Annotated in this window: 242 protein-coding genes and 3 tRNA genes (2 of these 245 only partly in view); 83 read left to right on the top strand and 162 right to left on the bottom strand. The window is 46.6% G+C overall.

What is annotated here, in order from left to right:
- The 12 genes from ICV32_RS03620 to ICV32_RS03565 form a co-directional block, all read right to left on the bottom strand.
- Window positions 1-330 carry the 5' portion of a cytochrome c gene (locus ICV32_RS03620; protein WP_215371999.1) on the bottom strand. Its footprint begins 249 nt before the window's first position, so only the first 330 of its 579 coding nucleotides appear in the window; the start codon lies at window positions 328-330; the stop codon falls past the left edge of the window.
- 14 nt (window positions 331-344) lie between these two features.
- A complete protein-coding gene (locus ICV32_RS03615) occupies window positions 345-1,622 on the bottom strand; it encodes a sorbosone dehydrogenase family protein (RefSeq protein WP_251371920.1) in 1,278 nt (425 codons plus the stop codon).
- Between the two features lie 139 nt (window positions 1,623-1,761).
- A complete protein-coding gene (locus ICV32_RS03610) occupies window positions 1,762-3,819 on the bottom strand; it encodes a TonB-dependent receptor domain-containing protein (protein ID WP_215371997.1) in 2,058 nt (685 codons plus the stop codon).
- Window positions 3,820-4,151: 332 nt separating this feature from the next.
- The gene (locus ICV32_RS03605; RefSeq protein ID WP_215371995.1) at window positions 4,152-4,403 is read right to left on the bottom strand and encodes a sulfur carrier protein ThiS; all 252 of its coding nucleotides are present in this window, start codon (window positions 4,401-4,403) and stop codon (window positions 4,152-4,154) included.
- Window positions 4,404-4,412: 9 nt separating this feature from the next.
- Window positions 4,413-5,669 (bottom strand): NAD(P)/FAD-dependent oxidoreductase, encoded by a 1,257-nt coding sequence (locus tag ICV32_RS03600; protein WP_215372528.1) that lies wholly within the window; start codon window positions 5,667-5,669, stop codon window positions 4,413-4,415.
- Between the two features lie 6 nt (window positions 5,670-5,675).
- On the bottom strand, window positions 5,676-7,523 hold the full coding sequence (locus tag ICV32_RS03595; protein ID WP_215371993.1) for an aldehyde ferredoxin oxidoreductase family protein: 1,848 nt from the start codon (window positions 7,521-7,523) through the stop codon (window positions 5,676-5,678).
- A gap of 12 nt (window positions 7,524-7,535) precedes the next feature.
- Window positions 7,536-8,009, bottom strand: a complete 474-nt coding sequence (locus ICV32_RS03590; RefSeq protein ID WP_215371992.1) for a 4Fe-4S dicluster domain-containing protein — start codon at window positions 8,007-8,009, stop codon at window positions 7,536-7,538.
- Window positions 8,010-8,122: 113 nt separating this feature from the next.
- Window positions 8,123-9,325 (bottom strand): aminoacetone oxidase family FAD-binding enzyme, encoded by a 1,203-nt coding sequence (locus ICV32_RS03585; protein ID WP_215371990.1) that lies wholly within the window; start codon window positions 9,323-9,325, stop codon window positions 8,123-8,125.
- Window positions 9,322-10,707 (bottom strand): TAXI family TRAP transporter solute-binding subunit, encoded by a 1,386-nt coding sequence (locus tag ICV32_RS03580; protein WP_215371988.1) that lies wholly within the window; start codon window positions 10,705-10,707, stop codon window positions 9,322-9,324. Before ICV32_RS03580 ends, ICV32_RS03585 begins: the two co-directional genes overlap by 4 nt.
- A gap of 10 nt (window positions 10,708-10,717) precedes the next feature.
- Window positions 10,718-10,909 (bottom strand): DUF2892 domain-containing protein, encoded by a 192-nt coding sequence (locus tag ICV32_RS03575; protein ID WP_371817069.1) that lies wholly within the window; start codon window positions 10,907-10,909, stop codon window positions 10,718-10,720.
- Window positions 10,910-10,932: 23 nt separating this feature from the next.
- Window positions 10,933-11,238 carry a metalloregulator ArsR/SmtB family transcription factor gene (locus ICV32_RS03570; RefSeq protein WP_251371919.1) on the bottom strand — a complete coding sequence of 102 codons (306 nt, stop codon included), beginning with the start codon at window positions 11,236-11,238 and terminating at the stop codon, window positions 10,933-10,935.
- A gap of 11 nt (window positions 11,239-11,249) precedes the next feature.
- Window positions 11,250-12,113 (bottom strand): MBL fold metallo-hydrolase, encoded by an 864-nt coding sequence (locus ICV32_RS03565; RefSeq protein ID WP_215371986.1) that lies wholly within the window; start codon window positions 12,111-12,113, stop codon window positions 11,250-11,252.
- Window positions 12,114-12,203: 90 nt separating this feature from the next.
- On the opposite strand from ICV32_RS03565, the gene ICV32_RS03560 reads away from it, so the two are divergent.
- Window positions 12,204-13,025, top strand: coding sequence for a sulfite exporter TauE/SafE family protein (locus ICV32_RS03560; RefSeq protein ID WP_215371984.1), 822 nt, complete (start codon window positions 12,204-12,206; stop codon window positions 13,023-13,025).
- Here the strand turns inward: ICV32_RS03560 and ICV32_RS03555 are convergent.
- On the bottom strand, window positions 13,022-13,744 hold the full coding sequence (locus ICV32_RS03555) for a sulfite exporter TauE/SafE family protein (RefSeq protein WP_215371982.1): 723 nt from the start codon (window positions 13,742-13,744) through the stop codon (window positions 13,022-13,024). The genes ICV32_RS03560 and ICV32_RS03555 overlap by 4 nt on opposite strands.
- A gap of 50 nt (window positions 13,745-13,794) precedes the next feature.
- Between ICV32_RS03555 and ICV32_RS03550 the strand changes: the two genes are divergently transcribed.
- Window positions 13,795-14,559, top strand: coding sequence for a cyclic nucleotide-binding domain-containing protein (locus ICV32_RS03550; protein ID WP_215371980.1), 765 nt, complete (start codon window positions 13,795-13,797; stop codon window positions 14,557-14,559).
- On the opposite strand, the gene ICV32_RS03545 is transcribed toward ICV32_RS03550, so the two are convergent.
- The 11 genes from ICV32_RS03545 to ICV32_RS03495 form a co-directional block, all read right to left on the bottom strand.
- On the bottom strand, window positions 14,552-14,812 hold the full coding sequence (locus ICV32_RS03545; protein WP_215371978.1) for a hypothetical protein: 261 nt from the start codon (window positions 14,810-14,812) through the stop codon (window positions 14,552-14,554). The genes ICV32_RS03550 and ICV32_RS03545 overlap by 8 nt on opposite strands.
- Window positions 14,809-14,997, bottom strand: a complete 189-nt coding sequence (locus tag ICV32_RS03540; RefSeq protein ID WP_215371976.1) for a hypothetical protein — start codon at window positions 14,995-14,997, stop codon at window positions 14,809-14,811. The genes ICV32_RS03545 and ICV32_RS03540 overlap by 4 nt, the downstream gene beginning before the upstream one ends.
- Before the next feature lie 17 nt (window positions 14,998-15,014).
- On the bottom strand, window positions 15,015-16,472 hold the full coding sequence (gene ccoG / locus ICV32_RS03535) for a cytochrome c oxidase accessory protein CcoG (protein WP_215371974.1): 1,458 nt from the start codon (window positions 16,470-16,472) through the stop codon (window positions 15,015-15,017).
- 4 nt (window positions 16,473-16,476) lie between these two features.
- Complete coding sequence (ccoP, locus tag ICV32_RS03530; protein ID WP_215371972.1) at window positions 16,477-17,400, bottom strand: cytochrome-c oxidase, cbb3-type subunit III; 924 nt, start codon at window positions 17,398-17,400, stop codon at window positions 16,477-16,479.
- Window positions 17,397-17,564 (bottom strand): CcoQ/FixQ family Cbb3-type cytochrome c oxidase assembly chaperone, encoded by a 168-nt coding sequence (locus tag ICV32_RS03525; protein WP_108508153.1) that lies wholly within the window; start codon window positions 17,562-17,564, stop codon window positions 17,397-17,399. The genes ccoP and ICV32_RS03525 overlap by 4 nt, the downstream gene beginning before the upstream one ends.
- Window positions 17,565-17,575: 11 nt before the next feature.
- Window positions 17,576-18,220: a cytochrome-c oxidase, cbb3-type subunit II gene (ccoO, locus tag ICV32_RS03520; protein ID WP_215371970.1), complete on the bottom strand. Its 645-nt coding sequence runs from the start codon at window positions 18,218-18,220 to the stop codon at window positions 17,576-17,578.
- 13 nt (window positions 18,221-18,233) lie between these two features.
- Window positions 18,234-19,679, bottom strand: coding sequence for a cytochrome-c oxidase, cbb3-type subunit I (gene ccoN / locus ICV32_RS03515; RefSeq protein ID WP_215371968.1), 1,446 nt, complete (start codon window positions 19,677-19,679; stop codon window positions 18,234-18,236).
- Between the two features lie 81 nt (window positions 19,680-19,760).
- Entirely contained in the window at window positions 19,761-19,931 is a 171-nt protein-coding gene (ccoS, locus tag ICV32_RS03510) for a cbb3-type cytochrome oxidase assembly protein CcoS (RefSeq protein ID WP_215371966.1), read from the bottom strand.
- A gap of 14 nt (window positions 19,932-19,945) precedes the next feature.
- Window positions 19,946-22,381: a heavy metal translocating P-type ATPase gene (locus tag ICV32_RS03505; RefSeq protein ID WP_215371964.1), complete on the bottom strand. Its 2,436-nt coding sequence runs from the start codon at window positions 22,379-22,381 to the stop codon at window positions 19,946-19,948.
- Between the two features lie 58 nt (window positions 22,382-22,439).
- Complete coding sequence (locus ICV32_RS03500; protein WP_215371963.1) at window positions 22,440-22,865, bottom strand: universal stress protein; 426 nt, start codon at window positions 22,863-22,865, stop codon at window positions 22,440-22,442.
- A 138-nt stretch (window positions 22,866-23,003) separates the two neighbouring features.
- Entirely contained in the window at window positions 23,004-23,516 is a 513-nt protein-coding gene (locus ICV32_RS03495) for an HPP family protein (RefSeq protein ID WP_215371961.1), read from the bottom strand.
- Window positions 23,517-23,585: 69 nt separating this feature from the next.
- Between ICV32_RS03495 and ICV32_RS03490 the strand changes: the two genes are divergently transcribed.
- Genes ICV32_RS03490 through ICV32_RS03475 form a run of 4 tightly spaced genes read left to right on the top strand, consistent with a single transcriptional unit; the run spans window position 23,586 to window position 27,201 of the window.
- On the top strand, window positions 23,586-24,470 hold the full coding sequence (locus ICV32_RS03490; RefSeq protein ID WP_215371958.1) for a lipid A biosynthesis acyltransferase: 885 nt from the start codon (window positions 23,586-23,588) through the stop codon (window positions 24,468-24,470).
- A gap of 31 nt (window positions 24,471-24,501) precedes the next feature.
- Window positions 24,502-25,293 (top strand): 3-oxoadipate enol-lactonase, encoded by a 792-nt coding sequence (gene pcaD, locus ICV32_RS03485; protein ID WP_215371956.1) that lies wholly within the window; start codon window positions 24,502-24,504, stop codon window positions 25,291-25,293.
- A gap of 32 nt (window positions 25,294-25,325) precedes the next feature.
- Window positions 25,326-26,315, top strand: coding sequence for a tripartite tricarboxylate transporter substrate binding protein (locus ICV32_RS03480; RefSeq protein WP_215371954.1), 990 nt, complete (start codon window positions 25,326-25,328; stop codon window positions 26,313-26,315).
- Window positions 26,302-27,201, top strand: a complete 900-nt coding sequence (locus ICV32_RS03475) for an amidohydrolase (protein WP_215371953.1) — start codon at window positions 26,302-26,304, stop codon at window positions 27,199-27,201. The genes ICV32_RS03480 and ICV32_RS03475 overlap by 14 nt, the downstream gene beginning before the upstream one ends.
- Before the next feature lie 45 nt (window positions 27,202-27,246).
- Here ICV32_RS03475 and ICV32_RS03470 read toward each other — a convergent pair whose 3' ends face one another.
- Entirely contained in the window at window positions 27,247-27,828 is a 582-nt protein-coding gene (locus ICV32_RS03470) for a urate hydroxylase PuuD (RefSeq protein ID WP_215371951.1), read from the bottom strand.
- A 102-nt stretch (window positions 27,829-27,930) separates the two neighbouring features.
- Between ICV32_RS03470 and ICV32_RS03465 the strand changes: the two genes are divergently transcribed.
- The gene (locus tag ICV32_RS03465; RefSeq protein WP_215371949.1) at window positions 27,931-28,848 is read left to right on the top strand and encodes a hydroxymethylglutaryl-CoA lyase; all 918 of its coding nucleotides are present in this window, start codon (window positions 27,931-27,933) and stop codon (window positions 28,846-28,848) included.
- Window positions 28,849-28,860: 12 nt separating this feature from the next.
- On the opposite strand, the gene ICV32_RS03460 is transcribed toward ICV32_RS03465, so the two are convergent.
- Genes ICV32_RS03460 through ICV32_RS03445 form a run of 4 tightly spaced genes read right to left on the bottom strand, consistent with a single transcriptional unit; the run spans window position 28,861 to window position 33,177 of the window.
- Complete coding sequence (locus ICV32_RS03460) at window positions 28,861-29,598, bottom strand: enoyl-CoA hydratase/isomerase family protein (RefSeq protein ID WP_215371947.1); 738 nt, start codon at window positions 29,596-29,598, stop codon at window positions 28,861-28,863.
- A gap of 2 nt (window positions 29,599-29,600) precedes the next feature.
- Window positions 29,601-30,764 (bottom strand): CaiB/BaiF CoA-transferase family protein, encoded by a 1,164-nt coding sequence (locus ICV32_RS03455; RefSeq protein WP_215371945.1) that lies wholly within the window; start codon window positions 30,762-30,764, stop codon window positions 29,601-29,603.
- Window positions 30,765-30,804: 40 nt separating this feature from the next.
- Window positions 30,805-31,821: a cytochrome d ubiquinol oxidase subunit II gene (locus tag ICV32_RS03450; protein WP_215371944.1), complete on the bottom strand. Its 1,017-nt coding sequence runs from the start codon at window positions 31,819-31,821 to the stop codon at window positions 30,805-30,807.
- Window positions 31,822-33,177, bottom strand: a complete 1,356-nt coding sequence (locus ICV32_RS03445; RefSeq protein WP_215371942.1) for a cytochrome ubiquinol oxidase subunit I — start codon at window positions 33,175-33,177, stop codon at window positions 31,822-31,824.
- Between the two features lie 102 nt (window positions 33,178-33,279).
- Here ICV32_RS03445 and ICV32_RS03440 point away from each other — a divergent pair, with 102 nt between their 5' ends.
- Window positions 33,280-33,906, top strand: a complete 627-nt coding sequence (locus ICV32_RS03440; RefSeq protein ID WP_215371940.1) for a cysteine dioxygenase — start codon at window positions 33,280-33,282, stop codon at window positions 33,904-33,906.
- Here the strand turns inward: ICV32_RS03440 and ICV32_RS03435 are convergent.
- The 4 genes from ICV32_RS03435 to ICV32_RS03420 are packed head-to-tail and all read right to left on the bottom strand — an operon-like array spanning window position 33,903 to window position 37,774.
- Entirely contained in the window at window positions 33,903-35,231 is a 1,329-nt protein-coding gene (locus ICV32_RS03435) for an NAD(P)/FAD-dependent oxidoreductase (protein ID WP_215371938.1), read from the bottom strand. The two genes, ICV32_RS03440 and ICV32_RS03435, sit on opposite strands and share 4 nt — an antisense overlap.
- A 35-nt stretch (window positions 35,232-35,266) precedes the next feature.
- Window positions 35,267-36,040: a 3-hydroxybutyrate dehydrogenase gene (locus ICV32_RS03430; protein WP_215371936.1), complete on the bottom strand. Its 774-nt coding sequence runs from the start codon at window positions 36,038-36,040 to the stop codon at window positions 35,267-35,269.
- 40 nt (window positions 36,041-36,080) lie between these two features.
- Window positions 36,081-36,581: a YqaA family protein gene (locus ICV32_RS03425; protein WP_215371934.1), complete on the bottom strand. Its 501-nt coding sequence runs from the start codon at window positions 36,579-36,581 to the stop codon at window positions 36,081-36,083.
- Complete coding sequence (locus ICV32_RS03420) at window positions 36,581-37,774, bottom strand: CaiB/BaiF CoA-transferase family protein (RefSeq protein ID WP_215371932.1); 1,194 nt, start codon at window positions 37,772-37,774, stop codon at window positions 36,581-36,583. The genes ICV32_RS03425 and ICV32_RS03420 overlap by 1 nt, the downstream gene beginning before the upstream one ends.
- 75 nt (window positions 37,775-37,849) lie before the next feature.
- Here ICV32_RS03420 and ICV32_RS03415 point away from each other — a divergent pair, with 75 nt between their 5' ends.
- From ICV32_RS03415 to cynS, 7 genes are all read left to right on the top strand, one after another.
- On the top strand, window positions 37,850-38,944 hold the full coding sequence (locus ICV32_RS03415) for a choloylglycine hydrolase family protein (protein ID WP_215371931.1): 1,095 nt from the start codon (window positions 37,850-37,852) through the stop codon (window positions 38,942-38,944).
- Window positions 38,945-38,946: 2 nt separating this feature from the next.
- On the top strand, window positions 38,947-40,116 hold the full coding sequence (locus ICV32_RS03410; RefSeq protein ID WP_215371929.1) for an acyl-CoA dehydrogenase family protein: 1,170 nt from the start codon (window positions 38,947-38,949) through the stop codon (window positions 40,114-40,116).
- Window positions 40,117-40,118: 2 nt separating this feature from the next.
- Window positions 40,119-41,297, top strand: a complete 1,179-nt coding sequence (locus ICV32_RS03405) for a CaiB/BaiF CoA-transferase family protein (RefSeq protein WP_215371927.1) — start codon at window positions 40,119-40,121, stop codon at window positions 41,295-41,297.
- 156 nt (window positions 41,298-41,453) lie between these two features.
- Window positions 41,454-42,833, top strand: a complete 1,380-nt coding sequence (locus ICV32_RS03400) for a CmpA/NrtA family ABC transporter substrate-binding protein (protein WP_215371925.1) — start codon at window positions 41,454-41,456, stop codon at window positions 42,831-42,833.
- A 5-nt stretch (window positions 42,834-42,838) separates the two neighbouring features.
- Window positions 42,839-43,723 carry a nitrate ABC transporter permease gene (ntrB, locus tag ICV32_RS03395; RefSeq protein ID WP_215371923.1) on the top strand — a complete coding sequence of 295 codons (885 nt, stop codon included), beginning with the start codon at window positions 42,839-42,841 and terminating at the stop codon, window positions 43,721-43,723.
- Complete coding sequence (locus tag ICV32_RS03390) at window positions 43,713-44,621, top strand: ABC transporter ATP-binding protein (RefSeq protein ID WP_215371921.1); 909 nt, start codon at window positions 43,713-43,715, stop codon at window positions 44,619-44,621. Before ntrB ends, ICV32_RS03390 begins: the two co-directional genes overlap by 11 nt.
- A 17-nt stretch (window positions 44,622-44,638) precedes the next feature.
- Window positions 44,639-45,082, top strand: coding sequence for a cyanase (cynS, locus tag ICV32_RS03385; protein ID WP_215372525.1), 444 nt, complete (start codon window positions 44,639-44,641; stop codon window positions 45,080-45,082).
- 38 nt (window positions 45,083-45,120) lie between these two features.
- Here cynS and cls read toward each other — a convergent pair whose 3' ends face one another.
- The 4 genes from cls to ICV32_RS03365 are packed head-to-tail and all read right to left on the bottom strand — an operon-like array spanning window position 45,121 to window position 48,098.
- Window positions 45,121-46,590, bottom strand: a complete 1,470-nt coding sequence (gene cls / locus ICV32_RS03380) for a cardiolipin synthase (RefSeq protein WP_215371920.1) — start codon at window positions 46,588-46,590, stop codon at window positions 45,121-45,123.
- Between the two features lies 1 nt (window position 46,591).
- Window positions 46,592-47,371, bottom strand: a complete 780-nt coding sequence (locus ICV32_RS03375) for an endonuclease/exonuclease/phosphatase family protein (protein ID WP_215371918.1) — start codon at window positions 47,369-47,371, stop codon at window positions 46,592-46,594.
- Window positions 47,337-47,531 (bottom strand): (2Fe-2S)-binding protein, encoded by a 195-nt coding sequence (locus tag ICV32_RS03370; RefSeq protein WP_215371916.1) that lies wholly within the window; start codon window positions 47,529-47,531, stop codon window positions 47,337-47,339. The genes ICV32_RS03375 and ICV32_RS03370 overlap by 35 nt, the downstream gene beginning before the upstream one ends.
- Before the next feature lie 18 nt (window positions 47,532-47,549).
- Window positions 47,550-48,098 carry a TIGR00730 family Rossman fold protein gene (locus ICV32_RS03365; RefSeq protein WP_215371914.1) on the bottom strand — a complete coding sequence of 183 codons (549 nt, stop codon included), beginning with the start codon at window positions 48,096-48,098 and terminating at the stop codon, window positions 47,550-47,552.
- Between the two features lie 75 nt (window positions 48,099-48,173).
- Here ICV32_RS03365 and ICV32_RS03360 point away from each other — a divergent pair, with 75 nt between their 5' ends.
- From ICV32_RS03360 to ICV32_RS03350, 3 genes are read left to right on the top strand one after another with little or no spacing between them, the layout of a single operon-like run.
- Window positions 48,174-48,869, top strand: a complete 696-nt coding sequence (locus ICV32_RS03360) for an ABC transporter permease (protein WP_215371913.1) — start codon at window positions 48,174-48,176, stop codon at window positions 48,867-48,869.
- On the top strand, window positions 48,862-49,551 hold the full coding sequence (locus tag ICV32_RS03355; protein WP_215371911.1) for an ATP-binding cassette domain-containing protein: 690 nt from the start codon (window positions 48,862-48,864) through the stop codon (window positions 49,549-49,551). Before ICV32_RS03360 ends, ICV32_RS03355 begins: the two co-directional genes overlap by 8 nt.
- A 27-nt stretch (window positions 49,552-49,578) precedes the next feature.
- Complete coding sequence (locus ICV32_RS03350; protein ID WP_215371909.1) at window positions 49,579-50,205, top strand: YbhB/YbcL family Raf kinase inhibitor-like protein; 627 nt, start codon at window positions 49,579-49,581, stop codon at window positions 50,203-50,205.
- 47 nt (window positions 50,206-50,252) lie between these two features.
- Here ICV32_RS03350 and ICV32_RS03345 read toward each other — a convergent pair whose 3' ends face one another.
- The 12 genes from ICV32_RS03345 to ICV32_RS03290 form a co-directional block, all read right to left on the bottom strand.
- Window positions 50,253-50,546, bottom strand: coding sequence for a hypothetical protein (locus ICV32_RS03345; RefSeq protein ID WP_215371907.1), 294 nt, complete (start codon window positions 50,544-50,546; stop codon window positions 50,253-50,255).
- A gap of 5 nt (window positions 50,547-50,551) precedes the next feature.
- Window positions 50,552-51,589 carry a formate dehydrogenase subunit gamma gene (locus tag ICV32_RS03340; RefSeq protein WP_251371918.1) on the bottom strand — a complete coding sequence of 346 codons (1,038 nt, stop codon included), beginning with the start codon at window positions 51,587-51,589 and terminating at the stop codon, window positions 50,552-50,554.
- A gap of 48 nt (window positions 51,590-51,637) precedes the next feature.
- Complete coding sequence (locus tag ICV32_RS03335; RefSeq protein WP_215371903.1) at window positions 51,638-51,865, bottom strand: hypothetical protein; 228 nt, start codon at window positions 51,863-51,865, stop codon at window positions 51,638-51,640.
- Entirely contained in the window at window positions 51,862-52,512 is a 651-nt protein-coding gene (gene fdh3B / locus ICV32_RS03330) for a formate dehydrogenase FDH3 subunit beta (RefSeq protein WP_215371901.1), read from the bottom strand. Before fdh3B ends, ICV32_RS03335 begins: the two co-directional genes overlap by 4 nt.
- A gap of 28 nt (window positions 52,513-52,540) precedes the next feature.
- Window positions 52,541-55,519: a formate dehydrogenase subunit alpha gene (locus ICV32_RS03325; protein ID WP_215371900.1), complete on the bottom strand. Its 2,979-nt coding sequence runs from the start codon at window positions 55,517-55,519 to the stop codon at window positions 52,541-52,543.
- Between the two features lie 58 nt (window positions 55,520-55,577).
- Window positions 55,578-55,796 carry a formate dehydrogenase gene (locus ICV32_RS03320; protein ID WP_215371898.1) on the bottom strand — a complete coding sequence of 73 codons (219 nt, stop codon included), beginning with the start codon at window positions 55,794-55,796 and terminating at the stop codon, window positions 55,578-55,580.
- Window positions 55,797-55,938: 142 nt separating this feature from the next.
- Window positions 55,939-56,574, bottom strand: coding sequence for a molecular chaperone (locus ICV32_RS03315; protein WP_215371896.1), 636 nt, complete (start codon window positions 56,572-56,574; stop codon window positions 55,939-55,941).
- A 9-nt stretch (window positions 56,575-56,583) separates the two neighbouring features.
- Window positions 56,584-58,677: a 4Fe-4S binding protein gene (locus ICV32_RS03310; RefSeq protein WP_215371894.1), complete on the bottom strand. Its 2,094-nt coding sequence runs from the start codon at window positions 58,675-58,677 to the stop codon at window positions 56,584-56,586.
- A gap of 21 nt (window positions 58,678-58,698) precedes the next feature.
- The gene (locus ICV32_RS03305; protein WP_215371893.1) at window positions 58,699-59,382 is read right to left on the bottom strand and encodes a DUF3306 domain-containing protein; all 684 of its coding nucleotides are present in this window, start codon (window positions 59,380-59,382) and stop codon (window positions 58,699-58,701) included.
- A complete protein-coding gene (locus ICV32_RS03300) occupies window positions 59,382-59,942 on the bottom strand; it encodes a DUF3305 domain-containing protein (protein WP_215371891.1) in 561 nt (186 codons plus the stop codon). Before ICV32_RS03300 ends, ICV32_RS03305 begins: the two co-directional genes overlap by 1 nt.
- Before the next feature lie 12 nt (window positions 59,943-59,954).
- On the bottom strand, window positions 59,955-61,043 hold the full coding sequence (apbC, locus tag ICV32_RS03295; RefSeq protein ID WP_215371890.1) for an iron-sulfur cluster carrier protein ApbC: 1,089 nt from the start codon (window positions 61,041-61,043) through the stop codon (window positions 59,955-59,957).
- 89 nt (window positions 61,044-61,132) lie between these two features.
- Window positions 61,133-61,927: a DUF3047 domain-containing protein gene (locus ICV32_RS03290; protein WP_215371888.1), complete on the bottom strand. Its 795-nt coding sequence runs from the start codon at window positions 61,925-61,927 to the stop codon at window positions 61,133-61,135.
- A gap of 40 nt (window positions 61,928-61,967) precedes the next feature.
- Between ICV32_RS03290 and ICV32_RS03285 the strand changes: the two genes are divergently transcribed.
- Genes ICV32_RS03285 through ICV32_RS03255 form a run of 7 tightly spaced genes read left to right on the top strand, consistent with a single transcriptional unit; the run spans window position 61,968 to window position 69,521 of the window.
- Entirely contained in the window at window positions 61,968-63,143 is a 1,176-nt protein-coding gene (locus ICV32_RS03285) for an MFS transporter (protein ID WP_215371887.1), read from the top strand.
- A 9-nt stretch (window positions 63,144-63,152) separates the two neighbouring features.
- The gene (locus tag ICV32_RS03280) at window positions 63,153-64,046 is read left to right on the top strand and encodes an NAD(P)-dependent oxidoreductase (RefSeq protein WP_215371885.1); all 894 of its coding nucleotides are present in this window, start codon (window positions 63,153-63,155) and stop codon (window positions 64,044-64,046) included.
- A 6-nt stretch (window positions 64,047-64,052) separates the two neighbouring features.
- Complete coding sequence (locus tag ICV32_RS03275; protein ID WP_251371917.1) at window positions 64,053-65,570, top strand: glycosyltransferase family 39 protein; 1,518 nt, start codon at window positions 64,053-64,055, stop codon at window positions 65,568-65,570.
- Window positions 65,567-66,580, top strand: coding sequence for a lysylphosphatidylglycerol synthase transmembrane domain-containing protein (locus ICV32_RS03270; protein WP_215371884.1), 1,014 nt, complete (start codon window positions 65,567-65,569; stop codon window positions 66,578-66,580). Before ICV32_RS03275 ends, ICV32_RS03270 begins: the two co-directional genes overlap by 4 nt.
- A 46-nt stretch (window positions 66,581-66,626) precedes the next feature.
- Window positions 66,627-67,883, top strand: a complete 1,257-nt coding sequence (locus tag ICV32_RS03265) for a glycosyltransferase family 9 protein (protein ID WP_215371882.1) — start codon at window positions 66,627-66,629, stop codon at window positions 67,881-67,883.
- 8 nt (window positions 67,884-67,891) lie between these two features.
- A complete protein-coding gene (locus ICV32_RS03260; protein WP_215371880.1) occupies window positions 67,892-68,665 on the top strand; it encodes a phosphatase PAP2 family protein in 774 nt (257 codons plus the stop codon).
- Window positions 68,658-69,521: a 23S rRNA (adenine(2030)-N(6))-methyltransferase RlmJ gene (locus ICV32_RS03255; RefSeq protein ID WP_215371878.1), complete on the top strand. Its 864-nt coding sequence runs from the start codon at window positions 68,658-68,660 to the stop codon at window positions 69,519-69,521. The genes ICV32_RS03260 and ICV32_RS03255 overlap by 8 nt, the downstream gene beginning before the upstream one ends.
- Here ICV32_RS03255 and ICV32_RS03250 read toward each other — a convergent pair.
- The 11 genes from ICV32_RS03250 to ICV32_RS03200 are packed head-to-tail and all read right to left on the bottom strand — an operon-like array spanning window position 69,505 to window position 78,061.
- The gene (locus ICV32_RS03250) at window positions 69,505-70,155 is read right to left on the bottom strand and encodes a heme-binding protein (protein ID WP_251371916.1); all 651 of its coding nucleotides are present in this window, start codon (window positions 70,153-70,155) and stop codon (window positions 69,505-69,507) included. The genes ICV32_RS03255 and ICV32_RS03250 overlap by 17 nt on opposite strands.
- The gene (locus ICV32_RS03245) at window positions 70,149-71,093 is read right to left on the bottom strand and encodes an LD-carboxypeptidase (RefSeq protein ID WP_215371876.1); all 945 of its coding nucleotides are present in this window, start codon (window positions 71,091-71,093) and stop codon (window positions 70,149-70,151) included. Before ICV32_RS03245 ends, ICV32_RS03250 begins: the two co-directional genes overlap by 7 nt.
- On the bottom strand, window positions 71,090-71,548 hold the full coding sequence (gene tadA / locus ICV32_RS03240; protein ID WP_215371875.1) for a tRNA adenosine(34) deaminase TadA: 459 nt from the start codon (window positions 71,546-71,548) through the stop codon (window positions 71,090-71,092). Before tadA ends, ICV32_RS03245 begins: the two co-directional genes overlap by 4 nt.
- 6 nt (window positions 71,549-71,554) lie before the next feature.
- Window positions 71,555-72,013 (bottom strand): 6-carboxytetrahydropterin synthase, encoded by a 459-nt coding sequence (locus tag ICV32_RS03235; protein WP_251371915.1) that lies wholly within the window; start codon window positions 72,011-72,013, stop codon window positions 71,555-71,557.
- A complete protein-coding gene (queE, locus tag ICV32_RS03230; protein WP_215371871.1) occupies window positions 72,013-72,666 on the bottom strand; it encodes a 7-carboxy-7-deazaguanine synthase in 654 nt (217 codons plus the stop codon). Before queE ends, ICV32_RS03235 begins: the two co-directional genes overlap by 1 nt.
- A 9-nt stretch (window positions 72,667-72,675) precedes the next feature.
- Window positions 72,676-73,398: a hypothetical protein gene (locus ICV32_RS03225; protein WP_215371870.1), complete on the bottom strand. Its 723-nt coding sequence runs from the start codon at window positions 73,396-73,398 to the stop codon at window positions 72,676-72,678.
- A 5-nt stretch (window positions 73,399-73,403) separates the two neighbouring features.
- On the bottom strand, window positions 73,404-74,102 hold the full coding sequence (locus ICV32_RS03220; protein WP_215371868.1) for a hypothetical protein: 699 nt from the start codon (window positions 74,100-74,102) through the stop codon (window positions 73,404-73,406).
- Window positions 74,103-74,126: 24 nt separating this feature from the next.
- Window positions 74,127-75,734 (bottom strand): glutamine-hydrolyzing GMP synthase, encoded by a 1,608-nt coding sequence (guaA, locus tag ICV32_RS03215; protein WP_215372521.1) that lies wholly within the window; start codon window positions 75,732-75,734, stop codon window positions 74,127-74,129.
- A 19-nt stretch (window positions 75,735-75,753) separates the two neighbouring features.
- The gene (guaB, locus tag ICV32_RS03210; protein WP_215371866.1) at window positions 75,754-77,220 is read right to left on the bottom strand and encodes an IMP dehydrogenase; all 1,467 of its coding nucleotides are present in this window, start codon (window positions 77,218-77,220) and stop codon (window positions 75,754-75,756) included.
- A 54-nt stretch (window positions 77,221-77,274) separates the two neighbouring features.
- Entirely contained in the window at window positions 77,275-77,637 is a 363-nt protein-coding gene (locus ICV32_RS03205; protein WP_215371864.1) for an RnfH family protein, read from the bottom strand.
- Window positions 77,627-78,061 (bottom strand): type II toxin-antitoxin system RatA family toxin, encoded by a 435-nt coding sequence (locus ICV32_RS03200; RefSeq protein ID WP_215371862.1) that lies wholly within the window; start codon window positions 78,059-78,061, stop codon window positions 77,627-77,629. Before ICV32_RS03200 ends, ICV32_RS03205 begins: the two co-directional genes overlap by 11 nt.
- A 34-nt stretch (window positions 78,062-78,095) precedes the next feature.
- Here ICV32_RS03200 and smpB point away from each other — a divergent pair, with 34 nt between their 5' ends.
- The 5 genes from smpB (at window position 78,096) to ICV32_RS03175 (ending at window position 82,688) form a co-directional block, all read left to right on the top strand.
- A complete protein-coding gene (smpB, locus tag ICV32_RS03195; protein ID WP_215371861.1) occupies window positions 78,096-78,545 on the top strand; it encodes an SsrA-binding protein SmpB in 450 nt (149 codons plus the stop codon).
- A 90-nt stretch (window positions 78,546-78,635) separates the two neighbouring features.
- Window positions 78,636-80,048, top strand: coding sequence for a circularly permuted type 2 ATP-grasp protein (locus tag ICV32_RS03190; RefSeq protein ID WP_215371859.1), 1,413 nt, complete (start codon window positions 78,636-78,638; stop codon window positions 80,046-80,048).
- Between the two features lie 3 nt (window positions 80,049-80,051).
- Window positions 80,052-81,029 carry an alpha-E domain-containing protein gene (locus ICV32_RS03185; RefSeq protein ID WP_215371857.1) on the top strand — a complete coding sequence of 326 codons (978 nt, stop codon included), beginning with the start codon at window positions 80,052-80,054 and terminating at the stop codon, window positions 81,027-81,029.
- 10 nt (window positions 81,030-81,039) lie between these two features.
- Entirely contained in the window at window positions 81,040-81,843 is an 804-nt protein-coding gene (locus ICV32_RS03180) for a transglutaminase family protein (RefSeq protein WP_215371855.1), read from the top strand.
- A 2-nt stretch (window positions 81,844-81,845) separates the two neighbouring features.
- On the top strand, window positions 81,846-82,688 hold the full coding sequence (locus ICV32_RS03175) for a peptidase (RefSeq protein WP_215371853.1): 843 nt from the start codon (window positions 81,846-81,848) through the stop codon (window positions 82,686-82,688).
- 40 nt (window positions 82,689-82,728) lie between these two features.
- On the opposite strand, the gene ppsA is transcribed toward ICV32_RS03175, so the two are convergent.
- Complete coding sequence (ppsA, locus tag ICV32_RS03170) at window positions 82,729-85,116, bottom strand: phosphoenolpyruvate synthase (RefSeq protein ID WP_215371852.1); 2,388 nt, start codon at window positions 85,114-85,116, stop codon at window positions 82,729-82,731.
- Window positions 85,117-85,247: 131 nt separating this feature from the next.
- On the opposite strand from ppsA, the gene ICV32_RS03165 reads away from it, so the two are divergent.
- Window positions 85,248-86,084 (top strand): pyruvate, water dikinase regulatory protein, encoded by an 837-nt coding sequence (locus ICV32_RS03165; protein ID WP_215371850.1) that lies wholly within the window; start codon window positions 85,248-85,250, stop codon window positions 86,082-86,084.
- A gap of 6 nt (window positions 86,085-86,090) precedes the next feature.
- Here the strand turns inward: ICV32_RS03165 and ICV32_RS03160 are convergent, their stop codons facing one another.
- From ICV32_RS03160 to rpsB, 16 genes are read right to left on the bottom strand one after another with little or no spacing between them, the layout of a single operon-like run.
- Window positions 86,091-86,918, bottom strand: coding sequence for an RNA methyltransferase (locus ICV32_RS03160; RefSeq protein WP_215371849.1), 828 nt, complete (start codon window positions 86,916-86,918; stop codon window positions 86,091-86,093).
- Complete coding sequence (gene rnhB, locus ICV32_RS03155) at window positions 86,911-87,495, bottom strand: ribonuclease HII (protein WP_215371848.1); 585 nt, start codon at window positions 87,493-87,495, stop codon at window positions 86,911-86,913. The genes ICV32_RS03160 and rnhB overlap by 8 nt, the downstream gene beginning before the upstream one ends.
- Before the next feature lie 3 nt (window positions 87,496-87,498).
- Entirely contained in the window at window positions 87,499-88,662 is a 1,164-nt protein-coding gene (gene lpxB, locus ICV32_RS03150) for a lipid-A-disaccharide synthase (protein WP_215371846.1), read from the bottom strand.
- Window positions 88,663-88,668: 6 nt separating this feature from the next.
- Complete coding sequence (gene lpxA / locus ICV32_RS03145) at window positions 88,669-89,463, bottom strand: acyl-ACP--UDP-N-acetylglucosamine O-acyltransferase (protein WP_215371845.1); 795 nt, start codon at window positions 89,461-89,463, stop codon at window positions 88,669-88,671.
- Complete coding sequence (gene fabZ, locus ICV32_RS03140) at window positions 89,463-89,909, bottom strand: 3-hydroxyacyl-ACP dehydratase FabZ (protein WP_215371843.1); 447 nt, start codon at window positions 89,907-89,909, stop codon at window positions 89,463-89,465. Before fabZ ends, lpxA begins: the two co-directional genes overlap by 1 nt.
- A gap of 20 nt (window positions 89,910-89,929) precedes the next feature.
- The gene (gene lpxD, locus ICV32_RS03135; protein WP_215371842.1) at window positions 89,930-91,003 is read right to left on the bottom strand and encodes a UDP-3-O-(3-hydroxymyristoyl)glucosamine N-acyltransferase; all 1,074 of its coding nucleotides are present in this window, start codon (window positions 91,001-91,003) and stop codon (window positions 89,930-89,932) included.
- 5 nt (window positions 91,004-91,008) lie between these two features.
- Window positions 91,009-91,542 carry an OmpH family outer membrane protein gene (locus tag ICV32_RS03130; protein WP_251371914.1) on the bottom strand — a complete coding sequence of 178 codons (534 nt, stop codon included), beginning with the start codon at window positions 91,540-91,542 and terminating at the stop codon, window positions 91,009-91,011.
- 11 nt (window positions 91,543-91,553) lie between these two features.
- Window positions 91,554-93,899, bottom strand: a complete 2,346-nt coding sequence (gene bamA / locus ICV32_RS03125) for an outer membrane protein assembly factor BamA (protein ID WP_371817068.1) — start codon at window positions 93,897-93,899, stop codon at window positions 91,554-91,556.
- Window positions 93,896-95,020, bottom strand: a complete 1,125-nt coding sequence (locus ICV32_RS03120; RefSeq protein WP_215371840.1) for an RIP metalloprotease — start codon at window positions 95,018-95,020, stop codon at window positions 93,896-93,898. Before ICV32_RS03120 ends, bamA begins: the two co-directional genes overlap by 4 nt.
- A gap of 2 nt (window positions 95,021-95,022) precedes the next feature.
- Complete coding sequence (gene ispC / locus ICV32_RS03115) at window positions 95,023-96,231, bottom strand: 1-deoxy-D-xylulose-5-phosphate reductoisomerase (protein WP_215371839.1); 1,209 nt, start codon at window positions 96,229-96,231, stop codon at window positions 95,023-95,025.
- 14 nt (window positions 96,232-96,245) lie between these two features.
- Entirely contained in the window at window positions 96,246-97,079 is an 834-nt protein-coding gene (locus tag ICV32_RS03110) for a phosphatidate cytidylyltransferase (protein ID WP_215371837.1), read from the bottom strand.
- A 5-nt stretch (window positions 97,080-97,084) separates the two neighbouring features.
- On the bottom strand, window positions 97,085-97,873 hold the full coding sequence (locus ICV32_RS03105) for an isoprenyl transferase (protein WP_215371836.1): 789 nt from the start codon (window positions 97,871-97,873) through the stop codon (window positions 97,085-97,087).
- A gap of 18 nt (window positions 97,874-97,891) precedes the next feature.
- Window positions 97,892-98,452, bottom strand: a complete 561-nt coding sequence (gene frr / locus ICV32_RS03100; protein WP_215371835.1) for a ribosome recycling factor — start codon at window positions 98,450-98,452, stop codon at window positions 97,892-97,894.
- 12 nt (window positions 98,453-98,464) lie between these two features.
- Window positions 98,465-99,175: a UMP kinase gene (gene pyrH, locus ICV32_RS03095; protein ID WP_215371833.1), complete on the bottom strand. Its 711-nt coding sequence runs from the start codon at window positions 99,173-99,175 to the stop codon at window positions 98,465-98,467.
- 5 nt (window positions 99,176-99,180) lie between these two features.
- Window positions 99,181-100,062, bottom strand: a complete 882-nt coding sequence (gene tsf / locus ICV32_RS03090; protein WP_215371832.1) for a translation elongation factor Ts — start codon at window positions 100,060-100,062, stop codon at window positions 99,181-99,183.
- Window positions 100,062-100,811, bottom strand: coding sequence for a 30S ribosomal protein S2 (rpsB, locus tag ICV32_RS03085; protein ID WP_215371831.1), 750 nt, complete (start codon window positions 100,809-100,811; stop codon window positions 100,062-100,064). Before rpsB ends, tsf begins: the two co-directional genes overlap by 1 nt.
- Window positions 100,812-100,996: 185 nt before the next feature.
- Between rpsB and map the strand changes: the two genes are divergently transcribed.
- Window positions 100,997-101,833, top strand: coding sequence for a type I methionyl aminopeptidase (gene map / locus ICV32_RS03080; RefSeq protein WP_215371829.1), 837 nt, complete (start codon window positions 100,997-100,999; stop codon window positions 101,831-101,833).
- Between the two features lie 27 nt (window positions 101,834-101,860).
- Window positions 101,861-104,434 carry a [protein-PII] uridylyltransferase gene (locus tag ICV32_RS03075; RefSeq protein ID WP_215371828.1) on the top strand — a complete coding sequence of 858 codons (2,574 nt, stop codon included), beginning with the start codon at window positions 101,861-101,863 and terminating at the stop codon, window positions 104,432-104,434.
- Here the strand turns inward: ICV32_RS03075 and ICV32_RS03070 are convergent.
- The 4 genes from ICV32_RS03070 to smc form a co-directional block, all read right to left on the bottom strand.
- The gene (locus tag ICV32_RS03070) at window positions 104,395-104,946 is read right to left on the bottom strand and encodes an NUDIX hydrolase (protein ID WP_215371826.1); all 552 of its coding nucleotides are present in this window, start codon (window positions 104,944-104,946) and stop codon (window positions 104,395-104,397) included. The genes ICV32_RS03075 and ICV32_RS03070 overlap by 40 nt on opposite strands.
- Window positions 104,947-105,014: 68 nt before the next feature.
- Window positions 105,015-107,039 carry an NAD-dependent DNA ligase LigA gene (gene ligA, locus ICV32_RS03065; RefSeq protein WP_251371913.1) on the bottom strand — a complete coding sequence of 675 codons (2,025 nt, stop codon included), beginning with the start codon at window positions 107,037-107,039 and terminating at the stop codon, window positions 105,015-105,017.
- Between the two features lie 9 nt (window positions 107,040-107,048).
- Entirely contained in the window at window positions 107,049-108,071 is a 1,023-nt protein-coding gene (locus ICV32_RS03060) for a cell division protein ZipA C-terminal FtsZ-binding domain-containing protein (RefSeq protein WP_215371825.1), read from the bottom strand.
- Window positions 108,071-111,586 carry a chromosome segregation protein SMC gene (smc, locus tag ICV32_RS03055; RefSeq protein WP_215371823.1) on the bottom strand — a complete coding sequence of 1,172 codons (3,516 nt, stop codon included), beginning with the start codon at window positions 111,584-111,586 and terminating at the stop codon, window positions 108,071-108,073. Before smc ends, ICV32_RS03060 begins: the two co-directional genes overlap by 1 nt.
- A 177-nt stretch (window positions 111,587-111,763) precedes the next feature.
- Between smc and dapD the strand changes: the two genes are divergently transcribed.
- The 3 genes from dapD (at window position 111,764) to prmB (ending at window position 114,674) form a co-directional block, all read left to right on the top strand.
- Window positions 111,764-112,591, top strand: a complete 828-nt coding sequence (dapD, locus tag ICV32_RS03050; RefSeq protein WP_215371822.1) for a 2,3,4,5-tetrahydropyridine-2,6-dicarboxylate N-succinyltransferase — start codon at window positions 111,764-111,766, stop codon at window positions 112,589-112,591.
- Window positions 112,592-112,594: 3 nt separating this feature from the next.
- Complete coding sequence (gene dapE / locus ICV32_RS03045; RefSeq protein ID WP_215371821.1) at window positions 112,595-113,743, top strand: succinyl-diaminopimelate desuccinylase; 1,149 nt, start codon at window positions 112,595-112,597, stop codon at window positions 113,741-113,743.
- 61 nt (window positions 113,744-113,804) lie between these two features.
- Window positions 113,805-114,674, top strand: a complete 870-nt coding sequence (gene prmB, locus ICV32_RS03040) for a 50S ribosomal protein L3 N(5)-glutamine methyltransferase (protein ID WP_215372516.1) — start codon at window positions 113,805-113,807, stop codon at window positions 114,672-114,674.
- 6 nt (window positions 114,675-114,680) lie between these two features.
- Here the strand turns inward: prmB and radA are convergent, their stop codons facing one another.
- From radA to ICV32_RS03025, 3 genes are read right to left on the bottom strand one after another with little or no spacing between them, the layout of a single operon-like run.
- Window positions 114,681-116,042: a DNA repair protein RadA gene (radA, locus tag ICV32_RS03035; protein WP_215371820.1), complete on the bottom strand. Its 1,362-nt coding sequence runs from the start codon at window positions 116,040-116,042 to the stop codon at window positions 114,681-114,683.
- A gap of 1 nt (window position 116,043) precedes the next feature.
- On the bottom strand, window positions 116,044-116,538 hold the full coding sequence (locus ICV32_RS03030) for a hypothetical protein (RefSeq protein ID WP_215371818.1): 495 nt from the start codon (window positions 116,536-116,538) through the stop codon (window positions 116,044-116,046).
- The gene (locus ICV32_RS03025) at window positions 116,538-118,379 is read right to left on the bottom strand and encodes a potassium transporter Kup (protein WP_251371963.1); all 1,842 of its coding nucleotides are present in this window, start codon (window positions 118,377-118,379) and stop codon (window positions 116,538-116,540) included. The genes ICV32_RS03030 and ICV32_RS03025 overlap by 1 nt, the downstream gene beginning before the upstream one ends.
- Before the next feature lie 211 nt (window positions 118,380-118,590).
- On the opposite strand from ICV32_RS03025, the gene ICV32_RS03020 reads away from it, so the two are divergent.
- From ICV32_RS03020 to ICV32_RS03005, 4 genes are all read left to right on the top strand, one after another.
- A tRNA-Met gene (locus ICV32_RS03020) sits at window positions 118,591-118,667 on the top strand.
- 102 nt (window positions 118,668-118,769) lie between these two features.
- The gene (locus ICV32_RS03015; RefSeq protein WP_215371815.1) at window positions 118,770-120,005 is read left to right on the top strand and encodes a hypothetical protein; all 1,236 of its coding nucleotides are present in this window, start codon (window positions 118,770-118,772) and stop codon (window positions 120,003-120,005) included.
- A 75-nt stretch (window positions 120,006-120,080) separates the two neighbouring features.
- Window positions 120,081-120,509 (top strand): hypothetical protein, encoded by a 429-nt coding sequence (locus ICV32_RS03010; protein ID WP_215371814.1) that lies wholly within the window; start codon window positions 120,081-120,083, stop codon window positions 120,507-120,509.
- Window positions 120,510-120,585: 76 nt separating this feature from the next.
- The gene (locus tag ICV32_RS03005; protein ID WP_215371812.1) at window positions 120,586-121,242 is read left to right on the top strand and encodes a hypothetical protein; all 657 of its coding nucleotides are present in this window, start codon (window positions 120,586-120,588) and stop codon (window positions 121,240-121,242) included.
- Here the strand turns inward: ICV32_RS03005 and ICV32_RS03000 are convergent.
- Window positions 121,199-121,879 (bottom strand): hypothetical protein, encoded by a 681-nt coding sequence (locus ICV32_RS03000; RefSeq protein WP_215371811.1) that lies wholly within the window; start codon window positions 121,877-121,879, stop codon window positions 121,199-121,201. The two genes, ICV32_RS03005 and ICV32_RS03000, sit on opposite strands and share 44 nt — an antisense overlap.
- Window positions 121,880-122,405: 526 nt before the next feature.
- On the opposite strand from ICV32_RS03000, the gene ICV32_RS02995 reads away from it, so the two are divergent.
- Together ICV32_RS02995 and ICV32_RS02990 are read left to right on the top strand one after the other, a co-directional pair.
- Window positions 122,406-122,963: a hypothetical protein gene (locus ICV32_RS02995; protein WP_215371809.1), complete on the top strand. Its 558-nt coding sequence runs from the start codon at window positions 122,406-122,408 to the stop codon at window positions 122,961-122,963.
- 12 nt (window positions 122,964-122,975) lie between these two features.
- Window positions 122,976-123,614: an AAA family ATPase gene (locus ICV32_RS02990; protein ID WP_215371808.1), complete on the top strand. Its 639-nt coding sequence runs from the start codon at window positions 122,976-122,978 to the stop codon at window positions 123,612-123,614.
- An 892-nt stretch (window positions 123,615-124,506) separates the two neighbouring features.
- Here ICV32_RS02990 and ICV32_RS02985 read toward each other — a convergent pair.
- From ICV32_RS02985 to ICV32_RS02960, 6 genes are all read right to left on the bottom strand, one after another.
- The gene (locus ICV32_RS02985) at window positions 124,507-124,905 is read right to left on the bottom strand and encodes a hypothetical protein (protein WP_215371805.1); all 399 of its coding nucleotides are present in this window, start codon (window positions 124,903-124,905) and stop codon (window positions 124,507-124,509) included.
- Window positions 124,906-125,843: 938 nt separating this feature from the next.
- The gene (locus tag ICV32_RS02980) at window positions 125,844-126,236 is read right to left on the bottom strand and encodes a surface-adhesin E family protein (protein ID WP_215371804.1); all 393 of its coding nucleotides are present in this window, start codon (window positions 126,234-126,236) and stop codon (window positions 125,844-125,846) included.
- 1 nt (window position 126,237) lies between these two features.
- Complete coding sequence (locus ICV32_RS02975; protein WP_215371802.1) at window positions 126,238-126,564, bottom strand: hypothetical protein; 327 nt, start codon at window positions 126,562-126,564, stop codon at window positions 126,238-126,240.
- Window positions 126,565-126,897: 333 nt separating this feature from the next.
- Window positions 126,898-127,470, bottom strand: coding sequence for a hypothetical protein (locus tag ICV32_RS02970; protein ID WP_215371800.1), 573 nt, complete (start codon window positions 127,468-127,470; stop codon window positions 126,898-126,900).
- Between the two features lie 262 nt (window positions 127,471-127,732).
- Entirely contained in the window at window positions 127,733-128,110 is a 378-nt protein-coding gene (locus tag ICV32_RS02965; RefSeq protein WP_215371799.1) for a hypothetical protein, read from the bottom strand.
- Between the two features lie 343 nt (window positions 128,111-128,453).
- A complete protein-coding gene (locus tag ICV32_RS02960) occupies window positions 128,454-129,113 on the bottom strand; it encodes a hypothetical protein (RefSeq protein ID WP_215371797.1) in 660 nt (219 codons plus the stop codon).
- 241 nt (window positions 129,114-129,354) lie between these two features.
- On the opposite strand from ICV32_RS02960, the gene ICV32_RS02955 reads away from it, so the two are divergent.
- Together ICV32_RS02955 and ICV32_RS02950 are read left to right on the top strand one after the other, a co-directional pair.
- The gene (locus ICV32_RS02955; RefSeq protein WP_215371795.1) at window positions 129,355-129,750 is read left to right on the top strand and encodes a surface-adhesin E family protein; all 396 of its coding nucleotides are present in this window, start codon (window positions 129,355-129,357) and stop codon (window positions 129,748-129,750) included.
- Window positions 129,747-130,367, top strand: coding sequence for a hypothetical protein (locus ICV32_RS02950; protein WP_215371793.1), 621 nt, complete (start codon window positions 129,747-129,749; stop codon window positions 130,365-130,367). The genes ICV32_RS02955 and ICV32_RS02950 overlap by 4 nt, the downstream gene beginning before the upstream one ends.
- Window position 130,368: 1 nt before the next feature.
- On the opposite strand, the gene ICV32_RS02945 is transcribed toward ICV32_RS02950, so the two are convergent.
- From ICV32_RS02945 to ICV32_RS02915, 7 genes are all read right to left on the bottom strand, one after another.
- Window positions 130,369-130,947, bottom strand: a complete 579-nt coding sequence (locus ICV32_RS02945) for a recombinase family protein (protein WP_215371791.1) — start codon at window positions 130,945-130,947, stop codon at window positions 130,369-130,371.
- A gap of 190 nt (window positions 130,948-131,137) precedes the next feature.
- Window positions 131,138-131,482, bottom strand: coding sequence for a BrnA antitoxin family protein (locus ICV32_RS02940; protein ID WP_215371789.1), 345 nt, complete (start codon window positions 131,480-131,482; stop codon window positions 131,138-131,140).
- A gap of 26 nt (window positions 131,483-131,508) precedes the next feature.
- Window positions 131,509-131,811: an ADP-ribosyl-(dinitrogen reductase) hydrolase gene (locus ICV32_RS02935; RefSeq protein WP_251371912.1), complete on the bottom strand. Its 303-nt coding sequence runs from the start codon at window positions 131,809-131,811 to the stop codon at window positions 131,509-131,511.
- 136 nt (window positions 131,812-131,947) lie between these two features.
- Window positions 131,948-134,398: a DNA internalization-related competence protein ComEC/Rec2 gene (locus ICV32_RS02930; protein ID WP_215371788.1), complete on the bottom strand. Its 2,451-nt coding sequence runs from the start codon at window positions 134,396-134,398 to the stop codon at window positions 131,948-131,950.
- A gap of 1 nt (window position 134,399) precedes the next feature.
- Window positions 134,400-135,212, bottom strand: coding sequence for a TatD family hydrolase (locus ICV32_RS02925; protein ID WP_215372513.1), 813 nt, complete (start codon window positions 135,210-135,212; stop codon window positions 134,400-134,402).
- Window positions 135,213-135,218: 6 nt separating this feature from the next.
- On the bottom strand, window positions 135,219-135,905 hold the full coding sequence (locus ICV32_RS02920; RefSeq protein WP_215371787.1) for an ABC transporter ATP-binding protein: 687 nt from the start codon (window positions 135,903-135,905) through the stop codon (window positions 135,219-135,221).
- Window positions 135,898-137,160, bottom strand: a complete 1,263-nt coding sequence (locus ICV32_RS02915) for a lipoprotein-releasing ABC transporter permease subunit (protein ID WP_215371785.1) — start codon at window positions 137,158-137,160, stop codon at window positions 135,898-135,900. The genes ICV32_RS02920 and ICV32_RS02915 overlap by 8 nt, the downstream gene beginning before the upstream one ends.
- A gap of 68 nt (window positions 137,161-137,228) precedes the next feature.
- Between ICV32_RS02915 and ICV32_RS02910 the strand changes: the two genes are divergently transcribed.
- The 4 genes from ICV32_RS02910 to lysS all read left to right on the top strand — a co-directional run bounded on the left by ICV32_RS02910 (window position 137,229) and on the right by lysS (window position 142,552).
- Window positions 137,229-138,131 carry a hypothetical protein gene (locus tag ICV32_RS02910; RefSeq protein WP_215371783.1) on the top strand — a complete coding sequence of 301 codons (903 nt, stop codon included), beginning with the start codon at window positions 137,229-137,231 and terminating at the stop codon, window positions 138,129-138,131.
- Window positions 138,128-139,870: a single-stranded-DNA-specific exonuclease RecJ gene (gene recJ / locus ICV32_RS02905; RefSeq protein WP_215371781.1), complete on the top strand. Its 1,743-nt coding sequence runs from the start codon at window positions 138,128-138,130 to the stop codon at window positions 139,868-139,870. The genes ICV32_RS02910 and recJ overlap by 4 nt, the downstream gene beginning before the upstream one ends.
- 23 nt (window positions 139,871-139,893) lie before the next feature.
- Window positions 139,894-140,998 (top strand): peptide chain release factor 2 gene (gene prfB / locus ICV32_RS02900; RefSeq protein ID WP_215371780.1). Its coding sequence is split into 2 segments (ribosomal slippage): window positions 139,894-139,965 and window positions 139,967-140,998, totalling 1,104 coding nucleotides; the frame shifts between segments, so codons are not numbered across the junction.
- 9 nt (window positions 140,999-141,007) lie between these two features.
- The gene (gene lysS / locus ICV32_RS02895; RefSeq protein ID WP_215371778.1) at window positions 141,008-142,552 is read left to right on the top strand and encodes a lysine--tRNA ligase; all 1,545 of its coding nucleotides are present in this window, start codon (window positions 141,008-141,010) and stop codon (window positions 142,550-142,552) included.
- A gap of 2 nt (window positions 142,553-142,554) precedes the next feature.
- Here lysS and ICV32_RS02890 read toward each other — a convergent pair whose 3' ends face one another.
- The 9 genes from ICV32_RS02890 to uvrB form a co-directional block, all read right to left on the bottom strand.
- Complete coding sequence (locus ICV32_RS02890) at window positions 142,555-142,902, bottom strand: HNH endonuclease (RefSeq protein ID WP_215371776.1); 348 nt, start codon at window positions 142,900-142,902, stop codon at window positions 142,555-142,557.
- Window positions 142,903-142,913: 11 nt separating this feature from the next.
- Window positions 142,914-143,252 (bottom strand): ISC system 2Fe-2S type ferredoxin, encoded by a 339-nt coding sequence (gene fdx / locus ICV32_RS02885; RefSeq protein ID WP_215371775.1) that lies wholly within the window; start codon window positions 143,250-143,252, stop codon window positions 142,914-142,916.
- 17 nt (window positions 143,253-143,269) lie between these two features.
- A complete protein-coding gene (hscA, locus tag ICV32_RS02880; RefSeq protein ID WP_215371773.1) occupies window positions 143,270-145,132 on the bottom strand; it encodes a Fe-S protein assembly chaperone HscA in 1,863 nt (620 codons plus the stop codon).
- A gap of 11 nt (window positions 145,133-145,143) precedes the next feature.
- A complete protein-coding gene (gene hscB / locus ICV32_RS02875) occupies window positions 145,144-145,608 on the bottom strand; it encodes a Fe-S protein assembly co-chaperone HscB (protein WP_251371911.1) in 465 nt (154 codons plus the stop codon).
- 37 nt (window positions 145,609-145,645) lie between these two features.
- Window positions 145,646-145,969, bottom strand: a complete 324-nt coding sequence (gene iscA / locus ICV32_RS02870; protein WP_108508050.1) for an iron-sulfur cluster assembly protein IscA — start codon at window positions 145,967-145,969, stop codon at window positions 145,646-145,648.
- Between the two features lie 7 nt (window positions 145,970-145,976).
- The gene (iscU, locus tag ICV32_RS02865; protein WP_215371770.1) at window positions 145,977-146,363 is read right to left on the bottom strand and encodes a Fe-S cluster assembly scaffold IscU; all 387 of its coding nucleotides are present in this window, start codon (window positions 146,361-146,363) and stop codon (window positions 145,977-145,979) included.
- Window positions 146,364-146,396: 33 nt separating this feature from the next.
- Window positions 146,397-147,656 (bottom strand): IscS subfamily cysteine desulfurase, encoded by a 1,260-nt coding sequence (locus ICV32_RS02860; protein ID WP_215371769.1) that lies wholly within the window; start codon window positions 147,654-147,656, stop codon window positions 146,397-146,399.
- A 2-nt stretch (window positions 147,657-147,658) separates the two neighbouring features.
- The gene (iscR, locus tag ICV32_RS02855; protein WP_215371767.1) at window positions 147,659-148,228 is read right to left on the bottom strand and encodes a Fe-S cluster assembly transcriptional regulator IscR; all 570 of its coding nucleotides are present in this window, start codon (window positions 148,226-148,228) and stop codon (window positions 147,659-147,661) included.
- A gap of 149 nt (window positions 148,229-148,377) precedes the next feature.
- Window positions 148,378-150,441: an excinuclease ABC subunit UvrB gene (uvrB, locus tag ICV32_RS02850; RefSeq protein WP_215372512.1), complete on the bottom strand. Its 2,064-nt coding sequence runs from the start codon at window positions 150,439-150,441 to the stop codon at window positions 148,378-148,380.
- 232 nt (window positions 150,442-150,673) lie between these two features.
- Here uvrB and ICV32_RS02845 point away from each other — a divergent pair, with 232 nt between their 5' ends.
- The 5 genes from ICV32_RS02845 to ICV32_RS02825 are packed head-to-tail and all read left to right on the top strand — an operon-like array spanning window position 150,674 to window position 154,950.
- Complete coding sequence (locus ICV32_RS02845; protein WP_215371765.1) at window positions 150,674-151,879, top strand: amino acid aminotransferase; 1,206 nt, start codon at window positions 150,674-150,676, stop codon at window positions 151,877-151,879.
- A gap of 29 nt (window positions 151,880-151,908) precedes the next feature.
- Entirely contained in the window at window positions 151,909-153,180 is a 1,272-nt protein-coding gene (locus tag ICV32_RS02840; protein ID WP_215371763.1) for a polyhydroxyalkanoate depolymerase, read from the top strand.
- Window positions 153,181-153,201: 21 nt separating this feature from the next.
- Window positions 153,202-153,873 carry an electron transport complex subunit RsxB gene (gene rsxB, locus ICV32_RS02835; protein WP_215371761.1) on the top strand — a complete coding sequence of 224 codons (672 nt, stop codon included), beginning with the start codon at window positions 153,202-153,204 and terminating at the stop codon, window positions 153,871-153,873.
- Between the two features lie 5 nt (window positions 153,874-153,878).
- On the top strand, window positions 153,879-154,535 hold the full coding sequence (gene nth, locus ICV32_RS02830) for an endonuclease III (RefSeq protein ID WP_215371759.1): 657 nt from the start codon (window positions 153,879-153,881) through the stop codon (window positions 154,533-154,535).
- Entirely contained in the window at window positions 154,528-154,950 is a 423-nt protein-coding gene (locus ICV32_RS02825) for a DUF1841 family protein (RefSeq protein WP_215372510.1), read from the top strand. Before nth ends, ICV32_RS02825 begins: the two co-directional genes overlap by 8 nt.
- A gap of 10 nt (window positions 154,951-154,960) precedes the next feature.
- Here the strand turns inward: ICV32_RS02825 and ICV32_RS02820 are convergent, their stop codons facing one another.
- From ICV32_RS02820 to clpB, 4 genes are all read right to left on the bottom strand, one after another.
- A complete protein-coding gene (locus ICV32_RS02820; protein WP_215371758.1) occupies window positions 154,961-155,389 on the bottom strand; it encodes an HIT family protein in 429 nt (142 codons plus the stop codon).
- A 99-nt stretch (window positions 155,390-155,488) separates the two neighbouring features.
- Window positions 155,489-156,787 carry an isocitrate lyase gene (gene aceA / locus ICV32_RS02815; RefSeq protein WP_251371910.1) on the bottom strand — a complete coding sequence of 433 codons (1,299 nt, stop codon included), beginning with the start codon at window positions 156,785-156,787 and terminating at the stop codon, window positions 155,489-155,491.
- A 273-nt stretch (window positions 156,788-157,060) separates the two neighbouring features.
- Window positions 157,061-158,308, bottom strand: coding sequence for an MFS transporter (locus ICV32_RS02810; protein WP_215371755.1), 1,248 nt, complete (start codon window positions 158,306-158,308; stop codon window positions 157,061-157,063).
- A gap of 40 nt (window positions 158,309-158,348) precedes the next feature.
- The gene (gene clpB, locus ICV32_RS02805; RefSeq protein WP_215371753.1) at window positions 158,349-160,952 is read right to left on the bottom strand and encodes an ATP-dependent chaperone ClpB; all 2,604 of its coding nucleotides are present in this window, start codon (window positions 160,950-160,952) and stop codon (window positions 158,349-158,351) included.
- Between the two features lie 94 nt (window positions 160,953-161,046).
- Here clpB and ICV32_RS02800 point away from each other — a divergent pair, with 94 nt between their 5' ends.
- On the top strand, window positions 161,047-161,286 hold the full coding sequence (locus ICV32_RS02800; protein ID WP_215371751.1) for a GIY-YIG nuclease family protein: 240 nt from the start codon (window positions 161,047-161,049) through the stop codon (window positions 161,284-161,286).
- A 4-nt stretch (window positions 161,287-161,290) separates the two neighbouring features.
- Here the strand turns inward: ICV32_RS02800 and moaE are convergent, their stop codons facing one another.
- Genes moaE through ICV32_RS02770 form a run of 6 tightly spaced genes read right to left on the bottom strand, consistent with a single transcriptional unit; the run spans window position 161,291 to window position 167,304 of the window.
- On the bottom strand, window positions 161,291-161,746 hold the full coding sequence (gene moaE / locus ICV32_RS02795) for a molybdopterin synthase catalytic subunit MoaE (protein ID WP_215371749.1): 456 nt from the start codon (window positions 161,744-161,746) through the stop codon (window positions 161,291-161,293).
- A 1-nt stretch (window position 161,747) separates the two neighbouring features.
- Window positions 161,748-162,005 (bottom strand): molybdopterin converting factor subunit 1, encoded by a 258-nt coding sequence (moaD, locus tag ICV32_RS02790; protein WP_215371747.1) that lies wholly within the window; start codon window positions 162,003-162,005, stop codon window positions 161,748-161,750.
- Window positions 162,006-162,014: 9 nt separating this feature from the next.
- Window positions 162,015-163,277, bottom strand: a complete 1,263-nt coding sequence (gene glp / locus ICV32_RS02785) for a gephyrin-like molybdotransferase Glp (RefSeq protein ID WP_215371746.1) — start codon at window positions 163,275-163,277, stop codon at window positions 162,015-162,017.
- 2 nt (window positions 163,278-163,279) lie between these two features.
- A complete protein-coding gene (gene thrC, locus ICV32_RS02780; protein WP_215371744.1) occupies window positions 163,280-164,722 on the bottom strand; it encodes a threonine synthase in 1,443 nt (480 codons plus the stop codon).
- A gap of 15 nt (window positions 164,723-164,737) precedes the next feature.
- Window positions 164,738-166,048, bottom strand: a complete 1,311-nt coding sequence (locus ICV32_RS02775) for a homoserine dehydrogenase (protein WP_215372509.1) — start codon at window positions 166,046-166,048, stop codon at window positions 164,738-164,740.
- Window positions 166,048-167,304: a pyridoxal phosphate-dependent aminotransferase gene (locus tag ICV32_RS02770; protein WP_215371742.1), complete on the bottom strand. Its 1,257-nt coding sequence runs from the start codon at window positions 167,302-167,304 to the stop codon at window positions 166,048-166,050. Before ICV32_RS02770 ends, ICV32_RS02775 begins: the two co-directional genes overlap by 1 nt.
- An 84-nt stretch (window positions 167,305-167,388) precedes the next feature.
- Between ICV32_RS02770 and ICV32_RS02765 the strand changes: the two genes are divergently transcribed.
- The 10 genes from ICV32_RS02765 (at window position 167,389) to ICV32_RS02720 (ending at window position 177,428) form a co-directional block, all read left to right on the top strand.
- The gene (locus tag ICV32_RS02765) at window positions 167,389-167,766 is read left to right on the top strand and encodes an Mth938-like domain-containing protein (protein WP_215371741.1); all 378 of its coding nucleotides are present in this window, start codon (window positions 167,389-167,391) and stop codon (window positions 167,764-167,766) included.
- Between the two features lie 4 nt (window positions 167,767-167,770).
- Complete coding sequence (locus tag ICV32_RS02760; RefSeq protein WP_215371739.1) at window positions 167,771-169,465, top strand: glycosyltransferase family 39 protein; 1,695 nt, start codon at window positions 167,771-167,773, stop codon at window positions 169,463-169,465.
- A 4-nt stretch (window positions 169,466-169,469) separates the two neighbouring features.
- Window positions 169,470-170,618, top strand: a complete 1,149-nt coding sequence (locus ICV32_RS02755) for a DegT/DnrJ/EryC1/StrS aminotransferase family protein (RefSeq protein WP_215371737.1) — start codon at window positions 169,470-169,472, stop codon at window positions 170,616-170,618.
- Between the two features lie 28 nt (window positions 170,619-170,646).
- A complete protein-coding gene (locus tag ICV32_RS02750) occupies window positions 170,647-171,609 on the top strand; it encodes a glycosyltransferase (protein ID WP_215371735.1) in 963 nt (320 codons plus the stop codon).
- Between the two features lie 3 nt (window positions 171,610-171,612).
- A complete protein-coding gene (locus tag ICV32_RS02745; protein ID WP_215371734.1) occupies window positions 171,613-172,506 on the top strand; it encodes a formyltransferase in 894 nt (297 codons plus the stop codon).
- Between the two features lie 46 nt (window positions 172,507-172,552).
- The gene (locus ICV32_RS02740) at window positions 172,553-173,593 is read left to right on the top strand and encodes a bifunctional UDP-4-keto-pentose/UDP-xylose synthase (protein WP_215371732.1); all 1,041 of its coding nucleotides are present in this window, start codon (window positions 172,553-172,555) and stop codon (window positions 173,591-173,593) included.
- 11 nt (window positions 173,594-173,604) lie between these two features.
- Window positions 173,605-174,540, top strand: a complete 936-nt coding sequence (locus ICV32_RS02735) for a polysaccharide deacetylase family protein (RefSeq protein WP_215371730.1) — start codon at window positions 173,605-173,607, stop codon at window positions 174,538-174,540.
- A 21-nt stretch (window positions 174,541-174,561) separates the two neighbouring features.
- Window positions 174,562-175,029: a peroxiredoxin gene (locus ICV32_RS02730; protein WP_215371729.1), complete on the top strand. Its 468-nt coding sequence runs from the start codon at window positions 174,562-174,564 to the stop codon at window positions 175,027-175,029.
- A 220-nt stretch (window positions 175,030-175,249) separates the two neighbouring features.
- Window positions 175,250-176,914, top strand: a complete 1,665-nt coding sequence (locus ICV32_RS02725; protein WP_215371727.1) for a PhoH family protein — start codon at window positions 175,250-175,252, stop codon at window positions 176,912-176,914.
- 22 nt (window positions 176,915-176,936) lie between these two features.
- A complete protein-coding gene (locus ICV32_RS02720; protein ID WP_251371909.1) occupies window positions 176,937-177,428 on the top strand; it encodes a C40 family peptidase in 492 nt (163 codons plus the stop codon).
- On the opposite strand, the gene dnaB is transcribed toward ICV32_RS02720, so the two are convergent.
- The 6 genes from dnaB to ICV32_RS02690 all read right to left on the bottom strand — a co-directional run bounded on the left by dnaB (window position 177,425) and on the right by ICV32_RS02690 (window position 181,464).
- Window positions 177,425-178,828, bottom strand: coding sequence for a replicative DNA helicase (dnaB, locus tag ICV32_RS02715; RefSeq protein WP_251371962.1), 1,404 nt, complete (start codon window positions 178,826-178,828; stop codon window positions 177,425-177,427). The two genes, ICV32_RS02720 and dnaB, sit on opposite strands and share 4 nt — an antisense overlap.
- A gap of 64 nt (window positions 178,829-178,892) precedes the next feature.
- The gene (rplI, locus tag ICV32_RS02710; protein ID WP_215371722.1) at window positions 178,893-179,345 is read right to left on the bottom strand and encodes a 50S ribosomal protein L9; all 453 of its coding nucleotides are present in this window, start codon (window positions 179,343-179,345) and stop codon (window positions 178,893-178,895) included.
- Window positions 179,346-179,358: 13 nt separating this feature from the next.
- On the bottom strand, window positions 179,359-179,640 hold the full coding sequence (gene rpsR, locus ICV32_RS02705) for a 30S ribosomal protein S18 (protein WP_215371720.1): 282 nt from the start codon (window positions 179,638-179,640) through the stop codon (window positions 179,359-179,361).
- A gap of 12 nt (window positions 179,641-179,652) precedes the next feature.
- Window positions 179,653-179,955: a primosomal replication protein N gene (gene priB / locus ICV32_RS02700; RefSeq protein WP_251371908.1), complete on the bottom strand. Its 303-nt coding sequence runs from the start codon at window positions 179,953-179,955 to the stop codon at window positions 179,653-179,655.
- 45 nt (window positions 179,956-180,000) lie between these two features.
- The gene (rpsF, locus tag ICV32_RS02695) at window positions 180,001-180,372 is read right to left on the bottom strand and encodes a 30S ribosomal protein S6 (protein ID WP_215371718.1); all 372 of its coding nucleotides are present in this window, start codon (window positions 180,370-180,372) and stop codon (window positions 180,001-180,003) included.
- A gap of 102 nt (window positions 180,373-180,474) precedes the next feature.
- Window positions 180,475-181,464, bottom strand: a complete 990-nt coding sequence (locus ICV32_RS02690) for an asparaginase (RefSeq protein WP_215371716.1) — start codon at window positions 181,462-181,464, stop codon at window positions 180,475-180,477.
- A 64-nt stretch (window positions 181,465-181,528) separates the two neighbouring features.
- On the opposite strand from ICV32_RS02690, the gene lexA reads away from it, so the two are divergent.
- A complete protein-coding gene (gene lexA, locus ICV32_RS02685) occupies window positions 181,529-182,233 on the top strand; it encodes a transcriptional repressor LexA (protein ID WP_215371714.1) in 705 nt (234 codons plus the stop codon).
- Here the strand turns inward: lexA and ICV32_RS02680 are convergent.
- The 5 genes from ICV32_RS02680 to uvrC form a co-directional block, all read right to left on the bottom strand.
- Complete coding sequence (locus tag ICV32_RS02680; RefSeq protein ID WP_215371712.1) at window positions 182,230-182,688, bottom strand: hypothetical protein; 459 nt, start codon at window positions 182,686-182,688, stop codon at window positions 182,230-182,232. The genes lexA and ICV32_RS02680 overlap by 4 nt on opposite strands.
- Before the next feature lie 81 nt (window positions 182,689-182,769).
- Window positions 182,770-182,843 (bottom strand) — tRNA-Cys (locus tag ICV32_RS02675).
- Between the two features lie 72 nt (window positions 182,844-182,915).
- Window positions 182,916-182,991 (bottom strand) — tRNA-Gly (locus tag ICV32_RS02670).
- Between the two features lie 65 nt (window positions 182,992-183,056).
- Window positions 183,057-183,626 (bottom strand): CDP-diacylglycerol--glycerol-3-phosphate 3-phosphatidyltransferase, encoded by a 570-nt coding sequence (gene pgsA / locus ICV32_RS02665; RefSeq protein ID WP_215371710.1) that lies wholly within the window; start codon window positions 183,624-183,626, stop codon window positions 183,057-183,059.
- 30 nt (window positions 183,627-183,656) lie between these two features.
- Entirely contained in the window at window positions 183,657-185,537 is a 1,881-nt protein-coding gene (uvrC, locus tag ICV32_RS02660) for an excinuclease ABC subunit UvrC (RefSeq protein WP_215371708.1), read from the bottom strand.
- Between uvrC and earP the strand changes: the two genes are divergently transcribed.
- Window positions 185,536-186,579 (top strand): elongation factor P maturation arginine rhamnosyltransferase EarP, encoded by a 1,044-nt coding sequence (earP, locus tag ICV32_RS02655; protein ID WP_215371707.1) that lies wholly within the window; start codon window positions 185,536-185,538, stop codon window positions 186,577-186,579. The two genes, uvrC and earP, sit on opposite strands and share 2 nt — an antisense overlap.
- 79 nt (window positions 186,580-186,658) lie before the next feature.
- The gene (gene efp, locus ICV32_RS02650) at window positions 186,659-187,219 is read left to right on the top strand and encodes an elongation factor P (protein WP_215371705.1); all 561 of its coding nucleotides are present in this window, start codon (window positions 186,659-186,661) and stop codon (window positions 187,217-187,219) included.
- Here the strand turns inward: efp and nagZ are convergent.
- The 17 genes from nagZ to ICV32_RS02565 all read right to left on the bottom strand — a co-directional run bounded on the left by nagZ (window position 187,216) and on the right by ICV32_RS02565 (window position 202,393).
- Complete coding sequence (nagZ, locus tag ICV32_RS02645) at window positions 187,216-188,292, bottom strand: beta-N-acetylhexosaminidase (RefSeq protein ID WP_215371703.1); 1,077 nt, start codon at window positions 188,290-188,292, stop codon at window positions 187,216-187,218. The genes efp and nagZ overlap by 4 nt on opposite strands.
- Window positions 188,293-188,296: 4 nt before the next feature.
- Window positions 188,297-188,731, bottom strand: coding sequence for a holo-ACP synthase (gene acpS / locus ICV32_RS02640; protein WP_215371701.1), 435 nt, complete (start codon window positions 188,729-188,731; stop codon window positions 188,297-188,299).
- A complete protein-coding gene (pdxJ, locus tag ICV32_RS02635; protein ID WP_215371699.1) occupies window positions 188,728-189,459 on the bottom strand; it encodes a pyridoxine 5'-phosphate synthase in 732 nt (243 codons plus the stop codon). The genes acpS and pdxJ overlap by 4 nt, the downstream gene beginning before the upstream one ends.
- A gap of 26 nt (window positions 189,460-189,485) precedes the next feature.
- Window positions 189,486-190,220: a DNA repair protein RecO gene (recO, locus tag ICV32_RS02630; RefSeq protein ID WP_215371697.1), complete on the bottom strand. Its 735-nt coding sequence runs from the start codon at window positions 190,218-190,220 to the stop codon at window positions 189,486-189,488.
- Window positions 190,221-191,141: a GTPase Era gene (gene era / locus ICV32_RS02625; protein WP_251371961.1), complete on the bottom strand. Its 921-nt coding sequence runs from the start codon at window positions 191,139-191,141 to the stop codon at window positions 190,221-190,223.
- 43 nt (window positions 191,142-191,184) lie between these two features.
- Window positions 191,185-191,976, bottom strand: coding sequence for a ribonuclease III (gene rnc, locus ICV32_RS02620; RefSeq protein WP_215371693.1), 792 nt, complete (start codon window positions 191,974-191,976; stop codon window positions 191,185-191,187).
- On the bottom strand, window positions 191,976-192,779 hold the full coding sequence (gene lepB / locus ICV32_RS02615) for a signal peptidase I (RefSeq protein WP_215371692.1): 804 nt from the start codon (window positions 192,777-192,779) through the stop codon (window positions 191,976-191,978). The genes rnc and lepB overlap by 1 nt, the downstream gene beginning before the upstream one ends.
- Window positions 192,776-194,584: a translation elongation factor 4 gene (lepA, locus tag ICV32_RS02610; RefSeq protein WP_215372506.1), complete on the bottom strand. Its 1,809-nt coding sequence runs from the start codon at window positions 194,582-194,584 to the stop codon at window positions 192,776-192,778. The genes lepB and lepA overlap by 4 nt, the downstream gene beginning before the upstream one ends.
- Window positions 194,585-194,781: 197 nt before the next feature.
- A complete protein-coding gene (locus ICV32_RS02605; RefSeq protein ID WP_215371690.1) occupies window positions 194,782-196,251 on the bottom strand; it encodes a DegQ family serine endoprotease in 1,470 nt (489 codons plus the stop codon).
- A gap of 47 nt (window positions 196,252-196,298) precedes the next feature.
- The gene (gene fabF, locus ICV32_RS02600) at window positions 196,299-197,546 is read right to left on the bottom strand and encodes a beta-ketoacyl-ACP synthase II (RefSeq protein WP_215371688.1); all 1,248 of its coding nucleotides are present in this window, start codon (window positions 197,544-197,546) and stop codon (window positions 196,299-196,301) included.
- Between the two features lie 19 nt (window positions 197,547-197,565).
- Window positions 197,566-197,808 carry an acyl carrier protein gene (acpP, locus tag ICV32_RS02595; protein WP_108508000.1) on the bottom strand — a complete coding sequence of 81 codons (243 nt, stop codon included), beginning with the start codon at window positions 197,806-197,808 and terminating at the stop codon, window positions 197,566-197,568.
- 79 nt (window positions 197,809-197,887) lie between these two features.
- Complete coding sequence (fabG, locus tag ICV32_RS02590) at window positions 197,888-198,631, bottom strand: 3-oxoacyl-ACP reductase FabG (protein WP_215371686.1); 744 nt, start codon at window positions 198,629-198,631, stop codon at window positions 197,888-197,890.
- 18 nt (window positions 198,632-198,649) lie between these two features.
- On the bottom strand, window positions 198,650-199,588 hold the full coding sequence (gene fabD, locus ICV32_RS02585) for an ACP S-malonyltransferase (RefSeq protein WP_215371684.1): 939 nt from the start codon (window positions 199,586-199,588) through the stop codon (window positions 198,650-198,652).
- Window positions 199,589-199,603: 15 nt separating this feature from the next.
- Window positions 199,604-200,590, bottom strand: coding sequence for a beta-ketoacyl-ACP synthase III (locus tag ICV32_RS02580; RefSeq protein ID WP_215372504.1), 987 nt, complete (start codon window positions 200,588-200,590; stop codon window positions 199,604-199,606).
- A gap of 2 nt (window positions 200,591-200,592) precedes the next feature.
- Window positions 200,593-201,603 (bottom strand): phosphate acyltransferase PlsX, encoded by a 1,011-nt coding sequence (gene plsX, locus ICV32_RS02575; protein WP_215371682.1) that lies wholly within the window; start codon window positions 201,601-201,603, stop codon window positions 200,593-200,595.
- Between the two features lie 72 nt (window positions 201,604-201,675).
- Window positions 201,676-201,855 (bottom strand): 50S ribosomal protein L32, encoded by a 180-nt coding sequence (gene rpmF / locus ICV32_RS02570; RefSeq protein ID WP_108507995.1) that lies wholly within the window; start codon window positions 201,853-201,855, stop codon window positions 201,676-201,678.
- A gap of 73 nt (window positions 201,856-201,928) precedes the next feature.
- Window positions 201,929-202,393, bottom strand: a complete 465-nt coding sequence (locus ICV32_RS02565; protein WP_215371680.1) for a YceD family protein — start codon at window positions 202,391-202,393, stop codon at window positions 201,929-201,931.
- Window positions 202,394-202,523: 130 nt separating this feature from the next.
- On the opposite strand from ICV32_RS02565, the gene ICV32_RS02560 reads away from it, so the two are divergent.
- Window positions 202,524-203,120 (top strand): Maf family nucleotide pyrophosphatase, encoded by a 597-nt coding sequence (locus tag ICV32_RS02560; protein ID WP_215371679.1) that lies wholly within the window; start codon window positions 202,524-202,526, stop codon window positions 203,118-203,120.
- Window positions 203,121-203,124: 4 nt separating this feature from the next.
- The gene (locus ICV32_RS02555; RefSeq protein WP_215371677.1) at window positions 203,125-203,889 is read left to right on the top strand and encodes an SAM-dependent methyltransferase; all 765 of its coding nucleotides are present in this window, start codon (window positions 203,125-203,127) and stop codon (window positions 203,887-203,889) included.
- Here ICV32_RS02555 and ICV32_RS02550 read toward each other — a convergent pair.
- The 3 genes from ICV32_RS02550 to ICV32_RS02540 are packed head-to-tail and all read right to left on the bottom strand — an operon-like array spanning window position 203,886 to window position 206,609.
- A complete protein-coding gene (locus ICV32_RS02550) occupies window positions 203,886-204,845 on the bottom strand; it encodes a S49 family peptidase (RefSeq protein ID WP_215371675.1) in 960 nt (319 codons plus the stop codon). The two genes, ICV32_RS02555 and ICV32_RS02550, sit on opposite strands and share 4 nt — an antisense overlap.
- A 4-nt stretch (window positions 204,846-204,849) precedes the next feature.
- Entirely contained in the window at window positions 204,850-205,557 is a 708-nt protein-coding gene (locus tag ICV32_RS02545) for an HAD-IA family hydrolase (RefSeq protein WP_256437867.1), read from the bottom strand.
- Window positions 205,554-206,609, bottom strand: coding sequence for an RluA family pseudouridine synthase (locus tag ICV32_RS02540; RefSeq protein ID WP_215371671.1), 1,056 nt, complete (start codon window positions 206,607-206,609; stop codon window positions 205,554-205,556). Before ICV32_RS02540 ends, ICV32_RS02545 begins: the two co-directional genes overlap by 4 nt.
- Before the next feature lie 387 nt (window positions 206,610-206,996).
- Between ICV32_RS02540 and ICV32_RS02535 the strand changes: the two genes are divergently transcribed.
- The 5 genes from ICV32_RS02535 to ICV32_RS02515 are packed head-to-tail and all read left to right on the top strand — an operon-like array spanning window position 206,997 to window position 212,934.
- Window positions 206,997-209,561 (top strand): Rne/Rng family ribonuclease, encoded by a 2,565-nt coding sequence (locus tag ICV32_RS02535; protein ID WP_215371669.1) that lies wholly within the window; start codon window positions 206,997-206,999, stop codon window positions 209,559-209,561.
- A 24-nt stretch (window positions 209,562-209,585) separates the two neighbouring features.
- A complete protein-coding gene (gene moaA / locus ICV32_RS02530) occupies window positions 209,586-210,701 on the top strand; it encodes a GTP 3',8-cyclase MoaA (protein WP_215371667.1) in 1,116 nt (371 codons plus the stop codon).
- Between the two features lie 9 nt (window positions 210,702-210,710).
- Entirely contained in the window at window positions 210,711-211,316 is a 606-nt protein-coding gene (gene mobA / locus ICV32_RS02525; RefSeq protein ID WP_215371665.1) for a molybdenum cofactor guanylyltransferase MobA, read from the top strand.
- A 4-nt stretch (window positions 211,317-211,320) separates the two neighbouring features.
- Entirely contained in the window at window positions 211,321-212,622 is a 1,302-nt protein-coding gene (gene glp / locus ICV32_RS02520) for a gephyrin-like molybdotransferase Glp (protein ID WP_215371664.1), read from the top strand.
- A 12-nt stretch (window positions 212,623-212,634) separates the two neighbouring features.
- Window positions 212,635-212,934, top strand: coding sequence for a hypothetical protein (locus ICV32_RS02515; RefSeq protein WP_215371662.1), 300 nt, complete (start codon window positions 212,635-212,637; stop codon window positions 212,932-212,934).
- Between the two features lie 12 nt (window positions 212,935-212,946).
- On the opposite strand, the gene ICV32_RS02510 is transcribed toward ICV32_RS02515, so the two are convergent.
- A complete protein-coding gene (locus ICV32_RS02510; protein WP_215371660.1) occupies window positions 212,947-213,933 on the bottom strand; it encodes a D-glycerate dehydrogenase in 987 nt (328 codons plus the stop codon).
- 114 nt (window positions 213,934-214,047) lie between these two features.
- Here ICV32_RS02510 and fdxA point away from each other — a divergent pair, with 114 nt between their 5' ends.
- Genes fdxA through ICV32_RS02495 form a run of 3 tightly spaced genes read left to right on the top strand, consistent with a single transcriptional unit; the run spans window position 214,048 to window position 215,695 of the window.
- A complete protein-coding gene (gene fdxA / locus ICV32_RS02505) occupies window positions 214,048-214,371 on the top strand; it encodes a ferredoxin FdxA (protein WP_108509308.1) in 324 nt (107 codons plus the stop codon).
- Between the two features lie 28 nt (window positions 214,372-214,399).
- Window positions 214,400-215,194: a thymidylate synthase gene (locus ICV32_RS02500; protein ID WP_215371659.1), complete on the top strand. Its 795-nt coding sequence runs from the start codon at window positions 214,400-214,402 to the stop codon at window positions 215,192-215,194.
- A 9-nt stretch (window positions 215,195-215,203) separates the two neighbouring features.
- Window positions 215,204-215,695 carry a dihydrofolate reductase gene (locus ICV32_RS02495; RefSeq protein WP_215371657.1) on the top strand — a complete coding sequence of 164 codons (492 nt, stop codon included), beginning with the start codon at window positions 215,204-215,206 and terminating at the stop codon, window positions 215,693-215,695.
- Here ICV32_RS02495 and pmbA read toward each other — a convergent pair whose 3' ends face one another.
- On the bottom strand, window positions 215,696-217,042 hold the full coding sequence (gene pmbA, locus ICV32_RS02490; RefSeq protein ID WP_215371655.1) for a metalloprotease PmbA: 1,347 nt from the start codon (window positions 217,040-217,042) through the stop codon (window positions 215,696-215,698).
- 26 nt (window positions 217,043-217,068) lie between these two features.
- Here pmbA and mog point away from each other — a divergent pair, with 26 nt between their 5' ends.
- Complete coding sequence (gene mog / locus ICV32_RS02485) at window positions 217,069-217,686, top strand: molybdopterin adenylyltransferase (protein WP_215371654.1); 618 nt, start codon at window positions 217,069-217,071, stop codon at window positions 217,684-217,686.
- Here mog and orn read toward each other — a convergent pair whose 3' ends face one another.
- Window positions 217,687-218,259 carry an oligoribonuclease gene (gene orn, locus ICV32_RS02480; RefSeq protein ID WP_251371907.1) on the bottom strand — a complete coding sequence of 191 codons (573 nt, stop codon included), beginning with the start codon at window positions 218,257-218,259 and terminating at the stop codon, window positions 217,687-217,689.
- A gap of 27 nt (window positions 218,260-218,286) precedes the next feature.
- Between orn and ICV32_RS02475 the strand changes: the two genes are divergently transcribed.
- Entirely contained in the window at window positions 218,287-219,537 is a 1,251-nt protein-coding gene (locus ICV32_RS02475; RefSeq protein WP_215371651.1) for a M48 family metallopeptidase, read from the top strand.
- A gap of 13 nt (window positions 219,538-219,550) precedes the next feature.
- Window positions 219,551-220,546: a ribosome small subunit-dependent GTPase A gene (gene rsgA / locus ICV32_RS02470; protein ID WP_215371649.1), complete on the top strand. Its 996-nt coding sequence runs from the start codon at window positions 219,551-219,553 to the stop codon at window positions 220,544-220,546.
- On the opposite strand, the gene ICV32_RS02465 is transcribed toward rsgA, so the two are convergent.
- From ICV32_RS02465 to rpsP, 6 genes are all read right to left on the bottom strand, one after another.
- A complete protein-coding gene (locus tag ICV32_RS02465; protein ID WP_215371647.1) occupies window positions 220,491-221,447 on the bottom strand; it encodes a CobD/CbiB family protein in 957 nt (318 codons plus the stop codon). The two genes, rsgA and ICV32_RS02465, sit on opposite strands and share 56 nt — an antisense overlap.
- Window positions 221,444-222,175, bottom strand: a complete 732-nt coding sequence (locus tag ICV32_RS02460) for a CoA pyrophosphatase (RefSeq protein ID WP_215371645.1) — start codon at window positions 222,173-222,175, stop codon at window positions 221,444-221,446. The genes ICV32_RS02465 and ICV32_RS02460 overlap by 4 nt, the downstream gene beginning before the upstream one ends.
- Window positions 222,176-222,246: 71 nt before the next feature.
- Window positions 222,247-222,645: a 50S ribosomal protein L19 gene (gene rplS / locus ICV32_RS02455; RefSeq protein WP_215371643.1), complete on the bottom strand. Its 399-nt coding sequence runs from the start codon at window positions 222,643-222,645 to the stop codon at window positions 222,247-222,249.
- Window positions 222,646-222,727: 82 nt separating this feature from the next.
- Window positions 222,728-223,480, bottom strand: coding sequence for a tRNA (guanosine(37)-N1)-methyltransferase TrmD (gene trmD, locus ICV32_RS02450; protein WP_215372503.1), 753 nt, complete (start codon window positions 223,478-223,480; stop codon window positions 222,728-222,730).
- Between the two features lie 17 nt (window positions 223,481-223,497).
- Entirely contained in the window at window positions 223,498-224,034 is a 537-nt protein-coding gene (gene rimM, locus ICV32_RS02445; RefSeq protein ID WP_215371640.1) for a ribosome maturation factor RimM, read from the bottom strand.
- 27 nt (window positions 224,035-224,061) lie between these two features.
- Window positions 224,062-224,307: a 30S ribosomal protein S16 gene (rpsP, locus tag ICV32_RS02440; RefSeq protein WP_215371638.1), complete on the bottom strand. Its 246-nt coding sequence runs from the start codon at window positions 224,305-224,307 to the stop codon at window positions 224,062-224,064.
- Between the two features lie 238 nt (window positions 224,308-224,545).
- On the opposite strand from rpsP, the gene ICV32_RS02435 reads away from it, so the two are divergent.
- Both ICV32_RS02435 and ICV32_RS02430 read left to right on the top strand, forming a co-directional pair.
- Window positions 224,546-225,010 (top strand): META domain-containing protein, encoded by a 465-nt coding sequence (locus ICV32_RS02435; protein WP_215371636.1) that lies wholly within the window; start codon window positions 224,546-224,548, stop codon window positions 225,008-225,010.
- Window positions 225,007-225,462: a hypothetical protein gene (locus ICV32_RS02430; protein ID WP_215371634.1), complete on the top strand. Its 456-nt coding sequence runs from the start codon at window positions 225,007-225,009 to the stop codon at window positions 225,460-225,462. The genes ICV32_RS02435 and ICV32_RS02430 overlap by 4 nt, the downstream gene beginning before the upstream one ends.
- A gap of 7 nt (window positions 225,463-225,469) precedes the next feature.
- Here ICV32_RS02430 and ICV32_RS02425 read toward each other — a convergent pair whose 3' ends face one another.
- Genes ICV32_RS02425 through ICV32_RS02415 form a run of 3 tightly spaced genes read right to left on the bottom strand, consistent with a single transcriptional unit; the run spans window position 225,470 to window position 228,119 of the window.
- Entirely contained in the window at window positions 225,470-226,399 is a 930-nt protein-coding gene (locus ICV32_RS02425) for an electron transfer flavoprotein subunit alpha/FixB family protein (RefSeq protein WP_215371633.1), read from the bottom strand.
- Window positions 226,399-227,148, bottom strand: coding sequence for an electron transfer flavoprotein subunit beta/FixA family protein (locus tag ICV32_RS02420; protein WP_215371631.1), 750 nt, complete (start codon window positions 227,146-227,148; stop codon window positions 226,399-226,401). Before ICV32_RS02420 ends, ICV32_RS02425 begins: the two co-directional genes overlap by 1 nt.
- A gap of 50 nt (window positions 227,149-227,198) precedes the next feature.
- Window positions 227,199-228,119: a histone deacetylase family protein gene (locus ICV32_RS02415; RefSeq protein ID WP_215371629.1), complete on the bottom strand. Its 921-nt coding sequence runs from the start codon at window positions 228,117-228,119 to the stop codon at window positions 227,199-227,201.
- 83 nt (window positions 228,120-228,202) lie between these two features.
- Here ICV32_RS02415 and ICV32_RS02410 point away from each other — a divergent pair, with 83 nt between their 5' ends.
- Window positions 228,203-229,483 carry a lytic murein transglycosylase gene (locus tag ICV32_RS02410; protein ID WP_215371627.1) on the top strand — a complete coding sequence of 427 codons (1,281 nt, stop codon included), beginning with the start codon at window positions 228,203-228,205 and terminating at the stop codon, window positions 229,481-229,483.
- Here ICV32_RS02410 and cysM read toward each other — a convergent pair.
- Both cysM and ICV32_RS02400 read right to left on the bottom strand, forming a co-directional pair.
- Window positions 229,480-230,406: a cysteine synthase CysM gene (gene cysM / locus ICV32_RS02405; RefSeq protein ID WP_215371625.1), complete on the bottom strand. Its 927-nt coding sequence runs from the start codon at window positions 230,404-230,406 to the stop codon at window positions 229,480-229,482. The genes ICV32_RS02410 and cysM overlap by 4 nt on opposite strands.
- A 40-nt stretch (window positions 230,407-230,446) precedes the next feature.
- On the bottom strand, window positions 230,447-230,686 hold the 3' portion of the coding sequence (locus ICV32_RS02400) for a ComEA family DNA-binding protein (protein WP_215371624.1). 207 nt of this gene lie beyond the right edge of the window; 240 of the gene's 447 nt are visible here — the last part of the coding sequence; the start codon falls outside the window, past its right edge; it ends in the stop codon at window positions 230,447-230,449.

Here is a 230,686-nt window from a genome sequence, read left to right as displayed (position 1 = left end):
TACATTGCGAGGTCCTGCTTGGGATATTGCGGGGCTGTTTGAGTAAAACTTAGCAATAGCCACAATTGCGGCATCACTTACACCGTCGAGCTGACCTTTCATGGCGGGTATATCGCGCAGTCCCTCCCGAATCATCACCAACTGATTTTCTAGAAAGGTCTTGGGCTGACCCGCTAAAGACGGAGTGCCCGCAATCTTTGAATTGCCATCTGGGCCATGGCAAGCACCACAGACTTGTAACTTAGCGCTAATATCTTGGGCAAAAGAAAGCGACGTTGCACTAGAACAGATAAGTCCTAAGGCTAACGTCGCTATTCGTAGATACTGCACATCAATACTGCGGATTACTTAGCTGCTACTTGTTGCTTTTTGTAAGTCACGCGATAAATTGCACCCAATTGCTCGTCAGAGACCAACATCGAGCCATCTGGCATCTGTAATAAATATGCAGGACGTCCCCAAAAGGATTGGTCAGCAGGGTTCATAAAGCCAGTGATGAATGGGGTGATCTTAGCGTTTTTACCATCCGCGCTAGACTTTACCATCACAACGTCATAACCAATTTTTTGATTACGGTTCCATGAACCCTTACGTGCGATAAAGGCAGCATTTTTATATTCGGCAGGAAACATGTTGCCGGTATAGAACTTTAGGCCCATCACGGCACTATGAGGGCCCATTAAGGCAACAGGCTGCTCGACTCCAGCGCAAGGATTAGCCTTCTTCACAACGTCATCGGGTAAATTCCCTTGATGGCAATAGGGAAAGCCGTAATTCAACCCCGTTTTTTGCATGCGGCTTAAGGTGTCATTTGGCTTATCGTCTCCCATCCAGTCGCGCCCATGATTGGTGAACCAGAGTTGCTTGGTGGTGGGATGCCAATCAAAGCCAACCGTATTCCGCACGCCCGTTGCCAACACTTCCATACCTGATCCATCTGGGTTATACCGACGAATCTGAGCATATTCCGGAGTTGGCAGCTCACAAATATTGCAAGGGGCTCCAAAAGGTACATACAACTTACCATCTGGGCCAAAGGCGATGTATTTCCAGTTGTGATGTTGCTCCGGGGGTAAATTGAACTTCGCTGTTAGATCAACCGGTGTGACGTTTGGATTTTTTTCGATCCCGTCGTAACGAAGTACTTTATTGATTGCCATTACATATAAAGAGCCATTCTTGAAAGCCACTCCTGCGGGCTGAACGAGTTTATCTACCACCACACGGCTGGTTCGCTCTTTACCGTTGTCGCTCAACTCATAGACTCGACCAATTGCTCGAGTACCAATATAGATTTTGCCGTTATCACCGCGTGCCATCGCTCGAGCACCAGGCATCCCCGTTGCCCACACCTCAATCTTGAAACCGGGTGGTAATTTCAACTTATCAATCGGAATATCGCTAACAGGGGTCACCGTCATCTTTCCAGGCAGTGGGGCCAACTTGGAATTAGCCATATCAGGGCCCATACCCTGCTTCCATGCCGGAGCGGGCGCAGCAGCAGCTGGGGCTGGAGCAGGCGCCTCAGCCTTAGGGGCCGGAGCGGTTGCACAGCCTTGCAAAACCAAGAGTGATGAAGCAAACGCAGCCATTGAAGCAATTGAAATCGATCGATGGATCATGGTTATTTCCCCTTTTTGTTGGAGTACTATTAAACTAGGTTAGTACTTAAATGTAATCCCTTTTTACCGTAATGGATATAACAGTTAATAAGGGTTTTGCCTGATAGATGGCATTTCATTAGCCCCAAAGCAAATGCCCTCAGAACTGATAATTTGCCTTGGCGCCCACTAACCAGTTGCGAGTTGGGGCAGGTTCATAAAATTGGCTACTCGTTTGATTAACAATTACAGACCCCACATAGGATCGATTCAAGATATTGTTAATCCTAAAAAACTGGGACAACGACCACCCCCCAGCGATTTCTTGTCGAAACATTGTTCTAAGATTCAGAACAGCATATCCAGTGGCCATGCTGGGACTATTGATGTCATTAACAGCCATCGAACCATTCACTCGCGCCTCAACAGCAGCTTCAATGGATTTATTCGGTTTCACCCACAATAACTCGGAGAACAATCCTTGATTTGGCACGCCCGGTATTCGATTGCCACTTAATACGTAAGCATTATTATTTAAATAAGCTTCCTTAACCGTTGCATTTAACAAGGTGTACGCCATATTCAGCTCAAATTGATGGGGCAAAATTAATTGGGCGCTTGCTTCGATACCCTGACGATTAGTTTTTGGGGCATTCGTGAAGGATGTTCGTCCAAAGCTTGAGGCACCAACCACAATATCGTTGCTTGTATTCGCATTAAATAGAGCAAGGATAATTTGCGCTGATTTAGACAATTTAGACTTAAAACCAATCTCAACCTGTTTAGTCGTTGCGGCATTTAAACCAAAATTAGATCCTGTAAAGGATGAGTTATAGGTCACTTGATTTAAGGTTGGTGTATCAAAGCTTGAACCATACGACACATAAACGTTCGAAACTTCGGATAAGTAATATTGCAACGAAACCATACTCGTCAGGGCTTGATACGCATGAGATCCGCTACTTGTATTGTTAAGACTGGGATTATTACTAATCGAGCTCAAATTTGTTTGCGAATTACGCGCTCCAAAATTTAAAGCTAGGCGCTCTAATAAACGCCAATCAATATGAGCATATTGATCAAAGTTTTTAGCGCTCATCCGATACGTTTGCCCTAGCGCTCCCTGAATACCACCATTATTTTGATAAGTTTGACGCTGATCATCATTTTCGTTGAAATCAACTCCCCCAACGAATGTCAATGGCATCCCAATCAATTGATCTTTATGAATCCACTTACTATCCATTCCATAAAAATCTCGCTTTAAATCAATAACTCCATTGTTGGTTGCAGCAAGAAATTGGGTCACATGACGCTGCCCATAATAAGGGGTAAATAGCAGCTGATTTTTTTGATCAATGCGAGTATCAATTGTGAATCCAGTTTGGGTTTGTAGAACTGTCTTGCGAGTATTTTGAGAAATCGCGTTATTACCAGCCTGTTTGGGGTTTGCAACCAACTGCGCCGCTGTTAAACCTAAAGGGTCTTGGGCACTGAGGTTGACATTATTGGCAACGAAAGTGATCACGGAATCACTCACTGGTCTAAATTTAATCTTTGAATTGGCGTTAAATCGGTCGGCCGCACTATGAACGCGATAGCCATCGGTATGAAAATCGCCAACATCAAATAAGTAGTTTGTGTTTTTATATAATCCGCTTGCCTTAATGCCAGCCTTACGCTGCGAATATGAACCTAATTCAAAATAAGGTTGAATATTATTTTTAGGGCCGCCATCTTCTGAGAAAACACTGATAACACCGCCAGATGAATTTCCGTACAAAACTGAAAATGGGCCTCGAATTACTTCGATACGCTCTGTGGATGGCAAATCAATGTGCGAAATTTGACCCTGTCCATCCGCAACAGTTCCGGGGATATTATCAACATACAATCTGATGCCTCGCGTACCAAATGTTGAATTTGCGCCAAAGCCACGCGATGAAATCTGTAAATCTTGCGCATAATTTTGGCGATTTAGAGCAAAAATGCCTGGTACACGATTTAAGGGCTCAGAGAGATTATTTTCTGCCTGTCCATTGTGGATCTGACTGCTAGTGACGACATTAACTGAAGCAGCTGTATCCAATATTTTTTGCTCATAGCCACTGACGGAGATGACCACCTCATCCAATGGCGGAGCCTCGTACTCGGGCTCTTTGGCGTAAGCGAATTGAAAAGCAAGAAGACTTGTTAAAAGGATCGGTTGTTTGCGCAAATTAAAGCCATTTAAAGTTATTTTTACTAGCCTGCAATATTCTCAACCTCCGCCCCTTCTTGTGTATAGGTCAAATCGCTCTAAGATCACCTGAACTTGATCAATAGTTAAATTGAAAAAGCATAATTGAAGATCTAACTGGGGTATCCGCAGCAAAGAAATCTGACGGTCATCCCTCGTAAATCCAATCATCCGTACCTTTGCATGAGCTGATTGCAACCATATCTTGCCATCAATTTCTAAAGAACAATCTCCATAATAGTCGCCAAGCGCATCTGGTAACCATCGTAATAGATCCTCAGTTGTACAACCCATCAAACATTCAAACTGCATTATCCGCCCGCAACGGGTGGGCATAGTGCAAGGGCGTCATTTTCTTGAATGATCGTAGTAGCCCTTTGATCTGGGGCAACAAAGTGGCCATTTAGTAAAACCAAATGCACTAATTGATTTGGTAAATTTTGCATTTCAATCATTTGGGCAACCGTAATACCCTCTGGTACATCCAATTGCACTTCATTGCGCTTGGCATGTTTTGGCAAATACGGGGTAAGGCTTGCAAAAAGCTTGAGGGTTACCTGCATCACTAAATTTTAAGCAATCCAAGCTGCTTGAGATTGCCCCTTGGCTAGATACGCAGCCATAATTTGGGTCGGATCCTCGAGCAATTTATCTTTCCATTCCCCAAGAGCAACGCGGGTCTGAATCAAACCACGGAGCGCTCCGATGTGATCTGTTAAACCTAAACTGGTCGCGCCGATTAAGCGATCGCGATCAAATTCCAGGCGAATATATTGATATTGATCCGGGTTGGTATGTTCAACGTACTGCCCTCCCTCAACACCAGCCCATTGACCAAATGAACTTGAAATAAGCCCTAGGGTATCGAGAACGTTGACTTGTAAAGCGCCTCGGGTTTGCGCATGACCACCCGCCATATTGGTTGCTGCAATCATGGCTTGATCTGCAGCATTGGGCTGAATGGCATTAACGATAGGTTTGCCGGTGCAGAAATCAGTTGATTCGGTGACATCTCCAGCGGCATAGATATTAGGGTCCGAGGTTTGCATACAATCATCGACAGTAATTCCTGTATGAATACTTAGCTTTGAATCTTTTAAGAATTCAATATTTGGTTTTACACCTGTGGCCGATATCACAAGATCAACTTCGATACGCTCGCCATTGGACAGGCTCACCTGCAGACCAGAGCCTCCTTGCGCAATAGCCTCCACCTTCGTCTTCGTATAAACCGTGATTCCTTTTTGCTCAACCCATTGCTTAATGAGTCCTCCCGCTTTTTCGGTCATCATGCGCGGCACCATCCGATCGCCCATCTCTACTACCGTAAGCTTGACGCCCTGGCTTGCAAGTGCTTCCAAAATGATGCAACCAATAAACCCTGCACCCATCTGGAGCACCCGTGCGCCTGGCTTCGCAATCTTTTGAATCGCACGAGCATCCTCAAGCGTCCAACAGGGATGCACGCCAGGCAGATCAATTCCTGGAATATTCGGTCGAATCGGTTTAGATCCTGTGGCAATTAGCAATCGATCGTAAGAAATAATCTCACCCGAATCAAGGGTGACGCGTCTACTCCCAGGCTCCACCCGTGTTGCATGCGCTTTTTTTTGCTCAATCTTTAAATTGGAGAAATGATTGGCATCTTTTCGTAGGAATGTGCCTTCTTCAGAAATATTTCCAACTAACAAATAAGGTATGGCCATCCGTGAATACGGCGGGGAGTCCTCTGATCCAATCAGAACAATCGAATCATTTGGCTTGAGACGACGAATCTGCTCAGCAGCCAACACTCCCGCTGGGCCATTGCCCAGAATGACATGCTTCATCATTACTCAAAGACCTAAACGTTTGCGAGTTTCGGAATTTAGACGACCTTCGCTATCCCAGCCACGAACTTTGTAATACTCGGGGAGCATCTTATCGAGACCGCTAACGGTACCCTTACCGGGTCCTGTTTTTGCAGGTTCGGTCATCAAACGCTTCGGTAAATTGTCATCTTTACTCGTAAAGCCAGCACGATTATTAAAGTCGCGCTCCATATTCCAAATTCGTTCGCCAATCGTATTTAAATTTTCGACCGTAAACTCTTCACCGCAGGCAGCTTGCACCTGAGGAGCCACGTCCGCAAGGGTCCAAGCAAAACTCGTGAAAATACAAATACCAGCTGAGTCAAAAGCGGCGGTAGCATCCTGAAATGCCTTCACCAGCTCGGGCTTGCCATTCGTTTCAGTAGGCTCTGTTTTGACCGGAATACCTAAGACCTCCGACGCAATGGTGTAGCCACGAAGATGGCATGCGCCTCGATTCGATGTTGCATAGGCTAAACCAATACCCTGAACAACTCGGCCATCATAGGCGGGAAACTCTTGACCCTTCACACTCATCGATAAATCGGGCTGACCATATTTCTTGGTTAACTTTGCTGAACCAAGTCCAATCTCTTTTCCAAAGCCCTCGCCTTTTGCAGTGATCTCAGCAAAATAGCAAAGCGCTTTCGCTGAACCAAATGGGGCTTCAATGCCTAATTGTTCTTTTTTAAGCACTCCCATTTCGTACATTTCCATTACAGCGCCAATCGTTGCGCCAAAACTGATTGGGTCCATGCCCTCTTCATTACAAACCATATTGGCAAATTGCAAAGCCTCAAGGTCATTCACTCCATTGGCAGCGCCAAGAGCCCATGCAGCTTCATACTCTAAGCCTCCCGAGGCATTAATGTATTGAGGGCGGTTCTGAATTGAAAAATGAGTCTCGTCAATTTTTGAAATTCGTCCACAAGCAATCGTGCAACCAAAACAGGCTTGGTTTGTTACTAGATGAGGCTTACCATCGGTTTCACGCGGGGTGGCCATGGCTTCTGCCGAAATATCTTTAGCGCCCTCAAACTGAACATCTTTGTGATTGCGCGTTGGCAAAGCGCCAACTTCATTAATCACATTCATCAGCACTTGTGTGCCATAGGTCGGCAATCCTTGTCCAGTCACAGCATGCCCAGCTAAAACAGCCTTTGCAGCTGCAGTCGCTTTCATAAAGCCTTTGGGGTCTTTCAAATTACCAACCCCCTTGGTTCCCCGAACAGCAATCGCCTTCAGATTTTTACTTCCCATCACAGCGCCAACTCCAGAGCGGCCTGCGGCTCGATGTAAATCATTGACGACGGATGCAAATAAAACCTGGTTCTCACCAGCCTTACCAATGCATGAAACACGAATTTGCGGATCTTGATGTTTAGCTTTAATACTTGGCTCTGTTTCCCAAACCGATTGACCCCAAAGGGAACTGGCGTCTAATAATTGCGCATTGTCATCTTGGATAAATAAATAAACAGGTTTGGGCGATTTACCTTCAAAAATAATCATGTCCCAACCTGCCATTTTGAGTTCGGCCCCCCAATATCCTCCCGAATTCGAGCACGCAATCGCCCCAGTTAGTGGGCCTTTGGTTACAACGGTGTAGCGCCCGCCGGTCGATGCCATTGTTCCCGTTAACGGTCCGGTAGCCCAGATGATTTTGTTATCAGGCGATAAGGGATCCACCTTAGGGTCAATTTCTTCGACAAGGTATTTCGAAGCGAGACCACGGGAACCTAAGTACTCCTTAGCCCATGCCATATTAAGAGGCTCAGACTGGCAAGTACCCTTAGTTAAATTAACACGAAGAATTTTTCCTGACCAAGACATAATGATCTCCTCTTAAGCAGCGGGTTGGTTGCCAAGCTTGTCTGCCCAAGCTCTCATTCGATCCAAGCCGGTCCAATCGGCATCAACGTAGGTAATGGCGCCGGTTGGACACGAAGTGGCACAAGCGGGATCGCCTCCACACAAATCGCATTTCTGGACTTTGCCAGAATCCTGCACATAATTAATTGTTCCAAAAGGACATGAGATCGTACAGACTTTGCAACCTACGCACACATCTTCAATCACTACTTTTGCGCCAGTATTTGCATCAATCCGAATTGCATCAACCGGGCATGCTTTTAAACACCAGGCTTCATCGCATTGCGTGCATGTATAAGGAACCTTTTTTCCTGTGGTATGAAAATCAAAAACCTTGATCCGAGATTTGGCGGTATTAAATACGCCGTAATTTTCGTAACTACACGCCATTTCACATTGCAAACAGCCAGTGCATTTATCCGCATTAATGAGTAGTGATTTCTGCATGAGAGTATCCCCATCGTGTAAATGATAATTTTGCTTATATTGCTCAATATTAAGGACAAGCCATGCCAAGAACAAGTAACTTCCTCTTGGGTCAGTAAAAACCCTTAATTTTGTTAACTTTTGAGATGCGCTATCGCATTCGCACAAACAAAGGCTGAGGACCAAGCCCACTGGAAATTATGCCCTCCGAGGTGGCCGGTGATATCCACGCACTCGCCAATGAAGTAGAGATTCTTAAGGTTTTTGGCCATCATGGTCTTCCCATCTAAGGCCTTTGTATCAATCCCGCCTAACATCACCTCCGCTTTTTTCCAACCCAAGGTTCCTGCAGGCTTCATTTGTGCTTTAGTTAAATGAGTGCGCAAGACCTCTCGATCTTTCTTAGACACTTCTGCCCAATTGCGTTTAGTGAGCTTAAGTTGCTCAGTTAATAATTGTGCAACGCGTTGCGGTAGCGCTTCTGCGAGGATCGTATCTACATTTTTTTTGTCGGCCTCTGAAAAGAGCGCATCAAAATCAGCCTTACCCAACCAATTGATATGAATGGCTTCGCCTTCTTGCCAATAACTACTGGCTTGCAAAATAGCTGGGCCAGAGAGACCTTTATGAGTAATCAATAAATCCTCGTCAAAACGGTAGGTTCCGTAACTTTGATTACGCTGTCCCGCCTGGACGCTCGCCTCTATGCTGATTCCAGCCAAGCTGGTGAATGCTGAAAACTCATTGGAAGTAAACGAAAGCGGTACCAGTGCTGGCCGTACCGATGTGGTTGGGATTTCAAACTGCTTGGCAATTTGTAACCCAAAATCACTCGCGCCAATCGCTGGTACCGGTAAGCCACCGGTTGCAATGATTAGATGAGTCGCTTTTTTAATTCCATCTGTCGTTTCTAAAGACCAATGCGATTGCGTTTGGCTGATATGGGTAACCGATACTGGATGATGAACCGTGACATCGCCCTTCTGGCACTCAGTCAGCAGCATCTGAATAATATCTTTTGCGGAGTTGTCACAAAATAGTTGACCGCGATGTTTCTCATGAAACGGAATGCGGTACTCGCGCACTAAATTGATGAAATCTTTTGCTGAATACCGTGCTAGCGGACTCTTTACAAAATGGGGATTGAGCGATAAAAAGTGTTCAGGGGCCGAATGAAGATTAGTGAAATTACATCGCCCTCCACCACTAATGCGGATCTTCTCACCTAAAACTGGCGCGTGATCGAGTACTAAAACCTTTTTACCAAGTTGACCTGCAATTCCTGCACAAAAAAGTCCGGCAGCACCACCACCGATAATGATGGCATCCCAAATCAAATGGCGCTTTCTCGACCCAGAATTTGGTGATCGCCTCGATTCAGCGCGTTGCGCACATAATCAATACTACTTCTTAAGGTATAGAAATCACTTGAAGCGCGCTTAGGCACTTTCAGCGCGAGGGCGCGTCTTTCCATTCCAGCTAACGTTTCTAAATAGTCCGGCAACTTCTTGGGATCGTAGCTCACTAAGAGATCATTCTCAAAAAACTTTAGCTCCCCATAAATACGATTGAGTTTTGATTGCACCCGTCTTAGTCGATAACTAGGTAATGATAGGATGATTGGATACGCAATCGCAAAAAATGGTAATAATGTAAAGAACATCCGATGCACAAATTCAGCCACCCAAAATGGTAAGAAGTCCATCAAGACTGGTAAGCCACGTTGATGAAACTGTTGCGCTATCGGGCTTTCTGGAAACTCCGAGTTCATAAATGCAGGAAACTCTCCGCGCTTAGTAAAAAAAGATTCCTTGCCATTGATTTCTTGGGCTGCCATAAGAAACAGAAACTGAATCGCTGGGTGCATCCGATCGTCAATCAGTAAGTTAGTGACGGTAGAAAGCATTTTGGTGTCATTAGGTGGGAAATTACGCGCAATATTAAAGCCACCCATAGGTATCTCGAGCTCCTCAAGATAATGGATGTTCTTGGTATATGCTGCAGCTCGATTAAAGCTCAATAAATTAACCGTTGGATCGTTTAATAGAGCCTGGACATTTTTAGCGCGTAAGCCATCAACCATCAAGACAATATCAACTTCACCGTTTTTTAACGCGGTCACAGCTTCATCATTTTTGATTGGTAATAGTTTTGGCAGTCGATCGACTTCACTAACTCGCAAAATATTCATGGCTTGCACATGGGTGCCGCTGCCCTCGGGTCCTATTGCGACGCGTGCTTTAGCGAATTTATCAAGATCCAATAAGCCGTTTTTTACAAATGATCCTTTATAGAAAACCCAAATCGGCTCATAGTCGACACTTCCGAGGGACTCAACACCGGGAACTTGTTTAGTATGCAAGGAGCCGCCCTGAACAAAAGCAGCCTGGATGGGATCTTTGCGATCAGCAAGACGAGTAATGTTTTCTTGCGAACCCTGAGTGCGGACCAATTCAATGGTCACACCTCTTTTTGCAAAGAAGTCTACATACTTAGACGCTAACTGCTCATACGAACCGCCTTCGATACCAGATGCCATCATGATGTAGCGCGGTGGGGGCGGATTCCAATAGGCAAGCAGACCAATCAGAATAACAAGCAAAAGGAGTAGCAGAGGCCAGGTTTCTTTAATGAAACTGATGGCATCTCGGAACTGATCCTGAGCGGTTTCAAGAACAGCAACAGCAGTATCTTTGAAGTCTTCCTTGAAACTGCCCATAATTAATGCGTTACTTCTTCTTGGCGGTATTCATCCCTAAGAGCGGATACGCTGGACAGAAACGAAAGATGCCAGTTGCTAATGGCACAAGCCCGATCCATCCCCATGCTCCAATCACTCCGCTTAACGATAAAAGAATTAATAAACTTCCTGCGGTAATTCGCAGGACTCGATCCGTATGGCCGACATTACATTGCATCATAAACCTCCTTTTTAATCAATTAGTTATTTACAGTAATTTTGATAGAGCAAGTTCATCACCGACATCGCTACAGGGTTGGCGCCAGAGTAATAAATTTGCTTCCCCTCGCGACGGGTTTTAACCAGCTTTTTCTTGCGCAAAACAGTTAATTGCTGTGAGAGGGTTGGTTGATGAATATCCAAAGAATCTTCTAACTCACCCACGCATTTTTCACCTTGACTAATTTCACACAACAACATCATTCGGTCTCGATTTCCTAGAACCTTCATTAAATCAACCGCTTTATCAGCCGACTGGCGCATTTTCTTTAAATTGATATTGATAGCCATCGATTCACCAATTAGAGGACATTGAACGGGATTTTGAGATAGGTCTTACCATTTGCTTCAGCAGGTGGTGGGTGACCGGCACGAATATTGACCTGAATCGAGGGCAAGATCAAAACTGGCATCTCCAAGGTCTGATCACGCTGATTACGCATCTCCACAAACTGAGCTTCGGTGACCCCCTGATGAACATGAATGTTTTTCCGCTTCTCCTCGCCCACCGTAGCTTCATAGGCGATCGGGCGATCGGTGGGCGGGTAATCATGGCACATGAATAATCGCGTGTCATCTGGGTAAGACAAAATCTTTTGCACTGACTGATAGAGTGTTTTGGCATTGCCGCCCGGAAAATCACAACGCGCAGTCCCAACATCCGGCATAAAGATCGTATCGCCAACAAAGATCGCATCACCAATCGCATAGGCCATGCATGCAGGCGTATGGCCAGGAACAAATAGGGGATGGATGGTTAAGTTACCCGCATATATGTCCTGGCCCTCTTCGATCAAGTAATCAAATTGCGAGCCATTGGTTGGAAACTCACTCTCAAGATTAAAAATTCCTTTAAATACTTTTTGCACATCCTGAATATGCGAACCAATGGCGATCTTGCCACCAAGATGCTTTTGAAGATACGGCGCAGCACTGAGGTGATCCGCATGCGCATGGGTCTCTAAAATCCAATCCACCGTGAGCCCCTGTTCTTTGACGAAGGCAATGACCTCATCGGCAGACTTCGTCTTAGTACGGCCAGATTTTGGGTCATAGTTCAGCACCGAATCAATCACCACGCATGGCGTATTCGGTTTTTCATAAACCACGTAGGTAAAGGTCCATGTTCCCTGATCGAAAAAGGCTTTAACGATTGGCTTTTGCATGCTTTACTCCTTATCCAAGGTGAATTACAATATATTTAATTATATAATATATTTTGATTTAATTAAAGGTAAGTCGTTCATACTATCTTGATGGATTTAATCGGTCTTTTACAACCCCATCTCATCCCTGCAGGGCTTGGCGTGTTCGTTGGCCTCATCATGGCGCTAACGGGCGCCGGCGGTGGGATCTTGTCGGTTCCCTTACTTATTTTTATTCTCAACCTACCCATGGTTGAGGCAAGTCCTATTGGACTATTGGCGGTAACCATATCATCGGCACTCGGCGCCATCTTGGCATTGCGAACTGGATTGTTAAGGTATCGTGCTGCCACTCTATTGGCCTTTGCGGGCTTGCTATTGTCACCCGTGGGGCTTTGGCTGGCGCACCAAATTCCGAATCAACCCTTGATGCTGATTTTTGCGATCGTGCTCCTCTACGTAGCAGGACGTATTTTTGTAGAAGCCTATCAACAATCAAAGGGGATTTTTAAAGAGCCAAAAGCAGTACCCTGCTCTCTCGATTTATCGATTGGTCGCTTAATTTGGACCGTCCCTTGTGCGCGAGCACTGATTGGCTCTGGAGCATTGGCTGGATTTTTATCCGGGCTTTTAGGTGTTGGGGGTGGCTTTGTGATTGTTCCCGCACTCAAACGCATTAGTGATCTGCCAATGCAATCGATCGTTGCCACCTCCTTGGGTGTACTGTCTCTAATTTCATTGGGGGGCGTCGCAGGCTCTGGGCTTGCCGGAACCATGAACTGGCTAGTTGCGATCCCATTTGCATTTGGTGCGATTACCGGGATGATGACTGGTCGCCTGATTGCTCCGAAGATCAGCAGTCAATGGACTCAACTCATCTTTGCTGGGTTCTCAGGGCTCGTTGCGATTGGTTTGATAATGAAAGCGCTTTAGGTCAAACAAAATCCGCCCTTTAATAACTCGGCCGGCAAGGTCATACCACGATAAAACCCATAAACAGCAGTTACTATCAATAAGAGTGCGGCAAGGTATCGTACCCAAGCCTTCTGTCCGAACTGCATCAAGGCACCACTGACCTTGGTCAATATCAATAGGCTAGGCAAAGTACCTAATCCCATTGCCAGCATCAGTAATGCGCCCACGATTGGATCGCCCGACAAGAATGCAAGAGCCAGCACTCCATAAACTAAACTGCACGGTACCAAGCCCCAAAGCATTCCCGTGATCCAACGCGCTAGCCCAGTTCGAGATTTTGCAAAGTGTTTTGCCCACCATTGCGATAAGGCCTGTGCAATTGTTTGACCAAAAAGATGGGTAATTCTCTTACCGCTTGGATTGATCAACCGATAGGCTTGATAGAAGAGAATCCCCGCTGTAATTCCAAATAATGCTCGCTGAATTGGAATCACTTCTTGCCTCCAAAAAGCAACTCCCAGCCAAGCAGCCCCTACTCCCAAAGTCATGTAACTGGCAATCCTTGCCAAATGAACCACCATTTGATCCCAAACAACCTTCGACCGATTGGGGTAAACCTTAATTTTTGCTACTGATTGATCGATCGAGGCCGCAATTCCCCCACACATCAGAGCACAATGCCAACTGCTAGCCATTGTGGCTAGAAGAATTCCAATAAATAATGTGCTACTGAGCATGGGGCGTGAAATAGAAGTTTTTTGGACACTCGACTAAAATATGCATCATCATGAATATTTCTTCCAGTAAAGAAATTCTGAACAAATGCTCCACCTGCGTTTTGGGGCAATTTTGTTTGCCACTGGGCCTTTCTGCCAATGAAGTGACGCAAGTGGACACTCTCGTCAAAGATCGAGTCCATCTCCACAAGGGCGATACCTTATACCGGCACGGTGAACCGCTCAACGCCATATACAGCGTTCGTTTTGGTACCCTAAAAACAGAGCATTCATTACCGGATGGTCGAGCACAAATCATTGGCTTTCATATGCCTGGTGAGATTTTGGGTTTGGACGGTATTGGCGAGCACCAATACCAGGCCAATGCAATTGCGCTCGAAGAAAGTGAGGTTTGCATCATTCGCTTCTCCGAATTTGAAAACCTTGCGTCACAAATACCCAGTTTGCAACATCAATTTCACCGTATTTTAAGTCGCGAATTAACTCAAGACCAACGTCATTTACTGTCATTGGGAACTCTCAGAGCCGAAGAACGACTTGCTGGATTTTTAATTAATCTCTCCCAACGGTATGCTGCGCGTGGATACGAATTTACTGAATTCGATTTAAAGATGAGTCGCGAGGACATTGGTAGTTACCTAGGGATTCAAATTGAAACAGTGAGTAGGATGTTGTCACGTTTTACCGAGTCTGGCTTATTGCAGATTAAGCAACGCCATGTCAAGCTAATCGACATTGAGGGACTCTACCAGCTCGCTGGAGTGCCAAACGCGAATGATAAAACCAACTGTTCATCGCCTGTGCGACTTAGTTGAGCAAGTCATCATCCGATGACTTTGAATCTAAAAAACAGTCGCGTACGATAAATAATGAGATCGCGCTTGAAATGGCGCAGATGGACCAAAAGGCAAAAAAACCAATTGAGTAGATCGCTTCATTGGATAACTGATGCGGCTGACCAAACAGCAACAAATCTTCAGGCTTAAATAAACTAAATACCAAGCCTTCCGCAATGATTGCTGCCAAAAAAGAAGGCCAAAGAATCCAAATGGCTGTCTTCAGTTTCACGGTTGCACCTGTTCAACCTTAAGTCCCCGCTTAACGCCATCCCGAACGGGTTCATCGGCATGTACGGTAAAGGCTAAGTAAATAGTAATTGCACAACCAATGGCTGCCAACGCAGGTCCCAGAATTAATAACCAGGGCCAAAGCTGTTTCCACCATGGTTTTGAACTTTGCGGTTCTGCTTTCATAATGTCTCTCCCTTTCATTATCGGGGCACAATAAAACTTGATTTTTCATCTCGCGAACGGATTTGCTCACCCTCCAGACCACGAAACTCGAATTGGATGGGGTGCGATCCCGATATCGCCTCATTGATCGCCACACTCACCTTCACAGGAATCAATAAATTACTGGCTGGCGCAATCACCACACTGTGAATAACCTTACCACCAGCATCAAGCACTGCAATATCTGGCAAACCAGTAGCTTTAACAGCCACCCGCATTGGCGACTCTGAAGAGTTCATGAGTTGAATTCGATAGACGTTCTCAATATAGCGACCGTCAACTTCTCGAGCCAAGGCTCCGCGATCGCGCATCACATCAACACGAAGTGGATTACGTGTAAAGAGTGAGAATAAGAAAACCGAGGTCAATACAAAAATAATTGAGGAATAAATCAAGATGCGTGGACGAAATAAATGGCTGCGTGCCGATTGATTCGATTCACGATTTAGCATGGCGCGCTCGGTGGTATAACGCACCAAGCCCTTGGGGTAACGCATCTTATTCATCACTTGATTACAAGCATCGATACAAGCACCGCAGCCAATGCACATGTATTGCAAACCATCACGAATATCAATCCCTGTGGGGCATACTTGAACACAGATACTGCAATCGACGCAATCACCCAAGCCCTTTTGAACTTGATTTTCTGACTTGTTGCGACTACCACGCGGCTCACCGCGCATCTTGTCGTAGGTCACGACAAAGGTGTCTTTATCGACCATCACACTTTGAAATCGTGCATAGGGGCACATATATTTACAAACCTGCTCGCGCATAAACCCTGCATTGCCCCATGTTGCAAAGCTATAGAAAAACAGCCAGAACGTTTGCCATGGACCCAAAGAAAAAGCCAAGATGTTGGCGCTTAGTTCTTTAATGGGCGTGAAATACCCAATAAAGGTAAAACCAGTCCACAGGGCAATGAGAAGCCACAATGCATGTTTCGTGATTTTCAGTCGCCACTTTTTAAAACTCCAAGGCCACTCTTCTCCATCCAAGCGAATGCGGGCAAACCGATCGCCCTCCACTTTGCGCTCAATCCACATGAAGATTTCGGTGTAGACCGTTTGCGGACAAGCGTAGCCACAAAATAAACGGCCTGCGACAGCAGTAAATAGAAATAGGCTAAGCGCCGATAAAATCAGCAGTAGCGTGAGATAAATCACATCCTGCGGCCACAATACCAAACCAAAGATGTAAAACTTACGCTGTACTAAATCAAATAAAACAGCCTGACGATCATTCCAGCTGAGCCACGGTAGTCCGTAGTACAACAACTGGGTAAGCACCACAAAGACCAACCGCCAGCTTGCAAACGGTCCACTAACTGAGCGCGGATAAATATGTTTACGAACTTCGTAAAGCGACTGCTCTACGATCTCGATCACAGGCTTGCTGTCGACAGCAGTCTGTGTCGCTGAAGTTTGATTCATGGCTTTACTTCTTTGTACTCATTGGCTGATGCGATAAACCCCAAACATACGCCGTCAGAATCTGAATCTTTTCGGGAGTAAGAATTGCCTCATGGCCTGGCATGACCCCATTTCGACCCTTTTGCACAGTCTCAGTAATCGCTTTCTCTGAACTACCATAGAGCCACACCCTGTCGGTTAAATTGGGTGCCCCCAGAATGATATTGCCTTTACCATCAGGGCCGTGGCAAGCAGCACAGTTGGATTTGTAGACAGCCTCACCCTGAGCAACTCGCAAATCGTTTGCGGGCAAATTCGAGAGACTGCGGACATAGGCGACCACCTCACTAATTTGGGCAGAACTTAGATGTCCAAAAGCAGGCATAACACCTGCGCGGCCTTGCACAATCGATGTCCGAATCAACTCGGGTTCACCACCATACAAATAATCTTTGTCATGCAAGTTTGGAAAACCCTTGGAGCCCCCGGCATCTGAGCCATGGCATTGTGCGCAATAGTTTAAAAATAAGCGCTGCCCCATTTCGTTGGCTTTGGGATCGGCCGCAACTTGCTCAATACTCATTTGCATGTATTTGGCATAAACCGGTTGCAGATCTTTATTTGCGGTCTGCACGGATTGATCATGCTCTGCTTGAGTACTGTATCCCAAGATACCTTGATAGGCGCCCAAACCGGGATAAAGAACCAGATAAATAGCTCCGAAGATGCATGAGATAATGAACATCCACATCCACCAGCGTGGTAATGGATTATTCAGTTCACGTAGATCATCATCCCAGACATGACCCGTATCGGTTACGTTACCCGAAGAATCGGTTGGTACCTTAGTTTTACGTTGTGACATCAATAACCATAAACACCAAATAATGCCAACGATCGTAACGATCGCAATAAAAATACTCCAACCGGGACTAAAAAAATCACTCATGATTGATCCTTCTGAAACTCATCCGGAAGTGCAAATGGTAAATTTGCTGACTCCTCATTAGCAGCCTTGCGATGCTTCGACCAAGCCCACCAAATAATTCCTAGAAACACAAACAAGCCAAAAGTGCTCGATATTGCCGATAGATAAGCGGTAAATGCTTGCATGCTGATCTCCTTTATTGGCTGGCAGTTTTAGTAGTAGCGCGGCGATTAAGACCCAAGCCCTGCAAATAGGCGACTAAGGCATCCTCTTCCGTTTTCCCTTCAAGCTCTTTCGGGGCATTTGCAATTTCGTCATCGGTATATGGAACCCCCAGACGCTTTAATGCACGCATGTGTTTTTGAATGCTCGAAACATTCGCTGGTGCATTTTGCAAGTATGGATAAGCTGGCATATTCGATTCTGGAACGACATCTCGAGGATTACGCAAATGGATACGCTGCCAATCATCGGAGTAGCGACCGCCCACACGAGCAAGGTCAGGTCCTGTTCGTTTGCTACCCCATAGGAATGGGTGATCAAAAACCGATTCGCCAGCGACAGAATATGGACCATAGCGCTCGGTCTCCGAACGCAAAGTACGAATTTGCTGGGAATGGCAGCCAACGCAACCTTCGCGCTGGTAAATGTCACGTCCAGCCAATTGCAATGCTGTGAACGGCTTGATTCCAGGGCTTGGCTCGGTGGTTGAGTGCTGGAAAAAGAGCGGCACAATTTGTACGAGGCCAGCCACGCTAACTACGAAAATGGTGGTGATGATGAGCCAACCGACGTTCTTTTCGAGGGTGGCGTGAGAGAAAAATTTATGTTGATCTGACATTTTTTTCTCCGGATTAATGAGCAACTTGAAGGTTTGTTGGAATCCGTGCGTCCACAAAGCGTTCGCCATATAAAGTCTTGAAAACGTTGTACGCCATCAAGAACATGCCGCCCAAGTAACAAATACCGCCTAAGAGTCGAATCACGTAGAAGGGATAACTGGCCTTAACCGATTCAACAAAGCTATAGGTCAATGTGCCATCAGCCTCAAAAGCTCTCCACATCAAGCCCTGCATCACACCTGCAATCCACATCGCAGCAATATAGAGAACCACGCCAATGGTAGCAATCCAGAAATGCAACTCAATGAGACGAGTGCTATACATCTCCTTCTTACCAACTAAACGAGGAATCAGGTAGTACAAAGAACCGATTGTGATCATGGCAACCCAGCCCAAAGCGCCAGAATGAACGTGGCCGATAGTCCAATCGGTGTAGTGCGACAAGCCATTAACGGTCTTAATCGACATCATTGAACCCTCAAAGGTTGACATACCGTAGAACGACAGCGCCACGATTAAGAATTTGAGGATGGGGTCACTGCGTAATTTGTACCAAGCCCCAGATAGGGTCATGATGCCGTTGATCATGCCGCCCCACGAGGGTGCTAACAAAATTAATGAGAACACCATGCCTAGCGATTGGGTCCAATCAGGCAATGAGGTGTACTGCAAATGATGGGGGCCTGCCCACATATAGGTAAAGTTAAGGGCCCAGAAATGCACGATCGATAAACGATAGGAATAAATTGGGCGATCGGCCTGCTTAGGAATGAAGTAATACATCATGCCCAAGAAGCTAGTGGTCAAGAAAAAGCCTACGGCATTGTGACCATACCACCATTGAATCATGGCATCTTGTGCACCAGAGTATGCCGAGTAGGACTTCCACAAACTTGCTGGCATCTCAATATTGTTCACAATATGCAAAATGGCAATGGTCAGAATATAGGCGCCAAAGAACCAGTTCGATACATAAATATGCTTGGTCTTGCGCTTCATGATGGTGCCAAAAAACACAATCGCATAAGCAACCCAAACAACCGTAATCAGAATATCGATGGGCCACTCCAATTCGGCATACTCTTTTGAGGTGGTAATCCCAAGTGGTAAGGTAATCGCAGCTGCCACGATCACGAGCTGCCAACCCCAAAAGGTAAATGCAGCCAATTTGTCACTGAATAGTCGGACCTGACAGGTGCGTTGCACGATGTAATAGGAGGTTGCAAATAAAGCACTACCCCCGAAGGCAAAAATCACCGCGTTGGTATGCAGGGGTCTTAAGCGACCATAGCTTAACCAAGGAATGTTCATTGTGATCTCTGGCCAAATCAGCTGAGCTGCCAGAACCACCCCGACAAACATGCCGACAATGCCCCATAACACCGTAATGATGGCAAATTGACTAACGACCTTGTAATTAAAGTTTGTGTCTTGCGACCCACTGATGGCTAACGCCATACAACCTCCCTAAGCAAAATGACTGGGCTAAAAGCTTTGGGAAATTATCGAGTTAGGGGAACATCCGTATTTTGATGTAGATCAAATATTAGGGGGGTCTTTGCGCTGGGGGCCATCATCATCAAGCAAGATTGACTCGCCGGGGCCCTGGAGGTCGTCGAACTGACCACCCTGAATCGACCAATACAACAAATAGGCAAGGCCCGCGACCAGCAAAAGCGATAAGGGAATTAGTAAATACAAGCTTTCCATGCAATTAGTCTAATCTAGACCTTACGTAAACGCCATGCATTAAGCGTTACTAAAAGCGATGAGGATGCCATTCCAATACCAGCCACCCAAGGATTAATCCACGCCATCATTGCTACCGGAATAACCGTCACGTTATACAAGAACGCCCATAGAAGATTTTGCCGAATAATTTTTTGGGTACGATGCGCTAAGGAAAATGCCTTCACCAAGGTCTCAAAATGAGGACTGATCAATACAGCGTCTGCACCGGCAGCTGCCAATGGAGCGCCGCTTCCCATTGCGATTGACACATCGGCTTTTGCTAGGAACGGCGCATCATTAACCCCATCACCAATCGCACACACTTTGGCGCCATCGGCTTGCAGTTGACGAATAAACTCGTATTTTTCTTCAGGGCTAGCACCACCCCGGTAATGTGCAATTCCGTGATGGTGCGCCCAGGCCTCAACGGTTGCAGGCGTATCACCCGACAATAGATGAACCGCAATCCCATGGGCATGTGCATATTGCAATAAAGTTGCAACGCCCTCTCTGGGGCGATCTAAAAAGCTGAATTGAGCGATGAGCCCTTGATCATCCCCTAAGTAAACATGACTATAGAGCACATCAAATGGGGTGGGTAACGATTGCACACCCACCCAGTCGGCCTTACCAAGTCGGTAGTTGCCATTGGATAACCCTTTACCCAAGTGATTGGCGCTTCGCTCTAAAAAATGATGAGGCATTAAGCCACGCTCTCGGAGTGCAAGACCAAATGCCAAGCCCAAAGGATGGTTCTGTCCCTCTTCCATGCCAACTGCCAGCGCTAACACCTCACCTTCAGTCATGCCATTGCGAAATACGGTGATGGTTTGTATACGAGGCTCACCGATCGTTAGCGTTCCGGTTTTATCCATGACCAAGGTGTTTGCTTTACTCAAACCTTCAAGGGCGCGACCATGAATCACTAATAAACCAATCTTGGTTAGCGCACCCTGAGCAGCTGCTAATGCAGTAGGAATTGCTAATGACAATGCACAAGGACAACTTGCCACCAATACACCAAGCATCACAGGCCAAGCCCTACTTGGATCTACCAGTAACCAAGTTGCGCTACTGATGATCGCTGCGATGATTAGAAGAATCACAAATCGACCGGCCCAGATTTCGGCCAATCCCAACAGGGGTGGCTTCGCTTGGAGAGCACGATCTAACAAGATTGCAATGCCAGCCAAGCGGGTAGTCTGGCCCACCGCCGTAATCTCCATCGCAATACTATTTTGAATGTTATGCGTACCCGCAAACAAGTGATCACCACGAGACTTTTGTATCGGCCTTGACTCGCCAGTCAATAACGCTTCACTCACGCTGGTATATGAATCGATTAGTACGCCATCCGCCGGAATAATCTCACCAGGGCCCACCCGAACTCGATCGCCGACGAGACAACGCACCACCGGTATGCGCTCAACCGCAGTACTCTTGGGATAATCCAGGTAGCGCTCACAGCTAGCCGGAAGCTGTTTGGCTAAGGCCTCTGAACCACTTTGAGCATCCTGCCTGGCAATCAATTCGATGTAACGTGCCCCAAGAGTAAATGCCACAAACATTGTGATCGAATCAAAATAACTCGGACCATCCCCCACTACTAAATTGACGGTGCCTACTGTAAAGGCCATCCCCAGTGCTAAGGCAATTGGCACATCCATCCCCAAGGATCGCGTTTGCGCAAAAGAGCGCATACTGCGCCATGCTGAACTAAAGATTGGGGCTGCGGAGTAGAGAACAACAGGAACAGTTAATAGCCAACTTGTCCAGTTCAGTAAGAGATTATTTTCTGGAGACAGATCAACAGAGTCGGTATAAATCGGCCAGGCATACATCATGACTTGCATCATGCCTAAGAGCGCAACCCCCAAACGAAACAATAAATTTCTGCGCTCGCGCTTACTGCGTAGAGCCAACTCCGAGGGCTCATAAGGCCAGGCTAGATATCCAATGCGCTGCACCTCATACAATATTTTTGGTAAGGTAATTTTCTGAGGATCAAAGCGCACAATGGCTTTTAACGTGACGTAATTAATTTGGACATCATCAATTCCAAAGACGCGCTGCAAATGATGATCACAAAGCCAAACACATGCTGCACAACGGATTTTTTCGAGGGACAAGATCGATTCAGCAAAGCCGGAATCCAAAACCTTCACAAAGCGCGCTTGCAGGGTCGGATCGTTATAGACTTCGAGTGTTTCAGGTAATTCATTACCAGCTAGTAAATAGTCAGGACGTTCGCCAGCCGGTACCTGACGCTGATAAAAACTCTCAAGACCTTCCCCATAAATGGTTTGAGCGACCGCCATGCAGCCAGCACAACAAAATGGGCGCGATGTACCGCCTAAGTCTGCATGCAAGGCGCTTTTAGCCTCAGTATCACTGCCGCAGTGGTAGCACGGTATCGATGAAGTAGTCATACGAGCCTACAAAAACAAAGGGCTGCCAAGGCAGCCCTCCCAGTAGATCAATACCAAATTATTTAACCAAGAGAACAGGCTGCTTGGCTGACGACACAACCCGTTGAGCAACCGATCCAATCAAGAGATCGAGCATACCGCCACGACCCTTAGCGCCCATTACAATCATGTCAAACTTTTCTTTTGTGGCAGTTTGTAGAATTTCTTGAGCAACATGACCGCGCTTGATAATCATATTGTGCTTAACGCCTGCTGCATCTAGAGCTTTCTGGGCAGGTTTTAACTCTTTTTCACTAATTTCACGTAAATAGTCATCCACTACGCTTTTGCTGACAAATTGCTTAACGTGATTAAGGCCAAAATCATCATGAACACTAATTAAAGTGACAGAACACTTACTACGTATATTTGCAACCAGTTGAGCAACATACTTAGCGGCACTCAATGAAGTCTTTGAGCCATCAATTGGTAGTAGTATTTTCATATGCTCTCTTTCGCTATTTGATTTAATAAGTCCAGTGTATTGTTTTGGTTAACTATCTTTTTGATCTATATCAAATACAACCGGTTTTTATACGTATTCAATTCCAGCGCGGGCCGTTGGATCATTGATCAATCAAGCTTACGTTGATCCCCAGGGACCCCAATGGGGTCCGGGCGGAGACTCTTGATTCCATTTGACAGGGTACCTTGCAGTGCCGATACCAAGTCGTGACCAAACAAATGTGGTGGCAGCCAATACGATGACGCCCAGCAGAACATGGGTCCAAATATCCATAAAACCAGCATGCGCATGAATCATGATCAAGGGGTTGGCTCCTGCGGGCGGATGCACTGTCTTCGTTAGCAATAACACCGCGATCGTAATAAGTACCGATACGACCAACACCCAAGTTGAATCGCCAAAGACTTGATAACAGATCACTCCAATGAGGGCAGATAGTAGATGTCCACCAAATAGAGCTCTAGGCTGAGTTGGCGGCAAGGTTGTTAGACCAAATAGGAACAAGGTGGAACCACCTAATGATGCGAGTAACAAGGTGGAATCTTGTGGACGAACCACATGCAAGGCCAAAAACAACGCCACACTTGCCCCACCCAAAACCCAGAGGATCCGCAAAATGGTTTGTTTCATGTACGCAGTTTACGCCATAGTTTGTAGGGTCTTTATTGAGGTATATAGTGATACCTCACGAGGACTTATTTGCAAACCTTTCTTAACCACCTCTCCGTATCACTGTTACGCTTTGTCCTAATTCTTCCATATGCATGGATTATTCAACTGGGTCGTGGTTTAGGATGGATCGTCGCCCATATACCAAGCGATCGTCAGCGCGTGGTCTTAATTAACTTACGTCTTTGTTTTCCAAAACTATCTGCTAAAGAAATTGAGGTGTTGGCTTTGCAACATTGGCAGTTATTTGGGCGCAGTATTTTGGAACGCAGTCGGATTTGGCTTGGCACCCCCGCTCAGATCAATGAAATGATTCAGATTGATTCTGAAATTGAATTAGGGGATCGAAAGCCCCGTATTTTGGTCAACCCCCATTTTGTAGGCATTGAAGGTGGTATTGCTTTGTGTGCCCTAGCCGAGAAAATGGATTGGCCGCGCGGAGTGACGCTCTATCAAAAGATGAAAAATCCATTTTTTGATCAAAAGATCATCGAGTGGCGCGGCCGCTTCGGTGGACGATCCATTCCAAGGCAAGGGCATCTCATCGAAACGGTTCGAGAAATTAAAAATGGCAATTTTGTTTTCATCGCACCTGACATTGATCTTGGCATCAAAGACTCGGTATTTGTCCCATTCTTTGGAGTTCAAACCAATACGATTACCGCGATTTCACGTTTAGCCAAACTCAGCGGTGCCGAAGTTTGCATTATGCAAACCACTCTTAATCCTGATTGCTCTGGATATGTTTGCCATATCGGTAAAGCTCTTGAGTCATTTCCAAGTGATGATGAAGAAGCTGATACCGCTCGTCTCAATCAATGCTTTGAAAATGCAATTCGTCTGCGTCCCGCTGAATACTATTGGGTTCATAAACGCTTTAAAAATCGCCCTACTGGAGAAGTTCGGATTTATTAGTGTAAAAATAGCATCTCAAGGAGATATCGAGATGAGACAGTTTATTAGCGCTAACCAAATGAAGATGGCTTATCAAATTGACGGCCCAGAAAATGGTCCAACGATTTTTTTAAGCAATAGTCTGATGTCAAGCATCGAAATGTGGGATCGCACCCTGCCTGCGCTCACTGACCGTTATCGAGTGATCCGTTACGACACTCGCGGTCATGGGCAAAGTGAAGTAACCCCAGGTCCCTACAGCATCGCCCTTCTAGCGGAAGACTTAATTTCCCTGATGCGCGCTCTGGGAATTAAGAAGGCGCATTTTGCAGGCCTCTCCATGGGGGGCATGATTTGCCAATACATTGGTGCTAATTACCCGGAAAATGTTTTATCACTCAGTCTTTGCGATACCGCCAGCGAGATGCCTCCGCGCAGTATGTGGGAGGAGCGTTTTGCCATTGCGAGATCACAAGGGATTGCTGGCCTCGTGGATGGAACCATCAAACGTTGGTTCTTAAACGACTTTATTGAACGCGAACCAGATCAGATTGAACGAGTAAGAAAAATGATTCTGGCGACACCCGTGGAAGGCTATTTGGGCTGCGCCAGTGCGGTTCGGGATATGGCGCAATCGACGATGCTCTTAAAAATAAAAGCCCCAACATTAATTTTATTGGGCATGCAAGATCCGGCTTGTACCTATGAGCAATCTACCGTATTGCATCGATTAATTGCTCAGTCCTCGCTAGTCACCATTGATCAAGCTGCGCACCTATCAAACATTGAGAAACCCGCTGAATTTAATAATGCCTTACGGGGATTCTTAGATTCTGTGGCATAGTACTCAAGCAGTCATAATAAAAAGGAGACATCATGCAAATTCGTATTAAAAAATACCTCATTGCTGCCACAGCGCTTGCATTTACTGGGACATTGAGTCTGCCAATTCAAGCACAAAGCGCCGCAGCCAGTTACCCCAATAAAACCGTCAAAATGGTTGTGCCTCTCACGCCTGGATCGGGCGCTGACATTGCTGGTCGCATTGTTGCCAAGAGTCTTGCAGAAACTTGGAAGCAGCCCGTCATTATTGAAAACCGTCCCGGTGCTGGTGGCTTGCTAGGTACTGGTGTGGTGGTGAACTCTGAACCCGATGGTTACACCCTTTTGGTTCAATCGGCATCCTATGCCGCCAATCCTGCGATTTATAAAAAACTGCCCTATGACCTAAAGAGTCTGACCGATGTCAATATTTTGGGCAGTAGCCCCTATGCGCTGATTGTGTCTGCTGAGAGTCCTTACAAAACTCTCAAAGATTTAATCAATGCCGCCAAAGCGAAACCAGGTGATATTCCATTTGCGAGCGCTGGGGTCGGTAGTTCAACCCATTTAGCCGCCGAGTATTTCAATCAAACCGCTGGCATTAAGATGCTGCACGTCCCCTTCAAGGGATCTCCTGAGGCGATTCAAGAAACCATTGCTGGTCGTACCGCCTTCTACATGGCTCCTTTACAAACTGCCATTTCACAGATTCAGGGTGGCAAAGTTCGTGCCTTAGGCGTAACAAGCGCGAGCCGTGCCGAGGCGGCTCCTACGATCCCAACCATTGCCGAACAAGGATTCTCGGGTTTTGATATTGGTTTATGGGTTGGCGTCTGGGCTCCATCGGCCACACCACCAGCGATCTTGCAAAAGCTCAATGCCGATATCAATCGTGCCCTAGGGGACTCTGAAGTGAAATCGGCATATGCCAAAGCAGGCATCACCATTAAACCAATGAATCTTGCCGAAACTGAAAAGTTTGTTCGTAGTGAAATCAGCAAGTACACCAAGATTGCCAAAGACGCTGGGATTGAACCTCAATAACGCACCCCTTTGCCAAGCTCCAGACCAGGCCCTCAAAAAGCCTGGTCTCGTTCTTTGTAAGAATGCAACCGATTGCCATGCGCACATCTGTGGGCCTCAATCGCTGTATCCCTACATAGCAAATCGGATCTATACCCCACCAGATGCCTTACTTCCCCACTATGAGGCACTACTGGATAGTCTTGGGGTTCAACGCTCGGTATTGGTCCAGCCCAGTATTTATGGAACGGATAATCGCGCACTGCTTGCAGCGATACAAAAAAATCCATCGCGCTTTCGGGGAGTCGCAGTGGTGGATTGGGATATTAGCGATACAGCATTAGAAGATCTTCATCTTGCGGGAATTCGTGGAGTGCGCTGTAATATTGTGGATCTTGCTGAGGCTAAAGGTGTTCTACCAATTAGCCAATTGTCCGCATTAGCAAATAAGATTGCACCCTTTGGCTGGCATTTAGAATTTCTGATGCACGTTAATGAGTTCCCAGATCTCGCACAACTCTTATCGAATTTCCCTGTCCCAGTCGTTCTAGGACATCTTGGGTATTTAAAAACAAATCTCGGTGTCAAAGATCGTGGATTTCAAAACTTGTTATCGCTGATGCGTGAGGAGCGTGCTTGGGTCAAACTAACAGGCCCCTACCGAATCACATCGGAAGCAAGAGTCCCCTATGCCGATACCAATCCATTTGCGCATGCCTTAATCGCAGCCAATCCAAGGCAAGTGGTGTGGGGTACAGACTGGCCCCATGTGATGGTCAAGGGGGTAATGCCTAATGATGCGGATCTTGTCGATTTACTTCAAGAGTGGGTACCAGACCCAACGTTACGCAGGCAGGTTCTTAGTGAGAACCCAGAGCGTTTGTATCAATTTGAAGGCGATGCCTAAAAAAACAGCCCGCAGTGCGGGCTGAATTTTAATATCGATGGATTTTTAAAGACCCATATTCTGCTGAGCCACCATTAAATACAACATGGGGATCGATAAAACGGTATTAATACGTGAAGTCAACATTGCAGTACGTGCAGATTTAGCTTTCGTGTCTGCGTCAACAGTCACAATGCCGAGAGCCCGTTTTTGATTGGGCCAAATAATGAACCAAACGTTAAATGCCATGATGAGAGCAATCCACATGCCAAGACCAATTGCAAGGAAAGGCTGTTGCAAGGTAAAAGCTTGATGGGCGTAGCCGTTCAGAATCGCCAGGATAATTCCGGTTAACACCGTAGCCATGGCGGCGAATCGAAACCAAAAGAGTGCGGTCGGAGCAATTACTTTACCAATCGCTGGTTTTTGTTCATCCGGAATCTTAGGCATCGATGGAATTTGTACAAAATTAAAGTACCACAACAAGCCAATCCACATCACGCCTGATATCACATGCAGGTAACGGAATACAAAAGAAATCCAACCTGGATTACCGATATTAGAGCTGCCGAATAGAATAATGATCAGCACCAAGAGCACAAAACCTGCTAGAACGGTGCGGCCAAGGGAGGTCAAGATTGATGCCATTTAATAGTCTCCTAAAGGAACAAACCCTGCAACTATATACCAAAGTCATGGCTTTTGCCTTGATCCTGATTGGTAGTTATTAAATCGGTATAAGATTTATTAATGAAGAGAGTTTTTATCCAAGAAGTGGTTACTCGTGATGGCTTTCAGGCAGAGCCGCGCTTTATTCCCACAGAAGACAAAATCCGCTTAATTAATCGCTTAAGTCATGCTGGCTATGCCAAGATTGAGGTGACTTCTTTTACAAGCCCCAAAGCCATTCCAATGCTCGCTGATGCAGAAGCAGTAATGCGTGGCATTGATCGTGTTCCAGGGGTCGAGTACACGGTCTTAATTCCAAACCTACGTGGTGCTGAGCGCGCCCTTGCAGTTGGCGTTGATGAATTCAATCTCGTGATGTCGGTCAGCGAGACCCATAATCAGTCCAATCTACGAATGTCCCGTGCCGATTCAGCTAAAGCTCTTGGTGAAGTCATTTCCTTGGCACATCAAACCAAAGTAGCCGTCAATATCTCTCTCTCGACTAGCTTTGGTTGTCCAATGAGTGGTATGACCCCAACGCATGAACTAATGCATTGGATTGATCACTTTGTTGATCAAGGCGTGCGGGGTATTAGCATTTGCGACACCACCGGTATGGCCAATCCTCGGCAAGTCGCTGAAATTTGCGAGCAAGCGCAATCCAAGCATCCCGATACACAGTGGACGTTGCATTTTCATAATACGCGTGGCATGGGCCTAGCCAATGCTTTAGCTGCTGTTCAGGCCGGGATTGTGCGCTTTGATTCGTCCTTGGGCGGTTTGGGTGGCTGCCCTTATGCCCCAGGAGCTACAGGGAATATCTGCACCGAAGAACTGGTACACATGCTAGATCTAATGGGGTTTGAGACACACATGAACCTGGATTTATTACTCGAGTGCGCAGCAGACTTACGCACACTGGTTGATCGCCCCTTGCCAAGCCAAGTTCTACTTGCAGGCAAGGTTGATCGACTCTACGACAAGATTTGTCAGAGCTAAATTACTTCTTGGCTACTTCTTCGCTGCAGCTTTCACTTTAGCTAAATACTCAGCAACACGGTGTTTAATGTCAGGCACCGATCCGGATTGCACCAGATCATAAAGATCGACCGTGCGAGTATCTCGCTTACACGCTTGCAGTGCCATGGCTCGAGCATCCGCCGGAATCTCCAGAATGTGCTCAAGAACCTGTGCCTCATAGGCATGCCAATCGGTCGCCTCCAAGACGGCGGTCAGGATCCCAAAATCTTTCGCTTGATGCGCATCAATACGGCGCGGATTTCCAATCAACTGTTGCGCTCGATCAGGACCAACACACTCGGCTAATCGACGGGAACCCAAGATCAGACCAAAACGGGCCCCAGGAAACATCATGCGCATATCTTCCGAACCAGCACGGTGACGACATGCCAAGAGCAAGTCCGCCCCCGCCCCAATCGTCTGTCCATGGGCTAATGCCATCGTGTCAAATGGCGCATGGGCAATGGCTTGAAGCATTTGCTCAATCCGCACAAAATGCAGAAGCAGATCGCCAGGGCTCGCATCATCAAAGTTTGAGAAATCAAATCCAGCACAGAAGCCCTGACCCTCGCCTCGAATTATCAGCAAGCGAGTGCCATCGGACTCCGCCTCCTTAGTGACAGCGAGTAGCTCAGAGGCTAACTCGTAACTGATCGCATTGCGCTTCTCAGGACGATTGAGGGTGACTCGTTTAATGTGCCCCGAATGTTCTACGCGTATGGTGTTCATGTTCACTCCACGATCTCTGAATTATGCTCACCCAAGCGCGGTGGTCTGCGCTCGATGGGAGCCGTTGTACCATTAAATTTAATGGGATTAATCACGGTTTTAGTTTGTTGGCCATTGGCCATCACCATGGGCTGCACCCAGCCCATCGCAAGGGTTTGAGGATCGTTTAATACGGCGGAATATTGATTGATTGGACAGCATGGCACACCTGCTTGGCTAAATTGTGCAATCCAATTAGCAGCCGTATCTTTTTGTAAGATCACTTCGATCAACTCTTTTAAAGCGATTTGATTTTTTGCCCGTAATGCTGTGCTAGTAAAACGTTCGTCTTTTAAAAGCTCGGGGCTCTTCAAAATCTGACAAACGGTTTCCCATAGCGCTTGTGTACCGGCTGCCATTACCAGATAGTCGTCTTTGGCCTTAAATGCCTGATACGGGGCGTTACGAGGATGGGCTGAACCTAATTTAACTGGATCTTTGCCAACCCCAAAATACTCCGAGGTTTGCAAGGCAGCAATTGCTAATGATGTACCCATCATCGGTACATCAATATGAACACCCTTACCCGTTTGCGCCACGGCCCGCAATTGCGCACAGATACTCATGGCACCATACAAACCAGCCGTGAAATCGGCAACCGGTACGCCGCACTTCACAGGTGCTCCATCGGGCTCTCCGGTCACACTCATGATGCCGCTCATTGCCTGAATCGTGACATCAAAGCCACCTTCGTTGGCACGTGGTCCAGTTTGACCATAGGCCGAGATCGAGCAGTAAATCAGTTTTGGATTGATGGCAAGGGCTGAATCAAAATCTAGGCCGAGGCGTTTCATGACGCCGGGGCGATTGTTCTCAATTAATACATCTGCATTTGTGATTAAAGATTTAGCTTTTGCGTTATCGTCGGGATTTTTTAAGTCTAGGGTAACAGAGCGTTTATTGCGATTTAAGGAAGCAAAGTTCTCGCTTAAGCGATCATTCTCAGGGCCGGTATGGGGAGGCCACGCGCGGAGCGTATCTCCTGCACCGGGGTTTTCTAATTTGATGACATCGGCACCAAGATCGGCGAGTAACAAAGCACAAAATGGTCCAGCAGCAACGTTACAAATTTCGAGAACGCGAATTCCAGCAAGCGGTTTTAAAGCAGAGAGATCAGCGGTGTTCATGGGCACCCTTTAAAAGGAATACCCTATTCTAACGACCTCTTTAGTAATAGCTCAGTGGTTGCGTCTTGCCCTTAAAGATGCGGTATGAGAACAAGGTATATGCCAAGATGGTTGGTAACACCACGATAGCTCCCCAGAAGATAACCCAAAGGGATTGAGTGGATGCCGCCGCTTGCCACACGGTCATGCGATCGACAATCAAATAGGGAAATAAACTGTAAGCAATACCAAAAAACGACAACCAAAAGATCGCAACCGTCGCTGTGAACGGCAACCACTCCCTCTGACTTGGGTTAGCTTTGAGTTGATGCAGTGCGCGATCCGTGATTAGAAATAAGAACGCGGTCGCAATCGGAATCGGTGCCAACCAAAGAATATTCGGATAACTAAACCAACGGCTCATAATTTCTGGACTGAAGTACGGTGTTGCAGCTGAGATCAAGGCAATACCTAATCCAGTTAACCATAAACTCGCCCGTGCCCACGAAATCGCGCGTAATTGCAAGGACCCTTCGGTTTTCATGATGAGCCACGTTGCGCCCAGCAAGGCATACCCTGCAGGCAAGCAAATTCCGACGAGGGCAGCAAAGACCCAACCCAATACCCCGGATTCATACCCAATAATGTGACGCCCAATCATTACACCTTGCGAGACCGCGGTTACTAAGCTACCAAAATAGAATAAGAAGTTCCAAAGCGGCTTTTGCGCTAAGTTGACCTTAGCCCGAAAATCAAATGACACTCCGCGCAGAATTAATCCAGCCAACATGATTGCCACAGGTAAATAAAGCTCAGTGAGGACAATGCCGTGTGCAAAGGGAAAGGCAACTAGCAAAATACCAACACCAAGCACCAGCCAGGTCTCATTCGCATCCCAAAAAGGTCCGATCGAAGAGATCATCACATCTTTGTCGGCATCTCCAGCACGTTTAAGCAAAATACCAACCCCGAGATCGTAGCCATCCAACACCACATACGACAACATGGCAAAGCCCATCGCCCCCAAGAAAAACAGGGGAAGCCATACGGAGGCTTGCGACCAGTCTGATGGGATCATTTAGGTTTGCAAGGAGGTTGATGGGGGTTGCATGGGAACTGTCACTCCTGCCTCTGCGCTCTTTTTATCTGCTTGCCTTGCCATGTAGAAGATTGCCCAAATGTAAGCAATGATTAAGGTGACGTAAAGGAAGAGATACATCATCAAACTACTAAAGACCATACCGCCTGGTAACTTAGTGGCCGCTTGCGCTGTAGTGAGCACACCGTGTACTAAATACGGCTGACGTCCAATTTCAGTCACATACCAACCAGCAACGACCGCTATCCAACCTGAGAAAGTCATCCAGACAAAAGCGCGAGCTAACCAATTTGGCAAATCTTGACCATGCCGCATCCGCCACCACCCATACCAAGATAAAGCCAACATCAGCATTCCAATTCCAACCATGATGCGAAAGGCAAAGAAGACTGGTTTGACTGGTGGTGTCTTATCAAAATCTTTTAGGCCCTTAACCTCACCGTTCCAATCGTGGGTTAAATAAAACGAAGCGAGCTTCGGAATCGCAATTTCAAACTTATTGGATTGGGTTTTTTCATCGGGGATGGCAAATAAAACAGCAGGAACGCCATTACCGGTCTCCCAGATTCCTTCCATTGCTGCTAACTTAGCCGGTTGATGCTTAAGAGTATTGAGTCCGTGCATATCCCCCAAGAAAATCTGGATGGGGGTCACAATTGCAGCTGCTACGATGCCAAACTTAAGAATGGCCTTATTGGCTTGAGTACGACTGCCTTGCAAATAACGATAGGCCGATAAACCGGCTAATAAGAAAAATACCGTTAGGAATGAAGCGGTCATCATGTGTGCAAAACGATATGGCATCGATGGGTTAAACACGATTTCCATCCAACTTACCGCATGGGCCTGACCGTCGATCATCTCAAAGCCTTGTGGGGTTTGCATCCAAGAATTGAGCACGATAATCCAGAATGCCGATAAGGTCGTGCCAAAGGCCACCAAGAAGGTCGCTAGGGTATGAACGCGCGGCGAAACACGCTTTGCACCAAATAACATGATGCCAAGAAAAGTGGCCTCAAGAAAGAAAGCGGTAAGTACTTCGTACGCAAGCAGTGGCCCGGCAATATTACCGACCGTCTCCATATAGCCTGGCCAGTTTGTGCCAAACTGAAAACTCATCGTGATGCCACTGACAACCCCTAAAGCGAAGGTAAGTGCAAATACCTTGACCCAAAATTGATACGCCTCTTGCCAATAGACTTCACCAGTGCGATTGAACTTCATCTTGAAATAAAACAGAACCCAGCCTAAAGCAATCGTGATGGTGGGAAATAAGATATGAAAGGTGATGTTGGCGGCAAACTGGATCCGGCTCAACATAATGGGGTCAAACATGACAATCCCCTAGCATTTAATGAATGGAATTATCTAATTTTAAGGGTCTTCGCTAATATTTGCTTGCTAGAGAAATGATCAAAGTGTTCATATAATGGTCATATGACAAACCTTGCTGCAACCGATCAAATCGCCCCGCTACGGCACTTTGTGGCTCAAATGACCCAATTGGTCAGTCAGAGCCAAGCTGAGGAGATTGTGCGGCCCAAAGCCAAGGCTTTATTACACGAGTTAATCAAGACCGATGGTTGGTTGCCCGATTTTTGTACGGTTCCCCACCCCCAGTATTACCAGCAGTATTTATTACATGCTGATCCACTCGAGCGCTTCTCGGTTGTCAGTTTTGTTTGGGGGCCTGGCCAGGCCACTCCAATTCATGATCATATGGTTTGGGGCCTCATTGGTATGCTGCGAGGTTCAGAAAAAGGGCAGCGTTATGCCTGCAATGCTGCCGGTCAACTAGAGCCCATTGGTCACGAAGAAACCTTATTACCTGGTGACGTGGATGAGGTTAGCCCAACCATCGGGGATATTCATATTGTGAAGAATGCCTTTGACGATCAGCCCTCGATTAGCATTCATGTCTATGGCGGCAACATTGGGGCCGTGAAGCGCCATGTCTACGACCCACAAACTGGATCCGTCAAAAACTTTGTCTCAGGCTACTCCTCACCGCAAATTCCCAATCTTTGGGATCGCTCAGCTCAAATTCGCGCCGAACTAAATTAGTGCAACTTCACGTGGGGCTCGGTGCGACGCGTAATCATGCGCGCCAAGGTATCAAGACTCACCTTTGCCCAACCATGCAATGCCAGCTCATGCATTTTGTACAAGGATAAATACATCAGTTTGGCAAAAACACCTTCAATCATCAGGCTGCCACCAATAAGGCCGCCCATCATATTGCCAACGGTGCTGTACTTTCCAAGTGAGACTAACGAACCAAAATCGCGGTAGTGATAGGGCTTTAGGGGCTTATTTTCTAGGCGTAACTGAATTTGTTTGAATAAATGAGAGGCTTGTTGATGGGCTGCCTGTGCACGGGGTGGCACAAAGCCACCCTGCCCCTCGTTCGCTTCTGGCCAAGGGCAAGCTGCACAATCACCCATGGCGAAGATATCGGGATCACGCGTGGTTTGAAGTGTAGGCAGCACCACGAGTTGATTAATCCGGTTTGTTTCTAAACCGCCAATATCTTTCAAGAAATCAGGTGCCTTGACCCCGGCTGCCCAAACAATTAACTCTGCAGGCAAGCTCGTGTTATCACTAAATTGCACCTCTTTCGGAAACACCCGCGCCACTTTCTTATTCGTAATCACCTCAACACCCATTTTTTGCAGTAAGGCTTCCGTTGCAGTGGATAGACGTGCTGGAAGTGCTGGCAAGATTCGGGGGGCGGCTTCAATCACACTGACCTTCAAATCTTTATTGGGGTCTACGCGATCAAGCCCATACGAGACAACTTCGCGGGTAGTGCGATGCAGTTCGGCAGCGAGCTCAACACCAGTTGCCCCTGCGCCAATAATGGCCACATGCAGTTGATCGGGTGAGAGAGGATTACTTTGTGCCTGCGCCCGAATAATTGCATTGAGCATTTGATGATGAAAGTTTTTGGCATCATCTTGAGACTCTAGGCGCAAGGCATATTCTTCAACGCCAGGGGTCGCAAAATCATTGCTGAGGCTGCCAATACTCATGACAAGAATGTCGTAAGGAATTGAGCGTTGCGGAGTAATTTCAGTACCAAGGTGATCCCGATACGGTGCAACAATGACCTCTTTACGTTCACGATCCAAACCAATCATTTCGCCAATGCGATAGGTAAAGTGATGCCAGTGCGCTTGAGCAATGTAGTCCACTTCATGGTCACCGAGATCCATACTGCCCGCTGCAATCTCGTGCAGCTTGGGTTTCCATATATGGGTGCGATTTTTATCAATCAGCGTAACGGATAGCTTTCCCGGCTTTCCTTTGCGAGAGCCATAACGGTCCCCCAAACGAGTAGCCAGTTCCAGCCCACCTGCTCCACCACCCACGATGACGATTCGATGCATTACGAAATTCTTCTTATTCTGATTTGGCTCGTGATTTATTGTGCTGTCCAACCGCCGTCCATATTCCAAGCCGCACCACGGACTTCCGATGCATCCGATCCGCACAGAAATACTGCCAGTGCAGCCAGTTGCTCCGGCTTTACAAACTCGCCCGAGGGTTGCTTCTCGGAGACCAGCGCTAATTTGGCTGCATCATTAGAAATCGTCTCGCGCTGTGCACGTGCATCGACTTGCTTTTGTACCAAGGGAGTTAACACCCAGCCTGGGCAAATTGCATTACAAGTCACTCCGGTACGGGCGGTCTCTAGTGCAACCACCTTCGTTAAGCCGATGATGCCGTGCTTCGCTGCGACATACGCTGCTTTTTGTATCGAGGCCACGAGTCCATGAACGGAAGCAATATTAATAATGCGGCCCCAATTGCGTTTTTTCATTCCAGGAAGCGCCAAGCGGGTTGCATGAAATGCCGAACTCAGGTTAATTGCAATCACTGCATCCCAGCGCTCTACAGGGAAATCTTCTACGCTCGCAACATGCTGAATCCCAGCATTATTAATGAGCACATCAATTGCTCCAAAACGTTTTTCGGTAGCAGCAATCATCTGTGCGATCTCATCGGGCTTACTCATATCAGCGCCGTGATAATCGACCTCTACTCCATAAGCCTTAACCTCGGCGATCGCTGCATCCTTCTCGCCAAACCCATTCATCATCACATTAGCACCATGAGCGGCCATGGCTTTGGCCATCGCTAGACCAATACCACTCGTTGAGCCCGTGACTAAAGCGGTTTTACCTTTTAGAACCATCCTGAGAACCCTCGTATAAAGCAATAAAACAATTATCTTCTCATAGACCCACTAAGCGTCCCAATTCTTGCCAAAAGGACTTTGGTATCGAAGTCAGTAACCACGTCAGAGTGATGTACCGCAGTAGCTTACCAATCGCCGTATAAATCAGGCAAGGCAGCCATTTCAGTCGAAGCCAACCTGCAACCAAACACAAAGGGTCACCAATGATTGGCAGCCACGAGAGCAACAACATCGGTGGCCCGCGTTTTTCAAGCCAAGCTTGTGCGCGTGAATGGGTTTCGCCCCGCAATGACTCATAGGTATTCCGGGCAAGTAATCCCAAACCCCAATTAATCATCCCGCCCAAGGTATTGCCTAGGGTGGCAACTCCAATCGCCAACCAATAATCATCCGGATTTAAGCTGACATAAGCAAACAAAACGGGCTCTGAACCCATCGGGATTAGCGTAGCGGATACCGCTGCCACAATAAAGATTGCTGGCAAGCCCACGGTGGGCATACCAAACCAATCCATTACCGAATGAATAAAAGCTTCCATTACTGTAGGACGCCAGCGTCCTTCAAGGTCCGAATCTGCTCGACAGTAAATCCATGTTGTTTGAGAATGGATTCAGTATGCTCGCCAAGTGTTGGGGCACGATGCCGAATTTCCCCAGGATTTTGGGAGAGCTTCGGAATAATGCCTGGCATCTCCACCTTCAAACCCTCTGCACTCTCAATGGTTTCAATCACACCACGTGCGCGGTAATGCGGATCCTCAGCAATATCTTTAGCGGTATAAATACGACCAGCTGGGACAGCAATACTTTGCAAAGCACTTAGGATATCTTCAAGAGTTCTTTGCTTACTCCACCCCCCAATAATTTGATCAATTTCTTCTGCACGTTTTGCTCGCCCATCATTTCTGGCGAGATCGGGATCATTTGCTAGGTCTGCCCGGCCAATTAACTCCATTAGACGTTTGAACAAAGAATCCCCATTGGCAGCAATTAATACGTATTGGCCATCGCTACATGGATAGGCGTTTGATGGTGCAATACCAGGCAAAGCACCGCCAGCGGGTTGACGGATTGCTCCGAAGACGTGGTACTCCGGTAAAAGACTCTCGGTCAAATTAAAGACTGCTTCGTAGAGTGCTACATCGATCATTTGCCCTTGACCACCTCTGGCATCACGCTCATAGAGTGCGAGCAAAACACCAAGAGCACCATGTAAACCAGCGATGGTGTCCCCAAGCGATAAGCCCGCACGTGCGGGTACCTGTCCAGGATGCCCGGTTAAGTAACGCAATCCAGCGGTTGCCTCCGCAATCGCCGCAAAGCCAGGCTCATCCCGACGCGGTCCATCTTGGCCATAGCCAGAAACGCGCAACATGATTAACTTTGGATTTAAGGCATGCAATGCTTCCCAACCCATGCCCCATTTCTCCATCGTTCCAGGTCGAAAGTTTTCGATCAGAACATCAGCGTCTTGGGCTAAACGTCGCACAATATCCTGGCCCTCGGGTTGGCGTAAATCAATGCAAATGGATTGCTTGTTCCGCGACTGAGCCTGCCACCAGACAGAAGTACCCTCATGCAGCATACGCCATTTACGCAAGGGATCCCCCTCTTGGGGTGACTCGACTTTAATAATCTCCGCCCCAAAGTCTGCTAGTGTCTTGGCTGCAAAGGGGCCCGCAATCAATTGGCCAAGCTCTAGAACACGAATACCGGAGAGGATTTGTTGCATGGCAATCAGCCCCATCAATCAAGAAAGTATCTAGATTAAACTACAAGATTACAGATCCTGAGTTGGAGAATCTCAATGAAACAATGGTTGCTTAGCCTTACGCTGCTCAGTTTTTTCCACAGCTCATTGGCTTGCACAGCAGTCAATATTCAGGCCAAAGATGGTACGGTGATTGCCGGTCGAACCATGGAATGGGCCTTTGATATGAAATGGACTATCAATAGTATTCCCCAGGGAACTAAATTTCGCACCACGGCCCCTGAGAATCTCAAGTTGCCTCCAATTCAGTTCATCACCAAATATGCCGTAGTAGGAATCTCCCCAGGAATCTTGCCAGGTGCACCGGCTCTTCTCGAAGGACAAAACAGCGCGGGCTTAGGCATGAGCGGCAACTTCTTGCCAGGCTTCACCGAATACCAAACCGTTACCGCAAAAGATTTGGATTACGTCTCGATTCTGGATTTTGGGACGCTTGCTTTAGGTCTGTTTGCCAATGTTGCCGAATTACGCAAAGACTTGCCCCGTTACAAGGTTTGGTATGACTCAAGCCTTCAGGCAGGGCCTACGCCACCTTGGTTGCATTTTGTGTTTACCGATCGCACTGGTGCCAGCATTGTGGTGGAATTTGTGAAGGGTCAAATGCGCATTCATGACAATGTGGCGCAGGTATTAACCAACTCACCCACCTACGATTGGCATCTTCTCAATGCAAGAAACTATCTAAACCTTACTAACTTTGCTCGAAGCTCAGTAACGGTGAATGGGCAAAACGTCACAGAGCTTGGTCAAGGTGGTGGCCTCATGGGTTTGCCAGCCGATTACACTCCGCCCTCCCGATTTATTCGGGCGGCGTATTTACGCCAACTTGCAACTGCCCCGAACAATCGGGCTGAGGGTGTGCAACTCACCGGACATATTCTGAATAATGTCGATATCCCAATTGGTGTAGCTGCCACAAAAGATGGTGATAAGGTGATCTCCGATTACACCCAGTGGGTCAATATCAAAGATCTCAATAATCAGCAATGGCATATCTCGAACTATGCAAATCGCACCAGCTATGTCACTTTAGACCTAAAAAAGATTTTTGATAGTAATAAGTCAGGCACCTGGCCAGTCGATCAGCTCCCCTATCAAAGCATCGACATCACCAACAAAATCCTCAATTAATCATGCCACTCAGCATTCCAAAACCGGATCAATACCAAGAGATGCGCGAAGCGCTGCGTGACCTCTGCTCGCGTTATGACTCTGCGTATTGGCAAAAAATTGATCATGAACGTGGTTACCCCGAAGCGTTTGTGAAGGCGATGACCGATGCAGGATGGTTAGCGGCGTTAATTCCGGAGCAATATGGTGGCTCTGGACTGGGTCTTGCCGAAGCCTCCGTCATCATGGAAGAAATTAATCTCTCAGGAGGCAATGCTGGGTCTTGCCATGGACAGATGTACAACATGGGCACTTTGCTGCGCCACGGCTCAGACCAACAGAAGCAACTCTACCTCCCCAAAATTGCCTCCGGTGAATGGCGACTACAAAGCATGGCGGTCACCGAGCCCACTACCGGAACCGATACGACCAAGTTGAAGACCACCGCGACTAAAAAAGGTGATCGCTACATCATTAATGGCCAGAAGGTTTGGATCTCACGTATTCAGCATTCCGATTTAATGATTTTGCTAGCGCGCACCACCCCCCTTGCGGAGGTTAAAAAGAAGTCTGAGGGAATGTCGATTTTTATCGTTAATCTCCATGAAGCGATTGGCAAAGGGATGGAAGTGCGCCCCATCGCGAATATGGTCAATCACGAAACCAATGAGGTTTTCTTTGATCAATTAGAAATCCCGGCAGAGAATTTAATTGGCGCCGAGGGTCAGGGCTTTAAGTACATTTTGGATGGCTTAAATGCCGAGCGAACGCTAATTGCTGCGGAATGCATTGGTGATGCTTACTGGTTTATTGAGCGCGCGCGTCGCTATGCCACTGAGCGCGTGGTCTTTGATCGTCCGATTGGAATGAACCAAGGGATTCAGTTCCCGATTGCGGATAGCTACATTGAGACCGAGGCGGCGAACTTAATGCGCTTTAAGGCCTGTGAGTTATTTGATCGCCAAGAACCCTGTGGGGCTGAATCCAATATGGCCAAGTATTTAGCAGCGAAGGCATCCTGGGAAGCAGCCAACGTTTGCTTACAAACGCATGGAGGTTTTGGCTTTGCCTGCGAATACGATGTCGAACGCAAGTTCAGAGAGACCAGGCTCTATCAAGTTGCCCCAATCTCGACTAATCTGATCTACTCCTATGTGGCCGAGCACTTGCTTGGCTTACCGCGCTCTTTTTAGTCATGCGACCTTTGGACGGTATTACAGTCGTTGCTCTCGAGCACGTCATCGCAGCACCTTTTGCCACGCGTCAATTAGCCGATCTTGGCGCACGTGTTATTAAGATTGAGCGTCCCGGTGCAGGTGACTTTGCACGTAACTACGATCAACGTGCCAAGGGGATGTCTTCGCATTTCACTTGGGTAAATCGCTCCAAAGAAAGCTTAACCCTCGATCTCAAACACGAATCTGCCCTAGAAATTCTACGAAAACTCCTTGAGACGGCCGATGTGTTTGTCCAAAACCTCGCCCCCGGTGCAGCGGCTCGGATGGGTTTAACTCCTCAAACATTACAGGCAAGCAATCCTAAATTAATTTATTGCAATCTCTCTGGCTATGGTGAGAATGGGCCGTATCGGGATAAAAAAGCCTATGACCTTCTAATTCAGAGTGAGGCGGGACTCTTATCCATCACTGGCACCCCTGAGACCCCCAGTAAGGTTGGTATTTCCATTGCGGATATTGCCGCGGGTATGTACACATACACCAATATTTTGGCTGCCCTATTGCAGCGACAAAAGACGGGTAAAGGATCGGTCATTGATATTTCCATGCTCGAAGCACTTGGGGAGTGGATGGGCTATCCGATGTACTACAGTATGGATGGTGCTACCCCTCCACCGCGTACCGGTGCTTCGCATGCCACCATCTTTCCTTATGGTCCTTATTTGGCTGGTGATGGCAAAACGATTATGTTGGGCCTTCAGAATGAGCGGGAGTGGGCATTGTTTTGCGAGAAAGTACTTTTACAGCCCGAGCTCGCGACCGATGTGCGCTTTGATAAAAACTTCAAACGCAATGAGAACCGCGTGGAACTCAATGCGATTATCTTGAAGATCTTCTCTGCAATGACGAGCGAACAGGTTTTAGCCAAACTCGAGGAGGCGCAGATTGCCAATGCCTCTTTAAATGATATGCATCAGTTTTGGGATCACCCACAATTGCGTGCGCGCGAACGTTGGCATTCGGTGGAATCACCGAATGGCCTCATCCCTGCCTTATTACCTCCAGGTATCAATACTGCCTATGAGTATCGGATGGACAAAATTCCGGGAGTTGGTGAACACACCGAGGCAATCCTAAAAGAGCTGGGGTATTCACAGGAACAGATCAGTCAGTTCAAGGAAAAAGGCAGTATTTAACATTTTGGTGCATTTTTGCACCTTTTTGGTGTATTCATTACCATTGTGTGATTGCAGCAATTTACTGCTGCCTCACAAATCCTTGATCCTTCAGGGATTAATGATTGGCATGCTTCTTGCAGTAGCTCCTATAGACATTTCTATAAGGAGCCAGCAATGAGTATTCATAAGCCATTTGATCCTGATCGTCCTCTATTTAGTAGCCGCTGCAGTTGCGGCATGCACGCATCAGCTGCAGAGCACGAGGCCGCTAAATTACAAAAGATCAATGAAGAGCAAGAAAGTGCTAATTTCATTGAAGCAAGTCTTGTCAAAGCTCTTTTTCCTCAAGAGGCTCGCCGGCGTGCATTTTTAAGAGCCGTAGGAACTGGCGGTGCAATGGGTGCCCTTTCGGGATTTCTTCCAGTAGGTGCGTTACAGGCCATGGCTCAAGAAAAAGCACCCTTAGAAAAAAGGGATCTCAAGATTGGATTTATTGCGATCACCTGCGCCACACCACTCATCATGGCCGACCCTCTGGGTTTTTACAAAAAACAAGGATTAAATGTCACATTAAATAAGACTGCTGGTTGGGCATTAATTCGCGACAAAATGCTGAGCAAAGAACATGATGCATCGCATTTTCTCTCGCCAATGCCAATCGCCATGTCGATGGGACTCGGCTCCGATCCAAGTCAAATGCGTGTTGCAACCATCCAAAACACTAACGGTCAAGCGATTACTTTAGCTAATAAACATAAAGACAAGCGCGACCCGAAGATGTGGAAAGGCATGAAGTTTGCTGTGCCCTTTGAATATTCCATGCACAACTTCTTACTTCGCTATTACGTAGCCCAGGCTGGACTTGATCCCGATAAAGATATCCAGATTCGGGTAACGCCACCACCTGAGATGGTTGCCAATTTACGCGCGGGCAATATTGATGGTTTCCTTGGGCCCGATCCATTTAATCAGCGTGCCGTATATGACGAAGTAGGATTTATTACCATTCTGACGAAAGATATTTGGGACGGTCATCCTTGCTGTGCATTTGGTACCTCTGAGGAGTTTATTCGGAAGAACCCCAATACCTTTGCAGCGTTGTATCGCGCCGTCATCAACGCATCCACAATGGCTCGCAACCCCGAAAACCGTCCATTGATTGCCAAAGTGATCTCTCCGCAAAACTACCTCAATCAACCCGAAACAGTCGTTATGCAAGTATTGACTGGTAAGTTTGCTGATGGACTAGGTAACGTACAAAACGTACCAGATCGAATCGATTTCAATCCGATTCCTTGGTACTCGATGGCTACATGGATGCTCACCCAAATGCAGCGGTGGGGATATGTCAAAGGTGATGTGAACTACAAGGATATTTCGGAGAAGGTATTCCTACTCACCGATGCGAGAAAGTACATGCAAGAAACGAATGCGCCGATTACTGCGCAAGCGAAGGCTAGTACTGGAAATCCAAAGTTCAAGATTATGGGTCGTGAATTTGATCCTGCTACTGCGGCTACCTACAGCAAGTCGTTTGCGATCTCAAAAACATAGGATCAATGATGAACTCCATCAAGCTAAAAGGTGCCCTGCTGTCCGTCATTCTATTTTTAATGATGTTGGCAGTATGGCATCTAGCCACGGCTCCTAAGTCAGGTATTAATCAACCAGATCGGGCATCGACCACGACCGCATCGAGTGGGAATTCTGAATATGACCTACTAATGGGTAAGGGCAGCAAGGATGTAGCCCCTGCTCAGAAATCTGGATTTCCAACCTTAACGCAAATGGGGGAGACTTTTTACAAACAACTTTCTGATCCCTTTTATGACAAAGGTCCAAACGATAAAGGGATTGGGATTCAGCTGGCGTATTCATTAGCCCGCGTTAGTCTTGGTTTTTTATTAGCGCTTGTTGTGGCGTTGCCAGTTGGCTTTCTAATTGGCATGTCCCCACTACTTTCGGCGGCGCTTAATCCATTCATTCAGATATTAAAACCAATCTCTCCCCTTGCCTGGATGCCAATCGCACTCTATACGATCAAGGACTCATCGATATCTGGTGTTTTTGTGATTTTCATCTGCTCAATCTGGCCGATGTTAATTAACACAGCCTTCGGGGTTGCCAGCGTTCGCAAGGAATTGCTCAATGTTGCCAAAACTCTTGAAGTCAATCCGATCCGTAAAGCATTTAAAGTGATTCTGCCGGCGGCAGCACCAACCATTCTCACAGGAATGCGGATTTCTATGGGAATTGCCTGGCTAGTGATTGTTGCTGCTGAAATGCTCGTTGGCGGGACTGGGATTGGCTATTTCCTCTGGAACGAATGGAACAACTTAGCAATTTCAAGTGTGCTTTTTGCCATTGTGGTGATTGGTTTTGTGGGCATGCTCCTCGACATGTTGTTCGCCAAATTACAAAAGATGGTGACTTATGCAGACTAATATTGATTTCTTGAAGGTTGAAAATCTCTCCAAAACGTATGTCGCTGGATCTCCTCCTGTTTTTGAGAATGTCAATTTCGACATCCAACAAGGTGAATTTGTTTGCATCATTGGCCACTCGGGCTGTGGCAAGACGACTATTTTGAATGTCTTAGCTGGCTTAGAAGAAGCAAGCTCAGGATACACCTATATGTTGGGTCGAGAAATTAAAGGGCCCAGTCTAGAACGTGGTGTGGTGTTTCAAGGTCATGCGTTGATGCCTTGGATGACTGTATTGCAAAACATTAATTTTGCAGTGAAATCGAAATACCCAGACTGGCCCAAAGCAAAAATTACGGCCCATTCCGAGAAATACATTGAATTAGTTGGCTTAGGTGCCGCAAAGCAAAAAAGGCCTTCTGAATTATCAGGAGGTATGAAACAACGCGTTGGCATTGCCCGTGCATTTGCCATTGAACCAAAAATGCTGTTATTGGATGAACCGTTTGGCGCGCTGGATGCCCTAACCCGTGGAGTCATTCAAGACGAGCTACTCAAGATTTGTGCTTCAACCAAGCAAACCGTATTCATGATTACGCATGATGTGGACGAAGCGATTTTGTTATCCGACAAAATTATGCTCATGAGCAATGGTCCAAATGCGCGGATCGCCGAAATTGTTGAGAACACGCTTCCCAAAAATCGTGAGCGCGCCACCATGCACCACGATCCCATGTACTACCCGATGCGAAATCATCTCGTTGACTTCCTAGTACATCGCTCAAAATTGGTGCAGCAAAGCTCGCATGCCACTCATAACCAAAATAATGTTCGGGATATAACCCAGCGCTTAAAGCCTCGACTTGTAAGGCCAGGAAAAGAACAAATGGTTTCAAATCAATCAACTCAAATGAACTAAGGAGCATTCAAAAAATGATGAATCGTGAAGTTGTCACTCAAAAAATTATTGAGGCCAAAGTTAAGAAGAAATTAAAGTGGGCCGATATTGCCAAATCGATTGGGGAATCCAAAGAGTGGGTTACCGCAGGATGCTTAGGTCAAATGACTTTTACTAAGGCTCAAGCAGAAGCCGCTGGAAAATTATTTGATCTAACCGATGAAGAGATGGCGTGGTTACAAATTGTTCCATACAAAGGGTCGTTACCAACGGCCGTACCAACTGACCCACTTATTTACCGCTGGTATGAAATTGTGAGCGTCTACGGCACAACCATCAAAGAATTAATTCATGAAGAATTTGGCGATGGCATTATGAGTGCAATTGATTTCTCGATGGATATTCAACGGGAACCCGATCCAAAAGGTGATCGTGTTCAGGTTGTCCTATCCGGGAAATACCTGGCTTACAAAACGTACTAATCCAAGTAAACCCTAGCAAGTCCTCATTCGCTAGGGTATTAAAGTAGGGGCGATGCCAGGTGCGCAGTGTTCTCCAGCAGTCTGCGCCACCGTGGTCGTCGTTCCCACCCGATCCGATTAATAATCTGTGAGCGTTTTAGATAGCTGGTCGTTAATTGTTTGAGTTGAGTACAGAAGGTTTGGTCGTACACAATGAGGCTGATCTCAAAATTAAGGCGCAAGCTACGTTGATCAAAATTGACTGAACCAAAAATAGCAGTGCGTTCGTCAATTAAAAGACTCTTGGTGTGTAGTAAACCGCCTTTGAATTCTGCAATTTCGACTCCGGCGCCCAGTAAAGCACTATAGAAACTGCGACTACTCCATGCAACTAAGGTTGAATCATTTAAGCGTGGCACGATTAACTTGACCTTCACTCCTCGGTGAGCCGCGGCCATTAAGGCCTGCACCAAGCCTTCATCCGGGACAAAGTACGGGGTGGTAATGACAAGCTCTTGACGAGCGTCTAATATGGCAGAAAGCAAGACTTGATAGAGGATGTCGTCTCGATAGACTGGTCCCGATGAGAACTCCTGAGCCAAAGCGTTACCAGCTGGCTTCTTATGAAGACCATCGCGATCATGAAAATGCATCACTCGTGGGTTATCAACGCTCCAATCGTACGAAAAGGTGAGCTCAAACTGTGAAACAACTGGTCCCTGGATTCGGACCATGGCATCAACCCACTCCCCCACCCCGGAATCCTGTTTAAAGGTTCGGGGATCAACCAAGTTCATACTTCCGGTCCATGCAATCTCGCCGTCAATGATGAATATCTTGCGATGCAAACGTAGATCAGCACGCCGAAACTGAAAACGACCAAACTGAATTGGTAAGGCCTCAGTCACCTCAATCTTGGCTTTCGCAAAGCGATCGGGCCAGGCAGATTTAAACCAGCTAGAACTTCCCAAAGAATCAAGCAAAACGCGGCACTTCACTCCGCGCTTGGATGCTGCAATCAGGGCCTCGCCGACTCGATCGGCATCACCGCCCAATGACCAAATATAAAACTCCATGTGGATCGATTGTTGGGCACGATTGATCTCATCAATGAAGTGCTGCAAGATTTCAAGCGAGTTCGTAAAGAGTTCAATACGGTTCCCAGCGGCTACTGGTGTGCCATTCTTAGCTTGCGCAAGCAAACTAATTGCATGCGCATCGGCATGCAGAAGAGATCGATCAGGCTCATGCAGTTGTCGCATTGCCTTACTAATCTTGGCATATTCCTTTTCCATTCGAATGATCTTGCTCGTTAGCGTTCGGCCAACTGGCCGCTCACCAATCGTCAAATAGAGAATCAGTCCAACAATAGGAAAGGAAACAATAATCAGTAACCACGAAACTGCCACGCCTACTGGGCGCCGAACCCAGATAATCCGCAAGAAAAATAGGATTGCAATCACCACATGCAGGATCACAAACCACGGAACGTGATACCCAAAAATAGTGCCGGTGAACAGGTGCATCATGTTAGTGACCTAATTCTGCGTATATCGCCAAATGATCCGATAGTTTGGACCATTCGGTCAATACTTGCGCTTTATGAATCTTCAGACCGCGTACGTAGATTCGATCCATCGCTAACATTGGCTTAGCACTTGGAAAAGTTTTAGCCGGTACGCCATACAAACTCTCAAACGCGTCCACAAAGCCTGCTTCGCTCATCGGCTCACTCGCTGAATTACGCCAGTCATTAAAGTCGCCCGCAATAATGCTGGGTTCATGCTTCGATAGGGTCTCAATATGCTGTAAGATAGCGTCCACTTGGCGCTCTCGCCCACGTTGTAGCAAGGCAAGATGGACACAAAAACAATGAATTAATGGGCCTTCTGCTAATTGAATGGTGGAATGCAAAAGGCCACGGCGTTCAAACCGATAGGCTGAGATATCGTAATTATGTCCTTTGTGCAGTGGAAATTTAGAGAGAATGGCATTACCGTGATGGCCATGTCGATATTCGGCATTTTTTCCATAATGCCAGTCCGCATAAAATCCATCGGCCAGAAAATGAGTAATCTCATGCTTAGGCCAGGCAACTAACCGTTTCTGCCGACGTAAGTTTTCCTGCTGCAACTCTTGAATAAAGATTAAGTCGGGATGATGAGACCTCAAACGCTGGCGCAAACGATAGACAGTCGAGTCAATTTTTAGTGGGGACATCCCTTTGTGCATATTAATCGTGATAACTCGCAAGCCTGAGGCAGGCAGAATCGCACTAGGATGATTGTTGCTGACGTCGAATGCGCGCATGATAAATTTCAGTTTGAACAAGCTCTTCGCATTGCATGCATTTATTGCAAATTGATGCCTCTTGGCGCAACTCCTCAATGGAGTTAATTTCATGAGTTGCTAGATACTCTCGCAAATCCTCATCCCAAATTTGATTACATAGACATATGACGTCAGCCATAGTGTGCATGATACTGAATTACCGTGCCTTCAATTGCAGAAATGCAATTGCCTCGGGGATTGTGGTAACAACAGTAATATGGGAAAAATGACGCTCAATTAAAAACCCATTCTCGTATTGCTTCTTAGCAAAGGAAAGTAGGTCATCGAAGAAGCCATCAAGATTCACGATCAAAATCGGCTTGGAGTAGGCCTTCACATGATTGCCGGTCCAAACCTCAAAGAGCTCCTCGATCGTGCCAATCCCGCCAGGCAAAACAATAAAGATATCCGAGAGATCAACCATCATCTCTTTACGCTCGATCATACTTTCAACCACATAAAGCTCGGATAGATCTTGAATGACGGGTTCGGCCTCCGTAAGGAAGTTGGGAATAATCCCGATTACCGTTCCATGCGATGCGATTGCTCCTCGAGCGAGCTCGCCCATTAACCCTCCACCGCCGCCCCCAAAGACAAGTCTCCAGCCATGCTTAGCGATTTCAGAACCCAATTGCTTACTCGCAGTTGACCATCCTGGATTTGATCCAGTTCGAGATCCACAAAAGACGCAAATGGTGATTGACATCGCATCATTGTGCCACTGTGACCCAAGTGGGATTGATTGTTAGAATCCATAGAATCTTCTTATCAATAGTGACTCATGAGCTCAACGTTTTTGGATGCCTTTGCACTCTTGGCCCATCTCGATGCGGCCATCGTGCGTATTGTCATCACCTCCTTACAGGTCAGCATCACAGCGTTGATACTGGGAACCCTGGTCGGGCTTCCCCTTGGAGCTTGGCTTGCTACTGAAGAGTTTGCAGGTAAACGCGTAGCGATTGTGATCCTCAATAGCATGATGGGGATACCGACGGTCATTGTGGGTGTTTTGGTGTACTTGATCTTGTCAAGAAGTGGTCCCTTTGGGGAATGGGGCTGGTTGTTCACTGTTAAAGGGATGATCGTGGCACAGTTTTTTATCACCACCCCTTTAATTGCAGCCCTTAGCCGCCAATTACTAGAAGACTCGTGGAAGATTCATCGGGATACCTTTATGGCCTTGCGCCTACCTTATTTTTCCCGTCTGAAATGGTTGATTTGGGATTGTCGCTTCTCATTAACAATCGCCATTCTGGCTGGCTTTGCCCGCGCGATCTCGGAGGTCGGGGCGGTAATGATTGTTGGCGGCAATATTGATCGAGTAACGCGCACGATGACCACTGCGATTGCTCTTGAGACCAGCAAGGGTGATCTTGCATTTGCTTTATCGCTTGGTATCGTCCTGCTTGGTATTGTGATATTGGCAAATATATTCATATTTGTGGTTCGACAGATTGCGGAGCGGCGGTATGGATAAATTACTAAGCCTGCGTAATGTTGGGGTCATCCGAGATGGGCGCACCATTTTGCAATCCGATGATCTCCATATTCCATTAACAGGCATTACTGCCCTGATTGGTCCAAATGGGGCTGGTAAAACGACCTTGTTGCGCTTAATCCATGGCTTAATTGAACCCTCGATTGGTCAATGCGAGCGACCGTTTGCGCCCAATGAGAGCGCCCTGGTCTTTCATTACACGCCGATGCTCAAGGCAACCGTTCGTGAGCACCTCACCCTCTTAAGAGATACCGATCGAACCATTCGCGATGAGGCAATTGATGAAGCCTTGCAATCGGTTGGAATTGCGCATTTAGCCAATAATCCCGCGCAACGCCTCTCTGCTGGAGAGCGTCAAAAGTTATGCTTTGCTCGTGCTCGCTTACAAAACCCAAAATTGGTCCTGCTTGATGAGCCAACCGCCAATCTAGACCCCAACGCAAGCGATGATGTTGAGCAGATGATTGCTCAATTAGCCAAGGATGGGAAAGCCGTTTTATTTGCCTCCCACAATATGGCTCAGGTCAAGCGTTTAGCAACCCATCTAATCTTTATGCAAGACGGCAAAATCCTTGAAATAAGCTCGCCCGGGGTCTTCTTTAAAAACCCTCAGACCAAAGAGGGATCCCAGTTTCTTGCTCGAGAATTTATTGCACAATAACTGAATCATTCAATATTAGGAGACCTTATGCGACTTGTCAGCTCAAGTTTTCAAGATGGTGCGGTAATTCCTGGTCAGTATGCGTTTTGTATCCCCAATGATCGTGGGCATGTGTGTCTTGGATCAAATCACAACCCCCATTTGCGCTGGGACGATGTTCCCGCTGGTACACAATCATTCGCTTTGATTTGTCATGATCCCGATGTTCCTTCAAAACCCGATGATGTCAATCAAGAGGGTAAATCGGTTCCCGCCTCTCTGCCTCGTATTGATTTCTTTCACTGGGTCATGGTCGATATCCCTAAAACGATTACTGAGATCGCAGCGGGTCACTATTCAACTGAAGTAGTCCCCCGTGGCAAACCCGGTCCTGGAACGCACCATGGAGCCCAGCACGGTATTAATGATTACACCGCATGGTTCTCAGGTGACGCTGAAATGAAGGGGAATTACTTTGGCTATGACGGCCCATGCCCCCCATGGAATGACAGTATCTGGCATCACTATATTTTCACGGTCTACGCCCTAAATACAGCATCGTTGGGCCTCGGTACCACCTTTGATGGCAAAACCGCTCTTGCGGCTCTACAACGTCATATTTTGGCTAGCGCTCAGATCACGGGTCGTTACACCCTTAATCCCGCTGTTAAATAAAAAATCCCCAAGTGAGAACTTGGGGATTGCTTTGAAAAGTAACCCGGCTATTTTTTAGCAGGTGCCGCTGCAGGCGCTGGCGCAACTGCGGCTGTTGGAGGCGGTACAAATGGGGGTGGCGCTGCGCAAGGCGCTGGATCAGGCGTGCCAGCCGTTTTGTATTTCACCGCAACCGCATTAATCGATTGGCAAAGCTGAAAGTTAGCAACGGTTCCAGCATAGGCCGTTTTTGCTTTAGCAAGTGCCGCTGCTTCGGCTTGCTGTGGAGTTGGGGGTGGCAACGCAGCTAAGGCAACCGATGAACCAAATAAACAAGCGATACTGACTAACCAACGTTTCATTGTGCTTATCCCTTTCCTAATTTTTTATACCAAAGTTCATGATGCTCTTTGGCCCAGGTCTCATCGCAATACCCTGTTTTCATGGCATCGATCGAACCTTGCATACCAATCGTACCAATGTAGATGTGTCCGAGTGCGAGTGCGGTCATCAAAATCGCTCCGACACCATGAATGATGTTTGCAATCTGCATCGTACCGCGCCAGTATTCGATTTGAATAAATGGCACGATCATATCAAGTACCCATCCGGAAGCGGATACCGCTGAACCCAAAATCACCATTCCAACCCAAAACCAGAATTTCTCACCGAAATTGAAAAATCCTGCAGGAATATGTTTTCCTGAAATTAGGCCACCAAAACCCAAGGCCCAGTCAAGATCACCCTTCTCAGGGAGATTTCGGCGAACAAATAGAAGGAAGAACACCACAATACTGACAGTAAATGCGGGTCCAACAAAGTTATGCACATTCTTACAAACAAGTAAAAAGGCTCCAAAAAATGCTGGTCCCGTTAATGGCAATAAGAAATATTTGCCCCAAAGAATCATGATGCCTGTAAATGCCAGAGCAACGAAGGTAAAGGCCATCGTCCAATGGGTAATGCGCTCTAACAAAGTGAAGCGCTGAATTTTTCGACCTGACATTGGCTCATGGAGCTTGATGGTCCCTTTGAGGACGTACATCGCGACCACACCACAGAGCGCAAAGGTCAATAGCCAAGCTCCATAAACCGTAATTACGCCATTGCGAATTAAGCGCCATTCTTGACCTGTTTTCTGAATTAATACACCAGCCTCTTTATTCGGTATAGAGACATAGTTCACTGTTTCACTATTGACCGCTCTCCAAATTGGCGCATTGTTACCCGGTTGATTATTTCCAGCCTCAATGGCAGCTTGCGAGGTCGCATTTGGGGCTCTACCAACATCCATGATGTTGACTGATTCCACTTTTTGCGGGGTTGGTGACTGAGCGGTTCCCTGCTGAGCAAAACTGAAAGAGCTGACGGCAAGGCTTGAAACCACAAGGATGGTTCGAAGCATAGAGCCAAACGATACATTCATTGGTTTATCCCCAAATTGTTTTAATTTTTATTTGATTCGGCTGTACTCGGATTGAAGCTGATTACGCTTCGTAATCTCGGCATTCCAGCTCGCTTGATCACCTGGCTTCCAACCTTTGGCCATAAACCCGTTATCGGCTCCCATGTAAGGTGCAATATCGGGTCGCTTGGATGCTGAGGTACCAACGGCTGCCTCGTTGCAACCTGCCACCAAAAGGGAGGCTGCAACAAGGGTGCCAGTCAGGGCTAATTTCATGATTTACCTCCAGCAGCTGGTTTAGCAGCAGGTGCGGGGGCATTTGGTTTACCGTAAGCGGTTGCCCAACCGAATACATCAGCGCCTGCATTCTTACCAGCAGCCATGCGCTTGACCACACGGGTACGGAATACATCGGCAATCACGTCACCATCACCACCAATCAGTGCTTTGGTTGAGCAAAGCTCTGCGCACAATGGCAACTTACCTTCGGCGAGGCGATTACGGCCATATTTCTCAAATTCAGCAACGCTACCGTTTTTCTCGGGACCGCCACTGCAGAAGGTGCACTTGTCCATCTTGCCGCGTAAGCCAAATGTGCCAGAGCTTGGGAACTGAGGTGCTCCAAATGGGCAGGCATACGAGCAATAGCCGCAGCCAATGCAGGTGTCCTTGTTATGGAGAACCACGCCCTCATCGGTGCGATAGAAGCAATCCACTGGGCAGACTGCCATACACGGCGCATCAGCACAGTGCATACAGGCTACTGAGATCGATTTCTCAGCACCAACGATACCGTCATTAATGGTCACAACCCGTCGGCGATTAACGCCCCAAGGTACCTCGTTCTCGTTCTTACATGCTGTTACGCAACCGTTGCATTCAATACACCGTTCTGCGTCGCAGATAAATTTCATTCTTGCCATAGTTGATCTCCTGACTTTGCGGTGTTAGTTAAGCAGCCTTTTCGATCTGACAGATCGTGGTCTTGGTTTCTTGCATCATGGTGACACGGTCATATCCATAGGTAGTACCGGTATTGACAGCCTCACCACGAACGATCGGATACGCTCCTTTTGGATAAAAATCGAGCAGATCCTTACCTTCCCACCATCCTGAGAAGTGGAAGGGCACGAAAGCAGTATCTGGTGCAACGCGTTCGGTTACCAATGCGCGTACCTTGATCTTGGCTCCGGTTGGCGATTTCACCCAAACAAAATCCCAGTTTTTAATACCGCGCTTGGCTGCTGCACTTGGATTAATCTCCACGAAGTTCTCTTGCTGCAACTCAGCAAGCCATGGGTTTGAGCGAGTTTCCTCACCGCCGCCCTCGTACTCCACCAAACGACCTGAGGTCAGAATAATGGGGAACTTCTCATAGAGCTTATCTTCGATTGCTTTGTTTTGAACTGTCTTAAACAAAGTCGGTAAGCGCCAGAAAGTCTTCACGTCGTCGTGGGTTGGATACTTCGCAACCATGTCTGGACGAGTGCTATAAAGCGCTTCACGGTGAATCGGAATGGCATCTGGGAAGTTCCACACCACCGCACGCGCCTTCGCATTCCCAAATGGGTGGCAGCCATGGTTTTTCATGGTGACACGGATGATTCCACCAGAAAGGTCTGTCTTCCAGTTCTTTCCTTCAGCAGCTTTTTTCTCATCCTCGGTTAGCTCATTCCACCAACCTAACTTCTTCAAGAAAATATGATCGACCTCAGGGTAACCGGTCTTAATGTCGGCACCTTTCGAGAACGAGCCATCCGCAGCCAAGAGGGACTTACCATCCTTCTCGACACCAAAGTTGGCTCGGAAATTACCACCACCATCCATCACGTGCTTGCTGGTGTCATAGAGGTTGGGTGAGCCAGGGTGCTTGAGGGCAGCGTTACCAAAGCAAGGCCATGGCAGTCCAAAATAATCCCCTGCCGTATCGTAGCCACTCACAGGATCTTTACCGCCACGTGAACGCAAGGTCTTTGGATCAAAGACGCTCATCATTCGCATATGCGCCTTTAAGCGCTCTGGGGTATGACCGGTGTAACCAATGGTCCAAACCGCTTTGTTAATTTCACGCAGAATGGATTCGACCTCAGGCTCTTTCCAGTTCTTACCTGCAAACTTGGAATCGAGCATCTTGTAGTTTTTCGAGAGCTCTTTTCCAAAGCCCAAACGGTCAGCAAAGGCTTGCATGAGGACATGGTCAGGAACAGACTCGAAGAGCGGATCAATGACCTTCTCGCGCCACTGCACTGAACGATTCGATGCCGTTGCTGAGCCTGAGCACTCAAATTGGGTTGTGGTTGGAAGCAAATAAACCGCACGATTTTTATTGACCTCTCCTCCTGGAGCAGGAGGCATTGCTGCCATTGCTGCAGTTGCGCTTGGATAAGGATCAACCACAACGAGGAGATCCAATTTATCCATGGCGCGCTTCATATCGAGACCACGGGTTTGGGAGTTTGGTGCATGGCCCCAGAAAAACACGCCTTTGACCGCGGTTGCCTGATCGACCATGTCATCTTTTTCAAGGACCGCATCAATCCAACGGGAGACAGTCGTTCCAGACTTTTCCATCATGTCGGGGGCATAGCGACCCTTGATCCACTCATAATCAACATCCCATACGGTAGCGTAGTGCTTCCACGAACCTGCGGCTAGGCCATAGTAGCCTGGCAGGGAATCGGGGTTAGGACCAACGTCGGTTGCACCCTGAACGTTATCGTGGCCACGGAAGATGTTTGCGCCGCCACCAGAAACGCCAATATTGCCAAGCGCTAATTGCAAGATGCAAGATGCACGAACCATGGCGTTACCAATCGTGTGCTGCGTTTGTCCCATACACCAAACAATCGTTCCTGGACGATTCTTGACCATGGTTTCTGCAACCTTCTTCACTTGCGCCTCTGGAACTCCGCAAGCCGCTTCGACATTTGCAGGAGTCCACTTCTCCATCACCTCTTTACGAATGTCGTCCATTCCAAAGACGCGATCGTTGATGTATTTCTTATCTTCCCATCCATTTTGGAAGACGTGATAAAGCACACCGAAGAGGAATGGGATGTCGGTACCGGAACGAATCCGTACATACTGATCCGATTTCGCCGCAGTACGGGTATAACGTGGATCAACAACGATTACTTTGCAACCATTCTCTTTTGCATGGAGCATGTGCAACATCGACACAGGATGTGCTTCAGCAGCGTTGGAGCCAATGTATAACGCAGTCTTTGAATTCATCATGTCGTTATAGCTATTGGTCATCGCACCGTAGCCCCAGGTATTGGCTACACCCGCAACCGTGGTGGAGTGGCAAATACGTGCTTGGTGGTCGGTATTGTTCGTACCGTAGAACGATACAAACTTACGGAGCAAATAAGCTTGCTCGTTGTTGTACTTGGATGAGCCAATAAAGAAGATGGAATCCGGCGTGTATTTTGAACGCAGATCCTTCATCTTGGCGGTAATTTCATCGAGCGCTTGGTCCCAAGAAATTTTCTGATACTTACCATCGACTAATTTCATTGGGGTCCGTAGGCGGTAGTCGCCATGACCATGCTCCCGTAATGCCGCACCCTTCGCACAGGCGCCACCCATGTTAATGGGGGACTCAAACACGGGGTCTTGACGAACCCAAACCCCATTTTCAACAGTGGCATCAAAAGAACATCCCACAGAGCAGTGGGTACAAACTGTTCGTTTCACTTCAATCTTACCTTTGCCATCGAGCATCGCCTTGGTCTCAGCCGCATTGGCTTTTTGAAGCATGTTCAATTGCGTGGCAGCAATACCAGCACCAACACCAATACCGGAACGTTTTAAGAATGTTCGACGATCCATGGTCGGTACCGCTGAGCGCAGTCCGCGCGAGAGGCTACCGATCAATTGGGATGGAACCCGGCTAGAGGCTGAGGTGGATTTGCGAGTTAGGCTCATGGTGAGACTCCTGCGATGTGCAAATAATAAATTGGTTAGTTCAATAAAAAACGCTCAATTAAACGAGCGTTGTTTGGTAATACTTCTTAATGTGAGCAGTTAAGTGATAGCCATCAGGTTTGGTGGTTACCGCTTCAGCAACATTTTGAACAACGGCTTGCCCTAATGGAGTTTGGGAAGCAACCGCAGCTGCACCAACTGTGACTCCTGCGCCAATAAAAAATGTACGACGCGAGGATTTCGTTTTTTCATTTGCTTCTGGTTTTTTGCTGTCCATAAATATTCCTTTATACGAATATAGTTATTGCATTTCTACTGATTTAGTTTAGAAGAACTGAATTATTTATGTAAGTTTTTGCATGTTTTTTTCGCTAGGACTTACCCTTAAATACCAAAGCTATTGTGTCAATTAAATTTAACTAAACCATATCAAAACTTTGACTTTCGATTGCCAAAAACTCCCGGGTTAAAGCCGAAACTGCTTTGTAGAGATGGGTTTCCGGGTCGGCATCGATAGCGTCACATAAATCGTCATACCAAGCCCGGATGTGATCGTTGAAAAAAACCCTTTGGTTAGTAAGGTTAGAAACGCCCACATCCTCCCCCGCGATCAAGTAACGCATGACTTCAAATAAGGCGGCGATGTGATCCTCGGTTTCCGCGACTGAATCCGATGCTTCCAGTCCAAATTGCAGAAGTGAGCGCCTGATATCGAGAAGTGGTTTTTCATGAAGATGCCCAGCAAGGTAATACGAACCGTATAAAAAAACATTCGGCTTACCCACCCCCAGAAAACTACTGTCGTATTCCGCTTTCCAATCCGCTGCTTTGCTGTTCTTAGCTGCTTCGACCAAATTCATCCAAACATTGGCTAATGGCGCCTGATTATCTTGCGCCTCAGAATTTCCTGAAGCGCTAATTTGGTCAAGAAATATCTGATCCGGTGGCTGAAAAAATAAGTTAGCAAGGAGGCCATACAAGTCGGCACGCGCTAAGTCCTCAGCGAGGCCATCTTGGCTAAGTTCTGGTGTCTGGGGGGTATTTGCTTCGCTCATGAATTTTGTTCACAGTTCTTTTTTCATCATGTCCACAACACGGCAATCGCTACACATCTTCAAACGATCAAGCGCATCACCAGAAAATGCATGATGTGTACCAATACGGCCAAGCATTAATTCGACCATCTTTAGGGTTCCAAATGCTTTTCCACAGCCAATGCAATGAAATGGCTCGGTCTTATTTAGCAAGACTTTTTGCTTTCGTTGTTCGATTGAGCTCAAACGGGGACTTAAGGCAATTGCCTGCTCAGGGCAGGTTTGCTCGCACAATCCGCACTGCACGCACTGTTTTTCAATAAATGAGAGCTGCGGCTCATCGGGGTTATCCAACAAAGCACCCTCTGGGCAAGCTCCCACGCAGGACATGCATAGAGTACAAGCATCTTTATTCACCACAATTGCCCCCAAGGGTGAGTGGGCTGGTAATGGCAACCCCTCGGCGGGCAAAGCCTGAGGAGCAAATTGCAGGAGATGCTCCAAGCTCATTTCAAGGGTCTCGCGCTTTTGGGTAGCTAGTGCAAAACTGGCTGGCGGAGCCATCAATTTTTGGGCTTTACGGGTCAGCAACTCCATCATGACCCGATTGACTGTATCCACGTCTGAGCTTGAGGAGGCCATCATGCAACGCACACGCAAGCCATAGCCTAATGCTTGCGTAATCGAATTGGCTAGATCTGCCTGCTCGGTAAGCGCATTTCGGTATCCAGGGTCTTCGTCACCACTCAGTAGTAAAACAACCTCACCAAAACCATAGGACATGGCCCCAAACCACAAGTCAATTCCGGTAGAGGCAATATGTTCAACGGCAAATGGAATGACAAATGCTGGTAATCCAACAACTTCTTTAGGTTTTGTCCGCGCAGCACGGCCAACGTTCTCCAAAAGAGTAGTGCCGGCCTGTTGGCTATGAATTAATACGGTTGGCGCATTCTGACCAGGCTTCGAGCTACCAATAGTGCTCAAGTACGTTTGTGCCAGTGCTTTGATCTGTCGGCCCTGGTACGCAACGCTTGGAAAGTTGTAGCGCATCGCCCCTGAGGGGCAAACAGTGGCACAGGCGCCGCATCCCATGCAAAGATTGGGATTGACTTCTACCTTACCCTGACCGTCCTTAAACACCGACTGGATTGCTTGCGTTGAACACACATCAATGCATGCGGAGCACCCTACTTTGCCATTACGCCCATGGGCACAAATTTTTTCGGTATACACAAAATACTTTGGCTTCTCAAACTCACCGACCATTCCAAGTAATTGGTTAGCTGCCATTGATTGCTTGAAACGATCTGAGCCGGGAGCAAAATATCCTTGTGGTTTTTGACTAATTTGAATACTGGGATTGGTTTGTAGATCAAGAATCAGATCAAACTCACCCTCACGAGAACGCTCTACTCGATCAAAATTAATTGCGCCGATACCGGCGCATGCAGTAACACATGCACGATGTGACTTGCATTTATCCAAATCAATCTGAAATGACAAATCAATCGCATTTTCAGGGCATACGGCAACGCATGCTCCGCAGCGTGTACACATCTCTGGATCAATGGGATTGTTTAGTTCCCATTTGGCGATAAAGCGCCCTAGATAACCTTCAAGGCTTGTCATCTTTCCGGTAAAAACGGGATAGCTGCGACCAGTAGGCAAAGGACTGGGCTCGGTTGATAAAACATTCACTTCCAATGACTGACCCAGTTGCTCAGCCCAATACAAAGCTTGCTCTCCAGGGCCAATAATTAGGATACGCCCATCGCTGTGATAGTCGACAATTGGAACCGGGTCTGGCTCGGGCAAATCGGTAACCGATAGCAATGCTTTAATTTTTGGATGTGCTTCGGTAGCATTCTTGGACCAACCCGCCATCTCACGAATGTTGACAAATTTAAGGGGCGCAACCAGGGGTTTTTCTGCCTGAGTCGCAAGCTCAGAAAACAGGGCGCGCTCTTGCGTGCAAGCCACCACAATCGGCTCAGACTCATTTAAAGCATTTAAAAACTGTCCAACTTCCTGACGACACAAAGCCGTATGAATGGGCAAACCCAATTCCTTAGGGTCAAGGGGCATACTGCGATTGCAATCGCAGACTAATTTTTTACTCATCACTGTATTAAAGCAAACGCATTAAGAATCTGTTTGATCAGAATTACGTTTAGCCTGTCTCTCTCCAATTGGTATTGTTTCTGGTGCCTTTGGGCTTGTTGCCTCAGATTCTATCTCTATTGGCTGGGTCGCGCTTTTCTGATCAACCAGAGTTGGCTTTGCTGGATTGGATTTAGCCGACTCCGCTGTATGCGAACTGGAAGCAAGCTTTTCGGGTGAATCCTCGACTGGTGTTATCTCAGACTCCGTTTTCTGGATGCTATCAGGATAAAGTTCCTCAGCCGATTTAAATAGACCCAGAAGCTCGGATTGCTGCATACGCTTGAGCATATCCAATGGAATGGGATCTGATTTTGTGTAATCGTCAATATAAATATCGAGGCCATCCATCACATTAAAGTGTGGATCACTGAACATCTTCTTAAGAGCAGCCTGCTGCACTAGAGGATCGACATCGGGGCGCATAAACGCTGAGAAATCAGGTGATTTCACATCGATTTTTTCAACATCATCCAAAGTTGGTGGCGGGGGTTTTGTTTGATCCTGATCAGAGGATAACTTGGTAAGCTCGCGATCTTCATTCTTTGGTACAGGCGTTGGCGTAGTTACTTTTGCAATAGGTGAAGCCGACGGTGTTGGAGTTGTCTCTTCAGTTAGCCCTGCTTTTTTTCGAGACCAGCGGGATAAAAAATTATTTTCAGTCATTAGGGCTCCGCTGGGCGATTGGCACCTTTAAACGAGGCTGGTTTCGCACGCTTCTTGGGTTCTGGTTTGTAATTGGCAGCAACGTATTGGGCTAGGAAGGCCTTCATCTCTTCCTGAAGGGGACTTGTGTCGACTTGCTCACCGCCATCAATCAATCGGGCCGCCTCGTTGTAACTCAACATTAATCGATGGGGTATCGCAAGCCCCGCCCCATCTTCATTATTTACCATCGGCATTGAATTTGGCTCTAGATAAGTCTCAAAATCGGTTTCAAGACGCCACATCACAAACCAGCATGGATTGGGTGAAGTGGAATTTAAATAATAGCCCTCGGCCTCATCCCGAAAAAATTGGAAGTCAAAGCCTGCAAACAACCAAGACTCGCCATCGTCATCTTGCTCTAAAAATCGCCCGACTACCTTGGGGTTAAGTTCTGTCCCCGCTTGTTCCAAAGCGCTACCAAACTGACCGATATCTGGAACAACTTCTATCAAGCGCCAACGATAATTTTGCCAGGGATTATCAATCTTTTCCTTTCGCAGAACGATGGCAAAGCGCATGATGCGATCCCTTTAGGTCTTTTGCACCACAATACTGGGGAACTTGCTAGTCATGTCTTTGCTCAGGTTCGCAATTCGAATGGCAACTTGACGCGCAATGCCTTTATAAATAGCACTAATTGCACCATCAGGATCAGCCACAACGGTTGGTCTTCCCGAGTCCGCCTGTTCGCGAATTGAAAGATTGAGCGGTAAAGCCCCCAAGAAATCCACTCCGTAATCTTGGCACATTTTTTTGCCGCCGCCCTCACCAAAGATATGCTCCTCATGATTGCATTTGGGGCATACGTATGTACTCATATTCTCAATAATGCCGATGATGGGGATCCCCACTTTTTCAAACATCTTGAGGCCCTTACGTGCGTCAAGTAGTGCGATATCTTGAGGCGTAGTAACGATTACTGATCCTGTGACCGGAACCTTTTGTGAAAGCGTTAACTGAATATCGCCAGTACCTGGTGGCATATCCACAATGAGATAGTCCAGGTCACGCCAACGTGTTTGACGTAGAAGTTGCTCTAAGGCCGAGGTGACCATGGGCCCCCTCCAAACCATCGGGTTGTCCTGTTCAATCAGAAAACCAATCGAACTGGCCTGCAAACCATGCCCCTCCATCGGCTCAATCGTATTCTCAGCCAATGACTCTGGACGTCCAGTAATGCCCAACATCATCGGTTGACTGGGGCCATAAATATCAGCATCCAAGATTCCGACCTGAGCGCCCTCAGCAGCGAATGCCAGAGCTAGATTAACTGCGGTCGTTGATTTTCCGACGCCACCCTTACCGCTAGCGACCGCAATAATGTTCTTCACTCCAGGAAGTAACTTCACACCGCGTTGTACTGCGTGTGCAACGATATCGGTGGTGATGGCCACGCTGACATTCTTTACACCGGGAAGCTCTCGAATGGTACTGACCACCAATTGACGAATCAGGTCAATTTGACTTTTGGCTGGGTACCCCAAAACGATATCTAGGGAAACATCTCCCTCATTGACTTTGAGATTACGTACTGATTTTGAACTCACAAAATCAATTTGAGTATTCGGATCTTTTACCCCTTTTAGGGCCTGTTGAACCTGTTCCGTACTAACCGACAATTTTGTCTCCTTAAAGCGTTTTAATGCAAGAAATATGTTCTTTAAAGCTGATCATAACGGGAACTAAAAGAAATTTCCCAAGCTGGAAATTAATTAGGTTTGTATTTCTTGTATTTCAGCTCAATATCACCGTAATAGGCCTTCGTATCGGACTTCGTATTATCCGTATCCGTCAAAAGCGCAATACCAATCACATTGCCTGGAGCATAGCCATAGGCGGCTTGGTAATCCGCAGTCAAGTCTCTGCTGTGCTTGCGCCACTGCCCTAAGTTTTCTTTTCCCACATCCACCGCAATCATTTTGATCCGATTGGTATACGAATTGGGCTTGATTTGATTGAGCTGTCCGTTGGGTGACCAGATATACATCAGCGTTGCGTAGGGCATCTCTTGACCACTCATGATTTGTGCAAGCTCGCCTACCATTTTATCTTTCATGCTCAATTTAGATTGATCGCCATCAAACGCCACTAATATCCGCAAAGGTGCATCATCAGCATATCGATCTAGATTATTTGCCTTATCAAGAGTCCCGGTCGCTTTCCATTGCCACTCAAGCCATAAATGTTGCGATGGGCGTGGTTTGAGTTTTACAGCCAATCCCGATGACGATTTTTTTGCATTGGCACTGAGCACCGTTCGGCCCTGATAATTTTCGAGACGATAGACCGTATTCTTTTTATAGGGTGCCACTCGATAAAAACTCCAACCTCGCAAAGGTTCATTTACTGACTGCTCTGAAAATTTCGCAATCTCCTCACGAGGAACTAAGGGATCTAATTTTTCTGCGCCAGACTGATTAGAATCGGAGCCCGTTGCTGCGCATCCCAGCATCAAGATGCTCAGAAGAAAATAAAGAATGCGATTAAGAAATGATTTAGCCATGATGCAATGCATTATCGTAGAGCTTTTATGACCATGCAGAATGAATAAAAATCTCTGGTTTTTAACCCTAGCTCAAGGGCTTTATCTCACCAATAACGTTACCTTTATTGCCATCAATGGCTTAGTGGGTTTTGCGCTGGCGCCAGAACCTTGGCTGGCGACCCTACCGGTTATGGCCTATGTTGTGGGAAGTGCATTGGCCACCACCCTCGTGGCCAAAGTTCAACGACGCTTGGGTCGTAAACGCTCATTTCAGATTGCTTTATTAGTCGCCTTCTTTTCATCACTCGTGTGTGCCTTTGCAACGCTTGAGAAACAATTTTGGCTTCTGAACCTTGGCACAGTGATTGCTGGGTTTTATAACGCCAATGCCCAACTCTATCGGTTTGCGGCCGCTGAGCTTGCCGATAAAACAGCCAAAGAGAAAGCCATCTCATGGGTGCTTGCTGGTGGAATCTTGGGAGCTGTTCTAGGACCCAATATGGCAAGCTGGACGCGGGATTGGTTCATGCAACCATTTGCGGGGGCTTACATCACTTTAGCCGGTGTTGCCCTAATTGCGATTGGGGTCGTTAGTCAAATTCATTTTCCTGAAAAGCGCGTTGATCCAGAACAAGAGCCTGGTCGGCCTCTTTCTGAAATCATGCGCCAGCCCTTATTTATTGTTTGCACTCTAACTGCAGCACTTGCCTACGGTGTGATGAACTTACTCATGGCAGCCACACCATTAGCCATGGAAGCCTGTCAATTTAGCTTTGATAAAACGGTATGGGTTCTCGAGTGGCACGTGATTGGCATGTTTGCTCCGGGATTTTTTACCGGCACCCTCATTAAGCGGATCGGTGTGATATGGGTGTTACGTATGGGGGTAGCGCTCAATATTGCCTGCGTCATGATTGCACTCTCTGGAATTACCTTTTTTCATTTTTTGACTGCGCTATTTTTACTCGGAGTGGGTTGGAACTTTCTATTTACTAGCAGTACGACATTAGCCCTTGAGGCTTATCGCCCATCGGAACGCGATAAGGCCCAAGGCGCAATTAATTTCTTTGTATTCCTTGCAACTGCTTTGTCAGCGCTAAGCTCTGGGGTTCTAATTACGACGCAAGGCTGGACTCTTCTGAACTTAGGATCGATTGTTCCGCTCACGATCATTGCCCTTGCCCTGATTTGGCTTGGAATTCAGCGCAAACCGACACGAGTACAGCCCCTTTAAAATACGATCATGAACTCTCCAACAACATCACTACCGGCAGTTGGTTTTATTGGTACTGGCATCATGGGTAAGAGCATGGCTTTACATCTGTTGAAAGCCGGCTATCCATTGCATCTTTTTAACCGCTCTCCCGAGAAAGCAAAAGCATTAGTTGAGCAAGGTGCGATTTGGCATTCTTCGCCAAAAGAGTTGGCTGCTCACTGTGATGTGATCATCACGATCATTGGCTACCCAAAGGATGTTGAGGAGGTTTATTTGGGGGTCGATGGTATTTTAGCTGGCGCAAAGCCAAACTGCATTGCCATTGATATGACCACCTCAAGTCCGGCATTAGCTGTGCGTATAGCTCAACTTGCTCGTGAACACCAAGTCTTTGTTCTTGATGCGCCGGTATCTGGTGGCGATATCGGTGCCCGAGATGCACGTTTGTCGATCATGGTCGGTGGCGAGCCAAGCGCATATGAATGTGTTTTACCCATCTTCCAATGCATGGGTAATAACATTGCCCTCCTGGGGCCCGCAGGATCTGGTCAACATGCCAAACTCTGCAATCAAATTGTGATTGCCTCTACCATCATGGGGGTTTGTGAAGGTATTCGCTACGCCCAAGCAGCAGGACTTGATGCCTTAGCCGTTCTCAAAGTTATTGGGAGCGGTGCTGCAGGTGGAACTCAGCTCAATGTGCAAGGACCGCGCATGATCAAGGGCGACTTCGCCCCAGGGTTCATGGCTGAGCACTTTGTTAAAGACATTGGCCTAGCAATTGAGTCTGCCGAGCAAATGGGGCTTCATTTACCTGGCTTAGAGCAAGCGAAGCAACTCTACCAACTCATGCTCGATGATGGGATGGCGCGCGATGGCTATCACGCACTGTACCAACTGTATCTCGCCAATAAAGTCTGACGTTCTATGTCATCACTAATTGCCAAGCAAACACCGCATGCTTGGGCATTTATTCTGATTGCGCTCGGCACAATTATCCATCTAGTATTAGGTTTTACTACCGAGCTGTCGGTTGATGAGGCGCATTACGCCTTGTACGCAGATCGTCTCGCCTGGAGTTATTTTGATCACCCACCGCTAGTGGGATGGATTCAGTGGCCACTCGTAGCCATCAACGCACCCGATGGTATTTTGCGACTAATCCCGATTGTGCTGTGGATCGTATCGTGCACGATGGTCTATCAAATTGCCGAGCAAGTATGGAATTTTTACCATTCGCAAACGCAGCCTCAGTCATCCTCACGCGCGGGATTATTTGCTGTGGCCATCATTGTTTTCGCACCCTTACCGCATGTGCTTGCTGTCGGATTGGTCCCTGACTCGCTATTAACACCTCTTGCCCTCGGTATTTTATGGATGGCTTTGCGATGGATTATGCAAGATGGTCACTATCGATTTTCCCAATGGATTCTGTTGGGAGTGTTGTTTGGATTGGCTGGACTGAGTAAATACACTGCTGTTTTATACGCACTGGCATTTAGCATCGCTTGCTTGAGTGTCCCACGGTGGAGCACCCTTAAGAATCCAGGCTTTTACATTGCTATTCTGATTGCACTAGTTGTGATCAGCCCAGTCATTTTATGGAATGCTACCCATGACTGGATCTCATTTCGTTATCAAATTGACCATGGTGCCGGCGGTACCTGGCAATGGCGCCGAGTTGCCGCCTTTATCGGAATTCAAATTGGTGTATTTGGATTTCTACCCCTCCTCGGCTCATGGAGCGTACTGCGCTGGTCATCGACCCAGTCTTCGGTGAAATTGGCAATGTTATTCGTCTTCTTCGCACTTCCCTTTGCAGTATTTGCTGTTTTATCCGGAGGTGGTGGTTTACCGCATTGGACAATGCCGGCTTGGTTTTGCTTGGCCCCTCTAGCAGGTATTGGTCTTGCGCTTTGGTGGGAGCAAGGCAAGCGTTGGCTGATCAGTTTATTTTTAGCAATCCAAGGGACTCTGGTTGCAGTAGGACTAACACTCGTAATGACTGCTGGCTATCCGATTGCGAATCAGATGAAATCGAATCCCCTCGCTGATTTATATGGCTGGCGCTCCGCATCAACCCTTGCCAATCTCTTGGTTAAAGAACTAAAAGCGAGCGGCATCGCAGTCCAAAATTGGAGCTTAGCAAGCCGAGTGGCTTGGTACGCCAGACCGACTTCGGTTTTTGTATTGGATGATCAATTTGATCAATTTGATTTGTGGTTTGGATCCTTGCCTGAGGGATCAAATGTGATTTTGCTCAATTGGTCACAAATGTCTTTTAAACCTCCAGTGGGCGAAGGTCAATTTCGGACCTGCCGCCCCCTAGATCGACTTAGTATTGGTCATATGGGTGAGGCACTTAGCCAGTTTGAGCTCAGTTATTGTCAGGGTTGGGGCGGAAAGGCGAATCCGCAACGCGAGGCGTTATCCTTACGCCCATGAGTGCCTCATGGAAAACAGTCCTTAAAAAGAGTTGGCCCACCATTCGGATCATTCTGTCGATTGCTCTTTTATGGAAAGCAACGAGTGGTATTGATTGGAAAACCCTATTTGAATCCGAGCTGCAGCTAGAAGCCCAATGGCTGATCGCTGGAGCGCTTTGCATCACTGCTGCTTTCGTATGCGGCGGCCTGCGTTGGGGTTTGTTTATGCGACGCGCAGGCTTTCAAGGCAGCCTGCCGGGATATATCGGGCTGTATTTCTCGGGAGGCTTAATTAATCAAGGTTTACCCAGTACTTTAGGGGGCGACAGTTATCGAGCCATTGCCGGTACGCATTTAACCCGTAGTGGACAAATCGGTCAACAACATGAACTGACAAAAGAGCTGTCTCACGCTGAAGAATTAGCAAAACAGAGTCCCAAATTACGACTGGGATTTGCGATGACCCTCTTAGATCGCGTTGTCGGTCTCATGGGAAACAATATCTTAGGTGGCATTGGTTTGGTATTGGGTGGCGCCACTCTCGCTTCTTGGGGAACTGAGTTGGGGTATTGGGTTTTAACACTGATGCTTGGCGGCGGCGCTCTATTGGCTTTTGCATTAAGTTACCAGCCGCTGATGGCAATGATTCAGAGGCTCTTGGCGCGCTTTGCGCTTGATCATTCCTTGCCAGGGATTCGGTTTGCCTTTGCTTGGCCAACCAATATCGGTCAGGCTATTTTTGCGGTCGGTATTCATTGTTTTAATATTTTGGCGCTTGGCTTTTGCTTAAAGGCCTATGGCGCCGATGTACCCACCGAAGCCCTCATGATTGGATTGCCAGCATTGAGTTTATTGCTGATGTTGCCAATTAGTATCTCGGGTTGGGGTTTGCGTGAAGCGACATTAGCCTCGGTGCTTGCCTTATGGGGAGTTAGCCCATCCTTGACCGTTTTGGGTTCAATTAGTTATGGCGCCATCACCTTGATATGCGTCCTCCCGGGCGCTTATCAACTGCTCAAACGGAAGTAGGTCCTGCTCAGCATAAAATACAGTCTTCGACTGTTAGGAAAATAGAATGGCAATCAGCGTTAACGCAATGCGAACCATTGATCACTGGGCCGGTGTGCCACTTTGCGCACTTGCCAGTCCGATCGTAGCCTTATTTGATTTGATTGCAAAACCATTCAGAAAACCAGGTCCTCCCAAGCGACTACTATTTATTGAGCTTTCTGAAATGGGCAGTGCGATCTTAGTTGATCCTGCGATGCGTAAAGCACAAGCAAATGGTGCTGAGATTTATTTTTTAATCTTTAAAAGTAATGCAGCGAGCTTGGGTTTACTCAATACTGTAAACCCCAAGCATATTTTTACGATTGACTCATCAAGTCTTTGGAAGTTAGCACTTGATACCTTGGGATTTTTGATTAAAGCCCGCTTTTATCGTATCGATACTGTCATTGACCTAGAACTCTTCTCGCGCTTTACGGCTTTGTTAACTGGCTTATGTGGAGCAAGACAGCGAGTGGGGTACGATATTTTTCATGGTGAAGGTTTATGGCGTGGCACCATGCTGACACGTAAAGTGCATTACAACCCCCATATTCACATTGCGAAGAATTTCATTTCCTTGGTATATGCTGCTTTTGCTGAGCAACAAGAATTGCCATTTAGCAAAATTACAATTTCTGATGATGAGATCCGTCTTGCCCAAGCGGTCATTGATCCTAGCGTTAAACAAAACTTGCAGATCCGGATTGAGAATTTGGCTCAACAAGCCCTCATTCCATTCAAAGTGGGTCAGCAGCGCATCATTTTGATTAATCCAAACGCAAGTGATTTATTACCCCAGCGACGTTGGGCGCCTGAACGGTTCTCAGAGTTAATTGTGACGGTTCATCAGCACTATCCCGACGATTTAATCTTGATCACAGGTTCGCCCGCGGAACATACCTATGTGGAGGGTGTGCGTCTGGCGGCCAATGTAAAGCGAGCGCTCAATTTTGCGGGCCATGTTCGCTTCTCTGAGCTTCCCGCTCTGTATACACTTGCACATGCCATGGTTACCAATGACTCGGGTCCTGGACACTTCTCATCCGTTACCGCTTTACATACCGTTGTACTCTTTGGGCCAGAGACCCCAGCCCTCTATGGCTCACTTGGTAAATCGATTCCGATTACTGCTAATCTCGCCTGTTCACCGTGCGTCAGTGCTGCTAACCATCGCAAGACACCGTGCCAAGATAATGTTTGTATGAAATCCATCTCGGTGACTGAGGTAATGAAGCAATTGGCTGTGCAGATTGCTGCGGCCGATCACGTGCGCGCGTCATAAGGATGCCCATGTCACTGGGTCGCGCCTGGGCAGTTCCGCTTCTGCCCCTTCTCCTGTGGCTTGTATTGGTAGTGAGTGGACAAGAAGTTCAGCTCTTTCTGTGGATGAATCAGGCTGCGCAAATCCTACCGAACTGGGTGTGGGCATGGTTTACGTTCTTAGGTAATGGCTGGGGAGTATTTGCCCTATGCTTTCCACTACTCTTAATTGCCCCGCGACAACTCTGCGCGGCTCTCCTTGCAGGTAGCTTTGCTGCCATTATCAGCCTTATCCTAAAACCATTGATTAATTTACCCAGGCCCGCTGGTGTACTAGCCGAGAGTAGTTTTACGATTTTGGGTAACCCTCTGCTTCAACATGCGCTACCTTCTGGTCATACCCTCACGGTGTTCTCCGTAGCGAGTGCACTGTATTTTGCCACTACACCAGCGCGTCGTAATTTACTTCTAGTCTTGTTTGTCATAGCCGCTCTGACTGGTATCTCACGCAGCGCTGTAGGCGCCCATTGGCCTGGTGATATTTTGGTCGGGTCTGCCCTAGGCATTTGGTGTGGCCTGATTGCCAGTCGTTTAATGGCCCATATAAAGAATCAATACCTAACCCCAACAAGTCTCATTCCGCGGATCATTGCGGTTGCTGGAATCGTAGAGCTCTATATCTTACAAACCACGGTCTTGGATTTTCCGCATAACCAACTTTTGCAATACCTCGGTAGTGCACTCGTTCTAATCACACTGCTGGCGTTTGTGATGCGCCAAAATAAGCCGCAATCCAATGTTTAGTTATCGCCACGCATTTCATGCGGGTAACCACGCCGATGTTTTAAAACACTTAGTACTGATTCATAGCGTGCAATACCTGCAAGAGAAAGATGCGGCAGTGATGTTGGTTGATACTCATGCAGGTGCTGGTATCTATTCGCTACGCGATGGTTATGCGGCTATTAGCCAAGAGTGCCAAGGAGGGATCGACCGCCTATGGAAAAGTCCGGAGTTTGATCAACCTGACTTTAGAGGGTATCGGGAGGCAATTGATCATTTCAATTCCAAAGATGCATTGAATGTATATCCCGGCTCTCCATTTATCATGGCGCACCTCCTGCGCCCTCAGGATCGCCTACGATTATTTGAGCTCCACCCAAGCGATATTGGTGTTTTACAAACCAATATTGCGATCTTAGGTAATCGATCGCAAATTGATGTACGCCAACACGATGGTTTTTTGTCCCTAAAGTCCTTATTGCCCCCACCAAGCCGTCGGGGTTTGATCCTGATGGATCCATCGTATGAGCTCAAGTCGGATTACCGATCACTCGAAGCTAGCTTAAGTGAAGCTTTAGAGCGATTTGCAACTGGCGCCTATCTGATTTGGTATCCCGTCTTACAACGCCCAGAATCCAAGCAACTGATCAAGCGCTTGCGCGCTTTATCTGAGCAATTTCAACGACCGTGGCTAAGAATCGAACTGCGTATCGCACACTCAGTTGGTGAGAAACGACTTCAATCCAGCGGGGTATGGGTGATTAATCCAGTTTGGACCTTGGCGCCCTTTTTAAAAAGAACTTTGCCGATCTTACAAAGGGTCTTAGGTGAAGATACGGGAGCAACGTTTGACTTAGAAACTAGTAGTCCAACATAACTTCATTACGCCGCAGAAAAGGAATGCTCCAGGGCGGGTTATACCGCGCCAGTTGCGGCTCACCTAATGGAGTCAGATTTTTAGACTTCATCCACGCCTTCAGTTCCGCTGTTTTCTCTTGCGTCTTCTCTTGCGAGTTAAACCCAGTAAAACTAATCACCGCTTTATGGTGCGCCGGGATCTCTTTGAGCTTAACCTCAGGGCTGAGTGGTGTCGGTAAGGTAGCTAAGGTGTACTGACTCGGCATCACAAAGAACATGCGCCATTGATTAGGGCCCGCTTGATTTTCCATCGTCACCGGTGCGGTCATCGCAATCTTCTCACTGGCAGGTTCCATCGTTACCGGAACGGTCATCGCGATCTTTTGATTCGACTTTGCATCAGTGGATGCGTTTGCTTTTACTTGATTCTTACCGAAAATATATCCGGCAATTAAACGAAACCCCTTACTACCCGCTTCACTCATGTCGCCGTCCACAGTGACCTCGGCAATAATCATGGGGGCATATTGGCGTAACTCAAATGGAGCAGCGCTTTCAATCACGGTGTATTTTGGTTCTTCAAGCGCCATGAGTGGGGTAGATACCAAAAAAATTAGGCTGGAGATAATTGCTTGTCGTGCACGTTTTACCATTTTCCTTCCAATACAAATCCTTTTAAACTCGCTTGAAGATTGACTTGGGCACCGACGGGTAGCGTTAATTTATCAGCCACATGACCGAATGGTAACCCAGTAAGTATCGGGATTTTCTTCGTCAAGCGCTCTCGGACATACTTGAGCGCACTATCCAATTGGTAACCACGATCGACTTCGTATAAACGGTATTGATTAAAGTGCCCAAAAATAATAGCTTGCTGACTCGTAAGCACTCCAGCCTCATGAAGCTGCAAGAGCATTCGTTCAATGCGATAGGGATGCTCATTCACGTCTTCAAGAAATAAGATCCCACCCTGAATGTGCTTTGCATTCGGAAAATAAGCGGTTCCCAACAGAGTAGTGAGAATACTGAGATTACCGCCCCAAAGCATCCCCTGAATATTTTGGGAGAGATCGACTTCACCAGCATAGTGCTGAATATCGGGTACTGCTACGCTCATGCGGCGCGACTGAATCGCAGTTTGGAAGTGGCGCCAGGTAAAGGCGCTCGGGGTCTGTGGCTCACCATACTCATTTAGTGGACCAAAATCATAATTGAGCATCGGCCCAGCTAAACTCATTGCCCCAGTTTTAGCAAGTAATCCCAAATGGAATCCAGTGAAATCGCTATGACCACAAATCTGCAAACCTTGCTTTACTGATATTGCAATGTCTTTCCAGTTAATCGCATCAAGAAGACGATGTAGGCCATAGCCACCCCGAACCGCCATGACCATGTCATTCGGATCAATCGTGGGAATTAAATTGATCTCGGCTAAACGCTCTTGGTCCGTACCCGCAAAACGCTCAAATACTCGCTCAGTACATGCCGCGTTATGCACCACTACACCCTGCTCCTTAAGCCAGCGCAAGCCAGCTTCTGGGCTGCGCATATCGGGACTTGCGCCAGACGGGGCAATTAAATGAATCTTCATGAACGTCGTTGTTTAAAAAACTCTTTTAGTAAGTTGCCACATTCATCCGCTAAAACGCCACCCTCAATTTCAGTTTGATGATTAATCGCTTTCAGGTCAAAGAGGTTAGCGACGCTACCGGCCATTCCTGTTTTGGGATCAGTTGCACCAAACACCACACGCTTGACTCTAGCATGAAGGATAGCCCCACAGCACATTGCACAAGGTTCCAATGTTACGTAAAGGGTTGATTGGGGAATTCGGTAGTTCTCGAGTGATTTAGCTGCCTCCCGAATCGCCATCATTTCTGCATGGGCACTGGGGTCGTGTAACCCAATTGGCTGGTTGTAACCTTGACCAATGACCTGATCGTCAAATACGAGAACCGCACCCACCGGAACCTCGTTACATGCTGCTGCCTTTTGAGCTTGCAAAATGGCAAGACGCATAAACGATTCGTCTTGTGGCGATACCATCAGTCCTTAAGCCACTCGAACAGGATAATCAGCCCAGCAATTGGGGGTTTCGTAGAGCCGCACACTAAAAAGTGAAAGTTTTCCTTGGGTCTGTGCAGCAAAAATCGGTGCCAAACGATCAAAGGCAAACTTGACTAAGTTCTCAACCGTTGGCACATCATCCAACACCACAGTTTTATGATCTGGCAAACTTTCTAAGAATTGAACCAGTAAAGTATCTTGCTTAGCAACCAAAAATGCATGATCCCAGGGCTCAACCAAATGGGTCAAAGCAATGCGTTTGACATCACCAAAGTCAATCACCATCCCATCATCGGCTTTCCCACGACTTTCATGGACGGGGCCTTGAACAGTTAACTCAATTGCATAACGATGACCGTGCAAGTGGCGGCATTGCCCGCCATGATTAGGAATGCGATGACCCGCATCAAATTCCAAGCGACGTGTAATCGTGAGTTGCTGCATTACCGAATTCCGATCATTTTGTGGGTTTGCACGCTTAAGCGCCATAGCGGATGCTTTTGGCACAGTTCAACCGCGAAGGCCATATTGTCGCTTAGATTGGGGCCATCCATCGCTTGAATGTAACGATGACGAAAATCCATTGCCTCAAAGCGATGCAAAACCGACTCAATGGGTTGGTGCCCAACTTGAGGAACCACCAACTTAATTTCATGGGCTTGCTTCACAATCAAATCAGCCCCAGCCTTAGGACTTAAGCAAACCCAATCTATTCCTTTGGGGACCGCAATTGTGCCATTCGTTTCAATCGCGATCTCAAATTGCTTGGCATGCAAGGCCTTGATTAAAGGCTCATCAAGCTGCAATAACGGCTCTCCACCGGTCATGACCACATAGCGATAACGATGGGTTCTCATCGAATCAATCCAGGCGTTTTCAATGGCCTGTGCAAGCTCCTCGGGACTCGCGAACTTACCGCCCCCAATGCCGTCGGTTCCGACAAAATCCGTGTCGCAAAACTGGCAAATGGCTGATGATCGATCTTCCTCGCGCCCAGACCACAGATTGCAACCCGCAAATCGGCAAAATACAGCAGCGCGCCCGGCCTGAGCACCCTCGCCCTGCAAGGTTGAAAAAATTTCTTTAACCGAGTACATGAATAGAGATTACTTCCACGCAATGAGTTCCCAGCGCAGATAGTCTTCTTTAATGGATCCGGACCAACCGCTCATACCCAACCAAAGGTACTCACCAAAACTTTCGCGCACAACCCAACGGCCAATTTGTGGGGCAAACCAAATTTGATCGCGTCGATTACTGGCCAATCTAAACCAATCATCGCTTTGGAAATTATCCGCCGTACTCACGTAGTAGAGAGCATCAAACTCACCAGCTTGTGTTTTAATCCGATTCCATGCATTTGCTTGAATGGTTAGGCCCCAATAGAAATCATTGTCTGGAACTCCCAGCACTTGATAGCGGGTCCGGTAAAAACCAGACCAACCGGGCTTGAGTTCTTGCGGCCAAAGGGGTACAACCTTAGTAAACCGTTGTGGCGGGGTCCAGTGAGGATCTTGCAAAATCATTCCCCAAGGCACTTGAATCTCATCAGGTAGCTTACCTAGTTTTTTACCCTCTCTGGTAATTTGCACTTTTGGGCCGACTGAGACCACGGTCTCGGTCAAAATATCAACCAACTCGCCATTGAAAACATTGCGAACTTCATAGATCCACTGCTGCCCCACTGCCGGCGCTCGAACAACTGGAGCAACCTGAGGTGGCGCAATCTCAGTCTTTGGGATGTGAGATACCGAACCCAGGCATGCGGTCAACAACAAACTAGCGATGGCAGTGGTTGCACTTCGCCAAGAAAGGTATTTAAATAACATGCGTGTTACTTCCAAGAACGCAATTGCCACGCGGTGCTGTTCTCGAGTAATACCCCACCAATTTGGCCCTGAATTTGATAGGAGCCAGAAGACTCGCGCGCAACCCAACGTCCAATTTCTGGGGCAAACCAAATGATCTCGTGACGAATGCAATCCACCTTATTGGCATCGTCACTCTGAAAATTTATTAGATTTTGATAGCGCAAACAGGTGAACTCGCCAGCTGGAACTTTAAGCTTTTCCCAGCCCGCACAATACATGTACTGCTGCCAACCAAACGAATTATCTGAATATCCCGCAATTGAATAACGAGTCGTGAATTGCTTACTCCAATTAGCCTGCATTTGCTCAGGCCAGAGAGGAATCGCAGGGCCATAGTTCAGAATACGACCCCAATGCGGATCCGTTGTAATCATCCCCCAGGACGATTGAATCTCACTGGCAAGATTTGCGCCGTCGCGATTGCTGCGAGAGATCGTAACTCCTGGCCCCACAATCTCAATACGCTCGGTTACCACATCAAGTAACCGACTTGAGAATGTATCGAACTGCGAGTAGATCCATTCCTGACCTAATTGGGGCGAGCGCACACTGGGTATTTTCTTAGGAGCGGCAACTGGGATGCCGCGATCAAAGGTTGCCGTTGCGCAACCCAGTGGAGCTAAAGCAGCTGAACTAATAACAAGGCGACGTAGGGGGTTCATAGAAACTCCTTAGAACAAAAATAGCTATTCCCACTCGATCGTGGATGGTGGTTTACCACTGATGTCAAAGACCACGCGATTGATACCGCGCACTTCATTAATTATGCGATTCGATACTTTGCCAAGCAGTTCGTGTGGCAGATGCGCCCAATGCGCAGTCATAAAGTCCTGGGTTTGCACTGCGCGTAGTGCAACAACATATTCATAGGTCCGACCATCCCCCATGACCCCAACCGATTTCACAGGCAGAAAGACTGCAAACGCCTGACTCGTCAGTGCGTACCAAGATTGCTTGGTATTTGGATCAATCGCATTGCGAAGTTCTTCGATAAAGATGGCATCCGCTCTGCGTAAAAGATCCGCAAACTCCGGTTTGACCTCTCCTAAAATCCGGACGCCCAGTCCTGGTCCTGGGAAAGGATGGCGATCCACCATCTCCTTTGGTAAACCTAGTTCTACACCCAGGGCTCGCACTTCGTCTTTAAATAACTCGCGCAATGGCTCCAGAAGTTTGAGGTGCATGTCCTCTGGCAATCCCCCAACGTTGTGATGACTCTTAATCGTATGGGCACTATTTTTACCCTTACCTGCCGACTCAATCACATCGGGATAAATCGTACCTTGGGCAAGCCACTTCGCATTTTTGATCTTGCCAGACTCGCGCTGAAATACCTCAACAAATTCTTTGCCGATAATTTTGCGCTTTTGCTCTGGATCGGTCACACCCTTTAACTGAGATAGGAACTCATGCGCGGCGTCCACATGAATCACTTTGACTCCCAAGTTTCGGGCAAACATATCCATGACCATCTTGCCTTCATTAAGCCTAAGCAAGCCATGATCAACAAATACACACGTCAGCTGAGGTCCAATGGCTCGATGAATCAGTGCTGCAGCCACACTCGAGTCCACGCCACCCGAAAGTCCCAAAATTACTTCGTCATTGCCAACTTGCGCTTTAATCTTCGATACCGCTTCAGCAATGTAATCCCCCATCACCCAATCAGCCTGGCATTGGCAAATCTCATGTACGAAACGATTTAGGATCTCTTTACCCTTTAAGGTGTGGGTTACCTCAGGATGGAATTGCAAGCCATAAAAATGCTTCTCTTCATTAGCCATTCCTGCAATCGGGCATGAGGACGTTGAGGCCATTAATTTAAATCCGGATGGCAACTCGGTCACCGAGTCACCGTGACTCATCCACACTTTTAGAATTCCATGCCCTTCGGCTGTGCGGTGGTCTTCAATATTGTTCAGTAAATCCGTATGGCCGCGGGCTCGTACCTCGGCATATCCAAACTCACGCGCTTTGCCCAATGACTCTGCCGAGGCAACCTGACCACCTAATTGGGCGGCCATCGTTTGCATGCCATAACAAATACCAAGGACTGGAACATTCAGCTGAAAAACGATCTCTGGAGCTCTGGGGCTGTTAGGCTCCGTCACTGAGCTTGGTCCACCCGAGAGAATGATCCCTTTACAGCGACGTTCTTTTACAAATGTTTTGATTCGTTCAGGATCCGAGTCATAAGGCCAGATTTCAGAATAGACCTTTGACTCTCGCACACGGCGGGCAATTAATTGCGTAACTTGCGAACCAAAATCAAGAATCAGAATCGTATCGTGCACAGTTTTGCCCAAGCGACTCTTAATCAACGTGATAGTTAGGGGCTTCCTTCGTGATCTTCACATCATGGACATGCGACTCTCGCACACCCGCAGAAGTAATCTCCACAAAACCGGCCTTCTCATGCAACTGGGTAATGGTTGTGCAGCCACAATAGCCCATCGACGAACGAATGCCGCCACTCAGTTGATGCAAGATACTTAGGACGCTTCCCTTATATGGCACTTGCCCCTCGATTCCCTCGGGGACCAATTTCTCGGCATTGGCAGCACTGATATCTTCTTGGAAGTAGCGATCGGCGGCACCATCGGCCATGGCGCCTAAGGAGCCCATGCCGCGATAACTCTTGTAGGATCGCCCTTGGTATAAAAAGACCTCGCCAGGCGCCTCTTCCGTTCCAGCAAACATACCTCCCATCATCACGCTATTGGCACCGGCGGCCAGGGCTTTCGCAACATCTCCGGAGTAGCGTACTCCGCCATCTGCAATCAATGGAATACCAGTTCCCTTTAGGGCATTGGCAACATTTACCACTGCTGTAATTTGTGGGACGCCGACACCTGCCACAATTCGGGTAGTGCAAATAGAGCCGGGACCAATGCCCACTTTCACACCGTCTGCCCCATGGTCAGCAAGTGCTTTCGCAGCATCGCCAGTCGCAATATTGCCGCCGATGACTTGTACTTGAGGATAGTTCTGCTTGACCCACTTCACCCGATCGAGAACGCCTTGGCTATGGCCATGCGCAGTATCGACCACAATGACATCAACGCCAGCCTTGACCAGCAGCTCAACGCGCTCGTCATTATCGGAACCAACGCCGACAGCAGCGCCAACGCGTAATTTTCCTTCGCTATCTTTAGCGGCGTTCGGATGCTCGGTAGCTTTCAAAATATCTTTCACGGTAACCAAACCACGTAACTCGAAAGCGTCATTGACAACCAATACGCGCTCCAAGCGGTGCTTACTCATGAGTCGTTTAGCATCCTCAAGACTCGCGCCCTCCTTCACAGTGATGAGTCGCTCACGCGGAGTCATCTTTGCTTTTACGGTCGCATCTAAATCTTCTTCAAAACGAAGGTCGCGATTGGTGATAATGCCAACTACCGTTTTCCCCTGAAGTACTGGGAATCCTGAAAATCCATGCTCCCTCGATAAAGCAATCACTTGACGCACGGTCATCTCAGGAGAAATCGTGATTGGGTCGCGTAAGACTCCCGACTCAAAGCGCTTTACCTTGGCCACCTCTTTGGCTTGCTCAGCCGGCTTTAGATTTTTATGAATGATTCCGATACCACCCTCACTTGCCATGGCAATCGCGAGTCTGCCTTCGGTCACTGTATCCATCGCAGCAGATACCAAGGGAATGTTGATCGTAATCTCGCGAGTTAATTGGGTGACCAAGCTGGTGTCACGAGGAAGGACGGCCGAATAAGCCGGCACAAGGAGCACGTCATCAAAGGTCAGTGCTTTTTGTATGAGTCGCATGCAAAACCCCTAGTCGCAAAATCCGATTATAAAGGTTCTGCGTCGAAGGCTCCTTCAGGGCCTGGGTTTTGCTGCCTGGCGGCGCAGCGCTTTCGCTTTTAGAAGGCTGTCTTTGTCCCGATTGGCCTTCTTTCGCCTAGCCGATTTAGGGTCAATCAGTAATGGTGCATAGAGCTCTAAACGGTCCCCGGCATAGAGTGGGCTGTCCCAATCCTTTCGCTTACCAAATACTCCATAACACCCCTTACGGCTAATCGCTGGATCGTCTTGATTGTTAGCGATACCCAAGATTTGAAGCGCCCAACCCACCGTGGGCTTTTGGACATCATGGAATGGAAGGTGATGAATTTCCAGTAATGGCGGATCCTGGCGCGCATCGCATAAAAGTATTTCCATGGATTTAGCTTTAGTGGCCATACAGTTGCTCCGCTCGCTTTACAAAACAGTCCACAAAGGTACTGGCGATATAAGAAAACACCGGACCGATGATCTTATCTAGGATCACGCTTTTAAACTCCCAGTGCAAATTAAACTCAATCTTGCATGCATCTTCACGTAAGGGAATGAAGCGCCACTGCCCAGTGAACTTTTTAAATGGACCATCGACAAACTGCATATCAATCGAATCGGGACGATGGTTTGTGTTCCGAGTATGAAAGAACTGCTCAATGCCTTTGAAGTGGATCTTGATTTTGGCATCAAGCACCGTCTCGGTTTGCTCGTAAATATCCACACCACCGCACCAGGGTAAAAACTCTGGATAGCGCCTAACGTCTGTAACTAGGCTATACATGCGGTCAGCGGATTGACCAATCAAAACCGTCTTATTGACGTCTGCCATAATGAAACTGTGGAACCTATAAAAACTCTAAACCATGAGTATCGTTGATAACAAAAAAGCATTCTTTGATTATTTTATTGAAGAACGCTATGAAGCGGGTCTTGTCCTCGAAGGGTGGGAGGTCAAGGCAATTCGTGCTGGGCGCGCACAAATTAAAGAAGCGTATGTGGTCGTTCGCAATGCTGAAATTTTTCTAATTGGTTCTCATATCAGCCCACTTTCATCGACATCGACTCATATCTATGCTGACCCAACCCGAACACGGAAACTTCTCTTAAATGAGAGCGAGATTCGGAAATTAATCGGCAAGGTTGAGCAACGTGGCTACACCTTGGTCCCCCTCAATTTGCACTTCTCAAAAGGTCGAGTCAAATGTGAAATAGGGCTTGCCCGAGGTAAGAAACAACACGATAAGCGCGAGGCCAGTAAAGAGCGTGATTGGGAGCGCGAGAAGGCCAGAATCGTACGCGGGCAACTCTCTTAAATCATTATTTGCACTATTTAGGTGCATATTTGCACCAAGGCTCTACAATTTTGGCTCGATCCAGTATTGCGGCGTAATACCGTAAGGGGTATGAAAACCCCGTACGACGAAATGTTTGATGAGCATGGCGTGGCGCGACCTCACTATGCCATTTTTCAGCAATGGCTTGCTGAGCAAAGTGATGCGCTCATGGCACTCAAAAGAGCTGAGGCTGAATTGATCTTTCGGCGGGTTGGGATTACCTTTGCGGTCTATGGTGACGACTTGGGGGCTGAGCGCACCATTCCATTTGATCAAGTGCCGCGGATATTCACGGCCCAAGAGTGGTCGACGCTTGAGGCAGGACTGCGGCAACGTGTGACCGCACTCAATCACTTTATCCATGATGTCTATCACGATGAAGCAATTGTTAAAGCGGGAATTATTCCGGGGGAGCAGATTTTTAATAATGCCCAATATCGACCTGAAATGCGCTTCGTGGATGTTCCGCGGAATATTTATGCCCAAATCGCAGGAATTGATATTGTCCGTGCCGGCGCTGGCGAATTCTATGTCTTAGAAGACAATCTACGCGTACCATCGGGCGTATCGTATATGGTCGAAGATCGTAAGATGATGATGCGACTCTTCCCCGATTTATTCCAACGCTATCGGGTTGCTCCCGTTGAGCACTACCCTGACCTTCTTTTGGAATGCCTAAAGTCAGTAAAGCCAGAGGGAGTAAAAAAACCGAACGTGGTGGTGCTCACCCCGGGCATGTTTAACTCCGCCTACTTTGAACACACTTACCTTGCTCAACAAATGGGTGTGGAGCTAGTTGAAGGTAAAGACCTTTTTGTCAAAGATGAAGAAGTGTTTATGCGGACCACCCAAGGTCCCCAGCGAGTCGATGTGATCTATCGACGCATAGATGACGACTTCTTAGACCCTTTAGCATTTCGGTCAGATTCTGCCTTAGGAGTAGCTGGCTTACTTAATGCCTACCGTGCAGGCAATGTCACCTTAGCAAACGCAATTGGCACTGGAATTGCCGACGATAAATCAATTTACCCCTATGTGCCTGAAATGATTGAGTTCTACTTAGGCGAAAAACCCATACTGAATAATGTGCCTACCTATCAATGCCGTAAAGCGGATGATCTGGCTTATACATTGGCTCATCTTCATGAACTCGTAGTCAAAGAAACTCATGGCGCCGGTGGCTATGGCATGTTGGTAGGTCCAGCATCGACCAAAGAGGAAATTGAGCGCTTTCGGGATAACTTAATTAAACACCCTGATCAATATATTGCCCAACCCACTCTATCCCTATCCACCTGCCCAACCTTCGTAGAATCGGGAATTGCACCAAGGCATATTGATCTTCGACCATTTGTGCTGTCTGGCAAAACCATCAAAATGGTTCCCGGGGGACTAACCCGTGTTGCCCTCAAGGAGGGTTCTTTGGTTGTGAACTCCTCACAAGGCGGTGGCACTAAAGATACGTGGGTACTGGAGGATTAATCGATGCTAAGTCGGACTGCTGATTGCCTCTATTGGATGGCTCGCTATACCGAGCGGGCTGAGAATACCGCGCGCATGCTCGATGTGAACTATCAAACCTCTTTACTACCCCAGCCCTCTGAATACCGAGACCAAAGTTGGCGTAAGTTACTCACCATCTCTAAACTTGAGCCTGCATTCCTGGCAAGTCACTCCCAAATGAACCAGGAGTCGATTTTGCGGTTCATGATTGCTGATGCAAATAATCCATCGAGCATTGTGTCTTGCTTGCGCGCTGCTCGAGAGAATGCGCGGGCAATACGCGGACGAATTACCTCTGAACTGTGGGAAACTCAAAACACGACCTGGCTTGAATTAACCCAATTACTCGCCAAACAGGATTATGCAGACCCTAGTAGTCTTTTAGATTGGGTTAAATATCGCTGCCATCTCTCACGTGGTGTCATGCATGGCACCATGCTGAAAAATGAGGCATATTACTTCATGCGAATCGGCACCCTACTAGAGCGCGCCGATAATACTGCTCGCATCCTAGAAACCAAGTACCAAGACCCTGCAAGCTTGCGCCAACTAAAACCCATTCAAGACATCCAAGAGGAAGCGGATTCAGCATTCTTTGATTTCTATCACTGGGCTGCACTGCTGCGTTCCGTATCCGCTTTTGAGATTTATCGGCAGATTTATTCAGATCAAATTACTCCACAAAAGGCTGCAGAGCTCCTGATTTTTAATCAGCAAATGCCGCGCTCATTGCGCTATTGCGTAGGGGATTTGATTGTATTGATGGGAGAAATTCGGAATCAGAATTCTAAAGAGATAGAACGTCTTATTGGCAAACTCCAAGCAGACCTTGATTACTCGGATATTAATGAAGTCTTTCATATTGGGCTTGAAGAATTTACTAAGCAGTTTCTAAAACGCATTAACCATATTGGCGACGAGCTCAGTAATGCGTTCCTCATTCCTCTTGCCGTTGCCTAAGTTGAATCCTATGCACTTACAGATAGAGCACCATACCGAATACCAATATGACAATCCAGTTCGCTATTCGATTCAGGAGTTACGGCTTAGCCCACTCGATAGCAAGGGACAAACGATTGTGAAGTGGCAAATTCAGTCGCCCGTGAAAGCAAAATCCAACCAAGATACTTTTGGGAATACCTGCCAAACTTTAGTGCTCGACACTCCCTATAAATCGATGAGCATTACTGCGAAAGGAGAAATTCATACCCTTGCTTGCCATGAATACCAAGATGATCCGCGTGCGGTATCGCCATACTACCTCTTACAGCCTACTGCGCTGACACAAATATCACAGCCCATGCAATCACACTTTGAGTCAGAGCTTCCCAAAAAACCTGACATTGATTCTGTATTAGCTTTAGCCGATGCAATCCGCTCCAGTATTCGGTATCAAGCAGGCGTCACCACCTTTGCAACGACTGCAGCTCAAGCATTTACCATGCAGGCAGGCGTATGCCAAGATCACAGCCACATTATGTTGAGCCTTTGTCGGTTTGCCAATATTCCTGCGCGTTATGTCAGCGGTTACTTTTTTGCAGAGGAGTCTCCAAACCTAGCGAGTCATGCCTGGGTTGACGTTTGCTTGGATGCAGAACAGGGGCGCTGGGTTAGCATTGATGTGACTCATGCATGCTTGACTGATCAACGGCATATTCGCTTAGCGGTTGGAAGGGATTATTATTCAGCTGCACCCATCAAAGGAATCCGTTCCGGTGGTGGCCAAGAGGAGCTTCGGGCTCGCATTTCCATACAACAAGTGAAAGTGCTTTAACCATGACCTATTGCGTTGCTCTTTGCCTCAATGAAGGCCTCGTATTCTTGGCTGATACTCGGACCAATGCGGGAGTTGATCAAATCGGCACCTTTCGGAAGATGACCATCTTTCATCAAGACCGCGAGCGCTTCTTTGTTCTTATGAGCTCAGGCAATTTAGCCATTACCCAAGCAGTTAAAGAAATACTCCTCCAGGGTGAAATATTTAATGGCATCAATTTGTGGAATGCTAAAAGCTGTCATGAAGCAGCAACAGTCGTTGGTTCAGCTGTAAAAAAAGTACGGGAACGCGATTTTGAGGATCTTCAAAAATCGGGGATTGAGTTTAATTGCAACTTAATTTTTGGCGGTCAAATCGAAGGTGAAAAACCCCGTTTATTCAATATTTATGCAGCCGGTAACTTCATTGAAACCACCCCGGAAACCCCCTATTTTCAAATCGGTGAGTCTAAATACGGCAAACCCATTCTCGATCGAGTGATTCGTTTTAATACCCCACTTAATTTAGCAACTAAATGTGTCCTGATCTCGATGGACTCGACCATCAAAAGTAATATCTCAGTTGGCTTACCACTCGATCTTTTGGTCTATGAGAAAGACTCTTTCAATTTAGATAAGTTAATCACGATTGATGAAGATAATCCCTACTTTGAGATGATGCACCGAATTTGGGGAGAGAAACTTAAAGAAGTAGCGCTCAGTATTCCTGAGCCAAGCTGGAATGGCTCGAAGAGAAGTATTTCCATTCAATCGCCCTCGAAAAAACTCGGCACTGTTCCTGTCCATAAACCAAGAAGTAAATCTTCAAGTCGAGCAAAACGTCCAAAAGGTACAAATAAATAAGGCGGGTTTGCCCGCCTTATCAGCCTGATTGATTTCGAGCTTAAGAACTGTTCTTAGCTAAAAACTCCCAGGTTTGTACGACGCTATCTGGGTTTAGTGAAATTGAGGTGATTCCTTTTTTCACAAGCCACCTGGCAAAGTCTGGGTGATCAGAGGGTCCCTGTCCGCAAATGCCAACATACTTCCCTTGCTTGACGCAGGCATCAATCGACCGCTCAATCATGAACTCCACTGCGGGATCACGCTCATCGAAATCAATGGCCAAGAGCTCCATGCCAGAATCGCGATCAAGCCCTAGAGTTAACTGGGTCATATCGTTTGAGCCAATTGAGAAGCCATCAAAGTACTCTAGGAATTGATCGGCCAAAATGGCATTCGATGGAATCTCGCACATCATGATCAATTTCAAACCGTTAACCCCGCGTTGTAGACCAAACTTAGCCATCATGTCTATTACGCGCTTTGCCTGTGCAATGGTTCGCACAAACGGCACCATGATCTCCACATTATCTAAGCCCATTTCCTCGCGTACTCGCTTCATCGCAGCGCATTCAAGGGCAAATGCCTCGCCAAAATCTTCTGAGACATAACGCGATGCCCCCCGAAAGCCGAGCATGGGGTTTTCTTCATCTGGCTCGTAGCGCGATCCGCCAATCAACTTTTTGTACTCATTGGACTTAAAGTCCGATAATCGGACAATGACTGGCTTGGGATAAAAGGCGGCAGCAATCGTTGCGACCCCTTCGACCAATTTATCCTCATAAAATGCCCGAGGACTTGAATACCCGCGCGCCACACTCTCCACCGCTCGCTTTAGATCGGCATCAATATTGGGATATTCCAATACTGCGCGTGGATGCACGCCAATATAATTATTAATAATGAATTCCAATCGGGCCAGACCAACACCCGCGTTTGGCAGTTGGCAGAAATCAAAGGCCAACTGAGGGTTACCGATATTCATGGTGATCTTGACAGGTATCTCAGGCAAAACACCGCGCTTCACCTCAGTAACCTCGGTTTCAATCAGGCCATCATAAATACGTCCTTCATCACCCTCAGCGCATGAAACGGTAACTACCGCCCCATCTTGTAAGACATCGGTTGCATTACTGCAACCCACAACTGCAGGAACACCAAGTTCACGCGCAATGATGGCCGCATGGCAAGTTCTGCCACCTCGATTAGTGACGATTGCCGAAGCACGCTTCATGACGGGCTCCCAATTTGGGTCGGTCATATCGGCCACCAAAACATCACCGGGCTGAACCCGATCCATTTCGCTGGCATCCCGAATTACCCGTACTGGACCACCACCAATCTTTTGGCCAATGGCTCTACCTGTGGTAATGACTTTTGAATTTCCCTTCAAACGATAGCGCAGCTCTACTTGATCAGCTGCTTGGCTTTTGACGGTCTCAGGTCGTGCCTGAAGAATATAGATCTTGCCATCCTCACCATCTTTACCCCATTCAATATCCATGGGTCGCCCATAGTGCTTCTCAATAATGACTGCATACTTTGCAAGCTCAGTGACATCATCATCGCTAATTGAGAAACGATTGCGTTCTTCTGGGTTCACTTCAACGGTCTGCACACGCTCTGCGGAACCTTGGGGAGCAAACTGCATCTGAATTAACTTTGACCCCAATGATTTCCGAATAATGGCCTTTTTGCCCTTGGCTAAGGTCTCTTTAAAAACATAAAACTCATCGGGATTGACTGCGCCCTGCACCACCGTCTCACCTAAACCATAGCTAGAAGTAATAAAAACCACGCCAGAAAATCCAGACTCGGTATCGAGCGTGAACATCACGCCTGCTGCCCCAAGATCTGAGCGTACCATGCGTTGTACTCCAGCAGAAAGTGCGACATCCGCGTGAGCAAACCCTTTGTGAACGCGATAGGAAATCGCGCGATCGTTATATAGTGATGCAAATACCTCACGGATTTTTTTTAACACCTCATCGATGCCAGAGACATTCAAGAAAGTTTCTTGCTGACCTGCAAATGAGGCGTCGGGTAGATCCTCAGCCGTTGCCGAGGATCGCACCGCAAAAGATCCCTTACCCGATGTATCGAGTTTTTGAAACGCTGCGCGTATGTCAGCCTCTAGCTGAGGTTGGAAGGCAGCGCCCTCGATCCATGAGCGAATCTCAGCACCTGCCTCAGCTAAAGCGCGGACATCATCCACATTGAGCTTAGCAAGCCGCTCTGAAATCTTTTGATCGAGTTGATTGTGTTTTAAGAAATCCCGAAATGCAACCGAGGTTGTGGCAAAACCGGTTGGAACACGGACCCCTGCAGATGCCAACTGTGAAATCATTTCACCCAATGAGGAATTTTTACCACCTACCGACTCGACATCGCCAACACGCAGCTCCTCAAAAGGCAAAACATAGACGTTTTGCTTATTTTGCATAGACATAAAGACTCTCGTAAAGTTAAAAAACTGGCTAAAGCGTTGCTCCTAAAATCGGGCATACTTGAATGAACAATATTGTATTACCTGACCTTAATTTGCCTATTTTTTAATCAATCTTTATCTCATCTAACACCATGACTCTTCTGGCCAATACCGCGCCCCGCATTGTTTATATCGTCTCTGATGGGACGGGTATTACCGCTGAAAACTTTAGTCAATCGATCTTGGCTCAGTTTGAAGCCAGCTTTCGACAGATTCGTATTCCATTTGTCGATACTGTGGATAAAGCACATGACGCGGTATCTCAAATTAATGGCACTGATCCCAAGTATGGTCAAGCAATTGTCTTTACCACCCTGGTAAATCCAGAGGTTAATCAGATTGTTGGAAAAGCCAAGGCATTAGTCCTTGATATGTTTCAAACCTTTGTGGCACCCCTTGAAGAAACTCTGGGAATGCGCTCAACCCACGCAATTAATCGCTTACATCACAACGCCGATACGGATGCGTATAAAAATCGGATTGAAGCAATTAACTATTCTTTAGCCCACGATGATGGCCAGTCCAATCAAAATCTGGTGGATGCCAATGTGATTCTGGTGGGAGTGTCTCGAGTTGGTAAAACACCTACAAGTCTTTACTTAGCCATGCAATATGGATTGAAAGCAGCAAATTACCCATTGATCCCCGAAGACTTTGAACGGGGACGGCTACCCAAGGATTTGCTCTCTCATAAACAAAAGATTTTCGGCTTAACGATCGACCCCGAACGTTTATCAGAAATCCGAAACGAACGCCGACCGGGAAGTAACTATGCCAAATTAGAAAACTGTCGATACGAGATTAATGAAGCCACTGCCATGATGCGGCGCGAGTCCATTCCATGGGTCTCGACCACCAGTAAATCGATTGAAGAAATTGCAACAACAATCCTACAGGCAATTCGCTCTGATAAAACCATACTCGGCTAGGTATGGTTAAGTATTAAATTGCCCTCGCACGCGCAAGGTCTCATACAAACATACTGCTGCAGTACTCGCTACATTTAAAGACTCCAGCTTTGGATTTTGAGGAACCCGAATCGAAGTGGCTTGTTGTGAAAGCTCAGGAGAGACCCCTTGCCCCTCATTACCAAATACCCAAGCAACTGGCTTTTGTAGAAGTGCTTGCATAGAATAGAGCGAGCGCTCAGCGGTCATGGCAGTTGCCAACAAAGGCGCCTCAATATTACTGGTCACCTCATCGACACTTTGCGCCTCATAAAAAGTCAAATAGCGATGTGCGCCCATCGCTGCCCGAGTTACTTTAGGCGACCAAATATGAGCAGTTCCAACCGTACACACAATTTGATAGAAATGACATGCTAAAGCCGTGCGCAAAATTGTTCCGACATTACCAGCATCCTGAACAGCATCTAAAACAATGGTGTCGCCCAGTAAGTTCTTGGACGTATTTTTTAGAGGCTCTAGACGAACTAAACCCATGATTTGAGGTGCGTACTCCAGCTCACTAATTGAAGGCCATAAGACCTCATCAACCAACTGGATTTCAGCTTCTGGGCATTGTTCGCAATGCGTGTGAATGATGTGCGCAATTTCAGCATTAGCAAGCGCCCCTTGAGTGATTACGATGCTCTCCAAACGAGGGTCACCTTGCCATACTTGTAATAAATGGATTCCATCCATGACGGCAAGTTGATGCTCCTGGCGAGCCTTCTGACCCTTACTACCTACCTGCTGAAGCTGACGAATTCGCTTGAGCAAGGTATTTTCTTTTGATGAAATAACACCCTTGGGGTTATGCATTAATAAGCTCCCGCACTGGCGCAAATGAGCGCCGATGCTCTAGGCATGGGCCATAGTGCTTCAGAGCTGCAATGTGAGCCTCGGTGGGATAACCCATATGCTGATTAAAGCCATACTGAGGAAATTGCAGATGCAAAATTTGCATTTGTCGATCACGATGTACCTTGGCAAGGATGGATGCTGCTGAGATGGCTGGTTCTTTTGCATCCCCTTGAACAATTGCGCGCGCTGGGATGGGTAATGAAGGGCAACGATTACCATCGATCAGGGCTTCACCTGGCCACTCGCCCATCTGATCAACTAGAGACTGTATTGCGCGTTGCATTGCCAACATGGTCGCTTGCAAGATATTGAACTGATCGATCTCCTGAGGAGATGCTTCGCCAATGCCCCAGGCCTTTGCCTTTGACATAATCTCCGTATAAAGGGTTTCCCGCTTTGCAGGACTTAATTTTTTTGAGTCCTTTAGCCCAACAATCGGTTGCTGAGGATCCAGTACAACTGCTCCAGCAACAACTGCGCCAACCAAAGGGCCGCGCCCCGCTTCATCAACACCGCAAATCCAGATAGTGCTCATGGCCTACCGAACTCGCTCGTGGATGGTTTGTTCAATTGCTTGCGCTACCAGAAGCCCAGTCGGTCGCTTCAGAATCCGATGTAGCTCTTCAAACCGTTTTTGAAGAGCCTGAACTGCCTCCGGATGATTTAACCAATGCATTACTTCGCGAGCCAGGTCTTCGGGCTTAGCAGCATCTTGCAAAAGCTCCGGTACCACGAACTCACCACAGAGAATATTAGGCAAACCCACGTAGGGTAGATATCCCTGACGTTTCATAATCTGTGCGGTTAACCAAGGCACCTTATACGATATAACCATAGGTTTTTTCCAAAGAGCTGCTTGCAAGGTAGCGGTGCCGCTAGCAATTAACACTACGTCAGCGGCAGCCAAAGCCAAATTGGCATCTCCGTCCAATAAGATCAATTGAATACCGGGATGACTGGCAACTAATTGCTGTCGTAAACCCTCAATTGCAGGTCGTAAATGGGGTGCCGCAACAGGAAGAACAAAATGAAGGTTTTGCCCCTTGAATTGGTTTGCCAGAATGGCCATGGTCTCAAAAAATAGTGGGCCGATTAACTCAATCTCTGACTGACGACTGCCGGGTAACACCGCAATCACCACGCCATCAATCTCCAAACTTTTCTTTGCTCCAGCCTGATCCACAATCTCTGGGATCTCGCTAGCTAAAGGGTGACCAACATAGCTTGCTGCAATGCCAGCTTTCTCATAAATCTCGGGTTCGAACGGAAATAAACACAGAACCCGATCGACCGCGCGTACTATTTTGTGAATACGACCACCTCGCCAAGCCCAAATCGATGGCGATACCAAATGAATGGTTGCAATACCTTCCTGCTTTAATCGAGTCTCAACCCCCAAATTAAAATCAGGCGCATCAACCCCCAAAAAGACATCGGGCCGCTCGACCTTTAAGAGGTAATGCAATAACTCAGAGCGTAATCGCAAAATGGCAGGTAATTGCGCTAATGCTTCGACATAGCCCCGCACACTTAAGGTCTCCATCGGCCAGCGCGAGATAAAACCTTCTGCTTGCATGGCCGGCCCACCAATTCCGAATACCTGGAGATCGCGGGTGGATGGTATTTGCTTTAGGGCAGCAAGAGCGGGGGCTGCGATTAAATCCCCAGATGGCTCTCCTGCAACACAAGCCAGGCTCGGCAAAATGAATTACCGGATAATGCCGCGACTAGAGGCGGCTAGAAATTGATGAAATTGCACCAAGGCCTCTTGAGTTTTGGCATCGGTTTGTTTCTTTACCATGGCATCGATAGCGACTTTTGCATCTTCAAAACTCAGTCCATCTTTATACAAAACCTTGTAGGCGTTGCGCAGTTCCATAATGGCCTCGGGCAAATAACCGCGTCGCTTTAAGCCCTCAACATTGATACCATGCGGTCCCGCCTTATCCCCAGCCGCCATGACAAATGGTGGAATATCTTGCACAAGAGCCGAGGCCCCGCCTAACATCGCATGGGCACCAATCCGAACAAACTGATGAACACCGGACATGCCTCCGAGAATTGCCCAATCTCCCACCTCCACATGCCCAGCAATTTGGGCATTACTTGAGAAGATGGTGTGATTACCAATCTGGCAATCGTGCGCAATATGCACATAGGCCATGATCCAGTTGTCATTACCAATCCGAGTAATTCCCTGATCTTGCGCGGTACCCGTATGAATCGTCGTGAACTCCCGAATCGTATTTCGGTCACCAATAATGAGTTGGGTAGGCTCACCGCGGTATTTCATGTCCTGCGGTTCGCCACCAATCGCAGCAAAGTGACCAATTCGATTATCTTGCCCAAGAGTCGTGTGCCCCTCAATGACACTATGCGATCCAATCGAACAACCTGAACCCAAGGAGACATGTGGCCCAATCACGGCATACGGACCAATAACAACGTTATCGGCTAATTGCGCCTTGGGATCAACAATGGCACTTGCGTGAATCGTGGCCATTACGCACTCTTCTTTCGAACTGCGCAGGTAATTGCTGCTTCGGCTGCCAATTCATCTTGGACAGTCGCTTTGACCTGAAACTTATAAATACCAGCCTTACCGCGCTCAAATGTCGCGTGCATGATCAATTGATCACCGGGAAGCACGATCCGTTTAAAGCGAGCGCCATCGATTCCTGCAAAGTAATACACATCTTCGGGATCATGCTCTTCGGAAAATGTTAAGAGTGCTGCCGTTTGAGCTAAAGCTTCAATAATGAGAACGCCTGGCATCACGGGAAAGTCTGGGAAATGGCCTTGAAAGAACGGTTCATTCATCGTGACATTTTTCAATGCTTTGATCGTTTTTCCGGGGTCCAACTCAATGACCCGATCCACCAATAAAAAAGGATACCGATGAGGTAGTAATTTCAAAATCCTGTGAATATCAATCACTGCTTGACTCATAGCGTGTCCATAAAAAGTTACTAATCGGGTTTGGTGACCGAATCTGAAGATTTACTTTCGAGATCCCGAATCCGCTCCCGTATTTTATCCAGTCCGCGCAGAATCGCAGCATTTCGTTCCCAAGCGGAATGGGGCATTGAAGGAAAAACGCCGGTAATATGCGTACCCGGCTCAGTAATGGATCGAATCACTGGGGTACCGCCTGATACGGTTGTTCGGTCTGCGATCTGAAGATGGCCCGCAAAATTTGCATTGCCTCCAATTACGCAGTAATTACCAATGGTCGTGCTACCCGCGATAGCGGCACAACCAGCAATCACGGTATGAATACCAATCACCACATTGTGCGCAATTTGTACTTGGTTATCAATCTTGCAACCATCACCAATCATGGTATTGGCCATCGCTCCCCGATCAATTGTTGTGCAAGCTCCCACTTCAACGTCTTGACCAATGCGCACCCCACCGGTTTGAGGGATTTTGAGCCATTGACCCCCTTGCGATGAAAAATCAGGGGCAAAGCCAAAACCATCCGCTCCGATTACAGCACCACTATGAACAATGCAACGATCGCCAATGACGCAATCGTGATAAATGGTGACATTGGGATAAATGAGGCAATCATCCCCTAAGCTAGCGCCCTCACCAATACTGATTTGACCTAAAAGAACCGTGCGCTCACCCAAAGAAACGCCAGGCCCAATTTGCACAAAGGGCCCAATATGGCATGAGGCAGGAATTTTGGCAGTTTTATCGACGACCGCCATGGGACTAATTCCGGGGGGGTAACTTGATGCGCCTTGCTTTGCAAACCACTGAGCCATCTTGGCAAAGCTGGCGTAAGGATTTTTAGAAACAAAATAGGTCGTCTCAGCAGACTTGGAATGGGCTTTCAAAAACTGGAAGTCCGCATCACTAACGATTAATGCACCCGCACCACTTGCCAGTGCCTGTTGGCGATAGAGGGGATTGGATAGAAAGGAGATCTCGTCAGATTGAGCTCGCTCTAACGGAGCGAGTGAGCGCAGCAATCGGGAACCATCCCCCACCAAGCTAACTTGAAATTGTTCGGCTAGCTCGATGGCGGTTGGCATCTGAATTACTTGAGATTATTTAAGACCCTTATCACCTCATCGGTCACATCAAGTCTCGGATTGAGGTAGGCTGGGGGCTCTTGAAAAATCACATCGATCTTACGCTGTTCAGCCACTTGTCGAATTGCAATATTTGCCTTTTCTGCAATTTTTGCTCGCTCTTCAGCATTACGTTGATTAGCATCATCGTTTAACTCACGATTCTTACGCTGTAACTCTCGATCGAAATCAGCCAGCTCCCTCTGCTTTCGAATTCTCTCCGCTTCAGGCATTACGGCGGCGTCTTTATCTAATTTCTCAGCAGCTGCCTTAATTTTTTGAGCGCCATCCCGAATTTCATTCTGACGCTTTGCAAACTCATTTTGCAAACGCGATTGGGCTGCTTTTGCCATATTGGACTCAACAAAAATCTTTTCGGCATTTACAAAAGCAATGCGAGGCGGGGCATCTTGCGCAAAGGCCACAGCACAAACACCCGTCAAGAATGCAGTAATAACTAATTTAGACACTTTGGTCATTAATCCCTGAATCATCATCATTTTCCTTACGATTAAAACGCTGTACCCACCTGAAACTGCAGTCTTTGGATATTATCCGTCGGCTGTGCATTGATTGGAATACCGTAGCTGAATTTTAACGGGCCCAATGGGGATATCCATGATAAACCCACTCCGTAGGAGTAGCGCAGAACCAAGTTGATGTCCTGGAAGGCATTACCGCCGTCCGCAAAGGTAAAGAGGCGCAAGGTCTTATCTACCCCGGAACCTGGAACCGGGAAGGTATATTCAACATTGGTGACAATCTTAGACTGGCCACCAGTTGGCAAGAAGGTACCCGTGGTGGTATTGAAATACTTTGGTCCAAGCGAACCCGGCGCATACCCCCTCACCGAACCAATACCGCCTACGAAATAGTTCTTGGTAATGGGGTATGGCTTGTTGCCATAACCCTCGCCATAGCCAATCTCTCCATTAAAGGACAGGATATTGCCTTTGGAGAATGAATGGTATTGCTGATATTGGGCATTTAATTGATAGAACAGCAGATTGCCAAGAGGTGTTCCAACTTCTCCCGATAAACGTTGGAGCGATCCTTTGGATGGAATCAGAGCACTATCGCGACCATCGCGTGCCCAGCCAACCGTGATTGGAATGTTATAAGTTTGTAGCCGACTTGGGATGGTCTGACCCCAATCCTGCACATAGGTCTGATAGGGTTGCGGAGTATTTTGAGTCACGTAAATATCGAAAAACTCTAACGCTGTACCAAAAAACACCCGATCCACCTCGGTATAGGGCACTCCAAACTTTAAGTTTGTTCCGAAAGATTTAATTTGATAATCGGGATCGCCGACGTAATACAGTGGCTTATTAGAACGATAGAAAAAGTCAGTGTATCGACTAATACCATCTTCAGTAAAGTAAGGGTCGTACTGTGAAAGTGCTAAGGATTGATTAATCTTGCCGAGCGAGAAATTAAGACCAATACTGGTTCCGGTTCCAAACGCATTTTCTTGATTAATACCGGCGGTCAGGATTAATTTTTCAGTAGAAGAAAATCCGGCACCAATCGAAATCGCACCGGTTGGTTTTTCCTCAACCTTGACGTTCACATCGACCTGATCGGGCGAGCCAGGAACATCGGCGGTGGTAATTTCACTATCCTTCACATAGCCTGTTCGACCAATCCGCTCTTTAGAGATCCGGATCTTTTCACTATCAAACCAGGCGCTCTCAAACTGACGCATTTCACGCCGAATCACCAGATCCCTCGTCTTTGAATTACCCGTAATTTCGACTTTGCGTACATAGACTCGACGCCCCGCATCGATCACCAACGTTATATCTACTTCATTTAAATCGCGTCGGATATCGGGCTGTGGATTGATGACTGCAAAAGCATAGCCATACGAACCAAGTTTCTCAGCAATTGCTTTGGTACTTTCTGCCAACTTTGCCGATGAGAAGGTATCGCCAGCTTTGATGGTCAATAGAGATTGAAACTCCTTTTCCTTACCTAATAACTCCCCGGCCAGACTAATGTTCTTGACGGTAAATTTATTACCTTCACGAATACTGATTGTCAGATAGATATCGCGTTTATCCGGGGTAATGGACACTTGGGTCGATTCGATCACAAACTCAAGATAGCCCCGATTTAGGTAATACGAACGAATAGTCTCAAGATCAGCAGTTAGCTTTTGCTTCGAGTACAAATTATCTTTGGAGTACCACGACAGCCAACCACCGGTTTGCAGCTGCATCTGACTGCGCAAGGTGCTTTCACTAAATACCTTGTTACCAATGAAATTAATTTCCTTAATCTTAGCTACCGGCCCTTCATCAATATTGAAGAAGATCGCTACTTGATTTCGCGCTCCTGGCGTAACCGTTGTAACCACCTCGGCCGCAAACAATCCCTTACTCACATATTGACGCTTGAGCTCCTGCTCCGCTTTATCAATCAAGGCCTTGTCATAAAAACGGGCATCCGCTACCCCGACGCTTCGTAATGATTTGCGAACCACTTCAGGATCAAATTCCTTCATACCCGTGAACTCAATCCGGGAGATCGTGGGGCGCTCATCCACAATCACAATTAGGACGTCGCCCTGCGCCTGAATCTGCACATCCCGAAAGAATCCAGTCGCATATAAGGCTTTAATCGAATCGGCAGCCTTTTCGGGGGTAAAACGCTCACCCACTTGAACGGGGAGATAACTAAATACGGTGCCAGGCTCAACCCGCTGTAAACCTTCAATCCGAATATCTTTAACAACAAATGAGTCCGCAGCAACTGCTGGTTGAGTCAATGCAGCCATGGCTAAAAAGATAGCGCTAAAGCTACCGGCCAAATAGCGCATCAGGCGATTGAGAAATGACGAAAAACGGATCATGAAGACGGAAATAAGCGTTGTAGATCGTTAAATACAGCAAATAATGTGAGTGCAATAATTAATATAAAGCCAAGCCGCTGAAAGACCGCTTGCAACTCAATGGATAAGCGCCTTCCAGTGACTAGTTCCCATGCATCATACATGAGCTGGCCGCCATCCAACATTGGCAAAGGGATAAGGTTTAATAAACCAATACTGATGCTGAGAAGTGCCAGAAAAGAGACGAAGGATTGCCAGCCAAACTGTGCTGATTTACCCGCCATATCGGCAATACTTATTGGACCACTGAGCTGCTTTAGGGAGGTCTCCCCGGTAACTAGACCAATCATCATTCGCGTCGAGACTTTGGTAATCAACCAAACCCGTTCACCCGCATAAATAAGTGAATCAATTGGACCGAGCTGAAGCTCAAACCACGTAGACTGACCATCTGCATCTTTGCCTGGAATTGGCAAAATACCCAAACGAGCAAAGGGGTCGGTATTTGGTGAAAGACGGGGTAATGCATCTCCCTTAAATTCCACGACGTGACGCTTTCCAGACTCTGCCTCAAGCTCTATAGAAAAGCCGCGCTCTGCAGTAATTGCATCCAACAAACGCCAACGCAAATCGTTCCAACTCACAATCGGTATAAATTCGTCATCGCCTGTAGACTTCCACGCCAAAATCTCGTCGCCTTTTTCCATATCTAAGTTGGCTGCTAGGGTTTGTTCGGCCGGCGCTTGAATCTGAGCGGGAAGTTGTGGGACACCATTGATGTATATGAATGCCAACAAGATGACCGCTAATAAGAAGTTGGCAAGCGGACCAGCAGCAACAATGAATGAGCGCTGCCATAAAGGTTGGGTATCAAAGGCGAGCGCTTGCTCCTCTGGTGAAATCTGCTGCTCGGAATCACGCCCATCCAAAAGCTTTACATAACCACCTAAAGGAATCGCAGCAATTACCCACTCCGTTCCAGATTTTGATTTTAGGGTCAGGAGTGGTTTTCCAAAGCCAACTGCAAACCGCAATACTTTGACCCCGCACATGCGAGCGGCAGTGTAATGTCCGAACTCATGAAAACTCACCAAGATACCGATGGTGATTAAGAAATAAAGAAGTGTTGAAATCGCTTCCATGCTTATTGGCGTGCAATCCAATCACTGGTTCTAAGGCGAGCCTCTCGATCAACCGCTAAAACTTCATCTAAAGAGCCTGCCTTTTGACCGGGGAGTTGATTAAGCGCAAACTCAACAGCCTGCGCTATTTTTAAATACGGTAAGCGGTTCTCTAGAAAGGCAGCAACTGCGATCTCATTGGCAGCATTTAGAACCGTTGGGCTCGTCCCCCCCTGCTTTGCAGCAGCAAATGCAAGTCCTAAGCATGGAAAACGCTGCAGATCTGGTTCAGTAAAGTGCAAGCCTGATAACTGAGTCAAATCAAGAGGCGCAACGCCAGCATCGATTCGATTGGGCCAAGCTAAACCAAATGCAATCGGTGTGCGCATATCCGGTTGCCCGAGTTGGGCCATGACCGAGCCATCTCGATAACGCACCATGGAATGCACTACGCTTTCCGGATGAATAAGCACCTTAATTTGCTCAAGGGGGAGGCCAAATAACCAATGTGCCTCAATCACCTCAAGACCCTTGTTCATCATCGTTGCAGAATCAACTGAAATTTTGCGACCCATCACCCAGTTCGGATGAGCACATGCCTGATCCGGTGTGATGTTCGCTAGTTGATCGATTGGGGTGTTTCGGAAAGGGCCTCCGGAAGCCGTTAACCAAATTTCCTCAACCCCCAAATGCTCTTTCATACGCGAGGTATTTTTGGGACTTGTGAAGTGTGGTGGTAAGCACTGAAAAATTGCATTGTGTTCACTATCGATTGGCAGCAACTCTGCGCCACCCTGGATCGCGGCATTCATAAAAATATCACCAGACATCACCAGAGATTCTTTATTCGCAAGCAATACTCGTTTGCCAAGCTCAGCTGCTCGTAAGGTAGGCAAAAGACCCGCGGCACCAACAATGGCAGCCATGACGGTATCGCACTCGCTTTCCGTTACGGCACTCATGAGACCTGCCTCGCCATGATGCACTGCGATCGATAGGCCCTTGCCTTCTAGGAGTTCCTGTAGCGTTTTTGCGTCAGTTGCAGAGTGAACGACTGCGATCTTGGGCCTGAACTCCAAACATTGCTCGGCTAAACGTTGAATTTGTCGACCAGCAGTGAGTGCAGTCACCTTAAATTGATCTGGATGAGCACGTATCACGTCAAGCGTATTCACGCCGATTGATCCGGTAGATCCTAAAATGCAAAGCTTTCGCGTGATGAGATCGTGCATAGTACGAGGTGGTTTTAGCTTCTCACCATTATCGAGAATAATGCAGCAATTGGCATGACGGGCAATAAAGCATCAACGCGATCCAAAAACCCACCATGACCCGGTAATAAATGGCTGCTGTCCTTCACTTTTGCAATCCGTTTGAGCTGAGACTCAAACAGATCTCCCATAATGCTGTAAGCCACCAAAATCACCGTCATCAGGAGCATCCAACCCCAACCCCATTTACTCTGTGAAGCCCCAAATAGGGAATCGCCAGTAGGTAAATACCATGCACAGGCGGTCGCATACATCAAACAGAGTACTAAGCCGCCAACAGCACCCTCCACAGACTTACCCGGACTAATTTGGCTCGCAAGCTTTCGTCGACCAAAGGACTTACCAACAAAATAGGCGCCAATATCAGCAAGCCAAACCAATATCAAAGCACTCAATAACCACCACAAGCCAATCTCACGGAGCACATCCAAAGATAACCAAGCGGTCGGCAAAATAATGAATCCGAGGACACTAAAAATAAATCGCCACCGCAACAATGAAAGATGAATTCCTTGGGATAGGATCATTGGCATACCAATTAGCCAAAAGGCTAGAGCAATGCTCAGTAAAGCAATTTCTACTGAAGGAATTGCAAAGAGCCCTAGGAAAAGAACAATCATGGCGCACACCAGAGCATAAAAATAAGCTGCATACGATGCATTGGGAGCGATTAAGCGACTCCACTCCCAAGCGGCTGCCACGAGAACCAAAAAAAATAAACCAGAGAGATAGATCGGGGGCAGCAAAAATAATACTGGCAACAAAATACCCAGCATAACGATAGCCGTTGCGATCCGAGTTTTAAGCATGCCAATTAGACGGCATCGGAGAGGGGCATCGGGTTGGATTCGTTCACCAATTGCGCACTGGTTCGACCAAAGCGACGCTCCCGTTGGGCATACCAAAGAAAGGCTTTTTGTAGCTCCGCCGCATCAAAATCTGGCCAAAGAATATCGGTGAAATACAGCTCGGTGTAGGCCAGTTGCCACAAAAGAAAATTACTAACCCGCTGTTCTCCGCCTGTGCGAATAAATAGATCGGGCTCTGGCGCATACGCCATGGAAAGATGAGGGGTTAACCACTCCTCTGAAATACTCCCTGGATCAAGATGGGGATTTTGAGCAAATGCTTTTTGCATAGCCTGCAAAATATCCCAACGACCGCCGTAATTGGCTGCGATCGTAAGCGTTAAACGATTGCAATCCTTTGTTTTTTCTTCGGAGAACTCAACCATATCGGTGATTGCACTTCCGAAGCGACTAAGGTCGCCGATCATCTTGAGGCGAATATTATTTTCAGCAAGGCGCGTAACTTCTTTGCGGAGGGATTTAAGAAAGAGCTTCATTAAAAAGCCCACTTCTTCTGGGGGTCTTCGCCAGTTCTCCGAACTAAAGGCAAACAACGTTAAGTACTCAACGTTTTGCTTAACGCACTCCTCAACAACTTTGCGAACGGCCTCGAGTCCCTCTGAATGACCAGCCACACGCGGCATAAATCGCTTGGTTGCCCATCGACCATTACCATCCATGATGATGGCCACATGCTTAGGAACACTACCAACGGCAGGAACGGCGAGCGTGGAGCTGGTAGTGGCTTGGGTCATTTGACCAAATCAAGACGGTTAAACCGTCATGATTTCCTTTTCCTTTTCAACCACTAATTTATCCACGTCTGCCACAAACTTATCAGTCAGTTTCTGGATCTCATCATGGGCACGACGTTCATCATCCTCGGAGATTTCCTTATCTTTGGTAAGGCGCTTTAAATGCTCATTGGCATCGCGTCGCAGATTACGAATCGCTACTTTGGTCTCTTCACCCTCCGCCTTTACGACCTTCGTGAGTTCTTTACGACGCTCTTCGGTCAAGGGAGGCATTGGTACCCGAATAACAGTGCCTTGGGTTGCGGGATTTAGACCAAGGTCTGATTCACGAATCGCCTTCTCAACCACTGCCACCATATTTTTTTCCCAAGGGGTCACATTAATGGTACGCGCATCGGCGAGTCCCAAATTAGCTACTTGCGATATTGGTGTTGGATTACCGTAATAATCCACCATCAGATGCTCCAAAATACCGGGGTTGGCTCGACCAGTTCTAATTTTTGCGAGATTAGCCTTAAACGCCTCAATGGACTTTTGCATTTTTTGATCTGCATTGGTCTTTATTTGTCCAGCCGACATGCCACTCTCCTTTTAAACGTGAACTAGGGTACCTTCTGGTTCACCCCGAACAACACTTAATAATGCACCTGGTTTTAAGATCGAAAACACACGAATAGGTAATTTTCGATCACGGCATAAAGCAAATGCAGTTGCATCCATCACCTGAAGATTTTTGATGAGGCACTCATCAAAGGTAATTGTGGGATACAAGGTTGCGTTTGAATCTTTATTGGGGTCGCTGCTGTAAATACCGTCAACCTTGGTTGCTTTGAGCATCACCTCAACACCCATTTCTGCAGCGCGTAATGCGGCGGCTGTATCGGTAGTAAAAAATGGATTACCCGTTCCAGCAGCAAAGATCACGACCTTGCCTTCTTTCATGGCTCGAATGGCTCTTGGCCGAATATAAGGCTCGACCACTTGATCCATCCGTAAAGCAGACTGCACGCGAGCCTCAACACCTTTTTGTCTGAGCGCATCTTGCAAGGCTAATGAGTTCATCATGGTGGCCAACATCCCCATGTAATCCGCAGTGGCCCGATCCATTCCAGCCGCACCGCCAGCTACCCCACGAAAGATATTGCCGCCACCAATCACGATGGCGATTTCAACACCAAGTTGAACCACCTCAGCGATTTCGGTGACCATGGAATCAATCGTCTTCGGATTGATTCCATAGGCATCCTCACCCATCAGGGCCTCGCCCGACAACTTCAGTAGAACGCGTTGATATCCCGGCATATACCTTACGCAGTTGCCTTTGCAGCAGCAACTTGGGCAGCGACTTCCGCAGCAAAATCGTCTTGACGCTTTTCAATTCCCTCACCTACCACATACAGAGTGAAGGATTTAATCGTCGTATTAGCTGCTTTTAGCATTTGCTCAACGGTTTGCTTATCGTTCTTTACAAAGGCTTGGTTTAACAAAGAGACTTCCTTTAAATACTTTTGCACTGAACCCTCAACCATTTTGGCAGCGATATCGGCCGGCTTGCCCGACTCCAATGCCTTTTGCTCAGCAATCTTGCGCTCGGTAGCAATATTTTCTGCTGGAACATCCGCAGTTGATAGAGAAACGGGCTTCATTGCCGCAATATGCATAGCGACATCTTTGGCCGCCGTTGCATCGCCCTCGTACTCGACCATTACACCAATTCGGTTACCGTGGAGATAAGAAACCAATTGGCCACCACCAGTAAAACGCTTAAAGCGGCGGGGGTTCATGTTCTCACCGATCTTTCCGATCAACTCGGTGCGCACGGCCTCGACAGGCTTACCATTGAGCTCAAGGGTAGCTAATGTGGCGACATCTGCAGGATTCTTCTCGGCAACCAGTTTGGCACAGCCATTACTAAACGCTAAGAAGTCATCATTTTTCGATACGAAATCAGTCTCGCAGTTCACTTCTAATAAAGCACCGGTTGTTCCCTGAATATAGGAAACAATGACACCCTCTGCGGCAATTCGTGAGGCGGCTTTACTGGCTTTGCTTCCCAGTTTCACGCGCAGAATTTCTTCGGCTTTGGCTAAATCACCATCGGCCTCCGTTAATGCTTTTTTGCACTCCATCATGGGAGCATCGGTTTTGGCGCGGAGTTCGCCAACCATTGCTGCAGTAATCGCGGGCATCAGTCTTCCTTCCCTTCTTCAACAAACTCTTCATCGCCCTCTTTCACCGAGTCCAAGACTTGCTGCACAGCATTTGCCTTACCTTCTAGGATGGCATCTGCGATTCCACGAACGTAAAGAATGACCGCTTTACTCGAGTCATCATTACCAGGAACAATGTAATCAACACCCTCTGGAGAATGGTTAGTATCCACCACAGCAATTACTGGGATACCTAACTTATTTGCTTCAGTAATAGCGATTTTGTGATAACCAACGTCTACAACAAAAATGGCGTCGGGTACACCATTGAGGTCCTGAATTCCGCCAAGTGATTTCTGTAACTTATCAAACTCGCGCTCATTGGTGAGGGCATCTTTTTTCGAGAGCTTCTCCCAATCACCAGCCTCTTTTGCGGCAGCCATGTCTTTTAAACGTTTGATGGAGCCTTTAACCGTTTTGAAATTGGTAAGCGTACCTCCAAGCCAACGGCTATCAACGTATGGCATACCAGCGCGGGTCGCCTCTTGGGCAATAATTTCTCGCGACTGGCGCTTGGTACCAACAAAGAGAATCGTGCCACGATTAGCAGCCACCTGACGCACAAATTTCAGGGCATCCTGAAACATGGGCAAGGTCTTCTCTAAATTAATAATATGAATTTTGTTGCGATGGCCAAAAATATAAGGGGCCATCTTGGGGGACCAGAAGCGAGTTTGGTGACCAAAATGGCACCCAGCTTCCAGCATTTCACGCATTGTCACTGACATTACAATCTCCTAAGGGTTGGTTCTAAGATCAAGTCCTGACTGCGCTTAAAAGCGCCACCCTGGATGGCTTGATCTGGGATTTCGGTCTCACCATGAGACCGATTGCAAAATTATACCTTAAATATCAATCCACTAGTGATCAATCAATTACTCGATATCGATCGGATTCGGCCATAATATGATCTATGCATAGTGTATTTACTGATGAAAAAGACCTGCAAGGGATGCGAGAAGCTGGCCGCCTAGCGAGCGAGGTTCTCGATTACATTGGCCCCTTTGTCAAACCCGGAGTTAGCACGGGGGAACTAGATCGTCTTTGCCACACTTATATGCGCGATGTTCAACACACCATTCCGGCCCCACTGAACTATCAACCTCCAGGCTACCCCCCCTTTCCGGCATCGATCTGCACCTCAGTGAATGATGTCATTTGCCATGGCATTCCAGGTGACAAGGTGCTTAAAAATGGGGATGTTGTCAATTTGGATATAACGGTAATCACCCAAGCCGGCTATTTCGGGGATACCAGTCGGATGTTTGCGGTCGGTGATATTTCAATCCTTGCTACACGGCTTAATCAAATCACATTTGAATGCATGTGGCTTGGTATTGCCCAAGTCAAACCCGGAGCTCGTTTAGGCGATATTGGTTTTGCAATTCAATCGCATGCCGAACAGGCTGGCTATTCGGTGGTGCGCGAATACTGCGGCCATGGTATTGGCAAGGTATTTCATCAAGATCCTCAAATTCTTCATTATGGAAAGCCAGGTACGGGAGAAGTGTTAGAAGAGGGGATGACCTTTACGATTGAGCCAATGATCAATGCTGGTCGACGCGAGATTCGGACGATGCCGGATCAATGGACTGTGAAAACAAAAGATCGCAGCCTGTCAGCACAATGGGAGCATACCGTTTTGGTCACTCAACATGGCGTTGAGGTCTTAACCTGGTCTGCAGATACACCCAAGGCTCCCGCTTGTGTTGGCAACCTAAGCTATCGACCTAGCGCAATCGCTGCTTAGTTTTACTTCATCCTCGCAAATTTGGCCATGAGTTCGGAATCCCATCCACTCAAAAATGCTCGCTCATTAGCGTGTTCTGATTTTTTAGCTCATCAGAACGTCGGCAAATTGATGCAACGCTTAACGCAAGCAACTGACCAACAACTTCTGGATTTATGGAATCGCTGTAATCTCAGTACGGATGCCGCTTTGCTAGCCGTTGGTGGCTATGGTCGCTCTGAACTCTTTCCATACTCAGACATTGATATCTTGATCTTGCTTGATGACGCTCGAAGCACTGATCCTGAGTTGCAGTCCAATCTTGAATCCTTTATTGCGCTCTGTTGGGACTCTGGTCTAGAAATTGGCTCGGCCGTTCGCACTCTCTCGGAATGCCTATCCGAGGCGCAACACGACATTACAGTTCGCACCTCGGTGTTAGAAGCTCGCTTATTGGGTGGTCATCGCGGCCTATTCAAATTATTTAAACGCAGCTTCGATGAAGCAATGGATCCCAAAACCTTCTTCCAGGCAAAGTTATTGGAACAACAGCAGCGGCACTACAAGTATCAAGAAACTCCCTACGCACTCGAGCCAAACTGTAAAGAGAGTCCAGGGGGCTTACGCGATCTTCAAATCATCTTGTGGGTCAGTAAAGCAGCTTCGCTAGGCAATAGCTATACCGATTTATTTAAACGGGGTTTAATTACAGAACGCGAGCTCAAAGAACTGAGTCGCAATCAGAAGTTACTGCAAAACATTCGAGCGAATTTGCATTTACTTGCTAAGCGCCGCCAGGATGTTTTGGTATTTGATCTTCAAGCAGGTCTTGCCAAACAAACCGGTATTCATCAAGAATCTGGTCGACTTGCCAGCGAGGAGTTAATGCGCCGTTATTACTGGGCTGCGAAGGCCGTGAGCCAACTCAATACGATTCTTCTCCAAAACATTGAAGCAATCCTGTTCCCAAATGAATCGCGTACGACCTACCCCATCTCCGGATCCGATAACACCATGTTTATCGAACGCCAAGGTTTATTAGATATTGTCGATCCTCAGCTCTATCAAAAGCATCCCGAGCAAATATTACGAACATTTTTAGTATTTGCCCAAAATCCAGCAATCAATGGCCTTTCAGCCAGCGTCTTTCGAGCACTCTATAACGCAAGGCAACTTATGAATGCGTCGTGGCGTAAGGATCCCCGCAATCGAGCGGTGTTTATGGAGCTACTCAAACTGCCCGATGGCGTAACTACCGCCTTTCGTCTAATGAATCAAACCAGTGTTCTGGGGCGCTACTTACCGTCATTTCGGCGTATTGTTGGTCAAATGCAGCATGATTTATTTCATGTGTACACCGTGGATCAACACATCTTAATGGTCTTACGTAATGTGCGGCGTTTCTTGATCCTCGAGCATACGCATGAGTTTCCATTCTGTAGCAACCTCATTGCAAGCTTTGATAAAAACTGGATCATTGCCTTAGCCGCCCTCTTCCATGACATTGCGAAGGGTCGTGGTGGCGATCACTCCGAACTCGGAAAACGCGATGCGCGAACTTTTGCTAAAGAGCATGGCCTAGCCTCTGATGAAACCGAGTTGTTGGTTTGGCTAGTTGCCGAACATCTAACGATGAGTCAGATTGCTCAAAAGCAAGATATTACGGATCCTGCAGTAATTACCGCCTTTGCAAAAAGAATGCGTGACGAACGGCACTTGACCGCACTCTATTTATTGACCGTTGCGGATATCCGGGGTACTAGCCCTAAAGTCTGGAACGCTTGGAAAGGCAAGTTATTGGAGGACCTCTATCGAGCAACTCTACGAGTTCTAGGGGGCGCCAAACCTGATCCATCGTCTGAACTGATTCAACACAAAGAAGAAGCCCTAACCCAACTGCGTTTAGCGGGAATTGATAATGAAGCGCCACAGGCCCTATGGCAACAATTGGATGTGGCCTTTTTCTTACGCCAAGAAGCGAGCGATATTGCGTGGCTTACCCGACACCTCTTTTCACACGTGCATACCAATGAACCCATTGTCCGCGCCCGACTCTCCCAGGCAGGTGAAGGGTTACAAGTTGCGGTTTATGTCAAAGACCAACTGGATTTATTCGCACGAATTTGCGCCTATTTTGAGCGCCATCATTTTTCTATTTGGGATGCACGAATTCATACCACGAAGCATGGCTATGCCTTAGATACTTTCCAAATATCTGGCAGCCACCTAGTTGAAGAAGGTGGTAGTTATCGTGATTTGATTCAGTTAGTCGAATACGAACTCGCAGAGTCCATCAAAAAATCGGCGCCTCTACCTGAACCCAGTATGGGACGCTTATCCCGACAGTCGAAGAGCTTTCCAATCCAAGCTCGCGTTAGCCTCCAACCGGATGAGCGCAATCAGTACTTTGCCCTTACCTTATCAGCGGCAGATCGTTCAGGGCTTTTATACGCGGTAGCAAAGGCCCTTGCCAAATACCAAATATCGCTTCATACCGCCCGAATTAATACGCTAGGCGAACGCGTCGAGGACATCATGTTGCTTGATGGTAGTAACCTCAGCAAGAACCCAAAACTACAAATTCAGCTCGAGACTGAGTTATTGGAAGTGTTAGCGGCCTGATCAAGACGCATTGCTTTTATAAATGCCCTTCGAACTCTTGGGGATTCAACACGACTGATATCTACCCATGTGGCAGATAGGCTCTCGCTTACAGGAGCTTGCTCTATCGGATTAAGCTGATAGCACAGATCAATGTGCCAATGGGCAGCCTCAAGCTTTTTCTTATTTTCAGGAATTAAATGAAAATCTACATCCAAAATCTGTTGATGCGCACGATACGGGCTACATTTCCAACCAGTTTCCTCGTATACCTCACGAATGGCAGCTTCTAGAGGTGTCTCATTCTCATCAATATGACCTCCGGGCTGAAAATACTTACCAATAAATGGATGTCGAATTAGAAGAACCTTATCGTTCTTGATAACAAGTCCGCTGGCGGTAATGTGGCCGCTAATTTGGAACTTATTGTTCCATATCAACTTTGAGTTGATCAAAATTAATTGATTGATTTGACAAAGTAACTCAATGGGGTTAGTGGCAAAATACTTTGTAAGTAAGTGGGCTGAATTCATCTTTATTGGTCAATTGAGAAACCAAAAGAATAAGGCTCAAAGCCCTAAATACCAAACTGATTTTGTTGTCAGTTTTTTCCTACATCTAACATTAAGAGTAGTGTTGCTTCATCCAAAATGGGGATGCCAAGCTCTGTCGCTTTATCAAGCTTGCTTCCCGCTTCGGAACCAGCAACCACGAATGAGGTTTTTTGAGAGACTGAGCCTGCTACTTTCGCTCCGGCTGCCTCAAGCAGTTCTTTTGCTTGGTCTCGAGAGAGTGTTGGTAGCGTACCAGTTAAAACAAAGGTCTTGCCGCTCAGATCAACAGTTGTGATTCGCTCTTCGTTTTGAAACTCAATTCCAGATACCAACAGTTGCTCGATCACCTCGCGGTTATGCGGTTCTGACATAAAACTAACAATTGAATCGGCAACTACTGGTCCAACGTCATTGACCATGAGTAATTCATCCATTGGTGCGTCCATTAAGGCATGGATACCTCCAAAGTGCTTTGCGAGATCTTTGGCAGTACTTTCTCCCACATGACGAATCCCTAATCCAAAGATAAATCGCGCCAGGGTAGTTTTCTTCGATTGCGCAATGGATTGCAAGAGGTTATCCGCAGACTTTTCCCCCATACGTTCCATGTTCACTAAAGCGGCAAAGCCTAAGCGATAGAGATCGGCTGGGGTGCGAACTAGATTGAGATCAACCATCTGATCCACAATTTTGTCACCCAAACCCTCAATGTCCATCGCGCGGCGCTGTGCAAAATGAAGCAATGCCTGCTTGCGTTGTGCCGCGCAAAATAGACCCCCACTGCAACGTGCAACCGCTTCATCCGATAAGCGCTCAATGTGCGACTCGCACACTGGACAATGAGTCGGCATAACAAATACTTGGGTGTTAGAAGGTCTGCGATCTAACACCACTGATACGATTTCTGGTATTACATCCCCTGCGCGACGAACGACCACCGTATCACCGATTCGGACATCTTTACGTCGTACCTCATCCTCGTTATGTAAAGTTGCATTGGTTACCGTAACACCCCCCACCAAAACTGGTGCTAAACGGGCCACAGGAGTAATCGCTCCGGTTCTGCCTACTTGCACATCAATACCTAGGACCATGGTGAATTCTTCTTGCGCAGGATATTTGTGGGCAATTGCAAAACGTGGTGCACGCGATACATAACCCAATTGCTGTTGCTCGGCAAACGAGTTCACTTTATAAACTACGCCATCAATCTCATACGGTAATTGTTCGCGCTTAGCAGCAATCCCCGCGTAGAACTTCATTAAACCGTCCAGTGAACTCACCACCGTTCGCTCTCGACAAACAGGCAAGCCAAGCGCTTCGTACAGATTAAGTAACTCACTATGGGTTGAGGGTAGCCATTGAATTGGCTCTAAAGCACCTAGGCCGTAGGCAAAGAAGCTTAAGGGACGTTTTGCAGTGATCTTTGAATCGAGCTGACGCAAGCTTCCCGCCGCCGCATTGCGTGGGTTTGCAAACTCTTTTTCGCCACTTTTTGCAGCAGTTTTATTCATCGCCTCAAAATCGGCTCGATGCATGAATACTTCGCCACGAACTTCAATCACGTTTGGAAGATTGGTGCCTTGCAAACGCAAAGGGATTGCCCGAATCGTTCGAATATTGCTTGTTACATCCTCGCCACTTGCTCCGTCACCGCGGGTTGCGGCTTGGACTAAAACGCCGTTTTCATAGCGCAAGGAAATTGCCAAACCATCAAACTTCAGTTCGCACGCATATTCCACATGGTCTAGCCCTAAGCCTTCACGACAACGTCGATCAAATCCAATCAGTTCAGATTCCTCAAAAGCATTATTTAGGGAAAGCATTGGAACGGAGTGCCTGACCTCCATAAATTCTTTTAGAGGGGCGCCGCCAACCCGCTGCGATAAGGAGTCTGGGGTCACCCAATCCGGATGTTGGGCCTCAAGATCCAATAACTCACGATACAAGCGGTCATACTCAGCATCAGGAACTAAGGGTTGATCTAAAACGTAATACGCATGCTCGAGTCGGGCAAGCTCCTGCTGCAAATCGTGATAACGATCCGCAGCCGAGGATCTGTGTTGACTCAAGATCGAATCCTAAGAAAATAAACGAAGAGCCGCGCTTGACCCTGCTGGAATGCCTGCTTTATCAAGCTGTGCATAGAGAGAGTCAAGTTGCTCACGAATGATATAAACCGAGTTCTCGGTCAAGTGAACCCCGTTGTCATCAACCAAGCGCCCCTGCAAGGCCTGAGCAACATCGGCAGCCTCATTGAGCATCAGCTCAAAGGGTCGCAAATGACGGGCAACAACTGGTACCTCCAATAGAAAGGTAATCTGTCCAATTGGCGCTTGCCGATCCAAAGTCCCCGTTCGAAAGACTGTCTTACCATCGACCATGTATTCAAAAGAGTTGGCTGCAGTGTTTAGTCGATATCCTCTTTGCGTTAACGAAGACTCAATGTGAGGCCAAGACCATGTTTGCTGATCGAACACAATGTTCATTCCCAACAAAATGTCACTCTGAGCCGCTAAGGCATCTAACTCTTTTGCACTATCGAGCATCGCATTTACCGCTGGCATATCAATTTGGGCATCCAAGGACTCCGCCAGCGCCTGAACACGAGAACAAAAATCCGATAGCTCGAGAACCCCAATCGGACCACGTCGATTGGCGAGTTGAACCGCAAGCTGAATCTCAAGGTAAGAGTGATTCGCCTCAAGGGTTTCCCAAACGCCTTCCTGAGGGCCGGTTGCATGAAGACCATCGACCATCCATGGAATGGGAAGATCGGCCCAGGATTTCAGAGCCTCTAAGATTTCGATACCAGAAATAGCCTGGTTAAAACGCAAAGCAATCACACAATCGATCCGAGGATCAATGGTTTGCGATCCGAGTTGTTGATTGAATACGTCTACCGAAACAGGGGCGGTCTCGAGCGGCTCCGTGTTGAGAGTATTAGAACTTGGCTCAACACGCTCTTCCGTTTCATTTGATTTTGCTCGGGCATTACGGACGTTATAAATCACCACCCAAATTAAGAATAGAACCCCAACCGCTCCAAGTGCTAGTTGAAGCTCAGACAAACCCAATTGAGACGCGAACTGGTCAAGCGGCATTAAGCCGCCTCCACCATCGAAACAGCCGATGCAATATCAACGGCTACGATCCGTGATACGCCTTGTTCTTGCATCGTCACGCCAATCAGTTGGCTGGCAATTTCCATGGTGATCTTGTTATGTGAAATAAAGACAAATTGGGTTTTATCTGACATTCTTGAGACCATCTCAGAATAGCGCATCGTATTGGCATCATCAAGGGGGGCATCCACCTCATCAAGCAAACAGAATGGGGCAGGATTTAGCAAAAATAAGGAAAAGACCAGAGCAATTGCTGTCAAGGCTTTCTCACCGCCCGAAAGCAAATGGATCGTGCTGTTTTTCTTGCCAGGTGGTTGTGCCATGACCTGCACACCCGCGTCCAAAATCTCTTCACCGGTCATCACTAATTGCGCATGACCGCCACCAAAGAGCTCTGGGAATAATCGCCCGAAATGCGTATTCACCTGATCAAATGTACCTTGCAATAAATCACGCGTTTCTGCATCAATCTTTGCAATCGCATCGGTCAAGGTCTGAATCGCCTCATTTAAATCGGCTGATTGCGCATCCAAGAATGACTTGCGCTCGCGGCTACTTGATAGCTCCTCAAGAGCGGCCATATTCACTGGTCCTAGTGATTGGATCTCATTATTCAGGCGCGTGACTTCGCCTTGCAAGCTACTTGCACGCAGATCGGGGCTGTAACGCTCGGCAAGGGCTTGGAAATCTGCCTCGTCATCATTCAATAGGGTTGTGAACTGTTCGTAACTTAAGCGGGCTGCCTGCTCTCGCAACTGCAGATCAACCACTCGGTCGCGCATCGGCTGCAGGGTTTGCTCGAGCATTAAACGTGCTTCATCCGCCTGACGCAATTGGTGCTGCATTGCCTCTTGTTCCGTTCTCGCCTTTGCTAACGCAGCTTCGCGCTCAGAACGGGTTACCAATAAGCTTTGTAATTTATTTTGTGCAGCCTCATCGCTTAAGGTTTTCAACTCATTTTGATTGGCATCAAAACGGTCCTGAAGTTCCATAATTTGGGTTCTGGCGGTACTTTGATCGCGCTGTAAATCGCTAATACGTTGCTGTAGAGAGCGGGTATTAAATGCGGCCTCTTGGGCAGTCATTTCTGCTTGACGCACGGCAAGACGCAATTGCTCCCGAGATGCGCTGGCCTGCTCTAAGCCATTCTGAGCAGTGGCGAGCTGAGACTCCAGAGTCGCTTTTTGAGCGTTGGCATCATGGAGCTGCCCCTCGGTTTGGGTCTTCGCCTCGGAAATACTCTTTAGCTGTTGATTGATTTCCGATAACTCAGAATCGATTTGTGCAGCCCGGGTGCTGTACTGCTCTTTGGCTTGCACTAGCTGCATTTTTTCAACTTCAAAGGCATGCGCCTCCTGAACCGCTTGATCGGCTGCGATTCGGGACTGATCGGCAGCAGCACGTGCAGCCTGGTAGTTCGCATTGGCTTGCTCGAGCTCGCTTTGTAACTCGCTCTGAATCAACTGCTGTGCTTTGAGTTGTTTCTCAAGGCTTGCCATTTCTTGTGCACGAGCTAACATCCCGGCCTGTTCAGAATCAGGCGCGTACAACTGAACACCAGCGCGTGTCACCAGATGCCCTTGTGCAGTAACTAACGCAGCACCACGGCCGAGCTGCGTCCGTCGGCGTAAAGCATCTTCCAAGGTGTCGGCAATATAAATATTACTCAGCCACTCTTGCAAAACATTGGAAATCACACCAGATGCCTGAACCCGAGAAAGAAATGGCACAAATCCGGATGGAGCCTTAATATCGCCCGACTCTAAATCATCCGTTAAGAGAATAGCTAATCGGCTCGGTGGCGCCTCTTTAGCTAAGATCAGGGTCTCATTCAGACTTTTACCAGTTAATGCCGCTAGGCGTTCACGCAAAACAGATTCGAGAGCAGGTTCCCACCCTTTTTCAACCTTGAGCTCTTGCCAGAGACGTTTACTTTCTTTTAAACCTTTGCTTTCTAACCACGGACCGATCTTGCCTTGCGCTTGAACGCTTGCTTGTAAAGCAGTGAGCGCACTAAGTTTGGCCTCGCTTTGCTGCACATCCTGATTAGCCTTTTGTATCTGATCCAATGCCGACTGACGCTTGGCGTCTGTTGCGGGTACGTGTTCTTGATTCTGAGAAGCCTTTGCTTTTGCCTCATCGGCTTTACGTTGAGCCATGATGTGACGATCCGTAGCCATTTGTAGAGCTTCTTCATCTGGTTTGCGCATCGTCGCCAACTCATCCTGCAAACGCGTTGCCCGAGCAGTGGCATCCTCAAACTGCACCGCACCAGCATGAATACGCTCTTGCAAACTAACGAGTCGTTGCTCAAGGCTCGCTAATGCAGAGCGTGCCTCATCAAGTGCTTGGGTCGCCAACTGAAAACGCTCATCTTGACTTGGTGATTGCGCTTGAAGGTCGTAAAACTCTGCTTGCAGTTTTGCTTCGTTTTCGCTGGCTGCCCGAAACTCCTGCTCCGCTTGACGCTGTGCTTGAGCGGCCTCTTTCTCTTGCGTCGTCCAACGATCAAGTTGCGCTTGTAAATCAGCCACTTGCTCTTGAAGGCGTTGACGAGATTCTTGAACGTATTTAATCTCCGCTTCAACTTGGTTGATTTCCGCATTCGTTTCGTACAGATCACCTTGAGCTTTTGATACCACATCCTGCAGTGCATACTGCTCGGTGCGCATTGTTTCCAGTTCAGATTCTGCATGACGCAGCTTCGCTGTTTCCTCTTCCAGTTTCACTTGGGTTTCACGAATCGAGTTAGCGTGTTTCTCTTGTTCCTTACCCGATTCCGTTTGCTTCACAAACCAGAGCAGTTGCTGCTGCGCTTTCATTTGAGTCTGAAGCTCGTTGTGACGGCTAGCGACCTGCGCCTGCGCCTCCAAGCGGGCTAACTGCTGCTCTAGCTCCCGCAAAATATCCTGCACGCGCACGAGATTCTCTTGGGTGTCTTCTAAGCGGGCAGCCGTTTCTTTGCGGCGCTCTTTATATTTCGAGACGCCGGCAGCCTCTTCCAAAAATACCCGCAACTCTTCAGGCTTTGACTCCAAAATACGAGAAATGGTGCCCTGACCAATAATGGCATAAGCTCGCGGACCAAGGCCAGTTCCGAGAAAGATATCCTGGACGTCCTTGCGGCGCACCACTTGGTTATTGATGTAGTAACTGGAGTTGCCGTCGCGGGTCAAGACCCGCTTGACTGAAAGCTCAGCAAAACTTGACCATTGGCCCTGCGCACGACCATCGGCATTATCAAAAATGAGCTCAACACTGGCGCGGCCGGATGGCTTTCGTAAGCCAGAGCCATTAAAAATAACGTCTTGCATTGACTCGCCACGCAACTCACTTGCCCGCGATTCTCCGAGTACCCAGCGAACTGCATCAATGATGTTTGATTTGCCACAACCATTCGGACCAACTACACCAATTAACTGGCCGGGTAACTCAAAATGGGTTGGGTCAACAAAAGATTTAAAGCCAGATAATTTGATTGATTTCAGTTGCACGGATGTTCTTCTTAGTAAGGCAAATTAGGGAAATAATGGTCTAAACGCTGTAATCCATGATGATAACAATCTCAGGGGCATTTAACCCTTCCGTGCAAGCCCCAATATAATGATTATTGAGCAATCAAAAATCAATTTTTCTAAAAATCCTTATCAATCCTATAGTTACCTCTCCTTATGACGCAAGCCCTACAAAACACCATTGATCAAGCCTGGGAAAACCGCAGCAATCTGTCCCCAAGCTCCGCTCCGACCGATATCAAGCAAGCAGTCAGCATGGTTTTAGAAGGTCTTAACAATGGCTCGATCCGAGTTGCTGAAAAACGGGCAGTTGGTCAATGGGATGTCAATCAATGGGTCAAAAAGGCGGTTCTACTTTCGTTTCGCCTTGAGGACAATCAACCGATGGCTGCAGGTGGGTTTACTCAGTTTTACGATAAGGTGCCTAGCAAATTCATCAATTACTCACCCGAAGACTTTGCTAAGGGCGGATTTCGGGTGGTACCACCTGCTTTTGCACGTCGCGGGTCATTCATTGGCAAAAACGTTGTACTCATGCCTTCGTATGTGAATATTGGCGCCTACGTGGACGAAGGCTCAATGGTCGATACCTGGGCCACGGTCGGATCATGCGCACAAATCGGTAAAAACGTTCACCTCTCTGGCGGCGTTGGTATTGGTGGTGTTCTAGAGCCCATTCAAGCAGGCCCTGTCATCATCGAAGACAACTGCTTTATTGGCGCTCGCTCTGAAGTGGTTGAGGGAGTTGTAATCGAAGAGAACAGCGTTCTCTCGATGGGTGTCTATATTGGCCAGAGCACCAAGATTTATGACCGCGAGACCGGTGAGGTTCATTATGGTCGGGTGCCCGCAGGATCGGTAGTGGTTCCAGGATCGATTCCAGCGAGTAACGGTAAATACAGTCTGTATGCGGCAGTGATTGTGAAAAAAGTGGATGCCCAGACTCGGGCAAAAACAGCGATTAACGAACTCTTGCGTGACTAATTGATGACCTCGGCCCTTTTGCTGACTAAAGAACTCATTGCATGTCGCTCGGTCACCCCTGCGGATGGCGGTTGCCAAGAACTGATTGCAAAGAGGTTAACAGCGATCGGCTTTGAAGTTGAAACCATCGTTAGCGGACCAAAGGAATTTCAAGTGACTAATCTTTGGGCAATTAAACGGGGTTCCAATCCTCAAGGAAAAGTATTGGCCTTTGCTGGACACACAGACGTTGTACCTACTGGACCACTTGAGCAGTGGACCAATGATCCCTTTATACCCACGGAGCGCGATCAATTTCTGTACGGTCGCGGCGCGGCGGATATGAAAACCTCCCTCGCGGGGTTTGTGGTGGCAACCGAAGAATTTGTGAAAACACACCCCAATCACTCTGGATCAATTGCGTTTTTAATTACAAGTGATGAAGAAGGTCCCGCCCATGATGGCACTGTGATCGTATGCGATCTTCTTAAAAAGCGGGGTCAGAAACTGGATTACTGCATCATTGGTGAACCCACATCCGTCGAGCGTTTAGGCGACATGATCAAAAATGGGCGTCGTGGGTCGCTCTCAGGAAAACTTAAAGTCAAAGGGGTGCAAGCGCATATCGCCTACCCTCACTTAGGGCGCAATCCAATTCATGAGATTGCTCCAGCGCTTGCAGCATTAGTGGCCAAGGAGTGGGATCATGGTAATCAGTACTTTCAACCAACTAGCTTTCAGATCTCAAATGTTCATGCGGGCACGGGCGCAAACAATATTATTCCGGGTGAGTTGGTGATTGACTTTAATTTCCGATTCTCAACCGAAAGCACACCAGAGCAATTAAAAGCGGCAGTTGAGTCGATCTTGCGAGAGGCTAATCTTCAGTTCGGTATCGACTGGACTTTAGGTGGTGAGCCGTTCTTAACTGGTGATGGAGAATTAGCAGGCGCTATGCGCGAGGCCATTTTGGCAGAGACTGAAGTTCAAACCGAGCTCTCGACTACCGGTGGCACTAGCGATGGTCGATTCATTGCCAAAATTTGCTCCCAACTCATTGAGTTTGGGCCTGTGAACGCAACCAGTCACAAGATTGATGAACGTGTGGCACTGAACTCAATTGAACCTCTAAAAAATATTTATCGTCGCGCACTTGAAAAGCTAATTGCCTAAGGATTTGCTGGGTTAACCTATTCGCATGGACCCCATTCCCATACCAACTAATTTGTCTGTGATGACAATTGATGCATGTTGTCAACGCGTTCAGGATGTTTTGGAATCAGCTGATCTTCATTACGGACATGGTGCGAGTGATGCGCAGTCCGAAGCATTGTGGATTGTCAGCAAACAATTGGAGCAGTCACCCTCCGAAACGCTCGAACAATTGGCATTCACGATTTCTGAAGAGCTCAGCCAAAAAGCACTGGAGATCGCTCAAAAACGGATTGAATCGCGCCAACCCCTAGCCTATCTTTTGGGTGAGGCGTGGTTAATGGGCGTACCGTTTGATTGCACCCCGCAAAGCATCATCCCGCGCTCCTTCATCGCTGAGTTAATTGTTCATGAATCGTTTGAGTCCTGGTTACCCGCAGATGGCAAGGTGCTTGATTTATGCACTGGTAATGGTTCGTTGGCAGTGCTGATGGCACTTTGCTACCCTGACCTTCAGGTTACAGCGAGTGATCTTTCTCTACCAGCGCTCGCTCTCGCTGCTCGCAATCTTGATCGCCATCACTTAAGTGACCGTATTGAATTACTGCATGGAGACCTATGGGAACCGATTGCAAGGCAGGATTTGCAATTTGATTTAATTATTTGCAATCCACCCTATGTCAATGAGCAATCGATGCAAGGTCTGCCACCCGAGTACCGTGCTGAACCACCCGAAGCGCTTGCTGGTGGAGCAGATGGCATGGATCTGATTCGTCAGATCATTGCCTCAGCCAGTGAATACCTCCATGAACGCGGCGCATTAGTACTTGAAATTGGCAATGAGTATGATCACTTCCAAAAAGCCTTTGGACATCTTTCACCAATTTGGATGGAAGTATCCGCAGGTGATCGGCAAATCTGTTTGATTGAGGCAGAAGATCTACGCCACTAAAGCCAATCAGAATAGGTCGTTCGCCGCAGCGATTGCCTCATCAATCCGCTCAACAGCAATCATTTGTAAATCAGTAATTTTTGATTTTGGTAAATTAGCCTTAGGAACAATGGCGATCTTAAATCCTAATTTAGCAGCCTCCTTCAATCGTTCCTGACCCCGAGGGCATGGACGAATTTCTCCAGCCAAACCAACTTCACCAAAGACCACCAAATGCTTTGGTAGAGCCCGATTGCGGATTGAGGATGTGATGGCCAGTAGAACTGCCAGATCAGCGGCGGGCTCGGTAATTTTGACCCCACCCACGGCATTGAGAAAAACATCTTGATCAAAACAAGCGATACCTGCGTGACGGTGCAAAACCGCTAACAGCATCGCCAAACGCGCTTGTTCTAAACCAACCGCTAGGCGTCTAGGATTCGGAATATGCGCCGTATCAACCAGCGCCTGAATCTCAACCAACAGCGGTCGACTACCCTCTTGGGTTACCAATACACAAGATCCAGGTACCGTTTGCGGGTGTTGCGATAGAAAAAGTGCAGAGGGATTATTAACCCCTTTAAGACCTTTCTCGGTCATCGCAAAGACGCCAAGCTCGTTAACTGCCCCAAAGCGGTTTTTAATTGAGCGCACAAGACGAAATGAAGAATGCGTATCGCCCTCGAAATACAAAACGGTATCCACAATATGCTCCAGCACACGAGGACCAGCCAGATGACCATCTTTCGTAACGTGGCCAACCAATAAAATACAGATCCCACTTGATTTTGCTAGCCGCGTTAATTGGGCGGCGCATTCTCGAACTTGAGCAACCGATCCAGGCGCCGATGTAAATGCCTCGGAATAGAGCGTTTGAATCGAGTCAACCACCAAAACCTGCGGTTGGGCAGCCTCAACCGAGAGCAATAACTTTTCGAGCTGAATCTCTGCCAAGATTTCAAGTTGAGGTGCGTTGAGGGAAATTCGCTGAGCACGCAACGCAATTTGAGCGGCAGACTCCTCTCCGGAGCTATATAAAACATCGACCCCTTGCATACTTAGCTCAGCTAAGGCTTGCAATAATAAGGTGGACTTCCCAATACCTGGATCACCGCCGAGTAAGACCACACCACCTGCCACCAATCCTCCGCCTAAGACGCGATCGAGTTCAACAATTCCGGTTGGTAATCGTGGCGAATCCTGTGCCTCAATGCTCACCAATCTTTGTCGTGGGATTGACTTGGCAAGCCCTTGAAAACGATGGTTTGTAGTCTCGGCGAGAGACTCTTCAAGCGTGTTCCATGCATCGCATGCAGGACATTGACCTTGCCATTTTGGAGAACTGCCCCCACAGGCCTGGCAAACGTAAAGTGTTTTGGTCTTTGCCATATCAGTCTAATTTCACGCCCGACTTATTTTCCTGAGCGCGTCGTGGTGCATCCTTGCGACGCTCCTCAAGGTCAGCAGCGCGTGCAGCCGCATCTTTTTGTTTTTGCAAAAATGCTTTTTCATTCTCAGCACGCTCTTGTGCACGTTTTGGATCAGCTCGCTCAGCAGCACGACGCGCATCGCGTTCCGTTTTGATTCGCTCATTGATAATGCGTTGGTTTTCGTTGAGCAAGACCTCCTGCGCCCGAATTGGATCAATTTCACGTCGATACTTTGCTCGCGCATCGCTAAGGCATGAATTCACGAAGAACTTGTCATAACATTCCGCATTCGTTTTTTTCCAGCGATATTCAGCCCATTCGCGCTGCAGCGTGAGTTGAGCCTCGATTTGATTGAGCTTTTCAAGTTCAAGCTCATCACTCGTAACAGCATGGGCTGGAGCAACGTACATCGCTATCAGAATGGCAAAAGCCAATGATCGATTTTGATCCGTCATTAAATCTCAACCTTGGCGCCCAACTCGACTAAACGATTGGCTGGAATGTTATAGAAATCCGATGGCTTGGCAGCGTTTTGCATCATCCATGCAAAAAGACGCTCACGCCACACCGCCATACCAGGGGATTTGGATGGCGTAATGGCGTCCCGTGCCAAAAAGAAGGTGGTATCCATGAGATCAAAGGGTTGACCATATTGCTTGGTAATCAAATCGAGCACTTTGTTCATATCGGGTGTTTCTTTAAAGCCATGCACACTACGAACCACAAATACATTACCACCCAAATCTTTAATCGATAAGCGCTCATCATCGCGCACAAAGGGCACATCCCAAGTACTCAATTTAAGAAAGAAGATACGCTGATGCATCACGTGGTTATGCTTTAGGTTGTGGAGCATTGCTGCAGGCACAAAATCAATATGCGGAGTCAGAAAGATGGCCGTTCCCTCAACCCGATGGGGTGGATGCGCCAATAAGTTTTTAATGAACATCTCCAGTGGAATCGACTCTTTAATGAGCTTATTGCGCAGCAGCTGACGGCCTCGATACCACGTAATGATGCAAGTAAAGAGTAAGAAAGCCAAGGCGATGGGATACCAACCCCCCGCTTTAATTTTGATCAACGTGGCGGTCCAAAAGGCAAAGTCGATCACCAAAAATAAGATGATCATCACAAAAATAATGATAGGATTAATATGCCACTCACGCCGCATAACGATGCTCAATAAAATGGTGGTGATCAGCATGGTTGAACTTACTGAAATCCCGTATGCGGCAGCGAGATTGACCGACTCCCCAAATTCAACGGTGGTCACAATGACCATGATCAATAAAGCCCAGTTCACTGCAGGGATATAAATCTGACCTCGTTCAGAGACGGAGGTATGTAGGATATTCATACGGGGAACGAAGCCAAGAAGAATAGCCTGGTTAACCAGAGAGAATGCCCCTGAAATCACAGCCTGCGAGGCAATTACCGTTGCGGCAGTAGCCAATCCAATCACGGGCCACAAAGCCCACTCGGGCACCATCAAATAAAACGGATTGGTCACTGCCGCAGGATTAGCAAGAAGTAATGCCCCTTGGCCTAAATAGTTGATTAATAAACATGGCAATACCAAAAAAAGCCATGCATAGCGCACTGGACTTTTACCGAAGTGGCCCATATCTAAATAGAGCGCTTCCACACCGGTGACCACGAGAACTACTGCGCCCATCACGATATAAGCCGTTAAGGGATGATCGACGACAAATTGCAATGCATACATCGGGTTAAATGCGCTCACAATTTCAGGCGCTTGACCGATGTTCATGAGTCCCAATATGGCTAGCACGATAAACCACATCAAGGTAATAGGACCAAACAAATTACCAACTGCTGCAGTCCCAAAGCGTTGAATCACAAAAAGCGCCACCAGAATAATGACAGAGATTGGCAATACCGCATCCGCTAACGTCGGTGTTGCGATCGCAATTCCTTCGACCGCCGAGAGGACTGAAATCGCCGGGGTAATGACCGATTCACCAAGCAGCATGCAAGCGCCCAACATGCCCATCACCATAATCAGAAAATATTGCCGGCTGTCACTTTTAATTGAACGCAGCGCTAAGGCCATCAATGAAAGGACGCCGCCTTCGCCTTTATTATCGGCACGCATCACCACAAATACATACTTGAGCGTTACGACAATCAAGAGCGCCCAAATCATCATGGAAATCACACCAAAAAGCGCCTCACGGCTATAGGCAATACCGTGGGCAGGATCAAAACATTCTTTCAGGGCGTACAAAGGGCTTGTACCAATATCACCAAATACCACCCCAATCGCAGCAAGCATGATGAGGGGCAGACTCTTTTTGGGATGCTCATCGGTGCCGTGAATTTCAACCGGCTTGAGCAAGGATGAATTGGAAAATTCTGGGTTACTAATGGACATCCGTAGGACTACCCGATAGTTACAGTGCCTATATGATACGCTCACTTGAGGTGCCACAGTACCCGTTAACTGGACAAGGATGCACTATAAATGGTAGAATCGTAGTCTCAGGCGCGGGGTGGAGCAGTCTGGCAGCTCGTCGGGCTCATAACCCGAAGGTCATAGGTTCAAATCCTATCCCCGCAACCAAATTTCTTATATTTTTCAAAGGGATACTGAAGTATCCCTTTTTGTTTACTAGTATAGTTTGACCTATACTACTTGTATCAGTCAGAATAACAATATCAAATCATGACTGATATGAACATCAAAACGATACGGAAATCATCAGGAACAGTTCCAATCCCTGAAACAATCACAAAAATTGGTAAAGGTTTTCCTGACAAATTAGTCATTTTTAAGATTCCCTCATCACGATATTGGTGGGTTCGTTATTACACAGAGGGAAAGGTACTTAAAAAATCAACAAAAACAGAAGATAAAAGAAAAGGTATTGAATTTGGAAAGAAGTTCTATGAACAAATTCTCATACGACAACACAATCTTTTACCTCTCGGATCAAGTCCATCTTTTGAACGAGTATCAAGACTTCTATTAACAGAACAAGAACAATTAATAGAACGAGGTGAACGAAGTCCCAAGATGAATATCAACGATAAACAGAAGTTAGAAAAAGATATTCTTCCATTCTTTAAAGGTATGAATGTAAAAGATGTAACTTATAAACATCTTGATAACTACATCACACAACTTCGTCAAAGAAAACTTAAACCACCCACTATCAAAAGTCATCTTTCTTTAATACACAAGATTCTTTCTCTATCTCAACGAGAAAACTTAATTGATAGATTACCCTCATTTCCAAAAGTTAAAAGAAAAGATTCACCAAGAGGATGGTTTAACAATGATGAATACAAACTTTTACTCAAAACTGTCAAACAATGTATTGATGAAAAAACTATCATTCGTTCACATCAGATTACTGATGAGATGAGATTACTCATCACATTTATGGTGAACTCTTTTCTACGACCAAGTGACATTAAAAATCTACGACATAGAAATATTCAGGTTATAGAAAAAGAACATAAGTATTTAAGAATTCAAACAGATGATTCAAAAACTGTTAACACACCAATTGTCACAATGGAAAATTGTGTAGGGATATACAAAGACTTATTAGAATTCCAAAAGAAAAATAAACGGGAGATTGGTAAGGAAGATTTTGTATTCTTTCCACACTTACTTAATCGTGACTTCTCATTACAAACAATGAGGAGACAGTTTGATTACATTCTTGATAGATGTGAAATGAAAACAACATCTAATGGTGATCCACGAACACTCTACTCTCTCCGTCACACATCAATCATGTTCAGACTCACGATGGGTGAATCAATAGATTTATTGACACTTTCACGGAACTGTAGAACCTCTGTAGGAATGATTGAAAGATTCTATGGAAAACCCTTAGAGGGTGAAATGAACATTGGGAAGATCCAATCAAGTAAATACAAAGTCAAATAAGAAGTTCAAAAAGAGTTCGGAAATAGAGGTAATATCTCTTATAGAAAATAGATTCAAATTGATTGGAGAGTCAATATGAAGTTCATTCAAAAACTCATCTTTTCATCACTAATCTTGGGTATGAGTGGTCTTGTTTACGGTCAAACACACTCCTTTAGATGTAGTTTTTCAGATGGATTCTCAACAGACTTTAAATCAAATAAACCATCCTCAAGTCGAGATAAATCAAAATTTACTGACTTAACATTCGACCAATTAGATGTGAAAAAGAATCGAGGAAGAATGATTGGAAACGCGGGTGCGACTGATGTTGGAGTAATCAATGGAGATAACTCAATTCATATCATTGAACAAACACCCTCTGGGAACATGAATATAACAACAATTTTTAATCCATCTATTAAAAATTCAAGTAACTATCCTGTTGTTCATAGTAGACACGTAAACATATTTGATGAACCTATGACATCTCAATATGTAGGACTATGTAAGAAACTAAATTAAATAAAGTAAAGAATATGGTGATTTGATGGAGTTAGGTCTCGGATTCACATTAATTTTACTTGTCATAATATGGATCATGTATGACGAAAATCAAAGTCTAAAAAGAAAAAATTCTAATTTCACTTTATCGGGAAATACTAAAAAAAATAACCACGAAAATAAAAAACAATTAGACAAAGATATCAAAAATTACAACAAAGAAAAATTAAAAAAATCTAGTATTCAAGAACTTGTAGAAAAAATTACTTTCAATGATGAACACATTACAAGTCAAATAATTAAATTTACACAAATTGAAAATAAAAGTGAAACCATTCCTTATTTATATTGTTTATCACTCGAATTGATATCATTCGAAATTGTTAAAACGAGGAGAAATTTCAAATTTGACTTAGAAACTATCAATGAAATAATAAAAAGATATAAACATCAAAAACTATTACAGATAAGACTTAATACAAAAACACACTTATCAATTTCTGAAATTAGTAAAGTTTGTGACACAATTCTAGGAGATATTCAAAGAATGTCGGAACCTTTAAGTGAAGAAAATCTAAAAAATAGTTCGTTGAATTGGTTACTGATTAGACTTAGATTTTCAGATATAGAATTTAATGAAACAGAGGTTACTCAAATAATAATTAAAACAATAGAAAATTTTATTAACTACATTGAAACATTTTTACTAACTAATATCTCCCCGGAAACTCACCACGAGATACATTCAAAGTAATCGTGTCACCCCACTGAATCCATCTTCGTAGATTCCTTGTTACCCGTTTAATGTCGTTTTCATTTGATGATCCTCTGTCATCAATCGTCTTGGGTAGTTGTTGATGGTCTTTTCTCTTTCTTTTTTTGTAATAATCATAGACGTCTCTTAATAGTGACTTACCTCGTAATGATGGATCTTTCAGATACACATCACGATAGACATTCAATACATCTTTAAGAATTGTTAACTTTGGTTCTGTTCTATCAGATATCTGAAATTGAGATGTAATCACACGATATTTCTTCTTCTGACGATTACGGATCTTTTGTTGTTCGTCAATCAACTGACGAATCTTCTTGAGTAAGACGGTAGTAGATTGGTTAATTGGTACTTCAAGAATCAAACTATCTGAATAGATCCGTAATGACTGACTATCAAGAATAGTTACAGACTGTTCTTCAAAAAGATGTTTATGACTATCCCACCAGTCATTGAATGTTGTTCGTTCTACATCTCCCCATGACGAATAGAACTCATCACTTTGTTTGAGATTTTTGAGGATTGTGGGATTGGTGGACTGTAGAGATATCTTGTAGAACTCAAACCAAATCCGATAGAACTCTTTCTTTAGTGGGAGGATTTTGTCGGTGTTCATAGATGAACATCTTCCCATAAACGGACAATACTATCAATCAGTCATCTGTCTGATTTGAAGTTATGATACTGTAACTCATTGATTTAATTGTAAAAAAATGTATAATAGACACTATAGATTGAAATGTTCAAGTAAGAACAAACTAATCTATATGTGTACCTCCCGACAGAACACCTGTTCCTGAACCTACACAAAGATTGACACCAAAAACAAATAAGAAAGTCAATCAACCCAAACCGTAGAACAGTTCAGAAAGTGAGATTTAGATGATTTATGACAACGATTTTTATACAAAGTTAAGAAGTAATACTATTCAGAAAACACTATGTGACGAAGATTTGAATTTCATCAAAAAGTCACATCAACATTTCAGAACATCAAAATATTTTGATGTTTACAAATACTTCCCAAAGTATTGATTTTAAGTAGTAGTCGTCCCTTCCGTAAGAACAATTCCGTTCCTGAAACGACGGGTGAACCATTATTAGAGTTCACAAATAAATCACATATAAATGAAAGGAAACATATGATTTATTCAGTTACAGAAATGTCATCAAAAGTAAACAACTTATCAAAGAATAGTGTTGAAAATCTATTAGAAATAGGAAACATATTCAATGAAATTAAGAATAACTTTACAACTCAAGATTACAAAGAGTTTTTAAAACAAACACACTACGTAGAGGGTTCATCAACAATTCGAAAGTGGGAACAAATTGGTAAATCGTATCTAAAACTCAAACAAGTTTCAGAACTCTTACCCCCAGTGTTTACGACACTCTATTTCTTATCCAAATTAAGTGATGACGAGTTTAATAACCTAATAAAAAGTAACAAACTGACTCCATCAATCACAACACAAGAGATTGAAGAATCACTGAATAAGGTAAAGAATCAATCCAAAACACTACCGAGGATTGTGATTGAGTTTAATGACACAGTTTCATTTGGGGTGGTAAAAGAATTTGACGATTTGTTACAGAACTATTCCAATTACATTGTCATCACAAAAAATGATGAATTCAAAGAGTATGTGTCTATGTCTAATAATGTGACCATTCTCGAAACAACTGAATCTTATTAATTGGAGAATTTAATGAAACAGTTACTCTCCGAATACTTGAGACCAAAGTCGTTTCATGAACTTTGTATTTCTGATGAAAATAAAGAAAAACTTGAATTCATGTATGAAAATAGTCGTGTTATGAATATGTTATTTCACGGAAAACCAGGGACAGGTAAAACAAGTTCTAGTTTAATTTTTTATAATAGTGAAAAATTTGATTCAATAATCATAAATGGATCTTTAGAAACTGGTGTTGATGAGGTAAGAAATAGAGTAAGACGTTACAGTTCTACCTTATCTCTATTTCCTGATAAACAGAGATTAGTTATTATTGATGAATGTGATTATTTGTCACCTAATTCTCAATCCGGATTGAGAAAACTCATTGAAGATAATTCTGACACCTGTCGTTTTATCTTCACTTGTAATGAGATAAAAAAGATTCAACAACCACTTATATCAAGATTATTAGTCTTAAATTTTGATGTCACTCCTTCAATTATCAAGACAACTCTTGAAAGTTATAGAAAAAGGGTAATTCAAAAATTAAAGGATCGATATGGAGAAATTAATGTAGACAGGGTGAATTACATTATTAATTACTATTTTCCAGACTACAGAATTATTTCTAACCAACTTGAGTATGAATTTCTATTAAATACTCCATAAAACTGTTCTTATAAGAACTTTTCCCCACAGTCAAACTCAGTTAACAATAACTGGGTCTGAAGGTGGGGATTTTTGTATTCTGAAAATTTTTTTTGATAGGAAATTCACGGAAAAGTAAAAAATGGTAAACATGATGAAATAAAGTGGTATATGTCATCAGGTGAAATCAAATTAGACAAAAACTCTTATAAGTAAGTATGTCCCCCCTTGAGTTTGATTGAAACCATTACCTGATACCCCCTAGTTTTAAACCATCCATCCAATAGAACCCTGTTACGAAGTAACAGATGAACGAACGATAGTGAGTTCATGAACCAAAACCCCCTCCAGATCCAGACATTGAATCCTATTCCTATCCTGTTCCTAAATGAACATTTCCTAGTTACCACTATCTATATCTAGATTCCACACCATATAAATAATAGAAACGACCTAGTTACCACTAACTTCTCGTCAATAGTGTCGGGATAAACAAGTGAGTTCTAGTCTTAGTTTCTATCCATCATCCAAGGAGAATTCATGTCATTTCAGATCCAATCCACACCACATACCCAATTCCCATTACGACTAGACCATAACCTTTCCCAACGATTTACCCATATCTCCACCACTACCAGAATCCCTAAATCTACACTTGGACGATTAGGAATCACACGACTACTCAATGAAATAGAAAGTAAAGGTATTACACGAGTTCTACAAGAGATGGAGTCGGTATGAACGAGAAACAGTTACAACAACTGGAGAAAGATTCTATCTACACGATAAAAGTGAGTCCTGATATCAAAGACCAAGTTGTATCGGGATATTTAAATGAACTATGTAGAGTTGTGAAGAAAGAAGTAAGGAAAAGTGAGGTAATAGTATTAGTAATAAACAAAAGAATATAAAACTAGAACTTTTTCTTATCTACTTTTTCACATTTACCATTAAATCTAGTGATGGAACTTGAAATTATTGAACCTTTATCTGTCTTAACACTTTCCATAAAACCAGAAGAAATTAACCCACTTACTCTATCAATATTTATAACAGAATGTTGAAATAAAAGACTATTAGGTTCACTATTTAAAGAACAAACAATTTTTTCACTTGTCCAAGTATGACAGTCGTAATTTTCTAATTTTTTATTTTTAAAGTTATAAGTTTTTGATTTTGGTTCATTACTTTTTCCGAAAGTAGATGACTCTATTGACTCTGTACCATTACAAACTAATGAGAATGAAGTTTCATCTCCTATTGAACATGATGTAAATAAAATAACCAAAATAAAAGAAAAAAAGATTTTCATTTTTAACTTACCATTAAGAAGTGATAGTGAGGAACAATCATTTTTTTGTTCTTAAGTTCACAGAAAAGTATGATTTGATTTGGAAGTTTTTTTAACATATTTAAGTTAACTAATCTTTCAAAATCAGTAAATTTCATGTAGATATGGAAAACAATCTTAAACTCTTTATGTTCAATATATCCATATCTTTCAGATGTTTTGGACTCTATAAGATGAACATCATAAGAATTGAACTCTAGTTTAGATGATTGTTTTCGTAATAATTCCGATTTCTTGAGTTGACAGACATAAGATATGGAATTTGATACAGGAGTGAGAGAAAAAACAGATTCAGTGGGTGTTAGATAGTATCTGTCATACATTTATTACCTCATATCTTTAATCTAACCACATTCATTACTGTAATCATTCGTTCTAGAAATGATCCTTTGTACCTCTTGTCATCATCTCTGAATACGACCTTACCGTCCTCTACCGATCCCATAGTTGGAGTCCATTTACATATCTCTAACAGTGGAAGATTTCTCTTTTCAAACTGAATACATCTAAAGTAATACCGAAAGTATTTGTTATCAAGAGAATTCTTAACTACAGTAAGACTTTTAAAGTTTTGAATTTGAATATAGTAACCAGACTTCATTGACTTATAACGTTTTATCTTACCCATAACTTTCAGTTTAAAGTCATCGGGATTTGAACCTGTTTCCAGACATGAATCTCTAACGATTCGTTCCAGATAAGTCTTAATTTGAATGTCTTTAGACATCCTCACACCACCACCAATCACTCTCATCCCGTTCATAGACAATGTCTGTATGTGTCAAAGATTTCTTTGATTCTTTAGATTTGAGTTGAACTGAAGGATTCTCTTCATCCTGTATCTTATGTTTAACAGGACGATAGAGAGGTCTTCCAAGGATTTTTACATCACTCATACATCAAAAAAATGTTTTCTTAACTCTATCACCACATAACTTATTAAATACATTTCTATCCCAACCATCATCTGTAATCTTTGACCATCTATCCTCATCAGTTAAGTCTGGAACATTTTTTGGAAGTTTGGAAATAGATTCAACAACATCATAGAAAAGTGACATAGACATTTGAGACTTACAGTTGTATACCTCTTTCCATAAAAAATGTAAGTTTGGATAAGATTTCAAGTCACTCACATACCAAAAACTAACATAATCCTCTTTTTTCTTTATTGAACTTTCATCAATAAGAATAGTTTGACCAGTTGATTGATGATAGATTTTCCATTCAGGAGACTTGTTACAACCGATTAAAAAGAATGAAATAAAAAGAAGAAAAATCTTTTTCATCATCTTATTTCTTTTTAAAGTAATTGTGATACACAAAGAAACAAACTATAAGAAATCCGATTGTTAAGAATATTTTCTTTTGGTTTACTTCAAACCAACTATAAGATTTAACATCTGGTGAATTCTTTATTTCATTTTGTTTTTTTACAGTCTCCAAATCCTTTTCACGGACTTTTTGTGGGTCAGAATCTGATTTGAGTCTTTCTAGTTGATTCTTGTTGGTATTTGAAGAGTCAAGTCTTTCATTAAGAGATTGACTAAAAGATGTAAGAGAATATGAAAGAACCAGAAGGAAAAGAGACTTTTTTATCAGTTCAGAAAAGGTCATCATATAAATTCTTTAAAGGTAAAGTTGGGTATAGGTTTGAATATTCTGAAAAGGTTATCGGAAAGTATGTTCGGATACAGTTGTTAATTGAAATATAGTTTTAAAAGAATGTAGGATAAGAGGAAGAATAAACACCAAAATATGATTTCGATAGAATTTCTACGTTCATGTGATACACCTTTTTCTTCTAGAAACTTATCAACGTAGTAGTCCCAACAACGAGAAATAAAAAAAATTAAGACTACAAAAGGAACGAGATAGAAAAAGATAGTAAGGTCTATATTAAGAACTTTATCAATAATTCGATTTAAGGTAATAGGTTCTGACATTTAATAATTACTTTTGAAAAGAACATTTGATAAGTGATTGAATTGTTCTATTAAAATTAAGTTTAGATAATTCAATTCTATAAGAATCACCAGAAAGATAAGGTTTATTTCTTCTGTTATCAAAATTTCGGTACTCATCAAGTGAATCTAAAAATTCATAATTAATTTCAAATAAATTTGTATAAAAAATTATTTCAGATTCATGTTTAGATTTAGTTGAAGAACCAATCCCATGGATTCTAAAAAATCCATTCTTTGATTCCGAAATTAAAGATTTGTATGAATCTCGTAATTTCCAAGGATAAAAATATTCATTACTTACTATTTTGTTGAATCGTGACTCATTTCTTGTTTCCAATGAACTTTTATATTCGGTAGAAATATACTTTTCTGTATCGGGTGGAATGTTTTCCACCTTAAACAGTAACCAGTCATAATTAGACGGTATTAAATTTTGAACGAACTCAATCCTTCCATCAAATGTATTACAAAATTTACCCTCCGGTTTCTTTACCTGACCATATGAAGAATTAAATACAAATATAAGTGATATAAAAATTAATAATCTATTTATTGACATATAACCCTCCACTCATACTGACCTGTTCTTTGATTCAAGACCTGTCTATTTTGACAATTAGACGTCCCAATAGGTGGAATAACTGGAGGATTAATAGGTTGAACTGATGGGGGAACAATGGGACAAATTGTGGGTGGACAGATAGGTGGTAAGTCAATAGAACTACTACAAATGGGTGTCATTTCACCGTTTACACACCTACATACACAATTCCCAAAAGAATAAGTAGATATCAAAAATAAACCCGTGAAAATTATAAACTTCATAATTTCACACAAGATCCATATGAAATACCACCACGACCATTGTTTTCTACAAATCTCATATCGGGGTAGAGTTGAACATCAAATTGACCAGTAAAGTAATAGAACTTCTTGATACCAACAAACTTATCGGTTTCTACTCTATCAACTGTGTATCTGTCACAAGTAACTTTGTTTTGACTCGGAACAAATGAACATCTCTCTAGTTCAGGTTTTGTAATGTCGTAAATCTTTATAGAAAACTTCCACTTCATTAATTCAGAATCAGAAACAATGTTTTCTGGACCAATCTTACGAGTTACTCTACAGTCATATGTAGATGAGTAAACGAGTGATGATGAAAGTGAAAATAATACAAAAATTATTAGTCTTTTCATTTATTTTTAAAACCTTTGTAGATCCATTTTCCAGTTTTATAGAAAATTATTGAATAGAATACATATGTTAGTAAATGTGAAAGACCATTCCGAAAATTTATGGTTTGACGTTGAAAGAAAGAAATTTCATCTATATATCTATATGGTGGAAAATCAAATATCCAATTAAAAATTGGACGAAAAATTAAAACATTAAAAAAGTCTGATGTATAGATAATGAAATTTGGTATTAGTGATGATTCACTGTCCCAAAAAAAATAGTAATAAAAAAAGACAAAAAAGAGTGAAACAAACCAAACTCTTTTCCAACCCTTAAGTTGTTCTATCTTACCTAACACTTTTATCATCTTCTTTCTAAATCTTTTCTAAATTCGTTGAATATTTCAGACATACAGTTATTGAAATCCTCACGAACTTTAATAGATTCTTTTTGAGGTAGTAAGTTAGACAAGGTAAATGAATTGTCATAACCTCCTTTTGTGAGAGAAAAGACAACCTCACCATTAAAAGGAATTACAGAGGTCACTGTTTTAATAACATCAAATTTAGGATCTCCGTACCCTACACAACGACCTCTATCCTCAGAACCACATTTGAAGTCTGTAATCTTAAATTTTTCAAGACTTGACTTGTTAACTTTAATATCTAGATACTCAGGATATGTTTGTGTCCATTTCTCTGTTCTCACATCTAAGACTGAAGGAACTATCTTCAGTAATGTTCCTAAATTACTTTTTTCTCTCATATAAATGAGTGAAAAACTTCCTGAAACGATTACTGGTTTTCCAGACTGAGAACGAATATCTCTGTAAATGTTTCCAAATTCTAGTTCACATGATGTGAGACTTCCACCTCTTGTTATTCGGTTTAGTTTAATAAAATTATCTTTTTTTAGATTTTCAAAAACCATCGTTTCAAGTTTTTTATAGTCATCATCCGATAACTTTCCGAAACTTAAAGATGATGAACATATTAAAAGAATTAAGACAAGAAATTTACTCATATTTGTCACCAAGATTGATTAGTGATAGTCTAATACTTATGAAATCTACCACCATTTCGTTACTTTTAACACTAGTCATTTCTACTAGTGTTTTTAGTCAATCTTTACCTGTAAAAATGAGTAATTCAGGTATCTGTCATAAACCTGGATCCACCTACTACGAACAAACCAAGAACTTCAAACCTTATAAGACTCTTGATGAATGTTTGAAAGACGGTGGACGTTTACCGAAGAAATGAATATGAAAAAACTTATCCCTATATCTCTATTATTTTTCTCAGTAAACGGTTATTGTGATTGGTTTAAGGTAACAGAATCAAATTCAATGACTGTATACATTGATGATTCCAAAATAACTAAAAAAGATAAATTTATTCGTATCTGGTCTCTCCACAACATGAATAAACCTGAAAAATTAAGGGATGGAAAAGTTTATCAATCATATGTAACTTTTAATGAAATTGATTGTAATGAGGAAAAATCGAGAGATTTAAAATTGACTTTGTATCAGAATGAAATGGGAAAAGGAAGTGTTGTATTTACTTCTGACGAAATTTCTAAATGGTCGTTCTCTGGTCCTGGAACTATAGGAGATTCTTTAGTTCGGTTTAGTTGTGGATTCAAACATTTAAAATGATGATACTTTTCTCCATTTTCATCATTCTTTCAATACTAATAGTCGTTGTCTTTCTGTATGTAATGATAAGTAACTATCTTTTCTATAAAGAGAAAAATAAACCAAGAAACAAAGTTCTTAAAGAGTTAATTAAGAATGAAACGAATCCAATTATTCGTTCAAGATATGTTATTGAAGAAAAGGGATATTTGAGAATTCTTGAAGAATTTATGTTTGTTATTCACCACAACAGATTGAATAAAGTCGGTAATCATCTTCATGAACCTATCAAAGAATATTCAATCAATAACTTTCACCTATTTACAAATATTCCGATCCCTCACCAACAATCTATCAAACTCTCATTTACTAGAGAACATTTTCCTGAGTTAGAGATTGATTCTTTCTCTTGTGACAAAGAATCATATGAGATATCAAATCAATATTTTTCAGTTCATTCATTCAAGTATTCGGATGAGTTTGATAAAAAGATGAATGAACTTTTAAACTTGGTTCATCCATTATGGTTACAAATCAGAAAAGAAGAATACGAAAACTCACAAGAAGAAAGAAAGAAGTTAGTGAAACTTGAATTAGAAAAAAAGAAAGAACTTGATAAAAGATACTCAGGTTTTTAATTTATAAGACTGAATACACCGTTCCAATCCCAATCTGAAGTTGTTTTGAGATTTGTTTGATCCCCATTCCCTTCTCTCGTAACAGTTTGACAGCGTTTTTCATTCCGTCATTCATCTTTGTCGGTCTTCCTAATTTCTTTCCTTGACTGACCGCCCGTTGTAATCCGATTGTGACTCGTTCTGAAATGAGATTTCGTTCCATCTCTGAAATACATCCAAAGATCCCAAATATCATTCTTCCTGAACTTGTTGATGTATCAATACTCTGTTGATTGAAATACAAGTCAATCTTGAGTTCATTGAGTTCTTTCATTATTTGAACTAAATCACTTACTGAACGACCTAGTCTATCCACCGACCAGACGAGAACCATCTCAAACTTTCGTTGAACTCCGTCTTTCATCATCTGATCCAGTCCGGGACGATCCTGTCGTCCTTTAGAACCCGATATACCGTTATCAGAGTAGATTTGGGTGATTTGGTATCCACACCGGTCTGAATAGTCCCTAAGAACCTGTATTTGGTTCTCTACGGTCTGTTTGGTGGTGGATACACGGACATAGATACAGACTTTTTTCATAGTTTTCTCCCAAAAAAGTGATGAAAATACCTATGAATTACTATACTACTTACTATACTACTTTGGCAAAAAGTCTATATATTACAACTATTTAAGTATCAAATAAACGAACTCATAACCCGAAGGTCATAGGTTCAAATCCTATCCCCGCAACCAATCTCTGGCGCATTTCCCCATTGAATAGCAACATTTAAGCTGCTTTTTTGTCACTTATTTTTATTTGTTTGCGACTCTTTGCCTTTGCTTCTAAAAATTCTTTCGCTACTATTTTTAATTCGCTATCCGCAAAACGTTTGAGAGCTTCACGCATCAATGGCTGATACCCCATGCCATATTTATCGCCAAGTAATTTGTATGAATCAATTAAATCAGTACTTAATCTGATCGATATCATTTTTAAGCCAAGCGCTTCATCCGTTGATTCTGATGATTGCTCTGATCGTCGAGCATACGCTTCGTCCGAGCCCAACTGACGACTCTCCCATGCTTGTTCGCTACTTTGAATAAGGTCTTGCCTCGATTTTTTTGGTTTCATACTATCTCATCATCCTATTTAATTTTTCAGAGATGGTCACCCAGAGCCATCCTCAAATAAAGTAATTTTTCTCGCGGATTAGGTTCAAAAGCTGTCTTCAAATTAACAACGCCGTCATTTAGAACATAAACAATTTTTAGCAACCGATTTTGATGTGTTGGGGCAATAAACCAAACCGTGGGAGGTTCTGTTTGGTGTTCGGCCCTCGTATCCTCCAAAACTATTCCCGTGCGGTTATAAAAGCACTCTTCAACTTCAACCCTGCGAACCCGATGCTTTTTGATTAATTTTTCAGCCAGCCTCGGACTAATCACTAGTTGCTTCATCATAGCCCATTTCGTTATGTTTTGTATATACAAAATTTTACGTTAAATTGGTGCTTTATTGGGATAAATTTTTATTAAGTTATTGATTTAAATATATATTTTTATAATTTTAGAAGATATACAGATTTTGTTAATTTTGTTAGTCGTGATGCCACAATCGCTTTTGCTTGGGTCTTAGGAACTCAACGGTAAGTTCATCGGCAGTGGCATACCAGTGTTGTGCTCCGGTATGTATGGTTTCAAGAAGCGGGGTTTGATTGTCTCGATATCGTTCTTTCACAACGCTATGTGGATGACCATACCGATTTCGATATCCATGCTGAGAAAATGCCACCGTTGGTTGGATGGCATCTAGCCATATCTGTGATGACGATGTTTTACTACCGTGATGTGGGGCCATTACCACCACCTTGTTGGGCTTTTGGTAACCCGCATCCTCTAGACGTCGAATATGCTCATGCTCTCCTCGTTTTTCTATATCGCCTGTTAACCAAAAACTCGTGTTGTTATTTCGGATTTCCAGCACACAACTGTTTTCATTAGGCTTTCCTCGGTGCGTATCTGCGTTGAAAGTGACCTCCTCAGACGGATGCCAGACTTTAAAGTCCACACCATCCCATTGCCATTCTTGACCAAACTGACAGGGCAGTGCTGGCATGAATGATTGTTTAACATCATTCATTAAGGGATGATGCTCTGGCATCGTGCCTAAGAATGATTCGATCTTTAGGCTCTTCATTAGTGTGCTGGCGCCAGCAATGTGATCTAAGTCTTTATGACTAATAACCAATCGATCCAATCGATCAATCCCCTCTCCACGAAAGTACGGTAGTAAAACTCGATCTCCAGCATTGTCATTTTTTCCGGAAAGTGGGCCGGTATCGTACAGGAGTCGATGTGATTTTGTCTCAACCAGTACTGCGGTGCCCTGCCCAATATCAAATACATAGGCCCTAAATTGGCCCTCATGAATTGCATTAGTGGTTTGCCAAAACAAAGGGGCGCAAAGGGCAAGTCCCACAATCCGATTCACCAGATGAGTTGTCATCGGGCCCGGACAAATATGCCAATAGATCCCTACTGTCGATAAAGCCATTGCCCATAGGGTCGGTTGATGGGACCAATGAACTGCCCAGTCAAATTTTGCAAGCCAATTGAGGTATGTTGCGGTCCACTCCATTACTTCATGCGCAAGCTGGAGAGGGATTGGTGCAAACCACTCAGGAAGAATAGCGCCAGCAATTGCCAGGGGCGTAACAATAAAACTAATCACTGAAATCGCCAGCGCATTGGCTAATGGCGATACGACAGATACTTGGTAAAACCAATATAAAGTACAGGGAATGAGCGCAATGGTCACAATCCATTGCAAGCGGCAGGATTCAAGGAGGGCTTGTTTGAATCGCTCAAGTCGACTTCTTTCCCACTCGCTCCCATTCGGGATGCCTATGAGACTGGATGAAGAACCCATGCCGTACAAAATGATGGCTACCGCTCCAAACGATAACCAAAATCCTGGAGTGTATGGGGCCATGGGATCAATCACTAGAACTAGCAAGAGGGCAATCCACCAAATATCAAAGGCGCGTGGGATTCGGGAAGTCCAGAGCGCAAAAGCTACGATCCCAACCATGTAGAGTGTTCGTTGAGCTGGTATTTGAAATCCAGCTAACCATGCATATAAAAATGCAGTGAGTAATCCAGTACCAGCGGCTACTTTTTGAACAGGAATCACGAGCGGCGATTCGCGACGTCGCCATATCCACGCCCCTAACATAGCCCCCAATCCCGAAAGCATCGTGACATGTAAACCCGATATCGAAATTAAATGCCCGACACCAGTAGCATTAAATACCCGCCAATCCGATTGCGCAATAGCATTTTGATCGCCAATCACCAAGGCAATTAATACCCCAACATATGGCGCAGAAGGATCTAGAGCGGCTTTGATCTTATTGCGTAGTCGCCAACGCTGATACTCGATGGCTGTTTTTAATGAAATCCATTTGGATTCTTGAACTCGCTTACCAGACCTAACCGAGCCATGCGCTCCAAAGCCTTGATGAAACATCCATCGTTCAAAATCAAAGCCATGCTCATTCATTAAGGTGTGTGGTCTTTTGAGTTTGACAACAAATTGCCACTCTTCACCCGGGGCAAGCTCCGGAATCAAACGGTTTTTTTGCCACGCCCCACTCCAACTTAAATAAATTTTTCTTGGTAAGGACTCAGATTGAACATCATTCCAGTCAACTACCTCAAAGGCAAAGCGCTGATGTTGATGATCACCACTAGGTAGTTGATCGACATATCCCCGAATCGTTAACTCTTGATCTTCAAGAGAAATTGGTAGGGACGATGCAAGCCTCCCCTTTGCATAATGAAAGTGATAGCCCCACCCCAACGCTGCCATGGCTGCTATTAGAACAAGGAGCGAGATGATGCGATTACGATCTCGCAAATAATAGCCAATAATCAGCAAAAAGATTCCGAAAATAATGCTTACTTCTAGGCCGTGATTTGGTAATTTGGATAAAAAGAGAAAAGCCGATCCTCCGGCAATCCATGCCGTAATTGCGATGCGTAGCACGTTATTGGTTGAGAAGTTGGCCCCAGCGCGGTAGGGCCTGACTTACATTGTGGACAACTGCCTGTGATAGAGAATTTGGCTGCACACCCCGAACTTCAGCTAACACGCGTGCAATTCGAGGTAAAAATGCAGGCTCATTGCGTCGCTCTTGTTCAGAGCGTAACCATGCTGGTGGAATATCCGGTGAATCAGTTTCGGTCACGATGGCATCGATCGGTAGTTCTTGAATAAGCCGGCGAATTTGCAAAGCACGCTCATAGGTCGCAGCACCCCCAAAACCCAATTTGAATCCCAAATCAATAAATTGCTGAGCCTGCTGAAAACTTCCATTAAATGCATGGGCGATACCACCGCTGATGGTTCGTTGACGAAGCGCCTTCAAAATCATGTCTTGAGATCGACGGACATGCAAGATCACCGGCAGTCGATGGTGTTGGGCCAGATCCAGTTGCGCATGAAAAAAGAATGCTTGTCGATGCGGATCCAACTCAGCGACAAAATAATCTAGACCAATTTCACCAATACCGACAAAGTGAGGGTCATTCTTAGCACTGATTACTGCAGTCTCTAACGTTTTTAAATCACTTTCGCTGGCACGATCGGTATACAGCGGATGAATGCCTAAGGTATAAACCAAATAGGGAATCTCATGCTTGAACCGATGGGTGATTTCTTGAACGGCCTCAAAATCCTGAGCTCGCACTGCAGGCAACAAGATACCTGCTACGCCAGCGTGTTTTGCTCGCTTTACGATGCTCTCGATATCACTCAAAAATTCAGGGGCATCGAGGTGGCAATGGGTATCAAGCCACATCAATGCTTATTCCCTAAATGGCTCGAGTATGCCGCGAGTCAGGCGCAAAATACGATCGCACCGTTTGGCCCGAACTGGATCGTGCGTCACGATCAAAAATCCGGTGCCCTGCTCTTTAGCAATATCAAGCATTAGATCAAATACTCGATCAGCTGTTTCGGTATCTAAGTTACCGGTTGGCTCATCAGCCAATACGCAATCCGGTTTTCCAACCAAAGCACGCGCCACGGCAACGCGTTGACGCTCACCTCCCGATAACTCCGCCGGGGTGTGATGAAGACGCTTTCCTAAACCAACTGCGTCCAACAGAATCTGTGCTGGCGCTTCTGCCTCTTCCCGACTCAAACCTCGAATTCGAAGGGGTAAAGCAACATTCTCTAATGCGCTTAATTCATCAAGCAGATGATGAAACTGGTACACAAACCCTAAGTGTTGATTGCGGATCCGATCGAGCTCCTTTGCGCTCATCCGATTGAGCAATTGACCAGCCAATTCCACCTCACCAGCACTAGCTGTATCCAATCCCCCTAAAAGGTGAAGTAAGGTGCTCTTACCAGACCCCGATGAGCCGACAATGGCTACCTTCTCGGCTGGGCTTAACTTCAACTCAACCGATTTAAGGACCTCAACTGCATTGATACCTGCGCCATAGGTTTTTGCAAGATGAGAGGCCTTGAGAACCGGTTTACTCATAGCGCAAAGCCTCAGCTGGTTTGACTTGCGCTGCTCTGCGGCTTGGGTAAATCGTTGCAAGAATCGAAAGGACAAATGCCATGATGCCCACCTTCAATACGTCGTCAAGACGCACATCCGATGGCAGCTGGCTAATGAAATAAATGTCCCTCGGTAAGAACTGCACCCGAAAGAGGGTCTCGATAAACGGGACGATCACATCAATATTTAAAGCGATGAGTAATCCAAACCCTACCCCAAGCAGTGAGCCCAATAGGCCGATTGCCAAACCTTGCACTAAAAATATGCGTTGTACTAATCCAGCGCTTGCGCCCATTGTTCGCAAAATCGCAATGTCCGCCTGCTTGTCCGTCACCGTCATGACTAAGGTCGAAACTAAATTAAATGCTGCCACCGCAATAATCAAGGTCAAGATGATGAACATCATTTTTTTCTCAGTTTGGACTGCGGCAAACCAATTGCGATTTGATCGTGACCAATCGCTAACCCAGAGCGCTTGCGGTACGACTTGCGCTAAGCGCACCGCAATTTCAGGGGCCTTTTGCATGTCATCGACCTTGACGCGTAAACCGGTCGGGTCGGTCATTCGTAACAAGGCAGCGGCATCTTTCCAGTGCATGACCGCTAAGGTACTGTCGTATTCATAATGACCGCTGTCCACCATACCAACGACCTGAAGAGCCCTCATTCGCGGCATCATCCCAGCAGGAGTTAAATCACCTTCCGGAACCAATAGGTTTACACGATCACCAACCCGAATACCTAGTGTTCCCGCTAACTGCGTTCCAAGTACGACCCCAAATTGTCCAGGCTTCAAATCACTGATTGAGCCCACGATTAATTGTTTGGGCAAATCCGATACGCGACCCTCTAGGGCTGGATCAACCCCCCGTAGAACAACCCCGCGCATCGATTCAGCTCGAGAGAGAAGACCTTGCGAGCTCACCATTGGGGCAACCCCGAGAACATGGGCTTGCTTTGCAAGCGTTTCGGCGATTGGCTCCCAGTTCGATAAGCCATTGGGTGAGGTAATTTCAATGTGCGAGAGAACCGAAAGCATGCGGTCTCGCACCTCCTTCTGAAACCCATTCATGACGGACAGCACCACAATGAGAGCCGCAACCCCTAGTGCGATCCCAGCCATGGAGATCCCAGAGATAAACGAAAGAAATCCATCGCGTTGACCAACCGCCTTCCTACGCCGCGAGCGCGTGTACTTAAGTCCTATCTCCAGTTCAATTGGAATCTTCCACATTGTCACAGTTTAAGCAATTGGCGCTACGTACTGAGCAAGTTGAGTAATTGCCACCTAAAATTAGGGTCATGACTCGACAAATCAGCATTCTTCTATCCGGCGAGGATCAGTTCGACCACGCGCTTGAGCGTGCGCCCAAAGCCTTACCGCACGAGCGCTATCTGATTGGCGATTCATTTGCTCTTGGTAGGGCCTTGCATCAAAATCCAAATGATCAAGTTCAGCTATGCATTGAACCGGTTCATCTGCATGCGACCCGCGATCATCTCGTCTTACTTCCATTATCGGAGCTGGACATACCCCAAAATGAAGTCACCGTCTTGATGGAGGAGGCAAACACCATTTTCGGTGAAGAAGGAATGATTCCGATTTCAAACAATGGCCATACTTGGGTTTATGCAGCAAGTGATTATGCGTCCCTGTACACCCACAGTGTGGCGCAAGCCAAAGGACGCAATATCGATTGGTGGCTCCCTAAGGATACTGTGGTGCCAGGATTGGCTAAACGGTGGCGCAAGATTCAAAATGAGATCCAAATGCGCTGGCATATTCACCCGATGAATGAGGCACGCGAGGCCCAAGGATTACCTCGGATTAATTCGGTATGGGTCTATGGAATTGGTAAAGCAACCGATATTACTTATTCATCTGAATTAACCAATGCAAGTCAAGTTATTAGTGATCATCCCTGGATGACATCAATTGCTGCACAGCGTGGCATCCCCCTTTTAAACCCCGAGTCTCTTCAGTGGGAACAGCAGCCAAGCAATACCTTTGTATGGTTAGAGGGCATGCATAAAGAATGGCCTCGCTTGATGCAAGCCATGCTGGAGTCTGACCTTGAAATTACGGTCATTGATTTTCCCGGGAACATTCGCAAACGAACGCTTCGAGCCAAAGACTATCAAAGCCCGGCGTGGAAGTTTTGGCATAAAAAACAACCGCCGACCTGGGACGAGTTACAGGCATGAGTGTTTTTAGCCAACGCGCCTACCCCGATGACGTTGTTGAACATTTAGAAGCGCATGGTTTGGATCCGCTCTTTGCTCGCTTGTATGCAGCCCGAGGGATTCAAGACCATTCCGAGTTAAATCTAGAGGCAAAGCAGTTACTACCACCCGCTTCGCTAAAAGAATGTGAGACGGCGGCGCGGTTATTGGCGGATGCGATTGCCTCAAAACGACCCATGGTAATCGTCGCCGATTACGACTGTGATGGTGCAACGGCTTGCGCACTTGGGATGCGAGGATTACGCATGCTAGGGGCTTCAGAGGAGCAATTGGGCTACTTGGTTCCAAATCGTTTCACCATGGGCTATGGCCTAACCCCTGAAGTGGTTGATATGGCACTTGAACTCAATCCAAGACCATCGCTCTTAATTACGGTTGATAACGGAATTGCGAGCCACCAAGGAATTGACTACGCCAAGACGCATGGTATTGATGTTCTGGTCACTGATCACCACCTACCGAGCGATCAACTTCCAAATGCACTCGCCATTGTGAACCCCAACCAACCCGGGTGTGGATTTGCAAGCAAGGCACTTGCTGGGGTTGGGGTGATGTTCTACGTTTTAATTGCCTTACGAGCCCTCTTACGCGAACGTGGTGTATTCACAAATACAACGCAACCAAAAGTCGAGCAGCTCTTTAGTTTGGTGGCACTTGGCACAGTCGCCGACGTTGCCCAACTCGATCGCAATAACCGCATTCTGGTGTCACACGGTCTTAGAAAAATACGTCAGGGTCAAGCTCCAGCAGGATTATTGGCTTTATTTGAGGTGGCCGCAAGAGACCCGAGAACCGCTAGCCCCTTTGATCTGGGATTTGCGATTGGGCCTCGCTTAAATGCAGCAGGACGCTTAGCCGATATGAGCTTGGGGATTCAGCTGCTCCTGTGTGACGATGAAACTCGGGCGATGTCTCTTGCGCAGGAGCTTGACCGCATCAATCGAGAACGGCGCGTGATTGAGTCCGGGATGCAAGAATCTGCGCTTGCGAGCCTAGCTCATTTATCAATGAATGAGCAAGCTGCGCTTTGCTTATGGCATCCCGATTGGCATCAAGGTGTGGTGGGCATTGTTGCTTCGCGACTTAAAGAGCGCTTTAATCGCCCAACCATCGTTTTTGCGCCTGCTGAGGATGAATCCGGTGCCCCATTGCTTCGCGGCTCCGGTCGATCGATTCAGGGTTTTCATTTGCGCGATGCCCTTGATGTAGTCTCCAAAAAATATCCTGGCTTGATATTGAAGTTTGGTGGTCATGCCATGGCGGCAGGACTCACCATTCGCCAATCTGACTTTGATGACTTTGAGCATCACTTTTGCGAAATCAGCACAAGCCTACTCGATGATGAGATTTTGCAACGGCGCTGTATCCATGATGGCTCTTTGGGCCCCGATCAGTTCACCGTTGAAATCGCCGATCGCTTGATGCAGGAAATCTGGGGACAAGGTTTTCCGCAACCGCTTTTCTATGGTGAATTCGAGGTGCTTCAGCAATCGCTCATGAAGGATAAGCATTTACGCCTTCAACTTCGCCCTCTGTTGAAGAACGAAAACCTCGCTCCCGTCCTTACTGGAGTTTGGTTTAATCGCACCCAAACACTACCGCAACACGCGTTTTTAGCATTTCGGCTGGTGAGTGATCGTTTTCGTGAAGAGGCTCGTATTCAACTGATCATTGAAGCTGCTAACGATTCACTCCCATAGCCGCTTACCCTTATAATTCGCTCATGGAAGCCGAACAACTCAATCAAATTACCAACGCCTTCAAAGATCTCCTCGCTCGCGAGCATGCCCTACGGGGGTATCTTTGACTTTGATACGAAGTCAAACCGTCTAATTGAAGTCAATCATATTTTGGAAGATCCCAAAATCTGGGATGACCCTAAACAAGCTCAAGCCTTTGGCAAAGAAAAAAAATTACTCGAAGGCGTAGTTAATACCCTAACCGATTTGCAACAAAATATTATTAGCAGTATGGAGCTGATGGACCTGGCTCGGGCTGAGAATGATTTAGATACCTTGTTATCGCTTGAGGCTGATGCTGCCTCGTATGAAACGATTATTGCCGATCTCGAGTTTAGGCGAATGTTTCATAATGAAATGGATCCCTGCAACTGCTTTATTGATATTCAGGCTGGGGCTGGCGGCACCGAAGCATGCGACTGGGCCAGCATGCTGTATCGCCAATACCTCAAATACTGCGAGCGTAAAGGCTATAAAACAGAAATTTTGGAAGAGTCGGATGGTGATGTTGCCGGTATTAAAAGCGCCACGATCAAAGTCGATGGGGAATATGCCTATGGTCACCTCCGTTCCGAAACCGGGGTTCATCGCTTAGTTCGTAAATCACCATTTGACTCATCCGGTGGTCGCCATACCTCATTTGCCAGTATTTATGTTTATCCTGAAATTGATGACTCCATTGAGATTGAGGTCAATCCCGCCGATATTCGCACCGACACGTATCGCGCATCGGGCGCTGGTGGTCAACATATTAATAAGACTGATTCTGCGGTTCGTCTTACGCATATTCCAACGGGCATTGTGGTGCAATGCCAAAACGATCGAAGCCAACATCGCAACCGGGCTGAAGCAATGAGCATGCTCAAGTCGCGCTTATACGAACATGAGATGCGTAAACGCCGAGCCGAGCAAGACAAGTTAGAGGCCAGCAAAACCGATGTGGGCTGGGGGCACCAAATCCGCTCTTACGTACTTGACCAAAGTCGTATTAAAGATTTACGAACCAATGTTGAGATCTCCAATACTCAGAAAGTCTTGGATGGTGATCTTGACGCTTTCATTGAGGCTAGCCTAAAACAGGGCGTGTAAGATTCTGCTATGAGTAACTTAGACCAACAAGACCCATCGATTCCAGCGCAGGATGAAAATCACATCATTGCCGAGCGGCGTGAGAAGTTAGCAAAGCTGCGCCAAGCAGGAATTGCATACCCCAATGATTTTGTACCCACTCACTTAGCAGCTGATCTTCATCAGCATTACGACTCATTTAATAAAGAAGAATTAGCGAATAAACGTATTCATATCAAAGTTGCCGGTCGGATGGTGCTCAAGCGCGTGATGGGCAAGGCCAGCTTTGCAACCATTCAAGATCGCAGCGGTCAAATCCAGTTTTATATTAGCGATGATCTCACCGGCAGTGATATTCATGGGGCATTTAAGCATTGGGATCTTGGCGACATTATTGCAGCCGAAGGATACTTATTTAAAACCAATAAAGGTGAACTTTCGATTGAGTGTTCGATATTAAGGCTCTTGAGTAAGTCCTTGCGCCCTCTTCCCGATAAATTCCATGGGCTTGCTGATCAAGAATTGAAGTATCGGCAACGCTATGTCGATTTGATTGTGAATCCAGATAGTCGAAATACCTTCTTAGCACGCAGCAAGGTCATCACATCGCTACGTCGTCACATGACCGAAGCACACTTTATGGAGGTTGAAACGCCGATGCTCCACCCGATCCCCGGTGGTGCTGCCGCGAAACCGTTTATTACTCACCATAATGCACTCGATATGCAAATGTTTTTGCGCATCGCTCCAGAGTTATATCTAAAGCGTCTGATTGTAGGCGGCTTTGAACGCGTTTTTGAGATTAATCGCAATTTCCGTAATGAAGGTGTGAGCCCTCGCCATAATCCTGAGTTCACGATGATGGAGTTTTATGCAGCCTATACGGATTATCGGTGGCTCATGGATTTCACAGAAAACCTCATTCGTAGCGCTGCCATCGATGCCCAAGGAACCGCGACCCTCACCCACCAAGGTCGGCCTCTCGATCTTGCCAAACCCTTTGATCGCTTGACGATTACTGAAGCCATCTTAAAGTACAGCCCGCTCTCAAAGAAATCCTATACCGCTACTCAGCTAGAGGATCCTGAATTTATTCGAGGCGAACTAAAAAAAGGTGGCGAGGATCTCAATGCCCCTGCGATAAAAAATGCTGGCTTAGGTGCCCTGCAGCTCGCCTTATTTGAACTGGTGGCTGAGGAGCATCTTTGGGATCCAACCTACATTATTGATTACCCCATTGAAGTAAGCCCATTAGCACGTGAATCCGATTCCCGCAAAGGGGTGACCGAGCGCTTTGAGCTTTTTATTACCGGTCGTGAAATTGCCAATGGCTTTTCAGAACTCAATGACGCCGAAGATCAGGCTGAACGTTTTCGCAAGCAAGTGGCGCAAAAAAATGCCGGTGATGAGGAGGCGATGTATTTTGACCACGACTTCATTCGGGCACTTGAATATGGCATGCCTCCGACTGGAGGTTGCGGTATTGGTATCGATCGATTAGTGATGCTACTCACCGATGTACCGAATATTCGTGATGTGATTTTGTTTCCCCATTTGCGCCGGGAAGACGAATAAAGTTACCGCTCTTTAAGGCGGGTGCTTTTAGCAACCCGCTCATAAAAGCCGTCTGGCTTATTTTTGACCCACTCAATAAAGCGTTGCATCTGCGGATGCTCACGAATTGCATCGGCAGAGTTCAAGCGCCTAGCCAACTCCGTCTCGGTAAATAGAGCATGGATCTGACGATGGCAAATGCGATGCAGATACTGGGTTTCTTTACCACCTTTTGAGCGCGGAATGAGATGATGCGCATCCATTTGAGCAGGAGGAATCTCACGCTCACAAATCGGACAAATAATCGGATTGGGGGTGACTGATACCGCTTCGATTGAATCAATTTGCTTTTGGCGAATTCGACCCAACATAGAATTGAGAACTAATGATTTTCTTTGGCGTGATTAATCGAATACTTGGGAATTTCAATGACCAAATCCGTTTTAGCCACGATGGCTTGGCACGACAGACGGGACTGTGGCGACAGGCCCCAGGCGCGATCGAGCATATCTTCTTCATTTTCATCGGGCTCATTGAGACTCCCAAAGCCTTCACGCACGATCACATGACAGGTGGTGCAAGCGCATACCATATCGCAGGCATGTTCAATTTCAATATCATTGGCGAGTAAGGTCTCGCAAATGCTAGTTCCCGGCTCAACCTCGATCACTGCACCATCGGGGCAGTACTCAGAATGGGGTAACACTACGATTTGGGTCATTCCATCAATCTCATGAATTAAATTTCAGCAACATTTTTTCCAGTCAGTGCGCGCTGAATACTCGCATTCATGCGCTTTTCAGCAAACGGATCAGTGGTCTTCGCAGCTTTTTCAATGGCTTTGCGTAACACATCACTGTTCGTTTCCGATTCTAAAAGGGTTTGCAACAGGGCCATCTCTTTACGAATTAAGGCGCGCTCAACATCCGTTAACAAATCACCGTCCTCTTGCAGTGCAGCACCCACTGCTTCCAATAAGCGCCTTGCCTCCACCTGCTCCTCGCGCAATGCACGAGCGTGCATATCATCGCCAGCCGCCTGAAATCCATCTTGCAACATGCGTGCAATCTCAGCATCACTGAGTCCATAGGAGGGTTTGATCTCAATCGATGCCTGGACTCCGGAACTTTGTTCAATCGCATGTACCGATAAAAGTCCATCGGCGTCGACCTGGAATGTCACTCGAATCCGTGCAGCACCAGCAACCATTGGAGGAATTCCTTTGAGCTCAAAATGCCCCAATGATCGGCACGCATCGACGACCTCACGCTCGCCCTGCACAATATGCAGCGCTAGACCGGTCTGACCATCTTTAAAGGTTGTGAAATCTTGTGCCCTAGCGACCGGTATGGGTGTATTGCGAGGAATAATTTTTTCTACAAGGCCGCCCATGGTCTCCAATCCAAGGGACAGTGGGATGACATCAAGTAATAACCACTCATTATTCTTAGATTGATTCCCTGCTAGAAGATCGGCCTGCATCGCTGCACCAAGAGCAACCACCTGATCGGGGTCAAGGTTATTTAGAGGCTGGGTCTTGAAAAATGCACCAACGCTTGCTTGAACATGTGCCATTCGCGTAGCGCCACCAACCATCACCACGCCCTTCACATCACCCACTTGGAGCTGAGCATCACGCAGTGCTTTGCGAACAGAAACCATGGTCTTATCCACTAAAGGCTTAGTCAGCCTCTCAAATTGGTCGCGGGTGAGCACCAAGGAGATGGGTTGTCCGTTCATCAGCGTGAGCTCAATCGAGGTCTCGGTCACTTCGCTTAATTCTTCTTTGGCACGCTTGGCCGCACTCAGTAACGCTCGTTGATCCTGTGGCTCAAGACTTGAAAGCTGAGTCTCTTGAATCATCCACATATATATAAGCCGATCAAAGTCATCGCCTCCCAAGGCGGAATCCCCGCCGGTGGATAAAACTTCAAACACGCCCTTACTCATTCGCAAAATCGAGATATCAAAAGTGCCGCCGCCAAGATCATAGACGGCATAAATACCTTCCGAGGCATTATCTAAGCCATACGCAATTGCTGCTGCAGTGGGCTCATTAAGTAGACGCAGAACATGAAGTCCGGCAAGCTTAGCAGCATCTTTGGTAGCCTGACGCTGGGCATCATCAAAGTAGGCTGGCACAGTAATCACTGCACCAACAATTTCATCTTGCACAGAGTCCTCAGCGAGTTGGCGCAATCGCGCCAAGATCTCTGCGCTCACCTCCACTGGGCTTTTATCCCCTGCGACGGTTCGCAACTTGACCATGCCAGGCTCATCAATCAATGCATATGGAAAGTCGTGTTGCGTGAAATCATTTAAACCACGTCCCATAAAACGCTTTACCGAGACAATCGTATTTTTGGGGTCTTTGATCACATGGGCTAAAGCCTCAAATCCCCCCTGAGTTCTACCGTCTGGTAAATACCGAATCACCGAAGGAAATAAAGCCTGACCAGCAGCATTGGTTAAGACCTTGGGTAAGGCATCTCGAACCACTGCAACTAAGGAGTTGGTCGTTCCCAAATCAATTCCAATCGCCACCTTGCGCTCATGAGGTGCTAGTGCCATTCCAGGTTCAGCGATTTGTAATAAGGCCATATTCGTTTGCTTTAGACCAGTTGCGCGATTGCGTCATCGAGCTCGATGGCAAATTTATTAATAAAGAGTAGACCGCGAAGAATATCCACCGCTTGACCATAGGCTGACTGCTCAAAGGCATCAGTGAGTTCCAGCAATGAATGGTGACGTGCCTTCTCAACTTCGATCGCAAGTGCCTCTAAAGCCTCCAAATCATCAGCGTGATCATCTAAGGCTTCGCGCCATTCCATTTGTTTCATTAAAAACTGAACCGGCATCGCGGTATTCGTTTCTAGATTGGCCTCAACACCATGCAGCTGGCATAAGTAGAGACCGCGGGCGATCGGATCTTTCAGGGTTCGATAGGCGCCATTGGCATAGGTCGCCATTTGCATGGCTAAACGTTGCTCGGTATCGGATCCCGAGGCATGACGATCGGGGTGAACTTCTTTTTGAATCGCTAAATACGCGCGATCCAATACCGACGTATCAAGCATGAAACGGGGGGTAAGGCCAAAAAAAGTGAAGTAGTTGTCAGACGCGGAAAGATTCGCCACAACCACACTCATCTTTCACATTGGGATTTTGAAACTTAAATCCTTCATTTAAGCCTTCGCGGACAAAATCAAGCTCAGTTCCATCGATATAGGTCAGGCTCTTTGGGTCAACAAAAATCTTAATACCGTGAGATTCAAATACTTGGTCTTCTGGAGCAGCTTCATCAACATACTCCAATTGGTAGGCAAGACCTGAGCAGCCCGTAGTACGAACACCCAGGCGCAAACCACAGCCCTTACCGCGCTTTTGCAAACTGCGGTTGACGTGATTAGCGGCTTTTTCAGTCAGGGTGATGGACATGGCAGTTTTATTTAACAGGATGCTTGTCTTTGTAATCTTTCACTGCCGCCTTAATGGCATCTTCAGCCAAGATGGAACAATGAATTTTTACAGGCGGTAACGACAACTCTTGCGCAATTTGCGAGTTCTTAATCTCTAAGGCTTGATCAAGGGTTTTCCCCTTCACCCATTCAGTCACCAATGAGGAGGATGCAATCGCAGAACCGCAGCCATAGGTCTTGAATTTCGCATCTTCAATAACGCCATGATCATTGACGCGAATTTGCAATTTCATCACGTCGCCACATGCCGGCGCACCAACCATTCCTGTGCCCACCTGCTCATCGCCCTTGGCAAAGGAACCAACGTTACGGGGGTTTTCATAATGATCAATTACTTTATCGCTATATGCCATTTCAATTTACCTTGTCTAGAACATCAAATCCTATTAATGGGCGGCCCATTGAATCGTATTGAGATCAATGCCATCTTTGTACATTTCCCATAAGGGAGAAAGTTCCCGCAATTTCGCAATCTTGTCTTTAACTAAAGCAATCGTGAAATCCACCTCTTCTTCGGTGGTAAAGCGGCCAATCGTAAAGCGAATCGAGCTATGGGCAAGCTCATCATTGCGCCCCAAAGCACGTAATACATACGAGGGCTCTAAGGAGGCCGAGGTACAAGCCGATCCCGAAGAGATGGCGATATCTTTTAATGCCATCAACATGGACTCGCCTTCAACGTAGTTAAAGCTGATATTGAGGTTATGGGCAACGCGTTGGTCCATGTCGCCATTCACATAAACCTCTTCAATGTCTTTTAGACCAGCTAGCAAGCGATCACGTAATTTACGAATCCGCGCGGCTTCTTCGGCCATCTCGATTCGAGCGATCTTAAACGCCTCGCCCATGCCAACAATCTGATGAACAGGCAAGGTTCCCGAACGCATTCCGCGCTCGTGACCACCGCCATGGATTTGGGCTTCGATCCGCACCCGGGGTTTGCGGCGCACAAACAATGCGCCAATCCCTTTGGGACCATAGGTCTTGTGTGCCGAGAAACTCATGAGATCGACTTTGATCTTCTCCAGATCAATTTCAACTTTGCCCGTTGCTTGCGCAGCATCCACATGAAATATGACGCCACGCGAGCGGCACAATTCGCCAAGTCGTGGAATATCTTGAATCACGCCAATTTCGTTATTGACATACATCACCGATGCCAAAATGGTATCGGGACGAATGGCAGCTTCAAACTGCGCAAAATCAATCAGGCCGTTTTCCATCACATCAAGATAAGTAAGGTCATATCCTTCACGCTCAAGCTCGCGGCAGGTATCGAGTGTTGCCTTGTGCTCGGTCTTCACCGTAATGATGTGCTTACCCTTCTCTTTATAAAAATGGGCTGCACCTTTAAGCGCCAAGTTAATGCTCTCGGTCGCACCACTTGTCCATACGATTTCGCGAGGATCGGCGTGTACTAATTTGGCAACCTCAACCCGCGCCTCCTCTACTGCCTCTTCGGCCGCCCACCCAAATGCATGGCTGCGAGAGGCTGCATTACCAAATTGCTCCCGCAAATAAGGCAGCATTTTGTCAACCACGCGCTGATCAATCGGCGTCGTGGCCGAGTAATCCATATAGACCGGGAAATGCTTAGGGCTATAGATGGAAACGGGCTGTAAGGCAGCCTTTAGTGGAGCGTTCATACTTAACCTTGTCTTGCTAAATTAAATACTGAGTTGATGAGAGGCCGTTTGGGAGCCTCTTCTTTTTTAGTTACCGCAGCAACCGCTGTCTTTTTCAGTTTTGCAGGCTCAACGCGCACTTTTTTCTCGCGCATATCTGCAATCACGACGCCGCGACTCTCTTGCTGTTTCACCAAATCGCGCAAGGTGACCGAGTCTAAGTACTCAACCATCTTGGCATTCAAATTAGTCCATAAGTCATGGGTCATACAGCGACTATGGGTATCTTCCTCGCTGTGGCAGTTTCCTTTGCCACCACACTGAGTAGCGTCTAGAGGCTCATCCACGGCCACAATAATGTCGGCCACGCTCACCTCTTCAGCTTTACGGGCTAAGGTATAACCACCGCCAGGGCCTCGCGTGCTCTCCACAATATTAAAGCGACGCAATTTTCCAAAGAGTTGCTCTAGATACGAAAGAGAAATCTTCTGACGCTGGCTAATTCCAGCTAAAGTTACAGGACCATGCGCTTCACGCAGGGCCAAATCTATCATTGCAGTTACAGCAAAACGACCTTTAGTAGTAAGTCTCATAAATCACCTTGGTTGTGGGTTGATATGGACAGCCATTGCCAGAGGGGTAATACCTGACAATTCTGGTCAAGTATAACATATTCCTGAGTATTTTTATCAGGAATAAGCCATAGAGATAATGTGGGGATAAAAAAGGATAAGCGCTTGATTTATATGGAATCTTTAGCAAGCGCGCCAAATGCCAACTCTTTGATTTTAGCAATCTGATCGCGCGTCGTAGCAGCTTTCTCAAACTCAAGATTTTTGGCCTCAGCCATCATTTGCTTTTCGAGGCGGCTGATCTCATTGGCCAACTCCCGCTCACTCATCATCTCGTACTGCGCCTTGCGCTGCGCAATTTGCAACTCCACGCGCTTTTCCTGAACATCGTAGACGCCATCAATGATGTCTTTAATCCGCTTCTGAACCCCTTTGGGTTGAATGCCGTGCTTCAAGTTAAACGCAATTTGCTTATTTCTGCGGCGCTCAGTTTCTCCCATTGCTTTTTTCATGGACTCGGTCATTTTGTCGGCATACAAAATTGCTTTGCCATGAACATTACGAGCTGCCCGCCCAATGGTCTGAATCAAACTTCGTTCGGCTCGTAAAAATCCCTCTTTGTCCGCATCCAAAATGGCGACAAGCGATACCTCGGGGATATCAAGACCTTCTCGCAATAAGTTGATGCCAACCAAGACATCAAAAACGCCCAAACGTAGATCCCGAATAATTTCAACGCGCTCGACCGTATCAATATCCGAGTGAACGTAACGTACTTTGACGCCGTTATCAGCCAAATACTCGGTCAGTTGCTCGGCCATTCGCTTAGTAAGCACGGTAACCAGTACACGCTCACCCGCTTTAACGCGCTCATGGATTTGACCCAGTAAATCATCCACCTGAGAGCTGGCGGGAAGGACCTCAATTGCTGGGTCGACTAATCCAGTCGGCCGAACGACCTGCTCAACGACCTGACCTGTTTTTTGGTTTTCATAATCGGCTGGGGTTGCTGAGACAAAAATTGCTTGGCGCATCTTGGTCTCAAACTCCGGAAACTTCAAAGGCCGGTTATCCATTGCCGATGGTAAGCGAAAGCCATACTCCACCAAAGTATGCTTGCGTGAACGGTCGCCGTTGTACATCCCATTGAGTTGCCCAATCAAAACATGGCTCTCATCTAAGAACATGAGTGCGTCCTCGGGAAGGTAATCGACTAAGGTGGGTGGCGCCTCACCCGGCTTTGCCCCCGACAAATGCCGCGAATAGTTTTCAATACCTTTGCAAAATCCGAGTTCAGAGAGCATTTCAAGATCAAATCGGGTGCGCTGCTCTAAACGCTGAGCCTCCACCAATTTATTGCCTTTGACAAACTCATCTAAGCGTTCCCGTAACTCTGCTTTAATGGTTTCAATGGCCTTTAAAACAGTCTCTCGCGGCGTCACATAATGCGAACTCGGGTAGACCGTAAAACGCGGTAATTTCTGCTTAATCTTTCCGGTTAATGGATCAAAGAAATGAAGTGATTCAACCTGATCATCAAATAATTCGACGCGGATTGCCAACTCATTGTGCTCGGCCGGGAAAATATCGATTGTGTCACCGCGGACCCGAAAAATACCTCGCTGAAAGTCCATTTCATTGCGCTCATACTGCATAGAAATGAGTCGCGTCACAATATCCCGTTGACTTAATTTGTCGCCAGGCCTTAAGGTCAATACCATGCTGTGGTAATCGCCAGGGTTGCCAATACCATAAATAGCCGACACCGTTGCCACAATCACCACATCTCGGCGTTCCAATAAACTTTTCGTAGCAGATAAGCGCATCTGCTCAATATGCTCATTAATCGACGAATCCTTTTCGATAAATAAGTCGCGCTGAGGAACGTAGGCTTCGGGCTGATAGTAGTCGTAATAACTCACAAAATATTCGACGGCATTGCGAGGAAAGAATTCCCTAAACTCGGAGTACAACTGCGCAGCGAGTGTTTTGTTTGGGGCAAAAATAATCGCAGGGCGCCCCATCCTCGCAATCACATTCGCCATCGTGAACGTTTTGCCTGAACCGGTAACTCCTAATAAAGTTTGAAAGAGCAATCCATCTTCTAGTCCTTCGCACAACTGATCAATTGCTGCCGGTTGATCTCCCGCCGGAGGAAACGGCTGATAGAGCTGATAGGGTGAATTTGGGAAACGAACAAACTTCGATTCATCGAGAGTTACTGGTTCTTCCATCTTCAGAGGAAGAGCCTCAACAACCCCCGCTGGATCGGTAAGAGCCATGGCTTCTGACTTCTTTTTTTTGCTGCTTGATTTTGGGGTGAGCTTTGGCATCTCGGCTATCATTTATGGCTAAGGACTAATCACCTAGCGATTTACAAATAATCTTCAATTTTGCCGTTTTTATTCCAATTCCACCAACTGCTTCTAAGAGCCTGATTTACAACAACTAATTAATATTTCCAACATGAACTTGTTTTCTTCCGTCCAGCTTGCCCCCAAAGATCCAATTTTTGGCCTAACCGAGGCCTATACCGCCGACCAAAGACCAGGCAAAGTGAATTTAGGGGTGGGGGTTTACTACACCGACGAGGGCAAAGTCCCACTCTTGCGGGCTGTTCTCGAAGCCGAGAAAGAAGTGGTTGCCAAAGAAGCACCGCGCGCCTACATTCCGATTGAAGGACCGAACCCCTATAACTCAGCCGTCCAAAACTTACTATTTGGTAAAGATTCGGCCTTAATTCAAGCCGGCCGAGTGGTCACCGCAGAGTGCCTTGGTGGTACTGGTGCCCTGCGCGTCGGTGGAGATTTTGTAAAACGCCTTGAGCCGAATTCACAAGCAGCAATTAGCTCGCCGAGCTGGGAAAACCATCGTGGCATTTTTGAGGCTGCGGGATACCCGGTTTTGGATTACACCTACTTTGACCCCAAAACACGCGGCGTTGACTTTGATGGCATGGTGAAATCCTTGGAGTCTTTTCCAGCAAAAACTTTAGTCATCTTGCATGCCTGTTGCCACAATCCAACGGGTGCCGATCTCACGAAGGATCAATGGAAAACGATTATTTCAATTTGCCAACAAAAACAGTTAATTCCATTTTTAGATATTGCCTACCAAGGCTTCGCCGATGGCATTGAAGAAGATGGGGCCGCTGTACGCATGTTTGCGGATTCAGGAATGTCCTTTTTTGTATCGAGCTCTTTCTCCAAATCATTCTCCTTATATGGTGAACGCGTTGGGGCTTTGTCCATCGTGACTCAAAATAAGGAAGAGTCTGCCCGAGTCCTCTCTCAGCTCAAACGCGTCATTCGAACCAATTACTCAAATCCCCCAACCCATGGTGCTGCGATTGTGGCAACGGTGCTCAACTCACCTAAACTGCGTCAAATGTGGGAGGATGAATTAGCCCAGATGCGCGATCGGATTAAATCGATGCGCCACGGCCTGAAAGAAAAACTGGCGGCAGCTGGAATATCGCACGATTTTTCATTTATTGAAGCACAACGGGGGATGTTCTCCTACTCGGGATTGACTGCTGATCAAGTCGCAAAACTCCAAGAGCAGGATGCCATCTACGCCTTATCCACTGGACGTATTTGCGTTGCTGCCTTGAATAGTAAAAATATAGATCGGGTTGCTCAGGCCATTGCCCGGGTTCTCATGTCAAAATAGGGTTCTTTGTTGGTTCTGGAGAGTATTCAATGCTTTATCAAATCTACGATTTCCAAAAAGCATTATTGCAACCCCTAACGGAGTGGGCAAAAACAACCGCTGAGACTTTTGTTAATCCAGCTAACCCACTCTCCCTGGTGCCAGGTGCGGAGCGTCTGGCAGCGAGTTATGAACTACTCCACCGTCTTGGCAAAGACTATAAGAAACCTGAATTTGGAATTCGTAGTGTCAATGCCCATGGCAAAGAGGTAGTCGTCCAAGAATTAACTACCATTGCGAAACCATTTTGTAATCTAGTTCGTTTTAAGCGTTTTTCGGATGATGTTGAAGTCATCTCCAAAATGAAGCAAGACCCGGTTGTTTTAATTGTTGCTCCTCTCTCCGGCCATCACTCCACCTTATTGCGCGATACCGTTCGCACGATGTTGCAAGATCACAAGGTTTACATCACCGATTGGATTGATGCGCGGATGGTTCCAAACGACCAAGGCGTATTTGGTTTAGATAATTACGTCCATTACGTTGAAGATTTCGTTCGTCATATTGGTGCTGAAAATCTTCATGTGATTTCTGTGTGCCAACCAACTGTTCCGGTTCTCGGCGCCATCTCATTAATGGCTTCACGTGGTGAAAGTACACCACGCTCCTTAGTTATGATGGGCGGCCCAATTGATGCTCGCAAATCACCGACCGCAGTGAACTCGCTGGCGATGAGTAAATCAATTGAATGGTTTGAAGCAAATACGATCTACAACGTACCGCCGCCTCATCTTGGTGCTGGACGACGCGTCTACCCTGGCTTCTTGCAGCACATGGGTTTTATTGCCATGAACCCAAGCAATCATTTTCAATCGCATTGGGATTATTTTCAAAACTTAGTTCGTGGTGACGAGCAGGATGCAAAAGCCCATATCCGTTTTTATGACGAATACAACGCAGTACTGGATATGGATGCTCACTATTACCTAGATACCATTCGTACTGTCTTCAAAGATTACGCCTTGCCAAATGGGAATTGGATGGTTGGCAACGAGCTCGTTAAACCACAGGATATTTTGCAGTCAGCCTTGCTGACAATCGAGGGTGAAATGGATGATATCTCCGGCAGCGGTCAAACGCGAGCAGCCCACAAATTATGTAAAGGCATCGAGGAATCGAGGAAAGAACATTACGAAGTGAGTGGTGCCGGACATTACGGTATTTTCTCTGGAAGTCGCTGGCGCAATAAAGTTTATCCCCGTATCCAGCAATTTATTCGGGCCCACCACCGATCCAATCCAAGCAATCAAGACGCGAATTAAATTGCATCGGATTGAAAGTCCATGCCTTCAATTACGCTTGCCGACCTACTCGAAGACACGCTTCCTCAAACGCAGTGTACGAAATGCGGTTATCCAGATTGTCGCGGATATGCAGAGGCCCTTGCTGAGGGCGAAAAACCCAATCGCTGCCCCCCAGGTGGTTTAGAAGGAATTATTCGTCTTAGCCAAATCCTGAATTACCCGTTAGATGGTGAGACTCGCACCATTAACCCAGAGTGCGGAGTTGAACGGCCACGTCCAGTTGCTTGGATCGATCCAAAAGCCTGCATTGGCTGCACGCTGTGTATTCAGGCATGCCCCGTCGATGCCATCGTTGGCGCATCCAAGCAAATGCACACCGTGCTTCCTGAGTGGTGCACTGGCTGTGACCTATGCGTTGCCCCCTGTCCAGTGGATTGCATTCACATGCTAAATGTGACAGGAGATCAAACTGGTTGGAATGCTTGGTCGCCCGCTCAAGCAGATCTAGCAAGAGCTCGCTATGAATCCCATTTAAATCGATTCGAACGCGAAGAGCGCGACCAAGAGGAGCGATTGGCTACTAAAGCCAAAGCCAAATTAGCCGCATTGGATCAGAGTCAAGCAACAAGCCAAGCACAACGTGAAGAAATCGAGCGTAAACGCGCAATTATTGCTGCGGCGATTGCACGTGTAAAACAATCAGGCTCATAAGCATCATGAACCCTGAGCAGCGCATTGCTTTTTTTGAGCAACTGAAGGCAAATAACCCCAAGCCAACCACCGAACTGGAATACAGCTCGCCATTTGAATTATTAACTGCGGTCTTACTATCTGCACAAGCTACTGATGTATCGGTGAACAAGGGGACGCGTCGTTTATTTTCAGTTGCGAATACTCCCGCATCGATCCTCGCACTTGGCGAAGAAGGAGTGCGTCCCTATATCCAACATATCGGTCTTTACAGGACGAAGGGAAAGCATTTGCAAGAGACCTGCCGGATATTACTTGAACGCCACGGCGGACAAGTGCCTAGAAACCGATCCGAACTAGAAGCACTGCCTGGTGTTGGCCGTAAAACGGCCAATGTCATCCTCAATACAGCATTTGGGGAAGCAACGATTGCAGTAGATACCCATATTTTTCGAGTATCTAATCGTACAGGTCTGGCCCCTGGTAAAAATGTCCTGCAAGTTGAAAATAAACTCATGAAACGAATTCCCAAGGACTACCAGGTCGATGCTCATCATTGGCTGATTTTGCATGGCCGCTATGTGTGTAAGGCTCGCAATCCGGATTGTGCACAATGCATCGTTGAGCCTTTATGCTCTTATCGACACAAAACCAATCAAGGAAAAATACGTGGCGCTGTTTAATCCAAGTCGCGATGAGGTTCGGCAATTCTTTTGCAATGCCTGGCAAAAACAATTAACTGGGGGTGTATTAACACCCCTTGAGATGATGGCCTGCTCATGGATCAAGCTCCACCCCGAGTATCACGCTATTTTGTCGAACAATGAAGCGCTTGTCCAGGAATTTACCCCTGAACAAGGACAAACTAATCCCTTCTTGCATTTATCCATGCACTTATCCATCAGCGAGCAAATTTCAATTGATCAGCCTCCGGGAATCAAGTTAGTTGCCGAGCAACTGAGTCGTAAATTAGATTCTGAGCATGAAGCCCATCATCAAATGATGGAATGCTTGGGGCGTGCTCTTTGGGAATCTCAGCGTAATGGCCAAGCTTTAGACGCACACGCATACATTGAGTCAATACGGCAACTGATTTAACGATTAATGGTTACGCCAAATCGGCAATCCCCAAACGGATCGCCTCAGGAATCCCCTTAGCGAGCTCACGTCGCGACTTGAGAACGGCATGAGTCGTATCGCGATGCCGCGGTGACCAAATCGAATCAGGAAAATAGGGGTCATCGGCAAAACGAGGGATCACATGCCAATGAAGATGTGGAACTTGATTACCCAATGAGGCTAAGTTTATTTTTTGAGGCCGCATCACGCGCCGCACAGCAAACTCAACCACATCCACTAAAGCCATCAAGATTTCTCGTTCGATACGCGATAACTCACTCATCTCAGCGATATGTCGATTCCAAATCACCCGGCAATAGCCAGGTAAATCAGGTGCATCGACCAGAACCACGCGAGCGTCGTCGCCCCGCCAAATGATGTGGCCGCCATCTTCTTTACAAAGTATGCAATCGCTCATGAGTACTACTGTAAAACAGAAAGGCGCTTAAGTCACCCTTTTGAGATGCTGTAAGCGCCTTTCACAACTGCATAATCCGCCGATTGGGCGGATGAATCATTAATGGAATTGCTCTTCTTCAGTCGACCCAGTCAACGCAGTCACTGATGATTTGCCACCCTGAATAACGGTGGTGACATCGTCAAAATATCCAGTACCAACCTCTTGTTGATGGGAAACAAAGGTATAACCCCGATCACGCGCTGCAAACTCGGGTTCTTGAACTTTCTCAACATAGGCTGTCATACCGCGCTTGACATAGTCTTGCGAAAGGTCATACATGTTGTACCACATCGAATGGATACCGGCCAAAGTAATGAATTGGTACTTGTAACCCATAGCACCCAACTCACGTTGAAACTTAGCAATCGTTGCATCGTCTAAGTTCTTCTTCCAGTTAAAGGATGGCGAGCAGTTATAAGCCAACATTTTTCCTGGAAACTTCTCACGAATTGCCTCAGCAAACTTCTTGGCAAAATCCAAATCGGGAGTACCGGTCTCACACCAGACCATATCAGCATATTGCGCATACGCTAAACCACGAGAAATCGCCTGTCCTAAACCTTTACGGGTTTTATAAAAACCCTCAGGGGTTCTCTCGCCCGTTAAGAACGGTTTATCGTTTTCATCGTAGTCTGAAGTTAATAGATCAGCAGCCTCGGCATCGGTTCTGGCCAAAATAATCGTTGGTACACCCATCACATCCGCAGCCAAACGAGCGGCAATTAATTTTTGCACTGACTCTTGAGTGGGTAATAGCACCTTACCACCCAAATGTCCGCATTTTTTAACGGATGACAATTGGTCTTCGAAATGCACACCAGCTGCGCCATTTTTAATTAATGCTTTACTTAATTCATATGCATTAAGAACACCGCCAAAGCCAGCTTCGGCATCGGCAACGATTGGAGCAAAGTAATCGATGTAACCAGGATCGCCTGGATTAATACCTTTTGACCACTGAATTTGATCGGCGCGCTCAAATGTATTGTTGATCCGCTCAACCACCTTCGGTACGGAATCCACTGGATAGAGTGATTGATCTGGATACATTGCTGCATAGGTATTGTTATCAGCGGCCACTTGCCAACCTGATAAGTAGATTGCTTTAACGCCAGCTTTTACTTGCTGCATGGCTTGACCGCCAGTTAACGCGCCCAAACAATTTACATAGGCTTCGTTATTGACTAAATTCCATAATTTCTCTGCGCCCTGTCTCGCCAAGGTGTACTCTGGACGAACAGAACCCCGAAGACGCACAACATCTTCAGCGGTATAACCACGCTTTACCCCTTGCCAACGTGGATTAGTATCCCAATCCTTTTGAATTGTTGCTGCTTCTGCTTTACGAGTCACCATATTGCTCTCCTTCATTCAAGATAAAAATTGATGTCGACGAGGGCTTAAAAAACCCAAACTCTTATGTCTTATATAAGAGTTTAGAGAGCTAACTATTATTAAAGCTTGAAAAGTTGGAGTAAATGGAAAAAAACTTATGTAATTAATTCAATTACTTACGAATTAATTTTTGTAATACGAAATAATGAGTTGCAAAATGAAATTGGCTGCTAATTTTGATTTCTCCATCTTTTTATCTGATGAAATCAATATTTCATCATATGGAAATAGGCATTAGCTGGCCGCAGCCGGTCGATTGGGAATGCTACCTGCGACTCTAAACGCTGTAAAGATAATCAAGCATTGAATAAAGGCAACGCCCAAGAAAAGCCAATTAGGTCTGCCAGCATCTAACAAAATACCAAAGGCGAGCGGACCCACTGAGGCGCCAAGATCGATGCCTGAGTAAACAATGCCATAGACTCGACCAGAGGCACCTTGCGGTGTTGCGGAGCGAATCATTAAATCACGTGATGGTGCTGCAATACCCAAGCCAATGCCAATCACAATAAACAAGGTAGGAATCAAGGCGGCCGATACTAACTCCGCCCCAATAATTACCGACATCAGTGCACTAACAAATAAACAGATGACTACGGTAAGTTCTGGCGCAGCAAAGCGGCTTGCCAGATAACCACCAAACAACATACCACCTGCAGTTCCAAGGGCTAATAGGGTTAGAAAAAAGTTACCAGAGGCAACCGAGATTTCATAGGTCTTAAACAAGGCACTAGGGGCAAACGATTGAATACCCGACATTGCCACCATACTAAAAAAGAAAAAGAGCCAACATAACCAAACAGCAGGTAACTTTAAGAAATCAAAAGTTCCCAGCGGTTGATGGTTGGGATCTTCCTTGCGTGCATTTGCCAAATTACTGGCTTGACGCTCCTTGGCATCATCCGTCAGTAAGTCGCGGTTAAACCAGATTAATATAAGAACTGAGATCGCCAAGATCGCAGCTGCCATCATCGCTGTGCGCCAATTTGCAAGCTCTGCAATAGCCACCATAAAAACTGGGGCCAAAGCCCAACCGAGATAACCGGTGACTCCATGAAAGGAATAGGCGTACGGTAATCGTTTTGCTGAAATTTTATGATTGATTAAGGTGTAATCGACCGGATGAAAAACACCATTACCGCACCCCATCAAAATTGCACCGATCATTAACCCCAAATAGCTTGAGCTCACAGCGTAGGTCACTGCGGATAAAGCCAATAATCCAATCCCAGCGAACAAGACCGGACGAGCACCTTTGTGATCGACTAGAAAACCTGAAGATGCTTGCACGATGCAGGAAACCACAAAGAACACGGTCATCAACAAACCAAGCTCGGCATACGACAAGCCAAATTCGATCTTCAACCAGGGGAAAAGTGGGGGGAGAACTAAATGATAAAAATGCGAGGTACCGTGCGCGAGGCTGATTAAGCCGATCGTACGGTTATCACTGGAGTAAAAACTGCCTTGGGCAAGCGACATGGCACTAGTTTAGCGCCAGTCGCCCGATCCTCCAAAACGCTTAATGGACGAGACGTGAAAAGCTGAAATCGCCCTTTTTATCCACATCCACTGGAATCACATCCTGTGGGCCAAATTTGCCCTCCAAGATCATCTTCGATACCGGATTTTCAATGTGCTGCTGAATGGCACGCTTGAGTGGTCTAGCCCCAAAAACAGGGTCAAAACCAACTTCTGCTAATTTATTCAACGCTGCATCACTGATGTCCAGTTGCATATCAAGGCGGGCTAACCGCTCTGAGAGGTTTTGCAAGAGGATTTTTGCGATCGAGGCAATGTTCTTTTGATCCAACCCATGAAAAACCACAATCTCATCGACTCGGTTTAAGAACTCAGGACGGAAATGATTTTTGAGCTCACCAAAAACTGCTTCTTTCACCTCAGCTTGATTTTTACCTGTCATTGACTGAATCAAATGAGAACCAATGTTACTGGTCATCACAATCACGGTGTTTTTAAAATCGACTGTGCGTCCCTGACCATCGGTTAGTCGCCCATCGTCTAATACCTGCAACAACACATTAAATACGTCAGGATGCGCTTTTTCAATCTCGTCAAATAAAATCACACTATAGGGTTTACGACGAACCTGCTCAGTGAGATAACCACCCTCTTCGTAACCTACGTATCCAGGGGGAGCCCCAATTAAGCGAGCGACGCTGTGCTTTTCCATAAACTCGCTCATATCAATCCGGATTAATCGGTCATCGCTATCAAATAAAAACTCAGCCAACGCTTTACACAACTCGGTCTTACCAACGCCTGTAGGTCCTAGGAACATGAATGAACCATAGGGCTTATTTTCTTCGGAAAGACCGGCGCGAGAGCGACGAATTGCATCCGATACAGCACGGATCGCCTCATCCTGCCCCACAACACGTTCATGCAAATGCTCTTCCATCTTTAAGAGCTTGTCGCGCTCACCTTGCATCATTTTCGAAACGGGAATACCGGTCGCACGCGAGACCACTTCCGCAATTTCTTCAGCACCAACTTGTGTGCGAAGTAGTTTCGGACGGCCTGAATCTTTCTGTTCGGCCTTTGCTTCAGCAGCAGCAGCTGACTTCAGCTTTTGCTCGAGTTCGGGCAATTTACCGTATTGCAATTCAGCGACCTTCTCGAGCTTACCCTCGCGCTGTAACTTTGCGATTTCAGCTTTAACGCGATCAATCTCTTCCTTCACGGAGGCGGCACCTAAGGCTGCGCCCTTTTCTGCCTTCCAAATTTCTTCAAGATCGGCATACTCTGCACCCAAACGGGTAATTTCTTCCTCGATGAGATCTAGGCGTTTTTTGGAGGCATCATCCTTTTCTTTTTTAACCGCTTCACGCTCAATCTTTAACTGAATCAGACGGCGATCTAACTTATCCATGACCTCAGGCTTTGAATCAATTTCCATCTTGATACGAGAACCGGCCTCATCAATTAGATCAATCGCTTTATCAGGCAAAAACCGGTCAGTGATATAGCGGTGAGAGAGCTCAGCTGCAGCTACAATCGCAGGGTCTGTAATCTCAATGCCGTGATGCAGCTCATATTTCTCTTGTAAGCCGCGCAAAATTGCAATCGTTGCTTCAACGCTTGGCTCATCAACCATGACTTTTTGAAAGCGGCGCTCTAGTGCGGCATCTTTTTCAATGTATTTACGATACTCATCAAGCGTGGTGGCGCCGATGCAGTGGAGCTCACCTCGAGCTAGCGCTGGCTTTAACATATTGCCAGCATCCATCGCGCCATCGGCTTTACCAGCCCCAACCATCGTATGAATCTCGTCAATGAACATAATGGTGCGGCCTTCATCTTTTGCCACATCATTGAGCACTGCTTTTAAACGCTCTTCAAATTCACCACGATACTTTGCGCCGGCTAATAAAAGGGCCATATCCAACACCAGAACACGCTTGTCTTTCAATGTTTCCGGCACCTCACCGTTCACAATGCGTTGCGCCAGGCCTTCGACGATCGCGGTCTTACCGACTCCAGGTTCGCCAATTAAGACTGGATTATTTTTACTGCGTCGCTGAAGAATTTGAATGGCACGCCGAATCTCATCATCTCGCCCGATCACCGGATCAAGTTTTCCGAGCCGAGCGCGCTCCGTCAAATCGAGGGTGTATTTCTTTAAGGCCTCACGCTGGCCTTCGGCATCGGCTGAGTTGACTGACTCACCGCCACGAACCAAATCAATTGCCGCCTCTAAAGCCTTACGGCTTAAACCGTTTTCGCGAGCCGCCTTACCCAACTCCCCTTTATCGTCTGCCAAAACCAATAGGAATAACTCGCCAGCAATGTACTGATCACCGCGCTTACTCGCTTCCTTTTCGGTTTGATTAAGCCAATTTAATAAAGTTCGACCAATCTGAACATCGCCCCCAGTACCCTGGACCTGGGGTAATTTAGCAATCATCGCCTCAGCAGCTTTTTCCAGCCCAGCAACATTAGCGCCCGCCCGTGTTAATAAGCTTCGCGCCCCGCCATCCTGCTGACGTACCATCGCAAGAAGCAAATGCTCGGGCTCAATGAACTGGTTATCGTTACTTAGGGCAAGGCTTTGTGCATCCCCTAATGCTTCTTGGAATTTAGTGGTTAGTTTATCTATCCGCATGATTTATATAAATTAATTTACTAATTAAAGAGTCTAATTAGAATATGGGGGTAAACCTTCATTATTCAAGTTTTTTATTTCAATGCAATGTGCGATGGCTTGGTATCTTTACTTACTTGAATGCGCCGATGGCAGCTATTACGCAGGCATCACCAATAAGCTTGAAGAGCGGATCGTTGCCCATAACCAAGGGATTGGTGCGCGTTATACACGCGGACGGGGGCCGGTGAAGCTTCTAGAGGTAAAGCCTTACCCAGACCGCTCAAGTGCGTCTAAAGCAGAAAGTGCCGTTAAGCGTCTTCCGCGCTCCCAAAAAAGACAGTTTTTTATGTAAGGCCCTAAGTTTTAGACCAACGCGACAACGCTTTGTCGTCTGAAACGCGGGCATCAACCCAGCGAGCACCATTTGGGGTATCTTCTTTCTTCCAAAATGGTGCTTGTGTCTTTAGGTAGTCCATGATGAACTCGCATGCAGCAAAGGCTTCTCCACGGTGGGCGCTGGTAACGGCGACCAAGACAATTTGATCGAGCGGCTGTAAGGGTCCAATCCGATGAATAATCAGTGCTTGGTTCAGATCCCAGCGCCCTTTGGCCTGATCAATAATCAACTGCAAGGCTGCTTCGGTCATTCCCGGGTAATGCTCTAAGGTCATTTGTTGAACAGTTGTGCCGTCATTGAGATCTCGAACCGTGCCAACAAAAATAGCGATAGCACCTACTGCACCGTCGCCAGCTCGTAAATTTGCAATTTCTGTACTTAGGTCAAAATCCTGCTCTTGAATACGAACTGGCATATCAGCCTCCAGTCACCGGGGGGAAGAAAGCAACTTCAGCACCCTCCAATAAAACAGTGTCTGCGCTGACCATTTGCTGATTGAGGGCACAACGCAATACTCGGTCTTTAGACAAAATGTCAGCCCAAGGCGAGCCACGCATCATTAAGAAAGCACGAAGATCCGCAATGGTTTTTACCGAATCGGGAATCACAAGCTCCTCTTGCGCCACACCTAAGCCCTCGCGTATCGAGGCAAAAAAACGCAAATGCAGTTTCATGGTGATGAATTAATAAAGTAGTCCACTAAAAGGGATATATCGAACCATATCACCCTTTTTAAATCCCTGTCCGGCAGGGCAATCAATCAATCCATCCCCCCAGGCTGCGCTGGTCAAAACGCCCGAGCTCTGATTTGGAAAGAGATCAAGGCCGCCGACTGCGTTTAGTTTGACTCGCAAAAACTCATTACGACGATCTGGCTTTGACCAATCAAAATCAGCGCGCACTAAAAAAGATGGCGGTGTGAAATCAGATCGCCCTTGAAGTTTTAAGATAAATGGACGAACAAATAGAATGAAGGTCACAAAACTAGATACTGGATTACCAGGAAGGCCAATAAACCATGCCTCACTGCCTGTCTGATTTTGTTTACGAACCGCTCCAAATGCGAGCGGTTTACCTGGCTTAATGCCAATCTGCCATAAATCCAATCGCCCCTCAGAATGAACAGCAGGCTTAATGTGATCTTCTTCACCGACTGAAACACCGCCCGACGTAATAATTAGATCATGATCTTCGCTAGCAGTTCGTAGCGCCTGACGAGTTGCTTCCAATCGATCAGGAACAATGCCGTAATCCGTTCCGATGCATCCCAGACTCCGAATGAGACCCAACAAGGTGTCACGGTTCGAGTTATAAATACCGCCCGGCTTTAAAGGTTCACCGGGTAAGGACAGTTCATCGCCGGTAAAAAAGGCAGCTACTCTGACCCTGCGTTTGACAGGCAATTCTGCATAGCCAGCAGAGGCAGCAACGCCCAGGTGCTGAGGTCTTAAAACAGTGCCGGCAGATAAAGCGACTTTTCCAACACTGAGGTCCTCGCCGCGCCGTCGAATCCACTGCCCCATACTGGGGATGGAATTAATTTGGACTAAATCCGATTGAGCCTGAGTTGTGCAGTCCTCCTGCATCACGACCGCATCGGCTCCTGGCGGTATTGGCGCACCAGTAAAGATTCTGGCAATGGTCTTAGGCTTAAGTGGCTCACCGACCGATCCCGCTGGAATACGTTGATCCACTTTTAAGGTAACTCCGGGCTGCGGAATATCCTGAGTGGCTACCGCATAACCGTCCATGGACGTGTTATCGAGTGGTGGCACATCAACCGTACTAACAATATTCTCAGCAAGAACACGTCCTAGCGCATCTTGGGTTGGCACCAACTCACGACCCTCAACGGGCTCAGGGTTTTTTAGCAAATGCGATAGAGCTTCAGCCGCACTGAGCAATGGTGGTTTAGTGTTCGACGCAGGAGATGGGCTGATGGCCATGATCAATGAACGTGATCTTGAATAAATGCCTTCACTGTTGAAGTGCTAGCTGGTATATTCGTCACGCGCTGAGGCTTATCTTTAATGTCAGTAAATGCAATTGGGCATTCAGCCGGACGACCCAATGCTTCTTGAATCGTTTCCTCAAACTTAATTGGCAAAGCGGTCTCCAAAACTAACATTGGGATCTCTGTTTGCAAATATTCTCGCGCAACTTTAATACCATCTGCGGTATGGGTATCGATCATCACACCATAGCGTTGATCAATATCTCGAATTGTCTCTAAGCGATGGTGATGCGTGCTGCGCCCAGAGACAAATCCAAATTTTGAAATGGTTTTAAATACTGGATCGTTCGATAAATCAAACCCGCCCTCAGTTTCAACTTGTTTAAATAATTGAGCAGTGCGCAAGCCATCGCGACCAAGTAAATCAAAGATAAAGCGCTCAAAATTACTTGCCTTAGAAATATCCATTGAAGGACTCGAGGTATGCAAAGTCTCCGCTGATTTACGGGCTCGGTAAATACCAGTTTTAAAGAACTCATCCAATACATCATTTTCATTGGTAGCCACTACGAGTTGCGCAATGGGCAAGCCCATCATTCGGGCAATATGCCCAGCGCACACATTTCCAAAGTTGCCAGACGGCACCGCAAAGGAGACTTCTTCATTACTCGACGCGGTTGCTAACAAGTACCCCTGAAAGTAATACACCACCTGAGCTAGAACCCGACCCCAATTAATTGAGTTCACTGTGCCAATCCGGTATTTGGCTTTGAACTCCAAATCATTACTGACCGCTTTCACAATATCTTGGCAATCATCAAATACCCCTTCGACAGCCAGATTAAAAATATTGGGATCTTGCAAGGAGTACATTTGCGCCGACTGGAATGGACTCATCTTGCCGCGTGGCGACAGCATAAAAACCTTAATACCCTCTTTACCTCGCATGGCGTACTCAGCTGCACTTCCAGTATCTCCAGAAGTGGCGCCCAAAATATTGAGGTCTTGCTGAGCGCGTCGCAATGCGTACTCAAAGAGATTACCTAATAACTGCATGGCCATGTCTTTAAAAGCAAGGGTTGGACCATTCGATAAACATAAGAGACCTAACTGCGTCCCATGCTCCTTACCCAACCAATGCACGGGAGTAATATCGCTTGCTAAATCGCTAGGACGACCATTGCAATAGACCTGCGCGGTATAGGTCTTGCGGAGTAACGCTTTTAAATCATCAGCGGGAATATCGTCGCAATACAAACGAATAATTTCAAATGCCAAATCGGGGTACGACAAGCCCCTCCAAGAATTTAACTGCGCACTAGTTACTTGAGGATAGTGGGTTGGCAAATATAAACCACCATCGGGCGCTAAGCCCCCTAATAAGATTCCTTGAAAGGATTGTTCTGGGCTTGCGCCTCGAGTCGATTGATAACGCATATGTAGAAACTTAATCTAGGAAAGATTTTCAAGACGAATCTTAACGATCTCACCAATCACCGTTTTCAGATTTTGCATCTCCAATAAAGCTGCTGTCATATTCTTTTCTTTAGTTTCATGGGTCAAGATCACAAGATCCGTCTGACTTTCCCCTTCAGCAGCTTCTTTTTGCAATAGCGCATCGATCGATACGCCGTGAGCAGCCAAAATCCGTGTGATATCGGCTAAAACGCCGGCCTGATCGGCAACTGCTAAGCGCAAGTAATAACTCGTTGTTACCTCTGAAATTGGCAGAATTGGAGTATTTTGTAAGGCATTTGGCTGAAAGGCTAAATGAGGCACTCGATTTTCAGAATCCGCGGTTTGCAAACGCGTGACATCGACCAAGTCGGCAATGACCGCAGAAGCCGTTGGCTCCGAACCCGCACCTTTACCGTAATAAAGGGTCGTACCGACAGCGTCACCGAATACCTGTACAGCATTCATTGCGCCTTCAACGTTGGCTAGTAAACGCTTTGCAGGCACCAGCGTTGGATGGACCCGTAACTCAATGCCGCTTGGGGTCTTCTTGGTAATCCCCAAAAGCTTGATGCGATACCCAAGCTGTTCAGCGTATCGAATATCAATCGCTGATAGCTTAGTGATGCCTTCAACATGTGCTTGGGCAAATTGCATTGGCACCCCAAACGCAATCGCGCTCATGATGGTTGCTTTATGTGCCGCATCTATTCCTTCAATATCAAAAGTTGGGTCTGCTTCAGCGTAGCCCAAGCGTTGCGCCTCACTCAACACAGCATTAAAGTCCAAACCCTTATCGCGCATTTCTGACAAGATAAAGTTGGTGGTGCCATTAATAATTCCAGCAATCCACTCAATGCGATTTGCACTCAAGCCTTCACGCAATGCTTTGATAATTGGGATTCCGCCTGCGACCGCGGCTTCAAATGCAACCATGACTCCTTTGTCATGCGCCGCTTTAAAAATTTCATTGCCATGAACAGCAATCAATGCTTTGTTTGCGGTGACGACATGTTTTCCATTCGAAATCGCTTCAAGAACTAAATCCTTAGCAATGCCATAGCCCCCAATGAGCTCAACCACGATATCAATTTCTGGGTTCTGAATGATGGTGCGCGCATCACTCACCACCTGAGCCTGACCTTGAACTAGCTCTTGGGCCCGCTGCGTATTCAAATCAGCAACTGTATGAATTCGAATGCCGCGGCCTGCGCGCCGCTGAATTTCCTCTTGATTACGGGCGAGGACAGTAAAGACTCCACTGCCTACGGTGCCAATGCCAAGAAGTCCGACCTGAATGGGTTTCATCATACTTTTGCTGGAGTAGCTGCGACTGGATTAGTTGCGTGTTTCATGCGATAGCGCTCAAGAAAGTGGGCGATCCGCTTAATTGCTTCGCGCAAGGTATCTTCATGAGGTAAAAAAGTAATCCGAAAGTGATCTGGCTTGGGCCAATTAAAACCCGTACCCTGGACAAGAAGTACCTTTTCCTCTTTTAGAAGATCAGCAATAAATTGTTGGTCATCTTTAATTGGATACATTTGTGGATCGAGTTTTGGAAATAGATATAAAGCAGCCTTCGGTTTGGTAACGCTTACCCCAGGGATCTCGCTCATGAGCTTATAGGCTAGATCACGTTGACGAGTTAAGCGTCCATCTGCAGCAACCAGGTCATTAATGCTTTGGTAGCCACCTAATGCCGTTTGAATGGCGTATTGCCCAGGAACGTTTGCGCACAGCCTCATCGAGGACAGCATATTTAAGCCCTCAATGTAATCGGCAACCATCGCCTTATCGCCAGAAACAACCATCCAGCCGGACCGATAACCGCAAGAGCGGTAATTTTTTGACAAACCATTGAAGGTAATGGTGACTACGTCGGTCGATAACGATGCGAGCGAAATATGCTTTTCGCCATCAAAGAGCATCTTGTCATAGATCTCGTCGACGAACAGGATCAAATTATGTTGACGAGCAATTGCAATAATCTCCAGTAAAACCTCTTTGGAATATAAGGCACCTGTTGGATTATTTGGATTAATTACCACGATCGCTTTGGTGCGCGGCGTAATCTTGGAACGCATATCGTTTAAATCGGGCTGCCAACCTTTGGACTCATCGCACAAATAATGATGCGGGGTTCCCCCTGATAAGGAGACAGCCGCGGTCCACAAAGGGTAATCGGGTGCAGGAACCAACACCTCATCGCCATTATTCAAAAGTGCATTCATGGCCAAAACAATCAGTTCAGAAGCACCATTACCCGTGTAGATATCATCTAAGGTAACGCCTTGAATGCCTTTTTCTTGGCAATACTGCATGATAGCTTTACGTGCTGCAAAAATACCCTTGGAATCCGAATACGCGGATGCATTTCCTAAATTACGAATCATGTCGAGCTGAATTTCTTCGGGAGGGTCAAAGCCGAATACGCCGACATTACCAATATTGAGCTTGATAATCTTATGACCCTCTTCTTCCATGCGTTGGGCGAGCTCAAGCACGGGGCCACGAATGTCGTAACAGACATTATTTAATTTGTCGGACTTTTGTATTGGTTTCACAATCGGGTCTTCTACAAGGTTAAGCCATTGAAATTTAGGGATAATTTGCTAGCTATAATCCCTCAATTATGACAGAGCCTCAGCGTGAAGTTACATTCTGACCCACAATCTAGCCAAAATACGATCACTGGCTACGGAATTGGCTTTCTTGAGGTCAACCAAACCCCGTATTCGTATGCCTTAATCGTTCAACCTGAAGGTGAAGTTTTGGCATGGCCGGTTAAGGAAAGCCAGGATCTTTCAGAGGATCATTTCTCAATGATTAGCGCCTTGCTACCCGAGTTGGTTATTGTGGGCACGGGTAAGAAGCAGGTGTTTCTGAACCCCAAAATTCTGCAACCTCTGATTAAAGCCAAAATTGGTTTTGAGATGATGGATTCACAAGCAGCCTGCCGCACATACAACATCCTAATGGGCGAAGGACGCAAAGTATTGGCTGCCATCCTCTTAGAAAAAGATTGACGCGATGCTTGCCGAACGTCATCTCACACCATTGAATTCGGTTGCATTATTGGCTGTCTTCGTCCTCGCAAGCGTTTTATGGTTTGCAACGCTTGACTATCGACATCTAATTCCAACAGACGAAGGTCGCTACGCCCAAATGGCTCGCGAGATGATGGTGAGCGGCGATTACATCACACCCCGTTATAACGACTACAAATATTTTGAGAAACCGCCACTGCATATTTGGGCATCGGCAATTATGTTTCAACTCTTTGGTCTTGGCGAATGGCAAGCACGCTTTTGGAGCGGACTCACTGGTTATCTCACGATTTTATTGGTTGGATTTACTGCAGCCCAATTGTTTGGCCGGGTCACGGGATATTTAGCGGCATTAATCCTCTTATCGAGCCCAATGTGGGTTGTGGGTGGGCATTTCAATGCCCTCGATATGGGCCTATCGGCTTTTCTAAATTTAGCTCTGTGCGCGCTGTTACTAGCTCAGCATGCCTATGAACATGAGCGCCCCCAATCGGGTCGCCATTGGATGTGGGTCTGTTGGCTGGCAATGGGCCTTGCCACCCTATCAAAAGGGCTGATTGGCATTGTGATCCCAGGAATGGTGTTATTTGCGTATATCGTGACGCGCTTTGACTGGAAAATTCTAGGTCGATTACATATTTTTAGCGGATTAGTAATTTTCCTGATCGTTACTGCACCGTGGTTCATTGCGGTATCGATAGAGAATCCCGAGTTTGCCCACTTCTTCTTTATTTATGAACACTTTGAGCGCTTTACCGCAACCGCTCATGGACGTACCGCCCCATTTTATTTTTTCTTGCCATTGGTGCTTGTTGGGTTTTTGCCCTGGATGCCCCAGTTCTTTCAGTCTGCAAGGCAAACCCTCATGCAATACCGCATGCAATCATTCTCAGCCTCATGGATGCTTTGGGCATGGTTTGCAGTCATCCTTATTTTCTTTAGCATTTCCCGCTCAAAATTACCGGGCTACATCATGCCGGTATTTCCAGCCTTAGCTATTTTGGCAGCCAAGTCAATCGCCGATTATTTAGAGTCCCATGCGCATCTTTCAATCGGGTGGCGTTTCCAAACTTTATTTTTCACTTTGCTTGCCGTCACGGGATTTTTCTTTCTATCCGAAGTTGGACGTAATGGTCAACCTGATGAGGTCGACGCCTATCAGGCATACACCGTCTGGATAGTTGTGGCTCTCTCCTGTTTATTGGTATTTAGCCTGGTGGCGAGTCTCCTGGCTAAGCGCAATGCGCTTCTCAGTATTGCGCTATTCGCTTTTGGCTTTTTCTTGACCGCCACCATCGCAGGAACGGGGCACGAGACTTTAGGTCGTGCAGTATCGGGGTATGACCTAGCGCAAAAGGTCAAGTCACAAATCCCAAGCGATGCCAAGATCTACTCGGTTCGTTTGCTCGATCATACTGTTCCGTTCTATCTAGAACGTAATACCATCATGGTTGAATTTACCGACGAGCTGACCTTTGGCGCCAAACAAGAACCCCAAAAATGGATACCGACGCTCAATGAGTTTGTGATCGTCTGGAACCAAGATCCCAACGCCTTCGCACTCATGAGCCCAGGCCAATATGAGGAGCTCAAAACCCGCGGACTTCCCATGGAGGAATTAGGTCGGGATAGCCGACGTGTTGTAGTTCGACATCCACGTGAGGCTTTGCGACAATAGGTCAATGAGTCAACCATTTATCCCCTTTACAAAGCCAACGATTGATGAAGCGACCATTGCAGCGGTTGCCGATGTATTGCGCTCTGGTTGGATTACTTCCGGCCCCAAGGTTTTAGAGTTTGAATCTGCTCTATGTGCTTACTTAGGAGGCGCAACTGTGCGCTGCTTTGCAAACGGCACGGCTACCATGAAAATTGCTCTTCAGGTCGCTGGGATTGGGCCGGGCGATGAGGTGATTACAACTCCAATTTCGTGGGTCGCAACCTCCAATGTGATCTTAGCCGTGGGCGCAAAGCCTGTTTTTGTTGATATTGATCCAAAGACCCGAAATCTCGATCTCCATCAAGTCCAATCTGTGATTAATAACAAAACTAAAGCCATCATGCCGGTGTATTTGGCTGGCTTGCCTCTTGATATTGATGCCCTGTATACGATTGCAGAGAGTCATCAATTACGTGTGATCGAGGACGCTGCGCAAGCGCTCGGATCTTCCTGGAATGGTTTACGTATTGGTGCTAAAGGCCGGCATGATTTAGTGAGTTTTAGCTTCCAGGCGAATAAAAATTTGACGACTATTGAAGGTGGTTGTCTAGTCTTCAATACCGATCGCTTTGGTGGAGATCAAGTGAGTCTCGCTGAAAAACTACGTCTGCAAGGATTAGTGCGTCATGGGCCAGATGGCATGGAGGTTGACGTTCTGGGCGGCAAAGACAACTTAACTGATGTGAATGCTGTTATCGGTCTTCATCAATTAAAACAACTGGAGCGTTTTCAGGTTCAACGTATCGCTCTCGCACGCCATTATTTTGATCGGTTCGAACAATCGGGTTTGAGCAAAATAGGTTTGGGCCTACCAATCGCCGATTTTGTGAACAGTAACTGGCATATGTTCCAAGTCCTATTGCCATTAGAGCGCTTAGGTCAAACTCGGAGCCAAATCATGCTTGCGTTAAAAGAACGTGGGATAGGTACCGGGGTGCATTACCCCGCCATTACTGGCTTTGCACTGTATCGTCAGCGAGGGTACTCTCCAGAAGCAACACCGGTTGCTAATCAAATTGGTCAATCGATCTTAACTCTGCCACTTTTCCCTACCATGACCGAAGCCGATATTGATCGTGTGGTCAAGGCTCTGCAAGAGGTTTTAGCGTAAACATCCCTACATCAGGCAAAATGTGGGCATGAACAGTCTTACTCACCCACGTTTGAGCGTCGTAATCCCGGTTTACAACGAGGAGGAGGGATTACAGGCTCTATTTGATCGCCTGTACCCCGCGCTTGATCATGTTGCGAGTCAATATGCACTTCCTTATGAGCTCGTCTTTATCAACGATGGCAGCAAAGATCGGTCTGCTGCAATGCTCGCCATGCAATACGAAAAGCGGCCCGATGTAACGCGGGTGATCTTGTTTGCAAATAACTTTGGCCAACACATGGCGATCATGGCCGGTTTTGAATACGCACGCGGTGAATACATCATTACCTTGGATGCGGATCTACAAAATCCTCCCGAAGAGATTGGGAAAATTGTGCGCCAGCTTGAGGAGGGCCATGATTACGTTGGCACGATTCGAGAAAATCGCCAAGATTCCTGGTTCCGAAAAACAGCCTCGCGCGCAATGAATCGATTACGCGATAAGCTCACTCGAATCACGATGACTGATCAAGGCTGCATGATGCGTGGCTACCATCGTCGCATCATTGATTTAGTTCGGCAGTGTGAAGAAGCGAATACTTTTATTCCGGCACTAGCGTACACCTTTGCCAACAATCCAATTGAAATTACCGTTAAACATGAAGAGCGGTTTGCTGGAGAATCCAAATACAGCCTGTATCAATTGATTCGTCTTAATTTTGATTTGGTCACCGGCTTTTCAGTGATGCCTTTGCAGCTCTTCTCGATTCTAGGCATGTTACTGGCCGGTGCAGCCGGTTCGCTATTCCTGCTTCTCTTGATTCGTCGTTTTGTCTTAGGCGCTGAGGTTGAGGGTGTGTTCACACTCTTTGCGCTCACCTTCTTTTTAATTGGCGTGATGCTCTTCGGCCTAGGCCTTTTGGGGGAATACATCGGCCGGATTTATCAACAGGTACGTCAACGGCCCCGCTATATGGTAAGTGCTGTCCTCGAGCAATCCAAATCCTAAATCTTGAATCAAACTCCTAAGCACGCAGTTGTTTTTGCCTACCACGATGTCGGTGTTGCTTGTTTACAAGCCTTAATCGATGCCGGGATGCAAATTGATTTAGTCATCACCCATGCCGATGATCCCAATGAGACGATTTGGTTTAGCAGCGTTCAAAAACTCTGCGAGCAACGGGGTTTGCCATGCCGAATCGTGCAACCGAGTGCATTATTAAATTTGGTGTCTGAGATTAAGGCGATTGCACCCGATTATCTCTTTTCTTTTTATTACCGCTTCATGCTGCCCACTGAATTACTTGAGACTGCAACCATTGCAGCTCTCAATATGCATGGCTCACTCTTACCTAAGTACCGCGGCCGCGCCCCCGTGAACTGGGCTGTGGTGAATGGCGAGACCGAAACAGGTGCAACCTTGCATGTCATGGAAGTAAAACCCGATGCTGGGGATATTGTGGGACAAGTCGCTGTATCTATTGAAATTCATGAAACTGCTAAAGAGGTATTTGATAAAGTCAGTCAGGCAGCAAAACAGGTGATGGAACAGGTACTACCCCAGCTCATGCAGGGCAAGCTTCCTCGGCGACCCAATCCATTGACAGAGGGTTCCTACTTTGGGGGACGCAAACCCGAGGATGGACGCATCGATTGGACAAAGTCAGCCATGTCAATTTACAACCTAATTCGGGCGGTGGCCCCACCCTATCCTGGGGCCTTTGCCGAATTAAGCGGGGAAAAAGTGATTCTTACCAAAAGCTCGCTTCCTCTCGATCCTGGCGTTGCTCTCAGCCCCAGTCAAGCCGCAATCCTCAAAAAGTCTGGGCTAGGGATGCATCTCGTCGATAATCGCTACTTCGGCCTGTGCGGCGATGGCAAGGTTCTTGAGCTATTTTTAGCATAAGAGTAGTCAGTCGTTGGCTTTTGAAGTTCATCAAAGGAATGGTGTTATGAAAAAGATTCTGATTTTGGGTGTGAATGGTTTTATTGGCCATCACCTCTCAAAGCGCATATTGGAGACTACGTCGTGGGAGGTCTATGGCATGGATATGCAAAACGACCGGATTGGTGATCTTCTCAACCACCCTCGCATGCATTTCTTTGAAGGCGATATCACCATTAATCGCGAATGGGTGGAGTATCACGTTCGCAAATGCGACGTCATCCTACCACTCGTTGCCATCGCTACGCCAGCAACCTATGTACAACAGCCACTGCGTGTATTTGAGCTTGACTTTGAGGCCAATCTTCCGATCGTTCGCTCAGCAGTGAAATACGGTAAGCACCTTGTCTTTCCATCAACCTCCGAGGTCTATGGCATGTGCTCCGATGCTGAATTTGATCCAGCCTCATCCAATCTGGTTTATGGACCGATCAATAAGCCGCGGTGGATTTATGCTTGCGCCAAGCAATTAATGGACCGAGTGATTTGGGGCTATGGCATGGAGGGCTTACGCTTTACTTTGTTTAGACCATTTAATTGGATTGGCCCTGGCTTGGATAGTATCTACACCCCCAAAGAAGGTTCCTCGCGGGTGGTCACCCAGTTCTTGGGGCACATTGTGCGCGGCGAGCCAATCAATCTTGTCGACGGTGGCTCCCAAAAAAGGGCCTTTACTTATATTGATGACGGCATTGATGCCTTAATGCGCATCATCACCAATGAAGGTGATGTTGCCAATGGCAAGATCTATAACGTGGGAAACCCAAAAAATAACTACTCGGTCAAAGAGCTGGCGACGATGATGCTGGCGATTGCTAAGAAAATCCCGGAGTATGCAGTGACGGCTGATCAAGTTCAATTAATCGAGACAACCTCAAAAAGCTACTATGGTGCTGGATATCAGGATGTCCAAAACCGAGTTCCTGCTATTGAAAATACGATGACTGAATTGGGTTGGAAACCCACTATTGCCATGAACGATGCGCTAAGCAAGATATTTGAAGCCTATCGCCATGATGTGGATAAAGCGCGGCATCTGGTTGAGTAACACTTAATTCCATGGCAAAAATTGCACTGAAGGTTGATGTTGATACCTTACTCGGAACCCAAGTTGGCACGCCCAATCTAGCTAAACTATTTGCGGAACTCGGAATTCAGGCGACCTTCTTATTTAGCCTGGGTCCTGACCATACCGGTTGGGCATTAAAACGAATTTTCCGTCCAGGTTTTCTGAAGAAAGTATCGCGCACCTCGGTGGTAGAGCACTATGGCATCAAAACCCTTTTATACGGGGTTCTTCTCCCGGCGCCTGACATCGGTAAAACTGCTGCGCATGAAATGCGTGCTGTTGATCAAGGGGGTCATGAAACGGGGATTCATACCTGGGATCATGTCTATTGGCAAGATCATGTCTATCAACGCGATGCAGCATGGACTCGACTCCAAATGCAAAAAGCCTACGATCGTTTTTGTGAGATCTTTAAACACCCTCCTCTAACGCATGGTGCTGCAGGCTGGCAAATGAATGAAGCAGCTCTGAAGCAACTTGACGATTGGGGCATGCAATATGCCTCCGACGGTCGTTCCGCCCCCAATCTTGCGCCTTACCGCATTCAATTTAATTCCGTGCGAAGTAAGCATGTGCAATACCCCACTACGTTGCCAACCTTTGATGAACTCATTGGAGTGGACGGAAGGGATGCTTTGGGAGCGGCTAAGGCAATTCTTGAGCTCACTCAAAGTAATCCGAATGATCAAGTCTTTACCCTGCATGCTGAGCTAGAAGGGCAAAAGTTGTTGCCTGCCTTCAAAGCATTGCTCCAGGGGTGGCTGGCGCAAGGTCACGAACTGGTTACGATGGGTCAACTGCACCGCTCTTGGCTGGCGACTGGGCAACTCGATAAAATAGCCACTGAGCCATTTCAGTATGGCAGTATTGCCAATCGCAGCGGTGAACTGATGATCCAAATGCGCCATGCAACTAATTTCACATAACCATTGACGAGGGGAATTACGATGACAATTAAGATTGGGCAGACGATGCCAATGTGCGAGATCCCGGCAACATCAAACCTCACCTTCTCGCCAAAAGCGTATCAAGGTAAAAAACTAGTACTCTATTTTTATCCCAAAGATTCAACGCCAGGCTGCACCGTTGAAGCGGGAGAGTTTCGGGATCACATTGATGCATTTAATCAAGCCAATGCCTTGGTGGTTGGAGTGTCACGGGATAATTTGCGTTCGCATGAGAACTTTCGCCAAAAACTAGGTCTCCCTTTTGAATTGGTTGCCGATACCGAAGAAAAACTGTGCACGATCTTTAATGTCATCAAAATGAAAAATATGTACGGCAAACAAGTTCGAGGCGTTGACCGCAGCACCTTCCTCTTTGACAGCAAAGGCGTTCTCCAGAAGGAGTGGCGTGGCATTAAGGTGACTGGCCATGTGGCCGAGGTACTCACTGCCGCCAAAGCAATATCCTAGGGATTTATACGGTACTTGCAAAGACATCAATTTGGGTTACAGTATGGCTATATGCACCGTAAGCGATGGATGCCATTAAACCCGCATCGGGGTCTATCTAGGCCACGACGGGATACCGGCCCCCTCGTAAATCATGCATATCACCCCGCCCTCTGCATCACCCCTCAAAACCGCCCTTCGCTCTTAGCAGGCGGTTTTTTCATTTAGGAGAAGTCCTCGAATGCCATTACCTCCACTGCCCACCCAAATTGCTGATCAAATCAATTTAAGTCGTCAGAAAACACCGGATCTTAAAAATCCCCCAAAAAAGATGAAAAAAGCACTAGCGCCAAGTTGGGCCCAAGAGGTAGAAGCAAATGTCGATGAAGACGATGATCTGTCCGCTGCAGAGGCAGCATTGGAACAGATTAAGACTATTGCTCCAGCCCAACATCTAGAAAAGCAGTTGGACTCCAAGCCAGAGCGGCCAAAGCGCACGGTGCGCACAGGTCCACCAAGTCTTTTTGTATTGGATACCAATGTATTAATGCATGATCCATCGTCTCTCTTTCGGTTTGAGGAGCACGATTTATACCTGCCGATGACAACGCTTGAAGAGCTCGACAACCATAAAAAGGGAATGAGTGAGGTTGCTCGAAATGCGCGCATGGTGAGTCGCTCGCTCGACCAACTCATTGCCGGTACCAGCGGTCAGCTCGATGAAGGAATCCCACTTAATAAATTAGGAAATCAGGATGCAACCGGGCGATTGTTCTTCCAGACCCAGTTTTCTAATGCTCCTTTGCCCGAGGGTCTGCCCGAGGGTAAAGGTGATAACCTCATTTTAGGGGTGGTGCGTGATCTGCAAAAAGCAAAACCACAACAAGAAGTGGTCTTGGTATCCAAAGATATCAATATGCGCATCAAGGCTCGGGCTCTCGGCCTTCCTGCTGAAGATTACTTTAATGACCAGGTCTTAGAAGACCGAGATTTAATGTACTCGGGTGTGATGGCACTACCGAGTGACTTTTGGCCCAAGCATGGTAAAGCCATGGAAAGTTGGGCCGACGGTAAGAGCGGCACGATGTTCTATCGGGTTACTGGCCCGCTGGTTCCTAGTATGCTCATTAATCAATTTGTGTATCAAGAAAATCCAGACGGCACGACACCCTTTTATGCCCTCGTGCGCGAAATCAATGGCAAGACCGCTTTGCTTCAAACTCTGAAGGATTACTCGCATCAGAAAAATAATGTATGGAGCATTACCGCGCGCAATCGTGAGCAAAACTTTGCCATGAATCTGCTCATGAATCCTGACATTGATTTTGTCACGCTTCTTGGTCAAGCCGGTACCGGCAAAACTTTGCTCGCCCTTGCTGCCGGCCTTGAGCAAGTGTTAGATAGCAAACGCTATAACGAGATCATCATTACTCGAGCGACTGTTCCGGTCGGTGAGGATATTGGATTTTTACCCGGCACCGAGGAAGAAAAAATGCAGCCCTGGATGGGCGCTTTTGACGACAACTTAGAGGTTTTACATCGCAGCGATGACACTGCGGGAGAGTGGGGTCGCGCCGCTACCCAAGAACTAATTCGTTCTCGAATTAAGGTTAAAAGTATGAACTTCATGCGGGGTCGTACGTTTGTGAGTAAATTTCTGATTATTGATGAAGCGCAGAACTTAACGCCTAAACAGATGAAGACGCTTGTTACACGAGCTGGTCCTGGAACCAAAATTGTGTGCCTTGGAAATATTGCTCAAATCGACACTCCTTATCTCACCGAGGGTTCGTCGGGTCTCACCTATGTGGTTGATCGCTTCAAGGGTTGGCGTCACAGTGGTCACATCACCTTGGCTCGTGGCGAACGTTCGCGACTAGCCGATCATGCTGCTGAAGCCCTGTAACAAAAATTTACTTCTTACTGTCGTGGTTGCACTGAGTGTATTGACACTCAGTGCTTGCTCCACCTCTCCCACGCGAACAACCAGTGGAGCTCCAAGTAATCCTCGTATCGCCCACTTTAAAAACGATACGAGCGTCGGTAATGAGGGAATTTCGATCGCTGCCATGGGTTTAGTAGGGGTGCCTTATCGCTATGGCGGCAATACCCCAGCCGGCGGTTTTGATTGCAGCGGCTTAATTGCTTACGTTTATCAGAATAGCTCGGGTATCAAGCTACCAAGAACGATTCAGCAAATGAGTAATGTCGGTACCGGCATTGGTCAACAGCCTCCAGCTCCAGGGGATTTGGTGTTTTTTAATACAACTGGGGAACGGTACTCCCATGCTGGAATTTATGTCGGCCAAGGTCGTTTTGTGCACGCTCCCAGCGCAGGAGGAACGGTCCGCCTTGAACGGATTGATTCGCCGTACTGGGCAGCGCGTTATACCGAAGCCCGCCGAATTACAAGTAATTAAAAGGGGCTAAATCCACCACCATACGAGGCCGTATTGGGAGCCAAGTTATCAAACTTGGTGAACTGCCCTTGCCAACTCAGGCGGACAGTTCCAATCGGACCGTTACGTTGCTTACCAATAATGACTTCAGCAACACCTTTATCGGTGGTGGTATCGGGGTGATACACCTCGTCACGATAAATAAACAGAATTAAATCCGCGTCTTGCTCAATCGCTCCAGACTCGCGCAGGTCGGACATCACAGGTCGCTTGTTAGGGCGTTGCTCAAGACCACGGTTTAGCTGAGATAAAGCCACCACTGGGCACTGCAGCTCTTTAGCTAGAGACTTTAAGGAACGTGAAATCTCAGAAATTTCAGTAGCCCTATTTTCACCACTACCGCCCGAGCTACCACTCATTAATTGCAGGTAATCAACCACAACCATTCCTAGGGTGCCGCCATAATTACGCGCAATGCGACGAGCCCGGGCGCGCAACTCAAGGCACGTCAACGATCCAGTCTCATCAATAAGGATTTGGGTGTTACTCAGTCGAGCAATCGCATCGGTGACCCGAGGCCATTCGTCATCATTCAATTTACCCGTTCGCATCCGGCTTTGATCAACTCGACCAACCGATCCGAGTAAACGAGTTGCTAATTGCGCTCCAGACATCTCCATCGAAAATACTACTACTGGAAGCCCTTCATGCAATGCCACATTCTCAGCAAAATTAAGGGCTAACGCGGTCTTACCCATCGAGGGTCTACCGGCCACAATGACTAAGTCCCCTTTTTGCAAACCACTGGTTTGTTTATCAAGATCAATAAAGCCCGTTGCGATTCCAGTGATGTCGCTGCCGCCATCGCGGTTATATAACTCATCAATACGCGCAACGACCGCCTTTAAGAGGGGCTCAATTTCGAGGTAATCCGCTTTGCGACTCCCCTCTTCACCAATTTGTAGGATGCGTGATTCTGCTTCGTCCAGCAAAGTGCGAACTGATCGGCCCTCAGGCATAAATGCCGTATTAACAATACTGTCTGAGACTTCAATTAAACGTCGCAAGATACTACGATCACGAATGATTTCTGCGTAGCCCTTAATATTGGCTGCACTTGGAGTGTTTTGCGCTAAGGAATTTAAATAATCGATACCGATCAAATCCGCTTCAGGCTCATTCTTAATCGCCTCAAACACGGTAATGACATCAGCTGGTCGGTTGTCGCCAATTAAACGTTCGATCACGCGATAAATTAGGGCGTGCTCACTACGATAAAAATCGCGCTCGGAGAGAACGCCGCCTAAACGATCCCATGCGGTGTTATCCAAAAGCAAACCGCCGAGAACCGATTGCTCAGCCTCGACGGAATGGGGTGGGACTTTTAGAGCCTGCACAACCGCATCGCCAGGCCCAGGCATGCCTGGGCTCATCGGTACGGGACGGTTGCGAGGTTCAGCCATGAAGCTAGTGTACCGAAGTCAACTAGGCCTGCTCACCAATCACACGAATATTGATATCAACAACAACGTCAGTATGAACAGCCACTGCTACTGGATGGTCGCCGACCACTTTCAATGGACCGGTTGGCATCCGAACTGCTGCTTTCTCGATCTGAAAACTCTTTTTCGCCAAAGCTTCGGCGATGTCATGATTGGTTACCGAGCCAAACAAACGGCCATCCACACCCGCCTTTTGACTAATCTCCAAAACTAAACCTTTAAGCTTCTCGCCAATAGCTTGTGCAGCCGCGAGTTTCTCTGCAGCAATCTTCTCAAGCTCAGCACGACGTGCAGCAAAGTCAGCAATCGCTGCCTCGGTCGCGCGACGCGCTTTGCGCTGGGGAATTAAAAAGTTACGGGCAAAACCATCTTTAACCCGGACAACATCACCAAGGTTGCCCAAATTGGTTACCTTCTCAAGCAGAATAACTTGCATTGTGGGCTCCTAATTATTTCTTATGTTGATCTGAGAATGGCAATAATGCCAAAAAGCGTGCGCGTTTAATCGCAGTATCTAACTGACGCTGATACAGCGCCTTGGTACCTGTTAAACGAGCTGGCGTAATCTTAGCGTTCTCGCCAATAAAGTCTTTGAGCGTCTCAACATCTTTGTAGTCAATTTGCTCAACACCACCAACTGTAAAGCGGCAATAGCGCTTACGCTTAAAAAGTGGGTTTTGTGCAGGCTTCTTTTTGAAGTCTGTCTTTTTGTTCATTTTTCCAAAAGCCATAATGGTTTCCTATTAATTCAATGTAATCTTCGTAATATGAAAAACGAGGCGCTCATTTCGTAAGGTCTTTTGCGTTAAAAATCCTTCAAACTTCGCTGTTGCTCCCAAATCCATCGTTACTAACTCGTGATGGATATCGCCAATCGCTACTGCCTCAACATTCATCCGGACTTGCCGCATTTGGTTTGCTTCACCAACTTCACCATCATGATGCAGTTGACAATGAATGACTGGCAAACCAGCTGGGGTGTATCGAATGGCGTCTTTTGCGATCAGAGAAGCAGTCAGGATGAGAAGATTTGAACTACGCTTCACAATCAGACCGACTTTTACGAATCAAAGCCTCCTTTTCAACAATAATTAGGCTGTTGCTGGTGCATCAGCTTGGGCTAGTTTGCGAGCTTCTTCACGCTGCACCTCTTTCATCATGATGGATGGCTCAGTCTCAGCCTTCTTCATCTTAACGATTAGATGACGCAGAACGGCATCATTGAACTTGAATGCATGCTCGAGTTCTTCAAGCGTTTTTTGATCGCATTCAATATTCATGCAAACGTAGTGGGCTTTAGCAAGCTTGTCGATCATGTAAGCCATTTGACGACGGCCCCAATCTTCGATGCGATGCACTTTGCCACCATGGGTGGTTAGGATCGACTTATAGCGATCAATCATCGCTGGAACCTGCTCGCTTTGGTCCGGATGGACGATAAAAACGATTTCATAATGACGCATTAATCACTCCTTATGGATAAAACTGCCTAGGCGTCTTGCTTAATTCCGCTGTCAAGAACTAAGCACCAGTGCAGCAAGGGTGGAACAAATTGTAAAAACAACTTACCGAACTTCCGATAAGCCCACTATTCTAGCAAAATAATCTCGCCAACTCAATGTCTTAGCGCCCGGTTGAACTGTGGCGAACAAGGCTAGCTGCAGTGCAATACGGGCTTTAGTAGGGGTTAAAAAGCCTGCACCGAGGGCCATTCCTAATCGACCATTAGCGAGAGTGCCACCGACATAGCCCCTACCGATTCGGGAGGCACGCACTACGGCTCCACCAGCCTCCATAAACTGCTCCAGAGCGGGCGCAAGGTTCTCGTGAACGGTTCCAGCCCCGGTACCCGCTAAAACAATACCCTGAACTCCCTGATCCCGTAGTAGTCGGATGATGTCCAGTCTTGCACCCGAATGGCTAGTTATAATTTCTACCCATGGCCATTGATTATCTGGTGGTATGGGTAAGTCGTTACTAACTTGAGTCCAACCGTTCGGTAGGGTTTCTTCAAGAAAGGCGTCGACACGCGAACTATGCCCCTTTATTAAACGAAGCCCTGGTACTGGCTTGGAGCCCATGACAGCCCAAACTCCACCTGGACCACCCCCCTCCCCCGCAAACTCAATCGCAGCGGATAAATTTCGAGGGCCATCTGCCTCTGGGTGATCTGAAGGCAGCATTGATCCAGTCAAAACTACTTTTTTGCCCAAATTGTTGGAATATCCTCCGCAGACAAGCTCCAAGAAAGTAGCGGTTTCTTCCATCGTATCGGTGCCATGGGTAATAACAATTCCCATTACTTTGGGATCTGCAAGCCCCGTACGAACCTGGAGTCCTAATTTGCTTAAAAGAGACTCGCTCATGTCGCAGCTATCAATATTAGATAACTGTATGTTTTTTATAGAAAATTTTGTTTCAATTTGGGCTAAAAGGGTTGCAATCGGTACTTGACCAGCTTGATAACCCCCATTGCCTGAATCGGTTGTGAGACCAGCAATCGTGCCGCCGGTACCAATTACCAAAATAAATGGGGAGCTTGAGGAATTTGACATTTTGGCATTATCCAACCAAGCAAAAGTTCTTGAAATGCCATTTTTTACTGTATACAATCCCAGTATGAACATAAATACAGTGATTGAAAGTCCATCCCTACCAAAACTGACTGCTCGGCAGGAGGAGATATTAGGGCTCATTACTTTAGCCATTGAAGAAAGTGGTCTCCCTCCCACCCGAGCTGAAATTGCTAACCGACTCGGTTTTGCTTCAGCCAATGCTGCAGAGGAGCATCTGCGTGCATTAGCCAAAAAGGGGTATATCGAATTAAGCCCTGGAACATCACGAGGTATTCGGGTCACAAACACGCAGCCTGTTTCGCAAGGTAAAAATTTTCGTCAACTGAATTTACCCTCAGGAAGTTTGCAACAGCTTACCCTGCCATTAATTGGTCGAGTTGCTGCAGGCTCACCCATCACCGCCATTGAGCATATCGAAAAACAAGTCCCAGTTGACCCCAGCTTATTTAGTAAAGGTGCAGACTACTTACTGCGCGTCAAAGGAATGAGCATGCGTGATGCAGGCATTCTCGATGGTGACTATTTGGCGGTTAAAAAGACAACGGAAGCGCGCAATGGCGATATTGTGGTTGCTCGCATCGATGATGAAGTTACCGTAAAACGCTTCCAGCAAAAGAAAGGGGCTAACGGTTCCTACTTAGAACTCCAGGCTGAAAATCCTGATTTTGAGCACATTATCGTTCGTGCGGACTCTAACTTTGCCCTCGAGGGTCAAGCTGTTGGATTAATCAGAGCCAACGGTCTTTAAGGTTTACGGGTCGGCGCTATCACATTCGCATTTTTAGGCGAAGAAGTGATCGTGATGATTGATTTGGGGCCGGCCAATGATCCCTCATTAATCTCAACCGCACAAGTACGATCACCCTTTGTGAAGACCAAGAAACTGGTTTTTGCTTTAGTTGCCGTAACCGTAGTCCAGCCCGCCTTGGGATACTCAGACTGAAAAAAGGCATATACATCGGTTGCACCTTGTAGAGCACTAATGTTGACGCGGCCTACCCAGCCATCGCCGCGACCAATGATTAAAGAATCCGATCCCATAATTTTGGCTCCAGCTGGCAATGGCATATCACCAAGCAATTGCGACTGGATTTGATTGATCTCTTCTTGGGTTCCCGTCGGACTATCGCCGGTAGCACAAGCGCCCAGCATCGCAGCGGCAGCAAGGGCAACGATATGTGTTTTGGTGATGAATCGATTCATGGTTAATTTCCAAGACTGATTGGTAAGAATACCAACTTCCTTTATTTTAGGGCAGCGGGTTGATTCGTCAAGAACATTGGGTGGAGGCGCGTGAGGGAATCGAACCCCCGTACGAAGCTTTGCAGGCTCCTGCCTAACCACTCGGCCAACGCGCCCTAGTTGATTTGGAATGCACCAAACTTCAACTCAAACAAAATGGGAAGCTTTTGGGGCTTCCCATCAATGAATGGAGCGGGAAACGAGGCTCGAACTCGCGACCTCAACCTTGGCAAGGTTGCGCTCTACCAACTGAGCTATTCCCGCATTACAGGATCGACAGTTTAGCAAAGATTCAGGGATTAGGCCCCAATGAGCAAAATTTCTTGGTATTACGGCTTATTGGTGAGTTGTGGTAACGCCTTTTGTAGGTAGTAAAACATTGACCAGAGCGTTAAAAAGGCAGCAATCCAAATTAGCCAAGTCCCTAAAAGGGAACTATGCATTCCCAAAATTTGACCATTAAATAGCAAGAATGGGATCGCGATTAACTGGGCCGTGGTTTTTAACTTACCGACCATGTGCACCGCAACGCTGCGCGAGGCGCCGACTTGAGCCATCCACTCCCGCAACGCAGAAATTGTGATCTCACGCCCAATGATGACCAACGCTACCCAGGCCTGAACCCGATCCAAATTCAGTAATACGAGTAAGGCAGCCGCCACAATTAACTTGTCGGCTACGGGATCTAAAAACTGCCCGAAAGCCGACTCTTGGTTCATGCGTCGCGCCAAAAATCCATCTAACCAATCGGTAATCGCCGCAAAAACAAAAAGTCCAGTAGAAAGTATATTTTTCTCGGTCAACGATAACCAATCATTGGGTAAATAGAAAATGCCTACCAATAATGGGATGGCTGCAACCCGCAACCAGGTCAAGGCAATGGGCAAGTTAAATGGCATTTTTGGAGAATAAACGATTTAATTGATCCATCAATGGAGCTGTCGGTAAATTTGCTCAGCCAAGGTTTGAGAAATTCCATCAACGCTGGCTAATTCTTCAACCGTCGCATTCGCAACGCCACGCAGCCCACCAAAGCGCGCCAACAGTTTTTGTCGACGCTTCGCCCCAATCCCCTCCATCTCCTCAAGCCTAGAAACAGTTCTTGCCTTTGCACGCTTCGCACGCATTCCAGTAATCGCAAAACGATGCGCCTCGTCTCGAATCTGAGCAATTAGCATGAGTGCCTGACTATCCAAACCCAATCGAATCGGCTCACGCTCATCAGCGAAGATCAGAGTCTCCAAGCCAATCTTACGATCTTCACCTTTGGCGACACCCACAATCAGCCCAATATCAATTCCAAGTTCACTAAAGACCTTCCTAGCCACTTCAACCTGACCCTTGCCACCATCAATCAAGACAAGCTGCGGCACTTTATCAACCGGGATTTCCTGAAAGTGTGCGTAGCGGCGTTGTAATACTTGCTGCATTGCTGCGTAATCGTCTCCCGCTGTAATTCCAGTGATATTGAAACGTCGATACTCACTTGCCTGTAATTCATTTTTGGCAAACACAACACACGATGCTTGGGTGGCTTCTCCCGATGTGTGACTAATATCAAAGCATTCAATACGTAATTGATCAAGTTGTTCTAAATCAATACCAAGCACATCCGTAAGAGCTCTTACTCGCGCAAGCTGTCCCCCCGCTTCGGCAATGCGACGCAGTAGGGCGATCTTGGCGTTACCTTCAGCCATTGCTAACCAATGTTTGCGCTGACCCTGCGGTTGGTATAGAAACGAAATGGGTCGAGCTGAGCGATCTAGCAGTGCTTGACAGATCACCTCGGCACGCTCACCCTTTAATGGCACGTTCGTAATCATCACGGGGGGTGTGATCACAGCCAGCTCAGAAGACGAGTCTGTCGATAAATAGTGTTGCTGAATAAATGTCTCAAGAATATTTTGCAAATCAATTGGCTCATCCGCAGAAGCTCTAATGCTCTTGGAAAAATATGCGCGATCCCCTAAGTGCCGTCCACCACGAACCATGGCTAAATTGACACAAATTTGGCCATCGATTTCGGCAGCCGCCAAAATATCGACATCACCCTCCCCCTCAGCCACGGTATCCATCGCCTGCTGCTGAAGAATGTTGGATAGATCAGCAATTCGGTCACGAATTACAGCAGCCATCTCAAACTCCATGGCCGTACTGTATTTTTCCATCTCTTTTTCTAATTCAGCGAGGACAACTTGATGGTTACCCTCTAAAAAGCGCAATGCTTGACCAACATCCAAAGCATATTGCTCCTTACTCAATTTACCGACGCACGGTGCGCTACAACGATGAATTTGATGCAAGAGACAGGGACGACTACGATTACGAAATACTGTGTCCTCACAGGTTCGAAGACGAAAGACTTTTTGCAAAATTTGAACACTATTACGAACTGCCCATGAATTTGGGAAGGGCCCAAAGTAGCGATGACGACGATCAACCTTGCCGCGATACGAGGCCAAACGAGGAAAATCATGCCCTGTTAGCATGAGATACGGATAGGATTTGTCATCCCTAAATAGAATATTGAACGGCGGGTTGTATTCTTTAATCAGATTATTTTCAAGAATCAAGGCCTCGGTTTCGGTACGTGTAATGGTGATTTCAAAACGGATAATGCGCTTGACCATCCGCTCAATTCGGGGGGAATGGTTTTTTTTCTGAAAATAGCTTGAGACTCGCCGTTTAAGATCCTTGGCTTTCCCAACATATAAGATATGCCCTGATTCATCAAAAAAGCGATACACACCTGGCAGCCCAGGGAGTCCCTTTAAATCTTTACTTAAGGATTCAGGAAGTAAATTACTCATGCGTTGGGATATTTTCTGCCAAATTATCGATAACTATGGTGATGCTGGTATTTGTTGGCGTCTAGCGCGATCATTGGCAACTCAATATGATCAAAATATACGCCTATTTTGCGATGATTTGCCTACCTTACAGCTAATCACAATGGGGCAATCCCATCTCAAAGGCATCGAGATCCTTCCCTGGGAAGCCAGTTATCAAAATGCTCGCCATCCACCAGAGCTACCCGATGTTGTGATCCAAGCGTTTTCATGTGAACTGCCTACTCGCTATCTCAATACAATCTTGGTTGCACCGCATAAGCCCATCCTTATTCACCTTGAATATTTAAGCGCAGAGCCATGGGTTGCCGATTTTCATGGCAAAGCATCCCCAAATACGCATGGCCTACAAAAATACTTTTTCTTCCCAGGATTCCAAGCCAATACTGGAGGCCTGCTGCTTGATCCGATTCCAAAGCATGATCCGGAACACTGCCCAAAAAGCCTAAAGGTAATTTGGGAACAGTCTCGCCCCCACTCAAAAAAGATTAGTATTTTTTCCTATCCAGGGGCGCCGATTAAAGAATGGCTCGCGAATCTCAATCAACTGCAAGAATCCTTTGATATTTTTTTGGCATTTGGTAATGCCCAATTACTTAACCTACAACATCACCAATGGCTCAATTTAAATCTCATCTCGATGCCATTCATACCTCAAGATGATTACGACTGGCTCTTGGCACATTGTGACTTCAATATAGTACGTGGGGAAGATTCGTTTATTCGAGCACAGTTGGCCGGGAAACCCTTCATTTGGAATATCTATCCCCAGGATGATGGAGCTCATCATACGAAGCTCAAGGCTTTTTTAGATCTTTATCTCGAGGGTGTTACGCCACAACTGCAGGACCTGATTACAGAAGCAATGGATTGGCAGAGCGCCCAAGACTGGTGGAACAATCTACCGGCATGGACAGAACACGCAAAACACTGGCAAAGCGCTTTAATTGACCGACAATCCGATGGTGGCTTGGTGGGCAGATTGGTGAAGTTTGTCAGTTAAATCATTAACCAGTTAAAATGCTGGGTTTGAATCAATTGGTCCAAATGGGGCCTACTATCCGTCAATATCAGGAATTATTATGAAAATCGCTCAAGAACTCCGCGTGGGTAATGTTGTCATGATTAATGGTGACCCCATGGTGGTCCAAAAACACGAATACAGCCGCTCCGGCCGCAACTCTGCTGTGGTCAAAATGAAGTACAAGAACTTACTTACCGCAGCTCCCAATGAGGGCGTTTATAAGGCAGACGATAAATTTGAAGTTGTTATTCTTGAAAAGAAAGAATGCACCTACTCCTATTTTGCAGACCCGATGTACACCTTTATGGATGGCGACTACAACCAATACGAGGTCGAGAAAGACAATATGGGTGATTCACTGAATTATCTTGAGGAAGGTATGGCGGTTGAGGTTGTTTTCTATGACGGCCGCGCCATTTCCGTGGAATTACCCACCACGGTTGTTCGTGAGATTACCTATACCGAACCAGCTGTAAAAGGCGACACCAGTTCTGGTAAGGTTCTTAAAAGCGCCAAAATTGCAACTGGCTTTGAGATTCAAGTTCCCTTGTTCTGTAGCACTGGAGACAAGATTGAGATTGATACCCGTACGGGCGAATATCGTAGCCGCGCAAATTAATCAATAAGGCCAAGGGTTTTTAGTAAATCCTTGGCATGCAGGTACTCGGCGTCTTTCTGCAATTCATCCCAGGACTGGGATTCACTCTTCGGAAATAATTTCTTGAGCCGCATTGAAGACTCCGTGTGTTTTTTTGGAGTAACGCTTAGTTCATTGAGTAAGCGATCAGCAAGATCGGGACGGTTACAAATTAGTACTGCGTCACATCCTGCCCTAAGTGCTAATTGAGCACCTTGCACCACATCACCAGCGACACTAGCTCCCTCCATGGAGAGATCATCACTAAAAATTACGCCATTAAACTTTAGCTTTTTTCGTAAGATGGTTTGTATCCAAATGCTGGAAAAGCCTGCGGGCAAAGTATCAACCTTTGGATAAATGACGTGAGCAGGCATCACCGATGAAAGGCTGATATCGAGCCACTCGTAGGGTTTTATATCATCACTCTCAATGGCTTTAAGTGAGCGCTCATCTTTGGGAATCGCAATATGGGAATCTGCCTTAGCCCAACCATGCCCTGGAAAGTGCTTACCGCAATTGGCCATATCACCTAAACGGAGTCCCTCATTTAAGCATTTTGCTAAAACATACACAATTTCTGGGTTGCGATGGAATGAACGATCTCCGATGACGCCACTACGGCCATAATCCAGATCTAATACTGGGGTAAAACTAAAGTCAACCCCGCACGCTCTAAGCTCAGTTGCAAGCACATAGCCGCTTGCTGTGGCTACTTTCATCGCAGTAATAGCGGAGCTTGCTTGGGGTCCAGTTCGCATCCATAGATCGCCCAGGCGGCGCATAGCAGGTAGGTGCGTAAAGCCATCCGTCTTACAACGTTGTACTCGACCGCCCTCGTGATCAATGCAAATCAGAATGTCAGCGCGGACTTGTTTGATTGACTTGGTAAGTGCAGTTAATTGTTTACGAGATTGGAAGTTCCGTCCAAATAAGATCACACCTCCCGTCAGAGGGTGCTGAATTCTTCGGATATCGTGTTGATTTAAGGCAAGCCCCTCAACATCCAAAATAATGGGGCCTGGGTTATGAGTCGATTTTTTTTGGGTTGCCACGGTCTTACCCTAGATAATTTTGTGGATCAAAGGTGGTGACAATGGGTGTGCCATAACTCACGACCACAAAAGCCATCACCATTTCTTGCTCGTCAGTTACTGTCACATGCGCATGCCATTGTTTATCTTCCATAAACTGCAATAGTGCACCTGAATATTTTGTATACGGCTTACCACTTGGCTCATTAAGAGTTTGCAAAGACCGCCAACTCATTGGCATATGCATACCTAAGCCAATTGCTTTTGAAAAGGCCTCTTTGGCAGCAAAACGGGTGGCCAAATATGCCATCCCCCGTTTGTAATTACGGCCAAGTCGATGCTGAAACACTAGATATTCATCGTCTCCCAAAACGCGCTTGGCCAAGCGCCCTTGAGTGCGTTCATACGCCGCCCGCAAACGACCCATCTGTAAGAGATCGGTACCAATTCCGATAATCATCGTCCACGCGCCTCATTCATGAGTCTGCGCATATCCCGAATCGCATTTGGAAGACCTTTAAAAATAGCCTCAGCAATGATGGCATGCCCAATATTGAGTTCACTGATTTCAGGGATTTTGGCAATGGGCTGAACGTTTTGCTCATTTAAACCATGCCCTGCATTGACCCGAAAACCTAAATTCTTTGCATGGTGTGCTGCTTCTATGATTCGCTCTAGCTCAAACGATTGGCGATCTTCTTTGGCATCGGCGTACGCGCCAGTATGTAATTCGATCACGGAGGCTCCGATTTCCCAAGCGGCATCAATTTGGCGGGAATCCGGGTCAATAAAAAGCGATACCCGAATACCAGCAAAGTGAAGTTGTTCGATGGCAGAGCGTACTTGATCGCGATGGGTTAAAACATCGAGACCTCCTTCGGTGGTGACCTCGGTCCGCTTCTCGGGGACCAAGCACACATCCTGCGGCTTAACCTGAATCGCAATGCCCAGCATCTCCGGTGTAATGGCACATTCCAAGTTCATACGGGTACGAATCAGTGGTCTGAGTGCAAACAAATCAGCATCTTTGATATGACGGCGATCCTCACGCAAATGCAAGGTAATTAAATCTGCACCTGCCTCTTCCGCAATTCGTGCCGCAACTATTGGATCAGGATAATACGTGCCTCGAGCATTGCGCACGGTTGCTACATGATCGATATTAATTCCGAGCTCAAGTGGGGTCATAGCTAATATTAAAGCCTTACTCCTGATTAGATCTTTTTTAGGTCGATCAAGATCTGACGGGTGGTTAGCGTTTGATCTTGCAGATGAATACTCAGTAGGAAACGCATTAATTGCTTACTCTGGCTAAGGGTCTCAGGCCCAGAAAAGTCACCTTGCGCCATGGCTCGCAATACCGACCCTTCAAGTACTGGCCAATGAGAGGGATCATCGGGTTGCCATGGACGAATTCCTTTCTCAGGCTGATACACATATCGCTCACCATTGGCTGGTTGGGAGTGGGTCTCCACACAATGATCAAGGGCTGCCGCATACCCAGTCTCACGCAAAAGAGTCAGCTCAAAGGGTCTTAAGGTTTGCTCGATAGTTGTTCCAGAAGATTCGATTTGAGAAAGTGCATAAACTGTATTTGCATAGTGATCGTAGAGTGACTCGTACGCATCCTCTCTAGCTAAAAACTTGACCAATAGCTCATTAAGATAAAAACCACACAAAAGCGCATCCCCAACTAAGGCAGGGGAACCTCCGACCCATTCTGATTTGGTGAGGGTTCGAAGTTCGGATTTACCGCTCCAAGAGATGAGTAGTGGCTGAAAGCGCTGTAGAACTGGTCGCAAACTCGAATGAGGCCGCTTCGCGCCTTTAGCAATTAATGCGAGCCGTCCGTACGTACGAGTAAATACATCCAAAATAAGGCTTGTTTCTTTATACGGGATGCTATGCAGAACAAATCCCGGCTCATCCAGAACGCGAGTCCCTGCCATTTATTCCAAACCCTGTGCACGCAGTTCAGCAAGATCATCGGCCCATCCCCGTTTAACCTTAACCCAGGTTTCTAAGAAAACCTTACTGCCAAATAATGCTTCCATATCCAAACGGGCTTCGGTTGAAATCTTCTTCAACCGCTCACCTTTCTGACCAATAATCATCGCTTTATGACTATCACGATCAACTAATATAGTTGCAGCAATGCGTCGCATGGTGCCATCAAGCTTAAATTGATCAATCACCACAGAGCTTGAGTAAGGTAACTCATCACCGGTATAGCGAAATACCTTCTCTCGTAAAATCTCAGCGGCCATGAAGCGCTCACTTCGATCGGTCAGTGTATCGGGCTCATATCGCGCTTCCCCCTCAGGCAGGTATTCCGTAATCACATCGAGTAGGCGTTCAATATCATCTTTATTCTTGCCACTCATTGGAACAACTTCGGCAAAAGTTTGTTCGGGGCTTTCTAGGTTTTCTACCTCACACCCCTTCGTTTGCTGAGCGATCGTTCCCCATGGCTGTGCCATTTTTTTCATGAACTCAAAAAGTGCTAAATCACGATCCTGTGAATCATCAAAACGCGACGCAAATAAATCCAACTTATTTGCAATTAATAGTACTGGCTTGTCATTTGGCAATAATCGTAAAACCTTGACATCATCGGCACCCCAGTAACCCGCCTCTACAATGAAACAGATCACATCGACGTCGTGCAAAGTGCTCGTCACCGTTCGATTAAGGGTTTGGTTGAGTGTATTCATGACCCGCGTCTGAAACCCCGGGGTATCCATAAAGATAAATTGCGCGTGCTCGCGCGTTTGTACCCCAGCAATTCGGTAGCGGGTTGTTTGCGCTTTGCGCGAGGTAATACTAATTTTCTGACCTACGAGTGCATTTAATAAGGTCGATTTACCCATATTGGGCCTGCCCACTAATGCGATCGTGCCGCACTTGAACACATCAATCCTTTAATTTAAGAGGAAGTTGGCCTTTAACCGGATCGGCTTTGGCAGCTTTCTTTTTCGCAGCGCGGGTCTTCTTGGGTTTACGCGACTCTTGAGGCAACGCTTTTTGCACAGCGACCAGAGCAATTTTTGCTGCGCCCTGTTCTGCAGCACGTCGTGATGCGCCCTCCCCCTTAACACTAACTTTTAGATTGGGAATAATGCATTCGACCTCAAACTGCTGATTGTGAGCGGCACCAGTCGTAGCCACCACATTATATGTAGGCAGGGGCAACTGAAAGCCTTGTAAATACTCCTGCAGCAAAGTTTTGTCATCCTTGCCCAAGGTTTTAGGATCCACATTTTGCAAGATCGTGGAGTACAGTTTACGCAAGCTTGCCTTCGCTGCCTCAAAACCTCCATCAATAAAAATTGCACCGGCAATTGCTTCGAGCGTATCCGCTAGGATTGAGGGCCTGCGAAAACCGCCACTTTTTAATTCCCCCTCGCCAAGCTTAAGATAGTCCGATAGCATTAGAGCTTGAGCAATCTCATAGAGTGCCTGTTGTTTCACCAGATTTGCTCGTACTCGCGATAGATCACCCTCGTCGAGGTCGGCGTAACGCTCATAAAGAATCTCGGCCACCACACAATTCAATACGGAATCCCCCAAAAACTCGAGGCGCTCATTATTCTTTTTACTATGACTGCGATGGGTCAATGCTTGATTTAATAATTCGGGCTTTTTAAATTGATAGGCCAAACGATCCTGCAATGGACCAAGATCGAGCGTTGCCCGAGCATTCATTACTGAAAACTTCCAATCCGACCTAGGGAGCCCATATTGAGCCAAATGAAAAAGGCTCGGCCTACTAAATTCTGATCGGGCACAAATCCCCAAAATCGGGAATCTAAACTGTTGTCACGGTTATCACCCATGACAAAATAATGCCCTGCTGGGACCTTACAGCGCAAGGCTGTTCCTTGGTATTGGCAGTTCTCCGATCCAGGAAAACTCTCACCTTGATAGATCGTATTGCGGTCGGGATCATTCAATATCTCGTGTGCGTTACCGCCAAGATCGGCTGGAAAACTCTCTTGGAAAAGCTTGGCATACCGCATGCTCTCAGGATCAAGGTATGGGGCTCCACCCGTATATTGAAGTAGCTTACCGTTAATGGTGACCTTTTTATCCTCATAAAGAATGTCATCACCAGGAATCGCAATCACACGTTTGATGTAATCAACCGACTGATCCTTGGGATAACGAAAGACAACCACATCACCACGCTTTGGGGCCCCGATATCAATGATTTTCTGATTAATCACCGGCAACCGAATACCGTAGGTGTATTTGTTTACCACGATGAAATCGCCAATCTGTAAGGTCGGAATCATCGATCCCGATGGAATCTTAAAGGGCTCAATCAAAAATGAGCGCAGTATGAATACGGCCAAAATAACTGGGAAGAAACTTGCCGAATACTCCAGCCAAAGTGGCATCCGCTCAATTCCGGCAGCTTTGCGTTGCGGAGCAAAGTACAGCTTATCGGCAACCCATGCGATGCCCGTAATGATCGCCAGAATGAATAAGATGAGGGCAAAGTTCATTTCTCTTCTACCTGAAGAATTGCCAAAAATGCTTCTTGCGGAATTTCTACATTTCCGACCTGTTTCATACGCTTCTTACCCTCTTTTTGCTTCTCCAGTAATTTGCGCTTACGGGTAATGTCACCGCCATAGCACTTCGCCAACACATTCTTTCGTAAAGCCTTGACGTTTTCTCTAGCAATAATATTGCTACCAATTGCCGCTTGAATCGCCACATCAAACATTTGTCTTGGAATAATGCCGCGCATCTTCGCAACCACTTCACGGCCACGCGATTGGCTATTACTTCGATGCACAATAATGGATAAGGCGTCAACCCGATCGCCATTAATTAAGATATCAACCTTCACCACATCGGCTGGTCGATACTCTTTAAACTCATAGTCCATGGAGGCATAACCTCGTGATACCGATTTCAGGCGATCAAAGAAATCCAACACGATTTCTGCCATCGGTAACTCATAAGTGAGTTGCACCTGACGACCCAAATAAGTCATATTGGTTTGAATGCCCCGTTTACCCGTACACAAGGTAATCACTGAGCCTACATACTCTTGAGGCATGTATAAATTAACCGTAACGATTGGTTCTAAGATCGTTTCAATCTTGCTGGGATCAGGCATTTTGGAGGGGTTATCCACCACCACATTCGTACCATCGCGCTGCTCAACCTGATAAACAACCGTCGGTGCAGTTGTAATCAAGCTCATATCAAACTGACGCTCCAAACGCTCTTGCACAATTTCCATATGCAATAAACCCAAGAAGCCGCAACGAAATCCAAACCCTAAGGCTTGAGAGACCTCTGGATCAAACTGCAAGGAAGCATCATTTAATTTGAGCTTTTCCAAAGACTCACGCAAGGCATCGTATTGATTTGCTTCCACGGGATACAAACCAGCAAACACTTGTGGCTTAACCTCTTTAAAACCAGGAAGTGGCTGTGGTGCAGGGGTGCGACCCTGCTGACCCGATGCATGGGTTACGGTATCACCCACTTTGGCTGCCTTCAGTTCTTTGATACCAGCAATAATGAAACCGACCTCACCGGCGCTAAGTTGTGGGCGAGTCACTGACTTAGGAGTAAAAACACCAACTTGCTCCACCAAGTGGGTGGAGCCGGTCGCCATCAAGTTAATTTTGTCTTTTGGTTTTAAGGTTCCATTTACAACCCGGACCAACATCACCACACCCACATAGTTATCAAACCATGAGTCAATAATGAGCGCTTGCAAAGCTTGTGTGGCATCACCTTTAGGTGCCGGTACACGTCGGATCATTTCTTCTAAGACATCAGCAACACCCAATCCTGTTTTGGCGGAACAGGTGGTGGCATCGGTCGCATCAATCCCAATCACATCCTCAATCTCTTTCTTAGCCGACTCTGGATCCGCAGAAGGTAAATCAATTTTGTTTAGGATTGGGATTACTTCAACACCCAATTCGGTTGCGGTGTAGCAGTTGGCAACCGTTTGCGCCTCCACCCCTTGGCTGGCATCGACAACTAATAATGCCCCTTCACACGCTGAGAGTGAACGGCTGACCTCATAAGAGAAATCCACGTGCCCTGGCGTATCAATCAAGTTGAGGTTATAGGTCTTCCCATCTTTGGCCTTGTAGCTGAGCGCAGCAGTTTGAGCCTTAATCGTGATTCCGCGCTCACGCTCAATATCCATAGAATCAAGAACCTGCTCCTCCATCTCACGATCGGACAGACCGCCGCAGAGCTGAATAATGCGATCAGCTAGGGTCGATTTACCATGGTCAATATGGGCAATGATGGAGAAATTACGGATGTGATCCATTGGCGCTATTCGATTGGGGTATTGATAAAACGCCTTGTCGCAACGCAACACAATGATGCGCTGCAATAAGATGTCTTTTCCATATTGTACTGGGAGAGGAAAAATCAGCGCTTTTCCCTAACCTTCAAGGGAAATAACCAAAGAAAAAGGGGCGACTTGTGGTCACCCCTCCCCATCAATCAGGTACTAAGCAGGGTTTATTTCTGGGCAGGTCGGATCGGCACCACGATCGTGGCATCACCGCGACGCACGAAAATAGGGACCGCCTTACTAGGGTCAAGGGCTTTGGTGACGGACTCAAATTGCTTAATCCCGGGGATATCAGCGTCCCCGATTCGAACAATCACATCACCAGCCCGTAAGCCGGCTCTCGCTGCAGCCCCATCCCCAACGTTGGTAATTTCTACGCCACCTTTACCGCCCAACTCTTTATTTTTAGCCTCGGTAAGTTCAGTAACACTGATGCCCAAGGATTTGTTCGCAGTTCCCGCTTGTGGGGCAGGGGTCTCCGACTTTCGGGCAACGGCTTTATCAGGCTCCGCATCCGCAACCACGACCGTTAAATCACGATTCGCTCCTTTACGCCAAACCCTAACTGTTGCAGAGGTACCTGGTTTAGTCTCACCAACAATGCGAGGTAGGTCAGTGGACTTGTTGATATCGCGACCATTAAAACTCAAAATCACGTCACCGGCTTCAATACCACCTTTAGCAGCGGGCGCTCCAGGCTCAACATTGCGGACAAAAGCGCCGCGCGGTTTACCAAGACCTAGGCTTTCAGCCACTTCTTTATTAATTTCGCCAATCGCCACACCAATTCGTCCGCGCACTAAACGCCCGGTGGTTCTCAGTTGATCAGCAACCCGGATGGCCTCATCGATTGGAATTGCAAAGGAAATCCCCATATAGCCACCCGAGCGACTAAAGATTTGCGAGTTAATTCCGATCACTTGACCTGCAGTATTTAATAGTGGCCCACCAGAATTTCCTGGATTAACGGCAACATCGGTCTGAATGAACGGCAAGTAATCGCCCGTATCACGACTTTTTGCCGACACAATCCCAGCGGTCACCGTATTTTCTAAACCAAAGGGAGAGCCAATCGCAACAACCCACTCACCCACCTTCACCTTCGAGGAATCGCCAAGAGGTAATTTTGGTAAGCCCGTGGCATCAATCTTAAGAACCGCCAGATCGGTTCGCTTATCTGCGCCCAAGAGTTTTGCTTTGAACTCGCGCTTATCCGTTAAGGTGACATAAATCGTTGTTGCGCCCTCAACCACGTGCGCATTGGTCATCACAATTCCATTGGAATCAATAATGAAACCCGAACCAACACCGCGCTCAATTTCTTCCGGTTGGCCCCGTCGATTACCTTGCCCTCTTGGCGTATTTGGTGCTCCTGGAAGCGGCACTCCAAAAAAGCGGCGAAAGAATTCTGCTTGCTCATCGGGTATGCCCGGGGTAGAACCTTGAGCCTGTTGATTTGAAGTTCTCTCGGTAGTGCGAATATTAACAACCGCAGGACTCGCTTTTTCAACCAAGTCCACAAAATCTGGAATCGCGACCCGTGGAGGCTGAGTATTTGTCTGAGAAGAGACCGTCGGTGAGAACGATAGGATTCCCCAGCTAAGTGCTGAGAAAACGAGCAAAAGAATTTTTTTCATACGAAATTGAGCGTTAACTCAACCCATTAGTTGCAATACTGACAATATTAGGGCTTTTTCCCAAATATCAAGGTACCGTTGGTACCCCCAAATCCAAAATTGTTTTTAACCGCATAATCAATTTTGAGATCCCTTGCGGTATTGGCGCAATAATCAAGATCACATTCAGGGTCTTGATTAAAGATATTGATGGTGGGTGGTGATTTTTGATGGTGCAATGCAAGAACTGTAAAAACTGATTCTAGTCCGCCAGCGCCACCCAATAAATGCCCCGTCATCGATTTGGTGGAATTTACCACTACCTTTTTAGCGTGGTCACCCAACGCTGCTTTGATGGCGTCAGTCTCGTTTTTGTCGCCTAATGGTGTTGACGTACCGTGAGCATTTACATACTGAATTTGATCTGCAGTAATTCCCGCATCGCGCATTGCATTAACCATGCAACGGCGTGGGCCATCCATATTGGGCGCAGTCATGTGATAAGCGTCACCACTCATACCAAAGCCACATAACTCCGCATAAATTTTGGCGCCACGCGCTTTGGCATGCTCGTACTCCTCGAGCACCATGACGCCGGCGCCCTCACCCAAAACAAAGCCATCGCGATCTTTATCCCAAGGGCGCGAAGCGGTAGCGGGATCATCGTTACGGGTTGATAATGCTCTTGCGGCAGCAAAGCCGCCGATCCCCAATGCTGAGATTGTCGATTCGGCACCGCCAGCGATCATGACATCTGCATCGCCATATTGAATCAAGCGGGCAGCCAAACCAATACTATGCAAACCCGTAGTGCATGCAGTCACCGCTGCAACATTTGGGCCCTTTAGATTAAAGAGGATGCTCAAATGCCCAGAAATCATATTGATGATGGAGCCTGGGACAAAAAACGGAGAAATTCGGCGTGGTCCGCGAGAAAGCAACTCGGAATTAGTATCCTCAATCATCGGTAAGCCGCCAATTCCTGAACCGACCAGCACACCAATTCGCTCGGAATTTTGATCAGTTACCTCAAGGCCGCTATCTTTAATGGCCTGAGTGCCAGCAGCTATTCCATAATGAATGAAGGTATCCATGTGCCGAGCCTCTTTAGCAGAGATGTACTCCTCGACATTGAAATCCTTGACCTCACCAGCAAAATGCACACTCAGCGCTGAATGATCAAACTTAGTAACCGTTGCAATGCCAGTTTTACCCGCGATCAGGTTAGCCCACGCGGATGCGACCGAATTACCAACTGGTGAAATCAGACCTAAGCCGGTGACCACCACGCGACGTGGTTGATTTGATGCGGGCACGGCTTAGCCTAGATAAGTATTAAGCCTGTCCAGCTTTCGTTTTTGCGAAATCAATCGCAAGCTGTACAGTGGTAATTTTTTCGGCTTCTTCATCTGGTATTTCAATACCAAACTCATCTTCTAAAGCCATTACCAATTCAACTGTGTCAAGAGAGTCTGCGCCAAGGTCGTTCACAAAAGAAGACTCATTTTTGATGTCTGCTTCTGGTACGCCTAACTGCTCAGCTACGATTTTCTTAACGCGTTGTTCGATGTTGTCCATTCATTCCCTCCGGGACTTGTTAAAACGAATTCAAGGATTTTATCAGTTTGTTTGTGACAGCGATAATTTGACAGGAGACTCAAGCCAGATATAGGCCACCATTGACATGCAGGGTATTTCCGGTAATGTAGGCTGCTGCAGGCGAGGCCAAGAAAGCAACTGCCTGGGCGACATCCTCAGGGGTGCCTAAGCGAGCTAACGGAATATTGGCCTTAAGGCTATTTTGCTGATCCTCGCTCAAAGCGCGGGTCATATCGGTATCAATAAACCCGGGGGCTACACAGTTAACCGTGATATTACGGCTCCCAATCTCGCGCGCTAAGGCGCGGGTCATGCCAGCGACCCCAGCTTTAGCAGCCGCATAGTTTGCCTGACCGGCATTACCCATATGACCGACAATCGATGTGATATTAATAATCCGGCCCGATCGCGCTTTCATCATGGGTCGTAATACCGCTTGAGATAACTTAAATACCGAACTCAGATTAATGGAAATGACATCGGACCACTCATCGTCCTTCATTCGCATCGCCAATTGATCTTTGGTAATGCCTGCATTGTTAACCAAAATATCAATACGCCCAAATTGCTTGACGATATCTTCGATCATGGCTTCACAAGCAGCCCCTTGAGTAACATTCAGAACTTTGCCAACCCCCTTGTGAGTCCTTAATCGCTCGGAGATTGCATTAGCACCCGACTCGGAGGTTGCCGTGCCGATTACAGTAGCGCCGCAAGACGCCAATTCATCAGCAATCGCCTGCCCGATACCTCGAGATGCACCAGTTACTAGTGCCACTTGATTATTTAAGTCTAGATTCATATGGATTTCGGATTTCGATTAGGTTTTTAACTGTTGCAATGCATCCATCAAGCTTGAGTCATCGATAATCGCCATTCCCTGAAGTCGATCATCAATCCGTTTTGTCAATCCTGCTAACACTTTGCCAGGGCCGCACTCCACAACCCGTGTGACTCCGCGATCGGCCATCGCACGAATTGTCTCTTGCCAGCGAACCGGCTTAGCCGCTTGACGAACTAATGCATCTTTAATTAGATCTCGATTATCCAAAACCGTGACGTCCACATTGTTGATGACCGGGATACAAGGTGGATGAAATTCAATGCTCTCTAAATAGGCCTTGAGTTTTTCCGATGCAGGCTGCAGGAGCGAGGAGTGAAATGGGGCTGAGACTGGAAGCGGCAAGGCACGCTTTGCGCCAGCGGCTTTGAGAAGCTCGCAAGCCTTGCTAACTGCCTCAGTAGCACCGGCAATCACAATTTGACCTGGGGCATTGAAATTAACAGCCTCAACGACCTTTCCACTCTCCTTGCTGGCGAGAGCGCAAACTTCGATCACCTGCTGATCATCAAGTCCCAAGATTGCAGCCATGCCACCTGTGCCGACTGGCACTGCTGATTGCATGGCTTGTGCCCGAAATCGTACCAAAGGGAGCGCATCTTTAAAACGAATCACGCCTGCAGCAACTAAGGCTGAATACTCTCCTAGGCTGTGCCCTGCAACCATGCTAGGTTTCGGTCCACCAGAGGCCAACCAGGCTCGATAACAGGCAACGCCCGCAGTAAGCATCACTGGCTGGGTGTTCGTGGTTAAAGCTAAGGCCTCAGCAGGTCCCTCTGCAATTAACTTACTAATGTTCTCACCCAGGGCATCGGATGCCTCTTGCAAGGTGGCATGAACTTCCGTTCGCGAAGCTAACGAGTTGAGCATACCCACCGATTGTGAGCCTTGTCCTGGGAATACAAATGCAAATGTCATATCAATTTTTTCTCATTAATAACGCAACACCACAGCGCCCCAAGCAAAGCCACCGCCAACACCCTCAAGAAGGATGTGTTGACCGCGCTTAATTTGACCCGATCGGATACCATGGTCAAGCGCCAAGGGAATGGAGGCTGCAGAAGTGTTGCCATGCTCATTAACGGTAACAATCACTCGGTCCATGGACATTCCCATTTTGCGTGCAGTTCCTTCCATAATCCGAATATTAGCTTGGTGCGGAACAAGCCAGTCAATTTGCTCAGGCTGCATATTGGCCTTTTGCAAAACCTCGTGGGCAACCTGTTCTAACACCTTAACCGCTAATTTAAAGACGGCTTGGCCATCCATATGTAAAAAAGGAATACCTTCAATTCCACCGCAGCTTGCTCGCCCGGGAATGCACAAGATGTCACGTTGACTGCCATCAGCATGTAAAGCACTCGCCAAAATTCCGGCCTGATCGGAGGCCTCAAGCGCAACTGCGCCCGCACCATCTCCAAACAAGACGCACGTACCGCGGTCTTTGAAGTCAAGGATTCGAGAGAATACTTCGGCCCCAATAACTAAGATCTTTTGATACATGCCAGCACGAATAAACGCATCTGCGGTGCTCAAGGCATACGAGAACCCAGCACATACCGCCTGCACATCAAAAGCAGCACAACCGTTGGTGAGACCCAGTTTGTCCTGAATCACACATGCAGTGCTTGGAAAACCACCGAGGTGATCGGGTGTGGAGGTTGCCAAAATAATTAACTCAATATCAGCGGCATTCCATTGCGCTTCCATGATGGCAAGTTGAGCTGCCTTGACCGCCAAATCACTGGTCAACTGATCAGCAGCAGCAAAATGCCTCGCCGAGATACCGCTGCGGGTTTTAATCCAATCATCACTAGACTCAACGCCCTCTTTAGCCAAACGGTCAACCAAGTCTTGATTACTTAGCCTTAATTCGGGTAAGTAACTACCGGTCCCTGCAATCCGAGCAAATCGACTCATACTCATGCAGACCTCAACGTGAATGACTCAGCAATCTTCTCGACCATCCGATTCTTGGCGGCATCATATGCACGCTCAAGCGATACCTTAAAGGCAAAACGATCCGCCGAACCGTGGCTTTTAATTACGCACCCCTTCAGGCCTAAAAGAACAGCGCCGTTGTAGCGACGATGATCCACTCGCTGGCGTACTCTCTTTAATGGTAACAAAGCAGCTAGGCCCATTAATTTGGTTAACAAGGATCGATTAAATTCTTCGCGGATCATCCCGCTCATCATTTTTGCCAAGCCTTCGCTGGCTTTTAAAACAACATTACCAACGAAGCCATCACAAACTACGATATCTGTGGTTCCTTTAAAGATATCGTTCCCTTCAACATTGCCATAAAAATGCAATTGGCTTTGGCGCAATAGCTCCGCTGTTTGTTTCACAACCTCATTACCTTTAATCACTTCTTCGCCGATATTGAGAAGGCCAATGGAAGGTTTGGGATTACCATTGACAACCCGTAACATCACATCAGCCATCTGCGCAAATTGCACAAGGTGGATTGGCTCACAGTCGGCATTTGCTCCAAGATCAAGCACGGTCGTACCCTTGCCCAACTCATTCGGTATCGCAGTCGCAATCGCGGGGCGATCAATGCCGTCCAAGGTTTTTAAGATATACCGAGAGATTGCCATTAATGCACCCGTATTACCGGCAGAAATTACGGCATCGGCTTTGCCATCACGCACCTGCTCAATAGCGACACGCATGGAAGAATCTTTTTTACGACGCAAGGCAATCTCAATGGGGTCATCCATCAAGACAATTTCGGAGGCGCCCATAATCTGAAAGCGGTCCAGTAAATTTGGATTGCAGTTACGAATCGATTGCTCAATCGCTTGGGCAGATCCAATTGCAATAACCTTGGTATCGGGGTGATCTTGCAGAAAATCGCAGCAAGCGGGGATAGTGATTTCCACCCCAAAATCCCCGCCCATAGCATCAACCGCTAGAGTGACACTCATTGAATGTGTATGAAACGTCGATTGTGTCTAAGAAAAAAGCGGCCTGAGCCGCTTCGATCAAACAATATGGAATTAGTCGTTCTTGGTTTTGACGACTTTACGACCACGGTAGTAGCCATTGGGGGATACGTGGTGACGCAAATGAGCCTCACCGGTAGTGGACTCTACTGCAATTGCAGGCGCAGTCAAAAAGTCGTGCGCACGGTGCATGCCACGTTTCGAAGGGGATTTTTTATTCTGTTGGACGGCCATAATGAACTCCTAAGCAAGGCGCAATTCTAGCATAGAAAGTGGTGAAAACCCGCATTCCTCAACAAAACGATGATTATTTCTTGAGGTTTTTCAATATCTTAAAGGGATTTGGCTTTTCCAAGTCCGCCTCCAATGACCTCAATTGGCACTGACCGACCGGGTGTTTTGGGGCATGAGGCAGTTCTAGCAAAATCTCATCTTCAATCGCTTCAAGCAAATTAAAGTGGATTGAGGCGACCATTGCCTCCTCATCATCTCGATCAAGGGGGAATTCATCTGCCTCACCCTCCGTTTTCAAAAAAACATAGGTCTTATGGATCTCGAGCTCCAAACCGAGGGGGTCTAGACACCGTTGACAGGCAATTGCCATTCGCCCCCGAATCTTTACCCCCATTAAGGGCCGATCGTCCTGGTGCCAGCTAAGAATTTGGCAATCAAATCCATCCTCTGGATTTACTGAGGCAGCCTCTGCTGAAAGTCTCGGAAAATTAGCAAGCTGGATAAATCCCTCGCCTTCATAGGAGACAGGCGCTAACATATCGACTCTAAGCAATGAACTAGGGCTGATTTCCAGAGTTTGGATGGGGTAAGGCGAATTGTGTGTCATCCGATCAGCGATTTGTAATTCATTCAAATAATTGACATTATCAAACATCACTTCGTCATTAATGTTACCGACTTTTAACCTCATTCTCGCCTCAAGTTCGCCTTACCGAAAACAGCTACTCCAAAGACTCGGGCTGCCATTTGTAACGCTTGCGCCTAATCTTGACGAATCTCCACTACCTGGCGAGAGTCCCAAAGAGCTCACGCTGCGACTTGCGCAAGCAAAAGCACAGGCGATCGCTGTATTACATCCAACTGCTTGGGTAATCGGCTCTGATCAAAGCGCCGATTTGAGTGGCCGCATCATTGGCAAACCAGGCACGCATGCGGCCGCCCTAGCGCAACTTAAGCAAATGCAAGGTCAAGTGGTTGTTTTTCATACATCGCTTTGCCTGATCGGTCAGAATTTTTGCCAAACAATCCATGTCCCAACCACTGTTCAATTTCGTAATCTGCCCGAGCAAGTTTTAGATCAATACCTACGACTTGAAAAACCCTATGATTGTGCTGGTAGCGCCAAATCGGAAGGGATGGGGATCATTCTGCTAGAAAAAATTGAAAGTGAGGACCCAACCGCACTGATTGGCTTACCTTTGATTGCCCTGACAAGCCTATTTCATCAAGCGGGCATTCCTTTAACAGATTCTCAAAATTCTTAATTGCATGCAAATTGGTAACTTGTACTTAGTGCCCAATACCTTGGGTAGTGATAATCGGGTTACACAACTCCCTCATGTAATCCCTGTTGAGAACCTGCGCCAGATTGCTAAGCTTAAATACTGGATTGTGGAAGATGCAAAGACGAGTCGCGCATTTTTAAATGCCGTTCATGAAATCGAGTCACTTCACCATTCCTTACAAGACATGGTCATGCAAGAGTGGCGCGGCCCAGACCGCAAACATGCCTTAAGTCTTAAGCCTGAGGAATTGCTTGCCCCACTTCGAGCGGGGCACGATATGGGCCTATTGTCAGAGGCAGGTGTCCCAGGGGTGGCTGACCCTGGGGCAGAGATCGTCCAAGTCGCACATCAGTGGGGAGCCAAAGTCATCCCATTAGTAGGCCCCAGCTCGATCTTGCTAGGACTCATGGCAAGCGGACTCAATGGTCAATTCTTTCGATTCAACGGCTATCTTCCTGTCGACACAGCGCAGCGCTCAAAAAAGTTAAAAGAGCTAGAGGAGACCTCGAGACGTCATGGTGAGACCCAAATTTGGATTGAGACCCCCTATCGAAACAGCGCAATGCTACAAAGCTGCTTGGATTCGCTATCGGCACAAACTCAACTCTGTTTAGCGATCGATCTCACACTAAAGAGTGAATGGGTGTGGACAGGATCAATCGAGTCATGGCGCAAGCGATATAGCAAACCAGACGCCATCTCTGAGTTAGTCAAAAACAAACCGACTATTTATCTAATGCTTGCTTAACGCATTTCCGCACTTCGCGTTAAGGCTTTACTGATCGCCGCGCCCGTTTCCGCTCCAAATCGCTTAGCAACGCGCTCAGCAAAGTTCTCTTTTAAGGTGTACTCCACCACATCGGGGGTTTTTAAAATATCACGTGCGACGGAATCGACCGTTCCATAGCCATCGACTAACCCCAATTGCACTGCCTGCTCACCATTCCAAACGCGACCCGAAAAAATATCGGGGTCATTCTTTAAGCGCTCCCCACGACCCTCTTTCACAACAGTAATAAATTGCTGATGGATTTCATCGAGCATTTTTTTGACCATCTCGACTTGCTTCGGGTTTTCTTTTGAAAACGGATCTAACATACCCTTATCTGAGCCCGCTGTGATCAAGCGTCGCGAGATCCCCATCTTATCCATGAGTCCAGTAAACCCAAAGCCGCCCATGATGACCCCTATCGAACCGACGATGCTAGCTTTGTCGACCAAAATCTTGTCTCCAGCGACCGCCACGTAATACCCACCAGAGGCACACACATCTTCAACTACAACATAAAAGGGCTTGTCGGGATGTAAACCACGCAACCGTTTTATCTCATCATTAATCATGCCGGCTTGCACGGGAGAGCCCCCTGGACTATTGATACGAAGCACTACCCCGGTAGCCTCTTTGCTTTCAAATGCAGCACTTAATGCTGAATTAATATCCAATGCATTTGCAACCGAATTAGGTGAGATTTCCCCTTCAATACTAACAAGTGCAGTATGTTTGCCACTGCTTCCGCTTCCAGGTAAACCGAGATCAAAAATTTGTGTAATTAACCCCACCAAAACAATTAAGGTCAGAATGCGTAGAATGGCTCGCCAACGTCTGGCCTTTCGATTTTCTTTTAAGTTTTCGAGAAGCAAATGCTCGAGTGCGCTTCGCTCCCATTGCGCATTTGCATTGGACGACTCAGGATTTTGATTCATAAACTTAACTCGCTTCACTTGATTCAGCAGGAACTTGGGAAGTTTGATACAAATTTTGCATTAACCAATTTCCTAAAACCTCTACATTATCTAAGCAAGCCAAAGAATTTGCTGACCGTAATGCATCCGCTGGATGAGCGCCATACGTAACCGCGATAGCATCAACACCAGCCGCCTGCGCCATTTGAAGATCGTGCGTGGTATCCCCAATCATGAGCATTTTGCGCACTGGGACCCCAAGACGATCCGACAAGTCCAATAACATGCCTGGGTGAGGCTTAGCGAAGGATTCATCTGCAGTTCGGGTGCCATGAAATACATGTTCTAACCGATGATGACCCAATGATCGATCGAGTCCCCGCCGAGGCTTACCAGTTGCTACCCCCAACATAAAACCTTGATTTCTTAAGTTTTCAAGTAGGTCGCGCATACCCTGAAAAAGATCCAACTCATGATCTTTTGCCAAATAGTGATAACGAAAGCGCTCAACAAGCGTTGGAAAATGCTTAGGGTCAATCGTCGGCACCACACGCCGTAAGGAGTCATGGATTCCCAAACCGATCACATAACTCGCAATTGAGTCCTCGGGGACTGGAAAATCAAGATCTCGACAGGCTTGCTGAATGCACTGAACAATCGTTGGCGTGGAATCCATAATTGTGCCATCCCAATCCCATACGATTAACTCATAGCGACGTTCACTTGTCTTCAATCGATTTCTTTCGGTTGTAAGGTTTGAGCCAAAAAACGACTGTCCCATTGCGCGAGAAAATCATGAAATCGTTTTGGCAGATTAGTTTCAATTCGTATTTTCTCTGAAGTTTTGGGATGCGAAAAGACTGCAAAATGTGCATGGAGAAAAAGGTGCTTAACCTTCAAATGTTTATCGCCCGATTCCAATCCATATTTATCGTCGCCCAATATTGGATGTCCAATTTTTTGTAAATGCACACGAATTTGATGGGTTCGCCCGGTTTTGAGCTGGGCTTCGACCAAGGTAAAGCTGGTGCTGTCATGCTGAACAATCTCGGTTACCCGAATATTGGTGTGACTTGGCTGACCTTTTGGATCAACGCGAACCCGACGCTCACCGTTCTCTAATACATATTTCAGCAGGGGAAACTTTAACTGCTTCGTTCCAGTGATTGCATCCATTGCTCCATGGGCAATTAATCGATAGCGTTTATCGGTTAACCCCTCCCGAATCTGTCGATGCATTTCCAGCAAAGCGCTGCGCTTTTTTGCCATGATCAAGATTCCAGAAGTATCTCGGTCTAAGCGATGAACCAGTTCCAAAAATGCATTCTCTGGCCTTGCCTTACGAAATAACTCGATGGCACCTAACTGAACGCCCGAGCCACCATGCACTGCGAGTCCTGAGGGTTTATCAATCACCAGTAAATACTCGTCCTCAAACAAAATAGGGATATCCGTTGCTAGGGTTTTGGCCTGAGCCTCCGAAATTACGCGGTCTAATTTCTTTGGTTCGGCTAAGCGGGTAGGGGGTAGACGAACGACATCGCCCTCAACTAAGCGTGAGCTTGGCAGCGCCCTCTTTTTATTGATCCGCACTTCGCCCGAGCGAATAATTCGGTAAATATGGCTTTTTGGGACCCCTTTAGCCCATCGAAGTAAGTAATTATCAAGTCGTTGACCAGCAAAATCAGGACCGACAGTTTCCAAAATAGCTGCCAAAACCTTAGTTTTAGGGGCTTCCTTGCCAGTATTCCGTGGCTTTGAGGGGGGAGTCGTGGTTTTATTCATTGGATCATTCCCATTGTCGACCGTTTTGTGCCCTATAATCAAGGCTCTAAGTCATTGATGACTAAGAATTTGAATTCCGGAGCTTGGAGTCGCCCATGAATAGACTCCCGGGGTTGCTCCTCTCCCGTTTTAATGAGGCGCAAGGGTTGGCGTGATATTTGCCGCGACCCCCGAAAGCAGATGACCGTTTTTTAAACGAGCGCCTACATTGAGAACTAAAGGAGATCTCTGTGGCGAGCGTTCATGTGAGACCTAAGCCAATCTAATTGGTATTTTTCCTTTTTAGGAATTTTGTTTGTCTCACTTTAGCACTCTGGGTTTTTCCTCAGAGCTTGCCAGTCATCCACTTCGCGTCGCTCAAGTCCGCCTCCTGTTTAGGAGAGTGTTATGAAGCGCATGTTATTCAATGCAACGCAACAAGAAGAGTTGCGAGTTGCCATCGTTGATGGTCAAAAATTAATCGATATCGATATTGAGACTGCCGGGCGTGAACAGCGTAAAGGCAATATTTATAAAGGTGTCATTACCCGAATCGAGCCATCCCTAGAAGCCTGCTTCGTTAACTATGGTGAGGAGCGACACGGTTTTTTACCCTTTAAGGAAGTAGCTAGAACCTACTTTAAGGATGGTATTGATGTCCGCAATGCCTCCATCAAGGATGCTTTACGCGAAGGTCAAGAAATCATTGTTCAGGTCGAAAAGGAAGAACGCGGTCAAAAAGGCGCTGCCCTCACCTCTTTTATTTCCCTGGCAGGTCGTTATTTAGTGTTAATGCCAAACAATCCGCGCGGAGGTGGTGTTTCGCGCCGCATTGAAGGCGAAGATCGCCAAGAGTTACGTGAAGCCATGGCGCAACTTGAAGTACCCGATGGAATGAGCATTATTGCTAGAACTGCAGGTATCGGTCGAGATGCTACTGAACTGCAGTGGGATCTCAATTACCTCATGCAATTGTGGAAAGCGATTGATGAAGCAGCCAAGGGGAACTCCGCGCCCTTACTCATTTATTTAGAGTCGAGTCTTGTGATCCGCGCCATTCGCGATTACTTCCAGCCTGATATTGGCGAGATTCTGATTGATACCGATGACATTTATGAGCAAGCTCAGGCATTTATGTCAGTGGTAATGCCAGATAACTTGCCTCGGGTGAAGCGCTATCAGGATGATGTGCCCCTCTTCTCACGCTTCCAAATTGAGCATCAAATTGAAACAGCCTATTCCAGAACGGTTCCACTACCATCTGGCGGTGCAATCGTAATCGATCACACGGAGGCCTTAGTATCTGTAGATGTGAACTCAGCACGCGCAACGCGTGGATCGGATATTGAAGAGACTGCAACCCGAACCAATCTCGAGGCGGCCGATGAAATTGCAAGGCAAATGCGCCTTCGTGACCTTGGTGGCTTGATCGTGATTGACTTCATTGATATGGAGTCATCAAAGAGTCAACGGGATGTTGAAAATCGCTTACGCGATGCCTTACGCCATGATCGCGCCCGCGTACAAATGGGTAAGATTTCTAAGTTTGGTTTGATGGAGCTCTCGCGTCAGCGTTTGCGTCCAGCTCTATCAGAAGGTAGTCACGTTACGTGCCCACGATGCAATGGAACGGGCCATATTCGCGATACTGAATCTTCCGCGCTACAAGTCTTGCGAATTATTCAGGAAGAGGCCATGAAGGAGAATACGGCTGCAATTCACTGCCAAGTACCCGTTGAAGTTGTTGCCTTCTTGCTTAATGAAAAACGTGCTGAAGTAATCAAGATTGAGACCCGCTTTAAGGTCCATATTTTGATGATCCCCAATAAGCATCTTGAGACCCCTCATTACAAACTAGAACGCCTTCGCCATGATGATCCGCGCCTAGATGAGCAAAAACTTAGCTATGTCATGGTGGAAGAAGCCTCACGCGAACTGGAAACGGATGCTGTCATCGGCCGCAAAAATGAAGAAGTACGAGCTCGTCCCGAGGCAGCAGTCAAAGGTATCACCCCCAGTCAACCGGCACCCGCAGCATCACCGCGTCCAGTCCGTGATTCCAAATCGAATTCATCCGCTTCCGAATCGGGTGGGTTCTTAGGGTTTATCAAAAAATTATTTTCATCGAGTAATCCACCGGCAGCCCCAGAGACCAGACCAAATCCGCGTTCTGATTATCGGGGGCGTAATGGCGATCGCAATCGCAACAGGGGTCGTAATCGCAATGAGCGCAATCAACGCGTTGACTCGTCTGAGCGAATTGAGAAAACAATTGAGCCGACTGAAGCCGCAGCAAATCGCCCACCGCGCCCAGAGGGTCGAAATCGTAACCGTGGTGAACGACAAAATAATCAAGAGAAAGTAGAAATTGCTAACGCGGCACCACAAGTGGTGGGTGCAAATGATGAATCTGAAGGCTCCGGAGATGAACGCCGCCGTGGTCGCAACCGTCGAGGTCGAGGTCGTAACCGTGGCGAACGAGCCGAACGCCATGAAACCAGTGGCTCGGCAACGAATTCAGAATCCAATCCAGGCTTTCCGATGGGCCTCGGTGGTCGCTCCGCCAGTGTGCCTTTGACTCGCATTGTGAGCACCTTTCGAGAGTCAACCGGGGGGCGGCGCCCCAATCAACGAAGGGAACGGCGCGAAGAAATAGCTACGCCAGTTATTGAAACCTTTGCAGCGCCCACCATCAATCTTGAGGCAGTTGCTGCACCCTCCCTACCTGAGCTACCTAGAGTTGCATTCACACCCCTAGCTGAAGAGCCATTAAAGGATGTTGTACAAGGAGCAGGGATGGTTTGGGTGGGAACAGATCAATCGAAATTGGCAGAAGTTCAAACCCAGATTCAGGCAGAAAGCCCAGCGCCCCGTGTTCCGCGAGTACCTAAATCTCCTGCTAGCCTTCCAACTGGCCCGATGGTGCTCGTTGAGACGGGCGGACAAGAAAAAACCATCGATAAAACGGTTTAGTCGTTTAAGGCCATAATGTGAATTATGGTGAAGCCTGTCATTCCAATACGCAAAGAGACCCCCGGGGGTCCTTTGCCGTTGATCCCAAACACCCTAAGTGCGGTCCACGGTCGTACCCTTGATCGTCGTCAACGCCCATTGCGTGATCTACGCATCTCCGTTACCGATCGGTGTAATTTTCGGTGTACCTACTGCATGCCCAAAGAGGTATTCGATCAGAATTACCCGTATCTCGCGCAATCTGAATTATTAAGTTTTGAAGAGATTCATCGCTTAACCACCATTTTTGTCTCTCTCGGTGTTGAAAAGATTCGCTTAACGGGCGGCGAACCATTACTTCGCAAGAATCTAGAGACCTTAATTTCCATGCTGGCCAAGATTCGAACGCCACAAAATCAGATGCTGGACTTAACTTTAACGACCAATGGCAGTCTTTTGAGTAAAAAAGCAGCGCTCTTAAAAGAGGCGGGTTTGCAACGACTGACAGTTAGCTTAGATGCGCTTGATGATGTCGTCTTCAAAGCCATGAATGACGTCGACTATCCAGTGCGTGATGTGCTCGATGGAATTGAGGCAGCCCAAAAGGTGGGCTTTCAGGGAATTAAAGTCAATATGGTGGTCAAAAAAGGAGTGAATGATCACGAGATCTTGCCCATGGCAAAGTATTTCCGAAATCGCGGTATAACCCTTCGTTTCATTGAATTCATGGATGTTGGCTCCTCGAATGGCTGGAATCTTGATCAAGTTTTGCCATCCGCCGAAGTCATTGCCAAAATTTCCGAAGAGTTCCCACTTGAGCAACTCGACCCAAACTACAGCGGCGAAGTCGCTCAACGCTGGCGTTATCAGGATGGCGCCGGCGAAATTGGTGTGATATCCAGCGTTACTCAAGCGTTCTGTCATGAATGTTCGCGTGCCCGCCTGTCGACTGATGGTCAGCTATTCTTATGTTTATTTGCGACCGAAGGGTTTGATTTCAAAACCCTCATTCGATCCGGTCGCTCCGATCTTGAAATTGCAAACGCAGTGATGCAAACCTGGTCAAACCGTGAAGATCGCTACTCGGAAATCAGACACCTGCACACGAAAGATTTAGAACGCAAACAACGTAAAGTTGAAATGTCCTATATTGGTGGTTAAGGTCTGCGGATGATTGCGCGTTCCGAAATCACCGGCCTACTGCTTGCAGGTGGTCGCGCCTTACGAATGGGTGGAATCGATAAGGGACTTATACCGTTTCAAGGCAAACCCTTAATCGAACATGCGATCAATCGCCTTGGTCCACAAGTCGCAAATTTAGTAATTAATGCTAATCGCAATCAGACAGTCTATTCACAATATGGCTACCCTATCGTAACCGATGAAAATCAAGACTATGCGGGCCCATTGGCAGGCTATCTGGCAGGCCTAAAGGCGTGCAATACGCCTTATTTGATGACCGCGCCCTGCGATTCTCCGTTGTTCCCAACCGATTTAGTGGAAGTGCTTGCCCATACCCTTAAGAAGCAAGGGTCTCATATTGCATATGCATCGAGCCAAGATCTATCGGGGAAGATTTGGGCGCAACCGGTCTTTTGCCTGATGAAGCGAGAGGTAGTTGATTCCTTGGAACAATTTCTAGCCGATGGGCAACGCAAGATTGATCGGTGGTTTGCATCTCAGAATGCATGTACAACTGTCTTTCAAAATGAATCTGCGTTTGCCAATGCCAATACCCCGGACGAACTTGCTCAACTCGAAAAATTTACCAATTAAAACAATGGAAACCAAAAAAGCAAACCAAGAGTTCCAGTCGGATTTTTTATCTGTATCTGAGGCACGACAAGCAATTGCTGACTTAATCGCTTCCAGTTACGAATCTTTGGCAATCCATCTTAGAAAAGAGACCTTGCCTCTCCATCAATGCCTCGGCCGTATTCTAGCGGTCGATGTTTTATCACCCATTGATGTACCAGCCCACGATAACTCTGCCATGGATGGGTATGCATTTGATGGTCGTGAACTACGCGATGATCGCCAGAATATTGAATTAAGCGTCATCGGAACTTTACACGCTGGAGAAACAGAATCATTGAACGTTAAACCGGGTCAATGCATCAAAATCATGACGGGTGCCTTGATGCCCGCAACTTGCAATACGGTTGTCCCGCAGGAATTTACGAAGACCCTTAGTAATGGTTTGGTGAGCTTTTCAAATGAGATCGTCCGTGCCGGCGAGAATCGTCGCTTACGAGGTGAAGATTTGCAGTCTGGTAAAGCGGCGATTTCGCAAGGGCGAATTTTACGGCCGGCTGACATCGGTCTTATGGCATCCCTGGGTATTCGTGAGCTCGATGTCTATCAACGTATCAAGGTCGCAATCCTCTCTTCTGGTAATGAGCTCTGCGACATCCATGAATCCTTAGCGCCTGGCAAGATCTATGACAGTAACCGCTATAGTCTTCGGGCATGCATCGAGCGGCTAGGCATGGAGGTGATGGATTGCGGCATCGTGCGAGACAACCCCGATGATCTTCGTAAAGCTTTCATTACGGCCGCTCAAATGGCCGATGTCATCATCTCCTCAGGCGGGGTTTCGGTTGGAGAGGCGGATTTCACTAAGCAAATGATGGAAGAGCTAGGTGAAGTTGGATTCTGGAAAATTGCCATGCGCCCAGGTCGACCCATGGCATTTGGTAGCCTAAAGCCAGATTCAAATAGGCCAATGTCCACCGTATTTTTTGGCTTGCCTGGTAACCCCGTAGCGGTGATGGTGACCTTTTATCAGTTTGTCCGCAATGCGCTGTTGCAGCTCAATGGCGCCAAGCAAGTTGAGATTCCATTAATCCCAGTCCGATCAGCCCAAGGAATTCGAAAGAAATCTGGGCGTACGGAGTTTCAGCGGGGGATTGTCTTTCAAGATCCCCAGGGTCAATGGGTCGTTAAAACAACGGGTAGCCAAGGTGCTGGGATTTTGCGCTCCATGAGTGAGGCCAATTGTTTTATCGTTCTTCACCATGACCAAGGAAATGTTGAGCCGGGCGATTGGGTAGACGTGGAGATTTTTGATGGACTGCTTTAAGATGACGGGATCATGAAATTTACTAAAAAAGAAATTGTATTTTTAGATCCCATGCACACTGCCAAAACCTTAGTTTTGGTTTACCTGTGCTTCTCCGTCCCAATCGTACTGTTGGCTCTGTTTGTTGCCTTTATTCGAGACGGCTCAATTCCTGGATTTACAGTCATTTCTGCCCTTGTGCTTAATGCCATCCTGGGCTTTGGGCTCTTATGGATTGCCTGTAAAGTCTACAACTGGGTTGCAGAAAAATTTGGCGGTATTGAGCTTGCCCTTAAAGAACTTCCCGAAGAGACGGACGATATTCAGCAGTAAAGCTTGGCAAAATTAGTTCTTCCACAATTCGGTATTGATCAAGCTTGGTGGGCGCTTTCCTTCAAGAGCAGCATTTAAATTATCGATGGCCAAAGCAACCATGGCGCGCCGAGTTTTTTCTGTGGCACTCGCAATATGCGGTGCCAATACTACGTTACTCAATTTGAGTAACTCCGGATGAACCTTGGGTTCACCTTCATAAACATCGAGACCTGCAGCAAAAATTGTTTTTGCTTTTAACGCAGCCGCTAAAGCTGCGTCATCAACAATACCGCCACGCGCGATATTGACCAATGTAGCTGTTGGTTTCATCAGCGCAATTTCCTTAGCGCCAATCAAGTGATGGCTTTCTGCAGAATAAGGCACTACCAAAAGAACATGGTCAGCTTCGCGCAGTAAGGTTTCTTTATCAACATACCTTGCACCACATGCTTTCTCGTCGGCCTCACTTAAGCGCTTGCGGTTGTGGTACACCACTTTCATCCCAAAGCCTAAAGCGCGCTTCGCAATCCCTTGGCCAATTCGGCCCATACCAATAATGCCCAAGGTGGTGTGATGCAAGTCCATACCCAGTGGGTTGTAAACGATGGACATCTTGTCCCATTGACCATTCCGAATCCAATGCTCTGACTCCGTAATTCGTCGGGCTGTCGCCATTAAAAGTGCAAAGCCAAAGTCGGCCGTTGTATCGGTTAACACATCCGGGGTATTGGTAGCCATTACCCCAGCTGCAGTCATTGCAGGCACATCAAAATTGTTATAGCCAACAGAAATATTAGCCACAATCTTTAGGTCTTTCGCATCAGAGAGGGTGTTGCGATCAATTCGCTCACTGCCAAATACTAAGGCTCCCTTGACTTCGGCAAGATGCTTGCGTAATTGCTCTGGAGAAAAAACGTCATCCGCCTGATTCGATTGAACCTCAAATTTCTCCTCCAATTTTGCTAAGGCATCTGGAAAAATGGCACGGGCAACGAGGATTTTGGGTTTGGTTGTCATGGCTCTGAATAAGGGTGTGATATCGGTAGAATCAAGACTTTACACCATTTGGGATAAAATCCAATGGTTGATTATTTTTGTCTTTATGATCGTATTTCTTCCTCAGAGTGAGCTATGACCTACGTTGTCACTGAATCCTGTATTCGTTGCAAATACACCGATTGCGTTGATGTATGCCCTGTTGACTGTTTCCGTGAAGGCCCTAATTTTTTAGCAATTGATCCGGATGAATGCATTGATTGTGCGGTTTGTGTACCGGAATGCCCCGTCAATGCAATTTATGCAGAAGATGATGTGCCGGGTGATCAGCAAAACTTTATTGCAATCAATCTTGAGCTCGCTAAGCAATGGCCCAGCATCACAAAATCCAAGGCGCCTCTTGCTGATGCGGATGATTGGAAAGATGTCAAAAGTAAGCTCGAGCATCTCGAAAAATAATGCCTTGCCTGCATTGACTTAATTTCGCATGCGCCAATTTCATCAACTCATGCACCATGTCCTCGAACATGGCGCCCAAAAATCGGATCGTACGGGAACCGGAACTTTATCGGTTTTTGGTTATCAGATGCGCTTTGATCTCGCAGAGGGCTTCCCGCTAGTGACCACGAAGAAGCTTCACCTAAAGTCGATTATCTATGAGCTCCTATGGTTTCTGAGCGGCAATACCAATAATCAATGGCTCAAAGAACGTGGGGTATCCATTTGGGATGAATGGGCCGCTCCAAATGGAGACCTTGGGCCAGTGTATGGTTATCAATGGCGATCCTGGCCTGCGCCCAATGGCGAGCATATCGATCAAATCAAAGAAATTATCCATACGATCAAAACAAATCCGGATTCCCGCCGAATTATTGTCTCGGCCTGGAATGTCGCTGATATTCCAAAAATGGCGCTGGCGCCCTGCCATGCCTTCTTTCAGTTTTACGTGGCTAATGGAAAACTCTCCTGCCAACTCTATCAGCGCAGTGCCGATATTTTTTTGGGCGTTCCATTTAATATTGCTAGTTACGCTTTACTAACGCACATGGTTGCTGAGCAATGCAATCTTCAACCCGGCGAATTTATTTGGACTGGCGGTGATTGTCATTTGTACAGCAATCACTTAGAGCAAGTAAAACTTCAACTCTCGCGGACACCCTACCCATTACCAAGCCTTAAAATTCATCGCAAACCTGAGTCAATCTTTGATTACCAGTTTGAAGACTTTGAAATCGTGGGGTATGAGTCCCACCCCCATATCAAAGCACCGGTTGCCGTCTAAAGTCGATTAATGACAAATCCTGCTATCTCGATGATCGTTGCGCGATCAAGCAATCATGTAATTGGCAAAGATAATCAAATGCCCTGGAAGATCTCGGCCGATTTGCAATTTTTTAAGAAAGTTACCATGGGTTATCCCATTATTATGGGACGCAAAACCTGGGAATCGATTGGCAGACCATTGCCAGGAAGACGCAATATCGTCGTCAGTCGCAATTCTGACTACCAGGTAAAGGGGGCTGAGCTGGTCTTATCGCTCGATGATGCCCTGAAATCTTTGCGCGAGTTTGAGCGAGTGTTTGTGATTGGTGGCCAACAATTATTTAGTCAAGCTTTTCCATTGGCAGACCAACTCTTTATTACTGAGATTGAACTTGAGGTTGAGGGTGATACCTTTTTTGAGGTTCCCGATCCACAAAATTGGGAAATTGTTGAGCGGGTTGCGGCGAGCGAAGGTGCTATTCAGTTTAGCTATGTGACCCTAAACCGAATTCATCAATAACTATTTTCCGCCAATTGTCATTGATCCGAGCAAAATAGAGCCCGTTTCCTTTGTCCCACGAATAATCGTGTCGTCGCCCACCGCCGCAATATCCATCAACATCTCTTTGAGATTGCCAGCAATAGTGATTTCTTCGACCGGGTGTTGAATTTCACCATTTTCTACCCAGTAACCAAATGCACCACGTGAGTAGTCACCCGTTACGTAATTAACGCCCTGCCCCATGAGCTCAGTCACCAATAGGCCAGTTCCCATTTCTTTCAGTAAGCCCGGTAGGCCACCTGTTGGGGTATGTTGACTGTGCAATCTCAAATGATGTGCACCACCGGCATTACCAGTGGTTTGCATTCCTAACTTACGGGCGGAATAGCTGGATAAGAAATACCCTTGAAGCTCCCCTTTGGCAACAACCGAGCGAGCCTGAGTGCGAACTCCCTCCTCGTCAAAAGGGGCGCTACCAGTTTGTCGTTTTAAATGTGGCAACTCAAATAAATCAAGATGCTTTGGCATAACCGCTTTACCAAGACTGTCTAGCAAAAAACTCGAGCGTCGGTAGAGCGCAGCGCCTGACGTTGCTTGAACTAGGGATCCAATCAGTCCAACAGCAATTGGTGCCTCAAAAATTACCGGGCAACGGCGCGTGCTCAGTGACTTCGCATTTAAGCGAGATAGAGCGCGTTGGGCTGCATATTGGCCAATCAGACTTGGTTTAGCGAGCTCATTAGCCATCCTAGAAGTGCTATACCAATCATCGCGCTGCATGGAACTAGTCTTACCTGCTGCATTTGCAATCGGGGCGCATGAGATAAAGTGCCTTGAATATGGGTAACCGCCAATAAATCCATTGCTAGTCCCCAACATAAAGTGGGCCTGATGCGCCGATACCGAAGCCCCATCGCTATTAGCAATCGCCCGATCAACGGCAAAAGCGGCCTTCTCTGCCTGCCTGGCAATGGCAATTGCTTTTTTACTATCGATTTCCCAGGGATGGAATAAGTCTAAGTCAAGCGGGTGATGCTCGAGTAAATGCGGATCGGCTAATCCAGCGCAATCATCTTCTGCAGTATGTTTGGCAATATGAAACGCAGCTTGTACCGTAGTCCGCAACGACTCAGGCGAGAAGTCACTTGTACTCGCATTACCCCGACGCTGACCCAAGTAGACACTGACGCCCACTTGTTTATCGACGCTTTGTTCAATGGTCTCTACCGCCCCTTTTCTTACGGTCACCGATAATCCGTGGCCCTCTGAAATTTCAGCGGCGGCGTCCGTCGCGCCAATTCGCTTGGCTTCTGCCAAAATAAAGTCAATAATGATTCTGAACTGATCGTGTGAATATGCAAACATCCTCTAATGATAGCTAGAATAGAACCATGAAGCACCCGAACCCTTTTGAACGTCGTTTTCCCAACGAAGCAAAAATTGGTTTGGTCTCGATTTCAGATCGAGCCAGCCAGGGCGTCTACGTTGACGAGGGCATTCCCAGTCTGCGAAATTGGCTGTCTCGGGTCATCACCACGCCTGTTGTTTTTCATGAACGCCTAATCCCCGATGAAATCGAACATATCACCTCAAGCTTGATTGAGCTCGTTGATGAAATGGGCTGTGACCTCGTGTTAACAACGGGCGGAACCGGTCCAGCGCGCCGCGATGTTACCCCTGAAGCAACCTTAGAAGTTGGGACTCGCGAGATGCCTGGCTTTGGGGAGCAAATGCGTCAAATTAGTCTGCACTTTGTACCTACTGCGATTTTATCGAGGCAAGTGGCTGTCTTGCGAGAAATTGAAGGTCATAGTGCGCTTATCCTCAATCTCCCCGGGCAACCCAAGTCTATTCAAGAAACTCTAGAGGGCTTAAAAGATCCTGATGGCAAGACCTTAGTTCATGGAATTTTTGCAGCGATACCCTATTGCATTGAGCTAATGGGTGGGCCATGCATCGAAACCGATGATGCCATCGTCAAAGCCTTTAGGCCCAAGAAAAAGAAGTAGTTAATCGTTTGTTGGCGTGGGCATCCGAAAGAAATGTTCGCGGTAATACTTGAGTTCCTCGATTGATTCCATAATATCGGCCAAAGCCGTGTGGGCCTGTTGCTTTTCAAAGCCTTTCACTAAATTAGGTTGCCAACGTTTTGACAATTCTTTAATGGTTGAAACATCAACGTTCCGATAATGAAAATAAGCTTCGAGCTGAGGCATGTAGCGGGCCATAAAGCGTCGATCTTGGCAAATTGAGTTACCGCACATTGGCGCAGTGTTTGCCTTCACATATTGCTTTAGGAAGGCAATGCACTGCTGCTCGACTTCGGGTTCACCGAGCGAGGAAGCCTTCACTTTATCGATAAGCCCAGACTTGCTGTGGGTTCCTTTATTCCAAGCATCCATGCCATTTAATACTTCGTCGGCTTGATGAACAACCCATACAGGTGCTGTGGCTATTACGTTTAAGTGAGCATCCGTGACGATCATTGCAATTTCTAAGATACGGTCGCTATCGGGCTTAAGGCCAGACATCTCCATATCGACCCAAACCAGAGGATCATTACCGTTAGCGGTATGCTTCATTTGTTCACTCATCTCTATAATACTTTCATGACCTTTACATTGATCTTCATTGCCGCCCTACTATTGAGCGTTGGCATGCGCCACTGGTTGGCCATGCGACAAATACGCCACGTCGCCCTCCACCGCGCTAGTGTACCGAATGAATTTGCTTCCCGAGTTTCTTTAGCCGATCATCAAAAAGCGGCTGATTACACCATTGCAAAATTACGCTTCGGACTTCTCGAAAATGCCTTTGGTGCATTTGTCTTAATCGGCTTCACTTTACTTGGCGGCTTAGAGTGGCTTAATCAAACGCTATTAAGCATGCTGGGATCAGGCATTGCTCAGCAAATGCTTCTTTTAGTTTCCTTGGCATTCATTTCGGGGATTTTAGATTTACCCTTTACCTGGAAAAAGCAATTTGGTATTGAGGCAGCGTTTGGCTTTAATCGAATGACTCCGCGCCTCTTTTGGCTAGATACCATCAAAGGAACTGCTCTAGCGGCGGTGCTTGGCCTGCCGCTACTGTGGCTGGTTCTCGAACTCATGGCCACAAGTGGCTCGTATTGGTGGCTGTGGACTTGGATCGTTTGGACACTATTTAATGCCTTGTTGCTATGGCTCTTTCCAACGGTAATTGCGCCCCTATTTAACAAATTTAAGGCGCTTGAGGATGGCCCCTTAAAAACTCAAATTGAGCAGCTCTTAAAACGCTGTGACTTCGCGAGTCAAGGTCTTTTCGTGATGGATGGTAGCAAACGCAGTGCCCACGGTAACGCCTATTTCACAGGCATTGGTAAAGCCAAACGTATTGTCTTTTTTGACACCCTCATTGAAAAACTAGAGCCTTTAGAAGTCGAAGCGGTTTTAGCCCATGAGCTAGGTCACTTTAAACGTCAACATATTCGCAAACGTCTACTTGTCTCATTTGCCCTCAGTTTTGTTATGCTAGCCATTCTGGGATGGGTTAGTACTCAACCCTGGTTCTATTTTAGCCTCGGAGTAACTCCTGACCTTACCGGCTATAACGGTGGTCTTGCGCTCGCCCTTTTTATGTTGGTAGCGCCTGTATTTGGATTCTTTTTTACACCATTGGGAAGTCTTGCTTCCCGCAAACATGAGTACGAAGCAGATCATTTTGCCGCCCAAAAGTCATCTGCAAATGCCCTCATCTCTGCTCTTGTGAAACTTTATCAAGATAATGCTTCCACCCTCACCCCGGACCCCATCTACACCGCTTTTTATAGCTCGCATCCCCCTGCTCCATTGCGGATTGCGCACTTACAACGTTTTGCATGAGTAATATTCGGTAATGGGTTCATTTCGTGCCCTTCTGAGCGCTTCGTACGGCAGGCATTATTTAGCGCAACGAATTGAGGCTGATGGATCCCATGGTGGACCCTTTATTCAAGTGAGCGTCCCCGGCAAACAACACCTCGGTGCTGTCGGTGATCGATTAATTCTTGAGGCCACATCGGCTGATCAAGCGCGCATTCTTGAGATTGAGCCTCGCAAGAATTTACTGTATCGCTCGGATGCATTCAAAAGTAAGAGTATCGCTGCGAATGTCGATCAAATATTGATTGTTTTAGCAACCGCGCCTGCATTCTCTCCAGACCTTCTCGGGCGCGCTGTGATTGCAGCCGAACTAAATCAAATCGACCTTCATATTATTTTGAACAAATGCGATCTGCAAGAAAAGCTTACGGTTGCACGTGATCAGCTTGCCCCATACAAATCGATGGGTTATGCCGTGCATGAGGTCTCTGCAAAATTTAATCCCCAATCCCTTGACATACTTCACCCGCTCTTAAGGGGCAAGGTATCGGTTTTGGTGGGTCAATCTGGTATGGGTAAGTCAACTCTTCTCAATGCCTGGGTTCCCAATGCCGCAGCCGTAACCCAGGAATACTCTCAAAAACTAGATAGTGGCAAACACACCACGACAGCCTGTCGCTATTTTGATTTACCGGAATGGGGTCGCGATATCCATTGTTTGGGAGCGATTATTGATTCACCAGGCTTTCAGGAATTTGGCCTTGCCCATGTATCCGAAAGCCAGTTACAACATGCGTTTCGGGAGTTCAAGTCCTATTTAGGAAAATGCCGCTTTCATAATTGCAAACACGACAACGAGCCCGATTGCGCGGTTCAAGCGGCTGTCTTATCAGGTGCAATTGCGAGCGAGCGCTTAACACTCTTTAAACAGCTGGTCTCAGACTCGAAAACAGCCGATATCCAAATCCAGGGAATCAGCCCATCCAGAGAGCGATGGTCAACATCGCTAAAACCACCATACAAACGATAAGGGCTCGCCACACAAGACCAATTGCCGAGCGCATGGATCGCTCGCTGGGCTCATGGCCAATCTCATAAACAGGTGGCTCGCCCGCCTCAGCCCTTGCTAATGCCTCATCACTGGTTGGCTCCCGTAAAGGCTCGCCCAAACGAACTCCGAGTGCGCCACTACCCGAGGCCAGTAAAACAGCTGAAAGCGGATCCGCCCACTTACTGGTTAAGTTACGCCATGCATAAATCGCATCTTCAAAATTGCCCACGATTGCAAAACTAATTGCACTGAGGCGAACTGGCACCCAATCCAGGATAAAGAAAAAATGTTTAGCTGCTTCTGATAGGTTCAGACCAAACGCCTCCCACCGACGACTTGCTTTATCCGCCAATCGATATAAAACGACACCAGCAGGACCAATGGGCATAAGAAACCAGAAAAATACGCCAAACACATGGCGATGCGCTCCAACAATCGCTCGCTCCAGAGCAATGGCAATGATTTCGCTTTGAGATAAATGGGAAGTGTCCAACTCATCCCCTACCCACTCTTGTAGCGCCTTTCGGGCTGCCAGAAGATCGTGGTTTTGAATCGCTTCGTGGACCTCAGTAAACGAATGGCTAAATTGACGAAAACCGAAGAATAGATAGACGATGATGATGTTCCACGCAAACGCCAATAGTGGGCTCACAACATATGCAAGTAGATAAATCACAAACACCAATAGGGTTGGAAGACCAAAGCCAACCAAGCACGCTAGACGAGCGCCCACTGGGGTTGCGCCCTGCTCAGATTTACCACCAAACTCTTTGGCGACCCAATCGAGCCATGCGGCACTCATTCTCCGGATCCAATGCGATGCGGTAACAGGCCGGTATTGCTCGGCAATCAGTGCGAAGAGAATGGAGAAAAAGGTCATGCTTTTAATAAATGATATAGATTTCGTAACATTCCGGCTGTAGCGCCCCAAATAAAGCGATCCGCATACGGTATTGCATAAAATCGCCGTGAGCCCTCATCACTATGCCATACCCGCACCTCATGATTTGCTGGGTTCATCAGAAATGACAGAGGAACCTCAAAAACATCCGCCACCTCAAATGGGTCTGGACGATATGCCTGAGGAGGCGCGACTAAGGCAACCACGGGGGTCACCCGATAACCGGACACGGTCAAATACTCTGGCATGGTCCCAATTACATCAATATGGTCGCTGGGCAAGCCAATCTCCTCTTCGCTTTCACGCAATGCGGTAGTAATAATGGATTCATCGGCAAAGTCCTTGCGCCCACCTGGAAAACTAATTTGCCCAGCATGATCATGCAAATGCTCCGTTCGTTGCGTTAAAAGCACATGCAAACCGTTTGATTGCATCACGATTGGCAACAAAATAGCAGCCTCTGTGGTTAGCCCCTCTGCCTCCCGTTGCGCGATGATGTTACTTGCGATCACATGTCGATTTTCATCGGTAATTTCAGGAGTCCAGGCTGGTGGCGAGGCGAAGCGCTGACGCAGAACATTTGCATTGAACAGATGATCAGACACCCGCGTTTGATCTTCACAGCGATGTGAAATTGGTACGCTGCGGGGATTGAAATGAGGTGGCGCCGCTAAGCTTTTTCTGATCGATGCAGATGAATTAACCATGCCGTCATTTTAGGTGATTTAAGAAAACAAAAAGGCGACCGAAGTCGCCTTAGTGGCATGAACCAAATGAATTACTCAGCCGTTTGCTCGGCCGCTGTCTCTTTAGCGCGTGCAGTTAACTTTTCTTTAATACGTGCAGACTTACCAGAACGATCGCGCAAGTAATACAACTTAGCACGACGTACATCACCGCGACGCTTCACTTCAATGCTAGCAATCAGCGGGGAATAAGTCTGAAAAGTACGCTCCACGCCCTCACCAGATGAAATCTTGCGGACGATGAAACTGGAGTTTAGGCCGCGGTTGCGCTTAGCAATTACTACACCTTCAAAGGCCTGCGCACGTTTACGGGTCCCTTCAACAACATTCACACTAACAACCACGGTGTCGCCAGGCGCAAAACTTGGAATCGTTTTGTTGGCGGTTAGACGAGCAATTTCCTCTTGCTCAATAGTTTGAATCAAATTCATTTCAACTCCTTTGGCATCGTATTGACGTTAATCCCACACAAGTGGACTCAATAGAGGATGCAATTTAATTTTCGCCAAACCGTTAGGATTCAAGCGTCTTCAAAAACGCCTCATCCTTAGGACTTAGCAACCCATTAGCGCGCGCTTTGACGATGAGGTCTGGGCGGCGCTTGAACGTCAGCTCTAATGACTTTTGCCGACGCCAAACCGCTATTTTAGCGTGATGTCCGCCCAAAAGCACGTCGGGGACGGATTTATTTCCATAAATCTCCGGACGGGTGAAGTGGGGGTGGTCCAAAAGCCCATTCATAAAGCTATCCTGCAGAGCCGAACCTTCATCTCCCAAGGCCCCTGGAATTAAGCGAATTACAGCATCCATAAGGATCATGGCAGGTAACTCGCCCCCCGATACGACAAAATCCCCGACTGAGATCTCTAAATCGACTTTTCCATCGATAAAACGTTGATCTACTGCCTCATACCTACCGCAAATTAGGGTTAATTGTCGGTAATTGAGGATATCTGTTGCTAACTTTTGGGTAAACGGCTCTCCCTGGGGGCTGAGAAGACAAACCGGTCCGCTGCCCAATCCTCGACTTACTTGGGACCGGCCAACGGCCTCCAAACAAGATTCCAGGGGTTTTGCCATCATCACCATACCTGGGCCTCCACCATAAGCTCGATCATCAACGGTTTTTCGGGAATCCTCCGAAAAATCTCTGATATTCCAGGTGGTTACAGAAGTTAGTTGTTGCTCACAGGCGCGTCCAGTCACGCCATACTGAGTAAGAGCAGCAAACATGTCTGGGAAGAGTGTAAGCACATCAAAATCCATTTTGGTCTTTTCCATGCTTATTGACTCCAATTTGGCTGCCAATCCACGACCACCCTACCCGCTGGAAACTCGGCCGACTTTAACTGAACCGATTTAACAATCGCTGGGACAAAAGGAATCAGCTCGCTACCAATCGTCATGATTGGATGGGCGCCAAATTCAGCCATATCAAGAATCGCCCCCAAATGAATTCCCTGTTCGTTGTAAACCTCGCACCCAATTAAATCAATCCAATAATAGGTATCTTGCTCAGGTGGTGGAAATGCATCTCTAGGAAGCGATACCGCCCAACCCTTAAGGGCTAATGCAGCGTCCCGATCACAAATGCCGTTCAAAAGCATCACCACATAGCCAGAGTGAATTTTTGCAGATTGAACGCGATAAACGGTGGGCTTGGCTCCAGCCTCATAGCCCTGTAAATATGCCTCTTGGCATGCGAGAAGAGCAACTGGGTCAGGGGAGTATGGGCGAACCTTAATGTGGCCTTTGAGGCCCTGGGCATCGTAGACAATGCCTAAATCAACTAAATCAGAGGGGGATGGATGACCGCTCACCGCTCCCCCATTAATTATGGCCAAGTTTTAGGCCGCTGGATGATCCTTGATCAAACGCTTTACCGTTGGCGAAATTTGCGCACCCACGCCAGACCAATACGTTAAACGGTCTTGGGATAGGCGCATTGCCTGCTCTTTTTCAGAGGCTTTAGGATTAAAGTAACCCAAGCGCTCGATGAAATTCGAGTCTCGACGATTGCGTTTGTCGGTAGCAACGATGCTGTAAAAAGGGCGCTTTTTAGAGCCGCCGCGGGCAAGTCGAATAACGACCATAGGTATTTCCTTAAAATCAAATGATTACAAAATGGTTGACCAAATCGTCTTTGCTCCAAAGGGCTTAAATGACCAACAAGAGTGACGATTACAGAAAACCTCATATTCTAGACGAAATGACCAAAAAACTCCATCATTCCATGAAAGATTATTGACCGTGACCAAAAAAAATATATATAGATCAATAGGTTACAAAGAAAACTCAGTGCTTCGGGTTTTACAAGCCAAAAGGCAGCTGATGGGTATCGTTACCCTGGCGCCGTTTTTTTTAATCGGTTGTGCCAATCTGGTCCCACCATGTCCTGGAAAAACAACCCCGCCCTACTCCGAATTGGTGGGCACGCAATGGGAACTCAATCGCTGGAATATGGCGCCTAACACCATGGGTGAAGTTCGTCTTCGATCGATGCCTAGCGATGGTGGTCAAAAAATTAGCTTGCAATTTAGTCAAGGCCGAGCAAGTGGCTATAGTGGCTGCAATCGCTTTAATGCGCAAATCATAGAAGACTCGCGGGGATTTCAGATTGAACAAATTGCCACGACACGTATGGCCTGCGCCTCCAATCGCGACGAGATTGAACGCGAATTCTTGTATCTATTGAGGGATTACCGAAGCATTGCACGCGATGGCAATTATTTACTTATCATTGGTCCCAACCGCGAGGTGTTAGGTTTTAACTTAATCCAACGAACTAATCCATGAGCACTCCATTTCGGTCTAAGTTAATGTTTTCTGCGCTGGGGCTCTTTCTTCCTGGTACTGGATTCAATTGCTTTTATTTACTCGGTATCAAAAGTTTTTGGGGTTGGATCCAGCTTACGTCTCTAATTGCTGGGATTCTAGGGTTTTTGCTTTTAGGCACAAGTCCAGAGTCCTCTGCAGCAGCTTGGGTTTTAATTGTTCTTGGATTTATTGCCTTGGAAGCAAGTTGGTTAAGCACGATTGTGTTTGGTTTGCGTCCCGATGAAAAATGGGATGCGCAATTCAACGCGTCATTTCAAGGGAAACAAAAAACGGAGTCTGGCTGGCCAGTAGTGATTTGCGTAATCCTGTCCCTGGTGATTGGTGCAGGAGCGATGATGAGCTTTCTAGCAATTGGTTTTGAGCAATTTTTCATCTACCAGATTGAGGAAGCTAAAAAGCTGAGTCAATAAGGTGGTATTAGATCGAGTTAGTTAACTCGGGTACTAAGGTAAAAAGGTCGCCAACTAAGCCATAGTCTGCTACCCCAAAGATTGGTGCGTCTGGATCTTTATTAATCGCCACAATTACTTTAGAGTCTTTCATCCCAGCGAGATGTTGGATTGCTCCCGAGATCCCCACTGCGATATATAGCTGTGGGGCCACAATTTTCCCAGTTTGACCAACTTGATAATCATTGGGAACATAGCCTGCATCCACTGCAGCACGCGAAGCACCGAGGGCGGCGCCAAGCTTATCGGCCAATGGCTCAATTAACTCTTTATATTTCTCGGCAGAGCCAAGTCCACGACCTCCAGAAACAATAATTTTGGCAGCCGCTAGTTCGGGACGATCCGATTTAGTCAACTCACGACCAATGAATTGACTCGCAGCAAATGGTTCTGAGGTAGTAATTGATTCGATTGAACATGATCCGCCAGTATTCGCAGGATCAAAATTAGTCGTTCGAACCGTAATTACCTTTTTGGAGTCAATCGTTTGTACCGTCGCAATTGCATTACCTGCATAAATGGGACGCTCAAACTGATCGGGCGACACAACCTTAGTAATATCGGAGAGCTGTGCAACGTCAAGCTTTGCCGCAACCCGGGGCATCACGCTCTTACCATGGGCCGTAGCGGGTGCTAGAAAGTAATCGTAACTAGAAGCTAGGGCAAGGATTTGCTCGGCAACTACTTCCGGTAACTGGTTCGCAAAATGCGGTGCATTTGCATAGATAACCTTACGAACTCCCTCTATCTTACTGGCCTCTTGTGCGATCGGGTCGATATCATGACCAACTAGTAAAACATCCACTTCATTGGTGCACTGCTTAGCAGCGCTTACCGAGTGATGCGTAGCCATTTTTAATGAATGCTGATCATGCTCAGCGAGAACCAGTGCGGCCATTACAGTACCTTTGCTTCGTTTTTTAGTTTATCGATCAAGGTTGCAACATCAGCCACTTTGATCCCCGCAGAGCGTTTAGGTGGCTCCTCGACCCGAATTGTTTTCAACCGTGGCGTGATATCGATACCGAGATCATCAGGCTTCACAACATCCAACTGCTTTTTCTTGGCTTTCATAATATTGGGCAGGGTGACATAACGCGGCTCGTTTAGACGAAGATCGGTTGTGATCACGGCAGGTAAAGAGACTGCAACGGTCTCAAGACCGCCATCAACCTCACGCGTGACCGATGCCTGGCCATTACTAATCGTTACTTTAGAGGCAAATGTTGCCTGCGGAAGATTGAGCAAAGCGGCCACCATTTGCCCCGTTTGGTTACTGTCATCATCAATTGCTTGCTTACCCATAATGATGAGTTGCGGCTGTTCTTTGAGATAGATTGCTTGAAGTAATTTGGCAACTGCCAAGGGCTGTAATTCGATCTCGGTCTCACATAAGATAGCTCGGTCTGCGCCAATCGCCAGAGCCGTTCTTAACGTCTCTTGACACGCTTGAGAGCCTGCTGAAAAGGCAATAATTTCTGTAGCAAGGCCTGCTTCCTTTAGTCGCACCGCCTCTTCAACAGCAATTTCATCAAAGGGGTTCATGCTCATTTTGACGTTCGCAATATCCACCCCGGATTGATCCGACTTTACGCGAACCTTAACGTTGTAATCGACAACTCGTTTGACTGCGACCAAAATCTTCATAAAAGACGACCTTTATGCTTACCCAAATCGTTATTTTATCGTGATTTAGACTAGATCTCGGCTAAAGTTTTCAAATGAGCAGCCACACTGCGACCTAATGCCGAAAGGTTATATCCACCCTCAAGGCAACTCACAATCTTGCCCTCACAATACTGATTAGCAATCTCCATCAACTGCTTTGTCATCCAAACATAATCATCTTCAACCAGGCCCATTTGGCCTAAATCATCCTCACGGTGGGCATCAAAACCCGCTGAAATAATAATCAATTGGGGCTTAAATTCATGAAGACGTGGAATCCAGGTTTGACTAATCATTTCGCGCACAACCTTGCCGTTGGTGCTTGCTGGTAAGGGCACATTAACCATATTGTCTCCGCCATCAAGACCACTATATGGATAGAAGGGGTGCTGAAAAAAACTGCACATCAGTACATGAGGATCATTGATGAATGCAGCTTCTGTACCATTACCATGGTGGACATCAAAATCAATCACAGCCACTCGATCTAAACCATAGGTTTCAATCGCATAGCGTGTCGCAATAGCTACATTGTTAAATACACAAAATCCCATTGAGCGATGCGGCTCGGCATGATGCCCCGGGGGACGAATCGCACAAAATGCATTGTTCACTTCACCTTGCATGACTGCATCAACCGCTGCTATCGCGGCGCCAGCCGCACGTAACGAAACAGTCCAAGTGGCAGGGTTCATGATCGTATCCCCATCAATCATCGAGTAGCCACTAGAAGGTGCCTTACTCTTCACAAATGCTAAGTGATCCTCGCTATGAACTCGAGTGATATCCGCTTCCGAGGCAAGTGGTGGATCAATTCGCTTTAGGTGTGCATCAAGACGACTTTGGATTAACTGGTCCTCAATTGCTGCAATTCGTTCTGGGCATTCTGGGTGATGGCGGCCCATCTCGTGTTTCATAAAGTCGGGGTGGCTTATGTAGGCAGTACTCATATTTGTCTCTCAGTGAATAACAACTAACTATACTTAGTATGAATTTGTATTAAAAATACTATTTTTATTATCTTAGCGCGATCTTGAACTTTCTACCGTTTTTCTCCAGCCTCGCACTAACGGTTCTGTTAGGCGCTTGTGCATCCACCACTCAGCAGCCAGACACAGCCAACAATGAGGACCCGAAATCCATCGCAAAGGTCCCTCCGAGTAAGACCAGCACCTCCAATGCCAAACGAGATACATCATCACTCCAAGACCTCCTCAATCGAGTATCCGAGCAACAAAATATCCCCATAATATTTTTAGAGAATGGTTTTAAAGATGTCCAAAACCTATCTCAAATCAAAAAATTAGTTGCGCCCCCGCCAGTTAGCTTTCAAAAAAATTGGCGGGTATACCATTCGCGCTTTGTTGAACCGGCTCGGATTCGGGCCGGTCTTAGCTTTATTGAGCAAAATCGAGCCGCTCTAGAGGCTGCCGAATCAGAATCGGGTGTCCCTCATCAAGTCATTGCAGCCATTATCGGTGTGGAAACAATTTATGGTCGGCAAATGGGAAACTTTCGGGTCAAGGACGTACTGACCACGCTTGCTTTTGATTACCCAGAGGCCCCCAATCAAGCTGCGCGAGAGATTCTATTTGAGAATCAGCTCAAAGACCTGATTATTTTATGCTGGCAAGAGGCCAAGAACAGGCAAAATTATTTTAATCGTTGCCTCAATCAAAGTAGCTCTTATGCAGGCGCTATTGGCCTTCCTCAATTCATGCCTGGAAGTATTTTGCAATTTGCCACCGATGGTGATGGCGATGGCGTAATCGATCTTCGCAATAATCGACGCGATGCAATCTTTAGCGTCGCCAACTTTCTTAAAGTACACGGCTGGCAACCAGGTATGCCAATCTACTTTCCAGTGATTGAAAATGATAAAACGCAAGCAAAAATTATCGAACTCGCTGATGGCCAGCCGATTGCCAAAATCACGGTAGCAGAACTGATTCAATTGGGTATTTTGGAACCCAACAATGGTGATCTCCTTCAAGGCGGAGTAGAACCAAGCAGCAAGGCTTTGGTTGTTGATCTCCCTTCACCCGGAGCCAATCAAGAGACAGAAACTACTTACGTGGCTGGACTACAAAACTTTCTAAGTATCGTGAACTACAACCGCAGTTACTTTTATGCCCAAAGTGTTGCTGAATTTGCGCAGGCACTTGGGTATCAAAATAAAAGTGTGATCACGCGAGAGCGGATCGAGAAACTCGAGCAGGTGCCAGCTAGCAAAAATCGATCCACGCCAGCTAAAGCAGCTAAGAAAGATAGCAAAGCGAAGAAATCGAGCAAGCCACTAAAGCCAAGTAATTAGGCTGGGAATACGCCTGTTGATAAATAACGATCACCTCGATCGCACACAATAAAAACGATGGTGGCATTTTCAACCGTTTGCGCAACGCGTAGCGCGATGACTAAGGCGCCAGCAGCAGAAACACCACAAAAGATGCCTTCTTCCTTGGCCATGCGGCGTGCCATTTCCTCGGCCTCGGCCTGGGTCACGTATTCAATTCGATCGACGCGTTCGGCTTGATAGATTTTTGGTAAATAAGCAGGTGCCCATTTCCGAATTCCAGGAATCTGTGAACCCTCTTCGGGCTGTCCACCAATAATTTGAATGTCGGGATTCATTGACTTTAAATACGTCGACACGCCAGTAATTGTTCCTGTAGTCCCCATCGCAGAAACAAAATGAGTAATCTGGCCATGCGTATCGCGCCAAATCTCTGGCCCCGTAGTCTCGATATGAGCCCGCGGATTATCTGGATTAGCAAATTGATCCAATAGCTTTCCACGCCCCTCTTTTTGTAATTGCTCAGCGTAATCTCTGGCTAATTCCATCCCGCCAGAACTGGAAGTCAAAATAAGTTCTGCTCCATACGCAGCCATACTCTGTCGACGCTCGAGACTTTGGTTTTCCGGCATGACCAAAATAATTTTGTAGCCCAACATCGCCCCAACCATCGCGATTGCAATACCGGTATTACCACTCGTTGCCTCGATCAAGGTGTCTCCGGGCTTAATATCGCCCCGCAACTCAGCATGCTTGATCATCGACAGCGCGGGTCGGTCTTTGACCGACCCCGCTGGATTATTACCCTCCAACTTACCCAAAACTACATTACCGCGCCGCTCATTATCCATACCTGGAATACGCTGTAAACGAACCAATGGCGTGTTGCCAATGGTCTGAGAGATGGTTGGATAAAGTGCTGCGGATGGATTGGATTGGGTCATGGACTTATTTTAGCGACAACTCCATCAAAAGCAGTTGGTTTCAATAGCGCTGACGCGAACCAGTCGATCGCTCGCCCTCCGCCGCAGGCGCTTTAGCTTGATACTTCGGTGTCTTTTTAGTGGAACGCGCCTCTGCACGAGGGCTACTTTTTGTTTCACGGTATCCGCTTTGGCCTTCAATTTTCAAGCCATTCTCCATTAATTTGCCAACTGAGCGCTCACCAATACCTCGAACACGCGATTGCAAATCATATGAATCGTAAAATGCCCCGCCTTTTTC

The sequence above is a fragment of the Polynucleobacter sp. MWH-UH24A genome (genome assembly GCF_018687475.1).
GTDB lineage: Bacteria > Pseudomonadota > Gammaproteobacteria > Burkholderiales > Burkholderiaceae > Polynucleobacter.
This window is presented reverse-complemented; position numbering and strand designations above follow the sequence as displayed.

Coding starts and splice junctions, on each gene's coding strand:
- ICV32_RS03615 (WP_251371920.1), bottom strand. CDS start 1,622: ATGATCCATCGATCGATTTCAATTGCTTCAATGGCTGCGTTTGCTTCA.
- ICV32_RS03605 (WP_215371995.1), bottom strand. CDS start 4,403: ATGCAGGTAACCCTCAAGCTTTTTGCAAGCCTTACCCCGTATTTGCCA.
- ICV32_RS03600 (WP_215372528.1), bottom strand. CDS start 5,669: ATGAAGCATGTCATTCTGGGCAATGGCCCAGCGGGAGTGTTGGCTGCT.
- ICV32_RS03595 (WP_215371993.1), bottom strand. CDS start 7,523: ATGTCTTGGTCAGGAAAAATTCTTCGTGTTAATTTAACTAAGGGTACT.
- ICV32_RS03590 (WP_215371992.1), bottom strand. CDS start 8,009: ATGCAGAAATCACTACTCATTAATGCGGATAAATGCACTGGCTGTTTG.
- ICV32_RS03580 (WP_215371988.1), bottom strand. CDS start 10,707: ATGGGCAGTTTCAAGGAAGACTTCAAAGATACTGCTGTTGCTGTTCTT.
- ICV32_RS03575 (WP_371817069.1), bottom strand. CDS start 10,909: ATGATGCAATGTAATGTCGGCCATACGGATCGAGTCCTGCGAATTACC.
- ICV32_RS03570 (WP_251371919.1), bottom strand. CDS start 11,238: ATGGCTATCAATATCAATTTAAAGAAAATGCGCCAGTCGGCTGATAAA.
- ICV32_RS03565 (WP_215371986.1), bottom strand. CDS start 12,113: ATGCAAAAGCCAATCGTTAAAGCCTTTTTCGATCAGGGAACATGGACC.
- ICV32_RS03560 (WP_215371984.1), top strand. CDS start 12,204: ATGGATTTAATCGGTCTTTTACAACCCCATCTCATCCCTGCAGGGCTT.
- ICV32_RS03555 (WP_215371982.1), bottom strand. CDS start 13,744: ATGCTCAGTAGCACATTATTTATTGGAATTCTTCTAGCCACAATGGCT.
- ICV32_RS03550 (WP_215371980.1), top strand. CDS start 13,795: ATGAATATTTCTTCCAGTAAAGAAATTCTGAACAAATGCTCCACCTGC.
- ICV32_RS03540 (WP_215371976.1), bottom strand. CDS start 14,997: ATGAAAGCAGAACCGCAAAGTTCAAAACCATGGTGGAAACAGCTTTGG.
- ccoG (WP_215371974.1), bottom strand. CDS start 16,472: ATGAATCAAACTTCAGCGACACAGACTGCTGTCGACAGCAAGCCTGTG.
- ccoP (WP_215371972.1), bottom strand. CDS start 17,400: ATGAGTGATTTTTTTAGTCCCGGTTGGAGTATTTTTATTGCGATCGTT.
- ICV32_RS03525 (WP_108508153.1), bottom strand. CDS start 17,564: ATGCAAGCATTTACCGCTTATCTATCGGCAATATCGAGCACTTTTGGC.
- ccoO (WP_215371970.1), bottom strand. CDS start 18,220: ATGTCAGATCAACATAAATTTTTCTCTCACGCCACCCTCGAAAAGAAC.
- ccoN (WP_215371968.1), bottom strand. CDS start 19,679: ATGGCGTTAGCCATCAGTGGGTCGCAAGACACAAACTTTAATTACAAG.
- ccoS (WP_215371966.1), bottom strand. CDS start 19,931: ATGGAAAGCTTGTATTTACTAATTCCCTTATCGCTTTTGCTGGTCGCG.
- ICV32_RS03505 (WP_215371964.1), bottom strand. CDS start 22,381: ATGACTACTTCATCGATACCGTGCTACCACTGCGGCAGTGATACTGAG.
- ICV32_RS03500 (WP_215371963.1), bottom strand. CDS start 22,865: ATGAAAATACTACTACCAATTGATGGCTCAAAGACTTCATTGAGTGCC.
- ICV32_RS03495 (WP_215371961.1), bottom strand. CDS start 23,516: ATGAAACAAACCATTTTGCGGATCCTCTGGGTTTTGGGTGGGGCAAGT.
- pcaD (WP_215371956.1), top strand. CDS start 24,502: ATGAGACAGTTTATTAGCGCTAACCAAATGAAGATGGCTTATCAAATT.
- ICV32_RS03480 (WP_215371954.1), top strand. CDS start 25,326: ATGCAAATTCGTATTAAAAAATACCTCATTGCTGCCACAGCGCTTGCA.
- ICV32_RS03470 (WP_215371951.1), bottom strand. CDS start 27,828: ATGGCATCAATCTTGACCTCCCTTGGCCGCACCGTTCTAGCAGGTTTT.
- ICV32_RS03465 (WP_215371949.1), top strand. CDS start 27,931: ATGAAGAGAGTTTTTATCCAAGAAGTGGTTACTCGTGATGGCTTTCAG.
- ICV32_RS03460 (WP_215371947.1), bottom strand. CDS start 29,598: ATGAACACCATACGCGTAGAACATTCGGGGCACATTAAACGAGTCACC.
- ICV32_RS03455 (WP_215371945.1), bottom strand. CDS start 30,764: ATGAACACCGCTGATCTCTCTGCTTTAAAACCGCTTGCTGGAATTCGC.
- ICV32_RS03450 (WP_215371944.1), bottom strand. CDS start 31,821: ATGATCCCATCAGACTGGTCGCAAGCCTCCGTATGGCTTCCCCTGTTT.
- ICV32_RS03445 (WP_215371942.1), bottom strand. CDS start 33,177: ATGTTTGACCCCATTATGTTGAGCCGGATCCAGTTTGCCGCCAACATC.
- ICV32_RS03440 (WP_215371940.1), top strand. CDS start 33,280: ATGACAAACCTTGCTGCAACCGATCAAATCGCCCCGCTACGGCACTTT.
- ICV32_RS03435 (WP_215371938.1), bottom strand. CDS start 35,231: ATGCATCGAATCGTCATCGTGGGTGGTGGAGCAGGTGGGCTGGAACTG.
- ICV32_RS03430 (WP_215371936.1), bottom strand. CDS start 36,040: ATGGTTCTAAAAGGTAAAACCGCTTTAGTCACGGGCTCAACGAGTGGT.
- ICV32_RS03425 (WP_215371934.1), bottom strand. CDS start 36,581: ATGGAAGCTTTTATTCATTCGGTAATGGATTGGTTTGGTATGCCCACC.
- ICV32_RS03420 (WP_215371932.1), bottom strand. CDS start 37,774: ATGCAACAAATCCTCTCCGGTATTCGTGTTCTAGAGCTTGGCCAATTG.
- ICV32_RS03415 (WP_215371931.1), top strand. CDS start 37,850: ATGAAACAATGGTTGCTTAGCCTTACGCTGCTCAGTTTTTTCCACAGC.
- ICV32_RS03410 (WP_215371929.1), top strand. CDS start 38,947: ATGCCACTCAGCATTCCAAAACCGGATCAATACCAAGAGATGCGCGAA.
- ICV32_RS03405 (WP_215371927.1), top strand. CDS start 40,119: ATGCGACCTTTGGACGGTATTACAGTCGTTGCTCTCGAGCACGTCATC.
- ICV32_RS03400 (WP_215371925.1), top strand. CDS start 41,454: ATGAGTATTCATAAGCCATTTGATCCTGATCGTCCTCTATTTAGTAGC.
- ntrB (WP_215371923.1), top strand. CDS start 42,839: ATGATGAACTCCATCAAGCTAAAAGGTGCCCTGCTGTCCGTCATTCTA.
- ICV32_RS03390 (WP_215371921.1), top strand. CDS start 43,713: ATGCAGACTAATATTGATTTCTTGAAGGTTGAAAATCTCTCCAAAACG.
- cynS (WP_215372525.1), top strand. CDS start 44,639: ATGAATCGTGAAGTTGTCACTCAAAAAATTATTGAGGCCAAAGTTAAG.
- cls (WP_215371920.1), bottom strand. CDS start 46,590: ATGATGCACCTGTTCACCGGCACTATTTTTGGGTATCACGTTCCGTGG.
- ICV32_RS03375 (WP_215371918.1), bottom strand. CDS start 47,371: ATGCGCGCATTCGACGTCAGCAACAATCATCCTAGTGCGATTCTGCCT.
- ICV32_RS03370 (WP_215371916.1), bottom strand. CDS start 47,531: ATGGCTGACGTCATATGTCTATGTAATCAAATTTGGGATGAGGATTTG.
- ICV32_RS03365 (WP_215371914.1), bottom strand. CDS start 48,098: ATGTCAATCACCATTTGCGTCTTTTGTGGATCTCGAACTGGATCAAAT.
- ICV32_RS03360 (WP_215371913.1), top strand. CDS start 48,174: ATGAGCTCAACGTTTTTGGATGCCTTTGCACTCTTGGCCCATCTCGAT.
- ICV32_RS03355 (WP_215371911.1), top strand. CDS start 48,862: ATGGATAAATTACTAAGCCTGCGTAATGTTGGGGTCATCCGAGATGGG.
- ICV32_RS03350 (WP_215371909.1), top strand. CDS start 49,579: ATGCGACTTGTCAGCTCAAGTTTTCAAGATGGTGCGGTAATTCCTGGT.
- ICV32_RS03345 (WP_215371907.1), bottom strand. CDS start 50,546: ATGAAACGTTGGTTAGTCAGTATCGCTTGTTTATTTGGTTCATCGGTT.
- ICV32_RS03340 (WP_251371918.1), bottom strand. CDS start 51,589: ATGCTTCGAACCATCCTTGTGGTTTCAAGCCTTGCCGTCAGCTCTTTC.
- ICV32_RS03335 (WP_215371903.1), bottom strand. CDS start 51,865: ATGAAATTAGCCCTGACTGGCACCCTTGTTGCAGCCTCCCTTTTGGTG.
- fdh3B (WP_215371901.1), bottom strand. CDS start 52,512: ATGGCAAGAATGAAATTTATCTGCGACGCAGAACGGTGTATTGAATGC.
- ICV32_RS03325 (WP_215371900.1), bottom strand. CDS start 55,519: ATGAGCCTAACTCGCAAATCCACCTCAGCCTCTAGCCGGGTTCCATCC.
- ICV32_RS03320 (WP_215371898.1), bottom strand. CDS start 55,796: ATGGACAGCAAAAAACCAGAAGCAAATGAAAAAACGAAATCCTCGCGT.
- ICV32_RS03315 (WP_215371896.1), bottom strand. CDS start 56,574: ATGAGCGAAGCAAATACCCCCCAGACACCAGAACTTAGCCAAGATGGC.
- ICV32_RS03310 (WP_215371894.1), bottom strand. CDS start 58,677: ATGAGTAAAAAATTAGTCTGCGATTGCAATCGCAGTATGCCCCTTGAC.
- ICV32_RS03305 (WP_215371893.1), bottom strand. CDS start 59,382: ATGACTGAAAATAATTTTTTATCCCGCTGGTCTCGAAAAAAAGCAGGG.
- ICV32_RS03300 (WP_215371891.1), bottom strand. CDS start 59,942: ATGCGCTTTGCCATCGTTCTGCGAAAGGAAAAGATTGATAATCCCTGG.
- ICV32_RS03290 (WP_215371888.1), bottom strand. CDS start 61,927: ATGGCTAAATCATTTCTTAATCGCATTCTTTATTTTCTTCTGAGCATC.
- ICV32_RS03285 (WP_215371887.1), top strand. CDS start 61,968: ATGAATAAAAATCTCTGGTTTTTAACCCTAGCTCAAGGGCTTTATCTC.
- ICV32_RS03280 (WP_215371885.1), top strand. CDS start 63,153: ATGAACTCTCCAACAACATCACTACCGGCAGTTGGTTTTATTGGTACT.
- ICV32_RS03275 (WP_251371917.1), top strand. CDS start 64,053: ATGTCATCACTAATTGCCAAGCAAACACCGCATGCTTGGGCATTTATT.
- ICV32_RS03270 (WP_215371884.1), top strand. CDS start 65,567: ATGAGTGCCTCATGGAAAACAGTCCTTAAAAAGAGTTGGCCCACCATT.
- ICV32_RS03265 (WP_215371882.1), top strand. CDS start 66,627: ATGGCAATCAGCGTTAACGCAATGCGAACCATTGATCACTGGGCCGGT.
- ICV32_RS03260 (WP_215371880.1), top strand. CDS start 67,892: ATGTCACTGGGTCGCGCCTGGGCAGTTCCGCTTCTGCCCCTTCTCCTG.
- ICV32_RS03255 (WP_215371878.1), top strand. CDS start 68,658: ATGTTTAGTTATCGCCACGCATTTCATGCGGGTAACCACGCCGATGTT.
- ICV32_RS03250 (WP_251371916.1), bottom strand. CDS start 70,155: ATGGTAAAACGTGCACGACAAGCAATTATCTCCAGCCTAATTTTTTTG.
- ICV32_RS03245 (WP_215371876.1), bottom strand. CDS start 71,093: ATGAAGATTCATTTAATTGCCCCGTCTGGCGCAAGTCCCGATATGCGC.
- tadA (WP_215371875.1), bottom strand. CDS start 71,548: ATGGTATCGCCACAAGACGAATCGTTTATGCGTCTTGCCATTTTGCAA.
- ICV32_RS03235 (WP_251371915.1), bottom strand. CDS start 72,013: ATGCAGCAACTCACGATTACACGTCGCTTGGAATTTGATGCGGGTCAT.
- queE (WP_215371871.1), bottom strand. CDS start 72,666: ATGTACTCGGTTAAAGAAATTTTTTCAACCTTGCAGGGCGAGGGTGCT.
- ICV32_RS03225 (WP_215371870.1), bottom strand. CDS start 73,398: ATGTTATTTAAATACCTTTCTTGGCGAAGTGCAACCACTGCCATCGCT.
- ICV32_RS03220 (WP_215371868.1), bottom strand. CDS start 74,102: ATGAACCCCCTACGTCGCCTTGTTATTAGTTCAGCTGCTTTAGCTCCA.
- guaB (WP_215371866.1), bottom strand. CDS start 77,220: ATGCGACTCATACAAAAAGCACTGACCTTTGATGACGTGCTCCTTGTG.
- ICV32_RS03205 (WP_215371864.1), bottom strand. CDS start 77,637: ATGGCCACTAAAGCTAAATCCATGGAAATACTTTTATGCGATGCGCGC.
- ICV32_RS03200 (WP_215371862.1), bottom strand. CDS start 78,061: ATGGCAGACGTCAATAAGACGGTTTTGATTGGTCAATCCGCTGACCGC.
- smpB (WP_215371861.1), top strand. CDS start 78,096: ATGAGTATCGTTGATAACAAAAAAGCATTCTTTGATTATTTTATTGAA.
- ICV32_RS03190 (WP_215371859.1), top strand. CDS start 78,636: ATGAAAACCCCGTACGACGAAATGTTTGATGAGCATGGCGTGGCGCGA.
- ICV32_RS03185 (WP_215371857.1), top strand. CDS start 80,052: ATGCTAAGTCGGACTGCTGATTGCCTCTATTGGATGGCTCGCTATACC.
- ICV32_RS03180 (WP_215371855.1), top strand. CDS start 81,040: ATGCACTTACAGATAGAGCACCATACCGAATACCAATATGACAATCCA.
- ICV32_RS03175 (WP_215371853.1), top strand. CDS start 81,846: ATGACCTATTGCGTTGCTCTTTGCCTCAATGAAGGCCTCGTATTCTTG.
- ppsA (WP_215371852.1), bottom strand. CDS start 85,116: ATGTCTATGCAAAATAAGCAAAACGTCTATGTTTTGCCTTTTGAGGAG.
- ICV32_RS03165 (WP_215371850.1), top strand. CDS start 85,248: ATGACTCTTCTGGCCAATACCGCGCCCCGCATTGTTTATATCGTCTCT.
- ICV32_RS03160 (WP_215371849.1), bottom strand. CDS start 86,918: ATGCATAACCCCAAGGGTGTTATTTCATCAAAAGAAAATACCTTGCTC.
- rnhB (WP_215371848.1), bottom strand. CDS start 87,495: ATGAGCACTATCTGGATTTGCGGTGTTGATGAAGCGGGGCGCGGCCCT.
- lpxA (WP_215371845.1), bottom strand. CDS start 89,463: ATGGCCACGATTCACGCAAGTGCCATTGTTGATCCCAAGGCGCAATTA.
- fabZ (WP_215371843.1), bottom strand. CDS start 89,909: ATGAGTCAAGCAGTGATTGATATTCACAGGATTTTGAAATTACTACCT.
- lpxD (WP_215371842.1), bottom strand. CDS start 91,003: ATGCCAACCGCCATCGAGCTAGCCGAACAATTTCAAGTTAGCTTGGTG.
- ICV32_RS03130 (WP_251371914.1), bottom strand. CDS start 91,542: ATGATGATGATTCAGGGATTAATGACCAAAGTGTCTAAATTAGTTATT.
- bamA (WP_371817068.1), bottom strand. CDS start 93,899: ATGATCCGTTTTTCGTCATTTCTCAATCGCCTGATGCGCTATTTGGCC.
- ICV32_RS03120 (WP_215371840.1), bottom strand. CDS start 95,020: ATGGAAGCGATTTCAACACTTCTTTATTTCTTAATCACCATCGGTATC.
- ispC (WP_215371839.1), bottom strand. CDS start 96,231: ATGCACGATCTCATCACGCGAAAGCTTTGCATTTTAGGATCTACCGGA.
- ICV32_RS03110 (WP_215371837.1), bottom strand. CDS start 97,079: ATGCTTAAAACTCGGATCGCAACGGCTATCGTTATGCTGGGTATTTTG.
- ICV32_RS03105 (WP_215371836.1), bottom strand. CDS start 97,873: ATGACCCAAGCCACTACCAGCTCCACGCTCGCCGTTCCTGCCGTTGGT.
- frr (WP_215371835.1), bottom strand. CDS start 98,452: ATGTCGGCTGGACAAATAAAGACCAATGCAGATCAAAAAATGCAAAAG.
- pyrH (WP_215371833.1), bottom strand. CDS start 99,175: ATGCCGGGATATCAACGCGTTCTACTGAAGTTGTCGGGCGAGGCCCTG.
- tsf (WP_215371832.1), bottom strand. CDS start 100,062: ATGCCCGCGATTACTGCAGCAATGGTTGGCGAACTCCGCGCCAAAACC.
- rpsB (WP_215371831.1), bottom strand. CDS start 100,811: ATGTCAGTGACAATGCGTGAAATGCTGGAAGCTGGGTGCCATTTTGGT.
- map (WP_215371829.1), top strand. CDS start 100,997: ATGCATAGTGTATTTACTGATGAAAAAGACCTGCAAGGGATGCGAGAA.
- ICV32_RS03075 (WP_215371828.1), top strand. CDS start 101,861: ATGAGTTCGGAATCCCATCCACTCAAAAATGCTCGCTCATTAGCGTGT.
- ICV32_RS03070 (WP_215371826.1), bottom strand. CDS start 104,946: ATGAATTCAGCCCACTTACTTACAAAGTATTTTGCCACTAACCCCATT.
- ICV32_RS03060 (WP_215371825.1), bottom strand. CDS start 108,071: ATGCCGCTTGACCAGTTCGCGTCTCAATTGGGTTTGTCTGAGCTTCAA.
- dapD (WP_215371822.1), top strand. CDS start 111,764: ATGACGCAAGCCCTACAAAACACCATTGATCAAGCCTGGGAAAACCGC.
- dapE (WP_215371821.1), top strand. CDS start 112,595: ATGACCTCGGCCCTTTTGCTGACTAAAGAACTCATTGCATGTCGCTCG.
- prmB (WP_215372516.1), top strand. CDS start 113,805: ATGACAATTGATGCATGTTGTCAACGCGTTCAGGATGTTTTGGAATCA.
- radA (WP_215371820.1), bottom strand. CDS start 116,042: ATGGCAAAGACCAAAACACTTTACGTTTGCCAGGCCTGTGGGGGCAGT.
- ICV32_RS03030 (WP_215371818.1), bottom strand. CDS start 116,538: ATGACGGATCAAAATCGATCATTGGCTTTTGCCATTCTGATAGCGATG.
- ICV32_RS03025 (WP_251371963.1), bottom strand. CDS start 118,379: ATGCTTGCTGCGATTGGGGTGGTATTTGGTGATATTGGTACAAGCCCT.
- ICV32_RS03015 (WP_215371815.1), top strand. CDS start 118,770: ATGACTGATATGAACATCAAAACGATACGGAAATCATCAGGAACAGTT.
- ICV32_RS03010 (WP_215371814.1), top strand. CDS start 120,081: ATGAAGTTCATTCAAAAACTCATCTTTTCATCACTAATCTTGGGTATG.
- ICV32_RS03005 (WP_215371812.1), top strand. CDS start 120,586: ATGTATGACGAAAATCAAAGTCTAAAAAGAAAAAATTCTAATTTCACT.
- ICV32_RS03000 (WP_215371811.1), bottom strand. CDS start 121,879: ATGAACACCGACAAAATCCTCCCACTAAAGAAAGAGTTCTATCGGATT.
- ICV32_RS02995 (WP_215371809.1), top strand. CDS start 122,406: ATGATTTATTCAGTTACAGAAATGTCATCAAAAGTAAACAACTTATCA.
- ICV32_RS02990 (WP_215371808.1), top strand. CDS start 122,976: ATGAAACAGTTACTCTCCGAATACTTGAGACCAAAGTCGTTTCATGAA.
- ICV32_RS02985 (WP_215371805.1), bottom strand. CDS start 124,905: ATGAAAATCTTTTTTTCTTTTATTTTGGTTATTTTATTTACATCATGT.
- ICV32_RS02980 (WP_215371804.1), bottom strand. CDS start 126,236: ATGATGAAAAAGATTTTTCTTCTTTTTATTTCATTCTTTTTAATCGGT.
- ICV32_RS02975 (WP_215371802.1), bottom strand. CDS start 126,564: ATGATGACCTTTTCTGAACTGATAAAAAAGTCTCTTTTCCTTCTGGTT.
- ICV32_RS02970 (WP_215371800.1), bottom strand. CDS start 127,470: ATGTCAATAAATAGATTATTAATTTTTATATCACTTATATTTGTATTT.
- ICV32_RS02965 (WP_215371799.1), bottom strand. CDS start 128,110: ATGAAAAGACTAATAATTTTTGTATTATTTTCACTTTCATCATCACTC.
- ICV32_RS02960 (WP_215371797.1), bottom strand. CDS start 129,113: ATGAGTAAATTTCTTGTCTTAATTCTTTTAATATGTTCATCATCTTTA.
- ICV32_RS02955 (WP_215371795.1), top strand. CDS start 129,355: ATGAAAAAACTTATCCCTATATCTCTATTATTTTTCTCAGTAAACGGT.
- ICV32_RS02950 (WP_215371793.1), top strand. CDS start 129,747: ATGATGATACTTTTCTCCATTTTCATCATTCTTTCAATACTAATAGTC.
- ICV32_RS02945 (WP_215371791.1), bottom strand. CDS start 130,947: ATGAAAAAAGTCTGTATCTATGTCCGTGTATCCACCACCAAACAGACC.
- ICV32_RS02940 (WP_215371789.1), bottom strand. CDS start 131,482: ATGAAACCAAAAAAATCGAGGCAAGACCTTATTCAAAGTAGCGAACAA.
- ICV32_RS02935 (WP_251371912.1), bottom strand. CDS start 131,811: ATGATGAAGCAACTAGTGATTAGTCCGAGGCTGGCTGAAAAATTAATC.
- ICV32_RS02925 (WP_215372513.1), bottom strand. CDS start 135,212: ATGTGGCTTGATACCCATTGCCACCTCGATGCCCCTGAATTTTTGAGT.
- ICV32_RS02920 (WP_215371787.1), bottom strand. CDS start 135,905: ATGAGTAAACCGGTTCTCAAGGCCTCTCATCTTGCAAAAACCTATGGC.
- ICV32_RS02915 (WP_215371785.1), bottom strand. CDS start 137,160: ATGTGGAAGATTCCAATTGAACTGGAGATAGGACTTAAGTACACGCGC.
- ICV32_RS02910 (WP_215371783.1), top strand. CDS start 137,229: ATGACTCGACAAATCAGCATTCTTCTATCCGGCGAGGATCAGTTCGAC.
- recJ (WP_215371781.1), top strand. CDS start 138,128: ATGAGTGTTTTTAGCCAACGCGCCTACCCCGATGACGTTGTTGAACAT.
- lysS (WP_215371778.1), top strand. CDS start 141,008: ATGAGTAACTTAGACCAACAAGACCCATCGATTCCAGCGCAGGATGAA.
- ICV32_RS02890 (WP_215371776.1), bottom strand. CDS start 142,902: ATGTTGGGTCGAATTCGCCAAAAGCAAATTGATTCAATCGAAGCGGTA.
- fdx (WP_215371775.1), bottom strand. CDS start 143,252: ATGACCCAAATCGTAGTGTTACCCCATTCTGAGTACTGCCCCGATGGT.
- hscA (WP_215371773.1), bottom strand. CDS start 145,132: ATGGCCTTATTACAAATCGCTGAACCTGGAATGGCACTAGCACCTCAT.
- hscB (WP_251371911.1), bottom strand. CDS start 145,608: ATGCTTGATACGTCGGTATTGGATCGCGCGTATTTAGCGATTCAAAAA.
- iscA (WP_108508050.1), bottom strand. CDS start 145,969: ATGTCCATCACCCTGACTGAAAAAGCCGCTAATCACGTCAACCGCAGT.
- iscU (WP_215371770.1), bottom strand. CDS start 146,363: ATGGCATATAGCGATAAAGTAATTGATCATTATGAAAACCCCCGTAAC.
- ICV32_RS02860 (WP_215371769.1), bottom strand. CDS start 147,656: ATGAACGCTCCACTAAAGGCTGCCTTACAGCCCGTTTCCATCTATAGC.
- iscR (WP_215371767.1), bottom strand. CDS start 148,228: ATGAGACTTACTACTAAAGGTCGTTTTGCTGTAACTGCAATGATAGAT.
- uvrB (WP_215372512.1), bottom strand. CDS start 150,441: ATGGAAGAACCAGTAACTCTCGATGAATCGAAGTTTGTTCGTTTCCCA.
- ICV32_RS02845 (WP_215371765.1), top strand. CDS start 150,674: ATGAACTTGTTTTCTTCCGTCCAGCTTGCCCCCAAAGATCCAATTTTT.
- ICV32_RS02840 (WP_215371763.1), top strand. CDS start 151,909: ATGCTTTATCAAATCTACGATTTCCAAAAAGCATTATTGCAACCCCTA.
- rsxB (WP_215371761.1), top strand. CDS start 153,202: ATGCCTTCAATTACGCTTGCCGACCTACTCGAAGACACGCTTCCTCAA.
- nth (WP_215371759.1), top strand. CDS start 153,879: ATGAACCCTGAGCAGCGCATTGCTTTTTTTGAGCAACTGAAGGCAAAT.
- ICV32_RS02820 (WP_215371758.1), bottom strand. CDS start 155,389: ATGAGCGATTGCATACTTTGTAAAGAAGATGGCGGCCACATCATTTGG.
- aceA (WP_251371910.1), bottom strand. CDS start 156,787: ATGGTGACTCGTAAAGCAGAAGCAGCAACAATTCAAAAGGATTGGGAT.
- ICV32_RS02810 (WP_215371755.1), bottom strand. CDS start 158,308: ATGTCGCTTGCCCAAGGCAGTTTTTACTCCAGTGATAACCGTACGATC.
- clpB (WP_215371753.1), bottom strand. CDS start 160,952: ATGCGGATAGATAAACTAACCACTAAATTCCAAGAAGCATTAGGGGAT.
- ICV32_RS02800 (WP_215371751.1), top strand. CDS start 161,047: ATGGCTTGGTATCTTTACTTACTTGAATGCGCCGATGGCAGCTATTAC.
- moaE (WP_215371749.1), bottom strand. CDS start 161,746: ATGCCAGTTCGTATTCAAGAGCAGGATTTTGACCTAAGTACAGAAATT.
- moaD (WP_215371747.1), bottom strand. CDS start 162,005: ATGAAACTGCATTTGCGTTTTTTTGCCTCGATACGCGAGGGCTTAGGT.
- glp (WP_215371746.1), bottom strand. CDS start 163,277: ATGGCCATCAGCCCATCTCCTGCGTCGAACACTAAACCACCATTGCTC.
- thrC (WP_215371744.1), bottom strand. CDS start 164,722: ATGCGTTATCAATCGACTCGAGGCGCAAGCCCAGAACAATCCTTTCAA.
- ICV32_RS02775 (WP_215372509.1), bottom strand. CDS start 166,048: ATGAAACCCATTCAGGTCGGACTTCTTGGCATTGGCACCGTAGGCAGT.
- ICV32_RS02760 (WP_215371739.1), top strand. CDS start 167,771: ATGCTTGCCGAACGTCATCTCACACCATTGAATTCGGTTGCATTATTG.
- ICV32_RS02755 (WP_215371737.1), top strand. CDS start 169,470: ATGAGTCAACCATTTATCCCCTTTACAAAGCCAACGATTGATGAAGCG.
- ICV32_RS02750 (WP_215371735.1), top strand. CDS start 170,647: ATGAACAGTCTTACTCACCCACGTTTGAGCGTCGTAATCCCGGTTTAC.
- ICV32_RS02740 (WP_215371732.1), top strand. CDS start 172,553: ATGAAAAAGATTCTGATTTTGGGTGTGAATGGTTTTATTGGCCATCAC.
- ICV32_RS02735 (WP_215371730.1), top strand. CDS start 173,605: ATGGCAAAAATTGCACTGAAGGTTGATGTTGATACCTTACTCGGAACC.
- ICV32_RS02730 (WP_215371729.1), top strand. CDS start 174,562: ATGACAATTAAGATTGGGCAGACGATGCCAATGTGCGAGATCCCGGCA.
- ICV32_RS02725 (WP_215371727.1), top strand. CDS start 175,250: ATGCCATTACCTCCACTGCCCACCCAAATTGCTGATCAAATCAATTTA.
- dnaB (WP_251371962.1), bottom strand. CDS start 178,828: ATGCCTGGGCCTGGCGATGCGGTTGTGCAGGCTCTAAAAGTCCCACCC.
- rplI (WP_215371722.1), bottom strand. CDS start 179,345: ATGCAAGTTATTCTGCTTGAGAAGGTAACCAATTTGGGCAACCTTGGT.
- rpsR (WP_215371720.1), bottom strand. CDS start 179,640: ATGGCTTTTGGAAAAATGAACAAAAAGACAGACTTCAAAAAGAAGCCT.
- rpsF (WP_215371718.1), bottom strand. CDS start 180,372: ATGCGTCATTATGAAATCGTTTTTATCGTCCATCCGGACCAAAGCGAG.
- ICV32_RS02690 (WP_215371716.1), bottom strand. CDS start 181,464: ATGTCAAATTCCTCAAGCTCCCCATTTATTTTGGTAATTGGTACCGGC.
- lexA (WP_215371714.1), top strand. CDS start 181,529: ATGAACATAAATACAGTGATTGAAAGTCCATCCCTACCAAAACTGACT.
- ICV32_RS02680 (WP_215371712.1), bottom strand. CDS start 182,688: ATGAATCGATTCATCACCAAAACACATATCGTTGCCCTTGCTGCCGCT.
- pgsA (WP_215371710.1), bottom strand. CDS start 183,626: ATGCCATTTAACTTGCCCATTGCCTTGACCTGGTTGCGGGTTGCAGCC.
- earP (WP_215371707.1), top strand. CDS start 185,536: ATGCGTTGGGATATTTTCTGCCAAATTATCGATAACTATGGTGATGCT.
- uvrC (WP_215371708.1), bottom strand. CDS start 185,537: ATGAGTAATTTACTTCCTGAATCCTTAAGTAAAGATTTAAAGGGACTC.
- efp (WP_215371705.1), top strand. CDS start 186,659: ATGAAAATCGCTCAAGAACTCCGCGTGGGTAATGTTGTCATGATTAAT.
- acpS (WP_215371701.1), bottom strand. CDS start 188,731: ATGATTATCGGAATTGGTACCGATCTCTTACAGATGGGTCGTTTGCGG.
- pdxJ (WP_215371699.1), bottom strand. CDS start 189,459: ATGACCCCACTTGAGCTCGGAATTAATATCGATCATGTAGCAACCGTG.
- recO (WP_215371697.1), bottom strand. CDS start 190,220: ATGGCAGGGACTCGCGTTCTGGATGAGCCGGGATTTGTTCTGCATAGC.
- era (WP_251371961.1), bottom strand. CDS start 191,141: ATGGGTAAATCGACCTTATTAAATGCACTCGTAGGTCAGAAAATTAGT.
- rnc (WP_215371693.1), bottom strand. CDS start 191,976: ATGAATGCTCGGGCAACGCTCGATCTTGGTCCATTGCAGGATCGTTTG.
- lepB (WP_215371692.1), bottom strand. CDS start 192,779: ATGAACTTTGCCCTCATCTTATTCATTCTGGCGATCATTACGGGCATC.
- lepA (WP_215372506.1), bottom strand. CDS start 194,584: ATGGATCACATCCGTAATTTCTCCATCATTGCCCATATTGACCATGGT.
- ICV32_RS02605 (WP_215371690.1), bottom strand. CDS start 196,251: ATGAAAAAAATTCTTTTGCTCGTTTTCTCAGCACTTAGCTGGGGAATC.
- acpP (WP_108508000.1), bottom strand. CDS start 197,808: ATGGACAACATCGAACAACGCGTTAAGAAAATCGTAGCTGAGCAGTTA.
- fabG (WP_215371686.1), bottom strand. CDS start 198,631: ATGAATCTAGACTTAAATAATCAAGTGGCACTAGTAACTGGTGCATCT.
- fabD (WP_215371684.1), bottom strand. CDS start 199,588: ATGACATTTGCATTTGTATTCCCAGGACAAGGCTCACAATCGGTGGGT.
- ICV32_RS02580 (WP_215372504.1), bottom strand. CDS start 200,590: ATGAGTCGATTTGCTCGGATTGCAGGGACCGGTAGTTACTTACCCGAA.
- plsX (WP_215371682.1), bottom strand. CDS start 201,603: ATGAGTGTCACTCTAGCGGTTGATGCTATGGGCGGGGATTTTGGGGTG.
- rpmF (WP_108507995.1), bottom strand. CDS start 201,855: ATGGCCGTCCAACAGAATAAAAAATCCCCTTCGAAACGTGGCATGCAC.
- ICV32_RS02565 (WP_215371680.1), bottom strand. CDS start 202,393: ATGTTAGCGCCTGTCTCCTATGAAGGCGAGGGATTTATCCAGCTTGCT.
- ICV32_RS02560 (WP_215371679.1), top strand. CDS start 202,524: ATGTTACCGACTTTTAACCTCATTCTCGCCTCAAGTTCGCCTTACCGA.
- ICV32_RS02555 (WP_215371677.1), top strand. CDS start 203,125: ATGCAAATTGGTAACTTGTACTTAGTGCCCAATACCTTGGGTAGTGAT.
- ICV32_RS02550 (WP_215371675.1), bottom strand. CDS start 204,845: ATGAATCAAAATCCTGAGTCGTCCAATGCAAATGCGCAATGGGAGCGA.
- ICV32_RS02540 (WP_215371671.1), bottom strand. CDS start 206,609: ATGAATAAAACCACGACTCCCCCCTCAAAGCCACGGAATACTGGCAAG.
- ICV32_RS02535 (WP_215371669.1), top strand. CDS start 206,997: ATGAAGCGCATGTTATTCAATGCAACGCAACAAGAAGAGTTGCGAGTT.
- moaA (WP_215371667.1), top strand. CDS start 209,586: ATGGTGAAGCCTGTCATTCCAATACGCAAAGAGACCCCCGGGGGTCCT.
- mobA (WP_215371665.1), top strand. CDS start 210,711: ATGATTGCGCGTTCCGAAATCACCGGCCTACTGCTTGCAGGTGGTCGC.
- glp (WP_215371664.1), top strand. CDS start 211,321: ATGGAAACCAAAAAAGCAAACCAAGAGTTCCAGTCGGATTTTTTATCT.
- ICV32_RS02515 (WP_215371662.1), top strand. CDS start 212,635: ATGAAATTTACTAAAAAAGAAATTGTATTTTTAGATCCCATGCACACT.
- ICV32_RS02510 (WP_215371660.1), bottom strand. CDS start 213,933: ATGACAACCAAACCCAAAATCCTCGTTGCCCGTGCCATTTTTCCAGAT.
- fdxA (WP_108509308.1), top strand. CDS start 214,048: ATGACCTACGTTGTCACTGAATCCTGTATTCGTTGCAAATACACCGAT.
- ICV32_RS02500 (WP_215371659.1), top strand. CDS start 214,400: ATGCGCCAATTTCATCAACTCATGCACCATGTCCTCGAACATGGCGCC.
- ICV32_RS02495 (WP_215371657.1), top strand. CDS start 215,204: ATGACAAATCCTGCTATCTCGATGATCGTTGCGCGATCAAGCAATCAT.
- pmbA (WP_215371655.1), bottom strand. CDS start 217,042: ATGTTTGCATATTCACACGATCAGTTCAGAATCATTATTGACTTTATT.
- mog (WP_215371654.1), top strand. CDS start 217,069: ATGAAGCACCCGAACCCTTTTGAACGTCGTTTTCCCAACGAAGCAAAA.
- orn (WP_251371907.1), bottom strand. CDS start 218,259: ATGAAGCATACCGCTAACGGTAATGATCCTCTGGTTTGGGTCGATATG.
- ICV32_RS02475 (WP_215371651.1), top strand. CDS start 218,287: ATGACCTTTACATTGATCTTCATTGCCGCCCTACTATTGAGCGTTGGC.
- rsgA (WP_215371649.1), top strand. CDS start 219,551: ATGGGTTCATTTCGTGCCCTTCTGAGCGCTTCGTACGGCAGGCATTAT.
- ICV32_RS02465 (WP_215371647.1), bottom strand. CDS start 221,447: ATGACCTTTTTCTCCATTCTCTTCGCACTGATTGCCGAGCAATACCGG.
- ICV32_RS02460 (WP_215371645.1), bottom strand. CDS start 222,175: ATGGTTAATTCATCTGCATCGATCAGAAAAAGCTTAGCGGCGCCACCT.
- rplS (WP_215371643.1), bottom strand. CDS start 222,645: ATGAATTTGATTCAAACTATTGAGCAAGAGGAAATTGCTCGTCTAACC.
- trmD (WP_215372503.1), bottom strand. CDS start 223,480: ATGGATTTTGATGTGCTTACACTCTTCCCAGACATGTTTGCTGCTCTT.
- rpsP (WP_215371638.1), bottom strand. CDS start 224,307: ATGGTCGTTATTCGACTTGCCCGCGGCGGCTCTAAAAAGCGCCCTTTT.
- ICV32_RS02435 (WP_215371636.1), top strand. CDS start 224,546: ATGGGTATCGTTACCCTGGCGCCGTTTTTTTTAATCGGTTGTGCCAAT.
- ICV32_RS02430 (WP_215371634.1), top strand. CDS start 225,007: ATGAGCACTCCATTTCGGTCTAAGTTAATGTTTTCTGCGCTGGGGCTC.
- ICV32_RS02425 (WP_215371633.1), bottom strand. CDS start 226,399: ATGGCCGCACTGGTTCTCGCTGAGCATGATCAGCATTCATTAAAAATG.
- ICV32_RS02420 (WP_215371631.1), bottom strand. CDS start 227,148: ATGAAGATTTTGGTCGCAGTCAAACGAGTTGTCGATTACAACGTTAAG.
- ICV32_RS02415 (WP_215371629.1), bottom strand. CDS start 228,119: ATGAGTACTGCCTACATAAGCCACCCCGACTTTATGAAACACGAGATG.
- cysM (WP_215371625.1), bottom strand. CDS start 230,406: ATGACCCAATCCAATCCATCCGCAGCACTTTATCCAACCATCTCTCAG.